Source organism: Kibdelosporangium banguiense, assembly GCF_017876405.1.
In the GTDB taxonomy this organism is placed as follows: Bacteria; Actinomycetota; Actinomycetes; order Mycobacteriales; family Pseudonocardiaceae; genus Kibdelosporangium; species Kibdelosporangium banguiense.
The window spans coordinates 5,211,907-5,442,592 of record NZ_JAGINW010000001.1 but is presented as its reverse complement, the minus strand read 5'-3'; the positions used below and the strand labels follow the sequence as shown (position 1 = coordinate 5,442,592).

204 protein-coding genes, 2 tRNA genes, 3 rRNA genes, 8 pseudogenes and 2 riboswitches (3 of these 219 only partly in view) are annotated in these 230,686 nt (G+C 66.1%); of the genes and pseudogenes, 96 read left to right on the top strand and 121 right to left on the bottom strand.

Features of this window, described 5'->3' with window-relative positions; translation table 11 throughout:
* A protein-coding gene (locus tag JOF56_RS58250; protein ID WP_245378399.1) for an AAA family ATPase crosses the window boundary here: on the top strand, nucleotides 1-20 show its final stretch. It extends 994 nt beyond the left edge of the window; 20 of the gene's 1,014 nt are visible here — the last part of the coding sequence; its start codon lies beyond the left edge, outside the window; the stop codon is at nucleotides 18-20.
* Nucleotides 1-580, top strand: partial view of a hypothetical protein gene (locus tag JOF56_RS58245; protein WP_245378398.1) — the 3' portion only. It extends 8 nt beyond the left edge of the window; only the last 580 of its 588 coding nucleotides appear in the window; its start codon lies off the left edge, out of view; it ends in the stop codon at nucleotides 578-580. The genes JOF56_RS58250 and JOF56_RS58245 overlap by 28 nt, the downstream gene beginning before the upstream one ends.
* Entirely contained in the window at nucleotides 561-1,478 is a 918-nt protein-coding gene (locus tag JOF56_RS60210) for a helix-turn-helix transcriptional regulator (protein WP_307855258.1), read from the top strand. Before JOF56_RS58245 ends, JOF56_RS60210 begins: the two co-directional genes overlap by 20 nt.
* A 23-nt stretch (nucleotides 1,479-1,501) precedes the next feature.
* Here the strand turns inward: JOF56_RS60210 and JOF56_RS25775 are convergent, their stop codons facing one another.
* The 5 genes from JOF56_RS25775 to JOF56_RS25755 all read right to left on the bottom strand — a co-directional run bounded on the left by JOF56_RS25775 (nucleotide 1,502) and on the right by JOF56_RS25755 (nucleotide 5,494).
* Nucleotides 1,502-2,572 (bottom strand): D-alanine--D-alanine ligase family protein, encoded by a 1,071-nt coding sequence (locus JOF56_RS25775; RefSeq protein ID WP_307855257.1) that lies wholly within the window; start codon nucleotides 2,570-2,572, stop codon nucleotides 1,502-1,504.
* On the bottom strand, nucleotides 2,565-3,719 hold the full coding sequence (gene alr, locus JOF56_RS25770) for an alanine racemase (RefSeq protein ID WP_209642081.1): 1,155 nt from the start codon (nucleotides 3,717-3,719) through the stop codon (nucleotides 2,565-2,567). The genes JOF56_RS25775 and alr overlap by 8 nt, the downstream gene beginning before the upstream one ends.
* A gap of 3 nt (nucleotides 3,720-3,722) precedes the next feature.
* Complete coding sequence (locus JOF56_RS25765; RefSeq protein ID WP_209642080.1) at nucleotides 3,723-5,015, bottom strand: tetratricopeptide repeat protein; 1,293 nt, start codon at nucleotides 5,013-5,015, stop codon at nucleotides 3,723-3,725.
* 114 nt (nucleotides 5,016-5,129) lie between these two features.
* Nucleotides 5,130-5,279: a hypothetical protein gene (locus JOF56_RS25760; RefSeq protein ID WP_209642079.1), complete on the bottom strand. Its 150-nt coding sequence runs from the start codon at nucleotides 5,277-5,279 to the stop codon at nucleotides 5,130-5,132.
* A complete protein-coding gene (locus JOF56_RS25755) occupies nucleotides 5,276-5,494 on the bottom strand; it encodes a hypothetical protein (RefSeq protein WP_209642078.1) in 219 nt (72 codons plus the stop codon). The genes JOF56_RS25760 and JOF56_RS25755 overlap by 4 nt, the downstream gene beginning before the upstream one ends.
* A gap of 162 nt (nucleotides 5,495-5,656) precedes the next feature.
* Here JOF56_RS25755 and JOF56_RS25750 point away from each other — a divergent pair, with 162 nt between their 5' ends.
* Nucleotides 5,657-5,983, top strand: coding sequence for a hypothetical protein (locus tag JOF56_RS25750; protein ID WP_209642077.1), 327 nt, complete (start codon nucleotides 5,657-5,659; stop codon nucleotides 5,981-5,983).
* A 171-nt stretch (nucleotides 5,984-6,154) separates the two neighbouring features.
* Here JOF56_RS25750 and JOF56_RS25745 read toward each other — a convergent pair whose 3' ends face one another.
* The 9 genes from JOF56_RS25745 to JOF56_RS25705 are packed head-to-tail and all read right to left on the bottom strand — an operon-like array spanning nucleotide 6,155 to nucleotide 21,441.
* Nucleotides 6,155-6,595: a hypothetical protein gene (locus tag JOF56_RS25745; protein ID WP_209642076.1), complete on the bottom strand. Its 441-nt coding sequence runs from the start codon at nucleotides 6,593-6,595 to the stop codon at nucleotides 6,155-6,157.
* A gap of 59 nt (nucleotides 6,596-6,654) precedes the next feature.
* Nucleotides 6,655-9,495, bottom strand: coding sequence for a dynamin family protein (locus JOF56_RS25740; RefSeq protein ID WP_209642075.1), 2,841 nt, complete (start codon nucleotides 9,493-9,495; stop codon nucleotides 6,655-6,657).
* Nucleotides 9,473-10,996: an ATP-binding protein gene (locus tag JOF56_RS25735; protein ID WP_209642074.1), complete on the bottom strand. Its 1,524-nt coding sequence runs from the start codon at nucleotides 10,994-10,996 to the stop codon at nucleotides 9,473-9,475. Before JOF56_RS25735 ends, JOF56_RS25740 begins: the two co-directional genes overlap by 23 nt.
* Nucleotides 10,993-12,816, bottom strand: coding sequence for a dynamin family protein (locus JOF56_RS25730; RefSeq protein WP_209642073.1), 1,824 nt, complete (start codon nucleotides 12,814-12,816; stop codon nucleotides 10,993-10,995). The genes JOF56_RS25735 and JOF56_RS25730 overlap by 4 nt, the downstream gene beginning before the upstream one ends.
* A gap of 44 nt (nucleotides 12,817-12,860) precedes the next feature.
* Nucleotides 12,861-13,772 (bottom strand): hypothetical protein, encoded by a 912-nt coding sequence (locus JOF56_RS25725; protein WP_209642072.1) that lies wholly within the window; start codon nucleotides 13,770-13,772, stop codon nucleotides 12,861-12,863.
* On the bottom strand, nucleotides 13,741-14,700 hold the full coding sequence (locus JOF56_RS25720) for a hypothetical protein (protein WP_209642071.1): 960 nt from the start codon (nucleotides 14,698-14,700) through the stop codon (nucleotides 13,741-13,743). The genes JOF56_RS25725 and JOF56_RS25720 overlap by 32 nt, the downstream gene beginning before the upstream one ends.
* Nucleotides 14,700-17,630: an Hsp70 family protein gene (locus tag JOF56_RS25715; RefSeq protein ID WP_209642070.1), complete on the bottom strand. Its 2,931-nt coding sequence runs from the start codon at nucleotides 17,628-17,630 to the stop codon at nucleotides 14,700-14,702. The genes JOF56_RS25720 and JOF56_RS25715 overlap by 1 nt, the downstream gene beginning before the upstream one ends.
* Nucleotides 17,627-20,053: a GTPase domain-containing protein gene (locus tag JOF56_RS25710; protein ID WP_209642069.1), complete on the bottom strand. Its 2,427-nt coding sequence runs from the start codon at nucleotides 20,051-20,053 to the stop codon at nucleotides 17,627-17,629. The genes JOF56_RS25715 and JOF56_RS25710 overlap by 4 nt, the downstream gene beginning before the upstream one ends.
* Nucleotides 20,050-21,441, bottom strand: a complete 1,392-nt coding sequence (locus tag JOF56_RS25705) for a DUF4407 domain-containing protein (protein ID WP_209642068.1) — start codon at nucleotides 21,439-21,441, stop codon at nucleotides 20,050-20,052. Before JOF56_RS25705 ends, JOF56_RS25710 begins: the two co-directional genes overlap by 4 nt.
* Before the next feature lie 190 nt (nucleotides 21,442-21,631).
* Between JOF56_RS25705 and JOF56_RS25700 the strand changes: the two genes are divergently transcribed.
* On the top strand, nucleotides 21,632-24,823 hold the full coding sequence (locus tag JOF56_RS25700) for an AfsR/SARP family transcriptional regulator (protein WP_209642067.1): 3,192 nt from the start codon (nucleotides 21,632-21,634) through the stop codon (nucleotides 24,821-24,823).
* Here JOF56_RS25700 and JOF56_RS25695 read toward each other — a convergent pair.
* The 3 genes from JOF56_RS25695 to JOF56_RS25685 are packed head-to-tail and all read right to left on the bottom strand — an operon-like array spanning nucleotide 24,818 to nucleotide 28,023.
* Complete coding sequence (locus JOF56_RS25695; RefSeq protein ID WP_209642066.1) at nucleotides 24,818-26,044, bottom strand: vWA domain-containing protein; 1,227 nt, start codon at nucleotides 26,042-26,044, stop codon at nucleotides 24,818-24,820. The genes JOF56_RS25700 and JOF56_RS25695 overlap by 6 nt on opposite strands.
* Complete coding sequence (locus JOF56_RS25690; RefSeq protein WP_209642065.1) at nucleotides 26,041-27,267, bottom strand: AAA family ATPase; 1,227 nt, start codon at nucleotides 27,265-27,267, stop codon at nucleotides 26,041-26,043. The genes JOF56_RS25695 and JOF56_RS25690 overlap by 4 nt, the downstream gene beginning before the upstream one ends.
* 42 nt (nucleotides 27,268-27,309) lie before the next feature.
* Complete coding sequence (locus JOF56_RS25685; protein WP_209642064.1) at nucleotides 27,310-28,023, bottom strand: hypothetical protein; 714 nt, start codon at nucleotides 28,021-28,023, stop codon at nucleotides 27,310-27,312.
* Between the two features lie 770 nt (nucleotides 28,024-28,793).
* Between JOF56_RS25685 and JOF56_RS59575 the strand changes: the two genes are divergently transcribed.
* Together JOF56_RS59575 and JOF56_RS25680 are read left to right on the top strand one after the other, a co-directional pair.
* Nucleotides 28,794-28,925: a hypothetical protein gene (locus JOF56_RS59575; RefSeq protein WP_281065488.1), complete on the top strand. Its 132-nt coding sequence runs from the start codon at nucleotides 28,794-28,796 to the stop codon at nucleotides 28,923-28,925.
* A 47-nt stretch (nucleotides 28,926-28,972) separates the two neighbouring features.
* Entirely contained in the window at nucleotides 28,973-29,758 is a 786-nt protein-coding gene (locus JOF56_RS25680; RefSeq protein WP_209642063.1) for an arginase family protein, read from the top strand.
* A gap of 7 nt (nucleotides 29,759-29,765) precedes the next feature.
* Here JOF56_RS25680 and JOF56_RS25675 read toward each other — a convergent pair whose 3' ends face one another.
* Both JOF56_RS25675 and JOF56_RS25670 read right to left on the bottom strand, forming a co-directional pair.
* A complete protein-coding gene (locus JOF56_RS25675) occupies nucleotides 29,766-30,656 on the bottom strand; it encodes an endo-beta-N-acetylglucosaminidase H (protein ID WP_209642062.1) in 891 nt (296 codons plus the stop codon).
* A 263-nt stretch (nucleotides 30,657-30,919) separates the two neighbouring features.
* A complete protein-coding gene (locus JOF56_RS25670) occupies nucleotides 30,920-31,471 on the bottom strand; it encodes a TetR/AcrR family transcriptional regulator (RefSeq protein WP_209642061.1) in 552 nt (183 codons plus the stop codon).
* A 373-nt stretch (nucleotides 31,472-31,844) separates the two neighbouring features.
* Between JOF56_RS25670 and JOF56_RS25665 the strand changes: the two genes are divergently transcribed.
* Entirely contained in the window at nucleotides 31,845-32,615 is a 771-nt protein-coding gene (locus tag JOF56_RS25665) for a maleylpyruvate isomerase N-terminal domain-containing protein (RefSeq protein WP_209642060.1), read from the top strand.
* A gap of 139 nt (nucleotides 32,616-32,754) precedes the next feature.
* Here JOF56_RS25665 and JOF56_RS25660 read toward each other — a convergent pair whose 3' ends face one another.
* The gene (locus tag JOF56_RS25660; RefSeq protein ID WP_209642059.1) at nucleotides 32,755-33,558 is read right to left on the bottom strand and encodes a helix-turn-helix domain-containing protein; all 804 of its coding nucleotides are present in this window, start codon (nucleotides 33,556-33,558) and stop codon (nucleotides 32,755-32,757) included.
* A gap of 173 nt (nucleotides 33,559-33,731) precedes the next feature.
* Here JOF56_RS25660 and JOF56_RS25655 point away from each other — a divergent pair, with 173 nt between their 5' ends.
* Nucleotides 33,732-34,004, top strand: coding sequence for a hypothetical protein (locus JOF56_RS25655; RefSeq protein ID WP_209649133.1), 273 nt, complete (start codon nucleotides 33,732-33,734; stop codon nucleotides 34,002-34,004).
* Here JOF56_RS25655 and JOF56_RS25650 read toward each other — a convergent pair.
* Complete coding sequence (locus JOF56_RS25650) at nucleotides 33,982-34,620, bottom strand: DUF2461 family protein (RefSeq protein ID WP_209642058.1); 639 nt, start codon at nucleotides 34,618-34,620, stop codon at nucleotides 33,982-33,984. The genes JOF56_RS25655 and JOF56_RS25650 overlap by 23 nt on opposite strands.
* A gap of 58 nt (nucleotides 34,621-34,678) precedes the next feature.
* Here JOF56_RS25650 and JOF56_RS25645 point away from each other — a divergent pair, with 58 nt between their 5' ends.
* A complete protein-coding gene (locus JOF56_RS25645; protein ID WP_209642057.1) occupies nucleotides 34,679-37,402 on the top strand; it encodes a helix-turn-helix transcriptional regulator in 2,724 nt (907 codons plus the stop codon).
* 103 nt (nucleotides 37,403-37,505) lie between these two features.
* Nucleotides 37,506-38,255 (top strand): SDR family NAD(P)-dependent oxidoreductase, encoded by a 750-nt coding sequence (locus JOF56_RS25640; RefSeq protein ID WP_209642056.1) that lies wholly within the window; start codon nucleotides 37,506-37,508, stop codon nucleotides 38,253-38,255.
* Nucleotides 38,256-38,305: 50 nt separating this feature from the next.
* On the opposite strand, the gene JOF56_RS25635 is transcribed toward JOF56_RS25640, so the two are convergent.
* From JOF56_RS25635 to JOF56_RS25625, 3 genes are all read right to left on the bottom strand, one after another.
* Nucleotides 38,306-38,860, bottom strand: coding sequence for a hypothetical protein (locus JOF56_RS25635; protein WP_209642055.1), 555 nt, complete (start codon nucleotides 38,858-38,860; stop codon nucleotides 38,306-38,308).
* A gap of 29 nt (nucleotides 38,861-38,889) precedes the next feature.
* Nucleotides 38,890-47,154 (bottom strand): SpvB/TcaC N-terminal domain-containing protein, encoded by an 8,265-nt coding sequence (locus tag JOF56_RS25630; protein WP_209642054.1) that lies wholly within the window; start codon nucleotides 47,152-47,154, stop codon nucleotides 38,890-38,892.
* Nucleotides 47,155-47,563: 409 nt separating this feature from the next.
* Entirely contained in the window at nucleotides 47,564-48,235 is a 672-nt protein-coding gene (locus tag JOF56_RS25625) for a polysaccharide lyase family 7 protein (protein ID WP_209642053.1), read from the bottom strand.
* 348 nt (nucleotides 48,236-48,583) lie between these two features.
* Between JOF56_RS25625 and JOF56_RS25620 the strand changes: the two genes are divergently transcribed.
* The 3 genes and pseudogenes from JOF56_RS25620 to JOF56_RS25610 form a co-directional block, all read left to right on the top strand.
* Nucleotides 48,584-49,249 carry a CBS domain-containing protein gene (locus JOF56_RS25620; RefSeq protein WP_209642052.1) on the top strand — a complete coding sequence of 222 codons (666 nt, stop codon included), beginning with the start codon at nucleotides 48,584-48,586 and terminating at the stop codon, nucleotides 49,247-49,249.
* Nucleotides 49,250-49,503: 254 nt separating this feature from the next.
* On the top strand, nucleotides 49,504-50,526 hold the full coding sequence (locus JOF56_RS25615; protein ID WP_209642051.1) for a trypsin-like serine peptidase: 1,023 nt from the start codon (nucleotides 49,504-49,506) through the stop codon (nucleotides 50,524-50,526).
* Between the two features lie 96 nt (nucleotides 50,527-50,622).
* A pseudogene (locus JOF56_RS25610) lies at nucleotides 50,623-50,877 on the top strand (TetR family transcriptional regulator C-terminal domain-containing protein); the annotation flags it as partial.
* Between the two features lie 49 nt (nucleotides 50,878-50,926).
* On the opposite strand, the gene JOF56_RS25605 reads toward JOF56_RS25610, so the two are convergent.
* Nucleotides 50,927-51,712 (bottom strand): LuxR C-terminal-related transcriptional regulator, encoded by a 786-nt coding sequence (locus JOF56_RS25605; RefSeq protein ID WP_307855256.1) that lies wholly within the window; start codon nucleotides 51,710-51,712, stop codon nucleotides 50,927-50,929.
* Nucleotides 51,713-51,806: 94 nt separating this feature from the next.
* Here JOF56_RS25605 and JOF56_RS25600 point away from each other — a divergent pair, with 94 nt between their 5' ends.
* Nucleotides 51,807-53,531, top strand: coding sequence for an AMP-binding protein (locus JOF56_RS25600; RefSeq protein WP_209642049.1), 1,725 nt, complete (start codon nucleotides 51,807-51,809; stop codon nucleotides 53,529-53,531).
* Between the two features lie 28 nt (nucleotides 53,532-53,559).
* On the opposite strand, the gene JOF56_RS25595 is transcribed toward JOF56_RS25600, so the two are convergent.
* From JOF56_RS25595 to JOF56_RS25560, 8 genes are all read right to left on the bottom strand, one after another.
* Nucleotides 53,560-54,480 (bottom strand): acetamidase/formamidase family protein, encoded by a 921-nt coding sequence (locus JOF56_RS25595; RefSeq protein ID WP_209642048.1) that lies wholly within the window; start codon nucleotides 54,478-54,480, stop codon nucleotides 53,560-53,562.
* Nucleotides 54,477-55,433, bottom strand: coding sequence for a PDR/VanB family oxidoreductase (locus JOF56_RS60205; RefSeq protein ID WP_209642047.1), 957 nt, complete (start codon nucleotides 55,431-55,433; stop codon nucleotides 54,477-54,479). Before JOF56_RS60205 ends, JOF56_RS25595 begins: the two co-directional genes overlap by 4 nt.
* Nucleotides 55,417-56,199: an MOSC domain-containing protein gene (locus JOF56_RS25585; RefSeq protein ID WP_209642046.1), complete on the bottom strand. Its 783-nt coding sequence runs from the start codon at nucleotides 56,197-56,199 to the stop codon at nucleotides 55,417-55,419. Before JOF56_RS25585 ends, JOF56_RS60205 begins: the two co-directional genes overlap by 17 nt.
* Nucleotides 56,193-56,831 carry a DedA family protein gene (locus JOF56_RS25580; RefSeq protein WP_209642045.1) on the bottom strand — a complete coding sequence of 213 codons (639 nt, stop codon included), beginning with the start codon at nucleotides 56,829-56,831 and terminating at the stop codon, nucleotides 56,193-56,195. Before JOF56_RS25580 ends, JOF56_RS25585 begins: the two co-directional genes overlap by 7 nt.
* A 72-nt stretch (nucleotides 56,832-56,903) precedes the next feature.
* Nucleotides 56,904-57,218, bottom strand: coding sequence for an NIPSNAP family protein (locus JOF56_RS25575; RefSeq protein WP_209642044.1), 315 nt, complete (start codon nucleotides 57,216-57,218; stop codon nucleotides 56,904-56,906).
* 13 nt (nucleotides 57,219-57,231) lie between these two features.
* Nucleotides 57,232-57,717 (bottom strand): nuclear transport factor 2 family protein, encoded by a 486-nt coding sequence (locus JOF56_RS25570; RefSeq protein WP_209642043.1) that lies wholly within the window; start codon nucleotides 57,715-57,717, stop codon nucleotides 57,232-57,234.
* Entirely contained in the window at nucleotides 57,714-59,480 is a 1,767-nt protein-coding gene (locus JOF56_RS25565) for a CocE/NonD family hydrolase (protein WP_209642042.1), read from the bottom strand. Before JOF56_RS25565 ends, JOF56_RS25570 begins: the two co-directional genes overlap by 4 nt.
* Nucleotides 59,477-60,589, bottom strand: coding sequence for an FAD-dependent monooxygenase (locus JOF56_RS25560; protein WP_209642041.1), 1,113 nt, complete (start codon nucleotides 60,587-60,589; stop codon nucleotides 59,477-59,479). The genes JOF56_RS25565 and JOF56_RS25560 overlap by 4 nt, the downstream gene beginning before the upstream one ends.
* Before the next feature lie 114 nt (nucleotides 60,590-60,703).
* On the opposite strand from JOF56_RS25560, the gene JOF56_RS25555 reads away from it, so the two are divergent.
* The gene (locus JOF56_RS25555) at nucleotides 60,704-61,615 is read left to right on the top strand and encodes a LysR family transcriptional regulator (RefSeq protein WP_209642040.1); all 912 of its coding nucleotides are present in this window, start codon (nucleotides 60,704-60,706) and stop codon (nucleotides 61,613-61,615) included.
* 203 nt (nucleotides 61,616-61,818) lie between these two features.
* Here JOF56_RS25555 and JOF56_RS25550 read toward each other — a convergent pair whose 3' ends face one another.
* From JOF56_RS25550 to JOF56_RS25540, 3 genes are read right to left on the bottom strand one after another with little or no spacing between them, the layout of a single operon-like run.
* Nucleotides 61,819-63,279: a DUF4153 domain-containing protein gene (locus tag JOF56_RS25550; RefSeq protein ID WP_245378396.1), complete on the bottom strand. Its 1,461-nt coding sequence runs from the start codon at nucleotides 63,277-63,279 to the stop codon at nucleotides 61,819-61,821.
* Between the two features lie 21 nt (nucleotides 63,280-63,300).
* Complete coding sequence (locus JOF56_RS25545) at nucleotides 63,301-64,281, bottom strand: sensor histidine kinase (RefSeq protein ID WP_209642039.1); 981 nt, start codon at nucleotides 64,279-64,281, stop codon at nucleotides 63,301-63,303.
* Entirely contained in the window at nucleotides 64,278-64,964 is a 687-nt protein-coding gene (locus JOF56_RS25540) for a response regulator transcription factor (protein ID WP_209642038.1), read from the bottom strand. Before JOF56_RS25540 ends, JOF56_RS25545 begins: the two co-directional genes overlap by 4 nt.
* Before the next feature lie 156 nt (nucleotides 64,965-65,120).
* Between JOF56_RS25540 and JOF56_RS25535 the strand changes: the two genes are divergently transcribed.
* Nucleotides 65,121-66,059, top strand: a complete 939-nt coding sequence (locus tag JOF56_RS25535; RefSeq protein WP_209642037.1) for an SMP-30/gluconolactonase/LRE family protein — start codon at nucleotides 65,121-65,123, stop codon at nucleotides 66,057-66,059.
* Here JOF56_RS25535 and ilvD (JOF56_RS25530) read toward each other — a convergent pair.
* Both ilvD (JOF56_RS25530) and JOF56_RS25525 read right to left on the bottom strand, forming a co-directional pair.
* Nucleotides 66,056-67,720, bottom strand: a complete 1,665-nt coding sequence (gene ilvD, locus JOF56_RS25530; RefSeq protein WP_209642036.1) for a dihydroxy-acid dehydratase — start codon at nucleotides 67,718-67,720, stop codon at nucleotides 66,056-66,058. The genes JOF56_RS25535 and ilvD (JOF56_RS25530) overlap by 4 nt on opposite strands.
* Nucleotides 67,721-67,758: 38 nt before the next feature.
* Nucleotides 67,759-68,256, bottom strand: a complete 498-nt coding sequence (locus JOF56_RS25525) for a DUF1707 domain-containing protein (RefSeq protein WP_307855255.1) — start codon at nucleotides 68,254-68,256, stop codon at nucleotides 67,759-67,761.
* A 91-nt stretch (nucleotides 68,257-68,347) separates the two neighbouring features.
* On the opposite strand from JOF56_RS25525, the gene xerD reads away from it, so the two are divergent.
* The 9 genes from xerD (at nucleotide 68,348) to JOF56_RS25480 (ending at nucleotide 76,347) form a co-directional block, all read left to right on the top strand.
* Entirely contained in the window at nucleotides 68,348-69,247 is a 900-nt protein-coding gene (gene xerD, locus JOF56_RS25520) for a site-specific tyrosine recombinase XerD (protein WP_209642035.1), read from the top strand.
* Between the two features lie 45 nt (nucleotides 69,248-69,292).
* Nucleotides 69,293-69,616, top strand: coding sequence for an ArsR/SmtB family transcription factor (locus JOF56_RS25515; RefSeq protein ID WP_209642034.1), 324 nt, complete (start codon nucleotides 69,293-69,295; stop codon nucleotides 69,614-69,616).
* A 433-nt stretch (nucleotides 69,617-70,049) separates the two neighbouring features.
* Complete coding sequence (locus JOF56_RS25510) at nucleotides 70,050-70,874, top strand: ParA family protein (protein WP_307855802.1); 825 nt, start codon at nucleotides 70,050-70,052, stop codon at nucleotides 70,872-70,874.
* Nucleotides 70,871-71,188: a hypothetical protein gene (locus tag JOF56_RS25505; RefSeq protein WP_209642033.1), complete on the top strand. Its 318-nt coding sequence runs from the start codon at nucleotides 70,871-70,873 to the stop codon at nucleotides 71,186-71,188. Before JOF56_RS25510 ends, JOF56_RS25505 begins: the two co-directional genes overlap by 4 nt.
* Nucleotides 71,185-72,027: a segregation and condensation protein A gene (locus tag JOF56_RS25500; protein WP_209642032.1), complete on the top strand. Its 843-nt coding sequence runs from the start codon at nucleotides 71,185-71,187 to the stop codon at nucleotides 72,025-72,027. The genes JOF56_RS25505 and JOF56_RS25500 overlap by 4 nt, the downstream gene beginning before the upstream one ends.
* Nucleotides 72,024-72,884 carry an SMC-Scp complex subunit ScpB gene (gene scpB, locus JOF56_RS25495; RefSeq protein ID WP_307855254.1) on the top strand — a complete coding sequence of 287 codons (861 nt, stop codon included), beginning with the start codon at nucleotides 72,024-72,026 and terminating at the stop codon, nucleotides 72,882-72,884. The genes JOF56_RS25500 and scpB overlap by 4 nt, the downstream gene beginning before the upstream one ends.
* Nucleotides 72,877-73,626 (top strand): pseudouridine synthase, encoded by a 750-nt coding sequence (locus JOF56_RS25490; RefSeq protein ID WP_209642030.1) that lies wholly within the window; start codon nucleotides 72,877-72,879, stop codon nucleotides 73,624-73,626. The genes scpB and JOF56_RS25490 overlap by 8 nt, the downstream gene beginning before the upstream one ends.
* Before the next feature lie 29 nt (nucleotides 73,627-73,655).
* Nucleotides 73,656-74,642, top strand: a complete 987-nt coding sequence (locus JOF56_RS25485; protein ID WP_209642029.1) for a dihydrofolate reductase family protein — start codon at nucleotides 73,656-73,658, stop codon at nucleotides 74,640-74,642.
* 115 nt (nucleotides 74,643-74,757) lie between these two features.
* Nucleotides 74,758-76,347: a glycosyl hydrolase family 18 protein gene (locus JOF56_RS25480; RefSeq protein WP_209642028.1), complete on the top strand. Its 1,590-nt coding sequence runs from the start codon at nucleotides 74,758-74,760 to the stop codon at nucleotides 76,345-76,347.
* A 51-nt stretch (nucleotides 76,348-76,398) separates the two neighbouring features.
* On the opposite strand, the gene JOF56_RS25475 is transcribed toward JOF56_RS25480, so the two are convergent.
* A complete protein-coding gene (locus JOF56_RS25475) occupies nucleotides 76,399-77,109 on the bottom strand; it encodes an MEDS domain-containing protein (RefSeq protein ID WP_209642027.1) in 711 nt (236 codons plus the stop codon).
* A gap of 159 nt (nucleotides 77,110-77,268) precedes the next feature.
* Here JOF56_RS25475 and JOF56_RS25470 point away from each other — a divergent pair, with 159 nt between their 5' ends.
* On the top strand, nucleotides 77,269-78,357 hold the full coding sequence (locus JOF56_RS25470) for an NAD(P)/FAD-dependent oxidoreductase (protein WP_209642026.1): 1,089 nt from the start codon (nucleotides 77,269-77,271) through the stop codon (nucleotides 78,355-78,357).
* Here JOF56_RS25470 and JOF56_RS25465 read toward each other — a convergent pair.
* A complete protein-coding gene (locus JOF56_RS25465) occupies nucleotides 78,324-78,809 on the bottom strand; it encodes a GNAT family N-acetyltransferase (RefSeq protein WP_209642025.1) in 486 nt (161 codons plus the stop codon). The two genes, JOF56_RS25470 and JOF56_RS25465, sit on opposite strands and share 34 nt — an antisense overlap.
* Nucleotides 78,810-78,912: 103 nt before the next feature.
* Here JOF56_RS25465 and cmk point away from each other — a divergent pair, with 103 nt between their 5' ends.
* The 4 genes from cmk (at nucleotide 78,913) to JOF56_RS25445 (ending at nucleotide 81,793) form a co-directional block, all read left to right on the top strand.
* Nucleotides 78,913-79,617, top strand: a complete 705-nt coding sequence (gene cmk / locus JOF56_RS25460) for a (d)CMP kinase (protein ID WP_209642024.1) — start codon at nucleotides 78,913-78,915, stop codon at nucleotides 79,615-79,617.
* On the top strand, nucleotides 79,614-80,261 hold the full coding sequence (locus JOF56_RS25455) for a lysophospholipid acyltransferase family protein (protein ID WP_209642023.1): 648 nt from the start codon (nucleotides 79,614-79,616) through the stop codon (nucleotides 80,259-80,261). The genes cmk and JOF56_RS25455 overlap by 4 nt, the downstream gene beginning before the upstream one ends.
* Nucleotides 80,258-81,655, top strand: a complete 1,398-nt coding sequence (gene der, locus JOF56_RS25450) for a ribosome biogenesis GTPase Der (RefSeq protein WP_209642022.1) — start codon at nucleotides 80,258-80,260, stop codon at nucleotides 81,653-81,655. Before JOF56_RS25455 ends, der begins: the two co-directional genes overlap by 4 nt.
* Nucleotides 81,656-81,719: 64 nt before the next feature.
* Nucleotides 81,720-81,793 (top strand) — tRNA-Pro (locus tag JOF56_RS25445).
* A gap of 119 nt (nucleotides 81,794-81,912) precedes the next feature.
* On the opposite strand, the gene JOF56_RS25440 is transcribed toward JOF56_RS25445, so the two are convergent.
* Nucleotides 81,913-83,067 carry a tyrosine-type recombinase/integrase gene (locus tag JOF56_RS25440; RefSeq protein ID WP_307855252.1) on the bottom strand — a complete coding sequence of 385 codons (1,155 nt, stop codon included), beginning with the start codon at nucleotides 83,065-83,067 and terminating at the stop codon, nucleotides 81,913-81,915.
* Between JOF56_RS25440 and JOF56_RS25435 the strand changes: the two genes are divergently transcribed.
* The gene (locus JOF56_RS25435) at nucleotides 83,034-83,813 is read left to right on the top strand and encodes a transposase family protein (protein WP_209642021.1); all 780 of its coding nucleotides are present in this window, start codon (nucleotides 83,034-83,036) and stop codon (nucleotides 83,811-83,813) included. The genes JOF56_RS25440 and JOF56_RS25435 overlap by 34 nt on opposite strands.
* Here JOF56_RS25435 and JOF56_RS25430 read toward each other — a convergent pair.
* From JOF56_RS25430 to JOF56_RS25415, 4 genes are all read right to left on the bottom strand, one after another.
* Entirely contained in the window at nucleotides 83,792-84,001 is a 210-nt protein-coding gene (locus JOF56_RS25430) for an Arm DNA-binding domain-containing protein (protein ID WP_209642020.1), read from the bottom strand. The genes JOF56_RS25435 and JOF56_RS25430 overlap by 22 nt on opposite strands.
* A gap of 278 nt (nucleotides 84,002-84,279) precedes the next feature.
* Nucleotides 84,280-85,056, bottom strand: coding sequence for a transposase (locus tag JOF56_RS25425; protein ID WP_209648478.1), 777 nt, complete (start codon nucleotides 85,054-85,056; stop codon nucleotides 84,280-84,282).
* 600 nt (nucleotides 85,057-85,656) lie between these two features.
* Nucleotides 85,657-86,172 (bottom strand): hypothetical protein, encoded by a 516-nt coding sequence (locus JOF56_RS25420; RefSeq protein ID WP_209642019.1) that lies wholly within the window; start codon nucleotides 86,170-86,172, stop codon nucleotides 85,657-85,659.
* A 745-nt stretch (nucleotides 86,173-86,917) separates the two neighbouring features.
* Nucleotides 86,918-88,174: an FAD-dependent oxidoreductase gene (locus tag JOF56_RS25415; RefSeq protein ID WP_209642018.1), complete on the bottom strand. Its 1,257-nt coding sequence runs from the start codon at nucleotides 88,172-88,174 to the stop codon at nucleotides 86,918-86,920.
* Nucleotides 88,175-88,286: 112 nt separating this feature from the next.
* On the opposite strand from JOF56_RS25415, the gene JOF56_RS25410 reads away from it, so the two are divergent.
* Nucleotides 88,287-88,862, top strand: coding sequence for a TetR/AcrR family transcriptional regulator C-terminal domain-containing protein (locus JOF56_RS25410; protein ID WP_209642017.1), 576 nt, complete (start codon nucleotides 88,287-88,289; stop codon nucleotides 88,860-88,862).
* A gap of 311 nt (nucleotides 88,863-89,173) precedes the next feature.
* A complete protein-coding gene (locus JOF56_RS25405) occupies nucleotides 89,174-89,950 on the top strand; it encodes a transposase (RefSeq protein ID WP_209648478.1) in 777 nt (258 codons plus the stop codon).
* A 682-nt stretch (nucleotides 89,951-90,632) separates the two neighbouring features.
* Here JOF56_RS25405 and JOF56_RS25400 read toward each other — a convergent pair.
* Together JOF56_RS25400 and JOF56_RS25395 are read right to left on the bottom strand one after the other, a co-directional pair.
* Nucleotides 90,633-90,998 (bottom strand): darcynin family protein, encoded by a 366-nt coding sequence (locus tag JOF56_RS25400; RefSeq protein ID WP_209642016.1) that lies wholly within the window; start codon nucleotides 90,996-90,998, stop codon nucleotides 90,633-90,635.
* Nucleotides 90,988-91,905, bottom strand: a complete 918-nt coding sequence (locus JOF56_RS25395; protein WP_209642015.1) for an NAD(P)H-binding protein — start codon at nucleotides 91,903-91,905, stop codon at nucleotides 90,988-90,990. The genes JOF56_RS25400 and JOF56_RS25395 overlap by 11 nt, the downstream gene beginning before the upstream one ends.
* A gap of 109 nt (nucleotides 91,906-92,014) precedes the next feature.
* Here JOF56_RS25395 and JOF56_RS25390 point away from each other — a divergent pair, with 109 nt between their 5' ends.
* The 10 genes and pseudogenes from JOF56_RS25390 to JOF56_RS25345 all read left to right on the top strand — a co-directional run bounded on the left by JOF56_RS25390 (nucleotide 92,015) and on the right by JOF56_RS25345 (nucleotide 100,520).
* The gene (locus JOF56_RS25390; protein ID WP_209642014.1) at nucleotides 92,015-92,959 is read left to right on the top strand and encodes a LysR family transcriptional regulator; all 945 of its coding nucleotides are present in this window, start codon (nucleotides 92,015-92,017) and stop codon (nucleotides 92,957-92,959) included.
* Nucleotides 92,960-93,484: 525 nt separating this feature from the next.
* The gene (locus JOF56_RS25385) at nucleotides 93,485-93,880 is read left to right on the top strand and encodes an immunity 7 family protein (protein ID WP_209642013.1); all 396 of its coding nucleotides are present in this window, start codon (nucleotides 93,485-93,487) and stop codon (nucleotides 93,878-93,880) included.
* Nucleotides 93,881-94,311: 431 nt separating this feature from the next.
* Nucleotides 94,312-94,743, top strand: a complete 432-nt coding sequence (locus JOF56_RS25380; RefSeq protein WP_209642012.1) for a hypothetical protein — start codon at nucleotides 94,312-94,314, stop codon at nucleotides 94,741-94,743.
* A 177-nt stretch (nucleotides 94,744-94,920) separates the two neighbouring features.
* Nucleotides 94,921-95,511, top strand: coding sequence for a DDE-type integrase/transposase/recombinase (locus JOF56_RS25375; RefSeq protein WP_209642011.1), 591 nt, complete (start codon nucleotides 94,921-94,923; stop codon nucleotides 95,509-95,511).
* A gap of 71 nt (nucleotides 95,512-95,582) precedes the next feature.
* Entirely contained in the window at nucleotides 95,583-96,785 is a 1,203-nt protein-coding gene (locus JOF56_RS25370; RefSeq protein ID WP_209642010.1) for a tyrosine-type recombinase/integrase, read from the top strand.
* Complete coding sequence (locus tag JOF56_RS25365; RefSeq protein WP_209642009.1) at nucleotides 96,782-97,705, top strand: tyrosine-type recombinase/integrase; 924 nt, start codon at nucleotides 96,782-96,784, stop codon at nucleotides 97,703-97,705. Before JOF56_RS25370 ends, JOF56_RS25365 begins: the two co-directional genes overlap by 4 nt.
* Complete coding sequence (locus JOF56_RS25360) at nucleotides 97,702-98,691, top strand: tyrosine-type recombinase/integrase (protein ID WP_209642008.1); 990 nt, start codon at nucleotides 97,702-97,704, stop codon at nucleotides 98,689-98,691. The genes JOF56_RS25365 and JOF56_RS25360 overlap by 4 nt, the downstream gene beginning before the upstream one ends.
* 121 nt (nucleotides 98,692-98,812) lie before the next feature.
* A pseudogene (locus tag JOF56_RS25355) lies at nucleotides 98,813-99,130 on the top strand (integrase core domain-containing protein); the annotation flags it as partial.
* Between the two features lie 150 nt (nucleotides 99,131-99,280).
* Nucleotides 99,281-99,463, top strand: coding sequence for a hypothetical protein (locus JOF56_RS25350; protein ID WP_209642006.1), 183 nt, complete (start codon nucleotides 99,281-99,283; stop codon nucleotides 99,461-99,463).
* Between the two features lie 22 nt (nucleotides 99,464-99,485).
* On the top strand, nucleotides 99,486-100,520 hold the full coding sequence (locus tag JOF56_RS25345) for a tetratricopeptide repeat protein (RefSeq protein WP_209642005.1): 1,035 nt from the start codon (nucleotides 99,486-99,488) through the stop codon (nucleotides 100,518-100,520).
* Between the two features lie 414 nt (nucleotides 100,521-100,934).
* Here JOF56_RS25345 and JOF56_RS25340 read toward each other — a convergent pair whose 3' ends face one another.
* Entirely contained in the window at nucleotides 100,935-104,660 is a 3,726-nt protein-coding gene (locus JOF56_RS25340; RefSeq protein WP_307855251.1) for an nSTAND1 domain-containing NTPase, read from the bottom strand.
* A 123-nt stretch (nucleotides 104,661-104,783) separates the two neighbouring features.
* Here JOF56_RS25340 and JOF56_RS25335 point away from each other — a divergent pair, with 123 nt between their 5' ends.
* Nucleotides 104,784-105,044, top strand: coding sequence for a hypothetical protein (locus JOF56_RS25335; protein ID WP_209642004.1), 261 nt, complete (start codon nucleotides 104,784-104,786; stop codon nucleotides 105,042-105,044).
* A 313-nt stretch (nucleotides 105,045-105,357) separates the two neighbouring features.
* The gene (locus tag JOF56_RS25330; RefSeq protein ID WP_209642003.1) at nucleotides 105,358-105,702 is read left to right on the top strand and encodes a hypothetical protein; all 345 of its coding nucleotides are present in this window, start codon (nucleotides 105,358-105,360) and stop codon (nucleotides 105,700-105,702) included.
* 403 nt (nucleotides 105,703-106,105) lie between these two features.
* Here JOF56_RS25330 and JOF56_RS25325 read toward each other — a convergent pair whose 3' ends face one another.
* Nucleotides 106,106-106,348, bottom strand: coding sequence for a hypothetical protein (locus tag JOF56_RS25325; RefSeq protein WP_209642002.1), 243 nt, complete (start codon nucleotides 106,346-106,348; stop codon nucleotides 106,106-106,108).
* Here JOF56_RS25325 and JOF56_RS25320 point away from each other — a divergent pair.
* The 5 genes from JOF56_RS25320 (at nucleotide 106,336) to JOF56_RS25300 (ending at nucleotide 113,141) form a co-directional block, all read left to right on the top strand.
* Nucleotides 106,336-106,605, top strand: a complete 270-nt coding sequence (locus JOF56_RS25320) for a hypothetical protein (protein WP_209642001.1) — start codon at nucleotides 106,336-106,338, stop codon at nucleotides 106,603-106,605. The two genes, JOF56_RS25325 and JOF56_RS25320, sit on opposite strands and share 13 nt — an antisense overlap.
* 63 nt (nucleotides 106,606-106,668) lie before the next feature.
* Nucleotides 106,669-107,763 (top strand): integrase core domain-containing protein, encoded by a 1,095-nt coding sequence (locus JOF56_RS25315; protein WP_209642000.1) that lies wholly within the window; start codon nucleotides 106,669-106,671, stop codon nucleotides 107,761-107,763.
* A gap of 142 nt (nucleotides 107,764-107,905) precedes the next feature.
* Entirely contained in the window at nucleotides 107,906-112,486 is a 4,581-nt protein-coding gene (locus tag JOF56_RS25310) for a putative adhesin (RefSeq protein WP_209641999.1), read from the top strand.
* A gap of 13 nt (nucleotides 112,487-112,499) precedes the next feature.
* On the top strand, nucleotides 112,500-112,907 hold the full coding sequence (locus tag JOF56_RS25305) for a DUF7919 family protein (RefSeq protein WP_209641998.1): 408 nt from the start codon (nucleotides 112,500-112,502) through the stop codon (nucleotides 112,905-112,907).
* A gap of 81 nt (nucleotides 112,908-112,988) precedes the next feature.
* Nucleotides 112,989-113,141, top strand: coding sequence for a hypothetical protein (locus JOF56_RS25300; RefSeq protein ID WP_209641997.1), 153 nt, complete (start codon nucleotides 112,989-112,991; stop codon nucleotides 113,139-113,141).
* Here JOF56_RS25300 and JOF56_RS25295 read toward each other — a convergent pair.
* The 5 genes and pseudogenes from JOF56_RS25295 to JOF56_RS25280 form a co-directional block, all read right to left on the bottom strand.
* Nucleotides 113,105-114,238 (bottom strand): S1 family peptidase, encoded by a 1,134-nt coding sequence (locus JOF56_RS25295; protein WP_209641996.1) that lies wholly within the window; start codon nucleotides 114,236-114,238, stop codon nucleotides 113,105-113,107. The genes JOF56_RS25300 and JOF56_RS25295 overlap by 37 nt on opposite strands.
* A gap of 62 nt (nucleotides 114,239-114,300) precedes the next feature.
* The gene (locus JOF56_RS60770; protein WP_372448145.1) at nucleotides 114,301-114,498 is read right to left on the bottom strand and encodes a citrate/2-methylcitrate synthase; all 198 of its coding nucleotides are present in this window, start codon (nucleotides 114,496-114,498) and stop codon (nucleotides 114,301-114,303) included.
* Nucleotide 114,499: 1 nt separating this feature from the next.
* A pseudogene (locus JOF56_RS25290) lies at nucleotides 114,500-114,988 on the bottom strand (citrate/2-methylcitrate synthase); the annotation flags it as partial.
* 790 nt (nucleotides 114,989-115,778) lie between these two features.
* Complete coding sequence (locus tag JOF56_RS25285) at nucleotides 115,779-116,759, bottom strand: lysophospholipid acyltransferase family protein (RefSeq protein WP_245378392.1); 981 nt, start codon at nucleotides 116,757-116,759, stop codon at nucleotides 115,779-115,781.
* Between the two features lie 444 nt (nucleotides 116,760-117,203).
* Nucleotides 117,204-117,302: pseudogene (locus JOF56_RS25280) on the bottom strand (hypothetical protein); the annotation flags it as partial.
* Nucleotides 117,303-117,460: 158 nt separating this feature from the next.
* On the opposite strand from JOF56_RS25280, the gene JOF56_RS25275 reads away from it, so the two are divergent.
* Entirely contained in the window at nucleotides 117,461-117,898 is a 438-nt protein-coding gene (locus JOF56_RS25275; RefSeq protein ID WP_209641994.1) for a peptidase inhibitor family I36 protein, read from the top strand.
* Here the strand turns inward: JOF56_RS25275 and JOF56_RS60200 are convergent.
* A complete protein-coding gene (locus JOF56_RS60200; RefSeq protein ID WP_209641993.1) occupies nucleotides 117,881-118,903 on the bottom strand; it encodes an ArsR/SmtB family transcription factor in 1,023 nt (340 codons plus the stop codon). The genes JOF56_RS25275 and JOF56_RS60200 overlap by 18 nt on opposite strands.
* Nucleotides 118,904-119,069: 166 nt before the next feature.
* Between JOF56_RS60200 and JOF56_RS60765 the strand changes: the two are divergent.
* Nucleotides 119,070-119,249, top strand: a pseudogene (locus JOF56_RS60765) (NACHT N-terminal Helical domain 1-containing protein); the annotation flags it as partial.
* Between the two features lie 124 nt (nucleotides 119,250-119,373).
* Here JOF56_RS60765 and JOF56_RS25265 read toward each other — a convergent pair.
* The 3 genes from JOF56_RS25265 to glyA are packed head-to-tail and all read right to left on the bottom strand — an operon-like array spanning nucleotide 119,374 to nucleotide 122,730.
* Nucleotides 119,374-120,099 (bottom strand): FadR/GntR family transcriptional regulator, encoded by a 726-nt coding sequence (locus tag JOF56_RS25265; protein ID WP_307855250.1) that lies wholly within the window; start codon nucleotides 120,097-120,099, stop codon nucleotides 119,374-119,376.
* Between the two features lie 19 nt (nucleotides 120,100-120,118).
* Nucleotides 120,119-121,492 carry an L-serine ammonia-lyase gene (locus tag JOF56_RS25260; RefSeq protein WP_209641992.1) on the bottom strand — a complete coding sequence of 458 codons (1,374 nt, stop codon included), beginning with the start codon at nucleotides 121,490-121,492 and terminating at the stop codon, nucleotides 120,119-120,121.
* Entirely contained in the window at nucleotides 121,489-122,730 is a 1,242-nt protein-coding gene (gene glyA / locus JOF56_RS25255; protein WP_209641991.1) for a serine hydroxymethyltransferase, read from the bottom strand. The genes JOF56_RS25260 and glyA overlap by 4 nt, the downstream gene beginning before the upstream one ends.
* Nucleotides 122,731-122,756: 26 nt before the next feature.
* Nucleotides 122,757-122,848: riboswitch (glycine riboswitch) on the bottom strand.
* Nucleotides 122,849-122,939: riboswitch (glycine riboswitch) on the bottom strand.
* Between the two features lie 117 nt (nucleotides 122,940-123,056).
* Here glyA and JOF56_RS25250 point away from each other — a divergent pair.
* The 7 genes from JOF56_RS25250 to JOF56_RS25220 all read left to right on the top strand — a co-directional run bounded on the left by JOF56_RS25250 (nucleotide 123,057) and on the right by JOF56_RS25220 (nucleotide 128,080).
* Nucleotides 123,057-124,193 (top strand): histidine kinase, encoded by a 1,137-nt coding sequence (locus tag JOF56_RS25250; protein WP_307855249.1) that lies wholly within the window; start codon nucleotides 123,057-123,059, stop codon nucleotides 124,191-124,193.
* On the top strand, nucleotides 124,190-124,702 hold the full coding sequence (locus JOF56_RS25245) for a P-loop nucleotide/nucleoside kinase family protein (RefSeq protein ID WP_209641990.1): 513 nt from the start codon (nucleotides 124,190-124,192) through the stop codon (nucleotides 124,700-124,702). The genes JOF56_RS25250 and JOF56_RS25245 overlap by 4 nt, the downstream gene beginning before the upstream one ends.
* A complete protein-coding gene (locus tag JOF56_RS25240; RefSeq protein WP_209641989.1) occupies nucleotides 124,699-125,352 on the top strand; it encodes a response regulator in 654 nt (217 codons plus the stop codon). The genes JOF56_RS25245 and JOF56_RS25240 overlap by 4 nt, the downstream gene beginning before the upstream one ends.
* 184 nt (nucleotides 125,353-125,536) lie before the next feature.
* Nucleotides 125,537-125,926, top strand: a complete 390-nt coding sequence (locus JOF56_RS25235) for a hypothetical protein (protein WP_209641988.1) — start codon at nucleotides 125,537-125,539, stop codon at nucleotides 125,924-125,926.
* A gap of 63 nt (nucleotides 125,927-125,989) precedes the next feature.
* Complete coding sequence (locus JOF56_RS25230) at nucleotides 125,990-127,258, top strand: glycosyltransferase family 2 protein (protein ID WP_209641987.1); 1,269 nt, start codon at nucleotides 125,990-125,992, stop codon at nucleotides 127,256-127,258.
* 29 nt (nucleotides 127,259-127,287) lie between these two features.
* Nucleotides 127,288-127,536 carry a DUF397 domain-containing protein gene (locus JOF56_RS60760; protein WP_372448142.1) on the top strand — a complete coding sequence of 83 codons (249 nt, stop codon included), beginning with the start codon at nucleotides 127,288-127,290 and terminating at the stop codon, nucleotides 127,534-127,536.
* A 139-nt stretch (nucleotides 127,537-127,675) separates the two neighbouring features.
* A complete protein-coding gene (locus tag JOF56_RS25220; RefSeq protein ID WP_209641985.1) occupies nucleotides 127,676-128,080 on the top strand; it encodes an OsmC family protein in 405 nt (134 codons plus the stop codon).
* Nucleotides 128,081-128,348: 268 nt separating this feature from the next.
* Here JOF56_RS25220 and JOF56_RS25215 read toward each other — a convergent pair.
* The 5 genes from JOF56_RS25215 to JOF56_RS25195 all read right to left on the bottom strand — a co-directional run bounded on the left by JOF56_RS25215 (nucleotide 128,349) and on the right by JOF56_RS25195 (nucleotide 132,638).
* A tRNA-Phe gene (locus JOF56_RS25215) sits at nucleotides 128,349-128,423 on the bottom strand.
* An 11-nt stretch (nucleotides 128,424-128,434) separates the two neighbouring features.
* A complete protein-coding gene (locus JOF56_RS25210; RefSeq protein ID WP_209641984.1) occupies nucleotides 128,435-129,196 on the bottom strand; it encodes a 3-oxoacyl-ACP reductase in 762 nt (253 codons plus the stop codon).
* A gap of 10 nt (nucleotides 129,197-129,206) precedes the next feature.
* On the bottom strand, nucleotides 129,207-130,571 hold the full coding sequence (locus JOF56_RS25205; protein ID WP_209641983.1) for an aldehyde dehydrogenase family protein: 1,365 nt from the start codon (nucleotides 130,569-130,571) through the stop codon (nucleotides 129,207-129,209).
* Nucleotides 130,568-131,293 (bottom strand): gamma-glutamyl-gamma-aminobutyrate hydrolase family protein, encoded by a 726-nt coding sequence (locus tag JOF56_RS25200; protein WP_209641982.1) that lies wholly within the window; start codon nucleotides 131,291-131,293, stop codon nucleotides 130,568-130,570. Before JOF56_RS25200 ends, JOF56_RS25205 begins: the two co-directional genes overlap by 4 nt.
* The gene (locus JOF56_RS25195) at nucleotides 131,274-132,638 is read right to left on the bottom strand and encodes a glutamine synthetase family protein (RefSeq protein WP_245378390.1); all 1,365 of its coding nucleotides are present in this window, start codon (nucleotides 132,636-132,638) and stop codon (nucleotides 131,274-131,276) included. The genes JOF56_RS25200 and JOF56_RS25195 overlap by 20 nt, the downstream gene beginning before the upstream one ends.
* A gap of 215 nt (nucleotides 132,639-132,853) precedes the next feature.
* Between JOF56_RS25195 and eat the strand changes: the two genes are divergently transcribed.
* The 3 genes from eat to JOF56_RS25180 all read left to right on the top strand — a co-directional run bounded on the left by eat (nucleotide 132,854) and on the right by JOF56_RS25180 (nucleotide 135,643).
* Nucleotides 132,854-134,242: an ethanolamine permease gene (gene eat / locus JOF56_RS25190; protein ID WP_209648473.1), complete on the top strand. Its 1,389-nt coding sequence runs from the start codon at nucleotides 132,854-132,856 to the stop codon at nucleotides 134,240-134,242.
* A 242-nt stretch (nucleotides 134,243-134,484) separates the two neighbouring features.
* Nucleotides 134,485-134,973 carry a sigma-70 family RNA polymerase sigma factor gene (locus tag JOF56_RS25185; RefSeq protein ID WP_443667624.1) on the top strand — a complete coding sequence of 163 codons (489 nt, stop codon included), beginning with the start codon at nucleotides 134,485-134,487 and terminating at the stop codon, nucleotides 134,971-134,973.
* Nucleotides 134,966-135,643 (top strand): anti-sigma factor family protein, encoded by a 678-nt coding sequence (locus JOF56_RS25180; RefSeq protein WP_209641980.1) that lies wholly within the window; start codon nucleotides 134,966-134,968, stop codon nucleotides 135,641-135,643. The genes JOF56_RS25185 and JOF56_RS25180 overlap by 8 nt, the downstream gene beginning before the upstream one ends.
* Here the strand turns inward: JOF56_RS25180 and JOF56_RS60195 are convergent.
* From JOF56_RS60195 to steA, 5 genes are all read right to left on the bottom strand, one after another.
* The gene (locus JOF56_RS60195; RefSeq protein WP_209641979.1) at nucleotides 135,626-136,651 is read right to left on the bottom strand and encodes an effector-associated domain 2-containing protein; all 1,026 of its coding nucleotides are present in this window, start codon (nucleotides 136,649-136,651) and stop codon (nucleotides 135,626-135,628) included. The genes JOF56_RS25180 and JOF56_RS60195 overlap by 18 nt on opposite strands.
* A gap of 134 nt (nucleotides 136,652-136,785) precedes the next feature.
* The gene (locus JOF56_RS25170) at nucleotides 136,786-137,412 is read right to left on the bottom strand and encodes an NUDIX domain-containing protein (RefSeq protein ID WP_307855248.1); all 627 of its coding nucleotides are present in this window, start codon (nucleotides 137,410-137,412) and stop codon (nucleotides 136,786-136,788) included.
* A complete protein-coding gene (pyrG, locus tag JOF56_RS25165) occupies nucleotides 137,409-139,124 on the bottom strand; it encodes a CTP synthase (protein WP_209648471.1) in 1,716 nt (571 codons plus the stop codon). Before pyrG ends, JOF56_RS25170 begins: the two co-directional genes overlap by 4 nt.
* A gap of 97 nt (nucleotides 139,125-139,221) precedes the next feature.
* Nucleotides 139,222-140,148, bottom strand: a complete 927-nt coding sequence (locus JOF56_RS25160; protein ID WP_209641978.1) for a copper transporter — start codon at nucleotides 140,146-140,148, stop codon at nucleotides 139,222-139,224.
* The gene (steA, locus tag JOF56_RS25155; RefSeq protein WP_209648470.1) at nucleotides 140,145-141,329 is read right to left on the bottom strand and encodes a putative cytokinetic ring protein SteA; all 1,185 of its coding nucleotides are present in this window, start codon (nucleotides 141,327-141,329) and stop codon (nucleotides 140,145-140,147) included. Before steA ends, JOF56_RS25160 begins: the two co-directional genes overlap by 4 nt.
* A 517-nt stretch (nucleotides 141,330-141,846) precedes the next feature.
* On the opposite strand from steA, the pseudogene JOF56_RS25150 reads away from it, so the two are divergent.
* Nucleotides 141,847-142,139, top strand: a pseudogene (locus JOF56_RS25150) (ISL3 family transposase); the annotation flags it as partial.
* Nucleotides 142,140-142,142: 3 nt separating this feature from the next.
* Here the strand turns inward: JOF56_RS25150 and recN are convergent.
* From recN to argC, 21 genes are all read right to left on the bottom strand, one after another.
* Nucleotides 142,143-143,927, bottom strand: coding sequence for a DNA repair protein RecN (gene recN / locus JOF56_RS25145; protein WP_307855247.1), 1,785 nt, complete (start codon nucleotides 143,925-143,927; stop codon nucleotides 142,143-142,145).
* Between the two features lie 30 nt (nucleotides 143,928-143,957).
* Nucleotides 143,958-144,842, bottom strand: coding sequence for an NAD kinase (locus JOF56_RS25140; protein ID WP_209641977.1), 885 nt, complete (start codon nucleotides 144,840-144,842; stop codon nucleotides 143,958-143,960).
* The gene (locus JOF56_RS25135) at nucleotides 144,839-145,654 is read right to left on the bottom strand and encodes a TlyA family RNA methyltransferase (protein ID WP_209641976.1); all 816 of its coding nucleotides are present in this window, start codon (nucleotides 145,652-145,654) and stop codon (nucleotides 144,839-144,841) included. The genes JOF56_RS25140 and JOF56_RS25135 overlap by 4 nt, the downstream gene beginning before the upstream one ends.
* A gap of 3 nt (nucleotides 145,655-145,657) precedes the next feature.
* Nucleotides 145,658-145,849: a hypothetical protein gene (locus tag JOF56_RS25130; protein ID WP_245381304.1), complete on the bottom strand. Its 192-nt coding sequence runs from the start codon at nucleotides 145,847-145,849 to the stop codon at nucleotides 145,658-145,660.
* A 4-nt stretch (nucleotides 145,850-145,853) separates the two neighbouring features.
* Nucleotides 145,854-146,879, bottom strand: coding sequence for an HAD-IIA family hydrolase (locus JOF56_RS25125; protein ID WP_209641974.1), 1,026 nt, complete (start codon nucleotides 146,877-146,879; stop codon nucleotides 145,854-145,856).
* Nucleotides 146,876-149,107: a hypothetical protein gene (locus JOF56_RS58220; RefSeq protein WP_245378389.1), complete on the bottom strand. Its 2,232-nt coding sequence runs from the start codon at nucleotides 149,105-149,107 to the stop codon at nucleotides 146,876-146,878. The genes JOF56_RS25125 and JOF56_RS58220 overlap by 4 nt, the downstream gene beginning before the upstream one ends.
* Before the next feature lie 171 nt (nucleotides 149,108-149,278).
* Nucleotides 149,279-149,395 (bottom strand): 5S ribosomal RNA (gene rrf / locus JOF56_RS25115).
* A 78-nt stretch (nucleotides 149,396-149,473) separates the two neighbouring features.
* A 23S ribosomal RNA gene (locus JOF56_RS25110) occupies nucleotides 149,474-152,593 on the bottom strand.
* A 326-nt stretch (nucleotides 152,594-152,919) separates the two neighbouring features.
* Nucleotides 152,920-154,438: ribosomal RNA gene (locus tag JOF56_RS25105) — 16S ribosomal RNA — on the bottom strand.
* Together the 16S, 23S and 5S rRNA genes form the textbook arrangement of a ribosomal RNA operon.
* 523 nt (nucleotides 154,439-154,961) lie before the next feature.
* On the bottom strand, nucleotides 154,962-156,236 hold the full coding sequence (gene tyrS / locus JOF56_RS25100; protein WP_209641973.1) for a tyrosine--tRNA ligase: 1,275 nt from the start codon (nucleotides 156,234-156,236) through the stop codon (nucleotides 154,962-154,964).
* Between the two features lie 35 nt (nucleotides 156,237-156,271).
* Nucleotides 156,272-156,904, bottom strand: a complete 633-nt coding sequence (locus JOF56_RS25095) for a Rossmann-fold NAD(P)-binding domain-containing protein (protein WP_307855246.1) — start codon at nucleotides 156,902-156,904, stop codon at nucleotides 156,272-156,274.
* Nucleotides 156,901-157,968 carry a cytochrome P450 family protein gene (locus tag JOF56_RS25090; RefSeq protein ID WP_209641972.1) on the bottom strand — a complete coding sequence of 356 codons (1,068 nt, stop codon included), beginning with the start codon at nucleotides 157,966-157,968 and terminating at the stop codon, nucleotides 156,901-156,903. The genes JOF56_RS25095 and JOF56_RS25090 overlap by 4 nt, the downstream gene beginning before the upstream one ends.
* Nucleotides 157,893-158,504, bottom strand: a complete 612-nt coding sequence (locus tag JOF56_RS25085; protein WP_209641971.1) for a DNA-3-methyladenine glycosylase — start codon at nucleotides 158,502-158,504, stop codon at nucleotides 157,893-157,895. Before JOF56_RS25085 ends, JOF56_RS25090 begins: the two co-directional genes overlap by 76 nt.
* Entirely contained in the window at nucleotides 158,501-159,091 is a 591-nt protein-coding gene (locus JOF56_RS25080) for a VOC family protein (RefSeq protein WP_209641970.1), read from the bottom strand. Before JOF56_RS25080 ends, JOF56_RS25085 begins: the two co-directional genes overlap by 4 nt.
* Nucleotides 159,088-160,494, bottom strand: a complete 1,407-nt coding sequence (argH, locus tag JOF56_RS25075) for an argininosuccinate lyase (protein ID WP_209641969.1) — start codon at nucleotides 160,492-160,494, stop codon at nucleotides 159,088-159,090. Before argH ends, JOF56_RS25080 begins: the two co-directional genes overlap by 4 nt.
* Before the next feature lie 26 nt (nucleotides 160,495-160,520).
* Nucleotides 160,521-161,030 (bottom strand): arginine repressor, encoded by a 510-nt coding sequence (locus JOF56_RS25070; protein WP_209641968.1) that lies wholly within the window; start codon nucleotides 161,028-161,030, stop codon nucleotides 160,521-160,523.
* Nucleotides 161,027-161,953 (bottom strand): ornithine carbamoyltransferase, encoded by a 927-nt coding sequence (argF, locus tag JOF56_RS25065; protein ID WP_209641967.1) that lies wholly within the window; start codon nucleotides 161,951-161,953, stop codon nucleotides 161,027-161,029. Before argF ends, JOF56_RS25070 begins: the two co-directional genes overlap by 4 nt.
* The gene (locus JOF56_RS25060) at nucleotides 161,950-163,110 is read right to left on the bottom strand and encodes an acetylornithine transaminase (protein WP_209641966.1); all 1,161 of its coding nucleotides are present in this window, start codon (nucleotides 163,108-163,110) and stop codon (nucleotides 161,950-161,952) included. Before JOF56_RS25060 ends, argF begins: the two co-directional genes overlap by 4 nt.
* The gene (gene argB, locus JOF56_RS25055) at nucleotides 163,110-163,997 is read right to left on the bottom strand and encodes an acetylglutamate kinase (RefSeq protein ID WP_209641965.1); all 888 of its coding nucleotides are present in this window, start codon (nucleotides 163,995-163,997) and stop codon (nucleotides 163,110-163,112) included. Before argB ends, JOF56_RS25060 begins: the two co-directional genes overlap by 1 nt.
* Nucleotides 163,994-165,166, bottom strand: a complete 1,173-nt coding sequence (gene argJ / locus JOF56_RS25050; protein WP_209648466.1) for a bifunctional glutamate N-acetyltransferase/amino-acid acetyltransferase ArgJ — start codon at nucleotides 165,164-165,166, stop codon at nucleotides 163,994-163,996. The genes argB and argJ overlap by 4 nt, the downstream gene beginning before the upstream one ends.
* A 2-nt stretch (nucleotides 165,167-165,168) precedes the next feature.
* Nucleotides 165,169-166,194 (bottom strand): N-acetyl-gamma-glutamyl-phosphate reductase, encoded by a 1,026-nt coding sequence (argC, locus tag JOF56_RS25045; protein ID WP_209641964.1) that lies wholly within the window; start codon nucleotides 166,192-166,194, stop codon nucleotides 165,169-165,171.
* A gap of 121 nt (nucleotides 166,195-166,315) precedes the next feature.
* Here argC and JOF56_RS25040 point away from each other — a divergent pair, with 121 nt between their 5' ends.
* Nucleotides 166,316-167,416, top strand: a complete 1,101-nt coding sequence (locus tag JOF56_RS25040; RefSeq protein ID WP_209641963.1) for a serine hydrolase domain-containing protein — start codon at nucleotides 166,316-166,318, stop codon at nucleotides 167,414-167,416.
* Here JOF56_RS25040 and JOF56_RS25035 read toward each other — a convergent pair.
* Nucleotides 167,401-168,609: an FAD-dependent monooxygenase gene (locus JOF56_RS25035; RefSeq protein ID WP_209641962.1), complete on the bottom strand. Its 1,209-nt coding sequence runs from the start codon at nucleotides 168,607-168,609 to the stop codon at nucleotides 167,401-167,403. The genes JOF56_RS25040 and JOF56_RS25035 overlap by 16 nt on opposite strands.
* Before the next feature lie 77 nt (nucleotides 168,610-168,686).
* Here JOF56_RS25035 and JOF56_RS25030 point away from each other — a divergent pair, with 77 nt between their 5' ends.
* Genes JOF56_RS25030 through JOF56_RS25005 form a run of 6 tightly spaced genes read left to right on the top strand, consistent with a single transcriptional unit; the run spans nucleotide 168,687 to nucleotide 173,216 of the window.
* Nucleotides 168,687-169,256 (top strand): TetR/AcrR family transcriptional regulator, encoded by a 570-nt coding sequence (locus tag JOF56_RS25030; protein ID WP_209641961.1) that lies wholly within the window; start codon nucleotides 168,687-168,689, stop codon nucleotides 169,254-169,256.
* A gap of 6 nt (nucleotides 169,257-169,262) precedes the next feature.
* Nucleotides 169,263-169,802 (top strand): RNA polymerase sigma factor, encoded by a 540-nt coding sequence (locus tag JOF56_RS25025; protein WP_209641960.1) that lies wholly within the window; start codon nucleotides 169,263-169,265, stop codon nucleotides 169,800-169,802.
* Complete coding sequence (locus tag JOF56_RS25020; protein WP_209641959.1) at nucleotides 169,799-170,560, top strand: zf-HC2 domain-containing protein; 762 nt, start codon at nucleotides 169,799-169,801, stop codon at nucleotides 170,558-170,560. Before JOF56_RS25025 ends, JOF56_RS25020 begins: the two co-directional genes overlap by 4 nt.
* A 12-nt stretch (nucleotides 170,561-170,572) precedes the next feature.
* Complete coding sequence (locus JOF56_RS25015; protein ID WP_245378388.1) at nucleotides 170,573-171,358, top strand: ABC transporter ATP-binding protein; 786 nt, start codon at nucleotides 170,573-170,575, stop codon at nucleotides 171,356-171,358.
* A complete protein-coding gene (locus tag JOF56_RS25010) occupies nucleotides 171,355-172,680 on the top strand; it encodes a hypothetical protein (RefSeq protein ID WP_209641958.1) in 1,326 nt (441 codons plus the stop codon). The genes JOF56_RS25015 and JOF56_RS25010 overlap by 4 nt, the downstream gene beginning before the upstream one ends.
* The gene (locus tag JOF56_RS25005; RefSeq protein WP_209641957.1) at nucleotides 172,674-173,216 is read left to right on the top strand and encodes a hypothetical protein; all 543 of its coding nucleotides are present in this window, start codon (nucleotides 172,674-172,676) and stop codon (nucleotides 173,214-173,216) included. Before JOF56_RS25010 ends, JOF56_RS25005 begins: the two co-directional genes overlap by 7 nt.
* A gap of 398 nt (nucleotides 173,217-173,614) precedes the next feature.
* Here the strand turns inward: JOF56_RS25005 and JOF56_RS25000 are convergent, their stop codons facing one another.
* From JOF56_RS25000 to pheS, 3 genes are all read right to left on the bottom strand, one after another.
* Entirely contained in the window at nucleotides 173,615-174,295 is a 681-nt protein-coding gene (locus JOF56_RS25000; RefSeq protein WP_372448133.1) for a DNA alkylation repair protein, read from the bottom strand.
* Nucleotides 174,296-174,367: 72 nt separating this feature from the next.
* On the bottom strand, nucleotides 174,368-176,866 hold the full coding sequence (pheT, locus tag JOF56_RS24995; RefSeq protein ID WP_209641956.1) for a phenylalanine--tRNA ligase subunit beta: 2,499 nt from the start codon (nucleotides 176,864-176,866) through the stop codon (nucleotides 174,368-174,370).
* A complete protein-coding gene (gene pheS, locus JOF56_RS24990) occupies nucleotides 176,863-177,933 on the bottom strand; it encodes a phenylalanine--tRNA ligase subunit alpha (protein WP_209641955.1) in 1,071 nt (356 codons plus the stop codon). The genes pheT and pheS overlap by 4 nt, the downstream gene beginning before the upstream one ends.
* A gap of 223 nt (nucleotides 177,934-178,156) precedes the next feature.
* Between pheS and JOF56_RS24985 the strand changes: the two genes are divergently transcribed.
* Both JOF56_RS24985 and JOF56_RS24980 read left to right on the top strand, forming a co-directional pair.
* Complete coding sequence (locus tag JOF56_RS24985; protein WP_209641954.1) at nucleotides 178,157-179,929, top strand: HSP90 family protein; 1,773 nt, start codon at nucleotides 178,157-178,159, stop codon at nucleotides 179,927-179,929.
* Nucleotides 179,926-182,706 (top strand): tetratricopeptide repeat protein, encoded by a 2,781-nt coding sequence (locus JOF56_RS24980; RefSeq protein WP_209641953.1) that lies wholly within the window; start codon nucleotides 179,926-179,928, stop codon nucleotides 182,704-182,706. The genes JOF56_RS24985 and JOF56_RS24980 overlap by 4 nt, the downstream gene beginning before the upstream one ends.
* Before the next feature lie 453 nt (nucleotides 182,707-183,159).
* On the opposite strand, the gene JOF56_RS24975 is transcribed toward JOF56_RS24980, so the two are convergent.
* From JOF56_RS24975 to infC, 4 genes are all read right to left on the bottom strand, one after another.
* Nucleotides 183,160-183,966, bottom strand: a complete 807-nt coding sequence (locus JOF56_RS24975; RefSeq protein ID WP_209648463.1) for a TrmH family RNA methyltransferase — start codon at nucleotides 183,964-183,966, stop codon at nucleotides 183,160-183,162.
* Nucleotides 183,963-184,334 (bottom strand): 50S ribosomal protein L20, encoded by a 372-nt coding sequence (rplT, locus tag JOF56_RS24970; protein WP_033389397.1) that lies wholly within the window; start codon nucleotides 184,332-184,334, stop codon nucleotides 183,963-183,965. Before rplT ends, JOF56_RS24975 begins: the two co-directional genes overlap by 4 nt.
* 51 nt (nucleotides 184,335-184,385) lie before the next feature.
* The gene (gene rpmI, locus JOF56_RS24965) at nucleotides 184,386-184,580 is read right to left on the bottom strand and encodes a 50S ribosomal protein L35 (protein ID WP_209641952.1); all 195 of its coding nucleotides are present in this window, start codon (nucleotides 184,578-184,580) and stop codon (nucleotides 184,386-184,388) included.
* A 76-nt stretch (nucleotides 184,581-184,656) separates the two neighbouring features.
* Entirely contained in the window at nucleotides 184,657-185,217 is a 561-nt protein-coding gene (gene infC / locus JOF56_RS24960) for a translation initiation factor IF-3 (protein WP_209648462.1), read from the bottom strand.
* A gap of 293 nt (nucleotides 185,218-185,510) precedes the next feature.
* Between infC and JOF56_RS24955 the strand changes: the two genes are divergently transcribed.
* Nucleotides 185,511-185,864, top strand: a complete 354-nt coding sequence (locus tag JOF56_RS24955; protein WP_209641951.1) for a DUF1844 domain-containing protein — start codon at nucleotides 185,511-185,513, stop codon at nucleotides 185,862-185,864.
* Between the two features lie 165 nt (nucleotides 185,865-186,029).
* Here the strand turns inward: JOF56_RS24955 and JOF56_RS24950 are convergent, their stop codons facing one another.
* On the bottom strand, nucleotides 186,030-186,986 hold the full coding sequence (locus JOF56_RS24950) for a hypothetical protein (protein WP_209641950.1): 957 nt from the start codon (nucleotides 186,984-186,986) through the stop codon (nucleotides 186,030-186,032).
* Between the two features lie 115 nt (nucleotides 186,987-187,101).
* Nucleotides 187,102-187,623, bottom strand: a complete 522-nt coding sequence (locus tag JOF56_RS24945; RefSeq protein WP_245378387.1) for a TetR/AcrR family transcriptional regulator — start codon at nucleotides 187,621-187,623, stop codon at nucleotides 187,102-187,104.
* Between the two features lie 114 nt (nucleotides 187,624-187,737).
* Between JOF56_RS24945 and JOF56_RS24940 the strand changes: the two genes are divergently transcribed.
* Nucleotides 187,738-188,547: an IclR family transcriptional regulator gene (locus JOF56_RS24940; RefSeq protein ID WP_209641948.1), complete on the top strand. Its 810-nt coding sequence runs from the start codon at nucleotides 187,738-187,740 to the stop codon at nucleotides 188,545-188,547.
* 1 nt (nucleotide 188,548) lies between these two features.
* Here the strand turns inward: JOF56_RS24940 and JOF56_RS24935 are convergent, their stop codons facing one another.
* Entirely contained in the window at nucleotides 188,549-188,953 is a 405-nt protein-coding gene (locus JOF56_RS24935) for a DUF1304 domain-containing protein (protein ID WP_209641947.1), read from the bottom strand.
* Entirely contained in the window at nucleotides 188,950-189,354 is a 405-nt protein-coding gene (locus JOF56_RS24930) for a cupin domain-containing protein (protein ID WP_209641946.1), read from the bottom strand. The genes JOF56_RS24935 and JOF56_RS24930 overlap by 4 nt, the downstream gene beginning before the upstream one ends.
* A gap of 86 nt (nucleotides 189,355-189,440) precedes the next feature.
* Here JOF56_RS24930 and JOF56_RS24925 point away from each other — a divergent pair, with 86 nt between their 5' ends.
* Nucleotides 189,441-190,457: a helix-turn-helix transcriptional regulator gene (locus tag JOF56_RS24925; RefSeq protein WP_209641945.1), complete on the top strand. Its 1,017-nt coding sequence runs from the start codon at nucleotides 189,441-189,443 to the stop codon at nucleotides 190,455-190,457.
* A 101-nt stretch (nucleotides 190,458-190,558) separates the two neighbouring features.
* On the opposite strand, the gene JOF56_RS24920 is transcribed toward JOF56_RS24925, so the two are convergent.
* The 3 genes from JOF56_RS24920 to JOF56_RS24910 are packed head-to-tail and all read right to left on the bottom strand — an operon-like array spanning nucleotide 190,559 to nucleotide 192,650.
* A complete protein-coding gene (locus JOF56_RS24920; RefSeq protein ID WP_209641944.1) occupies nucleotides 190,559-190,936 on the bottom strand; it encodes a RidA family protein in 378 nt (125 codons plus the stop codon).
* 11 nt (nucleotides 190,937-190,947) lie between these two features.
* Nucleotides 190,948-191,691: an IclR family transcriptional regulator gene (locus tag JOF56_RS24915; protein ID WP_209641943.1), complete on the bottom strand. Its 744-nt coding sequence runs from the start codon at nucleotides 191,689-191,691 to the stop codon at nucleotides 190,948-190,950.
* Nucleotides 191,688-192,650: a sugar kinase gene (locus JOF56_RS24910; RefSeq protein WP_307855245.1), complete on the bottom strand. Its 963-nt coding sequence runs from the start codon at nucleotides 192,648-192,650 to the stop codon at nucleotides 191,688-191,690. Before JOF56_RS24910 ends, JOF56_RS24915 begins: the two co-directional genes overlap by 4 nt.
* A 118-nt stretch (nucleotides 192,651-192,768) precedes the next feature.
* Here JOF56_RS24910 and JOF56_RS24905 point away from each other — a divergent pair, with 118 nt between their 5' ends.
* The 9 genes from JOF56_RS24905 (at nucleotide 192,769) to JOF56_RS24865 (ending at nucleotide 203,625) form a co-directional block, all read left to right on the top strand.
* Complete coding sequence (locus JOF56_RS24905; protein ID WP_209641941.1) at nucleotides 192,769-194,064, top strand: amino acid deaminase; 1,296 nt, start codon at nucleotides 192,769-192,771, stop codon at nucleotides 194,062-194,064.
* 10 nt (nucleotides 194,065-194,074) lie between these two features.
* Nucleotides 194,075-195,664, top strand: coding sequence for an N-acyl-D-amino-acid deacylase family protein (locus tag JOF56_RS24900; protein ID WP_209641940.1), 1,590 nt, complete (start codon nucleotides 194,075-194,077; stop codon nucleotides 195,662-195,664).
* Between the two features lie 2 nt (nucleotides 195,665-195,666).
* On the top strand, nucleotides 195,667-196,302 hold the full coding sequence (locus JOF56_RS24895) for a bifunctional 4-hydroxy-2-oxoglutarate aldolase/2-dehydro-3-deoxy-phosphogluconate aldolase (RefSeq protein ID WP_209641939.1): 636 nt from the start codon (nucleotides 195,667-195,669) through the stop codon (nucleotides 196,300-196,302).
* A 14-nt stretch (nucleotides 196,303-196,316) separates the two neighbouring features.
* The gene (locus tag JOF56_RS24890; RefSeq protein ID WP_209641938.1) at nucleotides 196,317-197,729 is read left to right on the top strand and encodes a GntP family permease; all 1,413 of its coding nucleotides are present in this window, start codon (nucleotides 196,317-196,319) and stop codon (nucleotides 197,727-197,729) included.
* 29 nt (nucleotides 197,730-197,758) lie between these two features.
* Nucleotides 197,759-198,874: a lactonase family protein gene (locus JOF56_RS24885; RefSeq protein WP_307855244.1), complete on the top strand. Its 1,116-nt coding sequence runs from the start codon at nucleotides 197,759-197,761 to the stop codon at nucleotides 198,872-198,874.
* 188 nt (nucleotides 198,875-199,062) lie between these two features.
* Nucleotides 199,063-200,370: an extracellular solute-binding protein gene (locus JOF56_RS24880; RefSeq protein ID WP_209641937.1), complete on the top strand. Its 1,308-nt coding sequence runs from the start codon at nucleotides 199,063-199,065 to the stop codon at nucleotides 200,368-200,370.
* Nucleotides 200,367-201,305, top strand: a complete 939-nt coding sequence (locus tag JOF56_RS24875) for a carbohydrate ABC transporter permease (RefSeq protein WP_209641936.1) — start codon at nucleotides 200,367-200,369, stop codon at nucleotides 201,303-201,305. The genes JOF56_RS24880 and JOF56_RS24875 overlap by 4 nt, the downstream gene beginning before the upstream one ends.
* The gene (locus tag JOF56_RS24870; RefSeq protein ID WP_209641935.1) at nucleotides 201,293-202,153 is read left to right on the top strand and encodes a carbohydrate ABC transporter permease; all 861 of its coding nucleotides are present in this window, start codon (nucleotides 201,293-201,295) and stop codon (nucleotides 202,151-202,153) included. The genes JOF56_RS24875 and JOF56_RS24870 overlap by 13 nt, the downstream gene beginning before the upstream one ends.
* Nucleotides 202,150-203,625: a beta-N-acetylhexosaminidase gene (locus tag JOF56_RS24865; protein ID WP_209641934.1), complete on the top strand. Its 1,476-nt coding sequence runs from the start codon at nucleotides 202,150-202,152 to the stop codon at nucleotides 203,623-203,625. Before JOF56_RS24870 ends, JOF56_RS24865 begins: the two co-directional genes overlap by 4 nt.
* 49 nt (nucleotides 203,626-203,674) lie before the next feature.
* Here the strand turns inward: JOF56_RS24865 and JOF56_RS24860 are convergent, their stop codons facing one another.
* The gene (locus JOF56_RS24860; protein ID WP_209641933.1) at nucleotides 203,675-204,241 is read right to left on the bottom strand and encodes a hypothetical protein; all 567 of its coding nucleotides are present in this window, start codon (nucleotides 204,239-204,241) and stop codon (nucleotides 203,675-203,677) included.
* On the opposite strand from JOF56_RS24860, the gene JOF56_RS24855 reads away from it, so the two are divergent.
* Nucleotides 204,203-205,063, top strand: a complete 861-nt coding sequence (locus tag JOF56_RS24855; protein WP_209641932.1) for a ricin-type beta-trefoil lectin domain protein — start codon at nucleotides 204,203-204,205, stop codon at nucleotides 205,061-205,063. The genes JOF56_RS24860 and JOF56_RS24855 overlap by 39 nt on opposite strands.
* Before the next feature lie 173 nt (nucleotides 205,064-205,236).
* Here JOF56_RS24855 and JOF56_RS24850 read toward each other — a convergent pair whose 3' ends face one another.
* A complete protein-coding gene (locus JOF56_RS24850; protein WP_209641931.1) occupies nucleotides 205,237-205,449 on the bottom strand; it encodes a hypothetical protein in 213 nt (70 codons plus the stop codon).
* Between the two features lie 111 nt (nucleotides 205,450-205,560).
* On the opposite strand from JOF56_RS24850, the gene JOF56_RS24845 reads away from it, so the two are divergent.
* Together JOF56_RS24845 and JOF56_RS24840 are read left to right on the top strand one after the other, a co-directional pair.
* Nucleotides 205,561-206,418, top strand: a complete 858-nt coding sequence (locus JOF56_RS24845) for a helix-turn-helix domain-containing protein (RefSeq protein WP_209641930.1) — start codon at nucleotides 205,561-205,563, stop codon at nucleotides 206,416-206,418.
* Between the two features lie 4 nt (nucleotides 206,419-206,422).
* Complete coding sequence (locus JOF56_RS24840; protein WP_209641929.1) at nucleotides 206,423-206,617, top strand: DUF397 domain-containing protein; 195 nt, start codon at nucleotides 206,423-206,425, stop codon at nucleotides 206,615-206,617.
* Here JOF56_RS24840 and JOF56_RS24835 read toward each other — a convergent pair.
* Nucleotides 206,610-207,281, bottom strand: coding sequence for a response regulator (locus tag JOF56_RS24835; RefSeq protein ID WP_209641928.1), 672 nt, complete (start codon nucleotides 207,279-207,281; stop codon nucleotides 206,610-206,612). The genes JOF56_RS24840 and JOF56_RS24835 overlap by 8 nt on opposite strands.
* 145 nt (nucleotides 207,282-207,426) lie before the next feature.
* Complete coding sequence (locus JOF56_RS24830; protein ID WP_209641927.1) at nucleotides 207,427-208,992, bottom strand: ATP-binding protein; 1,566 nt, start codon at nucleotides 208,990-208,992, stop codon at nucleotides 207,427-207,429.
* 114 nt (nucleotides 208,993-209,106) lie between these two features.
* On the opposite strand from JOF56_RS24830, the gene JOF56_RS24825 reads away from it, so the two are divergent.
* Nucleotides 209,107-210,450 (top strand): cation:dicarboxylate symporter family transporter, encoded by a 1,344-nt coding sequence (locus JOF56_RS24825; protein ID WP_209641926.1) that lies wholly within the window; start codon nucleotides 209,107-209,109, stop codon nucleotides 210,448-210,450.
* On the opposite strand, the gene JOF56_RS24820 is transcribed toward JOF56_RS24825, so the two are convergent.
* The 6 genes from JOF56_RS24820 to uvrA all read right to left on the bottom strand — a co-directional run bounded on the left by JOF56_RS24820 (nucleotide 210,440) and on the right by uvrA (nucleotide 217,039).
* Nucleotides 210,440-210,883 carry an SRPBCC family protein gene (locus tag JOF56_RS24820; RefSeq protein ID WP_209641925.1) on the bottom strand — a complete coding sequence of 148 codons (444 nt, stop codon included), beginning with the start codon at nucleotides 210,881-210,883 and terminating at the stop codon, nucleotides 210,440-210,442. The two genes, JOF56_RS24825 and JOF56_RS24820, sit on opposite strands and share 11 nt — an antisense overlap.
* Nucleotides 210,884-210,886: 3 nt before the next feature.
* On the bottom strand, nucleotides 210,887-211,576 hold the full coding sequence (locus tag JOF56_RS24815; protein WP_209641924.1) for an anti-sigma factor family protein: 690 nt from the start codon (nucleotides 211,574-211,576) through the stop codon (nucleotides 210,887-210,889).
* Nucleotides 211,573-212,127: a sigma-70 family RNA polymerase sigma factor gene (locus tag JOF56_RS24810; protein WP_307855243.1), complete on the bottom strand. Its 555-nt coding sequence runs from the start codon at nucleotides 212,125-212,127 to the stop codon at nucleotides 211,573-211,575. Before JOF56_RS24810 ends, JOF56_RS24815 begins: the two co-directional genes overlap by 4 nt.
* Nucleotides 212,128-212,260: 133 nt before the next feature.
* On the bottom strand, nucleotides 212,261-212,872 hold the full coding sequence (locus JOF56_RS24805; protein ID WP_209641922.1) for a hypothetical protein: 612 nt from the start codon (nucleotides 212,870-212,872) through the stop codon (nucleotides 212,261-212,263).
* Nucleotides 212,873-212,998: 126 nt separating this feature from the next.
* A complete protein-coding gene (locus JOF56_RS24800) occupies nucleotides 212,999-213,841 on the bottom strand; it encodes a hypothetical protein (protein WP_209641921.1) in 843 nt (280 codons plus the stop codon).
* Nucleotides 213,842-214,180: 339 nt separating this feature from the next.
* Entirely contained in the window at nucleotides 214,181-217,039 is a 2,859-nt protein-coding gene (uvrA, locus tag JOF56_RS24795) for an excinuclease ABC subunit UvrA (protein ID WP_209641920.1), read from the bottom strand.
* A gap of 209 nt (nucleotides 217,040-217,248) precedes the next feature.
* Between uvrA and JOF56_RS24790 the strand changes: the two are divergent.
* Nucleotides 217,249-217,935: pseudogene (locus JOF56_RS24790) on the top strand (maleylpyruvate isomerase family mycothiol-dependent enzyme); the annotation flags it as partial.
* On the opposite strand, the gene JOF56_RS24785 reads toward JOF56_RS24790, so the two are convergent.
* Nucleotides 217,899-219,188 carry an acyltransferase family protein gene (locus JOF56_RS24785; protein ID WP_307855242.1) on the bottom strand — a complete coding sequence of 430 codons (1,290 nt, stop codon included), beginning with the start codon at nucleotides 219,186-219,188 and terminating at the stop codon, nucleotides 217,899-217,901. The pseudogene JOF56_RS24790 and the gene JOF56_RS24785 sit on opposite strands and share 37 nt — an antisense overlap.
* Nucleotides 219,189-219,291: 103 nt before the next feature.
* Here JOF56_RS24785 and JOF56_RS24780 point away from each other — a divergent pair, with 103 nt between their 5' ends.
* The 3 genes from JOF56_RS24780 to JOF56_RS24770 all read left to right on the top strand — a co-directional run bounded on the left by JOF56_RS24780 (nucleotide 219,292) and on the right by JOF56_RS24770 (nucleotide 221,228).
* A complete protein-coding gene (locus tag JOF56_RS24780; protein WP_209641919.1) occupies nucleotides 219,292-219,969 on the top strand; it encodes an MBL fold metallo-hydrolase in 678 nt (225 codons plus the stop codon).
* A gap of 231 nt (nucleotides 219,970-220,200) precedes the next feature.
* On the top strand, nucleotides 220,201-220,665 hold the full coding sequence (locus JOF56_RS24775) for a helix-turn-helix domain-containing protein (RefSeq protein WP_245378384.1): 465 nt from the start codon (nucleotides 220,201-220,203) through the stop codon (nucleotides 220,663-220,665).
* A gap of 8 nt (nucleotides 220,666-220,673) precedes the next feature.
* The gene (locus tag JOF56_RS24770; RefSeq protein WP_209641918.1) at nucleotides 220,674-221,228 is read left to right on the top strand and encodes a PIN domain-containing protein; all 555 of its coding nucleotides are present in this window, start codon (nucleotides 220,674-220,676) and stop codon (nucleotides 221,226-221,228) included.
* Nucleotides 221,229-221,339: 111 nt separating this feature from the next.
* On the opposite strand, the gene JOF56_RS24765 is transcribed toward JOF56_RS24770, so the two are convergent.
* Complete coding sequence (locus JOF56_RS24765; RefSeq protein WP_245378383.1) at nucleotides 221,340-221,687, bottom strand: PIN domain-containing protein; 348 nt, start codon at nucleotides 221,685-221,687, stop codon at nucleotides 221,340-221,342.
* Nucleotides 221,688-221,736: 49 nt separating this feature from the next.
* The gene (locus JOF56_RS24760) at nucleotides 221,737-222,015 is read right to left on the bottom strand and encodes a type II toxin-antitoxin system Phd/YefM family antitoxin (protein WP_209641916.1); all 279 of its coding nucleotides are present in this window, start codon (nucleotides 222,013-222,015) and stop codon (nucleotides 221,737-221,739) included.
* A gap of 675 nt (nucleotides 222,016-222,690) precedes the next feature.
* Between JOF56_RS24760 and JOF56_RS24755 the strand changes: the two genes are divergently transcribed.
* Nucleotides 222,691-223,941, top strand: coding sequence for an ATP-binding protein (locus tag JOF56_RS24755; RefSeq protein ID WP_209641915.1), 1,251 nt, complete (start codon nucleotides 222,691-222,693; stop codon nucleotides 223,939-223,941).
* A gap of 36 nt (nucleotides 223,942-223,977) precedes the next feature.
* Nucleotides 223,978-224,115, top strand: a pseudogene (locus JOF56_RS58215) (MBL fold metallo-hydrolase); the annotation flags it as partial.
* Here the strand turns inward: JOF56_RS58215 and JOF56_RS24750 are convergent.
* Genes JOF56_RS24750 through JOF56_RS24735 form a run of 4 tightly spaced genes read right to left on the bottom strand, consistent with a single transcriptional unit; the run spans nucleotide 224,094 to nucleotide 230,102 of the window.
* Nucleotides 224,094-225,116, bottom strand: coding sequence for a C-terminal binding protein (locus tag JOF56_RS24750; RefSeq protein WP_209641914.1), 1,023 nt, complete (start codon nucleotides 225,114-225,116; stop codon nucleotides 224,094-224,096). The pseudogene JOF56_RS58215 and the gene JOF56_RS24750 overlap by 22 nt on opposite strands.
* Nucleotides 225,117-225,154: 38 nt before the next feature.
* A complete protein-coding gene (ilvD, locus tag JOF56_RS24745) occupies nucleotides 225,155-226,894 on the bottom strand; it encodes a dihydroxy-acid dehydratase (RefSeq protein WP_209641913.1) in 1,740 nt (579 codons plus the stop codon).
* The gene (locus tag JOF56_RS24740; RefSeq protein WP_209641912.1) at nucleotides 226,894-228,276 is read right to left on the bottom strand and encodes a glucose-6-phosphate dehydrogenase; all 1,383 of its coding nucleotides are present in this window, start codon (nucleotides 228,274-228,276) and stop codon (nucleotides 226,894-226,896) included. Before JOF56_RS24740 ends, ilvD (JOF56_RS24745) begins: the two co-directional genes overlap by 1 nt.
* Complete coding sequence (locus tag JOF56_RS24735) at nucleotides 228,273-230,102, bottom strand: glycoside hydrolase family 15 protein (protein WP_209641911.1); 1,830 nt, start codon at nucleotides 230,100-230,102, stop codon at nucleotides 228,273-228,275. Before JOF56_RS24735 ends, JOF56_RS24740 begins: the two co-directional genes overlap by 4 nt.
* 197 nt (nucleotides 230,103-230,299) lie before the next feature.
* Here JOF56_RS24735 and JOF56_RS24730 point away from each other — a divergent pair, with 197 nt between their 5' ends.
* Nucleotides 230,300-230,686: the start of an NAD(P)-dependent alcohol dehydrogenase gene (locus tag JOF56_RS24730; RefSeq protein WP_209641910.1), read on the top strand. 663 nt of this gene lie beyond the right edge of the window; the window shows 387 of its 1,050 coding nt (coding positions 1-387); it begins with the start codon at nucleotides 230,300-230,302; its stop codon lies beyond the right edge, outside the window.

Sequence of the window (230,686 nt, the reverse complement as noted above, 5' to 3'; positions counted from 1 at the left end):
TGCGGCTCACGGCGCGTTAGCCGACGTAACCGACCCGCTCACGGCCCCGGACCGACGCGCGTGGCACCGTGCACAGGCCAGCGTCGGCCCGGATGAGAACGTCGCGGCCGACCTGGAGCGCTGTGCGTCGCGGGCGCGGTCACGCGGAGGTGTCGCGGCAGCGGCCGCGTTCCTCGAACGCTCGGTCGCGCTGTCACTGGACGCTGAACGCCGTGTCGAACGGACGCTGACCGCGGTGCAGACAGGCATCGAGGCGGGTGCCACTGACCGGGCGGCAGACCTCCTCGCGACCATCGACACCGCCGCGCTGGACGAGTTCCAACGTGCGCGCGTCGATCTGCTGGCCAGCCGGATCGCCTTCACCCGTCCCGGCGACAGCAGCGGCCCATCGTCGACGGTGAGCGCGGCGCGACGGCTGTCCAAATTGGATCCGGATCGAGCGCGGGACTGTTTCCTGGACGCTCTGGAAATGAGCCTGGTCGTCGGTCGCGCCGGTGGTGTCATCGACGAGGTCCTCACCGCGGCACGGGCTGAGACTTGCGTTCGCGCAGAAGGCTTTGGTGGCCATCCTCGCCGGTGACCTCGGACTGGCGCTCGCCGCGGCCGCCGAGGAGGAGGCAATCGCCGACGCGGCCGGTGAACCTCCGCTGGTGTACCACCGGCTGCAGATAGCCGCCATGAGGGGCCGTCGTGAGGAAGCCCTGGACCTCTTCCAGACGGCCACCGCGGCAACGGCCCCGGACGGAACGGGACAGGCGACCAACTTGCGCTGGACCGCAGCCCTGCTGCACAACGGTTTGGCCGATTACCCCGCTGCCCTGACCGCGGCCCGTGAAGCGACCGAGCACGGCGACCTCTTCCTCACCGGAGCGGCCCTGCCTGAACTCGTTGAGGCGGCCGTCAAATGTCACGAACCCGCGTTGGCCGCGCAAGCGCTGGAGTCGTTGACTGACCGCACGCAAGCAGCGGGGACCGCACTGGGCCGAGGAATCACGGCTTACGCCCGTGGGCTCGTGACAGGAGCCGAGGACGACTACCGGGAAGCCGTCGAGTGCCTCGCGGAAGGTCCCCTCCTGCCCTACCAAGGCCGGGCGCACCTGCTGTACGGGGAGTGGTTGCGACGCAAGGGCCGCCGAAAGGACTGCCTGGAACAACTGCGGGCCGCCCACGAACTGCTCTCGACAGCAGGAGCCGAGGGATTCGCCCGACGCGCCGCCGACGAGCTACGTGCCGCCGGGCAACGGGTTCAGCATCGATCCACGCAAGCCTACGAGAAGCTCACGATGCAACAGGTGGCTGTCGCCCGGCTGGTCGCCTCGGGCGCCACCTCGAACGAGGTCGCCACGCAGCTGTTCATCAGCAAGCGCACAGTCGACGCTCACTTGCGCATGATCTTCCGCAAACTCGGGGTGACCTCGCGAAGGCAACTCAAGGGCCACCCCGACCTGCACGGTCCGGACCGTGATCTGCCAGTCTGAGGCGCTGACAAGGTTCTGGCAGACTAGCGGAGGGTTTTCCGGTTGGCCAGAGCGGTGTCGATCAGGACGTTGAGGAGGTCGCTGTAGCCGAGACCGGCTGCCTGCCACATCCGGGGATACTGGGAGACACTGGTGAAGCCGGGGAACGTGTTGACCTCGTTGAGGATCCTGGTTCCGTCGGGGCGCAGGAAGAAGTCGACCCGCAGGAGGCCGGAGCAGTCCAGCTCGCGGAACAGGCGCAGGGCGTCCTGGCCGATGGCGTGGGTGGTCGCCGAGTCGAGTGTGGCGGGGACGTCGAACACGGTGGCCGAGTCGGCGTACTTGGCCTGGTAGTCGAAGAAGGTGTGCTCGCCTGTCGGCAGGATCTCCATCGGCGGGCTGACCTCAAGGGCGCCGTTCGGGCGTTCGAGTACTCCGATGTCGATCTCCCGGCCGGGGACCGCCGCCTCCACCAGTACCTTGTCGTCGCTCTTACGCGCCCGGTCGAGGGCTTCCGGCAACTCGGCCCACTCCTCTACTTTGGACACGCCGATGCTCGAGCCCTCGCGGGCAGGCTTGACGAACACCGGGAGTCCCAACCGGTCACGGTCCTCCGGGGAGATGTCGTGCTGCCCCTTGCGTAGCACGACGCCATCTGCCACCGCGAGACCGGCTGAGGCGGCGATCTTCTTTGTGTACTCCTTGTCCATGCTCAGCGCACTGGCCGCGACGCCGTTGCCGACGTACGGGATCCCGAAGCCCTCCAGCATCGCCTGGACAGCGCCGTCCTCCCCGAAGGGGCCGTGTAACGCCGGGAACACCATGTCGCACAACGTGAGTTCACGCGCGACGGCGAGAATACTGCCCGCCAGGGTGGTGTCGCCCGTCTCGGGGAAGCCGTTCTGTTGCCACTGCAGGACCTCCTCGATGGCCGGCAGGTCAGGCATGGCCGGGACGCTGGCCCAGACACCGTCCCGGCCGATCCGGACCGGCATGACCTCGTACCGTTCCCGGTCGAGACTGGCCAGGATGCTGGCCGCCGACTGACACGACACCTCGTGCTCACCGCTGCGCCCACCGAACAGGACGGCAAGTCGGATCTTCGGCTCAGACACGCAAGGACTCCTCAGGTTCCTCGGCCCGGCGGGCGCACGCGTGGACATAGCGGCGTGCCACCCGGGGGCCGATTCCGGTGATGATCTCGTGTGGGACGGTGTTCGCCCACCTGGCCCAGTCGGCCACCGTGGGCTCTCCCCCGGTTCCGGGTCCGAAAACGACGGCCTCGTCACCGATCCGGACACCTGCGTCGCCGACGTCGACGACGAACTGGTCCATCGCGATCCGGCCGGCCACCGGAAACCTGCGGCCGCCGATGGAGACCTCGGCGTGCCTTGCCGCGGCCCAGGGCAGACCGTCCGCGTATCCCAATGGCACCAACGCAAGCGTGGTTTCGCGGTCAGTGACGTAGTCGTGCTCGTAGGAGACGCCACTGCCAGCAGGCACGCGCTTGACGAGAATCAGGCGTGCGCGCAGGGTCATGGCGCCCTGTAACCCGAAGATATGTCGTGGATCCGGCTCCACCCCGTAGAGCCCGATGCCAGGACGGACGAGTTCGTAGTGGGTCTGCGGTGCGCCGAGAGCCGCGGCGGAGTTCGCCAGGTGGCGAATCTCCGGCCGCAGCCCGGCACCACGTGCGACGGCGACCGCCTCGTCAAAGAGCTTGACCTGTAATCGGGTCATGCCCTCAGCCACCAGATGCGACCAGACGCCCCGCACCCGCACGTGCCTGGCGATCTCCAGATCGCGGGCCAAGCGCACCAGCCCAGGCCATTCCTCGGGCCGTGCGCCGTTACGATGCAATCCGGTGTCCGCCTTCAGATGCACGTCGGCGGTGACGCCCAGCCTTGCCGCACAATCAGCGACCGCACTCAGATGTTCCCGTGAGGACACTGAAATATCCACATTGGCCAGTAGCGCGGGCCCGAAGTCCTCCAGCGGACTGTGCATCCAGCTGAGAATCGGTGCAGTGATACCACTCGCGCGCAGATGCAACGCCTCGGCGCAGGTCGTCACGCCCAACCAGGTCGCGCCCGAGGAGAGTGCTGCCCTCGCCACCCACACAGCGCCGTGACCGAAGCCGTCGGCCTTGACGACCGCCATCACCGCCGCCTTTGTGGCGGCGGTGAACAGCGCTGTGTTGTGCGCAACGGCGTCCAGGTCCACGACGGCGTGCGCGTGCGGTGACGCGATCGTCTCGTTCACTCGTCAGGTGGCCTTGCCGCGGACGATGTAGAGGTTCATGTCGGTGAAGTCGAGGGTGACGTTGTAGGGCTTGAAGAAGCTGTGGGAGAAGTGGCCCAGCACGTCGAATCCGTGCGGGGCGTCCGCGGACTTCTGGTTCGCGAGGCAGTAGCTGTCCTTGGCCACGGCGTTGCCGAGGCGGACTTCCGTGGGGTAACTGGGGTAGACGAGGGCCGGCATGAGCCCGGTGGAAGTCTCCATAGGACGGTCATAGTCGACGCGGACCCGCAACTGTTCGGCCGTTGCCGCGGACATGCCCGCGATCATCTCGCCGAGTCCGCCGAGGTTGAGGCCCATCACCCGTGGGCCGGAACCGGCGATGCTGCCCCTGCTGAACACGATGTGCTCATGGGCCATCCACAGCGGCAGGGGCTGGGCGCCCGCCCGTTCGGCGTCAGCGCGTGCCTTTCCGGCCGTTTCAGGGGTTCTGCGGCGCAGGATCAGCGACCGGCCGGCGTAGTCGATGGTGGTCAGGAAGTGGTACATGACCCATGTGCCGAATATCCCGGCCCCGCCGGTCAGGCTTGGCTCGTCGTCGTCCGACCAGCTCACGGGGATGTTGCGCAGTTCGATGCCGCCCAGCCTGAAGGATTCCAGTATCCCCAGATACATCGTGCGGGGAGGGTCGAGATAGTCGAGCTTGATCTCGGCCACGGCGCGCAGCCCGGCCTCCTCGGCTTCCTTCGCCGACATGCCCACGCCGCCGACCCGGGTGTAGAACGCGAACTTCTTCGCCGGCCCGCCGTTGAGCGAGACCTCCACCAGTGGTGCCGGGTCCATCTGCTTCCATGGCAGTCGCCCGATATCGCCATGGACCTGGCACGGCTCGCCACGGAACGCCGCGAAGAGTTTGGCGTAGCCTTCCTCGCCGGCCGCTTGCCAGTGTGGTGCGGCGAGAGAGAATTTGTCCTGCCGGACATAGCAGTCGCCCAGGAGCCGATGGGCTTCCTTGTCGCCGGGCGCCAGCGTGACGGCCATGTTGAGGTATTTCTCGGCGTCGGGGAACTTGTTGGCCAGCAGCCCCACATAGCCGCGCTGGCGCGCCGCCTGCACATTCGCAGGGTCTTTTCTCAGGATCTCCTCGTACGCACGGCCGGCCTGCTCGAACTTCCCGGCCTTGAACAGTGCGTCCGCGTCACCGCCGGGAGTGGCCTGTGCCATGGCCGGCTCCAGCACTGACGCGGTCGTGGCGGTACCGGCCAGCACGGCCATGGCCCGTAACGCCGAACGCCGATTCCAATTCCCGCCAGCAGCCAAGGAATTGCTCCTTTCCATAGGGCCAACGAACACGTATGCGTTCACCGTGGCGGGACGATTTCCGCAAGCCGTGATCAACGTGTCACGGTTGTGCTACAGCGCCGGCCCTGTGCCCTACGGCAGGGGTACCGGTTTCCAGATGGACACCTTGTCCGCCGGGGTCCTTGGCTCAGTGACCCCGGCACCGACCTGGAGGTTGGCCGGGACGTCCCAGGCGCCGACGAGGGCCATGCTCCCTGTCGTCTGCCGCGCGCCGTCGGTCACGACGTCCTCGGTGACCGCTTGAACATCGGGTTGAGCCTGGCGTCCCACGCCGAGCGGTCCTGGCCTCTCCTGATCGACCAGTCGATCTGCGACATGAGCCCCTTCTGGTTGGTCGACATCCGGCTCATCGTGGGCACCAGGCTGCCGGTGTCGGGCTGGTCGTCGTGCGGCCCGCCGTTGACCACGATCGAGGTGCAGGAATATGCGGTGGACATGCGGGAAGCTCCTCAGGAATCGGGAATTGCGGTGTTTCCTGGTGCTGCCGACTCAGTACACACCGACCGGCCCGACCGGTCAATAAAGCACGTATCGCCTGATGAGGCGGTGTTAGCGAATACACAAAGTAAGAACCGGCGGAGTTTCGCCACCGAGGCACGGTGACAAAAAGCCACCATTGCCTGAGCTGCGGTACCGAAATTCAGGTCGCGAATTCAGGACGACCGAGACGGTACTGCTCGGCCGCCTGCAGACAGGCGGCCTACCGGGCAAGGGCGCTGGTCGCGGCGGCCGCGGACCGCACAGCACTGGCCGAACTGGCGGTGCGGCTGCGTGACAACGCCGACCGGCTATGGCTGATCAGCCAGGGCTGGTCCCCACCCGGCGACGGCACCGCGCTGGACACCCTGCTCACCGACACAGTCGCGGTGGCCGAGGAGATGTTCCGCCTCGGTGACGGAATGCGTGACGGAACATCACCCGACTGATCGGAAACCAAGTCGCCCGACAGGCGACAGCGACGATGCACGTTTCCCGCCACGGCATTGACAATGCGCCAAATAGCATCCCCGCCTTGATCAACACCGGACGATCTTCGATATGCACCGTCGCGAACAGACCGGAATCCGGCCTGAATCGTCCATAGTGGCCAGTCGCGATCAGCGAATCACCAGGACACCTATGACAACGAACAGTACGGTGAAGACAAGCAAGCCCCAGAGCACCAGACGCCGTAGGTGATTGATCTGGACCGCCATCGCTTTCTGGTTGTCGGCAATGTGAGTGGCCAGCGAGCCGAGGCTGTGGTGATCCCGCACTACACCGCCGATTCTTTCCGGCAATGGGGCCAACTGCTCGGCAATGCGTGTCAGTTCAATCCGAAGTGCGTCCGACTGCTCGTTCCACTGTGTCCGTTCGACTTCGATCTGCCTGAGTGCCGGGCTGAAGCGCTGCACCGCGTCGCTGCTGTCCTTCGCCGCGTCGTCCAGGGCGGCGGCTTTTTCCTCCAGCGCCTTGAGTGTCTGTGACAGGGCCGTGCGTACCTTGGCCAGTTCTTCCTTGAACGGGGCAAAGGCCGGTTCCAACGCGAGCTTGGCCACCTCCGCGACGGCACCGCCGAGCAGTTCCGCGGCCTGGGAATTCGTCTCGGACATCGGTCTCATTCCACCTGGCTCCTCTCATAGCGGTTCCTCAGCACCGAAAGCCGGTCGATCCAGCGGACGGCCTCGTGCGTGGCCTCCAGCAGTTCGTCCTTGGATTCGGGTGGGCTGCGCATGGCGTCCAGATCCGCGGTGATCGCCTCGCTGATCCGCCGGAGGTCCGCGGTCAGATGGACGAGAGTGCCGTCCAGTCCGGCACGTGCGGTGGTGTTCCCACTGTCGCGGGAAAGTTCCCACGCCTTGGCAATCCGTTCGCGATTGGCTTCGGTGTCCTGCTTCTTCCCACCTAAGAACCGGCGGTAGATCGGGCGCCATACCTGGCGTTCGACCGCGATCTGCACGCCCGCCGAACTGAACAGGGCATCCGGGATCTTGCAGTCGTGCGACGTCATCGTCCGGGCAGGGAGTTCCTCCGCGACCTGGGCGGTGACGCGGGCCACCAGGCCGGAACGCAGATTCTCGATCCTGCTCCGGACTCTGGCGTCGGTATCGGAGATCTTGGTGGCCACTGTGGACGCCAGGTCCGGGGCAGCGAGTTCGTCCTTCGTCCCCAGGTTCTCGATGGTCTCGGTGATCTGTCCCGGCCCGTCGGCGAGAACGCCTGCCAGCCTGGCAACGGCCCACGGCCGGTCCTGGGTCTCGAACCGGGCTGCGATCAGCCCCAGCGCGGCCTGCTGGGCGTTCAGCCGTTCGATAGTCCTGCGCTTCTCCTCGGCAGACGCGTCGATCGCGGCCAGGCCCTGCTCAGCCCGGTCCCGGACGTTGCCGATCAGCACCTGTGCGTCGTCGATCCAGCTCTCGACCAGCGCCGCGCGGTTCTGCTTGATGAACTGGCCCAGATCCGTGACGAGATCACGGAACTCCTGGTTGCGTTCGGCGAGGACCTCGGTGAAGTACACCTTCCGCTCACCGATCCCGAGCGAGGTCAGCTGTCTGTGCACAGCCCCGCGTATCTGGTCGCATTCCGTCCGGGCGACCGCGCCCTTCTGTGTGATGACAAAGAAGAATCGCGCCAGGCCGGTCCCGCCGACGCCCCTGGAACCGAGGTACATAAGGTTTTCCCGGTCCTCCTTGGCCGCCGCGTGGGTTGCCGGGAAGCAGTAGATCACGGGAAGGGACCGCTCCTGCATGATGCTGCGCGCAATTGTGCGGTGGTGCGGGATCGGGGCATCGGTTCCCGGCGTGTCCAGGAACGCCGCATGCTGGAGGAAATCATGGGGATCACCGACCTGGAGCCATTCCATGCGCAGGGCGTGCTCCGGACGCTTCGCGGCCTCGAACAACTCCCCCAGACCGGTCGAGGGCGTCCATGTGACGGGAGCGGGCCGGCGGAACCGCTGTACCTCGGCACGTTCGGCGATCGGCCGGTCGGGCAACCACGGCCCGAGGGGATGCTCCTCGCCATAGACGAAAGCGGTCTTGGCAGGTGTGGCCTCCCGCCACGCACGAAGTTCCCGCACCAGTTCCTGCGCGGTCGCGGACTCCTCCTGCGACGGCCACACAACGCAGTCACCCAAGTCGATGTCGCCGTTGTCCATCCAGCGGAGGAATGCTTCGATTTCCTGCTCCCGCACCCGGTACGCGTCTCTGCTGCCGACCTTGCCACTGTCGAGCCGTTCGAAGAACGTCAGTGACACCGCGGAAAGCCATGTGGCAGAGGAACTCGGCCTGTCGGCGTGCGCGACACGGGTCAGGATGGCGGTCTCGACGGCCCGACTGGTCGGCAGGAACGTCCGGTCCTGGTCGTTGACACCGAATCCGAGAATGGTGTTGACCAGGGCCGACTTGCCCGACGAGAACTGGCCCAGCAGGGCGATCTCGACCCGGTCGCTCTCGATGACCGCCTGGTGCCTGCCGAACAGTTTCCGTTCGTCATCGGTGAGGTTGAGGACTTCACCCGCGTTCACGACATTGCCGAGCCAGCCGAGCAGTTCCTCGCGAACTCGTACATATGGCCCGGCCAGTTCGGAGTGCGGACCGGTTGCAGCAGAACGGTTTCCGCGCGTGAAGGCGTACACATTGTACTCGGTCACGAGCTGACTGGCTGCCGCACTGAGGCTGTCGGCGACCTCGCCGGAGGCGTCGGCGAGGTCTTTCGGGTGTGCGATGAGCTGGTTCAACGCGGCGTCCACCGCATCGGCCAGATGCCGGTCGGTGACCATCCGTGTCAGGTCGGCAACGGCATCGAGAACCGACTCCATGCTGCGGTGCCGGGCCGTCCTGCGCACGCGGGCCAGCCGATTGGTCAGTACCTCCCGCAGCCGGGCCTGTCTCTGGAACGCCGCCCTCGACAACTGGTCGACCGTCACTCTGGTCCGGTCGTCATCCAGGAGCCGGGCGATGATCAACAGGAGGACAGCACGTTCGGCTTCTCCGGGGCCGGTGGCATCGAGGGCAAGCGGGACCACGTAGCCGAGGGTCGTCCCGGCCGCCGGGGTGATCTCGACGTCCGATCGCACGTACGTGAGTTCGTCGCGGTTAATGTTCTGGACCACGGCCACGCGGTGGCGGCGCAGCTGTTCCAGGGCCAGTGCGTCGTCTTCGGTCCGCCCCCGGCTCTGGATCACATAGATGACAACCGGATCGTCGCCCGGCATCTCGGGCAGTTGCGCTCCGGACACGTCGAGCACCCGTAGCCGCAGGCCGGCCAGAAGCCCCTGCAGAGCTTTCGTCAATGTCGTCTTGCCGGCCTGGGGTGTGCCCATGATCACGATCGTGCGCATCTCCACCACGGGCAGCATCAGATCCAGCTCTGCTGCCTGCGCGGCATCCAACGCGTTCTGCCGCAAAGTGGTGGTCCGGATGACAGGCGGCGCCTCAAACAGGTTCAGCCGACTCACCCCCGATGCGTTGACGCACACGCAGGATCTCGTCATATCCAGCGCTCCAGGCGTGCCGGTCCGACAGCTCAGCGGCCATATCGTCCACATGGGAACGCAGAACTTCCGCTGCGGCAGTACTTTCGGCCAGCGCGGCACGGCGGACTATGTTTCGCAGTCCGACCACCAGGGCGGCGTACCTGACGCCGAGAAGCCGGTCGACAGCGGAAACCAGTTCGTGCGAAACGTTGTCGACGAACTTGGGAGCCAGCAACGAATCCGCCTCAGTGACAAACCGTTCGCCGTACTGCCGCAACTCACCACCGAGGTCCCGCAAACGCCGTTTGATCGCGCGGCCAGGTTTCTGCTTCTCCTGGCCGGCGGGATCCCGCTTGGGGCGCAGGCGGGCGGGATCGATCTTCCAGTCCTGCTGTCCCTCCGCTTGCGTCTTGGCGAGCCGGTCCACCTCCGCCTGGCAGATCTGTTTGAGGGCGTGCTCTACTCCGTCGAGGTCCATGGAGGCCACAAAATCGGCGTCCGGGGCGTCTGTGGCATTCCATTGAGGCTGTGGTTTGTGTTCGCCGGTCAGGGAGATCGCCAGCGCGGCCGCCACCGAACGGATCTTGGTGCTGAGCCTGCCGACTTCTTGCTGAAAGTGTTCACGCTCCAGCTCGACGACATCCGCTGTAGTACGTTGCAGATCCGACCAGGCTTCCCGGAGTGAGCTCATGACCGGCTCCCACGGACCTACCCCCATCGCCGAGACCCACACAACCGCCTGGGGCACAGTGGCGTGCGCCGCCTCTTGTACCCGGGTCTCTGCGGTGAGGAGGCGATCAGCCACGCGCGTCGCGGCACTCGCCGGCAATGCGGACAGCGCAGACTCCACAAGCGACAGTTGCGCACCGGCTTCGGCAAGCGCGGCCCGCTCTTCGTCCCGGGTCGGCACGCGTGCGGACAGCTGTGTGACGGCCGAGTCAAGAATTTCTCTGAACGCGGCCCGGACGGCGGGCTCGTGCCCAGCCTCGCGATCCGTGCCCAGCAGGTCCCGCACGCCAAGACCGGCTATGTTGTCCTCGCGACCGGCGAACCGCCATCGGACACCGAGAGGCCGAAGCCGCGGAGCCAGGCGCAGACGCTCGATCTCGTCGACCGCACTGTCACGGTCCGCGCCGAACAGATCCGCCCGTGTGACAAGGACAGTGACCACCTGGCCACGGTTTCTGGCCTGCCGCACCAAGGATTCCTCGGCCTGGGACAACACCCGGTCCGCCGGGGTCAGCAGCACCAGGACGTCCCAGAGAGCGGGCACGTCATGCAGGCCACGCTCCACGACCACCACATCGGGCATCGTTTCGGCCAGCGCGTGGACCACCCGCGTCTTGCCGGTCCCCTTGAGCCCGGCGACCAGCACCGTGGGCGGGGCGTTCAGGAAACCGGTGAGTTCCGCGAGAGCATCGGCTCCGCCGATCCCGGCGGTGGCGAAGGCGGCCGTCGCGGCAGCGATCTCGGCGCGGATCATGTCTGCTCCTCACGAGCCAGTTTGCCGAGGTCGTCAGCGACCTGGGCCCAGCGGTCGGCCAGCTCGACGCCCTCGGCCGCCTGCTGCTGGCGGGCGGTGCGGCGGGCCACCACCGGCGCCTTGATCGTCTCGGCCACTTCGGCGTTGGCGGCCTGGAAGGTCTCGGTCAGCTCGATCCAGAGCTTGGCCCGTTCCGACTGCAGACGGATCCGGGTCTGTTGCTGGATCGCCGCGATCTTCTTGGGCAGTTTCTGGCCCTGGACAGTGCGTACTCCGCTCGCGCCGACGAGGATCGCCGCGTCGATGAGTTGCGCGCCCGGCACGAAGAGCAATGCAACCGCCGCGGCGAGCTGGCTGGTTCCGCTGAGCACCATCGAGCCCGTGGACTCGGCGAGTTTCCGGGTGAGTTTCTCGATGTTGACCATGTCAGGCGCCTTGATCTGGAACAGCGTGATGGCCTCCCGCCATTCGAGTTCCATCAACGGGCGTAGCCGCACCGCGATCGTCCGGACCGTCATGTCGTAGTTGGACCTGGGGAAGATGTCCTCGAAATCGTCGGCGAGCCGCCGCTCGACCCGTTCACGCTGCCTCTGGGACATCTTGCCCACCAGCGCCTGGAGTCCGAGCGTGAACCGGCCCTCCGCGAGGCTCATGATGAACGCGTCCGAGGCCTCCGACAGCCGGTTCATCAGGTCACCGACGTGCTCGTCGACGACCTCGGCCACCTTCGCACGCAGGAAGATCTCCTTGTTGGTGAGCACGTTGTGCAGATGTGCGTCCAGTTCGGAGATGTCCTGCGTCAGCTGTGCGGCCTGTTTTCTCGCCTCGCGGGCCTCAGCCTCCGTGTCATCCTGGAGTCCGAGCACGATGGTGCGCAGATCGGTCAGGGCAGTCAGTGCCCGTCGGGTACCGGCGTCTCCCAGCATGAAGGTGTCGGTCAGAACCTCCCGCAGCCGGGTGTACCCGAAGTCGGTCAGCTGCTGCCTGGCCTGCTGCGCCAAGTCATCGTCGCCCAGTTCCTCCGCCTGCTTCAGATCGGTGAAGGCACGGCAGATCCCCGGGGAGTAGACGCCGATCGGGTCACCTGTGGACACTGCGCCGAATTCCTTGGTCACCGAGGCGTACACCGTGTCCAGTTCGTCGGCGACCTGGTCGATCCTGGTGACCACGGTGATCAGCTTGCGGTTCGCGGCGCGCAGACGTTCCGACAGCAACAACGAGTCCTCACCACCGGGCTGGAGTCCGCTGAGTACCAGCAGAGCCGCGTCTGCGATGCGGAGCGCGTCGAACGTCACCTGGTCGTCCAGAACGTTGGCGCCCAGCCCGGGTGTGTCGATGATGACCAGGTTCTCCAGCAGGCTGGAGTCCGCTCGCAGGATGACCCGCGTGCCCAGGCCGTTGACCTGGTGTCCCTGTTCGGTCCGCTGGTCGCAGTATTCCCGCGCGTCCTCGAGCGAACCCTCGAACAACGTCTTGCCTTCGCTTGAGACAACGGTGCCGGTTCCGTTGCCGTGCCAGAGTTCGGTCACCGCACCTGTCGTGGGGACTATACCTTCCGGCAGGGTCCCGGGCAGGCCGAGCAGCCCGTTGATGAGGGTGCTCTTGCCGACGTTGAACTCGCCGACCACGGCGAGCCGGAACGGCTCGTGATACCGCTCCTGGATCCGCGATATCTGCTCGATCGCCGCGCCGAACTCCAGTGCCGGCGGCGCGGACCATTGCTTGTCCAGATCGGTGAAACGGTGCAACCGCTCGGACACGAGATCCAGTCTGCGTTCGATCTCCGATCGGTGCTGTCCGGTGGTGTAGAAGAAACTCATCGAGGGTCACTCCTCCAACGGGCGATTTTGTCCGCAATGGACGGTTACTGCACAGCTAGGTCGCGGATGTAGTCGATGACGGCGTCCAGTGCGGAGTCGAGGTAGGCGCCGACGACCGCGTCGTCGAGTTCGTCACCGGACTCGGCGATCCGGGCGGAGACGGCTTCGGCCACCTGGTTTCCCACCTTGGCCGGGAACTGCCGGTACTCGTGGTAGAGGATCGCGGCGATCACCGGCAGGACGACGATGCCGAGCAGGCCGGCGCTGCTCACGCCGAGCAGCTTGACCAGGATCATCTGCACGATGACGGTGACGCCCACCTTCTTGGCCGCGATCAGCACCAGTTTCTGGAACGCGGCGCTGGCCAGCGCGGCCGCGAGCGCCTTGGCTATCGCCACCTTGACGACGGGCAGGGTCAACGCCTTGGCCACCAGTGCGGCCAGGGCCGAGCCGACTGAGGTGTGCAACGCGGAGCTGACGGCCTGCTGCAATGCTTGGGACCCGGTGTTCTTGCCCGCGACAGCCAGGAAATCCTTTCCCTCCCGGCCGATCATTTTGCCGACCGCGGACAGCTCCTTGGCCAGCAACGCCTGGATGTCCGCGCGTTGCACGATCTGGCGGCCCAGATGTTCCGACAGGTCGTCGACCACGTCGTCGGACTGGTAGAACCGCAGGGCCGCCGCCACAACCGCTTCCTGCGTCACGGTTTCCACCCGGCTGGACAGCCCGGAGTCCGGGCTGCGCAGGTACTTCGCCAACTGTCCCGCGTAGCTCGCGCTGACCTTCGGCGGCAGGGTCTGCCCTGAGGCCGTGGTCAGCGTGAGAAGTTCCAGTGTGGACAGTCCGGCTATCCGGCCGCGAATCTCCGTGGCGATCTCCTCGCGCAGCTCGGATCTGCGCTCACCCAGCCGGGCGAGCAGCGGGTCACGGTCGATGCTTTGCTTCAGTTGCGACATGGCGTCCTCCTGGGATGGAGCGGGGGTTCGGATCACGGCCGAAGATCACCCGAGCGTTGTCGACGGCCGAGAATGTGCCGTGGTTGTCCCGTCCGGCCCACACGCGCAGGCACCACAGGACCTTGTTGTCCTGTTCCGGCTCGACATGCAGAACCAGAGAGGTGTTCATACGCGTGTGGTGATGCGATACGGCTTCGGTCATCGGGATGTCCTGCGGCGGGCAACCGGCTTCCACGGCGGCGTCTGCCTGTTTGCTGATCCGCCGGACCGCGTCCAGGGATGCTTCCAGCGCGTTCGCCCATGCGCTGCCTTTCTCCGGAGGCACCAGACGCATCGGCTCATGACTCCTGTCGACGGGGATCAGGCGGCGCAACAAGGAGTCCAGCCACACTGCCCGGATGACTACGCTGTCACGACTGGCTTCCGGCGGCGCGGAAAGCAGATCGTTGACGGCAGTCCGCACTTCCTCGTAACAATCCCCAATCCGTCCTATATGGACCGTTGACTGCGATGTCTTCGTGTCGATCCAGATCAGCGTGGTGTCATGCTCCGCCAGCTGGACCATCAGCCGCACGGCGTCCGCGAGCTGCGGGTCGAGTTCCGCGACCAGGTCGTCCAGCTCCGGCGAGGACGGCAGCTCCTGGGGAACGCCCGTGGCGAGCACGGCATCCAGCTTCGGACCGGGGCCGAGACGCTGGGCCAGGCAGGTCAGGTGGATCGGGAGTTGTTCCTCCTCGATGTCGCCGTCTCCACCGAGTTCGAGCCACACGCGTCGCATGGGACTCGGTTCCGCCGTTTCGACGACGGCCTCATCCGGCGCGAGGAGTGCGTGCAACTCGCCGAGGGCGTCGGTCAGTCCGATCAGATGATCGTGGATCCGGCCGACGGCGGCGGCGAGCGCGGCGCGGTCCGGGAGATCGCCCGGCATCAGTGATCACCCGTGAACGGGTCCCAACGGGGATCCCACATGGGGTCGCCTTCCTCCATGTCGGCGACGTGGACAACGCCGGGGCACGCCCTCATCTGCTTGAGCGAGTCGGTGGCCAGGTAGGCCGGGTAGCCCGCGTGCACTCGCAGGACCCCACGGTCGTCGAGCACCACCCAGTACGGGGTGTTCATTCCCGGGCCGGCGCCGGGCAGGAAGGCCGGTGGCTCCAGGTCTTCCTCGATCTCGATACCGTCGACGACCAGCCGGTACCGGTCCGGTGCGGCGGTGATCGGCAGCGGCGCCGCGGAGATCCCGGCTGTCCGGTCGAAGTCACCGGCCAACCCGGCGTCCCATGCTCGTTGCGCACCACCGTCGGTAGGAACAGCGCAGGTAAGCGCCTGCTCAGCGGGGCCCGCGGCGAACAGTTCAACCGGTGCCGCAGCGGTGTCCCCGACCCGTACGGCTTCGATCCTGGGCACTGTCACCAGCTTCTGACCGTCGAAGTGATCGGCCAGACGCTGCTGGGAGCGCAGGTCCACCTTGGCGACCGAGGCCAGCGCCGCGCCCTCGTCGGGATGCAGCCAGGGCCGTACTCCATCGGCGGTTCCCTTGCACAGCAACAGCTTGGGCGTCAGCTCTTGGTCGACCTGGATCTGGAACCAGACCGTGCCGGAGTTGGCCTCGTCACGATCGTGGCCGTAGACGCCCCACATCATGGAGTGGATGTCCTCACGGACCGAGGAGGCAAGGATCCGGTGCAACGAGGTGAGCGGGCTCAGCCTGCGCCACCGCGACCGGGTGAACGAGCAGCGGGCGAACCGTCCACTTGGGTCGGCCATGTCGAACGGCGTCCCGGCGCGCAGCACGGGTTCGGACTTGCCTTCCGGACCGGCCAGACCGAGGTCCACCGGCAGTGTGGCGAGCAGATTGCCGACGTCGACCCGGACCACGTCTCGTCCGAAATCGCACTCCCCGGGGTTGTAGGCATCCCCGCCGGCCGCCCACGTCGCGCCGATCGAGGCCGCCTGTTTGGCATGTGTCCGCTCGACCACGATGCCACCTGGATCCCACGCCACCGGGCGCCCGCCGTCCGCCCGGGCGAGTTCCTGCGCGAGCGTGTCGGCCACGATCCGGTCCACACCAGGCATGTTGGTGGTCCGGCCGGACAGCGCGACGATGTCGAGCCGCGCGTCCGGGTCGTCGCCGAGCGAGCGGCGGACGAGATCCGCGGCCAGACCCGCCGCGACCTCGACGATCGGCCGCAGCAGTGAGCCGAACTCGTCGGCGGTCAGCTCGATGTCACCGGTGTGCGCGGCCAGTTTCGCCGACCACTCGGTGTCGGGCAACTCCTTGACCAACGCCTCCGACAGCCGGAACTTGCGGCCGCCCGCGTCCTGGCACACCGACGGGTCCACCGGGTTGGCCTTGCCGTTCTCGACCTCGGTCCAGAGCTTCTCGAACGACGCCGTCCTCGGCCGCAGGGTGAGCGCCGGCCCGTGGCTCGCATCCTTGTGGTGCGTGGGAACGAGATCCCGCAACGCCTGACGGATCGCCAGTGGCACCGGGTTCAGGCTCCGCGAGCCGATGACCTTCGGCACGAACGGCGCCTGCGGGTGGTCGGCGTGCAGGACGTCGGCGATCGCCGCCTTGAGCCAGTAGAACATCCGCAGGGTGAGCAGGTCGCCGCCGAGCTGGGGATGCCCTGTCGTACCCAGTACCTGGGGCTTGAGCTCGTACTCACGTCCCTGGGTCTCCGGCTCGTCATCGGCCCCGGCACGTGGCCGGGCCGTCCGGTCGAACAGGTCGATCGCGAGCAGCGCGATATCGGTTGTGCCACCACCGATGTCGATGATCAGCATGTGCTGCCGCCAGCCCCGGCCGTCCATCCCGGGCAACGGACGGGCGCGGTGGCGGAAGGCGTCCAGGCCGGCCTCGCGGAAGCCCGCCATGGTCCGCATCACGAAGTACATCCCGGACCCGACAGCCTCGTCCCAGGACATCCGCAGCTCGCAGTCCAGACAGCCCAGTGAGTCGCGGACGAACCGGCGCATCCGCTCCTTCGCCTGCGGGGCGAGAGTGGTCGGGTAGGTGGCGACGAACTGCCGCAGGCGGGCACCCGGCAGGTCGAGTCCGTCCACCAGGCTGTTGCCGAGCACATCGGTCTCGACCCGGCGTACCAGGTCGTGCACTGCCTGGCCGAGCAGGACTTCACTCTCAGGCAACCAGCCGTCGGGCAACCGCACGTCCATGAGTTCGTTCACCGGCTGGACCCGGTTGAGCCAGCGTTTCATTCCAGGGAACTGGATTCCGGACGCGGTGAACACGGAGGCGGTGTCGTCGAGCAGATGTCCGTCGGTGATGTCGCCTTCACGAGGCACGGACAGGATGCTCGTCACCTCATACGTTCCATAGCGGTTGATCGGCATCGGCCACAGATGGCTGACGCGCAGCGCGGGCTGGTCGAACGCCGTGTCGTACATGCGATGCAGGCGAAGAGCCAAGGTGGCCCGGAGACTCGAATGGCTCTGGTAGCCGAGCAGCCGTTCCACCGCAACGGCCGTGGCACGAGTAAGTGCGGCACTGGTCTGCGGGTCGTCACCGGTACCGAGATGCCCTATCAGCTCGTCGAGCGACCGGAACGGCGGAAGACTCCGCAGTTCGGCCGCCTGCTGGGCGATTTCGGCGAGTTCCGTGCGGATCTCGGCGTCCAGCGAGCGCAACTCCGGTGATCCCAGGAGGTCCGCGAGACCGGCACGCAACTTGCCGATCACGGCCGGGTCGAAGGTGAGCGCGCGGATCTGCTGGTTGCAGAAGAGTGTGACCACTGACGACCACGTGCCGAGGTCGACACCGGCGATGACGTCGGCCCTGCCTGCGGGCCCGCTCGCACGCAGTGGGGAACGCGAGGTGGTCGAGGGTGTGCCCATCATGCGTCGCCTCCAGTCGATGGTTCTGTCATGTCGCGGATCTCGTCGGGCGTGGGTACCGCGTCCTCGCTGAACTGGTCCAGGAATCCGTGTGTTTCTTCGCGAACGGTGTCGAACACGGCCTGCAGCTCCCGGCCGATCTCGCGGTGCATGGCCAGCACCAGGTCACGGCGCAGGCGGAACACGGTGATCGGATCGGCGAAATCGGCAAGACCGTCCCGGCCCAGTCCGAGGATCTTCGGGTGCCATGGAAGGGCGCGATTGGCCGCGAGCGGCTCCGGGTCCACCCGGACGGTGTCCGAACGGGCGGTGCGTACCTCTCGTGCCCGCCGGACAAGCAGGTCAGGATCGAGCAGGGTGTCGATCAGGCGGAACCGGTAGTCGACCCATTCGGGTGACGTGACGGTGCGAAGCCGATCGTGCAGCAATGTGCGGTCGTCACTCCACGGCAGGTCCGGACCACCCAGCCGGCGTGAGACGTCGGCCAGGTTCTCCTCTGCCAGCAACGCGGCCGACCACTGGCGCAAGGCGTTCTCCAGCAATGCGACCGTTGGTCCGGACAGGCTCGTACGGGTGTCGCGGTAGGCGGTGAGCAGCGTCGATGTCGTGATCGCGGGCGCGGTTCCCGGCCTGGGCGCCTCCGGCGGACGCGCTGGCCGCTCGATGATGCCCTTGCCACGTCCGGTTTCAGGCCGTCCGGTGCCCACGCGACGGGTCCGCGCGAGTAGTCCGGTCGGTGGCCACAATGGCCAGTCGTGCACCGCCCGGACGACCAGGCCCAGCAGCTGTTCATCCACTGTGGATTCCCCGACGGGGAGATGGCCGACCAAGCGCTCGTTCTCAAGCCGGTCCCGGCAACGGGCGCACGCCCGGGTGAGCCCGGTTGCCAGGGTCTCGATGCGAGCGCGCTCGGCCCCGCTCGGTGCCGCGCTCGGCTCGACCGGACGCAACAACTCCAGCTGCTCGTCGAGCGCGGCGGCGATGGCCTCGGCTTCGTTGACCACCATCCGGCGCCCGTGCGTGACCAGGTGCCTGCTCAGCAACTCGCGCATATAGCCGATTCCCCCGTCGTGCAGATAAGCCTCCAGCGAAAAGCGCAGCGGGTGCGACTCGTTCGCGGCGGCCATCCGTCGCATGACGGGCTCCCAGCGACCCGGCGCGGCACGCACGCCGTCGAGGTCCTGCGGCCGGGCACCGGCGACCGAATGTCCATAGTGAACAGCACCGGTGAGCGTGGAGGTCAGCGCGACCCGCGCCGGCCGCTTGCGGGTCAGCTCGTCGGCCTCGACGAGCACCGCCCGGAAGTCGATCGACTCCGCGGCCAGGCGCGCGACGGAGTCGACCGGCCCGGCAGGCGGCAGGACCCGGTCGAACCGGTTGGCCACGACCAGGACCGACTCCGCGAGCTCGGGCCGGGCGAACTTGCCCTTCTCCAGCAGCCCGTAAAGCCGGTGCACGTCGTCGTTACGCGGCTTCTCGGCATCGAGCACCACGGTCAGCACGGTGACGGTGGCCAGTTCCTCTTCGGCGAGGAAACGGTCACGCAGGCTGCCCGACGCCAGTCCGGGGAAGTCGAGCAGGTCGACCGCCATCCCGTTGAACGACCAGATGTCCCGGTCCATCTCGACGTCGATCAGGACCTCATGGACCAGGGGCAGCAGGACGCGCAGCCCGTGCGGCTGGGACATCTCGTGCGCGGCGAGGGGCGGACGGTAACGCTGGTGCGGGAACTCGGCCGGAGGTACCCGGCTGTCGCCGATGAGCAAGGCCGCCTCCAGGCTGCCTTCCGACAACACGATCTCGTTGCCCGGCATGGATCTCGGCAGCAGGTGCGCGGCGACCGCCAGCGCGTCGCGGATCGCGAGCAGCTCGCTGGCCCATTGGCGCACCTGGACGTTGAGCTCCATATCAGTCCACATCGGACTCAGGAACGCCTCCAGCGGCTCCCAGTCCGACGCCGCCGGGTCGGCGACGTCGATCAGGGTGTGGCCGCGAAGCCCGCGAACGTCGTAGGCGGGGTTGCCGTCCACCGCGGCGACGATCCCGTCGACGATGAAGTCGACCATCCGCGCGACCGCGTCCGGCGACAGCAGGGTGAACGCGCGGTTGATCACCCTGCTGCCGGCGGCCGCCGGGCGGACGCGCACCCGGGTGATGTTGCCTGTGGAGGGCACGTTCGCCACCGGGAGCAGGCCGGGCAGGTCCAGCAGCAGCGACTGGAGCATCGACTTGCCGGTGGTGAACACGCCCGCGAACCCGGTGGACGGGCAACGCCGGCAGGCCTGGTCCAGGCTGGCCTGCAGTTGCCGCGCACGGGAATGCACGTGTGCCAGATGACTGGGTGGTTTCATCGTGCTCAGCAGGTCGCCGGCGTGCAGTGCCTTGGCACACAACTCGTCGAGCCTGCTCTGGTGGTCAGCGGTCACGGCTGCCTCCCCAAATGATCGGCGCGGGTGCGGTAGTAGGTTTCGCGGCTGTCGTAGTCGAGCCGGGCCGCGACGTTCATGGCGTGATCGGCCAGTGCCGCCTTCTCACCGGCGCGGCGCATCGCGGAGACGTGGCGGAGGCGGTCCTCGTAGCGCAGCAGCTGCGCCTCATCCCGGACCCGCCTGCCGTAGAGAGTGCGGATGTTGAGCAGTTTCATCGTCAGCGGCAGGAGATCCACCAGGACGAACAGCGCGCGGATCACCCACGGCACGGAGTGGACTGTGGCGTTGGACGTGCGCTGCTGGAAGTCGGCGAACGCCTGCTCACGGGCCAGCCAGCCGGCCTGTCCGTGGGTCTGCGCGTACAGCGCCTTGCCTCGCGGCGATTCCCGGAGTTCGTTGACCGCGCCGGAGGTCGGAGTGCGCAGTTCGGCCCATAACACTGTGAGGTTCTGGATCTCTGTGCTGTTGAGACGGGCGCGGTTGTCCCGATCGGCGAGGGCCGTGTCGTGGATCCGTTGGGCGCGTGTGAGGTTCTCCCATTCCGCTCTCGTCTGCGGGCCGGAGCCACGGACCCCGGTGCCGCTGGTGCCGTCGGCTTCCCCGTTGTAGTTCGCGCGGGCCTCGTCGACCACACGTTTCTTCTGCGCGAGATCCGCGTCGAGGTCGGCGATCTCTGTGCGCAGCGTCTGGATCCTCGGCAGGAGCGCGTCCGCCTCGGTTGCGGCCAGTGCGGCGATGTCCCGCTCGAAGGCGACGTCGCCGTTGCGGGTCAACTCCTGGTCGACCTCCGGTCGGAAGATCATCAGCACCAGCGCCTCGCTGACCAGGTAGGCGATCGCCAGTGCCATGGCGAACCGCAGGACGTAGACGCCCACGCGGGAGACTCCGGAACCGCGGTCGGCCGACGGCGGCGGAACCGCGAGCCAGCCGTCCTCATGCCCCTTTTCACTTCCGTTGACCGGCGGCCCGGAACGCGTAACAATGACGCGTCGATTGACGATGTTCTGATCCGCGAGCGACTCAGCCCGGTCAAGACGGCCATAATTGGGTTCGATGAGGATCATCCGGTCGACCTGGAAGACGATCACGCCCCAAATCAGCGCCGGAACAATGAACCACGTGTGTAATGCGCCGATGACTGTCTGCAGGTACAAGATGAGCGAACCAGCGGCCACAAGCGCGATGAGAACGACGAACATGCCGGTCCCCGCCGCGCGATAGCGTTCTGTTCTCGTCTCCACCTTGCCCGGGTCGGTACCCGCCACCCAGAGCAAGGTTCTCGTCAGGCCCGCGGGCCGGTCCCGAGCAGCGTGCGCGGGAGGTGGCCCGGGTTGCGGCAAGCCGTACGGACCGTGCCCGTTCGTGGTGGAACTGTTGACCGGCATTCCCCCATCGCCTCCCCGTCTCCGATTGCCGGGCGGGGTCACACCAATTGACCCGGCACCGCGGAAAGCTAACTACCAGCCCTTTCACCCACCTTGCCGCGACCTTGCAACGATCTTCCACGCAAGTGTTACGAAATGGCGCGCGGGACGACTTATCTGATGTAGCCGTCCGGGAGGTCACGACAAACGCATGGTCAATTCCTTCATTCGTGTACTCGGCCGCATCGGGCTCGTCACCGGTAACGAGTTCGTGCCATTGCCGAAACAGCAGGCAAAGGTGCTCGCCGTACTTGCGGCGGCGCCGCGCGGGCAGTTGGTCGAGCCGTACGTCCTGGCCGACATGCTGTGGCCCGACCGGCCTGAACCTGGCCGGCTGTATCCCGTGATGACCCGGTTGCGAGACCAGATCAAGCCCGCCGGGGTGACCGTCTCGTTCGCGCAGCGGGACATCGGCTACCAGCTTGAAAAGGCGCCCACTGAAAACGGCGTGCACCCGGTCGACGCCGTCGACCGGCACCGGTTCAAAGCCCTGGTCGACGAAGCGGAGCAGCTCGTTGCGACGAGCTCGGTCGCCAGTGCACTGGACAGGCTGCGCCAGGCAGCGGCGATGTGGCACGGCACCCCGTTCTCGGTCGTCGACGACGACTGGGAACCACGCATGCCCGTGATTTGCGGATCTGCCAGGGGACTGCTGGAGAACCAGCAGGTCCGGCTCGCCCGGCTGTGGGCGCAGGCCGGACTGCTGACCGGGGAGCACGAGGTACTCGACTGGATGGCCCAGGACCAGTCGCTGACCGGTCGGCTCGACGCGAACCAGTTGTTCTGGCTGCTGCGCATCGCGGACCTGCTCGACGACGACGAACCGGCACAAGCGGCCCAACTCGTGGAACAGCGGGAGAGGCACGACGCCATGACCGCACGCGCCGACAACCTCGTTCAGTTGCACGGCCTCGGCGTCGAGTTCCAGCTCAAACTCCCGGCGCTCCCCGAGGCGACGGAGAAACCCACATGGCCGGAGCCGGGCACCCGTCCGATCGTCGAGTACCTCGCCGCCGTCCGCGACGGGCGCGCCTCGATCCTGCGTTCTGCCGGCGATTCGGTGAACCTGTCACGGTTCCAGGACCTGGCAAGGGCAAACGGGGTCCGCACGGTGCGGGTCAGTGCCAACGGTTTCGCGACGTTGCGTGCCGTCCTGGCCGAACTCGTGGTCTCGGTGCTGCGCGATCCGTTGACGCCATGGGACAAGGACATCGTGGCGGCGAGCAACTTCGTCATCGATCCTCGCCGGACGGAACAGAGCATCGCCCGGATGGTCGAGATCATGGTCGCCATGGTCAAGCGGGCCGTTGCCCGTGGACCGTTCGTGATCCTCGTGGAGAACGCGCGTGAGCTGGATCCCGCCGCCGGCAACGTGATCGACCAGGTGGCGCGGCGGTGCGACCGCAATCGGTTCGGGTTTGTCCTGTCCGACGCGGGTGAAAAGCATGCTGTGCCCGCTTCCGGGCCGGTCACGGTGCCCGAGCCCGGCCTGGACTGGCTCTCAGCCGCCGCCATCACCGAGGCGAACCTGGAGATCGACACCGCGCTCGTCGCCCGGATCGTGGGAGCGTCGGCCGACGAGACGGACGCGAATCTCGCCGCAGCACTCAGATCCGGTGCCGTGCAGCTCATTCACGGAACTGCCTCATTCACCTCCGGCGAGCGCCGTGACGCCGTCCTGGCCGAGCTTGCGACCTCGCCAGCGACCGCGAGACGGTTACACCACAAGGCATTCGTCGAGCTGTCCGGTACCGCCGCGGCGACTCCGGCGGCGTTGGCCTGGCATGCGCTTTCCGCGCGACCGGACCTGCCGGACGACATAGCCGCTGCTGCCCTTGCGAACGCTGCCCGGGACGCACGGGAACGCCGTGACCATGACGAGGCACTGGATTTCGCCTCACGTGGGCTTGGCCTCACCACAGACCGTGACCTGCGGTTCACGATGTACCTGGTGCAGGGAGACGCTCACCACGACCGGGCCGACATGCCGGCCGCGGCAGCGTCCTACCAGGCGGCTTACCGAGTAGCGCAGGACGCGCCCTTGTTGCGGGCCACAGCAGTCGTCCGGCTGGCCAGGCGCTGGTCGGTTCCGGGCCGTACCGACCAGGAACTTCTGTCGCTGCTGGAGAAGTGCCGTGCGGAGCTCGATCCGATCGCCGACGACGCCGAGGGCAGAGGCCTATGGCTGCAGGTGAGCGCGCATCTGGCCCACAAGTCCTCGATGGCTCTGCAACCAAGCGACATCGGCGCCGCCACTTCCCCTCCGGGAGTGGCCATCGCCCGCGCGGTCGTCGCGGAGCTCTCGCCGGACGACCCCGCCGAGACTGCGTGCGACGTGCTTACCGAGTGCCGCTGGGCGCTGTTCGACTTCGCATCACCGGCGGAGATGCGCGCGATCAGCCAGATGCTGGAACGGGCTGCCTACCAGGCAGGCAAGGAACACTTCATCGGCGAAGCGTTGATCACCACGACGATCGACCAGCTGCGCCTGGGTGACCTGCACGCCGCCCAGGCGACGGTGGCGCGGCACCGGGAGATCACCGACCGCTCGCAGCACGGCCTGATGCCGTGGTTGCAGTCGACTTTGGACACCATGTCCGACCTCTGGCTGGGCCACCTCGACTCGGCCGAGCGGCGCCTGCTCGGGCCGGCCCGGGAGCTGCTGGCCCGGATGAGCACACCGGTCACCGGCGACTCACTCGACCAGACATGGCTGGCGCAGGCGTTCTGGCTACGCCGGCAACAGGGACGGCTGGCGGAACTGTCCCTGGAGACCATCGGCGGACGGGTCGAGGATCGCCAGTACTTCACCGTGTGGATGGCCGCCAATGCCCTGCTGCACAGCGAAACCGGCGACTCCGAGTCCGCTATGGACAGCCTGGGGGCACTGTTTCACCGTACTGAGGGACTGCGTGTTCTCCCGCCGCACGGATACTCCGTATCGGTCTTCGCCCTCATCGCGGAGACCATCGACGGTCTCGCTCGCCGTGGGCACCCGCGTGACGACCTCGCTGAGTTCTGCAGGCGCACCGACAAGCTGCTCGCGAACCACGACGGTGAACTGGTCATGGCAGGGTGGCCGGCAGTCCTGCTCGGCCCGGTCGAGATGTTCCGCGCACGCCTCGCCCTCGCCATGGACGATCACCTGACCGCACTGTCCCTTTTGGACATCTGCGAAGGGAAGGTGCAAGCGGCACCGGCACAACTGGCCTGGTACCGCCTTCACCGGGCACGCGCCGTCCTCGGCCTGGGCGGCGAGGCACAGACATTGCTCAACTCCGCCCTGACCACGGCCAAGAAGCACGGCTTGGACGCACTGGCCGACGCCATCGACACACTATGATCCCAGGGTGACCACACGTGCCCACTCAGGCGGCGCGTCCGGCCTGTAGTCGGGATCGTCCTCGCTCCACGCATCGGCTGGGCGCTGCCGAGGAAAGAGCCCCACCACTGTCCGGCATGACGGCCGCGCATCGGGCCAGGGTGTCTGTCCGTCGGTCAGGGCCACGATGACGTCCGGGCGAGGGCTGGTGCGCAGGGCCTTGGCAAAGCCCGTGCGCAGATCCGTGCCGCCACCACCCACCAATGGAATTCCCTCAGCACGGCACAGCGGATGTGCGACATGGGCAGCGGAATCGCACGACAGCACCGTGACAAGATCGCGCCGGCCGCCCACGGCACGGCCGATAGCGGCGACTTCGAGGATCGCGCTGCCCAGTTCGGCGTCACTCACAGAGCCGGAGGTGTCGATGACCACGCAGACCCGAGGCGGCCTGCGCCGCAGACTCGGCATGACGACTCCGGGCAGACTGACAGACCTACGCGACGGTCGGCCATAGGTGTAATCCTCACCCGCGCCAGGGCCGGAGGTCGCCGAACGGACGGCCGCGCCCAGCAGTTCCCGCCACGGCTGCGGCGGGTGGAAAGCCTCTTCCGCCCACCGTTTCCAGCCTCTCGGGACGCTCCCCGGCCGGGCGTTGATGCCCTGCGCCACGCGGAACCGGACGGAGTCCCGTTCCTGCTCGCTGAGCCCGTGCGCCCCGTCGGCTCCCAGGTCCCATTCCCGCTCCAGCCCGTCGGCACCGCTGCCGCAGTCCAGCCAGGCCAAGCCCGCGGTGAACGGCCCGAGCTGGAACTGGCGCAGGTAGTCCTCCATCAGCTGCCCCTCCTGCAGCCTGAGGAGCTCTGGCTGGACAGCACCCTTGGGCTCCGCCAACCCATCGCCGAACACATCGTCGTTGATCTCACAGTCCGCGGCGATGTTCATCCGCAATCGCTCCGCCGGTCCGGTCAGTCCGTGTTTCACCGCGAACCGGTCGCTGCGACCGTGATGGTCGCGCAGCAAATGGGAGACCTCGTGCACCCACACCCCGGCCAACTCCTCCAACGGAGTGCGATCCACGAACGCCGGCGAGACGTAGCAACGCCAGTGGCTGTCCACGGCCATTGTCGGCACTCGCCGCGATTCCACTGTGTGCAACGCGAACAGGGCCGTCGCCAGATACGGTCGGACCCGGACCGCGTGCAACCGAGCGGCGAAGAGCTTCTCCTCGTCCAGGATCATCGGCTGGTCCCTGCGCCGACCGCGGCTCGGTTGGCCCGCTGCGACAGCGATACCACTCCGGCGAGGTCCTCGATCGCCGCTGGAACCTGCCAGCCGTCGCGGCGCAGCGCGGCGAGCGTGGTCGCCGGTACGACCACCAAGTCCGGGGCTCCCGTCTCCAAAGCCTGGACCAGCAAAGCCCACGCCGCGTCCCAGCGGGATTGCTCCGGTCGTCTACGCACTGCCTCCACCACGCCGTCGAGCACCGTCTGACGCAAGTCGCCCCGCTCGGGCAGGACGGCCGCCGCCGGGTCCGCCAGCAGCGCCTCGGGGTCCGGCAGGTCCATCCGGTCCAGGCTGGCCAGCAACTCCAACCCTGGACCGTCTCCCACAGTGCCCCGCACCAACATGGACAGTACTTCCCGAGAGGTGCAAGCCGCAGTGGCGAAGGCGATCAGGCGCAGTGTCATTTCCCAGCTTCGTGGCGAAGGCCAAGCGCCGCCGCGGCGTGCTTCGTTCTTCGGCAGTTGATGCACAAGTCCGGGCCGGGCGGCAAGGAGCGTGCACACTGCCCGGCGGGAGAACGCCACGGCGTCGTGCAGCAGCCCCGGGTCGAGTCGTGGCAACGCCGCCTGCGGCCAAGTCCCGCCGAGCCCTCGCACCACGACCTCGTGGTCGTAGGTCCACTGTAGATGGACGAACCGGTTGGCCAGCGGTGCGCTCAGCTCCCAGCCGTCGGCCGCGGAGGAGCGCGGATTGGCGGCGGCCACGATGCGGACGCCAGGCGGAAGTCGCAGAGCGCCAACCCGACGCTCAAGCACGAGGCGCAGCAGCGCTGCCTGGACAGCCGGTGGCGCGGTGGACAGCTCGTCCAGGAACAGGAGTCCTTTGCCCGCCCGGACCAGACGCACGGCCCAGTCCGGCGGAGCCATCGGAATACCTTGTGCCGCGGGATCATCACCGACCACCGGCAGACCGGAGAAGTCGGACGGCTCGTGCACGCTGGCGATCACCGTGGTCAGCGGCAGGTCGAGGGCTTCGGCAAGGTGGCTCAGGGCCGCGGTCTTGCCGATCCCGGGCTCGCCCCACAGCAGCACCGGCAAGTCGGCGGACACGGCCAGGGTCAAGGCTTCCAACTGCGTGTCCGGACGCGGCTCAGTGGCCGTGTCGTGCAGCAGTGCGAGTAGATCGGCAGCGAGGTCAAGCGGCGCTCCGGAAGTTCTGTCCATGGTGGATACAGGCATGGTCGAATCACCTTTCAGGTCAAGTCGAGGATTCTGAGAGAGTCAGCGAGAAGCAGCGTGACGCGGATGGGTCCGGACACCGCGGCGAGCGTCCTTGATAACCGGAGGCGGTCCGAATCCGGCTAGTCCGGCCCGATACAGCCCATGAGTGACCCGGCGGCGCACCGCCGTCTCCAACTCGTCGCGCAGTGCTCCGCTGCGCAGGAGTACATCCGGTCCGAGCAGGCTTTCCACAGCAGCCAAAGCACCGGCGGCGTCACCGTGGTCGAGACGGGCCCGAACGTCCACAAGGCACTCCGGCCGCCGGTGCGCCTCGTCGATCGCCAGCAGGCATGGCAGCGCTGGACCACCCAACGCGACCAGCAGTTCCTCCCGGCGAATCTCGTCGGAGTCGTGATCCAACGGGACGAGCACCCCGTTCACCAGGCCGATCCGGTGCTCGGCGCCACGGCACTGCACCAGACGCGAATTCCTTGCGCTGTCCGGACTTCGTGACGCCGGCCGATGCCCCGGTACGAGCGATGAGGCGACAAGCGGATGCAGCCGATCGGGATCGATCAACCCTTCGCGGAGCAATTCCAGGTCAGGTAGCACCCAGGTCGCCGCGTCCGGCAGGACCGGCCACACACGGTCTTTCGCGGGGCTCCTTGACTTGGGCGCTCCCAAATCGAGCATCAGCCGCCGGGTGCCGAGCCGCACGGTGACGACGCCATCCGCTCGTCCCTCCGCACGCAGCAACAGCTCCGCCTCAGCCACCCACCGGTCCACGGCGCAGCCGCTTCTCTCCGGCAACATCTCAGCAGGAATCTGGTCCACTGTGGAATCACTGCCCGCAGACCGTTCCCACAACTCATCGGCCCTGCGCGCATCCCACAAGTGGCGGTGCAGGTCGAGGCGAAAACGCCTGTCGGGACGAGGATGCGGGTGTCCGCGCGCACCATCCCCAGGCTGCGCCGGATCCCACAGCGCGAGGCTGATCCGCTGACCGGCATCAGCCCAAGCCGGCGGCGTACGCGCCACAAGATGCACCGCGCCGCCACTGTCAGTCCCTGCCGGAGGGTATCGAGCCAAGGAGACAGTCAGGCCTGGGCGTAATAGCCCGTCCGGGCCGATCCTCGGAAAATGCCATCGCAGCAAGTCAGGAGCCAGATGTCGCAGGTCAGCACGGACCTGTGCGGCAAACTGCCGGCCACGTGTACGCCCGACAGCACGCAGGTTCAGATCCACATCAACCCGCGCGGCAGCACACGCCCCAGCCCAGTCGCCTACGGCACGGCGGGCGGTCGCGGACTCGATCATCGACGGCGGCACGGCGAACTCACGCACACGCAACCAGAAAAGAAGGCGGGAATCCCCATTCGCAGTCCAGGAGCGCATCAGCACTCACCTTTTGCGGACGGGACCCCCGATCTGCACGAGTAGGTAAACATCACGATCACCGTACCAGGATCACCGCCGCCCTGTCTGTAGGAAAGCCGAACCCCAGCGATGGACACGCCAGTTCGTGGTCTTGTACGGTCGACGCCGTGATGCGTGTGCGTGACCTCTCCCGGCTGAGTGTTGTGTTCCTCAGCCGTCGGGCGGAGGTGCCCGTGCACACGCATGAGATGCAGCGTTTGCTGCGGCAGAACCGAGCGGGATGGACCGACCAGCGCTGACGTGCGGCAGTCCTTGGGAACCATCTCGTTTACTCGGAGAAACAGTCATGACAACAGTGCTGTGCGTACCGCAATGGCAAGGATCCGCTTCGGAAAAGGCACCTCTGCTGGCCCCCGGTGCACATCGGACCGCAGAACTCCTGCAGGCGGACACCGTGGTGTCAGTGCCGGTTGCCCACGGCGGCAACGACATCACCGACGGGATCCGCGCACGCGGGGTCCTCGTGGAGAACCTGAGACTGACCGGCGAAGCGCTGGCCGGGATCGACGACTTCGTGATCACTGTGGGCGGCGACTGCGGGGTGGACATCGCCCCGATCGCCGCCGCTCGCCAGCGATACGGCGACCAACTGACGGTGCTGTGGATCGACGCGCATCCCGATGTGTACGGGCCCGGCGAGCTCCCTTCGGGGGCGTTCCACGGCATGGTCGTCCGCACGCTGCTCGGCGACGGTCCCGCCCTGCTGACCCCGGCACAGACATTGGCTCCAGCACAGGTGATTCTCGCCGGGGTCAGGGCAGGCGGCGCCAGTGAACGTGACTACCTCCGCAAGACTGGCCTGCGTGTACACGGTGTCGACGAGTTGGCGAAGGCGTTCGACGGACTTTCCGGCCCGACATATGTCCACGTCGACCTGGACGTGCTCGATCCTGCTGAGTTCGGCTCGGTCTGCTATCCCGAACCACACGGTGTCCGGTCGTCCGATCTGGCCGACCTGATCTCACGACTGGACAATGTCGTCGGCGCGGCCATCACCGAACATGCCCCGGCCGCCGACAACCCCGGCGAAGCCGACGTCATCCGGCACCTTGGCGCCGCGCTTCGCCGGTGATCTGCCTTTACCCGGTGTAGCGGGCGTCGGTGCCGTAAAGCTCCCTGGTGAAAGCGGAAATGTAGGTGTGCGCGTCGGAAGCGCCGAGGTTGTAGGTCAGGTACACGCCGTAGCCCTCGCTCACTGTTCGCTTGGCGAGGCTGGCGGCGGTGCTGCTGGGTGTCGCGTTGATGTGGACGGCCGCCGGGGAGAGCCTGGCCTTGGACAGGGCGATGTTCGGCACGCCCCACGTGCCGTAGTAGGGATTCCAGGCGTAGTCGAACTTCGACGCGATGTTCACACCGCCATACGACAACCGTGACGCCGCCGGGCCGATGTTGTACAGCGTGATGAGTTTGTTCGGCATCGCCGCACGCAACGCCGAGACGAGATACACGAAGGAGCTCGCGTTTGGCTGGCCGGTACCGTTTTTGCCGTATTCCGCGTACTCGTCGTCGAAGTCGATGCCGTCCAAGCCGTACTTGGCCACGGTGTCGGACAACTGCTTCGCGAAGGCCTCGGCGGCCTGTTTGGACGGGAAGTTGGCGAACCCGGCGCCCTCGTGGTTGCCCAGGATCGACAGCGTGACCTTGATTCCCTTGGCCTGCAACGGCCGGACCTGCGTGGCCACGTTGTCCAGCACACGCTGCACATTCGGATTGAAGTACAGGTACGCCGACTTCCTGGCGACGTCATAGTTGATGTTGGCCGCGAAGATCACACCGATGTCGAACACGTTGCCGCTGCCGTTGGCCAGCGTGTACTTGCCCACGTTCAGCATGCTGTTGCTGTTCACCTCGACGTACGCCACGGAGACCGGCCCGGTCTTCGCGAGCGCGCTCGCCGTGACCGTGGTCCCTCCGGTCATCAACGCGACCGCCGCCACAAGCGCACCGATCTGACGAATTCTGGACACCATTGATCAACTCCCGTCGACTGGGGTTGGCAGGGTCATCCCCAGCAGCGAACCAGCACCGGAGTCCCGGCGTCCACGTGTCGCGTCACGTCTGTCCGGTGAGTTGTCCTTCGCAGTTTTCAGTCGATGGCAGCGATCAGGTCATTCTCCCGGATCTGTCCGAATTGGACACACTGGCCGTGCGGGCCAACGACGAACCGGACATCGCCGTCTTGCGCGACACGCTGGTTCGGCGCGCCAGCGGAGCTCGCGGCCGCCCAGGCTGGCTAGGTAGCGACGCGCAGGCCGTCGCAGACCACGGCCATGACACGCATCGCCATCTCCGCGTCGCCGTTCGCCCGCTCAGAAGCGAAGTGAACACTGTTGAGCAGGACGTGGATCTCGGCCATGCCGATGTCCGACCGGACCGCGCCGGCCGCTTGCGCCCGCTCGACAAGCCGTTCGATGGCCTGTTCGAGTTGCTCGGCGACGGCCGCGATCCTGGCCTGCGCGTCGAAACCGACGCCGGCGAGCACCTCGGCCAGCGCCCGGTTGGCCATCCCTCGTTCGACCATGCCGAAACAGAAACCGAAGAACGCCGCACCGGGGTCGTCGGTGTCGTCGAGCACTCGCGCTTCTTCGACCAGCACCTCGACATGGCTGACCACAATCGCTTCAAGCAGCGATTCCTTGGTCGGGAAATGCCGGTGCATGGTGCCGGCACCCACACCGGCCCGCCGGGCGATCTCGTCGACCGGTACGGACAGTCCTTCGGTGGCGAACGCCTTACGCGCGGCCTCGAGAAGTTTGTCACGGTTGCGCCGGGCATCCGCCCGCATCGGACGTGTTTTCGCTGCTGGGGAGCGGTCCGCGACCATGGTGTTCCTCGTTTCCTGACCCGCTATACAACCGGGGTGCGGATCCCGTATAGTCGAAACGGGACCCGCACCCCGGATAATAGACCAGGAGATCAGCACCCAACCAGTTCGCCGAGCTGCTCAAGACCAGCTGAGGTGAACACCCGCACCAGCCCCGCCATCGAGCCCGAGCTCAAGCGGATGGCCGTGGTCGCTCACCGGTTACATCCTCGCGTTGTCGATGAGCATCCCGCTGACGGGCCGGCAAGCTCGGCCTGCCGTACGCCTACGGGCATCAGTTGCGCCCCAGCGAATCCGTCGCCGCCTTACCCGAGTACTCGCGACAAGGATTGCCGTGAACGACTTCTGGACCGCCGCCCGGTACTGCGACCTGCTGGAAAAGGAGATCAGCGCACTGGCCCGCGTGGTCACCGGCGCCGATCTCGGGCAGCCCGCGCCGAGTTGCCCGGGCTGGTCGCTGGCCGACGTGATCCGCCAGACCGGTGAGATGTTCCGGTGGATCGAGCCGATGATCCGCAACCAGGCGCAGCGCAAGTACGGGTTCGGCGACGTCGACCTGACCGGACCGGCCACACCGGACGGTTACGCCGACTGGATGATCGCGAGCGGCCACGCGTTGCTGGCCGCGGTGCGCGCCGCCGACCCAAACCATCCACTGTGGTCATGGGGCTACGAGCAGACCATCCGGTTCTGGGCGCGGCGCGCGTACTACAACACGGCCATCCACCGGGCGGACGCGGAGCTCACCCTCGGCCGCAAGCCGTCCTTCGACGACGCTGTCGCGCTCGACGGCATCAAGGAGTTCCTGCAGATCCTGCCCTACGCCGCGGACTACTCGCCGCGTATCGCGATGTTGCGCGGCGACGGCGAGACCCTGCGCCTGATCAGCCCGGACAGCCGCTGGCTGATCACGTTGACCCGGCACGGGTACACCTGGCGGCGAGAGGATGGTGACGCCGGGATCCCAGCTGACGCCACCATCGTCGCCGAGCGGGCCGGTGATCTGCTGCTGTTCGTCTGGGGCCGGCTCGGTGATCCCGGCCTCAGTATGACCGGTGATCGCCGGCTCGCCCGGACATGGACCGAATTGTCCGCGTTCAGCTGACGTGTTCGTGTCCAGGAATATCCCCAGGAGGAGCCGGCCATCAGAATCCACAACACATAGCGCCCGACTCGCCTACCGGTACTGAGAAAACGGTGCCCGCAATCAGGGCCGAGTCAGCCCTGACCACGGGACGCTTCGACTATTTGACGAGCGACTTGACCATGTCGAGGGAGTCCTCGGGGCCCATCGCCAGTTCGGTCAGCCGTCGCAGCAGGACTTGGATCGCCGAGGTCGTGGCTTCGTTCTGGGCCTGCGACAGACCGAGCACGGTCTCGGTGAACGCGAGGGCCGGTTCCTGGGGGTCGTCGAATTCGAGCAGGATGGCTGAGCCGGTGAGGCCGTCATGCAGTCCGGCCGACTGCGGGACGACCTGGAGGGTGACGTTGGGCATGTCGGCGCGTTCCACCAGTTGCAGCAGCTGCTCACGGTCAACCCCTTGATACAAAACAGGTTCGTGGATGAGCGTGTGCAGCCTCAGAGGACTCTCCGTGGTGAACAGCCTGTGCTGCCGTCGTATCCGTGTGATCGCCTCGGTGTCGCTGTCCTCGGTGTGTGCCAAGGATGTTCTGGCGTAGGATTCGGTCTGCAGCAGTTCGGGCAGGAGGCCGAGACGGAACTCGGTCATGGTGGACGCTTGCTGTTCCATGCCGATGTAGCCGCAGTCCCGTGGGCCGGACTCCTGCCACCAGCCGGGTTTCCTGGCCAGCTCCCACAGCGTCAGGTACTCCGGCCATTGTTCGGGTCGCAGGTGGTAGACCTTCAGCATCACCTGTGTCTCGTGGTACTTGGGCAGCTGGCCGTTCTCGATCCGGCTGAGTTTCCGCGGCGTCATGCGCAACTCGTCGCCGGCCCGCTCCCGGGTCATACCGGCCTGTTCACGCAACCGTTTCAGCTCACGCAGCAGTTTCCTGCCGTGATAGTTCGGCGTTCGCGGAACCGCCATGGCAACACTCCTCTGGTCATGGTGCGTTCGCCTACGATGCCCGCTGCTGTCAGGCATCACGATTCCTGGCCATTGATCCACAACGGCGACCGCCCGAAGGCCGGGGCGATGTGGCCGCCCCGGCCTTGCTCACATGCTCAACCGGTCATCCGATCTGCCGGTACGCCACGATCGTGGACGACGGCAGCTCCTTCGGCGCGTCCTTCGGCAGGCGTGGGTCACCGCCGTCGACGCCGAACGCAAGACCGTCGACATCGTCGACACTGACGGCCCGCTTCGCCGCCCAGTTCAAACTCGCCGAGGACCTCGTGGCCGACTACAGCAAGCACCCCGGCCCCACAACCAACACGGTGCAGGAGCTCCTGGGCCGACCCGCGCTCACCTTCGCCGAGTGGGCACACGACAACGCATCCGTCTTTTCTGTCACGGATCTTCCGCAGCCGTGACGTGCTCAGCGAACCACGACAGCATCGGGTTCAGGTCGGCGGCGGTGTCCAGCACCCAGTCGAGGGCTTTCGCAGTCGCCAGCCAGTCGTCGCGATCGAGGGCGCGGCTGGCGACCACGGAGCGGTGCCGGAGCAGTCCGGCACGTTCGTGGTCGGGCGAGTATCCGGGCGGGGTCACCTTCATCACGTCCCCGCTTATCTCGTAACCCTTGTGGCGCAACGTATCGATTGCCTGGGCCAGCGCCAGGCCGCTGCCCTTGCCGGCTACCGCGGCCCGGTACAGCTCGATCTGTCCCGGGTCCGGGTAGTGCCAGGCGCCTTTCACGTGCAGGCCGTCGAGGTCGAAGCGCAGGCCGATCTCCACCTTGCGGGCCAGTCTGATCGTCGCCGTCTGGTGCTGCCACCACCATGTGTGCTTGGCGTAGCTCCAGACCGAGAAGTCGGCGTATGCCGGGTCCGCGTCGGCCACATCGTTCAGCAGGTCGATCATCGGCTTACGCACCAGGCGTTCCCGGTCCTTGCGGAGTTCCTCGCGCAGGGCGCTCGACGGCTCACCGTCCAGTCGCAACAGAATGTCGAGCGCCTGGTCGGGCCATCCGCTGAACTGCTGAATCACGCGCCGATGCTAACCGAGGCCACCGACAAAACCTCGCCGGCGACTAGGCTTGGGTGCCATGTTGGTCGGCCGGGATGGGGAGCGGGACCACGTCAAGCGATTGCTGGGGCAGGCGTCGTCCGGTCGCAGCGCGACGCTGGTCATCCGAGGCGAGGCGGGGATAGGCAAGTCCGCGCTACTTGATCATGCCGTGGCCACGGCTGAGGGCATGCGCGTGTTGCGCGGCGTCGGCATCGAGTCCGAGGCCGAGCTGGCGTTCGGCGCTCTGCACCTGCTGCTGTATCCGTATCTGGATCGGCTTGACCTGCTGCCGGGCCCCCAAGCAGCCGCGTTGCGGGGTGCGTTCGGGCTGAGTGACGACACGGCGACCAACCCCTTCCTGATCGGCGCGGCGACACTGACGTTGGTCGCCGAACTGGCGGCGGAGAAACCGTTGCTGTGTGTGGTCGACGACGCGCAATGGCTGGATCGCGGGTCGTCGGACGCACTGTTGTTCGCCGCTCGACGGTTCCAGGCGGACCCGGTCGCGATGCTGTTCGCGGTCCGCGACACGGCAGTACCGTTCCACACACACCGCATCGAAGAGTTGAGACTGCAGGGCTTGTCGTCGGACGCGGCGGCCGGTCTGCTTGACCACAACAGTCCTGGGTTGACGGCGCCGATGCGGGCGCGGGTCGTGGAGGAGGCCAACGGGAACCCGCTCGCGTTGCTCGAACTCGGTGCGGCACGTCTGGCCGCGCAGCGTGAAGGTCGTGCGGAGCCCGCGCACCAGGTCGGCCCGTTGCCGGTCACGCGTCGAGTGCAGGAGACGTTCCGCGAACAGATCGTGGGCCTGCCCGAGGCATCCCAATCGATCCTGCTGGTCGCCGCGGCCGACCGCTTCGCCGGGATGGACACGGTGCTGCGCGTCGCCCGTGCGGTCGGTGCGGACACGTCCGACCTGGACGCGGCCGAGCGCGCCGGCCTGATCAACGTGGCGGACGGGGAGCTGGCGTTCCGGCATCCGCTGGTGCGTGCCGCCGCCTACCAGTGCGCCACCCACCACCAGCGAATCGCGGTCCACCGGGCCTTCGCCGAGGCACTCACCGCGCCGGACGTCCTGGACCGCCGTACCTGGCACCTCGCGGCGGCCACCACCGAGCCGGACGAGGCCGTGGCCGCCGAGCTCGAACGGACCGCGCTACGGGCAGAACGCCGCGGCGGGGCCATGGCTGTGTCCGCCGCGTACGACCGTGCAGGCCGGTTGAGCGTGGATCCCGAGCTCAAGGCGCGTCGCATCGCCAAGGCCGCGGCTGCCGCCTACGACGCGGGCAAACCCGACCGCGCGGCGCGCCTGGCAGTCGAGGTCGCGTCCCTCACCACTGATCCGAGCATCATCGCGGAGGCGACGTTGCTGCGTGGCCAGATCGAATACGAGCGGACGTCCCCCGAAGCGGATGCCGCGCTCGCGGCCGAGGCGGCGCGGTTGGTCATGGACAGTGACCCTGAACGAGCGGTCGTCATGCTGACCGAGATGATCTGCACCGGCCGGGACGCGGGTTCTCTGCCCTTGATCACCGAGGGCGGGCAGTTGATGGGCCAGTTGCGGCTGCAGCAGGGGTCCAGGCTGCGTGCGTCCGCCGACGCGCAGATCAGCTGGGGCGACCTGCTGAGTGGCAGACCGGAGAAGGCCGCCGGCCCGCTCCACGCCATGATCAAGATTGGCCGTGAGCAGGACGCGGACCTCATGCACCGGGTCGTGGCCGGGTTCAGCGGCCTGATGCTGGCCGAGGACGAGGCGACCGCCGCGGTGATGGAGCTGATGCTGGCAGAGGTGCGAGCCAGCGGAGCGTTGACCTGGATTCCGTACGCGCAGGAGATCCTCACATTGGCCCACGCGCTGCGCGGTGACGTCCTCACGGCACAGACCTGCCTGGCCGAGGCCGTGGCGCTCAGCACCGAGTTCGGGATGGACATGGAAGTCGCGGTGTTGCGAGCGACGTCCGTGTGGCTGGCCGCAATGACGGGCGACGAACCGCGATGCCGCGAACTGGCCGCCGAGGTGCTGCCGGTACTCGAAGGACGGCACGCCGTCGGCACAGCGTTGACATCCTGGGGCCTTAGCCTGCTCGATCTCGCCGCGGGACGGTATCGCGCGGCGTTCGACGCGCTGTATTCCGTCTGCGTGGGCCCGGCCAAGTACGACTTCCTTATCCGCGCGGTCGCGGATCTGGTGGAGGCGGCGGTCCGCGACGGTAGCCCCGACCAGGTCGCCGATCAGTTCACGGCGTTCGAACGGTGGGCCGTGCACGTGGACAGTCCGGTCGCGACAGCGCTGCTACGGCGTTGCCAGGCGATGCTCGAGGACTCCGAAGAGCATTACCGCGCGGCGCTCGACTTGTACGCCAAGCACGACAGCCGATTCGACCAGGCCAGAACTCAGTTGCTCTACGGCGAATGGCTACGCCGCAGACGCCGCCGTAGCGAAGCACGAGCTGAACTGGACGCCGCCCTGGCCGGGTTCAAGCGGCTGGGCGCGTCGATGTGGGAAGCACGCGCGACGAGCGAACTCACTGCGCTCGGTGAGCGCCCGACACTCGAGCCGGTCGCCGACGACCCGCTGAAAAACCTGACACCGCAAGAGGTGCAAGTCGTTCGGCTGGCAGCGGCCGGGCTGAGTAACAAGGAGATCGGCGCGCAGCTGTTCCTCAGCCCGCGCACGATCGGCCACCACCTGTACCGCGCCTACCCGAAACTGGGCGTCAGCCGACGGATCGAACTGGCGCAGCTCGGGCTCGGATGACTTAACCGCCATTTTCCGACAAGGGAGTCTCACGCCAGTCACGTGACCGATGTGAACCACTGTGACCAGGCCGTAGCTTCTCCGTCAACGAAAGGAGAAACGGATGTTGCTGGAGAACAAGACCGCGGTGATCTACGGTGGCGGCGGCTCGATCGGTGGCGCAATGGCCAGCGCCTTCGCTGCCGAGGGCGCGCGGGTCTTCCTTGTCGGCCGGACACCGGCGAAACTCGAGACGGTCGCGGACAGAATCCGGGCCGCGGGAGGCCAGGCCGAGACGGCAGTGGTCGACGCGCTGGACGCGTCCGCGGTGAACGACCACATCGACGCCGTCGTGGAGAAGTCCGGCAGCGTGGACATCTCGGTCAATCTGATCACCCTGGAAGGGATCTTCCAGCCGCTGGCCGACATCTCCACGCCCGACTTCGTCGCGGCCATCAGCAAGGCGCTGACCACACAGCTGATCACCACGAAGGCCGCGGCCCGGCACATGGTCAAGCAGGAGTCCGGGGTGCTGCTGTTCTTCGGCGGGTCGGACCACGCGAACAACCTCCCCGGTCTCGGCAACGTGCAGGTCGGCTTCGACGCCGTCGAATCACTGCGCAGGCAGTGGGCGGTGGAACTGGCGCCGCACGGCATCCGCACCGTGACGCTGCTGACCGGTGGCATCGTCGACACCTTCCCGGACACCCCCGAGATGCAAGCGCCCAGGCAGAGCATCATCGACGCGTCGCCGCTCAAGCGCGCCGCGACCATGGCCGACGTGGGGAACGTCGCCGCGTTCGTCGCATCGGACAACGGCCGCAGCATCACCTCGACCCAGGTCAACATCTCCGTCGGCGCGTGCTACGGCTGACCGGTGTGCCCCCTTTCGCCGCGGCGAAAGGGGGCACACCGTGCGGGTGTTCAGCTGTCGTCTTTGGGCAGAAGCGTCAAGGAGAAAACCAGATCGCCGAAGTCCGGCGGAGAGGATTCGGCATGGCTGCAGTGATAGACATGCCGATCCGCTCCCACTCGCTCCACCCACATCGCCGCGTTGCCGGTCCACCGTTCGATTGACGGCTTACCGCCTCGAAGGACCTCGGAGACGTTCGCGATTCGAAGCGAGCGTTGTGGAGCGACATAGTCGTACTCCACGACCGGATCGAGATCCGCATCGAACCACGTCCTCAGCGTGGATTCGACCGTGCCATCCGAAAGGGTGATTCTTCCCCCCGGAATGTCCACGTCGACACCCTGATCGCCGGATCGGTGCGCCGATATCAGACTGATCCTCAATCGGCCTTCCGCGTCACCGGCGACGATATCGCCGGTGACGATCTCACGGCCTGCCCACATTATCGACATCGGCTCGGCCAGTGGCTCAGGAAGATCATCACCGTATCCGCGACGCGCTTGGACAAACGCACGGCGCACACTCAGCCCCGAGTCCGCGAAATCCTGCTCGGACAGTCTGATCATGATCCTCACCCTACCGGCTGGACCTACGTCTACTGCCCGGAACTGTACGGCGGGCGTCCGAGTTTCCGGTGCGGATCCCGTGCCGCGTGGTCATCCGGCCAACGGGGAACCACCTCCTTGCCGCCCTCACGCGCCGGAACCGGTTCGTGGCTCAGTTCCATGGTCTCTTCCTTGCCGGTCCACGGGTTCGTGCGGGTCGGGCCACGGCCGCGCTCCTTGATTTCCTGCCGCTCTTCCGGAGTCAACGGCGAATTCGGGTCGTCGGCCAGCTCCTTCCATTTCTTTCTCTTTTCGGCATCCGTCATGTGGTTGTCGTGCGGCGGATTTTCCGGATCTGTCAGGAACCGGCCCTTTTTGTCCCGCAGCTTTCCCTGGGCATCGCGGGTGCCGGCCGGCGCCTCGGCTTCCGAGCCGGCCTGACCGGCCTCCGGTGGTGCCGGTGGCGCGGGCTTGTCTCCCGGCTCCGCAGGTTCGGAGTGCAGGACCGGCGGCGATGGAGGACGGGTGTACACCCATGCCAGTACCCCGCCGACTACTACCCCGCCGGCAAGAGCGGCCCAGCACCATGGGCCGCAGACGACCACGCCAGTACCGAGGACTATGGTCTCCGCCATCCGGCCATCGGGATCCCGGTATGTGAGCGGGTTGTTGTAGGTATAGCTGTACAGTCCAAGGTTTGCCGTGTTCTGGACGCCTCCGTTGCCTTTGCCGTCCAGATATGTGCCGAGTTCAGGGTCCGCCGACTGCCACAGGTTGGACCTGGGGTCGTAGTAGCGGGCGCCGTAGTAGTAGAGGCCGGTTTCCTTGTCGAATTCCTTGCCGTTGTACTGGTACGGCACCGGTGGTTTCTCGGCACTCTCCGCGGCCCAGGTCTCGCCGAACGGGAAGTATTCCTGGTGGGAGACAAGTCTTGCGCTCGTGTCGGTCACCAGGCCGGACGAGCCGAGGTGGTCGGCATGGAAGTAGAACTGCTCGTCCTCTAGTTTGGCCTCGACCTTCTTGGTCACCAGCCGGGTGTCGCCCGCGAACATGTGCTTGAACGACTGCCCGTCGATCTTGCTGAAGTTGCGGCTCGGCGCGATGTGTTTCTGTTTGCCGTCCTTGACAATGCGGTTACCGGATTCGTCGTACACGAACCGCACGACCGGGTCGGCATGCCCTTCACAGGAGCCGGGCTCCTGTCTGACTGTCGAGTGTTCGTCGTCGTGGACGCACGCCAGCCTGTTCTCCTCGTCCCACACCAACTGCGTCCGGTCATCAGAGGTGGACTCATCAGCCAACGGCCCGACGAAGGCCTGTACGTCGTACTTCTTGGTGACGATGTCGATCAGGTTGCCGTTGCCGTCGTACTTGTTGACGTCCTGGCCGACCTTGGCAGGCGCGTGCGGCCTGCCAGGCTCGTAGGTGTAGCGCAACGAGTACGTGGTGTCGTACTGCGGATAGGTCGTGCCCGCGGTGCTGACCAGATCGTGCTTCTGCACCTTGCTGGTGGTGTTGTGGATGCTGTCGTAGGTCAGGTCCAGCTTGTACTTGTTGAGCTTGTCCGAGGTGTTGCGGTACTCGCCACTGGCTGTGACGAGCCGGTTCAGGTCGTCGTAGCCGAAGGTCTGCTTGCTCGGTCCGCCAATGCCCTTGGCAGGCGGGACCGCGACATCGTTGGCCAGCTGCGTGACATTGCCGACGTTGTCGTACTGGTAGGACAGGTTCTGGAACACCCGCCCGTCCGGCTGCTGCGACTTCAAGGTGGCCAGCCGCCGGTCTTCCGCGTCGTAGCTGTAGCTGGTACGGACACCGGAACCGGTCTGGGTCAGCACCTTCTGCTCGAACTTGTCGTAGTCCTGGCGGGCCAGGTACGTGTAGTTCCTGTTGTCCTTGACACCTGTCGCGGTGGTGACCTGGCCGCCGCTGTCGTAGCCGTAGGTGACCTTCTCGCCGTCCGGATAGGTGGTGTCCAGGACCCGGTTGAACGAGTCGTACCGGGTCAGGGTGGTGAAGGAGGCCCCCGTCTCCAGGGCGCTGCCGCCGAGGGTGCGGGTCTCCTTGGCGACTTCGCCGAGTGGACCGTAGCCGCGAGTGAGAGTGCCTGCCGCGTCACGGATCTCGGTGATCCGGCCCGCGCCGTTCTCCGGGGCGCCGAGCGCGCCGTAGGTGTACTTGACGTTGTTGCCGGTGAAGATCGGGTACCGGATCCCGGTGCCCCTGGTGAAGTCGTAGTCGTACTCGATCGCCTTGCGCTTGTCCCGCAGGTTCGGCGTCACCTTGGTGATCACGTTGCCCGCGAGGTCGTATCCGGTCTCGGTCTTGCCTGTGTCCGGGCTGTCGATCACCGTGCGGCGGCCGAAGTTGTCGTAGGCGGCCTTGGTGGTGTTGCCGCGGTCGTCGGTCACGGTCGTGATCTGCCGGAGCGGGTCGTAGCCGTAACTGGTCCAGATCACCGGCTGGCCGCCGGTGGGGTTGAACTCCTTGACCGCCGTGGTCAGCTCACGCACATCGGTGTACGCGCGGCGCTGCTTTCCGTTGGCATCCGTGGTGATGGTCTCGAACTGGGTGACCCCGGCCCGATCCGGCCCGAACCCGTAGGCCATCGTCGACGCGGTGTCGTCCGGAAGCGTCACCCGGGTCGGTCGATCGAGCACGTCGTAACCGGTCCGGGTCGGCCGCACGGAGTCAACCGCCGGGTTGAAACTGAAGTTGTTGTCTCCCTTGGATTCGGTGACCGGATAGAACTGCTCGGCCGACCGGCCGAGGAAGTCGAACACCTGCTTGCCGGACACAGTCATCGCAGGTTCGGGCGCCGCGCCGGGCTGCGGCGGAACGCTGGCGTCCTTCTTGGTCTGCACCGCCCGGCCAAGACCGTCGACGAACTGGACGGTGTCGATGGTGTCGTCGCGTACCTCGGTAGCGGTGTTGTCGATGTGCCTGCTCACCGCGTAGGGCACTTCGGCGTCCGGGTGGTACTCGAAGCCGATGGTCACCCGGTTTTCCGGGATCTCGTTCGGGCCCGCCACGAACGCGATGCGGCCCACCCGGTCGTAGTTGAAATGGACTCGTTGGAAGTTCTCGTCGACCGTGCTCTCGGGCAGGCCGTACTTGTAGTTGTGGGTGATCACCGAGCGGAGGTTGAAACTGTCCACAATGGTCTCGACGTGCACACCGACGACCGGGTCGTAGCCGTAGTCGAGCCGGTATCGCTGGCCGGTCTTGTTGGCCGGCCCGACCACGGCCTTGAGGTTGCCGTTGCCGAGATATTCCATGTCGCTGACGGCTTTCGAGCCGTCGGCCAGCAAGGCCCGGACCTGCGTGACGTTGCCCGTCTTGCAGTCCACTGTCGACTGACGGTTGCGCATCACCGACTTCGACGCGATGGCCACCACCTGCATGGAGTTGGCGGTACCGACGATGTTGCGGTCCCGGCAGGCCTGGTCGGCCGCCGTGTAGCCGGTACGAGTCTCCACGTCATCGGCAGCACCAGCCTCCGCCGCGTCGAAAACCCGAGTCGTGTTACCGAATTCGTCGTAGTCGAACTCGGAAAAGGTCGACTTGCCCGCAGTGGGCTGGCCTTCGTAGGACCGTTTTTCCGTTCGCGACAACAGTGGGAACACCGTGGCCGTGGTGCTGCGTGGATCCACGGGTTTGCCGGTGCTCACGTCGCGCAACGCGTACGTGTTCACCGTCTCCTTGAACAGCCGCCCGGCCGCGTCAGTGGTGAACGAGCGGGACACCAGGCCGCGGGCGTAGACGTTGTCGTTGCGGTACTCGTTGGCCAGCGCCCGGAACACGGCGTCACCGGCACCGGGATCCCGCTGCTCGTTGAGAACGCGGCCGTAGCCGAGGAACTGCCGTTCCAGCCGGTCGTATCGGCCGTTCTCGTAACGGAAGGTGGTCAGCTGCACGTCCTGGCCGTCGCCGGGGTGGCCATCGAACACCCTGGTGCTGGACAGCACGAAGCGCGACTGGGGCAGGTCCTTGGTGTTGCCGTCGCGGGTGTAGTCCAGGTCGAACTTCCCGCCGAGCGGCCGGGTCACCGAGCGCAGCAGGTTCGTGCGGCCGGTCCGGTTCTCCGCGACGATCAGCTCACTGTCCTTCGTGGACCGGACTTGGTCGGTGTACCCGTCGCCGTTGATATCGCGCAGCGCGAGTTCGGACCGACCGATGCCGGTCGAGACGTCGGCACCCGGGTTGAACACGACACAGCCACCGGCGAAGATGCCCAGGCAGAACCCGAAGGTGAAGTACGCGCCCGCGCCGAGGCTGGAGTTCTTGCCGGAGTTGATCCCGCCGAGACTGCCTTGGAACGTGGTCGGCGCGAGGAATCCGTTGCCGGTGTTGATGGCGACGGCCAACGGCGTGCCATCCCGGGAGAACACCCGATCGGTCAGGCCGTCGCCGTTCATGTCGATCAGGCCAGCCTCAGTCTTGGACGAACCGGTCGCGGCCGACACACCACCGGCCAGGCCGTAGAAGTCCGTGTTGAACCCGAGGTTGAGCGCCGAGTTACGGGTGTTTGCGTCGTTAAGCGGGCCACCAGGCCACGGTTCGGGCGCGGCGAACCGGTAACCCAGGTTCAGCGCGGCCGTGCCGTTCTCGTAGACCCGGTCGGGCAGGCTGTCGCCGTTGATGTCCAACAGGTCGAACTTCCCGTCCGACTCGCCGCCACCGGTGCTGCCGCCGATGCCCAGGCTGGGCATCTCACTGCCGTTCTGGGCAGTGTTGGCGGAGTTCTCCGCCGACGGCGCGGACTGCCCGCGGCCGTCAGCCGAAGTGCGGGCCGGGCTACCGGCATTGGCCGACGCGGTGAACGCCCTCGAGTCGTTCTCCCGGACGTTGCCGGTGCCCAAGCTGCCACGGGTGCTGCCGAGGCCACCGGTCATGTCCGAGTACTGGATCCCCGCCGAGCCGACCACATCGGGGAAACCGTCACCGTTGAGGTCGAGGTAGTCCACCTCGCCACTGCTGCTGCCCCGGGCCACGCTCGCGCCGGCGCCGATCGGCACGCCCGGCAGGCTCGCCCCGAACGTGGTCGAGATCTGACTGCTGCCCGCCACCCGCGACACACCAGTCGCCCCGGCGAAGTCAGCATCGTTGGCCACGTCGATCCGGTCGGTACCCAGCCGCGAACTCGCCGCACCGACACCTGCGACCCAGGTATTGCCGTCTTCGCTCCCCCACTGGCCCTTGGCCGGTCTGGGCGCGAGCACGATCGCGTTGGGCGGGGTGACCCGGCCTTCGAAGCCAGGTACGTCGGATTCCTTGGGGGCTGCGGGAATGCGGTTGCGGTAGTTCTGGTCGATCGCCAGGTCGCCCTGCACGATCGGGGCGGTGGCACGGTCGCGGTTGCCCTGGTAGCCGATCGCGCCCCAGCCCCGGTAGGGCTGCGCGAACGCACCCTGCTCCGCCGAAGCGTGCAGCGCGCTGGGCACTGGGTCGAACGTCACGCCGTCGGTGCTGATCGACGCCGACTGCCTGGTCAGCCGCCCGGGCAACGTCGTGTCCAAAGTGGAGAAGTCGAGGAACAGTTCGTCGCCTTCGTTCGCGTTGACCTTGACGCGTAACGACTCCGGCTCGGGAACCTGCCCGTTGACGATGTCGATGACCTTCTTGGCCAGCAGTGCACCCCGCCGTTTGACAGTGAACACGACTCGACTGTCGCCGCCGTTGACGGCCAGTTCCGGCTGCACGGTCAGCTCACCCGAACGAGTCGCGGTGTACGAGCCCTGTGGCGCGGTCAACGTGTCGACCGGGTACATGTCCAGGTCGTACGGCGGAGCGATCTTCATCGTGGGGTTGCCGTTCTGGTCGAAGACCGGCACTCCCCCGTCCGCCGCGGTGTAGTGCGCGGACGGAACCCAGTGCAGCGCCCCCGCGTCGATCGGCGAATCCACCCGCAGCCGCCACGACAGCGTGTCGTTGGCCGTCACCGGGATGTCCAGGTTGATCGCGACCGTCCCGCCCGTGGCCGCGGGCAGGTTGCCGGTGAAGACGTCCTGGCCGTTGCGGGTGATCACGACCGCGACGTCGTCTGTCGTCGGGCCGACCTTGGAGACGTCACCGGACAGGTGCAGCGTCCCGGTCACCGGTGCGGTCACTGTGGACGGACGGCCACCCAGGGTGAAGTCACGCGAAGCCAGGTAACGGTGGTTGTCCAGGCCATTGACATCAGTACCGGCCGGGATACTGGTGTAGGTGATGTCCGGGTCCCAGGCGACCTGGTCGAACTTTCCATCCAATACGGACTGGACTCGGAAGTAGACCCGTTCGCCGCGGCGCACCTGCACAGCGTCCACTCCGGACGGTGTGTACTGGGCGTGGTCGTCCGCCATGATCCGCTGCGACCACAACTCCGTGTTCTCGTGCTGCACCGCGACCCGGACACCGTCGGCCTTCTCGTCCGTACCGGCGTTGTCGGCCAGCTTGACCCCACCGGCGATCCGGATCGTGCCGTCGTAGGGCGCGATCCACCTTCGCACGCTGTCCAGCAGCGGGAACGCGTCCACCTGACGCTCGAACTCACGAGTCTGATCACCCACAATGGTGCCGCTCGCACCGCCGGTACCGATCGGCACGGGCGTGTCCTTGCTGTTGGCGCTGTAGGCGGGATTGCCGTTGGCGTCCAGGTATCCGAACAGCACACTGCCGTTCGTGACCAGGTCGGTCAGACCGTCACCGTTGACATCGGAGAAGTACCGGTCGGTTCGTGTCGTGGTGGACACGTGGTCGAGTTGCGCGGCCACACCGAAGTACGACTCGACACCGGAGGTGACCGACCGGGTCGACTCCGTGGAGATCGCTGGCAGGTTGGCCAGCTTGATCGGGGTGTCGCCGAACCTCGGCTGCCCGCCCGGCCCGGACAGGTTCGGCCGGTAGAACACTCCTGCCCCAGTGCGGAACACCTTGTCCGGCAAGGAATCCCCGTTGACATCGGTCAACGCCAGCAAGCCTTCGGCCGACCCGGCGTTGAAACCCACCTTGCCGCCTGCCGAACCGGACTTGCGCGCCACGGCCGGGTTGAAACCCACGTAGAGGTGTCCGCCCGCACTGCTGGATGTGCTCGCCGACAACGCACTCGCCTGTCCATCAGGGACGCTCGCGCCGAGCGAGTCGTTGTGCGTGGTCCAGCCCGTCGCGTCGGAGAACGCCCGGTACTCGCCGTCCCCGGTACGGATGTCATCGAAGTAGTCGAACGTGTGGGTGTTGAAGATCCGCAGATCCTCGCCGTACTGGGCAACCTGCTGCAGCAGGGTCTTGGCGAACGCGCCGGTACGGTAGTTCAGTTCGTAGGCACGAATCGGCTTGTCGTCGATGAAGATCTCGATCCGGCGCAGCAGATCGGCCGTGACCTGTTTGAACCCGTTGCGCGCGTCGATCTCCACGTCCTGGCGGCGGGACTCCCCACGCTCCCGGTCACGGATGAACGTGACCGAGTACCTGCCCTCGATCTTGCCCTGACCGGTATAGGTGATCCGCTTCGGATACATCTCCGCGCCCGGCACCGTGCCACCGTTCACACCCACGTCCGCGACCCGGACATTGTGGTACCGCACGAAGTTGTCGTTGGCGTCCCGCACCTCGCGCAACGCCCACACCGCGACGTTGCCGGACTCGTCGGTCAGCGTCGTGCTTTCCCCGGAACCATCAGGCGGACCGCCGAAAATTGATCTCGTGCCGTTGCGGGCGGTCACCTCCCACCAGTAGTTACGTGGATTGTCACCGTGCCGGACGATTCTGCTGAACCGCCCTTCCACTCTGGTCCGGAACACTTTCTCCGCGGTGCGCGCCTGCAGTTGCGTGCGGTGCGCGACCGGCGTGAGCTGCTCGCCGTTGAGTAGATAGGTCTCCGTTTCCAGGCCATTTTCGTATCGTGGTACGCCCCACCTGGTGTCGATCGTGATCGACTGCGTCGCGACATTCCAGCCGACGCCGGTCCAGCTGTTGCCGCCCGACGAGTCGTACGTCAGCGCGACCGACGGCACAGCGTCACCCCGGCCCGGCGGCAGCTCGATGGGATAGCCCACCCGGGCGTCACCGGTGATGTCCGCCGTGGGCGGCTGGATCAGGTTGATCTTCGAGCCGGGGTCGGCGGCCTGAATCCCCTTGAGCTGATTGGGATTGAACGACGCACCCTCGGGATGCGCCGGGACGTCGACGGCCTCCCCTGGCTCACCGGCCGTCAGCGACAGCGGGCCGGCGATGTGCGCGGCAGGGGGCACCACACCGGCCACGAGGGCGAGGACCACCCCCAGCGTCACGATCTTCCGGCGAATTCCTGACACGCGAAGCTGACGCCAGGTGGTCATGATCCCGAGACCTTTCGTTCGGATTCCACAGGATCTGCATGATCAGCCTCGCCAAATTACCGACGATGGACACACAGCCGCAATCAGTCGCCGGATTCAAGGGCAGCCATTCGCCGAATCAGTCCAGCCGACCCAAACCCTTACATCAAGGGACGCACAAAATGCCTACGACGATGAGACGACGAGAACGTAGCCGAGCAGGCTGGGCAGAAATAACACGGCATTTGTGCCCCCACCCCCGGAACCAGCCGGCGGTCCACCGAACGGAGCATGTTCCCGCACCGGCGGCGGGTCACCCCTTGATCATGCCTGATGCCGCTCTTTTCACCAACCGGAACATCCGCAATCCGATTGTCCACTCGCGACAAAGGCCCGGCCCGGAGTCCGGGCCGGGCCTGAGCCGTGAGAACTACTTCCGGTAGAAGTGCACGTTGCGCCACTGGTGCTCGGCACCGTCGGTCTGCAACGTGCCGTACACGCCGTACTTGAAGTAATGATCGCCTTTTGGCCCGTTGCTGGTGTGCACTTGTTGGCCGTTGATGTAGATCGAGTAGCTGCCGCCGGTGGCGGTGGCGTTGTGGGTGACGTTGATGCGCACCCACTTGCCGTAGATGTTGCTGATCAGGTCCTTGCCGCCGCCCCGCAGAGTGCCGCCGTTCTTCGAGAAGGACCTGATCATCAGCGTGGTGGCGCCCTCGCCGTCGTTGCCGAAGATCTGCATCGCGCTCTCGTCGTCGGTGCCCGGGGTGACCTTCAGTTCGCCTTCGAACTGCCGCTGGCCGGTCCGATAGTTGTCCTGAACCCGGACCTCGACCCGGTTGGACCCGTTGTTGACGAGCTTGAACGTCTGCACCCCACCGGACCGCAAGTAGGAGCCGCCAGGCCCGGACGCACTGTCGGTGCTGCTCGGGTAGCTCGTTATCTCGCCACGGCTCTGAATCTGCAGATTCCACGAGGGTTTGTGTTCCGTCCAGCCACTGCCCACCGGACCGGCGAAGGCACTCGACTGGTTCAGGACAACTCCGGCAGCAGTCAGCACAACCGTGCCGGCGATCGCCGCAATTCTTCGCGTCAGACGCATAACGCTCCTTGTGTGACATCGCAGGGGACACACGCGGCGGCGGCAACAAAGTATGACCCATATCCCAGCGTCAAAACCAGCATGTGCCAAGACATTCCCGGCGCCACGCTCCGTCCCCCTCCACAGGACGGGATGCTTGTCCGGTGACCGGGGCAGTCGAAACCGAACTCGCACCGTCACGCCGCGGAGGCGATGTTGTCGCTGGCGCATGACTTCCGGGTGATGCGTGCCGACCGTGGTTTCTGGTGCACCCGCTCGGCGCGCCGTGCGGCCTCTACCCCTGTCCAGGCGATTAAACAGTTGCTAATATTAGCAACTCCGAAGGAGTACGGCGCAACGAGGCAAACCATGGGCGAACCAACGGTGGCCGCGGTGATGACCCGCCAGGTGATCACCGCGGTGTACGACACCCCGTTCAAAGAACTGGCCGGCGCCATGCTCGCCCACGGCATCGACGCGCTGCCTGTCATCGACAGCTCCGGCACACCGATCGGCGTGGTCAGCGAAGCCGACATCCTGACCAAACTCGAGTTTCACGGCGGCGCCGACCCACCACCCCTGCTCGCCGGCCCGCACTGCCGCGCCCGATGGCGGAAATCCACAGCGCTACGCGCGGCCGACCTGATGACCACACCGGCGATCACCACAACCCCAGGCGTTACAGTCAGTGCCGCCCTGCACCTGATGGCCAGCAGCCGGATACGCCAGATCTGCGTCGTGACCTGCGTCGGCCACCTCATCGGCATACTCGCCCGCCGCGACGCACTACACCTGTACGTCCGCAGCGACAGCACCATCGAAACCGACATCGAACACGAAATCGCCACCAGAACCCGCGCTGCAAACCAAGTCACCGTGCACGTCACCGACGGCATCGTCACCCTCGAGGGCAGACTCTCGTTCCACAGCACCGTCCAACGCATCAGCGAGGCCGCACACCACGTACCCGGCGTCATCGCCGTCCACAACAACCTTCATTACGACGTCGACGACCTCATGATCACCGGTCTGTGACTGCATGAACTGGACCATCCTCTTGAGACACTCCACATCAGAACTTGACGCTCGACTGCGGGCTGGTCACACCCTGTGACACCTGCTCCGTTCGAACCGGCTACGCCCAGTGCCCATCGCAAAAAAGAACGCGTCCGACACTGGACAGCCCCTGGTGATCATGTTCTAGGCTCCCGGTCGTCCGGGCTCGACGACTGCGAAACCGTCACAGCGCCCGGATTCGACCGCTTTCACGCCGTCACTGGGGAGCCACTTTGTTCCGACGATTCAGACCCGTTTCCGCCGTGCTCGCTGCGGCCTGCTGCACAGTCGCGCTCGTCTCGCCCGTGGCTTCCGCCGCGGCCGCGGCCAGTGATGTCGCCGTCGGCGTCGCGATAGAGCCTTTTGGCAGTGTCGACGCTTACTGGACCGACGCGCGGATGCAGCAAGCCACTGCGCTGGTTGACGAGTCCTCGCCGACGACCCAACCCACAACCCCGCCAAGTGAGCCACAGGTCAGCGAAAGCGCGGACGGTGACGCCGGGCCGCCCGCCGACACACTCTCGACCATGAGCGCCGACGCACTGACGTACTTCCGGCTGTCCAAAGTCTGGGCAGGACACGGGAAACTCCCCGCGCGCACCATCGGCAAGCTCTTCCTGACCAAGCCGGAAGGTGACCGCTACTGCACCGCCACGGTCATCAGCTCCAGCAACCACAACACGATCTGGACCGCCGGGCACTGCGTCAGCAACGGTCACAAGGGCTGGTACAAGAACTTCAAGTTCGCCCCTGACTTCAACAACGGGTCGCGGCCCTACGGAACGTGGACCGCGAAGGCCTGGGCCGTGCCCAACGGCTACCACGACGGCAGCGATAACTACTACGACATGGCCGCGCTCGCGCTCAGCAGCAACTCGCGCGGCAAGGTCGGCGACGTCGTCGGATGGCAGGGGTACAAGTTCGGTGCCACCCCCGCGACGGCGAGCTACGGCGACGTGCGCGCCTTCGGATACGCCGAGAACACCCACCCGTCACGGTCAGGAATCAGCCCCAACGGCGGAGACTTGCGGTTCTGTGTGGGCTCCTCGTCCGTCCCCGGATACCGGGTCATCTCCTGCGACATGGGAAGTGGCGCCAGCGGCGGGCCATGGATCCACGACATGCCGTCGTCGCGCGGCTGGGGCTACCTGATCGGCAACCAAAGCTTCCACATCGGCAACGGCGGCCAGGACATCTACAGCCCACCACTCGGCCAGGCCGCGATCAACACCCGCGCGGCGGTACACACCAAGTAGGCCACCAGAAGGCGTCGGCAGGCTGGGTGTGGCGGCGAGGCCGGAAAGTCCGCCACCCCTTCCTGCCGACGCTGGGGCTACCCGGCCGCCGACGTAGGCCGGTACAGCCCCGCTGCCCAAGCCGTCACCACGCAGTTGATCCGACGATGGCAGGACGCCGTCCGGACCGGCATCGAGGCCACCCAGGCAGCAGGCGAAGCCGACCCCGCTCTCGACGCCGACCGCCTGGCCGCCGCCATCGTCACCGCCATCCAGGGCGGCGTCAGCATCCTGCTCTCCACAGGCTCCGCCCAGCACCTGGAGACAGCATTGAACCTCTGCCTGGACAACCTGTTGCGATCCACAGGCTGACCTCGTTGAAGGCAGCACCCGGCCGGTCGCGCTGCTTTTTGGGTTCTACTCACAGGTTGCCGGTCGACCGGGCTCGGTGGGCCGCAGCCGTCCGGTTGTGAACGCCCAGCTTGCGCATCGCGGATCGCAGGTAGGCCTTGACAGTCTCCGGGCTCAGGCCAAGCCGGGTCGCGATCTCGAGGTTGCTCGCGCCCACTTCCACCAGCCGGAGCGTGTCGATCTCCCGCGGTGCCAGCGCGGGCCTGGTTTCGGCGCGAATCGGCCGATCGGAAAGATTCCGGTGAATCCGCGAGAGCCGTGCGCGCAGCCGGGGATCGTCGGTGTGCTCGATGATGGCGGCAAGTTCGGCAAGGGCTTCGAGAGGACGAGCCACTTCGTCGAGCCGCTGCTCCACATCCTGCTGCAACTGGGAGGCCACGATCGTGGCGGTGCGGAGCGCACGGTCGCCGATCGGGCGGTGGTCACGCACCGCCCCATAGATCACGCTTCGAACCTCACCGCGGACGAGCACTGGCACGGCGACGAGTGACGTCAACCGCTCCGCGTCCACGACCATGCGGTCGTATTCATGAGTTATCGTGAGCGTCGTGGCATAGTCGTTGACGCGCAACGGTGTGCGCTGACGCAGTACGCGTCCGCCGAGCCCTTTGCCCGGTTGCACGGCCAGCCCGCGCAGCGAGTCGCCGAATGTCCCGACCAGACGATTGAGAATGAGGTTGCGGCCCCGGGTGGCGCCGCCGAAGACGACCGGCACACCGCTGACCCGCCGTAACCGTTCCAACCGCTCTGGCAGCAACTCGTCGATCACCGCCCGCGCCGTGACGCTGTCGTCCACCGGCTAAGTTTCGCAGACCAATGGCCCACGTCAAGCGCGCGTTACCCCCGTATGTGGGTAGCCGCACGAGCAACAAACGACTGATAGTCACGCCATGCCCGAACCCGAAGAGCATCCCGTGGACGCGACCGGCGCATACCGGCAGAGCCGCGACCAATTGCTACAACTGCGCGGTGAGTACGCCTGCGCCGTAGCCGAGTTCCGATGGCCAGAACTCGGTACCCGGTTCAACTGGGCGGTCGACTGGTTCGACGCTGTCGCAAGCGGAAACAATCGCCAGGCCCTTGTTGTGGTGGAAGAGGACGGGTCCACGACAGAACGAACCTTCGCCGAGATGTCCCGTGCCTCGGATCGTCTGGCGTCGTGGCTGACCGCCCACGGTGTCCGCAAAGGACACCCGGTCCTGCTGATGCTCGGCAACCAGGTCGAGCTGTGGGAAGCGATGCTGGCGATCATGAAGCTGGGAGCGGTGATCGTGCCGACCACGACCGCGCTGGGGCCGGCGGACCTTGAGGACCGGATCGCTCTTGGCGGCGTCCGGCACGTGATCTGCAACGCCGCGGACACCGACAGGTTCGACCGGGTGCCCGGCGATTACACGCGGATCAGTGTCGGTGAGGCCGAAGGCTGGTCCAATCTGCGGGCAGCCGACGAACTGGAGCACACGAGCATCGCACACCCGAATACTGCGCCGGGCGATCCGTTGCTGCTGTACTTCACTTCCGGCACGACGTCGCGACCCAAGTTGGTCGAGCACACGCAGGTGTCCTACCCGGCCGGTCATATGTCCACAATGTATTGGCTGGGCCTGCGGCCCGGCGACGTGCATCTGAACATCTCCGCACCGGGATGGGCCAAGCACGCATGGTCCTGCTTCTTCGCGCCCTGGATCGCCGAAGCGACCACCGTCGTCTACAACTACCGTCGCTTCGACGCGGCGGCGATGCTGGCTCAGTTGCGCCGCAGGAAGGTCAGCTCGTTCTGTGCTCCACCGACCGTCTGGCGCATGCTGATCAATGCCGAGCTCGGCGAGCGCCCGGAAGCTCTGCGTGAGGCGGTCAGCGCCGGGGAGCCGCTCAACGCCGAAGTCATCGAGCAGGTTCGGCGCGCCTGGGGCCTGACCGTGCGCGACGGATTCGGCCAGACCGAGACCACCGCCCAGGTGGGCAACACCCCGGGTGCCGCGGTCCGGCCCGGCTCAATGGGGCGGCCGCTGCCCGGAATTCCCGTCGTCCTCATCGACCCGGCCACCGGGCACCTGGTCACCGGGACAGGCGAAGGAGAGTTGTGCATCGATCTGTCGGCACGTCCGCTACCGCTCATGACCGGCTACCGGGGCGACGCAGAACGCAACGTCGAAGCGATGAGCGGCGGTTACTACCACACCGGTGACGTGGCGAGCCGTGACGCCGACGGCTACATCACCTACATCGGCCGCACCGACGACGTGTTCAAGGCGAGCGACTACAAAATCAGCCCGTTCGAACTCGAATCGACACTCATCGAGCATCCGGCGGTCGCCGAGGCCGCGGTGGTCCCGGCACCGGATCCGATCCGGCTGGCCGTGCCCAAGGCATACATCGCGCTGGCGCCCGGCCACGAGCCGACAAAAGAGACGGCGCTGTCCATCCTGCGGTACGCCCGTGAACACCTCGCCCCGTACCAGCGCGTACGGCGAATAGAGTTCTACGACCTGCCCAAGACCATTTCCGGCAAGATCCGCCGCGTCGAACTCCGCGCACGGGAGCAGGAACTCGCGGACGGCCGGCAGGCGAACGCCGAATGGCGCGACGACCAGTTCCCTGGCCTCAAGGACTGACTGACCGGACAGGGGCGGTGGCCTGGGCTCAGGTGATCGCCCCGTCTGCCAGGACGGCATGTACGCCCCAAGTCTCGTTCACAACCTGTGTGACGCGCATGTCCACGACCGAACTGGCGAGTGCGGTGGCTGTGCCCCTGTCGACGTCGTAGAGACGCTGCATCCACGTGACCATCGCGGCGAGGGCTTCCGCCATGGCCAGATTGAGGTCTGCCTTGAACCCGAACGTGATCCGCCCGTGGGGAGTTACGGCGTGCAGGCCGGAGATCGGGGCGTCAGTGACGATGTCGAGTACCACTTCTGTCGTCATAGGACACTCGATCGCGGTGCCGGACACCTCGCCATCGCCTTGCGCGGCATGGCCATCGCCGAGGTGCAGCAACGCGCCGGGTACGCTGACCGGCAGGAACAACGTCGCCCCCGCCGTCAGCTCCCGGCAGTCGATGTTTCCACCGGCAGTGGATCGGGGCGGGATCGTGGAGTGCCGGCCGGGCTCATTCGGCGGCATGCCGATCACGCCGAGGAACGGCGAGGTCCGTACGGTGTGGCCGCGGTCGCTGGTGGCAGTCCCACCGTCGGCGTCGATCTCCCACAGCAGCCAGGAAGGCGGTCCTGTGAGACCGAGCGCGCGGTTCAACGCGTTGTCCTTGGCACCGGCGACGGTCCAGCCCCAGTCGCCCGGGCGGACCGAAACGATACGGACCGCGAGCACATCCCCCGGCTTGGCATGACGTACTTCGATGGGACCGCTGAGGCAGTGGCCGCGCTTCCCCTCGAACATGGTCGGCCGCTGCTCTCCTGGCGAGTGTTGCCGTTCGAGAAACCCAGCCGCATCAAGTGATCGCACGACAACGGTGTCGCCTGGGTCCACGGTCAGCACAGGTGGCGCACCACGGTCGAACACGTCCGTCGTGAATCCGGGCTCAGGATGCAGTTCGTGAGCGGTCACACCGATCCCCCATTCCCGTGGGGCCCGACAACCAGTTCGGCCGACCTGGCTCGAGACACACAGGCCATCACACTGGAAAGGCGTTCCCCTTCGGTCAGCACGGAGTCACGATGCTCCACCTCGCCGCCGAGGACCGCAAGACGGCAGGTGCCGCAGATGCCAGCCTCACAGGACGACTCGACGCGAATGCCGTCACGGCGTAAGGCGGCAAGCAGCGAGAGATGCGCGGGAACCTTCACCCGGCGCCCAGTGGCAGCCCAGACTGCGGTGAACGGCAAGGACATCCCCGCGGGACCGGCTGTGAACTCCTCCATGTGGATCCTGCTCATGCGCCAGTGAGGCGTCAGCCTCTGCACGGCACGCATGAGCGGAGCGGGCCCACAGCAGTAAACGCGCACGTCGTCGTCTGGAACGGCAAGATATGGCCACAGATCAAGCAACCCGCGGTCATCACTGTGGTGCACAGTGTCCTCCGGGCCGTCGAACTCCTGCAGGAACGGGGTTTCCTCGGCGGATTGAGTCAGATACAGCAGCTGCACACCAGTGCGGCCCGCGACGCGTAGCCGGCGCACCATCGCCCGGACAGGCGTGATGCCGATGCCTCCGGCGATGAACAAGTACCGGGGCGAGGGCTTGAGGGGAAACCTGTTGACTGGCACGGACACCAGGAGGTCGACGCCCACCACCACGTCATCGTGCATACTCACCGAACCGCCCCGGCCGTCGTTGTCGCGGCGCACACACACGACATACTCCTGCGGTTGGGCGCCACCCGGTTCGACAAGGCTGTAGCTGCGCTTGTGGCCGGCTGGAGTGGTCACCACGATGTGCGCACCAGGCTCATACGCCGGCAGCGCGGACCCTTTGGCGTCCCGCAGGACAAAGCGCCGGACGGTCGGCGTAAGGTCGCTCGCCTCGCTGACCCGCAGACGCAACTCAGGCGACGAACTCACTGTCCTTCTCCACGACTCCTGCTGTGCGGACTTCCAGGTAGATTCCCATGAACTGATGCCCGTACGTCCTGTCGATCATGGTGCACACCGGCAGGTCGCGGCAGCCGGTCACCGGATTGACCTCGGTCGCGGCGCAGCGCTTGGTCCGACGCACGGCCTGTACGCGCACGCCGCCCAGGTCGAGCTCCTGACCGATCGTGTCCAATTCGGACCACGCCGGTAGTCCATCCACGTATACATTGGCGCGGAATCGAATAGGATCGACCACGGTGCCAGTGCGTGACTCCAGGTCGCGGACCGAAGCCAGATTGATCAACGAGATCCAGTCCATCGGTCCATCCCCGGCGGCGGCTGCGTCAGTGAAGCGCCTGCCCGATTCCCGCGCGAGCAACGGTGCGACACCCACAGGCAGGTCGAGAACGCGCGTGAAGAACCGGACAGCGTCGTCGCGACCTTCCTGAGTGCTCAGATCGGCCTTCAACACGTCGTGGCCTGCGACTCGCGCAGTAAGGACATCGGTCTCCGTATCGAGGTGCGTGTCGAGTGCGGCGAAACGATGGTCCGAGACCAGGGCGAAGAACTCCTGTTTTGGCAGTCCGGCACGCGTCCCGGGCCGGTATCTGCCATCCGGCCGGGCAAGCGCGAACATCCGGTCGTTCGGAAAACCCCTGCCCGGCCGGAGTACAACGCGGTCCAGCGGCTGCGCGCTGAGCCCTTTCACCGGGTAGACGAACAGCTCTCGCACCCAGCCTCGCCTCTTCACCATGGAGGCGTTCCGTCAACAGTCGTGTCCGGCGCCACGACCCGTGCGCGACGGCGGAGGCGGCGTACGGCTTCAATGATGCCGGTGATCACGAACGCGAGCCCGACACCGACGGCGATCGCCAGCAGAGTGTTCTCCTGGAACACAACGCCGCCGAGGTATCCGGTGAGTGCGGTGTAAGCACTCCACGTGGCGGTGGCGAATCCGACGAACAGCATGTACTTGCCCCATGGGTAGCCGACGATTCCGGTGGACAAGGTGGCCAGGTAGCGCCCGACCGGGATGAACCGGGTGGTCACCAGGATGAAACCGCCGCGGGCGTCGAGTTCGCGGACGAACCAGTCGTGCGCCGCGCGGCGTTTGGTGCCGGGTGGCAGTCGCTTGAGCACTCGCACACCGAGCAGTCGTCCAACGGTGTAGGGGACGAGGTCGCCGAGGAAGGCGCCCAGCGTCGTGGCGGCGATGACGAGCACGATGTTGGTCTGCCCGGTCCCGGCGTAAACGCCTGCGACGATCACGACGGCTTCGCTCGGAATCAGCGGGAGGAAGGAGTCCAGAAAGGACACCGCGATGAGCACGGCGTACAGCCATGGTGAGGTGATGAGGGATTCGGCGAGCTCCAGCCAGTCGATCATCGGTAACCGCCCGCCGGATCGGAGAACACCGCGAAGTGCGGATGGATGGTCACAGGGAATTCCTTCCGGAGGTCAGCAGAGACTGGAGCTGGGAGCCGGCTGCAATCCGACAGTGGACTCGGTCCCGTCCACCAGTGCGGAAACGGTCTCGATCACGGCTGCACACCGGGGATCCTGGTGCACGGCGTCCACAATGCGTTCGCGGTCCGCGGCGTCTTCGAAGCGCCGAATCCAGACGAAGGCGTCCTCGTCGCCGATCACGGTGAACGCTCCCACCACGTGCATCCCCAGCTCCTGGTGCAGCGGGATGACGGTCTCGTCCATGTAGCGAGCCAGTTCGGTGCCGAGGCCGGAACGGGCGTGCTCCGTGCGGATCTCGTAGAACATGGATGGTTCTCCTTCAGGACTTGGGTGTGATGCGCGCGGCGGCGAGCGCGTAGGCTTCGGGAGATCCTTCCCACGGGCCGGTTCGCATCACCGCCCAGTGAGTGATCAGCCAGCGCCCGCCGAGCTTGCGAAGCTTGAGCCGCCAGTAGCCACGCATCGTGCAGTAGTCGACGACGCCGGGCTCCGCGGGGACGTGGTGGTACGCGACCATGTGCGTGCGGCACTCGGCCACGTCGCCCGACAGTTGCACGACGAGGTTGGAGGCGGCGTGATGGGTGCAGTCGAAGCCCGCCAAAGTCCCACGGGCCAACTCGACCAGGTCGTCGGTCACCAGGGTCGTCGGCGGCCTGCCGAAGTGATGTGTCGACAGATCCAGGAGAACCTCGTCGGCGAACAGTCGCCGCAGAGCAACCCAGTCCTTGTCGTCCTGAGCATGCGCGAGACCGGCGACGACATCGGCGATGGCCAACCGGTCCATCAGTTCGTCCACTGTGGTCACATCGGAACCTCCGCTTCTCTTTCGATCAACGGCAGAACAAGGCGGCTGAGGTGAGCCGGTCCATGGTGGACTCGGTTGACCGCGACGACGACGTCGTCCTCGCCGTCGGTGGCGATCGTCCTGCCTGTATTGGTGTTGCGGTCGTAGCGGGGGAAGTTGCTGCTGGAAACCTCAAGCCGAATGCGGTGCCCGGGCAGGAATACGTTCGAGGTGACGCACAGGTCGATAGTCAGTTCATAGACCGTTCCCTGTTCCAGGGGCGCCGGATCGGTGAGCGACTCGCGGTAGCGGGCACGCTGGATGCCCTCACACAGCAGGATCGCTTTGCCGTCAGGGTGTACGTCAACGAGTTTGCCGGTGAAGTCGGTGTCCGGCGCCGAGGAGGAGACGTGCAGAACCAGGGTGACGTGGCCGGTGACCTCCACGGGGCGCTCGAGGACGGCTGTGGTGAAACACAGCACGTCCTCGCGCGTTTCCACCGCCGCTTGGTCGGCCGGTCCCGGGTAGGCGCCGGACACGGCAGCGAGCACAGTGCCGCCCAGGCTCGGAACCGGGCGGAGTGGGTTGTAGAGAAAGGTGTCCGTCGCCTCCGCTGATGCGGCGTCGCGCGTCAGGATGCCGTCGCCGGTAGCGGTGTTCGCTCGGCCGTCCCCCGCGAGAAAGAAGTCGGTGTAGCGGGTGTCAGGCAGCGGCCAGTCCACCTCATCGCGCCACTGGTCGATGCCCATGACAAAGATCCGGACCCGGTGCCCGTCGTCGGGATCCTCCGCCCGGCCGCGGACCCAGTGATCGAAGAACCGCAGGTGCGCGCCGGTGATGTCAGTGGTCTTGATACTGCCTGCGAGTCCGAACGACCGGTCGGGAAAGGTGCCGAGGTCGGTACCGTCGGCGTGGCACCAGGGCCCGATGAGCAGCCGCTGACCGTCGCGGGCCGCAGCACTGCCACCGTGGCGGCGCATCGTGGTGTAGGACCGCACGGTTTCGCCGATGAACACGTCGTACCAGCCTCCGACTTGGAGCGCCGGGACGGCGACGCTGCCGCTGTGGTCGATCGCCGCGACCTCCTGCCAGAACGCGTCCCGCTCTGGATGACCTAGCACCTCGCCGACCCAAGGCAGGCAACGGGTCAGTGCGTCGCGGTCGGCGACCGGTAGCGGGTCGTGCAGCAGCCGCGGATCGTCCAAACCCGACAGAAGCGCTTGCACGTCGGCCGGGTCACCACGTCCGTCGGCGAGCTCGCGGCGCAGATTGCGCAGAGCCGAAAGCGTGCCCCAGGTCAGCACGGCGTCCTGCGACAACGCACCGCCCGGCGAATACCACGGTGCCCCGTACAGGTCGGCGGAGCTCATCACGGGCGCGATCGCACGCAGCGCTGGCACATCCCGCACGGCCGCCAGCCATTGCGTGAATCCCATGTAGGACCCGCCCCACATACCAACCGCGCCGTCACACCACGGCTGCTCAATCAGCCACGTGATGGTGTCGACACCGTCGCAACCCTCATGGACGTTCGGTACGAACGTTCCGGGCGAGCGGAAGGTCCCGCGGACGTCCTGTGCCACCACCGCGTACCCGGCTTCCACGAAAGCGAACACGTCCGGCAGCTTCGGGTTGCCGAATGTTCCGGCGTCGTCCTTGCCGTAAGGGGTGCGGATCAGGAGCACGGGGAACGGTCCCGGCCCTGCAGGCCGCCACACGTTGGTGGCGAGCGCGATGCCATCGCGCATCGGCACCGCAACGTCCACCTCCACAGCGAACGTCATGCCCGCACCCAGTTCTGCGCCGGATGCTGGTTGATCATCCAGTGGCTGAACGCGGCGTAATGCCGCGCGAACTCCTGCGGGGTGGGCGCGTGCTCGACCGCCGCGGACAGCTGCGCGGCGTGGGCGTACCGGGGAATCTGGCTGGCCTGGTAGGCAGCCAGCGCGGCGGGTACGTCGCCGCCAGGAGTGAGCAGACCGCCGAGCAGGGCTGCGTCCTCGATGCCCAGTGTCGCGCCGGCCGTGATGTGCGGCGACATCGCATGGGCCGCGTCCCCAGCCAGCACGACCCGAGCGGAAACCCAGTGTGGCAGCGGCGGCACGAGCATGATCTGGTTGTGCAGGATCTTGTCCTCGGGCGTCGCGGCGATCAGCTCGGACAGGACATCGTCCAGCCCGTCGTCCTCGAGGTGGACGGCCCGTTCCAGGGCTTGCTGCTTCAGGGTGCCGGTCAGCGCGGGTGAGTTGAACTGGTTCACCAGCCAGTAGACGTTCCCGTCGTGGGTGCGTATGTAGCCGCCCCGGCAGCCATGGGTGCCCAGGATCAGCCGGTCCTCAGGCACGCTGATGCCGCTGGTCGGGATGACTGCGCGCCAGGCGTGGTGGCCGGGATGTTCCTGTGCCTCAGCGCCCGGCACCAATTGCGAGCGCACCGTCGAATACGCCCCGTCCGCGCCGACGAGCACGTCGGCGTTTTCGCTGCTGCCATCGGAGAACCGGACCGTGACATGGTCCGTGTGCTCCTTGTAGGCGTTGAACCCGGTGGCCAGGCGGATATTGCCCCGCCCCACGGTGTCGGCGAGCAGATCGTTCAGCTTCGCCCGGTGCACCAGCAGGTACTGGTGATCCTCGGCACCGAATTCCGGTGTTTCGAGCAGCCGCCCGGCCGGATCGTGGAAGTACATCTCGCTGGGTTTGCCGATGGCGCGCACCTCGTCACCGATGCCGAGCTCGTCGAACACCGCCAGCGCGTTGGCCCAGAGTCCCAGCCCCGCGCCCGCGGCGCGGATCTCCGGCGCGTGCTCATGGATCACTACTTCGATCCCAGCGCGACGCAACGCGATCCCACTCGTCAGGCCCACGATCCCGGCACCGATCACCACAGCCCGCACAGTCCACTCCTGGTCATGTTCTTGAATCCGAGTCGTCCCCGACCGTAGGAACAGCGGCCGATTCACACCAGTGCAACGTCGGTACACAGTTATTTCGGATGTGATAATCGGCAGGTGGACTACGTTGATCTGAATCTGATCGAGGCATTGGACGCGCTGCTCGCCGAGAACAGCGTGACCAAGGCCGCAGCGCGCCTGCACACCTCGGCACCGGCGATGAGCCGCGCCCTGGCCCGATTGCGACGCGTCTTCGACGACCCACTCCTCGTGCGTGCCGGACGCGATCTCGTGCCCACACCCCGGGCCTTGGAACTGCGCGGCGAGGTGCACGCTGTCGCCACTCGAGCGCGAGCACTGTTCGCGCCGTCGAACGCTGCCGATCCGCGGACCGCAGTACGCACATTCGACCTACAGGTCACCGACATGCTGTCCACGACATTCATCCCGTCGCTCATCGACGACCTGCGAGTCCAGGCTCCCGGCATCTCACTGCGCCTGAGGCCGGAGAATCTCGAAGACACCCCGGCGTTGCGGGAAGGGTTGGTAGATCTGGAAATCGGAATCATCCGCCCCGGCGATCCAGAGATCCGCTCAGAAACACTCGTCACAGAGGCGTTGATCGCCGCAGTACGACCCGACCATCCACTCGCGACAGCGAAAACCGTCACGCCACAACAGTTCGCCGCAGCCGATCACATCGTCGTATCACGACGCGGCCGAGCCCACGGACCAATCGATGACCAACTCGCCGACCTAGGCTTACGCCGACGCGTAGTCGCCGTAGTCCCAACCTTCGCCGGGGCACTGTTCCCAGCCCGCGAAACCGACGTCATCTGTGTCGCCCCAGCCAGACTAGGACGGCCGATGCTGGACGCACTCGGCCTCCGCACATTCCCGATCCCCCTGGCACTACCACCTGTGACGCTCGGCATGGCGTGGCACCCACGCAACCACCACGACCGCACGCACCAATTGCTACGCGAGCGCACCCGTCACATCATGGCCGCAGCCGTCGGCACCGGGTGATTCAGCATCGCCGCGTCACCGCGAACGGTGGAGTCGCGGACCTCCACTCGTCGCCCTGTTCAACGAGGCCAAGGCACCCCCCGCACGGTCGCCCTGCCGCTCGGCGATCAAGAAGCTCATCCTTGACCTGGCCCGCGAAAACCCGCGCTGGCCCGCGGTGCCAGCTTCGACGTCTTTGGCGAAGCCTCAGTGGCGCCGGCCCACTAGTAACGGTCGCCTGGCCGGCAGCGGTCCGGGGTGTACTGCACGAGCGACTTTGCGTTGGCACGGCTGAGGTTCCAGCTTTGCCAGCTTTTGTCGCCCAGCCGGTCGCCTAGGTCGAGCATGGCGCACTCGCGTAGGTCTGGTGGCAGCTTGATCAGCTCGGGCGCGGCGTCGGCGGACAATGTGGTCAGGTACATCGTGTCGATCTTCCCGGTTTCCTGGTAGCGGGCCACATTGTGCTGGGCGATCAGCCGTTCCGGGTTGAGCCACGCGAACAACAGGAGCCCGCCCAGCGCCGCGCCCGCCATCGCCCGCGGCAACCATTTGGCCTCCAGCCGGACACCGGCCGCGATCACCAGCAGGTACACCACGCCGAGCCACAGTTCGATCGCCTCGACGAGCAGGCGCTGCACAGTGAAGCCGTAAGCCTGCTGGTAGGTCCACATCCGGCTCAACGCGGAGGCCACGACCACAAGCATCAGGACGCACAACGCACCGAGCAGACCACGCAGCCAGGCGCGGTCGCGGGCCGTTTCCCTTGGCGCGTAACGTGCTGCCGCGCCGACAACGCCCAGCGTGAGCAGCGTGACGGCCAGGAGCTGCCAGAATCCGCTGCGGGCGTACTCGGCGAAGGTCGTGCCGGACGTCCGCTGCACGTAGTCCGCGCCGCCGAACAGCACGGCGAACTGGATGACCGCGAACCCGGTGAACAACGCCACCAGGATCCCGACCGGCAACGCCCATTCCACTCTGGACAGACGGGAGCGGTCCCGGTCGGATTCCGCGAAATGCGGTGGTGCGGAGATCGCGAGGCTCGCACCGGCCGCGCCGAAGGCCACCAAACCGAACAGCAGGAACCACCGGGCGACCGCGTCAGCGTCCACAGTGGGCCAGAAGTCGTCCAGAATCGCGGCGAACGCGGCGTCGGCACTGGCCAGCAACGGCACGAAGACCAGCAGCAGAATGACGCTTACCAGCACCGACTGTACGACTCGCATCGACTGCCTGGTCGCCCTGCGCCGCAAGGCGCCCAGCCCGCGATACACCCACGGGATCGCCATCAGACTCGCGATTCCGACCGAAATCGAACTGAGCAGGACCCCTGCTATCGACCGGCCATCAGTCAGCGCGAGCGAGGCCGCGACGCAGGCACCCATGATGCAGAGCATGAACAACCAGTCGGCGTCCCGTAGAACTGTCACTCCCACAAGGGATAACGACAGTACGCCCCACATCACGGGCAAAGGTTTCAGTCGCCCCATCACCATCCAGGCGGAACCGGCGCACACGACGGCCACAATGAAGTAGCCGATCCCGGAATAGGTCTCCGGTAAGGCAATCGCACCGGCAAGTCCGGCGATTCCAATGGCCAGCAAGGTTTTCGGCGTCGCCGGCTCAGTCGGCTTGGACCAGGTCATCATCGAGTCGCGGGCAGGCGTCACTACAACAGGTACGTTCATGGGTTTTCTCCGTGGACAGTGTCAGCCGGGCTGACCAGGCAGAACGACTCGGATGGTGGCGGGCTCGACGACGGAGATCTCGCCACCGTGCAGGTCGACGACCCACCGTGCGATGGCCAGCCCCAGACCGGTGCCACCGCCGGCGCGCTCGCCGCGGGTAAAGCGTTCGAAGACTCGCTCACGGTCGGCCGGGGCGATGCCGGGGCCCTGGTCGCGGACCTCGATCAGGACACCGCCGTCCCCGGTCGGCCGGGAGATCAGCGTGACCTCGCCGCCGCTCGGCCCATGCCGGGCGGCGTTGTCCAACAGGTTCCAGATGACCTGGTGCAGCCGGGCCCGATCGGCGAACACCTTGCCAGGGCGGACATCCAGGGTGAACCGGGCGCCGCGGCCGGACACCTCGGCCTCGGCGACGGCCTCGTCGAGCATCGGCGAGATCTCGAAGTACTCCCGGTGCAACGGCGACACCCCAGCGTCCACACGGGACAGATCAAGCAGCTCGGAGACCAGGCGGCCGAGCCGTTCGGTCTGGGCGAGCGCGGTTTTCATGGTGGTCGGGTCCGGCTCGGCGACCCCGTCGACCACGTTCTCCAGCACTGCCCGCAACGCCGAGATCGGCGTTTTCAGCTCGTGGGAGACGTTGGCGATCAGTTCCCGGCGTTGCAGGTCGGCCGTTTCCAGGTCGGCGGACATCTTGTTGAAGGCCCGGGCCAGCTCGCCGACCTCGTCGCGGGATGTTGCCCGCACCCGGCGTGAGTAGTCGCCGCGCGCCATCCCCCGGGCGGCGGCAGTCATCTCACGCAGTGGTTTGGTCATCCCGTGCGCCAGGATCTGGGATGTGATCATGCCGATGCTGATCGAGATGATCGAGGTGTACATCGGAATCCACTGCAGCCGGATCCAGAAGTAGGTCAGCGCCGCCGTGCCGGCCCCCACGACCAGCAGCCCGATCTTCAGTTTGATCGACCGGATCGGGTCCAGCGGCCGTGGCAGGCCCTTCACCTGGGCACCTCCAACGCGTAACCCACACCGTGCACAGTCCGGATCAAGTCGGCGCCCAGCTTGCGGCGCAAAGCCTTGATATGGCTGTCCACGGTGCGTGTGCCCGACGAGTCCGACCAGCCCCACACCTCGGTGAGCAGACGTTCGCGCGGGATCACCGCACGGGGCCGCCCAGCGAGGTGCACGAGCAGGTCGAACTCGGTCGGCGTGAGGTGTGCCTGCTCACCGGCCCTGTGCACCCGCCGTTCCACAGGGTCGATCTCCAGGTCACCCAGCACGATCCTGATGGTGTCCGGCTGGTGGCCGTTGCGGTCCACCCGCCGCAACAGGGCGTGCACCCGCGCCGCCAGCTCCCTGATCGAGAACGGCTTGGTCATGTAGTCGTCGGCGCCGACGGCGAGACCGACCAGCAGATCGGTCTCGTCGTCCCGTGCGGTCAACATCAGCACAGGCACAGGACGGTGTGCCTGCACCCGACGGCACACCTCAAGGCCGTCGAACCCGGGCAGCATCAGATCGAGCACGATCAAGTCCGGCGCTGATGAGACCGCCCGTTCGACCGCGGACGGCCCGTCATTGGCTATTTCGACCTCAAACCCCTCCGCACGCAGCCGCGCGGCCACTGATTCCGCGATCGTCAGCTCGTCCTCGACGACCAGGATCCGTCTTTGCCCCTCCCGCATGAGCACGACTGTATGCCCACGTTATGGAGACGGCCCGGGGTAAATGTGAACATCCTGTGGATGTCTGAGCGCTGTCGGTTTCCTGTCGATCCGACCGATTGGCCCGGCGCTGCGAAAGGATTCACCCCGCAACACATGCCAACGATAGGAGTGAGCATGTCCCGTAGATTCAGTGTGCTGGCCGCGCTGGCGCTGGGGGCGACCCTCGTCGGCGCCGCGCCGGCCGCCGCCACGGAGTCTCGGCACGGCGGCGGTTCGTTCCCGGCGGAGTTCGCGTTGCCGAACGGCTTCATGCCGGAGGGCATCGCGATCGGCGACGAGCCGACAGCGTATTTCGGCTCCCGGGCCGACGGGTCGCTTTTCCGCGTCGACCTGCGCACTGGCAAGGGCGAGGTGTTCAGCAAGGGGCCCGGCACACCGTCGGTCGGCGTGAAGGTCGACCGCAGGAAACGGGTGTTCGTGTCCGGTGGTTCCGGCGGCGACGCGCGTGTGGTCGACGCCAGGTCAGGCGCGGTGCTGGCCAGCTACAAGTTCGCGGACTCCGACACGTTCGTGAACGATGTGATCGTCACCGAGAAGGCGGCTTACTACACCGATTCACGCAAGGCGGTGCTGTACAAGATCCCGTTCGGCCGGCACGGCAAACTGCCGGCGACGTTCACGTCCGTCCCGTTGACCGGGGATTTCGTCCTGACCCCTGGCGTGAACAACGCGAACGGCATCGCTGAGACGCCCAACGGCCGGTCGCTGCTGATCGTGCAGAGCAACACCGGCAAGCTGTTCAAGGTCGACCCAGCCACCGGTGTGACCAAGGAGGTCGACCTCGGCGGCGAGGTGCTGACCAACGGCGACGGCCTGCTCGTCGAGCGGAACACGCTGTACGTCGTGCAGAACCGCCTGAACACCGTCGGCGTTTTCAAGCTCGACTGGCCGGGGACCTCCGGCAAGCTCGTCACCAAGGTCACCGACCCGCGCTTCGACGTGCCGACCACGGTCGCGTCGTTCGGCAAGCGCTTGTACCTGCCGAACGCGCGTTTCAACACCCCGCCAACGCCTGACACGCCTTACAACGCGGTGGCTATCCCGAAGCCCTAAGAACAGATAGCTCCCTGGGCTGCCGAGCCGACGAGGCGGGCGTATTTGGCGAGTACGCCAGTCCGCCTCGGCGGCTCCGGCGCGGTCCAGCCCTTTTTGCGGTTCTCCAGTTCCTCCGGCGTGATGCCGAGATCCAGGGTCCTGCTCTCCATGTCGAGCACGATCGGGTCGCCGTCCTGCACGAACGCGATCGGGCCGCCGTGCGCGGCTTCCGGCGCCACATGGCCGATGCACAGACCTGTTGTGCCACCTGAGAAACGTCCGTCAGTGAGCAAGAGGACGTCCTTGCCCAGACCCGCGCCCTTGATCGCACCGGTCACCGCGAGCATCTCGCGCATGCCCGGTCCGCCGCGCGGTCCTTCGTACCGGATCACGACCACGTCGTTCGGCTGCAACGACTCCAGCGCGTCCATCGCGGCTTTCTCGCCGTCGAAAACCCTTGCGGTGCCTTCGAACCGGGACGAGTCGAAGCCCGCGCTCTTCACCACGGCGCCTTCCGGCGCGAGGCTGCCGTGCAGGATCGTCAGCCCGCCGGTCGGGTGGATCGGGTTCTCCAGCTTGCGGATGACCTCGCCGTCCAGGTCCGGCGGCGCGAGATCGGCAAGATTCTCAGCCAGTGTCCTCCCGGTCACGGTCAGACAGTCGCCGTGCAGGAAACCCGCGTCCAGCAAGGCTTTCATCACCATCGGCACGCCGCCGACCCGGTCCACGGCCGTCATCACATAGCGCCCGAACGGTTTCACGTCCGCGAGGTGCGGTACGCGGTCACCGATCCGGGTGAAGTCGTCCAGCGTCAGGTCGACTTCGGCTTCGTGCGCGATGGCCAGCAGGTGCAGCACGGCGTTCGTCGAACCGCCGAGCGCCATCACGACTGCGATCGCGTTCTCGAACGCCTGCTTGGTCAGGATCCGGCGAGCGGTGATGCCCTTGGCCAGCATTCCGACCACGGCCTCACCGCTGGCCCGGGCGAACGTGTCACGCCGCCGATCCACCGACGGCGGACTCGCCGAGCCGGGCAGTGACATGCCCAGCGCCTCGGCCGCGCAGGCCATCGTGTTCGCTGTGTACATCCCGCCACATGCGCCCTCACCTGGGCAGATGGCGCGTTCGATCTTGTCGACCTCCTCGCGGGTGATCAGTCCGCGAGCGCACGCGCCGACCGCTTCGAACGCGTCGATGATCGTGACCTCACGGCCGTCGACCGAGCCGGGCAGGATCGAGCCCGCGTACAGGAACACCGCCGCGACATCGAGCCGCGCGGCCGCCATGAGCATGCCCGGCAGACTCTTGTCGCAGCCCGCCAGCAGGATCGCGCCGTCCAGCCGTTCGGCCTGCATCACGGTCTCCACCGAGTCCGCGATCACCTCCCGTGAGACCAGCGAGAAGTGCATTCCCTCGTGACCCATGGAGATACCGTCGGACACCGAGATCGTGCCGAACTCCATCGGGAAGCCGCCGGCGGCGTGCACGCCCTGCTTGCCCGCCTGCGCCAGCCGCTGCAGCGAAAGGTTGCACGGGGTGATCTCGTTCCACGAGGACGCGACCCCGATCTGCGGTTTGGCGAAGTCCTCGTCGCCCATCCCGACGGCCCGGAGCATTCCCCGGGCCGCGGCACGCTCCAACCCATCAGTGACGTCGCGGCTGCGCGGCTTGAGATCCATGCCGCGAGCCTAGCCCCGGCTGGAGCACCGGGCAGGGGTCACTCGATGGCCGGCGGCGGCCTGCGGTTCTGGATCTCCTTGGTGCCCTGGACCAGCATGATGATGCCGTCGATCAGGCACCAGATCACGCCGACGCCGATCAGCGCCAGCAGCAGCTGGGCCGTGGCTGTGCGGTTGTCGCCCATGTAGAAGCGGCCGATCCCGAACGGCAGCAGGATCTGCAGCAGGCCTCCGGCGATCTTGTAGCGCTCGCCGGGGACCACCAGTTCGTACCGGTGGACGTGAACCGGCGCCCCGGACGGTGGTGGCAGGTACTGCGGGGCTGGGGCGGGCGTGGCCATGAAGGCCGGGTGCGGTGGCGGGAGGTCGGCGAACAGGGGCCTGAGGTCCGCCCTGGTCTCGGCCTCCACCGCCTTGCTGACGCGTTCGTCATACTCGGCCACGGGCAGCCGGCCATCGGCGAAGTGGTCGCCGAGCACCTTGAGCGCTTCGTCCCGCTCCTTGGTGCCGATCCGCAGGAAGTCCGGGTCGCTCACGCGCGCAACATTACTCAATCGGGGGAACAACATCGGCCGGGAGCTGTGCACCAGTCCAATTGGACCGGGTGGGGTGATCTAGGGTTCAGGCATGTCCGTGGACGGCGTCATCGCCGGGTATCTCGATCATCTGGCGGTCGAACGAGGGACCGCACGCAACACGCTGGACTCCTACAGCCGTGACCTCCGGCGGTACGCGGACTATCTTGGCACCACTGACTTCGCCGCCGTCACCGAGCAGCGCGTAGCGGAATTCCTTGCTGTGCTAAGGGAAGGCGACTCGGAGCATCCGCCGCTGGCCGCGTCCTCCGCCGCCCGCGCGCTGGTCGCTGTGCGCGGTCTGCACAAATTCGCAGTGCGGGAAGGACTGGCGGAAAACGATCCCGCGCGCGCCGTACGTCCACCACAGACACCACGCAGGTTGCCAAAGGCCCTGCCATTGGATGATGTGTTGCGGCTGCTTGAGATTCCGGGTGACGGTGTCGCGCAATTGCGAGATCGAGCCTTACTGGAACTGCTGTACTCGACCGGCGCCCGGATCTCCGAGGCAGTCGGCCTGGACATCGACGACATTGACACGATCGAGCGAACCGCGTTGCTGGACGGCAAAGGCGGCAAACAACGGCTCGTACCGATCGGGCGTCCTGCGCTGGCCGCGCTCGACGCGTATCTGGTGCGTGCACGACCGAGTCTCGCGAAACGCGGCACGCCCGCGGTGTTCCTCAACCAACGGGGTGGACGGTTGTCACGGCAGAGCGCGTGGCAGGTGCTCAAGGACTCCGCCGACAGATCCGGAGTCACCGCAACAGTTTCCCCACACACGCTTCGTCACTCTTTTGCCACACATCTCCTGGAAGGAGGGGCCGACGTTCGGGTGGTTCAGGAACTACTTGGCCACGCATCCGTAACCACAACGCAGATCTACACGCTAGTAACGGTGAACACGCTCCGCGAGGTGTACGCGACCGCTCATCCTCGCGCGAACGGTTAACGGATAATCTGACAGGGGCCGGACAAAACGGAGGTGTAGCGGACGATGTTTGGGGTTGAGGAGCCTGCTCACGAGCAGCTCTCCCTGACGGACGTGCTGCACGCGCTCAGCGACCCGACCAGACTCGCCGTCGTGGCCCAGTTGGACAGGGTCGGCGAGATGTCATGCGGTTGTCTCAATGTCACCGTCGCCAAATCGACCTTGTCGCAACACCTGCGGGTATTGCGTGAGGCAGGCGTGACACATACGCGGCCGGACGGCAACCAACGGTGGCTTTCAGTACGCAGAGATGCCCTGGACGCCCAGTTCCCGAGCCTTCTCGACGCGGTTTTGACCGCACACGCACGGGCCACGGTGATAGTCGTCTGAAATTGCCGATACGGCTCCTTACCGGCGAGGCGCGTTGCCACGTGGGTTGGGCACCCTTAGTCTGCCGCCAGACCGGACGACAAGGAGCTAGGTCGGCATGTCGACATTCGAGTCAGCGGCGCAGCCTTACGGCGTGCCGGGGCACGCCTCGGCACCGCCTTACCCGACGGCGTCCGCGCCCGCGCCTTGGCCGGTGACGCCGGCAGGAGATCCACAGCCGTCGCCGCCACCCGCGCAGCCGCAGTACACCCAGCAACCTGCTGCTCAGTCATACCCGCAGCAACCTGCGCAGCAGCCACCACCAGCGCAACAGCCTGAGCGTCCACCGGTCGCGGCAGCGCCGGCGCGCCCAGTTGAGGATCCTTTGAGTCTCCCCGCCAAGCCAGGAACAGACGCCGACGAGGACGACCCGTCGACCGGCCCCGACGGGTCGATCGGACCGACGGGCCGTCCGAAGCGGCACATCCCCGAACCGGCCATGCTGCACACGCACGGTCCGGCGAAGGTCTTGGCGATCTGTAACCAGAAGGGTGGCGTCGGCAAGACGACGTCGGCCATCAACCTCGGTGCCGCGCTGACCGAATTCGGCCGTCGCGTGCTGCTGGTCGACTTCGACCCGCAGGGCGCGCTGTCGGTCGGCCTGGGGATTCTGCCGCACCAGCTGGACCAGACGATCTACAACGTGCTGATCGAACGTGCCGCGGACCTCGACGACGTGGTCATGCGCACCACGGTCGAGGACCTCGACCTGCTGCCCAGCAACATCGACCTGTCCGCGGCCGAGGTGCAGCTCGTGGCCGAGGTGGGTCGTGAGCACGCCCTGCTGCGCACGTTGCGGCCCGTGATCGACAAGTACGACTACATCCTGGTCGACTGCCAGCCTTCGCTGGGCCTGCTGACGGTGAACGCCCTGGCCGCGGCCGACGGCGTGCTGATCCCCCTGGAGTGCGAGTACTTCAGCATGCGCGGGGCGGCGCTGCTGATGGACACCATCCAGAAGGTACAGGAACGGCTGAACCCGAAGCTGGAGATCACCGGCATTCTCCCGACCATGTTCGACCCCCGTACCCTGCACTCACGCGAGGTGATGGCCCGCGTTGTGGAGAGGTTCGGGGATATCGTGTTCGACACCGTGATCAACAGGACTGTGCGTTTCCCGGAGACGACAGTCGCCGGGGAGCCGATCACCAAGTGGGCGCCGCGTTCGGCCGGTGCCAAGGCCTACCGTGCGCTCGCCCGAGAGGTGATCGCCAGGTGAACCGCCGCGCCCCATTGCCGGGTGCGGCCGAGCTCTTCCGCCCAACAACTCCACCAGTGCCGGAGACCCGGCCGTCGGTGGGCCGGGGTGGCTCGCCGCGCCAGAAACACGACACCAAGATCACGGTGTACGTCTCTGACGAGGAACTCCTGTCGTTGGAACACGCCCGGCTCGCGCTGCGCGCCAAGCACGGGCTCGCGGTCGACCGCGGCCGTGTCGTGCGTGAGGCGATCGCCGTGCTGCTGGCCGACCTGGAGGAATACGGCGAGGAGTCGCTGCTCGTGCGCCGGCTTCGCCAGGAAAACGGGCAGTGACGACCGCTTTGACCTCATCAGAGGAGCCCGCGCCGCCGCCGCCGAAGTTCACAGTGAAGCTGTCGAACTTCGAGGGCCCGTTCGACCTGTTGCTGCAATTGATCTCGCAGCACGAGATGGACGTGACGGAAGTTGCACTCCATCGGGTGACAGACGACTTCATCGCGTACATCCGGGCGGTGGGCAAGGATTTCGACCTCGACGAGACCACGGAGTTCCTGGTGGTCGCGGCGACACTGCTCGACCTGAAGGCGGCCCGGCTGCTGCCGGCGGGCGACGTCGAGGACGAAGAAGACCTGGCTCTGCTGGAAGCCCGTGACCTGTTGTTCGCCCGGCTGCTGCAATACCGGGCCTACAAGCAGGTCGCGGCATTGTTCTCGGAGCTCGAGGCCAACGCTTTGCGGCGGTATCCGCGCTCGGTCGCCTTGGAGGACCGCTACACCGCGCTTCTGCCCGAAGTAATGCTCGGTGTCTCGCCGGAGAAATTCGCCGAGATCGGTGCGGCCGTATTCCGCCCGAAACCGCCGCCCACTGTGTCGCTGGCCCACGTCCACCTGCGCCAGGTCTCGGTCAAGGAGACCGCAGGCCTCCTGCGGGTCCGGCTGGCCGAAGCGGGCACACTGACGTTCGCTGAGCTGGTCGCGGACTGCGAGCACATCACGGATGTGGTCGCCCGGTTCCTGGGCCTGCTGGAGCTCTACCGCGAGGCCGTCGTGCTGTTCGAGCAGGACGAGCCACTCACCGAACTGCGGGTCAAATGGACCGGCGGCAGCGTCGAGGAGGCCAAGGCCGCCGCCGAGGCCGCCCGGACCAGCACCGAGGAGGAGGAATACGGGTGACCCCGCCCGAGCACGACCCCACCCCAGCCGACCCCTCGGCCGAACCCCAGCCCTCCGCCGCCGAGGCCCCTGCGGTCTCGCCAGAGGCACCCCAAGAGCCCTCGGACGCACCCGAGGACGCCGAGCACCAGCCGGAGTCTTCTGATCAGTCTCCTGACCTGTCGGTAGACGCGGATGAGGCGAGCCACAGCGCCGACCCTGAGCCGCCCGATCGGTCGATAGACGACGCCGAGGCTTCCGACGGGTCGGCAGAGAGCGAGGAGGGCGCTGCCGGGGACGAAGAAGCCGTCGCGGTCGCCTCGGCCCTGCCGGATCTGACCGAAGACGAGGCGCTGCACTCGGCGCTGGAAGCGCTTCTGCTGGTAGTCGACTCCCCGGCCGAAGTGGAGCTGCTGGCCGGCGCCCTGGACGAGCCGGTCAAGCGAATCCGCGGGGCCCTGAAAACCATGGCGGCCGGCTACGCGGAGAACAACCGGGGCATAGACCTCAGGGACGTAGGAGGAGGCTGGCGCTTCTACACCCGCGACAAGTACGCGCCATTCGTGGAGAAGCTCCTCCTGGACGGCCAGCGGGCGAAACTCACCAGGGCGGCGCTCGAGTCGCTCGCGGTGATCGCCTACCGTCAGCCGGTCACCCGGGCGAGGGTCGCGGCGGTACGTGGTGTGAACGTCGACGGCGTGATCCGGACGCTGCTGGCGAGGGGTCTGATCGAGGAGACCGGCACCGACAAGGACACGGGTGGCATCCTTTACCGGACGACCGAGCTGTTCCTGGAGCGGTTGGGGCTGTCCTCGCTGGAGGACCTTCCCCCGATCGCCCCCCTGTTGCCCGAAGTGGATGCGATCGACGATGTCTGAAAGCCCGGAAGGTGTCCGGCTGCAAAAAGTCCTGTCCAAGGCCGGTGTGGCCAGCAGGCGGGCCGCCGAGGACCTGATCGCGGAGGGCCGGGTGAGTGTCGACGGCCAGGTCGTGCGCGAGTTCGGCCGCCGGGTCGATCCGAAGAACGCCGTCATCCATGTGGACGGCGTGCGGGTCGTGCTCAGCGAGGACATGGTCTACCTCGCGTTCAACAAGCCGCTCGGCGTGCACAGCACGATGACGGACGACCGCGGCCGGCCGTGTGTGGGTGACTACATCCACAAGTACGAGCGCAACGCGAACGCGGGGATCTTCCACGTCGGACGGTTGGACGCGGACTCCGAAGGCCTCCTGCTGCTCACCAACGACGGCGACCTCGGCCACCGCCTGACGCACCCGTCCTACGAAGTGCCGAAGACCTACATGGCCGAAGTGCCCGGGCCGGTGTCACGCGAGGTCGGCAAGCGGTTGCGCGAGGGCGTGGAGCTCGAGGACGGCATCGCCAGGGCGGATTCGTTCAAACTGATCGATTCGATGCCGGGCAAGGCGATGGTCGAGATCGTGCTGCACGAGGGCCGTAACCGGATTGTGCGGCGGATGCTGGACGAGGTCGGTCACCCGGTCGAGCGCTTGGTTCGGACCGCGTTCGGTGATGTCCGGCTGGGCAACCAGCGGCCCGGCACGATGCGTGCGCTCAACCGTAACGAGGTGGGCGCTCTGTTCGCGGCCGCGAAGCTGTGAACCGTCCGTACACCATTCTCAGCTGTGCGATGTCGGTCGACGGCTACATCGACGACGCGCACCCCGAGCGGCTGGTCCTGTCCGGCGATGAGGACTGGGACCGGGTCGATGAGCTGCGGGCGAGTTGCGACGCGATTCTGGTCGGTGCCAACACGATCCGGTCGGACAACCCGCGGCTACGGGTCCGGTCGCAGCGGCGCCGGGCCGAGCGCGTGGCGCGCGGCCTGCCTGCCAACCCGTTGCGGGTCACCATGACCAGGGCGGGCGGGTTCGATCCGGATGCCGAGTTCTTCGCTGACGACAACCACGTTGTGTACGAACGGGCTGAACTGTCCACAGTGGTCGAAGACCTCTATCGGAGGGGCGTGCGGCGGCTGATGGTCGAGGGCGGAAGCTCAGTGCACACGGGGTTTCTCACGAGCAATCTAGCCGACGAGATCCAGCTCGCGATCGCGCCGATCTTCGTGGGCGACAGTCGCGCACCGAGGTTCGTCAACGACGGCGAATTCGCCAAGGACCGCATGGTTCTTGGCGACATCAGCCGAGTCGGCGACGTTACCGTGATGCGGTTTTTCCCTGACGCGGACCGGTACTGGCTGCGCGAGTGCGTTTCCGAGTCGCTCAAGTGCCCACCGTCGGAGACGGCGTACCCGGTCGGCGCGGTGATCGTCGGCGCGGACGGCCGGGAAATCGCGAGGGGATACTCGCGTGAGACCGACCCCACCGCGCACGCCGAAGAAGAAGCCCTGGCCAAGGTCACTCCCGGTGACCTGAGGCTGGCGACCGCGACCATCTACAGCTCGCTGGAACCCTGTAGTACGCGCAAATCCAGGCCGCGTAGCTGTTCACAGTGGATTCTCGACGCCGGCATCCCGCGTGTGGTGTTCGCGCTGCGCGAGCCGTCACGTTTCGTGGTCGGTGAAGGTTTCGAGCAGTTGTCGGCGGCCGGAGTGTCCGTCGTGGAGCGTGCGGATCTGGCGCCGGAAGCCGGCCAGGCGAGTCCGTTGTACCGTTGAGACTGTCCCGCGTTACTCCATTTGAGTGACGCGCTGGTCTAGACCCTTGATTTTCCTGTGGTCTAAACCACATGTTTAGGCATCGCTCCGGCCCTGCAGCTTTACAAGGAGACTGATGTCCAAACTTCGATGGCCCCATCTCGCGGGCCTGGTCACTGCCACAGCCGCGCTGGTACTCGGCATCGCCGTGGTGCCCGCGAACGGCGCCGGCGGCGTCTCGGCGACCTTCACCAAGGGATCGGACTGGGGCACCGGCTACGAGGGCAAGTACACGATCACCAACGGCAGCCCGACGGCGCGCACGTCGTGGACGGTCGAGTTCGACATGCCGTCCGGGCACCGCGTCTCTTCGCTCTGGGAAGGCAGCTACACCACGAGCGGGCAGCACGTGACCGTGAAGAACACCTGGAACGGCAGCATCGCACCGGGTGCCTCGGTCAGTTTCGGCTTCAACGTGGCCTATTCCGGCGCGTTCACCGCCCCTGCCAACTGCAAGCTGGACGGCGGATCCTGTTCGGCCACGGGCCAGCCGCCCACTGACCCACCGCCGACCGACCCACCGCCCACGGACCCACCTCCCGGACCGGGTGGCAACAAGACCCTGGGCTACTTCACGCAGTGGGGCGTCTACGGCCGCAACTACCACGTGAAGAACATCGTGACCAGCGGTTCTGCCTCGAAGCTGACGCACATCAACTACGCGTTCGGCAACGTCGTCAATGGCCAGTGCGTGCTCGGCGACATCTACGCGGACTACGACAGGGCCTACAGCGCAGCCGAGAGTGTGGACGGCGTCGCCGACACGTGGGACGCAGGCGCCCTGCGTGGCAGCTTCAATCAGCTACGCAAGCTGAAGAAGGCCTACCCGCACATCAAGGTGCTGTTCTCGTTCGGCGGCTGGACCTGGTCCGGCGGCTTCGGCCAGGCCGCGCAGAACGCTGCGGCGTTCGCGAACTCCTGTTACAACCTGATCGAGGACCCACGCTGGGCCGATGTGTTCGACGGTATCGACATCGACTGGGAATACCCGAACGCGTGCGGCCTGTCCTGCGACACCAGCGGGTTCGCGGCGTTCAAGAACCTCTCGCAGGCCCTGCGCAACCGGTTCGGCGCCGGCTACCTGGTCACCGCCGCGATCACGGCCGACGGCTCCAACGGCGGCAAGATCGACGCGGCCGACTACGGCGGCGCCTCGCAGTACCTCGACTGGTACAACGTCATGACCTACGACTACTTCGGCGCCTTCAACGCGCAGGGCCCGACCGCCCCGCACTCGCCGTTGACGTCGTACCCCGGGATCCCGCAGGCCGGTTTCAACTCCGACGCGGCGATCCAGAAGCTGAAGAGCAAGGGCGTTCCGGCCGGCAAACTGTTGCTGGGCGTCGGTTTCTACGGTCGCGGTTGGACCGGCGTGACGCAGAGTGAGCCCGGTGGAACGGCGACAGGCGCCGCGCCAGGCACGTACGAAGCGGGCATTGAGGACTACAAGGTGCTCAAGACCCGTTGCCCGGCAACCGGAACCATTGCCGGCACGGCGTATGCGAAGTGCGGCAACGAATGGTGGAGCTACGACACCCCGGCCACCATCAGCGGCAAGATGTCCTGGACGAGGAGCCAGGGCCTCGGCGGCGCCTTCTTCTGGGAACTGTCCGGCGACACGGCCAACGGTGAGCTGATCACCGCGCTGCGCGGCGGACTGAACTGAGTACCACAGCCCTCGTGAGCGGAGGAGTCCCCGCTCACGAGGGCTGCTCCATCAGCTCACTATCTCCACTCTCGGGCATGTCTCGTCGTAGCCGAGCATTCGCCAGCACCGGCGGAACGAGTTCGACGGTGTGGTCACCGTCATGGACAGGCCGGGAGTGTTCTCAGTCACGTCGGCGAGTGCCTGTACCCCGGCGAGGTCGACAAATCGTAGTTCCACGAACGTTAATCGCAGCCGCGTGCTGTCGTGCGCGGCTTTGGTCAGCGCGGTGCGAAAGGTTCCGGCATTCACCAGATCGAGCGCGCCGGAGACATTCCAGCAGTCGTCGTCCCCGCTCCACATCCGGAAACCCACGTCTTCGCTGTTCAAGCCATATCCACAAGGGTGCGCGGACATCGCGACCGCCACGGTGTCCCGGTCGAAGGATCCACTGCGGTACGCGCACAACATCGTCACGCCGAGCTCGGTCACCGTGCGGTCCAGGGCGAGTTCGAACGCCAGCAGGCCGGACGCGTCCGGCTGCAGGCCGAGCTGCTGCATGTCGGCGACCACCCGGACCCCGCGGTACCCCTGCCCGCCTGCCGTCTCGGCTTCCGTGCGCAGCCACGTGAGGACCTCTGTCCCCAGTGGAACGTCGTGACGCACCACGTAACCGGTGAACTCGGCGGGCGCCAGCCCGAACACGATCAGTTTGTCGCCGAATCTCGCGCCCTCGTCGAGCAGCGGGCGCGCAAGTCGTTGGTATTCGTCGTCGGATTCCACTACCAGCCCGATATGCCCGGCTGTCGGAGGACAATTCATGTCGGATGGATCTGACCCGAACATCACCAAAGGAGAGTACGTCGGGCGAATGATCGTAAAAAGCAGGTTACTCCGTTTGTGGTCCGGCGAACGGGGGACAACCATGCCAAAGTGTTATATATGCGCGTGATCGTGGTGGGAGACGGCATTGTCGGAGCGGTGGCCGGTTACCGCCTGGCCGCTGAGGGAGCGGAAGTCCTGTTCGTCGACGCGGGGCACGCAGGCCAGGCGACAGCGGCCGGAGCGGGGATCGTGTTCCCGTGGCCAGTCGGCGGAGCAGGCGCGGGCGCCGAGGAGTTCTGGTGGGCGGCCGCGGCGCAGTATCCGGTGCTGTTGAGCCAACTTGAGCGCGACGGCGAGCCACACGCGGGGTTCGACCGGGTCGGCGGGATCACGATCACCGAGGACGAGAGCGTCCTGCCGGCGGCGGCCTCGATGATCAGGTCCATCCAGGAACGCGATCGCCTGGTCGGTGATGTCGAAGTGCTGCGTGTGGGTGAACCGGCACAAAGGTTTCCGGCGTTGCGCGACGATCTGGCCGGATTGTTCGTCGGTGGCGTCGGCCGTGTCGACGGTCAGGTGATGCGGGATTCGTTGCTCCGCGCGGCTGAACGTCATGGTGCGCGCCGGATTTCCGGGCATGCGCGGCTCTCCAGGGCGCTGTCGCGTGTGACCGGAGTGGAGGTTGACGGAGAGGTCATTGGGGCGCATGCGGTTGTTGTTGCTGCGGGTGCCTGGACGGCTTCCCTGTGTGAGCCATTGGGGATAGACGTGCCGGTCGCGCCGCAACGCGGCCAGATCGCGCACCTCCGGCTGTCCGGTGTGGACACTTCAGACTGGCCGGTGATCCGCACGACCCGCGATCACTACCTGCTGGCGTTCCCGGGCGGGAAGATCGTCGTCGGGGCCACGCGGGAACCAGGCACCGGATTCGACCACCGGCAGACCGCGGGCGGCGTGCACAAGATCCTCTCCGATGCGCTGGGGGTGGCGCCTGGCCTGGCCGACGCGACGCTGGAGGAGGTCCGGATCGGATTCCGACCGCTGAGTTCCGACAACCGGCCGGTGATCGACTCGCCGATGGACGGACTGGTGATCGCCACCGGGCTCGGCGCGAGCGGCCTGACACTCGCGCCGCTCACCGGCACCATCGCCGCCGACCTGGCACTGGGCCGTCAGAGTTCCTTGGCCAGCAGCGAGACCCGGTAGGTGCCGCCCTTCGTGCGCTGTTCGCCGACCTCGGCGAACCCGATGCGCTTGTGGAACCGCAGGCTGCCCGGGTTCGGCGGCTCCAGGTTGACCTCGCACAGGATGCGGGGGACGCCGTTGTTCCCGGCGTGCTCGGCGACCAGCCGATAGAGCTCGACGCCCACACCGCGGTTGCGTGCCTGCTCGGACACCACGATCCGGTCCACATAGACGAAGTTGTCGTAGCGTTCACTGAACCAGCGGTAGTTCTCGCTGCCGTAACCGACGCCGGGCGGCAGCGTGAGCACAAATCCGAGGATGTCCTCGCCTTGCGTGACGGCCACGGTCAACCCGGACATTTCGATCAGGTCGGCCAGCTCGGCCTCGGTCGACTCGTTCACATTGGGCACGGCCGCGTTGTTCATCGCCACGATCAGGGCGGCGTCGGTGGGTTTGAGGTTCAGGGCGTCCATGACGGCGATCCTGACATGGGGTGTGCTCGTAGCCTGGACGTGGCCGGTCAACGCGGACCAGGCAGAATAGAGGGTTGAAACCGGTTCGAGGAAGGGCGGCAGGGTGGTACAGGGTGAGTTGCGTGGGGTAATCGCGCTCGATGGCCCCTCCGGCACCGGCAAGTCCACCGTGGCGCGCCGGCTGGCCAGTGCCCTGGGGTCCGGTTACCTGGACACCGGGGCGATGTACCGGGCCGTGACGCTGGGTGTGCTGAGGTCAGGCGGCGATCCGGCCGCGGTCGCGGCGTCCGTCGTGGTCACGGTGGGCACCGATCCGGCCGACCCGACCGTCCTGCTGGATGGGGTGGATGTTTCGGCCGAGATCCGTGGGTCGGAAGTGACTTTGGCTGTGTCGGCCGTCTCAGCGGTGCCCGAAGTCCGGCAGATTCTCGTCGCGCGGCAGCGAGCGATCATCGCCGCAGTGGTCGACTCACACGGCGGGATCGTGGTCGAGGGCCGTGACATCGGGACCGCCGTCGCGCCGGACGCTGAACTGAAGGTGTACCTCACGGCATCGGCCGACGCGCGCGCCCAGCGCCGTACCCGCCAGGACTCCGCCGCCGGCCGACAGGCGACTCTTGAGGAGACCCTGGCCGACGTGCAGCGTCGTGACGACTACGACTCAAGCCGCGCGGTGTCCCCCCTTCGTCAGGCCGACGACGCGGTCGAACTGGACACCACCGAGCTGGACCTGGACGGCGTGCTCGCGTCGCTGCTGGACCTGGTGGACGGCCGCGGGCTGCGGACGGGCCAGGCGGTGGGCCGGTGAGCAAGGCTCCTGACCTGCCCGAGGACGCGATTCCATGGCTGCACGAGGTCGGCCGCGTGATCGGGCGGTACCTTTATGTCCCGGCGTTCCGGTTCCGCGTGCACCACATGGACAGGTTCGCGCTGGACGGGCCGGTCGTGCTGGTGGCCAACCACAGTTCGATGATCGAACCGCAGGTGCTGTTCGGAATAGTTCCCCGGCGCTCGGTGTTCCTGGTCAAGGGTGAGCTGTTCAAGGGCATCGCCGGGCGTGCGCTGCGGGCGATCGGGCAGCTGGCGATTCGCCGGGGGGAACCTGACCGTAAGCCTCTGCTTGCCGCCGTGCGGGTGCTCAAGGGTGGTGGCCTGATCGGCGTGTTCCCGGAGGGAACCCGCGGTGAGGGAGACGTGCTGAACGCCGAACAAGGCGCCGCATGGCTGGTGCGGCAGTCCGGCGCGATCGTGCAGCCGGTGGCGGTCCGTGGGACAAGGCGGCCCGCCGGCTCCGGGCGGCGGTTTCGGCCCGTGGTTGATGTGCTGGTCGGGAAGCCTTTCGAGGTGACCGTCGGGCGTGGCCGGTCCGGCCTGGAGGCTGGAACCGAACAGATCAGGACCGCGCTGGCGGACCTGGTCGGTGAACTGGATCGAATGCGAGACTTGCAATGACAGAGCTGGACGGAACCTGGGTCGACGAGTCCGACTGGGACATCGCGACAGGCTCCGACGACGACGCTGGTGGCGTTGCCGCCCAACCGGTATTGGCGGTGGTGGGCAGGCCGAACGTCGGCAAGTCGACGCTGGTCAACCGGATACTGGGGCGCCGCGAAGCGGTGGTGCAGGACGTGCCGGGCGTGACCCGTGACCGCGTGGCCTACGACGCGCTGTGGAACGGCCGGAAATTCACGGTGCTGGACACCGGAGGCTGGGAACCGGACGCCCAGGGCCTGCAGAAATCGGTTGCGGCCCAAGCCGAATACGCGATGTCCACAGCGGACGCGATCCTGTTGGTGGTGGACACCACGGTAGGAGCGACCACAACGGACGAAGCGGTGGCGCGCGTGCTGCGGCGTTCCAAGCAGCCGGTCCTGTTGATCGCGAACAAAGTGGACGACGACAGGCTCTTCGCCGACGCGATGGCGCTGTGGAACCTGGGTCTGGGCGAACCGTTCCCGGTGAGCGCCCTGCACGGCCGTAACGCCGGCGACCTGCTGGACAAAATCCTGGAGATACTCCCGGAAACCCCCCGCGACGACTTCGGCCGGGCAGGCGGCCCCCGCCGGGTGGCCCTGGTCGGAAAGCCGAACGTGGGCAAGTCGAGCCTGCTCAACAGGCTGACCGGAGAAGACCGCGCGGTGGTCGACTCAGTCGCGGGCACGACCGTGGACCCAGTGGACTCCCTGGTGACCCTGGACGACGAACTCTGGCGTTTCGTCGACACAGCAGGCCTCCGCAAACGCGTGAACACAGCCAGCGGAGCGGAGTACTACGCCTCGCTGCGGACAAAAGCGGCGATCGACGCAGCCGAAGTCGCCATAGTCCTGCTGGACGCGGCAACCCCCATCAGCGAGCAGGACCTTCGAGTCCTGACCATGGTCGTCGAATCAGGCCGAGCCTGCGTCATAGCCATGAACAAGTGGGACCTGGTCGACGAAGACCGCCGCCACCAGCTGGTCCGTGAGCTGGAACGCGGCCTGGTCCGAATCCCCTGGGCAGAACGCGTCAACATCTCAGCCCTGACAGGCCGCTCAGTCCACAAACTGGCGCCCCACCTAAGGACAGCCCTCAAGTCCTGGGACACCCGCGTCCCAACAGGCCAGCTCAACTCCTGGCTGGCAGACCTCATAGCCGCCACCCCACCCCCAGTGCGCAGCGGCAAACAACCCAAGGTCCTCTTCGCAACCCAAGCCCAGGCCAGGCCTCCGACACTGGTCCTGTTCACCACAGGCTTCCTCGAAGCCGGCTACCGCCGCTTCATCGAACGCAAGTTCCGCGAAGAGTTCGGCTTCGTCGGCAGCCCCGTCAGACTGTCCGTCCGAGTCCGCGAGAAGCGCAAAAAGTAACCCCCTGCAACCCGCCCCCACCCATCCGCTAGACTTCCCCCGCACCCAGAAAACGGGATGCGGCCGGGACGTGGCGCAGTTTGGTAGCGCACTTGACTGGGGGTCAAGGGGTCGCAGGTTCAAATCCTGTCGTCCCGACGGTCGAAGTAGGGCGAAAGCCCAGGTCAGGGCCTTGGAACACTACGGTGAGACGAGGCCCTGATCGCGTTTTCGGGCACGTCGTCTCACATTTTCACACGAACGCTTGTACTGCTTGTTTAGCCGAGCAACTCGTCGAGCTGGTCTGCCGCCTCTCTGAGGTGCTCGATGTCGGGATGGACGTAGACCCGCTTGGTGAAGCTCAGGTCAGCGTGACCGGCCCAGGCGCTCACCACGACATCAGGCACGCCCGCGGTGGCGAGGTAGGTCAGGCAGGCGTGCCGAGCGTCGTAGGGCCGGACCTTGCGGATCTTGGCCTGGGCCATCAGCTTGTAGATTGCCCGCCGGAACTTGTCTGTCTTCCATGGCGCACCCAGTTCGTCGGCCAGCACGAACCCTGAGCGTTGATATGCCTCGCCGGCGCGTAGGGCTTCACTGGCTTGCCTGGCATTGAAGGTTTTCAGGGCCGTGTGCAGGGGCTTGGGCATCGGCAGCTTCCGTTTGCCCTTCTCCGATTTCGGTCCCTTCTCCTCGACTTCGCCATCCACCAGGGTTCGGGTCAGCTCCACCGACAACGTCCCGTCAACAAGGTCGACAACCGACCAGCGAAGCCCACAGACCTCGGCAGGGCGCATCCCAATCAGCGACAGCAGTACCGGGGCATGCAGCCGGTGGTCCCGAATCACCGTAAGGAACTTCTTCACCTCTTTCTCAGTCCATGGCCGCCGTGTGGCCGCAACTGCTTCGGCCTTCCTACGTGCATCCCGAGGAATCTGGGTGTACTGGGCCACGTTGCGCACCACCAGGTTCCGTCGAACGGCAACAGTCAACGCTGATCGAAGCCTGCCGAGTGTCAGGTCGACCGATCGAACGCTGAGGCCGGTGCCTGGCTTACCGCCACGCCGGCGGCCTGAGGACAGCATCCACGAGACCAGATCGTCAACGTCCTCTTCAGTCACCTTCTGAAGCTGTCGGTCGCCAAGCCGATCACGTACAGGCAGGAGTGCATCGGCATAGTTGGACGCAGTCGCTTTCTCGACGTCAATCGAGGCCGACTTCAGCCACATGTCCAGCCATTCCGACACTGAGCGCTTTTCATCCTGGTGTGGATATGTTGGTGGGTAAGGGATCCGAGGTGACAAGGTGATGTTCATCGGCGTGTCGTTACCGCGGACGTGACGAAGCCCTTGGTAGGACAGCAATCGACCAAGATCCATGTCCGTACAACCAAGGGCTTCAGATGCTGTTTTACCGTGCCGCGCTGCCGTTGTCACGTCAGACCCTGACCTTCGTGTCCGATCTCATCCGCGCTCACCGCCGAGAGCTGGGCTCGGCGTGGCGCAAGCTCAACCCAGGCCAGCAGGCGCTGTCGGTGCTGGTGTATCTGCGTAAGGGTGAACCGTTCGCGCAGGTCGGCGCCGGGTTCGACATCTCCACCGCGACCTGCTGGCGGTATGTCAACGAAACCGTCGAGTTGCTGGCTGCTCGGGCGCCCAAGCTCCGGGCGGCGTTGCGGAAGGCCAAACGCGAGAAGATGGCGTACGTGATCATCGACGGCACGCTGATCCCGATCGACCGGATCGCCGTCGACCGGCCGTTCTACTCCGGCAAGCACAAGCGCCATGGGGTGAACTTGCAGGTGATCGCGTCTCCGGATGGGACGATCCTGTGGGTGTCCGGCGAGTTGCCGGGCAGCACGCACGACACCGCGGCCGCCCGGATCTGGAACATCCTCGCCGCGCTGCGCGATGCGGGGCTGATCGCGTTGGGTGACAAGGGCTACCACGGCTACGACGAGACCAGCCAACAGGTGATCACCCCGTACAAGGGCAAGAACAAACCCGAGTCGCAGAAGGATGCCAACCGCGCTCACGCTCGGCTGCGCGGCCCCGGCGAACGCGCCAACGCCCAGCTCAAGTACTGGCGCATCCTGCACAAAGTCCGTGTCAGCCCGCATCGCATCGGCCGACTCGCCAAGGCCATCCACGTCCTACAGAACTACGAGGTCACCGCAGGATGAAAAAGGCTCACTGTCATCTTGCCCGGCAAGACGAAGGTCCCCTCGTCGAACTGGTGCTTGATCTTGGCGTACTCGGCTCGAGCTTCCTTCTCGATGTCGTACGCCTTGGTCAACTGCTTCCGGCGCTTCGTGACTGGGTCGCGCCCGATGTCGATGACGAAGCGGTATCGAGTCGAACCGTCTCTCAATCCGATTTTCTTGATGGGATCCGCTATTATCGTTCCACTCCTTCGAGTGTTTATGACGTGAGTCGATGGCGGTAATATATTGTTACTCTGGTTCCCCCCTCTTGTCGTCCGCGTATTCAGCATGACTCATCGAAATCCATCGATGCAGCCTGCTGGGATATGGGAATCTTGGCCGCGTAAGACCGAAAGTGTGGTCGTGCCTAAAGGTTGTCCCGTAATGATCTTGGGTGTAGGTCGGTGGTGGACCAGTGCCCGCCACCAGGTGTGATGTGGATCGATCAGCAGGTCATGGCCAGGTTGCGCATCTGGGCCACGCCACGCAGGGCATACCAGACGCCGTCGCCTTTACGTCGGCAGTTACGGAGAATGTTCCAGGACTTCATATGCGCCAACGCGTGCTCGACCCGAGCACGGATGCTTTTGTGCACCGTGTTCAGATCCTCCTGCCACACGGGAAGGCTGCGTCCCTTACCCGGCTTGCGGTACGGGATGATCACCTCCGGGTTGCCCAGGTAGCCGCCATCGGCCATCACGTTCGCGCCCACGCACTGCTGGTCCACGCCCGAGTCCCGATATGCCCGACTGTCGTGTCGGTTGCCCGGCATGGTGCTCCCGACCGCGACACCCCTGCGGGTGTTGGCGTCGATGACGACCTGCATGTTCACCGAGTATCGGTAGTTCTTGCTGGATGCGGACACGCTGCGGTCGTGGGTGGGGACCAGCGTGCCGTCCACGATCAGAACAGTGTGGGGGCTGTGCGGGATGGTCACCGGCGGGAGCACCAGCAGCGGCGCGACGTGCTCCACAACGCGGTTGGCGGCGGATTTGGAGATCCCGAACAGCAACGCGATCTGCCGGAAGGTCAGGTTGGTGCGGTAGTACACCGCAGTCAGCAACACCCGGTCGGTCAGCGGCAGGCCCCAGCGCCGGCCAACACCGACCTGCTCACCACCCCGACCGGCCACAATGCCCACCAACTCCTGAAACTGCCGGACCGACAAACCCGTGAACACCGACACCCACCCGGGCCGGTCCGCCCTGATCACCTGCTCCACACCATGATCAACGATCAACGGTTCCCGCCATTACGGGACAACCTTTAGTGCACGGCCGGGCGAGCGAAGGTCAAGTTGTGCGCAGTATTCGCTTGCGTAGCAAGGAGAAGCTGGCTCGGCCGAACATTTGCCGCTCAAGCCATCTCCTCAGTTCCGTGGTCAACACCGAGGAGACATGATCATCCCCACGGCCAGATTCCACGTAACTTTTAAGATGCTCAAGAGGACGTCGTACGGAAGGTCCGGGTTTCTATTGCTACGAAAGAAGATTCTACACGCCACGTGACTCATTTCCGCGACGCCGCGCATCCTTGATCACGCAACGAGCACCAGAGCCCATCAACCCTGGCAGGCGACAGTCGTAAACCGGGCTGCCAGCTCGAGTCGCTCCGACGGGTCGCCCCGAACAGCCGCCACCAGGTCCTCCGCAGTGCTCGCGGGCGAACCCGTCGTCCGGTGACTCCCGTCCTGACATCATAGAACAAGTTGCACTGCTTTCATCACCGCCGGATGCCAGCGAGTGCGACCGTGACTTGTCACGGCCCCGATCCCCTTGATTCGACGAGATGAATGCCGATTGCACTGCGTCTATTCGCCCGCTCACGAGCGGCGCGTGGTTGCAATCTTCCGGACGATGTCGTCACCGAAGAGCTTCGTTTCTTCCAGCGTGTGGGAGCGGATGGCGACGCCGAGGAGGGACATGGCACCGAGAAAGCGAAGCAGAGGGGACATGGTCAACTCGACAGTGCAACGGAACTCTGACGACTCGGCCGGACGGGCCTCCACCGACATCGTCCAGCGGACCTGGATGGTCGCCGGAACGAGGTGGAACAGATACACGCGACTACGCTCCGACAGCATCTCCACGTACGACGGCTTCGCCGAAACCTCCTGATAGTGCTGGACGATCAGGTGCCCACCGATGGCCTCGACGTTGACCGTGCCTCGCACACCGTCCTGCACGAACGTCCCCGCGGCACGATGACCCCGCGCACACGCCTGGTACTCGGTGTCCGACAACGTGAAGAGCCAGTTCTCCAGGTCGACCTGGGAGGCAGCAACATTCAGGGTAACGCTTCCGGTGTGCCGCATGTCCTTCTCACCTTTGCTCGTCATTTTTACACACTTGAGAGTGAACACTGAAAACAATGCGCAGAAATACTAATGTTCCAGAAAGGAAAGATGCTTCACCGCAAGAATCAACAGAATTACGTCAAACCGAGAGCGCCGCCAAGCCAAGCACTCGCAGAGTTTGACTGCGGTGTCAACGGAACACGCCACCGAACTCCACCGTTAAACCGACCTCCGAGGTCCGGGCAGCGAGCTGCGCGGGGAGATCGTCGAGACGGCTCTCCGCCGAGGTTGCTGGTGCCCTTGGCAAACTCGCTCGCGGTGCTCGAGACCGGTCCACTGACCCACCGCCGCCTCGCGCCGATCGTGACGTGGCTCGTGTTCGCCGTGCCTCGCTAGCTGCAGCAAGGAAACGCCGGGTTCCCGGAGTCGTCGCCAGCGGGTGAACCCAAGTCCCTTGCGACGTTCCGTCCACAGTGACGGATCAGGCGTCGAGCAACTCGGCTGAGGTGTCCACTTCGAACTACTCACACCCAGGCGGCAGCACGTCCGGACTACCGAAGGTGGCAGACGGACGCGCCCGTTCAACGACTTTACGGGCATCGGTCGGGATGGTCACAGTCGCGCCGCAGAGTCCGCTACCGGGCTGCCCCTGTTCCACGCTCTTCGCAGCCGCTGCTCGCGAAGCAGTGCCTTTGAAGCAAGAAGGCCGGTCCGTTCACACAGACGGGCGTCGCCGACGAGCAGGATCTCAGTGCGGAGAAAACGACATCGTGCCGCGGGGAACCGGTTACCTGTTCAGCCCCACTCGTGGTTCCGGGTAGTCCGGCAACGGCCAGTCTCCACCTCGGTCCTCTTTCGCCAGCCGGGCTGCGAGCTCCGGAAGCCGCAGGAAGCTGCCGACCGCTCCCATGGTGCGCAGGGTATGGGTCCCGAGCCTGCCCTTCGGGAACCCGAACCGCAGGACCTTCGGGTTGACCTTGGCTTGGACGTTGTCGACGAAGGGCCGCAACGTCGCCTGGTAATGCGCGAACGCCGCCGGAAGGTCGCCGGGGTTCCGGTTGATCTCACCCGCCAGGACGTAGGCACCAACCAGTGCCGCGGAGGTCCCCATACCGCTGTAGGGCGACGGGCAGTAGCCCGCGTCCCCGACGAGCACGACCCGCCCGCCGGACCAGGCCGGGATCCGGACCTGCACGACCTCCTGCGAGTAGAAGAACTCGGCCGTCGCCATGCCCTCGAGGAATCGATCGGTCTGCCACCCCGCGTCGCGGAACCGGTCGGACCAGAACCGCTTCTGCCGGTCGACCGGCTGGCGGTGGATCGCCGTGGCCTCTTCGGAACTCTCCCACAACGCGAAGTAGACCTGGGTCTCGGTGGCGTTGTGACTCCGCCGCATGATCATGCGGCGGCCGGTCGGGTTGTAGGTCTCCCTCATGTCGCTGTCGGTGGCGTCGCGCGGGATGAACCAGTAAGCCATGTGGATCCCCACCGGCCAGTACGGGTCGAGACCGTCGGCGGGCAGGAGTGCCTGCCGGATTCGCGACCCCTGCCCGTCCGCCCCGATCAAGACGTCGAACTCACCCGACGTCCCGTCGGAGAAACGCGCGACAACGCGATCCTCGCTCTGCTCGAATCTGTCGACGCCGGTCCCGAAGACGAATTCCGCGTCGTTCCGCGTCGCTTCGTGCAGGATGCGCACCAGGTCCCCGCGCATGATCTCGTACTCGGACGTCAGGGTCTGACGCCCCTTGCCCGAGGTGTTGGCCATGATCGCGCCCCACCGCCTGCCCCGCGCGTCCACGAAGGCCACCCCCGGCTCGTGCACCAGCTTCTCCCGCACAGCTTCGAGTAGGCCCATGCGTTCGACAGCGTCGATGCCTTGCCCGCGCAGGTCGATCTGGGCCCCGGTCGCGCGCAGCGTCGGGAAGCGCTCCACCACCACGACCTGGTGGCCTCCTCGTGCGAGCCAGTAGGCCACGGCCTGGCCGGCGATACCGCCACCGCACACGAGCACCTTCAACGAAAGCCCGGATACCGCGTCCATTAGCTCCCTTTCAGTGATAGGTAACTAGCGGCCAGTATTGCCTATCAACGATAGGTTGGTCAAGGCCTATCACCAATAGGCAGGGTCGAGCTATCGGCGATAGGGTGCCGGGGTGACAAAGCTGGATCGCGAGATCATCGTGAACGAGGCGCTCGATCTGCTCGACGAGCTGGGACTCGGCGCGGTGAGCACGAGGCAGTTGGCGAAACGTCTTGGCGTGGAACAACCTTCGCTCTACTACCACTTCCGCAACAAGGCTTCCTTGCTCCAGGCGATGGCGGAGGCCGCCATGGTCAGCCACGCGGCAGCCCCCCTGCCGACGCCCTCGGACGACTGGCGCGACTGGCTCGCGGAGAACTCGCGCAGCTTCCGGAGGGCACTGCTGGCGCATCGCGACGGCGCACGACTCCACGCCGGAACAGCCCCCCAGGGCGCGAACCTCTCACGCGCACTCCACAAGCTCAAGTTCCTGGTCTCCACAGGGCTGCCCGAGCACGACGCGCGGATCGCGATGCTCACCACCAGCCACTTCACCGTCGGCAGCGTGCTGGAGGAACAAGCGGACGTCGCAGAGGACCAGACCGAAGGTCCTGGCCTGGACCGAACCGAGGCGTTCGAGGCAGGATTGACACTGATCATCGACGGTGTCGCCCGACGCGCCGACCACCTCACGAACGAACCTCGTTGACACCCCAGCCGCAGGTGCTCGTCAGACACTGCCCCACACCTGAAGTTCGGACAGCATCAGGCAACCAAGTGAGCGACACCGCCCGTGGTGCCGAGATGCCGGTCTGCGATGGGACACGCGTGGCGACTCCACAACTGTCACAGCGACAGAGCTTCGGCAGTGTCGCCTGCCACGCTCAAGGGTTCTGGCAAAACCGGCTCCGAAGTGGTCCCTTCTGCCTGGCAGCCGACAGTCTTATTTGTTACTGACCACAAAGGATCTAGCTAAAGGTTGTCCCGTAATGGCGGGAACCGTTGATCGTTGATCATGGTGTGGAGCAGGTGATCAGGGCGGACCGGCCCGGGTGGGTGTCGGTGTTCACGGGTTTGTCGGTCCGGCAGTTTCAGGAGTTGGTGGGCATTGTGGCCGGTCGGGGTGGTGAGCAGGTCGGTGTTGGCCGGCGCTGGGGCCTGCCGCTGACCGACCGGGTGTTGCTGACTGCGGTGTACTACCGCACCAACCTGACCTTCCGGCAGATCGCGTTGCTGTTCGGGATCTCCAAATCCGCCGCCAACCGCGTTGTGGAGCACGTCGCGCCGCTGCTGGTGCTCCCGCCGGTGACCATCCCGCACAGCCCCCACACTGTTCTGATCGTGGACGGCACGCTGGTCCCCACCCACGACCGCAGCGTGTCCGCATCCAGCAAGAACTACCGATACTCGGTGAACATGCAGGTCGTCATCGACGCCAACACCCGCAGGGGTGTCGCGGTCGGGAGCACCATGCCGGGCAACCGACACGACAGTCGGGCATATCGGGACTCGGGCGTGGACCAGCAGTGCGTGGGCGCGAACGTGATGGCCGATGGCGGCTACCTGGGCAACCCGGAGGTGATCATCCCGTACCGCAAGCCGGGTAAGGGACGCAGCCTTCCCGTGTGGCAGGAGGATCTGAACACGGTGCACAAAAGCATCCGTGCTCGGGTCGAGCACGCGTTGGCGCATATGAAGTCCTGGAACATTCTCCGTAACTGCCGACGTAAAGGCGACGGCGTCTGGTATGCCCTGCGTGGCGTGGCCCAGATGCGCAACCTGGCCATGACCTGCTGATCGATCCACATCACACCTGGTGGCGGGCACTGGTCCACCACCGACCTACACCCAAGATCATTACGGGACAACCTTTAATGTCCTTCTGTCGTAACGGATCCATATGTGGTTCCGTGCTGGGCAGGCATCCGGCCGCCCTTGGCCGCTCACCATTGTCGGCGTTCAACGACCGCGCAAGACAGCAAAACGACAATCACCCGATCGTGCCGCGTCCCTCGAGACTTGTGGAGAGCCGGGTGCGGTGCTTCACACCGCATGCCCGGTTCGGGAAGCGGCTCCGGGGAAACGGACCGGTCGAAAGACCGGAACCGCGCCCCGGGCCGACTTCACCATGTCACCCCGGCACTACCTTTCCGAGTTTGACCGCACTTGTTCGTGGATTCTGACCGCAGATGTTGATCACCTGTGGTGATCAGTGTCGATCAGTTTCGACCGCACTATGGCGTTCCTCGCGATCAAGCGTGCCGCCACTTGTCCGTTGCCGCTGGAGTTTGTCCCTCTGCGAGTGAAGTCTGTCCGGACGCGGGTTTGTGCCACTGAACCTTGTCCCGCTACTGCATTGGTGCTGCTCGGCCACTTGTGGCGAATGAGCCAGCCGGTGTGCTGGCCTGGGATTCGATGCCGTCCGGTTCTCCGGTGTCGCTGGAACCGGCGTCGGGGATGAAGGGGGCAGCCGTTCGCGTCAGGTGGTGAGGGTGGCCACCGGCTCCAGGTCGTAGGTGTGGGCGTAGCCGTTCTCGGTGCCCACGAGCAGGTCGACAACGGTGAAGTAGTGGTCCCAGAAGGGGGTTTCGCGTAGCGCGTCGATCAGCAGCCGGTAGGCGTCGTGGTCGTCTGCCTCCCAGACCCAGATGTCGGTGACCCGCGCTGAGTAGAACTCCGTGTCGTAGAAGCGAGAGCGGACGCCGTGGGTGCGGGCCTCGATCACCGGGACGACGTGGGTGGTGAAGGCTTGGACTCGTTCGGGCACGGTCATCGCCAGCCATTCGGGCGTGGTCTTGACCAGCATGAACGCGGTGACCGGCGGCTCGGTTCGGTTAGTGGGCATCGACGGCCTCCGGTGTGGCGAGGACGGTGGGCTTGAGGGTCTGCGCGCACCACTGCGCGAATCCGGTGGCCTGGCCCGCCTGAGGCGAGCGGTCGATGCCTGAGTCCAGGCCCTGGTCCTTGGCGCGTTTCATGTCGATCATGCCCTCGACGAACGCCTCGTTGAGGCCGTAGCCGAGCAGGGTGGACCGCAGTTCGTCGAGCGGCTGGCGCTGGTAGCGGACCGGGCGGCCCAACTGTTCGGTCATGATGCGGGCCAGGTCGTTGGGCGAGAGGTCCTGCGGGCCGAGCACCGGAACACTGCCGACGCCGGTCCAGGAGCGGTCCAGCAGCAGCCCGGCTGCCGTCGCGGCGATGTCGGCGACGGCCACCATCGGGGCCGGGCGGTCCGTGGCGACGGTGTCGGTGAAGACGCCGTTCTCGCGGATCGAGTCGGCCTCCTCTAGCAGGTTCTCGAAGAAGGACGGACAGGCCAGGGCGCGGTAGGCGACGCCGGAGTCGGCGATCAGGTCGTCCATGGCCAGGGAGGCGGTGACCAGCCCGGCCTGGGCGGCCTGCGGGGTGCCGCGGCCGAGCGCCGAGACGCCGACGACATGGCCGACGCCGTGGGCGGCGAACGCCCGCGCGGCCGGGCGGGTGAAGCCGCTGTATGCCTCGTCGGGCGTGGTCGAGGCGTCCGGCGGCACCAGCCAGAAAACGGCGTCGGCCCCGGCGAAGGCGCGCTCGACGGTCGCGGCGTCGCCGTGCGAGCCGGTGACCACCTCGACCCGTCCGCGCACGGCCTCGGGGAGCCGGGCAGGATCGCGGACCACGACGCGCAACTCCTCTCCGCGTGCGGGCGCGGCCTCGACCAGCAGTGACAGCAGTCGCCGGCCGATGTTCCCGGTGGGGGCGGTAATGACGATCATGAAAACCTCGCGGTCTATGTCGGGTTGGTACGGCGCCTTGAGCGTGCAGACCCGAACCGCATTGCCACAATGGGAACTTCAGCATCCAATCATTGCCCGAAACGGAATAATGCCGGTGAGCAGCCCTTCCCCGAACCTTGACGCCAACCTCGCTGTCGCCCTCGACGCCCTGCTGACCGAGCAGAGCGTCACCCGTGCCGCCGCGCGGCTGCGCACCTCCCCCGCGGCGATGAGCCGCACCCTGGCCCGGCTGCGCCGGGTGCTCCAGGATCCGCTCCTGGTGCGGGCAGGACAGGCGATGGTGCCCACACCCCGCGCCGAGGCGCTGCGGGATGAGGCCGCCGCGGTGGTGCGCCGGCTGGAGGCATTGCTCACCCCGAGCGGCGGGATCGACCCCGCCGCACTGCGGCGCACCTTCACCGTCCAGGCCTCGGACCTGGTCGGCGCGGCGCTGGCGCCGGCTCTGCTCGGGCTGGCCCGGCGCCAGGTGCCGGGCGTCTCGCTGCGGGTGCTGGCCGAGGAGTGGGAGGCGGGCCCCGCGCTGCGCGAGGGCCGGATCGATCTGGAGATCGGGGCCATCGACCACGTCGACCCGGAGACCCGGGTCGAAGAGCTGGTCACACTGCGGATGGTGGCCGGCGTCAGGGGCGGGCACCCGCTCGCCGAAACAACCCTGACACCCGCCAGGCTGGCGGCGGCCGAGCACGTGGCGGTCAGCCGCCGGGGACGCTTCACCGGCCCGCTGGACGCGGCCTTGGCCGAACACGGGCTCAGCCGGCGGGTCAGCGCCGTCCTGCCCGGACATCTGGCGGCGATGGCACTGGCCGCGGTCACCGACGTGGTCTGCCTGATGCCGACCGCGCTGCCGGGCGAGCCCTCTTCACCACTCAGCGACGCGGCGCACGCGCTGGGACTGCGCCTGCTGGAAATCCCGCTGCCGCTGCCACCACTGACGATCGGCATGGCCTGGCACCCACGCCACACCGCCGACGGGGCCCACCAGTGGCTGCGTGACGCCGTGCGCCGGGTACTCCGTCCGACCCGGGAGGAATAACCCACGGCCCGGTCCGCGCATACCCGGGCGCCCGGACACAGGCCCGAACCCGACCTGGGGTCGAGCTTGGTGACGTCGATGTCCAGGCGCTGCTCGTAGGCCTCCGGCACCAAGTCGATCTCGTGGGTGGAGTACTCACCCCTAACCACTGCCCGATTGATCCCCGAGACCGGGAACCCGCCCGACCATGAGCGCCTACCCCGTTCGGAGCGGCGCAGTCGGACAGACTTCACTGGCAGAGGGACAAACTTCAGTGGCAACGGACACCACTCGACGCACCTCGAGGTCGTTCGTCCTTCGTTTCGCTCCGGGCGCTCCACCTGTGTCGCTGGTCCATTGTGGGACCACCACGTTGTCAGTCGTGGGGCCGCCGACGGGGCCACCGACGCAGCGCAGAACTGGAATAGGTTTTCGCGCTGACGATTGGCGAACGCTGCGTTCCCGAACAACCGATAAGCGGCATGTGCGGATGTTGGCCGGCTAATGTGCAGGCGGCCCGACCGCCTGGCCTTCTAGACTTCCGCCATGTTCGAGTACCACGGGTGGATAACGCTTCGCTCGACCGCTGAAGCGCTTGACGACGAACCGCCTCTTCGTCTCAGCGAGATCCAGGCCCTGGTCGACGAGCTGGCTGGTTACGCGTTGATGGATCTTCAGCCGATGAATGGCGAGTACTACATCCACCTCGGTGGGAACCCGAATCATCGCGGGCAGCATGGTGAAGCGGTGGTCGACCTGTTCGTCAAAGTCGGACAGCTTGCCCCAGGGTCATACGGGCTGCTGTACGTCCACGACGACGAGCACCCGGAGCACATGCTGAGCTTCCGTGTCTTCCGGCTGGTCCGAGGCACGGTCACCGAGCACGCAGACCACCTTCTGTCGCCGGTGATCCCCACACTGGAGGATGAGGATACGAGCTGACCAGGACGACCATACGTCTGCTCATCGGCATTTCCGGACGTTCGGTTGCCGTCGCCATGATCGGTCCGCAAGGTAGATCTGGAACATGTTCTCTCGGTGGATCACCTGCTGTTGATGGCCCGCCGACTGGCAACGTGGTGGTCCCCCAACAGGTGGCCAACGACACCACCTGGACCTATACCTTCGCAACAGCCCAGGACAGCAAGGATCAAAGGAGAGGCGAAGTGCGCGCGCCTCTGTCAGCGGCCAGCCGGAATCTGAACTGGCCACTAACACGCCTCACGAACCACTCGACACCGTGCTGGTCACGGAATCGAGCACACGACTGACCTCCCTGGACACCCCGCCCCCTCTTTGCCAGGATCGCGTGAGACACCCGGTGTGAGTACCGGGGTTCCTGACCAAGGGCGGGATCGGAGATCCTTGTGTACGTGTCCACCCCGTCTGACGACCAGCCCAGCCCGACGACCCCAGCGGCCGATCCCGCGCCACGACCGTCCCGGCGGGTGTTCACCACGGAGTACAAACTGGCCATCGTCACCGAGTACGAGAACGCCCCGAACGGCGAGAAAGGCGCGATCCTGCGCCGTGAAGGCCTGTACTCCTCCCACGTCATCGAATGGGCACGAGCCCGGGACGCGGGCACCCTGACCCACCGGCCGGCAGATCCAGCAGCTGCCTCGAAACGCCCCAGGAAAACAGCCGAGCAACTCGAGTTGGAAGAACTCCGCCGCCGTAACGCGAAACTGGAAGCCGACCTCACCAAAACCCGCTTGGCGCTGGACATCATGGGAAAAGCACACGCGCTCTTGGAAGAACTCTCCGAGAGTGCGGACAACGACAAGCCGCCGACGACATCCTGACCACCACGTTCACCGAACTGCGCTCAGCGGACGTGTCGGTGCAGAAATCCTGCGCGCTGACCGGGATATCCCCGAGCCACCCACTACCGACACACCAAACCTGCAGCAGTCAAACACGGTCCATGGCTGCCCCGCAGACCACCACCCTCAGCACTGACCGACACCGAACGGACCGCCGTGCTGGACCTGTTGACCAGCCCTGCCTATCGAGACCTGGCCATCCCGCAGGTCTGGGCCCGGGAACTGGACGAAGGCCGCTACCACTGCTCGATCTCCACGATGTACCGCATCGCCCGCGCCGCCGGCCAGGTCTCCGAACGCCGCCGTCAGGCCACTCATCCGCCCCGGATCCGCCCGGAGCTGGTCGCCCACGGACCCAGCGAGGTGTGGTCCTGGGACATCACCGCGTTGAAAGGACCGGTGAAAGGGATGTGGTACAAGTGCTACGTCATCCTCGATATCGTTTCCCGGTATGTCACCGGCTGGCTGGTCGCCGCGGCCGAGGACGCGGTTGTGGCCAAGGATTTCCTGGCTGATGCCATTGCCCGTAACGGATGCGAGCCGCACACCATCCACGCCGACCGCGGCGGGGCGATGGTCTCCAAACCAGTCTCCGAACTCCTGACCGACCTCGGAGTGCTGCGGTCGCATTCCCGCCCTCGAACCTCGAACGACAACCCGTATTCGGATTATGCCGAGCGGGTGGTTATGCCGGGGCGGCCCGCGCAGGTGGGTATCGGGGCTGGTGGGGCGATGGTTTCGCGGTGAACGACTCGGCATAACTACAGGCTGCGGGCTCATGCTTGCTCTGTCCGATTCGTCGTTCAGAGGAGGCTGAGATGAAACAGCGTCGGGTAATGGGCATTGCTGGCCCTCTTGCGTTATATGCCAACGGGTTCCAGGCAGAGCTTGAGTGCCAGGGTTATGCGCCGGACTCGGTGCGCTGGCGGCTGCGCCAACTGCGGGCACTGAGTCGATGGCTGCACGAGAATCGCCTCACCGCAGCAGATTTGAACGCCGAGTGCGTGACCGGGCTGGTCAGTGCCCGCCGCGCGAACGGGTTGGTGACCCTGGTGTCGGCGGCCAACTTCGCGCTCGTGGTGGATTATCTCCGCGAGATCGGTGCGGTGCCACCGGACGAGTCGGCACGCACCGATCCGGTCGAGTGCCTACTCGAACAGTATCGCGGCTATTTGGTCAGCGAACGAGGTCTCGCCTCGGGCAGCGTCTCGGTCAATCTGCGTGTCGCTGAACGTTTCTGCCGTGACGTCCAGTCCCGGCACCACCGGCTGGAAGACCTGTCGGCTGGTGAGGTGACAGCTTATGCCGAAGCGGTCTGCGCGCGTTCCAGCGTCGGATGGTCGAAGAAGACGATGACGGCGTTGGCGTCGTTGCTGCGCTTCCTCCACGTCACCGGCGTGATCGGGGACGCCCTCGGAACGACGCTGCCGAAAGTCGCGGGACATCGGCGCAGTCTTGCTCGTGAACTCACCGACGCGGATGTCGGGCGTCTACTGGCGGGCTGTGACCGGCAGCGCCTGGTCGGGTTGCGTGACCACGCGATCGTGATCGTGTTGTGGCGATTGGGACTTCGTGCTGGTGAGGTGGCCGCGCTGACGGTCGACGAGGTGGACTGGCACCGTGGTGAGGTCACCGTCTGCGGCAAAGGCAACCGCTACGAGGTGCTCCCACTGCCCGCCGATGTCGGCGCGGCGGTCGTGGCCTACCTGCGCGATGATCGTCGCCGGGTTCCGCCGCGGTGCCGGGCGCTGTTCACGAGCGTGCGGGCACCCGAAGGCACGATGACCGCCGGTGGTGTTTGTGACGTGGTCACCCGGCTGGCCGGGCGGGCAGGGATGCCAGCCACCGGGCCGCACCTGCTACGTCACGGCGCGGCGGCGCACTTGCTGCGCCACGGCAGTTCGTGGACCGATGTCGCCCAGGTGTTGCGGCACCGCAACGTTGGTGTCACCGCCTGCTACGCCACCGTCGATCCCACGACCGCGACAGAACTGGCACGGCCATGGCCAGGTGCGCGATGACCGATCTGCACGCCGCCGTCGACTCGTATCTGACCCTTCGCCGCAGCCTGGGCTACCAGCTCACCGATCACGCACGGCTGTTACCCGACTTCGTCGACTACCTGCGCCGCAACGACGCCGAACACGTCACCACACAGCTGGCGCTGGCCTGGGCTGTCCAGCCTTCTGGTGCCGGACCGATCTGGTGGCGCCAGCGATTGGGGATGGTCCGCGGCTTCGCCGAATACCTGCACAATCTCGACCCTGCCACCGAGATCCCGCCGCGGGATCTGCTGCCCGCCAGCCAGCAGCGGATCGCACCGTATCTGTATTCCGACACCGACATCACCACGCTGATGGCCGCGGCCCGCGACCTGAAACCACCGCTGCGGGCAGCGACCTACGAGACGTTCATCGGCCTGCTGGTGGTCACCGGCCTGCGGCTGGGCGAAGCCCTCGCCCTGAACCGCGGTGACATCGACGAGCCCGCCCGGCTGCTGCGGGTACGGCACGCCAAACGCGGTAGTCGGCGAATTCCGTTGCACGACACGACGATCTGCGCCGTTCACAACTACTTCGACACTGTCGACCGGCACTTCCCAGCACCGCTGTCGCCGGCGTTGTTCGTCTCGATCCGCGGCACGCGCATGAACAAGGATTCCCTGCACGCCACGTTCCCGGTCTTGATCGACCGCGCCGGTCTCACCGGACGGGGACAACGCATCCGCCCGAGAATTCACGATCTGCGCCACAGTTTCGCCGTCAACCAACTGCTCGACTGGCACCGGCAACGCGTCGACGTCGATACCCGAATCCCGCTGCTGTCAGCGGTTCTCGGCCACGGCGACCCGGTCTCGACGTATTGGTACTTGCAAGCGGCACCGGAACTGTTCGCGGTCGTGGGCCAGCGGCTCGACGAGGTGCTGGGAGAACTGCCATGAGCCCGCTGGCCCCCACCCTGCAGAAGTTCTTCACCGACCGGCTTGTCCTCCAGCGGCAGGCAAGCCCGGCCACCATCGCAGCATACCGGGACACGTTCCGGCTGTTGCTGGTGTTCATCGCCGACCGAAACCATACCGCCCCAAACGATCTCGACATCACCGATCTCGACGCCCCGACGATCGTGGCGTTTCTGACCCACCTGGAAACCGCGCGGCGCAACAGCGTCCGGACCCGCAACGCCCGTCTCGCGGCGATCCACTCGTTGTTCCGGTTCGCCGCGTTCGAGCACCCCGAGCACGCACAGGTGATCGCGCGGGTGCTGTCGATCCCGCAGAAACGCTACGACCGGGCGATCGTCTCGTTCCTCACCAAACCGGAGGTCGAAGCGATCCTCGCCGCACCCGACCGCGACAGCTGGCTCGGGCGCCGCGACCACACCCTGCTCACCCTCGCCGTCCAAACCGGACTGCGCGTCAGCGAACTCACTCGGCTGCGCCGCGGCGACGTCACCCTCACCGCCGGCGCGAACGTCCGCTGCCACGGCAAGGGCCGCAAACAACGATGCACACCCCTGACCGCCCATACCGTCGCCACGCTGCGGGAATGGTTACGTGCCCAGCCCGGCGATCCCGATTCTCCATTGTTTGCAACCCGCCACGGCACACCGCTGACCACTGATGCCGTCGAATGGCTCGTCACCAAGTACGCCGCCGCGGCGACAGCCCGATGTCCGTCGCTGACAGGAAAACGAGTCACGCCCCACACCCTGCGGCACAGTGCCGCGATGTTCTTACGCGAAGCGGGCGTGGATATTTCGGTGATCGCGTTGTGGCTCGGGCACGAAAGCATTGCCAGCACACAGATTTACCTCCACGCCGACCTAGCCGTCAAACAACGTGCACTGGCCCGGACCAGCCCGCCCGGAGTCCCCTCCAAACGCTACCGCCCTCCCGATGCCCTGCTCGCCTACCTCGACAGCCTGTAGTTATGCCGGGTCGTTCACCGCGAAACCATCGCCCCACCAGCCCCCGATACCCACCTGCGCGGGCCGCCCCGGCATAACCACCCGCTCGGCATAATCGGAGTTATCCGGAACTCCGGATAATTCGGAGGCACAATTCAAGACCATGAAGTACGTGCCTGATTTCCCCGACCGGTTCGGGTCACTGGCGGATGCCCGCGCGTTTTGTGAAGGTTTCTTCCTGTCCTACAACCACGAACACCGACACTCCGGGATCGGAATGCACACCCCGGCCTCGGTGCACTTCGGCACCGCCGAGCAGGTCCAGGTGCAGCGTCAGGCCACGCTCAGCCGGGCCTACGCGGCGCACCCGGAACGCTTCACCCGCCGGCCCTGGCCACCCAAGCTGCCCGAGGTGGCCTGGATCAACCAACCCATCGCACAGCCACAGCCAACCCCATAGGCACAAACCGTCTCAATTGGACTTGACAACTACCGGAACGTGTGTAGCCGATGCCGGTCAGATCAGCTCGATCCTGCGGCACACCCGGGGCCACGATCCACTGTGAGCGTGGCCGGCTGGGGTGATACCTGTCAGCAGTGACGGGAAGTGATGCGCGTTGTGCCTGGCAAGTTCGCGCAGGCGCTGGTACTACTGGACGAGACCGAAGTCAAGCTCGGTATCAGACTGGACGCCGAGGTCGGGGCAGCCATCGCCAGAGGGCATGGCGGTAGTTTCGAGATCACCCACACCCGGCGCGCGGGACCGCACACATCGGGCACCCAGGAAACATAACCCTGGCCAAGAGAGGTGCACCGTGGAGGATGGGTTATCGGACCGTGAGCCGGACTTCTGGCTCACCGGCATCGAACTCTTCGCATTCCGCCTTGGCAGGCTGGAGAAACAGGCCCAGGAACTCATGAGAGCCGGCCGTCTTGCCGAGGCTATCGACGTATTTCAGCAGGACACCGATGTCATGCACAATGCTGTGGCCGCCACGCTGAAGGCTGGCGCCGTTCGCGACAAGCGGCTCGACCGCGTGATCGATTTCCGCACCGCGCACGCGCTGCGCAATATAGGCATGATCGAAGCGCTGCGTGTCCGCATCGATCCCGCGCTGGACCGGACCGCGGAAGCGGTGCGGCTGTTGCGACGGCTCGACACCGATCGAACCGAACCAATTGTGCGGGACGAATTCATCAAGGCGCTTCACGCGTTCGCCTTCACACGGGCGCTGTGCCGCACTCAGCTCACCGAAGCCGCCGACGCCATCTCCGAGGTGCTGCGGTTGCTGGATCAGCTGGACATGGAGGACGGCGAGGTGTCGGAGAACTTCCGTGCAGCCGCCCAACTCCTGGCACGACAGATCCAACAGCTTCGCGAGTACGTGGCGGCTGGGCGGCCGGCCGGGATACCGGGGTCGGTGCTACCCGGCATCGACTGGCGCGCCGATCTCGCCGAACTCACCCGGCAGCCGGGGGCCCTGGAACAAATGGACGTGCAGGAGTTGCTCCGCGAGCTGGGCAACGTTGACCAGGCCGAGGCGCTGCTGCGCATGATGGACGAACGCGGCGACGCTGACGGCGCATACAAACACGGCATGCTCCTGCAAGCCCGCGATGACCTGGCCGCCGCCGAGGCGGCCTACCGTCGTGGTGCCGAACGTGGCAGCCACGCCGCCGCCTACCAGCTGGGTATCCTCCGCAAGAATCAACGAGACACCCTAGGCGCCATAGCGGCACTCGAACAAGCCGCCCAGTCCGACGACAAGGAACTGGCGTCCAAGGCACAACGCGCCCTGGACAAACTCACCAGAAAACGCCGGTTCCCCTGGATACGGCGCTCATCGTGAACGTCCTACGCGGGGCCTCTCCGCCCCAACAGCTTGACACAGAGAGGTTCCGCTCCCGACGCAGTCCCAGGCCGTCCTGACAGCGAGCTTCGTCGACGGCCGAACATCCGCGATTCGGCATGTGCGGGTGTCGAGCGGCATGATCAAGTAACACGCTCGATCAGCGGCATGACAGGATGTTGGACAAGTTGCGAAGTCGTCCCGTGGCTCGGTGCGGGTTCTCGTCGTCGCCTTATCTTTTCGTGTGAAACGACCGATTGATCAACGAGTACGAGCCGATAGCGGCCTGACGTAGGTCAGCGCCGCAGGGCCGACTTCTGGCACCCCACACCCGGCCGAACGAAGATCCGGTACAGCAGTCGCGACCACAGGTCCCACGATCATGCGCTACGGTTCAGGCATGCCGCCGGGTCGTCATGCGCTCGGCTCGTTGAGGTATGTCTTGCGTTCTTCGGCTGTCAGTTGTCGGGTGAGGTGTTGGTCGGCGAAGGCGAGGACGTCGTTGATCGGTCGGCACACTTCGCACCGCCAGATGCGTACGGTGCCGTCGTCGTGTGCCGTGGCCAGTCTGCCGTCGGTGGAGAAGGTCACGGTCTCCACTGAAGCGCGGAAACCCTGCAGTTGCAGGGGATCTCGGGTACTGGTGAATTGCCACAGACGTACAGTGGCGTCATTGCCGCTGGTTGCCAGGGTGTGGCCGTCGGCGCTGAACGCCACGCTCCACACCACCCCTTGATGGCCGTGCAGCACCAAGGGGTCGGTTTCGCCGCTGATACTCCAGATTCGGACGGTGCCGTCGTTTCCGCCGCTGGCGAGGCGTTTTCCGTCCGGGCTGAAGGCCACTGTCCACACCAGCCCCTGATGGCCGCGGAACACGGCGGGTGCGCCTGTCCGGGTGAGGTCCCAGACCAGTACGGTGCCGCTGGGACCGGCGCTGGCGATGTGCCGCCCGTCCGGGCTCCACGCGACGTAGCACAACGCGCCCTGATCGCCCTGGAGCTGCGTTGGTTCATCGGCCCCGGTGGTGGTGTTCCAGATCCGGATGGAACCACTGCGGTTCGCGGCGGCGAGGCGTTGTCCATCCGGGCTGAACGCCACCTGCCATACCGGTCCTGGGTCATGCAGCACTACCGGTGTGCTCTTGCCGGTGACCATATGTATCCGCACGGTGCCGTTGTCGGCGACGCTGGCCACGCGCTGTCCGTCTGAGCTGAACGTCACCTGGAGCAGCAGTCCGTCCTGCCCGTGCAGCACCCTGGGCTCTGTTTTCCCAGTGGTGTCCCAGATTCGAACGGTGCCGTCGTCGCTGGCGCTGGCCAGTGTGCGGCCGTCCGGACTGAACACGGCGCCCCGTGCCGGTCCGTCGTGTCCGCGCAGCACGGTCGCGTCGCCGACTTCGTCGATGTCCCAGACCCGCGCGGTGCCGTCGTCGCTGGCGCTGGCGAGTTGCCAGCCGTCGGGGTCGAATGCCGCTGCCCAAACCGTGCCGTGATGTCCGCGCAGCACCAAGGGACGAGCATGGCTGGTGGCGTTCCAGACCCGTACGGTGCCGTCGTTGCCGGTGCTGGCGATCCAGCGGCCGTCACGGCTGTAGGTGGCGCTTTCCGCGGTGCCGTCGTGGGTGCCGAGGACCACCGAGCCGGGCGAGCCGTCCGTGTCCCACACCCGCACCGTGCCGTCGGTGCTGGCGGTGGCCAGGTGCTGTCCGTCCGGGCTGAACGCCACTGACTCCACCGAGTTCTCGTGGCCCCGCAACACGATCGGTGCGCGCGTGTCGTCCAGTGTCCAGATCCGGACGGTGTTGTCGCCGCCGCTGCTGGCCAGGCGCCGTCCGTCGGGGCTGAATGCCACGCCGAGCACGCGCTCGTTGTGGCCGCGCAACACAGTGAGTTCGCTGCCGTTGATGGTCCATATCCGCAGGGTGCCGTCCTGGCTGGCGCTGGCCACCTGTTGCCCGTCCGGGCTGAATGCCACGCTCCACACCTTGTCCTGATGTCCTTGCAGCAGCAGCGGAGGGGCGCCGGATGTCCAGTCCCAGATGGTTGCCGTGCCGTCGATACCGGCCGCGGCGATCCGGTTCCCGTCCGGGCTGAACACCGGGTTCCATACTTCGCCGTGGTGGCCGGCCAGCTCAACAGGGCTGGCTGTGGACACCCGGCCGTGATCGCACGCCCATACCCGGACCATGCCGTCCGCACCGCTGGTGGCTAGGTGCTTGCCGTCCGGGCTGAACGCGACCCCGGTGACCTTTCCTTGGTGCGCGGGGATGCTGGCGCGAACATGTGAGGCGACGGCGGCCTGGCTCAGCATGGCCTCGCTGTCTGCGTTCGGGTTGGTCCGGAATGCTTCCTTGGCGAGCAGCAGGCCGAGTTCCGGATCGAGCTGCAGCTGGGCGCGGGCAGTGGCGACGAGCTGGCGGCTGAAGGCGAGCCGGCTCTCGTTCTCGGCTCGATCGGCCGACAGCCACGCGAGGACCGCGAGAACCGTCACCGCTGCCGTCGCCGATGCAAGGCCACCGATGGTCAAACGGACGCGTCGGCGCCGCGTGCGGTGTTCACGTATCTTCGCGCGGTGGCTGTCGGCCAGGAAGGTGCGCTCGGCGTCGTTGAGGCTGTCCTGCGGCCGGATCTGCCACGCCGCCAGCTGCGCTCCCCGGTACAGCAGCCCTTCGTCGCGGCCGTGGCGCTCCCACTCGATGACAGTCTCGGTCAGCCGCCGGTGAGCCGCCAAGCTCTCGCGGTCCTCGACCAGCCAGGCCTGCAGCCGTGGCCAGGAGCGAATCAGCGCCTCATGCGCCACTTCCACGGTGTCCTTGCCGACGGTCACCAAGCGTGCCGCGGTCAGCCTGGCCAGCACGGTGGCCACGGCTGGTGAGTCCGAGCCGCTGAGCAGTTCGGTGCGCGTGACGCGTCGTCGGGTGTCCTCGGTGCCCTCGCCGAGGGCGGTCAGGCGCAGAACGATGTTCCGGACAATCCGCTGTCGCTCGCTGTCGAACTCGTCGTAGACCCGGTCGGCTGTCTGGGCGATCGCCCCATGGACGCCGCCCGTTCGTTGGTAGCCGGCCAAGGTGACCATGTCACCGGAGCGGCGTTTCCACGTCTCCAGCAACGCGTGCGAGATCAACGGCAAGGCTCCCGGCTCGCCCCGTGCGTCCGCGACGATCGTTTCCACCAGTGCCTTCTCCACGGTCAATCCCGCGCTTACTGCCGGTTCTCGGATCACGCACCGCAGATCGTCGGCCTCCATTGGCCCTACCAGCACCTGCCGGTCCCGCAAGGCCGCCACCAGCCCTGGGTACCGGGCACATCGGGCGTAGAAGTCGGCCCGCGCACCCAGCACGATCCGGGCCTGCCCGTCACACCCCTCGGCGACCGCAAGAAGGCAGTCGATGAACCTCGTCCGTTCCTGCTCGTCAGGACAGAGTGTGAAGATCTCTTCGAACTGGTCGACCACAATCACCAGACGCGCCTGCTCTGGACGAGTGGCCAGCATCTGCTTGACCAGCACACCGACGCTGCCCGGTTCGGCCGCGAGTTGCGTGGCGACCGGCACCGCGGAGATACCGTTCAAGTTCGCCAATTGGATGGCCAGCTGTTCGATCGGGCGCCGACCGGGCGTGCACAGGATGACCGGCCAGTGCTCGCCGCCGGCGACGTCTCCCCGGCCGATCGCGGGCAGCAATCCGGCCCGCAGCAAAGATGACTTTCCGATGCCGGACGCGCCGAAAACAGCGAGAAATGGATCTCTCTCGATCCGGGAACACAATTCTTCGATCAAGCGGCCTCGGCCGTGAAACCGGTTGGCGTCCTCTTGCCGGAACGTCGCCAACCCCAGATACGGGGCCGCCGCCACATCGTCATCATCACTGTCGGGCGCCAGCTCATCGGACACCGCCTGCCAGCGCGACAGCCACATGTCACGGTCACCGGCACATGCCTGGACATATGCCAGCGTGACAGCCAGCGACGGAAACGTCCTACCACCGGCCGCTTCGGATAACGCTGTGACTGAATAGTGTGCGCGCTGGGCCAGCTCCCGGTAACTCGGCCGGCCGGCTGAGTCCCGCAACTGACGCAACTCGAACGCGAACCGTTGCACCAGACCTGTATCAGGATCAAGAAAACGCTCACGTCTCCCCACGACCCGATCCCCTGATCAAATTCAACCCCGCCCTTTTGTCCAGTTGTTATCTCTGGACAACCGTCCCGTGGACTATAGCCCCCAGTAGCCCGTCATGACGCGTGATCGTGACGAACAGCCCGCATGTGGACTGACAGAACGTCAACTAAGAGCCGCCGAAGATCGAAAGAACAAGATATTTTGTTTGTCCAGTTGCCGGTCATGGTGCTGGACAGCGGCTGCGGCGCTATACCGGTGGAGAGCGAAACGACCCGGATCAAGATCGGTCTGGCAAGAAGGTGCCAAGTAGGCCATCGAAGCAAGATCGGCTACAGATTACGAGTTCAGTCCTTCATGGACATCAACACGCCTCAGCGGGCAGATATTTACGGCAAAGGCGAATGAATTGAGGGCCACATTGTTGACGACGGCGGTTCCCGCCGTCAGAAAGGAACAGCGTGTTTCTAGTCGTCGACAGTATACGGCGAGAGTGAGAGCGCCGAGATCGGTTCGGCAGTCGTGGTCCAGACTCATGGCTTGGGTGCGGTGTTCCATTCGGTGATCCAGTGGCGGACGTCGCTCGCTTGATATTGCTGGCTGGCAACACGCCTGTGTGCTGACCCCAGCATGTATGCACCGTAGAAGAAATATCCACCGACTCGAATTGTCGAGGCTTTACATGAAACGTCTATTTGTCATCGTTTCGGGAATCATAATCATGCTGCTTGCCGCTGGCGGCGCCGCTACAGCCGAGTCCGTCACCCCGGACTCGTTCGCGGACTGTCCGGCGGGCAACGCGTGCTTCTACAACGATCTCGGGCAGAAATGCACCTGGAGTGACGCTGACCCTGACTGGTCATCGGGAAGCATCCGCTGCTCATGGGCCCGTACGAGGCAGGCAGTGTTCGTGACCAACCACGGAACATCCCCGGCCTTCACCGCCGTCGCCTTCTACCAAGGAACGAACTACACCTCCTACAACGGTTGCATGGGACAGGGCTGGGAAGGCCGGATCGGCCCGGTATTCCTGCTCTCCCACAGGTGGATCACCACCCCCTGCTGATCAGATGAGGAGCCCACCGAAAGCCGACGGCTTTCGGTGGGCCGATTCACAAAGGAGAAGAAATCCAATGTCAAGGTCGAGCCGACCCAACTTGGTGGTCCCGCGGAGAGTCGCGCCGCACGCGTCGGTGATCATGATCCGTGTGCTGATCACCGGCTTGAATGCTGGTTGACCGAAGGCACGCCGGGCAACCAACTGTCGTCGGCACAGCCGTAGGCCGCGGACCCGGACACCGGATATCAGGTTCATGTAGACAGCCCTGCTCGCTGTCTTCATCTCACGTAGGGCGCAGCCTGCCCGTACCCGGCAGCCAGAGTAGAAGTCACAGATCCGTGTACGAAGGTGTTCGCGCGCACGTACTCCGCTTCGGGGGTTGTACCGCTCGAAAAGTCATCGCTGCACGTCAAGCGACGTAACTGTGCTTCTTGATGAGGTCCTGAGCACGCTGGGTGCGGAGTAGTCTGCGAGCCTTGGCGCGGGATCGGACCTGCCGGTGATCGGGCTGCGGTGGACGGCGTTTGTGGTGGCAGGGCACGAGCAGTGCTTGCTGTGTCGTCGGCATCGCGCCTGTGCCGCTCGAAAAGCCGTCGCGCCTGGTCCGGACGCCGAGTAAGCCGTTGGGATCATGGTCCAGTGATCGTGTCACTGCTCTACCACCTGGCCCGACGACTGCTGTCGGTTCCGACCGTGCTGCTGCGCCGTGACATCACCAAGGACGCCGAACTGCTTGCACTCCGACACGAGACGCCGTCCTCCGCCGCCAGATCACCGGCCAAGTCCGATACGAACCAGCAGACCGTTTCTGGTTCGCCACCGTGTCCTCGCTACTCCCCCGACACCGCTGGCACGAGATCTTCCCCGTCCAACCCTGTGGGTGCCGACAACTACATCCATGGGACCTGACCTGCAGATCTCCGACAGCCCTAGACAAAGCGCCACTGGGCGAACACACCATGATGCTGCGTCGTGCTGCTGCGACTCCCCTACCTTGCTCTCACCGGCGTGTTCGCGTTCCTCCGGTTACTGCCGACCAGCAGCGCCGACAAGGACATCGAGATCTTGGCCCTGCGCCACCAGCTCACAGTCCTGCAGCGGCAAGTCGGCAAACCACATCTCACCCCGCCCGACCGCGCGTTCCTCGCCGCACTGCTGCATCGCATCCCCAGACCAACACTGCGGCAGCTCCACTTGATCGTCTCCCCCGACACGATCTTGCGCTGGCACCGTGACCTGCTCCGCGGCCGTCACGCGCGAGCATCCCGCCCGACACGACCAGGCCGACCGCGCACCATCCGCAGCATCCGGGCCCTTGTCCTGCGGCTCGCCCGCGAAAACCCGAACTGGGGCTATCGACGTATCCCCGGCGAACTCGCCGCCCTGGCCATCACGGTCGCTCCGTCCACCGTCTGGGAAATCCTTAAGAGCAACGGCGTCGAACCGGCGCCTCGCCGCGATCACCTAACCTGGGCTGCCTTCCTACGCAACCAAGCACACGCCATCCTCGCCGCCGACTTCTTCGAAACCCGATTCCTCACCGGCACCAGACTGTTCGTCCTCGCCGTCATCGAGCACGCCGCCCGCCGCGTCCGCATCCTCGGCGCGACCGCACACCCCACGGCGGCCTGGACCACTCAACTGGCCAGAAATCTCATGATGGATCTCCAGGACGCCGGCGCCACCACGGTGAAGTACCTGATCCGGGATCGCGACACCAAGTACACCGCCGCCTTCGACACCGTGCTTGCCGACAGCGGGATCACGATCGTCAAGACCGGGATCCACGTACCACGCATGAACTCGATCATGGAACGCTGGATCCGCACCTGCAGAACCGAACTCCTCGACCGCACACTCATCCTGAACCAAGCACATCTACTACGCGCACTTCGCGAGTACGAAGACTTCTACAACCAGCATCGACCTCACCGCGCGCTACATGCCGCAGCACCACAACGCGCACTACCAGAACCCATCACCGACCCAGCCGTACTCACGCACCTCGACATCCAACGACAAGATCGACTCGGCGGCATCCTCCACGAGTACCACCACGCTGCTTGACCTGCGTGGACGCCATTGTCGGCACCTACAACGTTACACCGCGGAAACTAGCCACCAGAACGAAAAAAGCCCGGGCCAAGGCAAACGCCCGTTAATATCTCGTGGGATTCGCCCGTGCGATGCCTGACGCCCCGAGGAGCCCATGAGTAATCCGTTGGTGGCTGAACGGCAGGACTCCACGCAGGGGTTCAGTGGTGTGCCGTTGCTGGAATCGGTGAACGACACGAGCAAGGCCATCGAGAGCGGTGACTGGGCGTCGGGTGTGCTGGGCGCGGCGGGGACCGCGCTGGATGCGCTGGGTATGGCGTTGGATCCGTTCGGTGCGATCTTCGCGGCGGGTGTGGGTTGGTTGATCGAGCACGTCGGGCCGTTGTCGGACGCGCTCGACGAGCTGACCGGTGATCCGGACCAGATCAAGGCGCACGCGGAGACGTGGAAGAACATCGCCGGCGAACTCGGCTCGATCAGTGCTGATCTGGCCGACCAGGTCAAGAATGACACGGCCGCGTGGACTGGGGAGTCCGCGGATGCCTATCGGGCGCGTGGCGCGGACACGGCCAATCTGATCGCAGCGGCGAAATCCGCGGCTGAGGGCGCGTCCAGCGGGATCGCCACGGCCGGGGAGGTCGTGGCGGCGGTGCGCACGCTGGTGCGTGACATCATCGCCGAACTGGTCGGGCATTTGATCAGCTGGGCGTTGCAGGTGCTGTTCACCCTCGGTATCGGCATGGCCTGGGTCGTGCCGCAGGTCGTCGGCGCGATCGCCAAGACCGCCTCGAAGATCGCCGGCATGACCACGAAGCTGGTGCAGGCACTGGGCAAGCTCGCCCCGATGCTCAAGAAACTGGGCAGCACGTTCGGTGACGTGAACAAGGCACTCAAGAACGTCAAGCCAGGCAAGACCACACCGCCTCCGGCCAAGGCAGACCCGCCGGGCGCCACCCCCAAGGGCGTCGACTTGCCCAAGGGCGGCGGCACGACACCGTCGGGCGCGAGTCCGACCCCGAAGCCGGACATCTCACCACCGCCGCCCAGGACCGATCCGAGCGGATCGCCGAACCCGCCTGGCAACGACATGCCCACGCCGGCCCCGGGTGGGAAGGACGGCCCCAATGGGTCCACCTCCCCGTCGGGATCGACGAACAAGCCGGACACCCCACCGCCGCCCAAAAACGGCAATGCCTCACCAGATGGCACGGTCCGTGGCGATCCGGATCGCAATGCGAAACTCGTATCAGTGGGCGGCAAGCCGGTTAAGCCGGACCCGGCGGCGCAGGTGGCGGACTTCAAGGATCCGCTGCCGACCGACGTGCCGGCACACCAGCGGCCGACGGTGTCGGACCCGGTCGACATCGCCACCGGTGAGGTTGTGCTGGGCCAGACCGATATCGACCTGCCTGGGCTGCTTTCCCTGGTGCTGCGGCGGACCCACGTGTCGAGTTACCGGGCGGGCAGGTCCTTCGGCAGGTCCTGGGCCTCGACGCTGGATCAGCGGGTGCGGCTGGATGCCGGCCAGGCCGTCTTCGTCGCCGACGATGGAATGGCGCTGGTCTACCCGCTGCCCGCGGACCAGCGCCCGGTGCTGCCCCACAGCGGCCCTCGCTGGCCGCTGGCTCGCGTCGGCGATGGCACGTGGACGATCACCGATCCGAGCCGGGACCGGACCCTCGGCTTCGCTCCGGTTGCCGGTCACCCGGGCCTTTTCCTGCTGGCCACGGTCACTGGCGGGCAGAGCCAGTGGCTGACGATCGACCGCGAGCCGGACGGCACCCCGCGAGCCGTCCGGCATCACGGTGGTTACGAAGTGCGAATCGACACCGAGTCAAGCCGGGTCACCGGCTTGTGGATGGCCACGCCGGACGGCGAGCCGGACGTCCGAATCGCCGGCTATCACTACGACGATGCCGGCGACCTCGCCGAGGTCGTCAACTCTTCCGGCCGTCCGATGCAGTTCTCCTACGACCCCGATGGCCGGATCGTGCGCTGGGTGAGCCGGTCCGGGATGTGGTACGAGTACGCCTACGACGAGTCCGGCCGCTGCATACGGACGACAGGCGCCGGGGACTTCCTGAGCGGAGTCTTCCGCTACGACACCGAGAACATGGTGTCCACCTACGTCGACTCGCTCGGCAACACCAGCACCTATCATCTCGATGCGTCGTCGCGTGTGCGCAGCCATCTCGATCCCTTGGGTCGCACGACTCGCTACGAGCGAGACTTGTTCGGCAACGTGGTGGCCACCATCGATCCGCTCGGCAACATCACGCGCCACGAGTACAACGACAGCGGTGAACTCACCGCTGTCACCTATCCCGACGGCGCGCGGACGGTGTACGAGTACGCCACGCACCGGTTGATCGCCACAGTGCATCCCGATGGCTCGGCCTCCCGCAACGAATACGGCGCCGACGGCACCGTCACCGCCACCGTCGACGAGTCAGGCGCACGTACCACCTACACCTACGACGCGGTCGGCGGACTCACCTCCGTCACCGACCCACTGGGCGGCGCGACCACTGTCGAGACGAACGCCGCAGGCTTGCCGATCAAGGTCACGTCCCCGGCTGGCGCTGTCACCCGCTACACCTATGACTTGTTCGGCCGCACCAGCACGGTCGTCGACCCGCTTGGCGGGAACACCCGCTTCACGTGGACGGTCGAGGGCATGCCCCTATCGCTCACGTCACCGGACGGCGCGACTCACCGCTGGCGGTACACCGCGGACGGGGTTGTCCAGGAGAAGATCGACGCGGTGGGCCAGGCCACCCATGTCGAGTACGGGCACTTCGACTTCCCCACCGGGGAGCTGTCCCCGGACGGCACTCGGCTGCGGTACACATACGACACCGAACTCAGGCTGATCGCCGTCACCAACCAGCACGGTCTGGTGTGGCGCTACGAGCACGACGCGGCTGGGCAGTTGGTGCGGGAGACCGATTTCGATGGTCGTACGCAGCACTACACCTACGACAGCGCCGGGCGGCTCGTCGAGCGTGTCAACGCCGAAGGCCAGGCCATTTCGATTGCCTGGGATGCCCGTGGCCAGATGACACAGCGAGTATCAGGCGGCGTGACCACAACGTTCGCTTACGACGCCGTCGGCCGTCTCCTGCGTGCCCGCAATCGCGATGCCGACGTGGTATTCGAGTACGACCCGACCGGACGGGTCGTGGGGGAGAGCGTCAACGGACACCGGGTTACCTCACGCTACGATGCTCTCGGCCGTCGGACCTACCGCAGGACGCCGACGGGTGCTGAGAGCTTCTGGGCCTACAACGCGGCCGATCTGCCCGTGGAGTTGCGCACTGCCGGTGAAACCATGCGGTTCACCTACGATCCGGCGGGACGTGAGGTGGAACGACGGATTGGCACCGGCGCACTGCTTTCCCAGCAGTGGAACCCGGCGGGCAGACTCGGTGCACAGACACTCGCGGCTGGGCCGAATACTCTGCAACGCAGGACATTCGCCTACCATCCCGACAACTCGCCAGCCGAGGTGCGGGACTTGCTCTCCGGCACGAAGCGATTCGACATCGACGCCGCGGGCCAGGTCACTACCGTTCACTGGCAGGCCACCGGCGTGTCCGAACGCTATCACTACGACCCGGCGGGCAACGTGACCTCCGCGGTGCCCGGTATCCATAACGACCTGGCGGGCCCGCGCGCCTACGCCGGCACACTGTTGCGGCAAGCCGGAAGCCTGCGCTACGAACACGATCGCGAGGGACGTGTGCTGCTGCGCGAGCGGCGGGCACCGAACAAAGTGGACACTTGGCGTTACCAGTGGGACGCCGAAAGCCGGCTCACCGCAGTGTCCACTCCGGATGGACAGCTATGGCGGTACACCTACGATCCGCTCGGGCGCAGGATCGGCAAGCACCGCGTCGCACCCGATGGCCGTGCCATTGCGGAGACGGTCCAATTCACCTGGGACGGCGACGTACTCGTCGAACAGGTCCGCGACGAGGCTGCCGCCACGGTGTGGAATTGGGAGCCAGGCAGCCACCGTGTCGTGAGCCAGACCGAACGAACCCGCCTGCCCGGCGCGTCGTCGGAGTGGGTGGACCAGCAGTTCTTCGCGATCGTCACCGACCAGATCGGTACCCCGGCCGAGCTCGTCACCCCAGGTGGGCAACTGGCCTGGCATGCCAGGACAACCTTGTGGGGGCTGTCGGCCGACACGCGGTCGGCGGCCGCGACGCCGTTGCGCTTTCCCGGCCAGTACCACGATCCGGAGACCGGCCTGCACTTCAACCTGCATCGCTACTACGACCCGGCCATCGGCCAGTACCTCAGCCACGATCCCCTCGGGCTTGCCCCAGGCCCCAACTCGCGTTACTACGTCGTCAATCCCTTGCTGTGGGCCGACCCTCTCGGACTCGACCCGATCACCCACGGGCGGCCCGACGGGCAGACTGTGCTCAGCGGCCACGGCAATCTCAACGGTAACGGCACGGTCAACGTCCCGGATGGAACGACGCTGCATTTCTACTCGCGTCCCCAGCAGCGCATCACCGACCGGCTGGGCAATGCCATCGAAATGGGCTTCGCCAAGCCATTCTCCTCCCACAAGCCAGGCGACGCCGTGCCGGACTACACACTCACCAAACCGACCGGCCTCAAGATCTACGGCAAACCGATCACCGTCACCGACGCCACGAAGTTGTCCGACCTACTGAAGCCTGGCATGGGCGACGTGCACTGGGCAGCCTGCCGAACATGAGGATGCGACGACGATGACCTTCTTCCCGGACGGCACACGATACGAAACCTGGGCAGGCGAACTGGGTGAAGTCGTCGCCATCGGCTGGCTCGACCCGGCCGAGCCCTTCCCCCTCGGCGTGGTACCCGCTGAGTTGCTCGACGCGCTGCTGCCCCTGATCGCGAACCCTGTCAACATGACCCGCGGCTGGCACATCTGCCAGTTCTGTCCCCAGCCTGCAGATGCGTTCCCCGAACCGCTGACCGTTGAGACACCTGACGGTCCGGCCATCCTCGGCTCCGCCGAAATCCACATCGATGGACGCGGCGGTGACCGGTACGTCGCCCCCACACTCATCCACCACTACATCCAAGCGCACCGCTACGCACCTCCACCCAGCTTCGTCGACGCAGTGCTCAGCAGGAGGACGACAGAAAACTAAAACCTGTACCGCCCGGTGGGGCGTCGACGGGTGCTGTAGTCCCATTTCCTAGCGATGAATCTGCGGTGCCAGGTCAGAATCGTGGCGGGTTGGACCGGGAAGATCTCGTCGACGTTCAAGGTCGTCAAACGGCACCTGTCGGCCGAAGGCGTCGACTGCGCCGACCCGATCTGGACACGGTCCGACAAAGACGGTGGCTACACCGTCCTCGGGCGCCTCGACCGTTCGTCGTAGTCGCGTTTGCGCTGCGGGTAGCCGGTTCGGAAGACCTCGTAGACGGGGATGCCGCGCTGGTTGCCGAACTTGATCGCGGCTTCGAGGCTGCCGATCTTGCGTCGCGTCCACTCGCCGTCACCCGCGATGAGCATGACGGTCGCGACGATGGTCGCCGTGCCGGGTTCGTAGTAGGCCTCGACATCGGAGCGTTGCACCGCCCACTGTTGCATGTACTCGATGTCCTCGTCGCGGGCACGTTGCATGGGCGCCATCGCGCCGGGCGGCGGCTTCCTGCGCCTGCGCGACCGGCGGAACGCCCGGAACACCACGACCACGACCACGACACCGAGAACCAGCACCAGAACCAGTTCCACGCTCCAGATGCCGACTTCAGGCGTCGTGGTCGCGGCGGTCTCGTCGAGCCAGCGGTGCACCGAGGTGACGTTGGTGGCCAGGCCGATCTGGCCGGAGCTGGCACTGGACGTGCCCGATCCGCTCAACGCGCCGATCAGTTCCCAGCGGCCGTCGGCCTGGATGACAACCGGGCCGCCGGAGTCGCCCTCGGCGGCCTGCTGCTTCGGGTCCTGCTCCGGCCAGGTCAGCACCTCGTTGCCGGAGGTCATGCTCGCGGTGCCGTCCAGCCGGATCGGCAACTGCTTGAGGACCTGGGAGACCGGGCAGTCCTTCTCCTCACAGACCTGACCCCATGCGACGAGCAGCGCCTGCTGCCCACCGCGTGGGGTCATCGGCGCGGCGACCTGGATGGGCGCCTTGTCCGACGGGCGATCCAGTTCGATCAGGCCGATGTCGAGCGCCTGTGGCCCTTTGACCAGGCGGGTGGCGCTGCGGGACTGGCCGCCGTAGCGGGACGTCGAGCCGATGAACAGCCGGAAGTCGTCCGCTTCGCGCAACGGGTTGTCCAGTCCGGGGTCGTTCTCCGCCTGGCCGGGCCGGTCAGTGACGATGCAGTGCCCGGCGGTGAGCACCCATCGCGGCGAGATCAGGGCGCCGCTGCACGAGCCGCGGGAGTGCTCGACCACCACGGCCCACGGGTACTCCTGGGTGACCTCCTGGCCGCCGACGATCGCCGACGCCGGTCCACCGGTCAGCAGCACCGAGGCAAGGGTGCACGCAACCAGTACGACCCTGCCGAATAAACCCCACACACGTCCCCCGCTCAACCACGACACACTAAAGATGCCAGAGCAGGAAAACAGCGACAAGCGCGGGCGCGTGGATCAGCCGGGCGGCGGACCGACGTACCGCGCCGCCGGGCGGATGATCTGCCGCCCTGTGCCTGTTCCAGCACGTTGGCGCACCAGCCGACGACTCGGCTGACCGCGAACGTCGGCGTGAAACATGGAGCGCGGGACACCGCACAGCTCTATCACCACACCCGCGTAGAACTCGACGCTGGTGTGCAGCACACGGCCAGGTTTCAGCTCGGCGAGGATCTCCACCACCCGCCGCTCCACGGCCGTGGCGAAGTCGATCAGGTCCCCGCCCAGCCCGGCCCCGATCTCCCTGAGCATCCGCGCCCGCGGGTCCTCGGTGCGGTACACGGCGTGCCCGAAGCCCATGATCTTGTCGCCTGCCAGCACTTTCGCCCGGATCCATTCGTCGATCCGGTCCGGCGTGCCGATCTCGTCGATGGTGGCCAACGCGCGATCCGGCGCGCCGCCATGCAGCGGACCGGAGAACGTGCCGATCGCCGCGGCGATCGCGGACACCACGTCCGCCCCGGAGGACGCGACCACGGTGAACGTGGACGCGTTGAAGCCGTGGTCGACGGTGGACACCAGATACGGCTCCAGCGCCGCGACGGCCACCGGAGCGGGCTCGTTCCCGGTCGTCAAGTGCGCCAGGTTTGGGTGTCGTGAGTCTTAAGAGGACTGTCTACCTCGTGTGGGGCTGTCTGCTGCCTGTGGATCACTAGTTTGGTGGTGGCGGGTGCCTTGGATGGCTCTCACGGCGTGAGGGCGGACCATCATGTCGCTGTGGTCCGAGACCGATCTGACGGTAGACGACGATGCGGTGCAGGCGTTTCAGATCACGAGCGGTGCAGAGTCGGCAGCCGTGCGCAGTGACGGTCACGCCAGACCGATCTCATCTCAGTTGAAGCTGCGTCCGCCCCAATGGCAGTCACGTACATTGACATGAAGAGCGGAGGATTGAACGTCGCCCGCTCGGCGCTTTGGCCGATCGTGTGGTGGAGGCACTCTGTGAGCTATGACTGCATGGATTGGTGTCGTGGGTGTGCTGGCGGGGTGACCTCAACGGACCCGTGTTGCGCAGGGGATTCTCTGTTCTTGCAGGTCACGGTCCTTTGTGGACCTGTCTGGGGGTCAAGGGGTCGCGGGTTCACATCCTGTCGTCCCGACGGTCGAGGAGGGCCCTCTGACTGAGGCGAAATGCCTGGTCAGAGGGCCTTTTCGCGCCTCCCGGTTTGATCATGCTCGGATCTTGCCGGGGACCATTTGGGGACCTGAGTGACTGACTGAGTGACTACGGTTCTAGCTGGCCAGCGGGAAGATGCCGTCCATCACCGTCGCCGTCTCCTGCATCACGGGGCAGGATCTCGTGTCGGTAGACCCGTCTCGGTGACCCTCGTGCTTGCTGTGGCCGACATCGGCCGTTCGGTGCTCTACGGCCATCTCAGGCGCGGAAAACGCCTCGGCGCTGTGACAGCAGGCGGTAGAGCGTCTGCTGGATGGTGTCGCGGACCTGGTCGGTCAGGTTGCGGACCACCGCGGGGTCGTCCGCGTCGGCCGAATCGTGTTTGTCGGTTCGGATCGGCTTGCCGAACTCGATGTACCACTTCGACGGCAGTGGGATCGCGCCGAGCGGGCCCAGCAACGGAAATGTTGGCGTCACGGGGAAGTACGGCAGTCCGAACAGCCGGGCCAACGGCTTGAGGTCGCCGATCTTCGGGTAGATCTCCTCTGCGCCGACCACCGAGACCGGGATGATCGGCACGCCGGTGCGGAGCGCGGTCGACACGAAACCGCCGCGGCCGAAGCGTTGTAGCTTGTAGCGGTCCTTGAACGGCTTGCCGATGCCCTTGAAGCCCTCCGGCCAGACGCCGACGATCTCGCCCGAGCTCAGCAGCCGCTGGGCGTCCGCGGGGCGGGCCAGGGTCTGGCCGGTCTTGCGCGCCAGCGCGCCGAGCAGCGGGGTCTGGAACACCAGGTCCGCGCAGAGCATCCGCAGGTGCCGGTTCTCGGGAGTGTTGTCGTGCACCGCGATCGCGGTCATCACCGCGTCCCACGGCAATGTCCCCGAGTGGTTCGGCACCACCAGGGCTCCGCCGTCGACCGGCAGGTTCTCGGTGCCGCGGGCCTCCACGCGGAACCACTTCTCGTAGACCACGCGCAGCGGCGGCATCAGCAGACTGTCTGTCAGCTGCTTGTCGAACCCGAACCCGTCGATCGTGTGGTCGCCGGTCAGGCGCTTGCGGACGAATCCGAGCGCGCTGGCCAGGCCTTGTCTCAGGTTGGTCGGTTCGGGCTGGGGGCGCAGCGGGGTCGGTTCGACTGGGGGGCGCGAGTCTGTGGCCGGCCGCGCGACCGTGCGACCGTTCGCCATCCGGCGTCTTTGTTCGGGGCGGTGCAGGGGAATCACTTGTGTTTTCTGCATTTGCCGTTCACCCATCAGTTCGGCGGGTCCTGTTCTCCAGGTAGGTCAGGCGTGCCGGGTCGATCACCGGTCGCAGCCCGTGGGCGTGCACGTGGTGGTCGTCGAATGCCCGGCGGGCGCTTTACCTCGGGACGAGGCCGAAGTCCCCGCTTCAGCGGGTTGGTGCCCACGACCCGGCCGTAGTTCAAGAACTGGATCTGAGAACGGAAGTTCGCAGGTAAGGGGCATAACTCCTCCTCGCTGTGGCGTTTGTGACGTGCAGAGGAATGCCACGGTGGTCCAGGCCTACAACATCGAGCCGAGGCGCATACCGGCCAGATGCGGATAATGGCCAATGGGCTGTCACGCGACACATACGCTATCTACAGTGGATCGAACGTGAGGCGGGCGGTCGGGATGTCACCTAGACTCAACTGTCACGTCCCCCTGCGTGTCCACTTTGGACGCGGTGAGCGCGCCGATCTCAACCTCGGGGTGGCCGAGGAGCAGGCGGAGCAACTCCCCGCCCGCGTACCCGCTCGCCCCGGCTACCACCGCTGTGATGGTCGCAGTGGATGCTTATGTACGTGACTGCAAGGTCACTCAAGCCGCATCCCGGGTGAACCTTTGCAACCAGGTGCAAGGGCATGGCTGGCACGCACCTGCCGTCGAAATGCTTCCCTCGCTCAAAACACGAGCGAACGAGGGAGGGAGACAGCGTTATGCGGATCACGAGGTTGGCGGTCGGCTTGCTCGCGATGCTGGCCGCGTTTGTCATGGTGACGGGAAGTGCGCACGCGGCCATGCCCAAGCCCGTGGAGTTCGTCCCGGCCGACGTCTCGACGATGGCATGGGAATGTGCGTCCGGAAACTTCTGTGCCTGGACGGGCCTGGACGGCAAGGGTTCCAGGTGCTCATGGTCGGACGCCGATCCGGACTGGCTTTCCGGCACGGTCCGGTGCTCGTGGGCCGGCTCGCAAAAAGTCCAGTCGTACCTGAACAACGGCACCAGTTCTCGGTTCACCGGGGTCGAGATCTACCTCAACCCGAACTACGTGACCAAGTTCCACTGTGTCCTGCAGGGCGGGCAAGGATGGAACGTGACCGAAGGCGGGGTCTTCCTCAGGTCCCACCGGTGGATCTCAGCGCCCTGCTTCTGAGGCTGGAGTGACGGGGGTGGGATCACCACCCCCGTTCAGCAGCGCCATCCCAAGGGGCGTCAGGGAATGCGACACCGAGGCACCAGAGCGGATGGTCATCACGAGTCCGGCCGCGCGCAAAACTGCCGCATGCCGGCTCGCCGAGGCGAGCGAGGTGTTCGCCCGTCGCGCGAGGGTGGTCGTCGTGCAGCCGTCGGCCACGGCTCGCAGCACGTTCGCTCTGGTGTCGCCGAGCAGCTGGGCCAGCGCGGCGCTTCCGACCGGACCGAGACCAGCCAGCCCGGGTAGGTGTGCGACCGGATACACCACCACCTGCGGCAGCTCAGCGTCGAAGATCGTCACCGGGTTCAGCCGCGCGAAATAGGACGGCACCAGCCGCAGTCCACGCCCGTTCAGCCGGATCTCGCGCTCGGAGGGGTGCCTCGCGAATTCCAGCACGGGATTTCGCCAGCGCATGATCGGCCGGAAGCTGTCCAGCAGCCGTTCGACGCCGCCGTCCCGGAGCAGCTGGCGGCGCATGGCGAGGTCGCGATGGACCCCGGCGCGTAACCGCGCCCAGTACGGGACGATCGCGCGCCGGTGATAGGCGCGGAGTAGGTCGCCGAGTTCGGTCATCGCGCCGGTGCGACCCACACGGAGGTCATCGAGCCAGGCACCCGCTCCCGGTGCGGCTTCCAGCCGGCCGAACTCAGCGGCCAGCCGCCGCCTGGGGGTGTGCAGAATCGTGTCGATCCCTTCAGCCAGCCCGAGTGTGCCCTCGGCGGGAGTGAGCAGGTCGGGAAAGTACGAAGCGTGCGGCGCGACCGGGAACAGCCGATAGCGAACCAGCGCCCCGAGGTTGGCTTCGCGGAGGTCGGCGGCGGCCTGCCGGCGCCACCGCCCGAGGGTGACCGGGTCATACCCGCTCTGCAGTGCCTGCAGGCTGTTGACCAGTTCCCACAGCGGGTCCGGGTCATCGGCGAGGTGCGTCCGTGCCAGGTCCAAGGTGGTGAACTGAATTCGCACCACGCCTCCTCCAGCTGGCGAAACCGACCGGTATATCGGGAACTCCGGCACCGCCATGAAGGGCTAAGCGTCAGAAGCATGCAAATGCCCAGTTCAGCCCGGCTAGTCGGCTGACGACCGTTCAACGCCAGATTCGGACAGATGGGTGCATCAGCGGACCTAACTCGTGACCGTCGCGACGCACGCGGCGAAGTTCTGGTTGCAGCGCCGGAAGGCGCGGTTCGTGCGCGGTGCGTCGTTGGCGGAGCTGGTTCAGGCGGAGCTGAAGGGGCCGTTGCAGCAGCGCAAGCTGGAGAACCTCGCCGGCCGTATCGGGCAGCAGGTGGCTGAGCAGTTAGCGCCCGTGCTGGAGCAGCGCGCTTTCGCGATCTGCCGGACAACAAGGCCGAGGCCGCGGTCCTCGCGGTGGTTGACGTGCTGGAGGATGTGGACCTCTCGGACAAGGCCTTGCTGTTCGTTACACCGGCCGCCTAGGACAAGAAGCCGCGGAGCAGCGACGCTGTGCCGTCCAGGTGTTCGGCCATGGCGTCGCGGGCGCCGGCTGAGTCGCCGGCGAGGATTTTCTCCACGATCGCCGCGTGCTGGTCGTTGGAGTGGTCGATGTTCGTGTCCAGCAACGGGATCGCGTCCAGCAGCTCGTTGAGCCGGACCCGGACGTCGGCCACCGCCGAGGTCAGCGTCGGGGACGCGGCCACTTCGGCGATCGCCAGGTGTAGCCGGGAGTCCTTGCGGCGGTATTCCGAAAGGTCACCGGTTCTGGCGTCGGTGAGCTGATCCCGCAGGTAGGCGCGGTCGGCTGGGGTCAGTGTGCGGGCTGCGGCCGACTCCGCCGCGCCGACCTCGAGCACGCGCCGCATGGTCAGGACGTCGTCGAGCTCACCGGCCTTCACCTGTGCGGCCGGTTTGCCTTCCGGGATTGTCGCGTTGACGAACGTGCCGCCGTACCGGCCACGCCTGGATTCGACGTAGCCAGCCTCCTGCAGTGCGCGGATGGCCTCGCGCAGCGTGACCCGGCTGATGTTCAGCTTGGTCGCCAGCTCCCGCTCGGCCGGCAGCCGCTCCCCTGGCCCGGCCACGCCCAGCTTGATGGCCTGGAGCAGGCGTTCGACTGTTTCCTCGAAGGCGTTGCCGGTCCGGACAGGGCGGAACAGCGCCTCGTCCGCGCTGGCCAGGGTCGAAACGTCCGGTCCGGTCACAGACCCGATTGTATGCAGCTCAGCATTCGATCACGTTCAGTGCCAGGCCCCCGCGGGCCGTCTCCTTGTATTTGGTACTCATGTCGGCGCCGGTCTCGCGCATGGTCTTGATCGCCTTGTCGAGCGGCACGATGTGGGAGCCGTCGCCACGCAGAGCGATCCTGGCGGCGTGCACGGCCTTCGTCGAGCCGACCGCGTTACGCTCGATGCACGGGATCTGCACCAGGCCACCGACCGGGTCGCACGTCAGCCCGAGGTGGTGTTCCAGGCCGATCTCGGCGGCGTTCTCCACCTGCTGCGGATTGCCGCCGAGCACCTCGGCGAGCGCCGCCGCGGCCATCGCGCACGCCGAGCCGACCTCGCCCTGGCACCCGACCTCGGCACCGGAGATCGACCCGGTCTCCTTGAGGATCACGCCGATCGCACCCGCTGTCAGCAGGAATCGCACGACGCCGTCCTCGTCGGCGCTGGACACGAACCGCGTGTAGTAGTGGAGAACCGCGGGGATGATCCCGGCCGCGCCGTTGGTCGGCGCGGTGACGACCCGGCCGCCCGAAGCGTTCTCCTCGTTGACCGCGAGTGCGTACAAACTGATCCAGTCCATGGCGTGCAACGGATCCTCGGCACCGTCTTCGTGGATCAGCTTGTCGTGCAACGCTTTCGCACGTCTTGGGACCTTCAGCCCGCCAGGCAGGGCGCCTTCCTGCGTGCAGCCTTTGCGCACGCATTCCTGCATGACGTTCCAGATGTTCAGCAGGCCTGCGCGGATTTCCGGTTCGGTACGCCAGGCGAGCTCGTTGGCCAGCATCACCTGACTGATCGGCAGACCCGCAGTTGCGCAGTGTTCCAGCAGTTCAGCGCCGGTCCGGAATGGGTAACGCACCGGCGTGGTGTCCGGCACGATCTTCAGCTCGCCTGTGGTCTCCGCGTCGACCACGAAGCCACCGCCCACCGAGTAGTACGTATGGGCGGCGATCTCGGCACCGGATTCGTCCAACGCGGCGAACTTCATCCCATTGGGGTGTGCGGGCAGTGTCTTTCGCCTGTACATCACCAGATCGGTGTCCTCGACGAAGACCATCTCCCGCTCCCCCAGCAGTTTCAGCCGCTGCCGGTCGCGGATGACGGCCACCCGGTCGTCGATCGTGTCGGTGTCGACGTCCTCCGGGCGTTCCCCCTCCAGGCCGAGCATGACGGCCTTGGGGCTGCCGTGGCCGTGCCCGGTCGCCCCGAGCGAGCCGTAGAGCTCGGCTTTCACTGTCGCGGTCCGGTCCAGCAGGCCGTGCTCCGCCAGTCCCGCGACGAACGTGCGCGCCGCACGCATCGGGCCGACGGTGTGTGAGCTGGAGGGTCCGATCCCGATGCTGAACAGGTCGAAAACGCTGATGGTCATGACAGGCCCGGGTAAAGCGGGTGCTTGCCGGCCAGCGCCTCGACACGGGAGCGTGCCGTGGCGAGGTCGGCTCCTGGCTGGAGAACGTCGGCTATCACGTCCGAGACCTCTTTGAACTCCGCGGCGCCGAAGCCCCGGGTGGCCAGGGCCGCCGTGCCGATCCGCAGGCCCGAGGTGACCATCGGCGGCCGCGGGTCGAACGGGATGGCGTTGCGGTTGACAGTGATTCCCACACTGTGCAAGAGGTCCTCGGCCTGTTGTCCATCCAGTGTGGACTCCCTGAGATCGACGAGGACGAGGTGCACGTCGGTGCCGCCGGTGAGCACGTTCAGCCCGGCCCGCACGAGCCGGTCGGCCAGGATGCGGGCGCCTTCCAGCGTCCGGCGCTGGCGTTCGGCGAACTCCTCGCTCGCGGCGATCTTGAACGCGACCGCCTTGGCGGCGATCACATGCTCCAGCGGTCCACCCTGCTGACCTGGGAAGACCGCCGAGTTGACCTTCTTGGCCAGCTCCTGGCCGGTAAGGATCACGCCGCCACGCGGACCGCCGAGGGTCTTGTGCGTGGTCGTGGTGACGATGTGGGCGTGTGGCACCGGGTTCGGGTGCAGACCGGCCGCGACCAGGCCCGCGAAGTGCGCCATGTCGACCATCAGCTTGGCGTCCACGCTGTCGGCGATCCGGCGGAACTCGGCGAAGTCGAGCTGCCGCGGGTAGGCCGACCAGCCCGCGACGATCAGCTTGGGCCGGTGCTCCTGCGCCAGCCGCTGCACCTCGACCATGTCGACCAGGCCAGTCTCGGCGTGCACGTGGTAGGCCACGACGTTGTACAGCTTGCCGGAGAAGTTGATCCGCATGCCGTGCGTGAGGTGCCCGCCGTGCGCCAGGTCCAGGCCGAGAATCGTGTCACCCGGTTCGAGCAGGGCGACCATCGCGGCGGCGTTGGCCTGCGCGCCCGAATGCGGCTGGACGTTCGCGTGCTCGGCGCCGAACAGGGCTTTCACCCGGTCGATCGCAAGCTGCTCGATCACGTCCACGTGCTCGCAGCCGCCGTAGTAGCGGCGCCCCGGATAACCCTCGGCGTACTTGTTGGTCAGCACCGAGCCCTGCGCCTGCAGCACGGCCGCGGGCGCGAAGTTCTCCGAGGCGATCATCTCGAGCGTGCCGCGCTGGCGGCCCAGCTCGGCGGCCAGCGCACCGGCGACCTCGGGGTCTATTGTGGACAGTTCGGCGTCGAACATCCGGGAGCTCCTCCTTGAAGTAGCGGAACTCCCCCTCTGTCCTGGGTACCTGAGAGCTTCGCCGCGCACGCGGCTTGCACCGTTGGTGAGGCCTCTGCGGCCTTCTTTCCAGAGTGTCCTGGCCGAGGCGGTAGCTGTACCTGAGAGATTGCGGGGAGTCTTGCTCCTTCGGTGCCTCGCTCGCGCGAAGACTCTCCCGCCACGGCTCATGACGGACCATATTCAGTTGCGGTCAACCTACGCTCAGACCCTGGTACGAGTCCACCTCCAGAATGACGGACCACGGTCGGACGCGCACACTGACCAGCTTCGATAGCGTGGTCGACGTGTCAGAACACCGCCCTCTCCTCGCCCGCCGGCTAAGGCTCTGGCACCTGGTCGCCTTCGACGCCCTGGTGGCGGCCGGGGCAGCCGCCGCGCATGTCTCGTTCCTCTATGTCACCGACAGCGAGCCGTCCTACTCAGGGCCGATGTGGTTCGGCTGGCTGATCGCGTTGCTGTCCACCGTCCCGCTGGCGGTCCGGCGGCTGTGGCCGATGCCGGTTCTGGTCGTCCTGCTGGTGGGATCCGCGGTGTCGACCGCGCTCAACGCGACTCGCGAACCATGGATCCCCGTCGCGTGCGCGCTCTACATCGTGGCCCTCGCCGGCCAGAGGCCCGTGGCACCGCTCGTGGCCACGCTGGGCACGCTCGCGGTGACTATCGGCCTCAACGTGGTCCTGACCCCGCAGGAGTCGTTCTGGGACATGCCGATCTCCATGCTGGTGTTCGTCGCGGTGGTGATGATCGCGACGTGGACCAGCGGCCGTGCCGTCGAGGCGCGTCGTAGCTATGCCACCCGATCAGCACAGCAGCTCGCGCACAGCGCGGTGAACGACGAACGCCTACGGATCGCCCGTGAACTGCACGACATCGTCGCGCACAGTATGAGCCTGATCGCGGTGAAAGCCGGGATCGCCAACCACATCGCCGACCAACGCCCCGAGGAGGCCCGAGACGCCCTGCGTGTCATCGAATCCACCAGCCGCAGCACCCTGAACGAGATGCGCCAGATACTGGGTGTGCTGCGGTCCGAAACCAGCGACCTGGCGCCCGCCCCGGGCTTATCCGGCCTGCCCGAGCTGGCCGAACGCGCCCGCCACGCCGGAGTCTCGGTCACCATGACCGCTCCTGCCGAACCATTACCCTCCGGCTTGGAGCTGTCGGTCTACCGAATCGTCCAGGAGGCTCTTACCAACGTGGTCAAGCACGCGGGTCCGGTCTCGTGCACGGTCGACGTAACTGCTTCCGGGCAGGAGGTGCGCATCTCCGTCGTGGACTCCGGTCCCGGCGGCACACCCGGCAGCGGCCACGGCCTGATCGGCATGCGCGAGCGCGTCATGATGTACGGCGGCACCTTTTCCGCAGGCCCCGCGCCTGCGGGCGGTTTCGCTGTGTCCGCGAGCCTTCCGTACTCCGCATGACTCCCACGCTTGTCGTCGTCAGTGGTCCGCCTGGGTCGGGCAAGACGACGCTTGCGCACTCCGTGGCGCGGGCGGTGGGATGCCCGGCGATTTGCCGGGACGAGATCAAGGAAGGCATGGCGCATGCCACGCCGGGATTCGTCGCGGAACCTCGCGACGAGCTGACCGCACGGACGTTTCCAGTGTTCTTCGAGGTCTTGGAACTGCTTCTGTGGGCCGGGGTGACGACGGTGGCCGAGGCTGCGTTCCAGGACCGGCTGTGGCGGCCGGAGCTGACGCGACTCAGCGACCTGGCGGAGATCCGGATCGTGCACTGCGTGGTCCCCGCAGAGGTCGCACAGACCCGGGTAGCCACGCGTGGGGCTCGCCCGGCGCATCGGGGCGTTCCGGTCATTGCAGGGTTCGACCGGGTGTCAGTGGACGCTCCATGGATAGAGGTCGACACCACGGACGGGTACGTCCCCGCCCTTGGTGAGATCGTGGCGTTCGTCAATGGGGGTGTTGGATGACCCGGGTTGTAGTCGCTGACGATCAGGCCCTGCTGCGGGGCAGTTTCCGGATGCTGGTGGACACCGCGGACGGGCTGGAGACAGTCGGCGAGGCCGGCAACGGGCTCGAGGCGATCGCACTCGTGCGGGAGCTCAAGCCTGATGTCGTGCTGATGGATGTCCGGATGCCGGAGATGGACGGCATCGAGGCCACCCGTCAGATCTGTGCGTCCTCAGACACGCGGGTCTTGATGCTGACCACGTTCGACCTGGATTCGTACGTCTATTCGGCATTGCGCGCCGGAGCAAGCGGCTTCCTGCTCAAGGACACGCCCCCGGCCGACCTGCTCAACGCGATCCGGACCGTGGCGGCAGGCGACAGCCTGCTGGCGCCCAGCGTGACCAGGCGGCTGATCGCGGAATTCACCAGCCGGCCCGAGCCCGCACAGACACTGGCCCGCGAACTGTCGGGCGTCACCGACCGGGAACGCGAAGTCCTCGCCCTCATCGCCCGCGGCCTGTCCAACACCGAGATCTCCGCGCACCTGCACGTCGGCTTGGCCACAGTCAAAACTCACGTCAGCAGACTGCTCGCCAAGCTACAGGCCCGCGACCGCGCCCAACTCGTGATCGTCGCCTACGAGACCGGCCTCGTCGCCCGCGCTTCCTAGTTCCCGGAACTCGGCGCGCTCACCGCCGAGGCCGCCACCACGATCGCCACCACCGTCCTGGCATGAGCGGACGAAAGCAACGGCTCGTTGCCGGTTTCAGGCAGGCGTGAAAGGGCTGGATGATTGTCTGAACCAATTCTAAATTGAACGTGTTCGCATCCGTCGTCCCGCGGAGGAAGCCACTATGGACACTCGAAAGATCGTTTTCCTGGACGCGCTCGAGTCGGATCTTTCTGCATCGAAGACTTCTCACCAATCGAACATCGCAAGGCGAAAGAAGTTGACCAGAAAGGCCGGCGCCTTCGGCGCCGCGCTTTTCGCGAGTGTTTCTTTCCTCACCTTGTCCGCGAGCCCGGCCGGCGCCGCCGAAGCGGGCATCCTGGGCTGCATGGATCCTAACCCGGTTCCCGAGCACCACACGAAGTCCTGCGGCGGCTCCAATATCCAGCGGTTCGATTACACCGGCTACTACTACAACCCGGCCCCGCATATCGTCTGCTACCGCTTCGACCACTTCTCGTGGACCTGCAACCACTGGTACTACCTCGGCCAGAAGGACGCTTGCACGCATTGATGGGCACGGCATGGGTGCACACCGGACGGGATGCACCCATGCTCGCGAGCGAAGGGATCTCCGGTGCGGCACAAGGCGTCCGATGCCGGTTCCGATCGATGGATACGTCAGGTCTATTCATCGGGAACCGAGCTCAGTTTCAACGAGAACACAAGCCGGAGCCCGATCAGCATCGCCGTTCTCGCGAAGGACGAGGAACGGTGTATCGCCCGCTGTCTCGACAGCGTGGCGGACCGCGGTTTCGACGTCCTCGTGGTCGATACCGGCTCCGCTGACAAAACTCTGGACATCGTGGCCGAATACACCGATCGAGGGGTCCGGCTGCTCCACCATCCGTGGCCAGATTCCTTCGCCGAGGTCAGGAATTTCGCCATCGAGTCCGTCGCCTCCGGGTGGATCGTCTTCCTCGACGCCGACGAGTGGCTCACCGAACGCGCGGCCGACGAGCTTTCTGCCTGTCTGGAGTCTTTGTCCGAGCTCGCAGATCTGTCAAGCCTGGTGTTCGCGCCGAGGATCTTCGAAGTGGACAGCGGCGTCTTCGATGACAGCATCCCCCGGATCTTCCTGGCAGACGGGCCGATCCGTTTCTGCGGCGCGGTCCACGAATACCCAGCGGTCGCCGGGATTCCCGGTGCCTCGGTCGGTCTCGTCGGGCTCGACCTCGAGTTCCGGCACGACGGCTACGAACGCACTGTCGTGCAAGCCAAGGGAAAACTCGAGCGGAACCTCGCTCTGCTCGACGCGGCCCGGATGGCTGATCCCGGCAACCCTCGGTGGTACTTCTACACCATCCGGGACGGACTCCCGGTCTTGGACCGAGATCAGCTCGTCTGTCTGGTCTCGGCGCTGGAGGAACTCCTCGATTCCGGTGTCGAGACCGGAGATCTGCTCGGACCACGCCACTACTACGGACTCGCGCTGAGTTTCGCCTGCCAGGGCCTGGTCGTGCACGGTGATTGGCCGACGGTGCACCGGTACTGCGATCGGCTCGACGCGCTCGGTGAGCGCGAGAACCCAGACGCCCACTACTTCCGTTCGATGTCGGAACTGCTGCACGGGGTGGTCACCGAAGACGATCTGCTCCGGACGGTGAGACTGCGCGGAGACGAGGAGCTCATTGCGACCGGAAGTGCCGTCGATCCGTCTGGCAGGCATCTCGACGCCGTGATCGCCACGCTGGTGGCGATCTTCCGCGGCGAAGCGGAGGCCGAGCGGTACCGCGAGCTCTGTGTGCCGTGGAACGACATGTTCTTCGAAGCTTCGAGGTTGCGCGCCGGGCTGCTGCGGGTGCCCGCCCCCGGCACCGCGGACACCGTCATCACTGCCGGATGACGCCGCACAGGCCTTAGTGCAGCACCGCGTTGATTCTTCGGGGGTCATGCGGCTTTGAGTGGGGTGCCGTCGTAGGTCCCAGTTCCCGGAAACGCTCTTTCCTGGCCGAGCCGCTGACGTGGAAGAAGTTGTCGTTCACCGGCGGCGAAGGCGATTGCGTAAGGCGGCCACTGACACCCGTGTCGTGTACGTCCGGGGACAGCAAGGCGCCCCGTGGCGGAACATTGGTGTTTCCGGACACGGCGTGGCACCGATTGCTTGCGTCAATGACCGAGTGAGAGCAGGCCCGGTTCGCCGGGCCTTTCGCATGTACGCCAACGTTCTCGCCGATGGCCGTTGGGATCTCGCTCACCATCTGGAACACGATCACGGCACCGTACGTTCCAGCGAGCAGGCCCACCAAAAGAGGAGATCACCATGAACCCCGCACCGGTCAGGATCCGCCGGTCCGCTCCGGCGAAGTTCATCGCGACCAACGGCCGCGGCGCCGAGATCACCATCGGGCGTTCCCAGGACGGGGCCGACTTCTCCCCGGTTGAACTGCTCATGGCGGCTCTGGGGGCCTGCGCGACCCTGTCGGCGGACCACGTGATCTCCCGGCGCCTCGGTGAGGACGCTCCCATCGACATGGAGGTCACTGCCGAGAAAGACATCGAAGCCGATCGTCTGACCAGCGTGAAGACCGCCTTCGACCTGGACCTGTCCTCCCTCAGCGCAGCCGACCAGGCAACGCTCGTCAAGCTGGTGACCCGCGCCGTCGAACGAACCTGCACCGTGAGCCACACAGTCGAGCCAGGCACCCCAGTAACCCTGACCGTCTAATCAGACAGCCGCCCCGCCACCCCCGTCGAGGTCGTGCCCGACCACAAAGCTGACGTCATCAGACACAAGCCACAGCCCAGTCGCCACGACCTCGACCAGACCGCTCCCCGCCCCACAGACACAGGTTCCTGAGCCGTCCACGGACACAAAACAAGCCGAAGCCGGGCGAAGCCCGCCTCGGGGGGCTTGGGGGTCGCCCCCCCCAAAAAAAATCACGGCGACCGACGAGGTCCGCGCTTTCCGCGGACATGGGTACCCCGAGGGAGCGCGGACCGGTGCTGGATTCGAACCAGCGTCCTCCCGATCTTTGGCCGGGTGCGACGACCTCTGCGCTACCCGGTCCGCGCGGTCAGCTTACAGCGGGGTGACGTACGCGCCGGAGATGCCGCCGTCGACCAGGAAGTTCGATGCTGTCATGAACGACGAGTCGTCGCTGGCGAGGAAAGCCACGGCCGCGGCGATCTCGTCCGGCTCGGCGAACCGGCCCATCGGCACATGCACCAGCCGACGCTGGGCCCGCTCGGGGTCCTTGGCGAACAACTCCTGCAGCAGCGGAGTGTTGACCGGTCCGGGGCTCAGCGCGTTGACCCGGATGCCCTGACGCGCGAACTGGACGCCGAGTTCGCGGCTCATCGCCAGCACGCCGCCTTTCGAGGCTGTGTAGGAGATCTGCGAGGTAGCGGCGCCCATTGTGGCCACAAAGGACGCTGTGTTGATGATCGAGCCGCGGCCGCCGCGCAGCATGTGCGGGATCGCCGCCTTGCAGCAGAGGTACACCGAGGTGAGGTTCACCGTCTGGACCTTCTGCCACGCCTCGATTCCGGTGTCCAGAATGGAGTCGTCGTCCGGCGGGGAGATACCGGCGTTGTTGAAGGCGATGTCCAACGAGCCGTATGTGTCCACAGCGGACTGGAAGAGCTCCGAAACCTGTGCGGCGTCCGTCACGTCGGTCCGCACGAACAGACCGTCGACGGAGTCGGCCGCGGTCTTGCCCGCGTCCGAATCGATGTCGGCGACGACGACCTTGGCGCCCTCGCCGGCCAGGCGGCGAACCGACGCCAGACCGATACCGCTGCCCCCACCCGTGACGACGGCGACCCGCCCCTGCAACCTCATGAACGACTCCTCAGTCGTTGGCGATGAACACGTTCTTGGTCTCGGTGAACGCCGCCACGGCGTCCGGCCCGAGCTCCCGGCCCAGACCGGACTGCTTGAACCCGCCGAAGGGCGTCCAGTACCGCACCGATGAGTGGGAGTTGACCGACAGGTTACCCGCTTCGACACCGCGGGACACGCGCAACGCGCGGCCGACGTCTCGTGTCCAGATCGAACCGGAAAGGCCGTACTCCGTGTCGTTGGCGATCCGTACCGCGTCGTCCTCGTCCTCGAACGGCAGCACAGCCACGACCGGCCCGAAGACCTCCTCGGTCACCGCCGGGTCCGAAGCGGACACTGGAGCCAGAACCGTTGGCGGGAACCAGAATCCAGGCCCATCAGGCGCGCTTCCCCGGAACGCGACGGGAGCGTCATCGGGAACGTAGGCAGCCACCGAGGCACGGTGCGCCGACGAGATCAGCGGCCCCATCTCGGTTGCCGCGAGCCCGGGATCGCCGACGACGACGCCCCGCACAGCCGGTTCCAGCAACTCCAAGAACCGGTCGTAAACGCTGCGCTGCACCAGAATGCGCGACCTGGCGCAGCAGTCCTGCCCAGCGTTGTCGAACACGCCATAGGGTGCGGTCGCAGCTGCCTTCTCCAGGTCGGCGTCAGCGAAGACGATGTTGGCGTTCTTACCGCCCAGCTCCAGGGTCACCCGCTTCACCTGGCGCGCGCATCCGGCCATGATCTGCTTGCCGACCTCGGTCGAACCGGTGAACACTATCTTGCGCACCGCCGGATGATCGACAAACCGTTGCCCGACAACAGATCCCTTGCCCGGCAGGACCTGGAACACATCCTCGGGAATCCCAGCCGCACGAGCCAGCTCGCCGATCCGGATGGCGGTCAACGGAGTCAGCTCGGCGGGCTTGAGAACCACTGTGTTGCCCGCGGCGAGCGCGGGCGCGAATCCCCAGCCCGCGATGGGCATCGGGAAGTTCCACGGCACGATCACACCGACCACGCCGAGCGGTTCGGCGAACGTCATGTTCACGCCGCCCGGCACCGGAATCTGCCTGCCGAACAACCGTTCCGGCGCCGCGGAGTAGTAGTCGAGCACGTCGCGGACGTTGCCTGCCTCCCAGCGGGCGTTGCCGATCGTGTGCCCGGCGTTGGCGACCTCCAGCAACGCCAGGTTCTCCACCTCAGCGTCCACCGCGGCCGCGAACCGGCGCAGCAGCCGGGCCCGGTCAGCGGGCACGACCGCGCGCCACGCCGGCCAAGCGGCGTGGGCGCGTTCGATCGCCGCGTCGGTGTCCTGCGCCGAGGTCAGCGGGACGGTCCGAACGACTTCCTCAGTGGCCGGGTTGATGACGTCAAACCCTGTGGTCACGGCAGTTTCCTTCGAACGGCGGCCTGCACGAGGCCTTCGAACAGGCGGACATCGGTCGAATCCTCCTCGGGATGCCACTGCACCCCCAGGACAAAGCTCGCCTCGGACAGCTCGACCGCCTCGGTGATCCCATCGCAAGACCAGCCGACCGCGGTCAGGCCCGAGCCCAGCTGGTCGATCGCCTGGTGGTGGTGACAGTGGACAGTCACCTGGTCACCGATCAGGCCGGCGACCACACTGCCCGGCGCGAGCTTGATCTCGTTGCTGCCGAACACCCCTGGGCGCGGGTTGTGCGACTGCGATCCGCACACGTCCGGAACGTGCTGGTGCAGCGTTCCGCCCAGCGCGATGTTGATCAGCTGCATTCCCCGGCACACGCCGAGCACCGGCAGGTCCGCCTCCAGCGCGAGGTGGAACAGGCCGAACTCGGCGGCGTCCCGGTCCAGGCGAAGCGTTCCGGTCTCCTGGTGCGGCGCCTGGCCGTAGCGGCTCGGGTCGATGTCCGCGCCGCCCGCGATCACCAGACCGTCCAAACGAGACACATGCTCGGGCAGCCAGCGGCCGACCGGCGGCAGCATGACCGGCATACCGCCCGCGGCCACGATGGAGTCCAGATACGACCGCATCAGCACCGCGGACGGCAGTTCCCACAGCCCGAACCTGGCCTGCTCCAGGTACGTCGAGACACCGATCAGCGGTGTCTCACAACCGTTCGAAGCCACGAACCTTCTCCCAGTCGGTCACCGCCGCGTCGTAGGCGGCAAGTTCGACGCGCGCCGCGTTCAGGTAGTGCTCGATCACCTCGTCGCCGAACGCTGCCCTGGCCAGTTCGCTCTTGCCGAGCAACTCCGCCGCGTCACGCAGCGTCGAGGGAACGTGGGGTTTGTCGGAGTCGTAGGCGTTTCCGGTGAACACCTGCTCCAGCGGCAGTTCGTTCTCGATGCCGTGCAGACCGGCCGCGACCAGGGCCGCCACCGCGAGATACGGGTTGACGTCGCCGCCCGGGACCCGGTTCTCCACCCGCAGTGACTCGCCGTGACCGACCACGCGCAGTGCACACGTCCGGTTGTCCTCACCCCACGCGACCGCCGTCGGCGCGAAGCTACCGGGCACGAAACGCTTGTAGGAATTGATGTTCGGCGCGAAGAAGTAGGTGAACTCCCGCAGGCATGCCAGCTGCCCGGCCAGGAAATGCTCCATCAGCGGCGAGAATCCATGCTCGTTGTCACCGGCCATCACGGCCTTGCCGTCGGTGTCCCGCACGCTGATGTGGATGTGGCAGGAGTTGCCCTCCCGCTCGTTGTACTTGGCCATGAACGTCAGGCTCTTGCCGTGCCTGGCCGCGATCTCCTTGGCACCGGTCTTGTAGATGCTGTGGTTGTCGCATGTGGCGAGGGCATCGGTGTACCGGAAGGCGATCTCATGCTGGCCCGGGTTGCACTCCCCCTTGGCCGACTCGACGTACAGCCCGGCGCCGGTCATGTTGTTGCGGATGTCGCGCAGCAGTGGCTCGAGCCGGCCGGTGCCGAGCATCGAGTAGTCCACGTTGTACAGATTGGACGGTGTGAGGTCGCGATACCCGTTGTGCCAGGCCTGTTCGTAGGTGTCGTCGAAGACGATGAACTCCAGCTCGGTACCGACGTACGCACCCAGCCCGTGTTCGGCCAGCCGGTCGAGCTGCTTGCGCAGGACCTGGCGCGGCGAGGGCCCGACCGGGCCGCCCTGCACCCATTCGAGGTCGGCCAGGACCATGGCCGTGCCGTCGTACCACGGGATGCGCCGCAGGGTGCTGAAGTCCGGACGGAGCACGAAGTCTCCATAGCCGCGGTCCCAGGAGGAGATCGCGTATCCGCCAACAGTGTTCATTTCGACATCGACTGCGAGCAGATAGTTGCAAGCCTCGGTGGCGTGTGAGACGACTTCCTGCATGAAGTACTCGGCTGAGCAGCGTTTGCCCTGCAGCCGGCCCTGCATGTCGGTCATGGCCACCAGAACTGTGTCGATCTCACCGGAGTCCACGAGCTGCCGCAGCTGCTCGACGGTCAGCATGCCCTCGGTGTGTCGCATCGGCGCCTCATTCCAAAGGATCGATCCCGATCCATTGATGGTCATTGCTACCCGAGTGACAAGGTGCCTGTCAACGACGCCGAGTGCACTCTTGACACGAAGATGTAACCCGTATCACTCTCCTGGGCAACTAAAAGGACTGAAGCTAACCCATTGATCCACGTGCGAGGGGAGTGCCGGTGTCCAAGCAGTACGAGACGGTCGACCAGCAGTACATGGAGAAGCGCCAGCTCAAACGGGGCGCCGCCGGCTGGGTACTGCTGGCCGGCCTCGGCGTCTCCTACGTGATCTCCGGCGACTTCGCCGGCTGGAACTTCGGGCTGGCCCAGGGCGGCTGGGGCGGGTTGCTGATCGCGACCGTGCTGATGGCCCTGATGTACACCTGCATGGTCTTCGGCCTGGCCGAGATGGCGTCCGCGCTGCCGGTCGCCGGCGCCGGCTACGGCTTCGCCCGCCGGGCGCTCGGCCCGACCGGCGGATTCCTGACCGGGATGGCGATCCTGATCGAGTACGCGATCGCGCCCGCGGCGATCGCGGTGTTCATCGGCGGTTACGTCGAGGCACTCGGCCTGTTCGGGCTGACCAGCGGCTGGCCGATCTTCCTGGCCTGCTACCTGATCTTCGTCGGGGCGCACCTGTGGGGCGTCGGCGAGGCGCTGCGGGCGATGTTCGTGATCACCGGCATCGCGGTCGTCGCGCTGCTGGTGTTCGTCGTCGGCATGATCGGCAAGTTCGACCCCGACAAGCTGTTCAACATCCCGATGACCGACGCGATCGGGGCGAGTTCGTTCCTGCCGTTCGGGATCGCGGGCGCACTGGGCGCACTGGTCTACGGGATCTGGTTCTTCCTGGCCATCGAGGGCGTGCCCCTGGCCGCCGAGGAGGCCCGCGATCCCAAGCGCGACCTGCCGCGCGGCATCATCGCCGGGATGACGGCGTTGCTGATCTTCGCCGCGTTGATCCTGGTGTTCGCCCCGGGCGGCGCCGGATCCCAGGCGTTGTCGGAGTCCAAGAACCCGCTGCCGGACGCGGTCCGGGTGGCCTTCGGCGGGGACAACTTCCTGGCCCAGTTCGTGAACTACGTCGGCCTGGCCGGACTGGTGGCGAGCTTCTTCTCCATCATCTACGCGTACTCCCGGCAATTGTTCGCCCTGTCGCGCGCGGGATATCTGCCGCGCTGGCTTTCGGTCACCGGCCGCCGCAAGACGCCGTACCTGGCTTTGATCGTCCCCGGCACGATCGGATTCGTGCTCGCCGTGGTGATTCAGAACGGCGACAAGCTCATCAACATCGCGGTGTTCGGCGCCACGGTTTCCTACGTCCTGCTCAATGTCTCGCATATCGTGCTGCGAATCCGCGAACCCGGACTGGAACGCCCGTACCGCACGCCCGGCGGCGTGGTCACCACCGGCATCGCCGCCGTGCTCGCCGTCGCGGCCGTGATCGCGACTTTCTTCGTCGACGAGATCGCGGCCGCCGTCACGGCCGGGATCATGGTACTGGCCTGGGCCTATTTCTGGTTCTACAGCCGCCATCACCTGGTGGCCAACGCGCCGGAGGAGGAGTTCGCGGCAATCGCCCGCGCGGAGCAGGAACTGGAGTAGCCGCGAGAAACCCGGCGCCTCAGGTCCTTTTCGGACCGGCGGGCGCCGGGTCTTTTCGACTGCCGTACACCCCGGATCATCGGTCCTTTCGATTTCAGTGCGCGGCGCTATCGGGTAACGACGAACTCACCTGTCGCAATCGCCACGGATAAGGTTACGATCAACGCCGCATGGGACAGATTTGTCCAAACAGGACGGACAAGGAGGCCCTTCCGGCTTGGCGCGAGCCGGCGTTTTCCCCCGTGGCGTGGAGGTGTGTCATCAACGAGAGCAATATCGCGCTGCTGCGTGCTTTGCATGACGAGCACGCAGCGCCTTTGCTGCGATACGTGCTGCGCCTCACCGGTGACGACCAGCTCGCCCAGGACGTCGTACAGCAGACACTGCTTCGCGCGTGGAAACAGCCCGGCATCCTCCAACAGGGCTCCGAAGCGTCCCGCGCCTGGCTCTACCGGGCCGCGCGCGAGGTCGTCCTCACCAAGCGCGGCACCAGATCACAGAGCGTCCCGGAGGAATCTGCCTTGGACTCGTGGCTGGTAGCCGACGCGCTCACGCACTTGACACCAGACCACCGGACAGTGATCGTTCGCGCGTACTACATGGGACAATCGGTCGCCGAACTGGCTGAGGCACTTGACGTGCCGCCAGGCACAGTCCGCTCCCGGCTGCACTACGGTCTGCGTGCGCTGCAACTCGCCCTGCAGGAGAGAGGAGTGACCGGCAGTGACTAGTCCGACGGACCCGTACCGGGAGTGGGACGTCGCCTACGTGCTGGGTTCGCTCTCCCCTGCCGAACGCGAGGAATACGAACAGCACCTGAGCACGTGCGACGAGTGCTCAGCCGCCGTCGCCTCCTTCGAAAGCATGCCGGCCGTTCTGTCCGCCGTGCCCAAGGAGCAAGCCGCCGAACTGCTCGATGCCCCTGCCGAAGCCGATCTGATGCCCAGCCTGGCACGTGCCGCCCGCACATCCCGCCGCTGGTCCCGCATCCGCATCGGCGCAGCTCTCGTCGGCGCCGCCGCCGCGGGTGCCGTGCTCACCATCTTTTTGCGCGCCCCGGAACCGGTTCCCCAACAGCAGCAGGCGTTCCCGACCATGCTCACGCAGACGATCCCCAGCCCGGTGACCGCATCGGTGAACCTGGTGGAGGAGCCCTGGGGAACGCGGATCGAGATCAAATGCGACTACGCGGTTCCCAAGGGAGGCCAGGGCCGCAGCCTGGGCTACGCGCTGTTCGTCGTCGACTCCAGCGGAACCGCCTCCCAAGTCGGCACGTGGAACGCGGGCCCGGGCACATCCATGACACCCAGCGCAAGCACAGACGTGCCCCGCTCCAAGATCACCCGGATCGAGATCAGACTGCTCAACAGCGACAAAGCCTTGCTAGAAGCCCGCTTCTGACGAAGGCCGCGCGGTGATGAGCCGCGCCACAGTCTCGTCGAGCCGGCGCATCGGTGTAGAGGACTCGCCTTCCATCGCACGGACCAGGTCCAGCAGCTCGTCCAGCCCGCCCTGGTAGTTCATGCACGTGGTGACCAGGCCGAGCACGTGATGGCGGCTCTGCGGGGAATAGGGCACATTGTTGCGGATCTCCGGGCGTAGGTACTCCAGCAGCATCCGCCGATCGGATTCCCGCCCGACAGTGGGAATGGCCAGTAGCGCGTCCACGAAAGTCATAAGTTTGGCTCGTCCGGTCGAGTTCGTATTCAGCACGTCCGCCAACCGATCCGTCGATGTGCGTCTGACGCCATTGACACTCGTAGTCTGTGGCACGGCGGCCTTGTCCTCATCACCCGGCAGATAGATCCACGCGGGCGCCACCGTTTCCTTGGTCTCGAACCGCACCGGCCGATAGGAATCCGGCCGCGCGTCCAGGTCATGTTTGATGACGTTGTCGAAGAACCATTCCGACACAATCACCACCAAATCCCCTTCCGCACGGGCCAGGTCCTGTTTGGCCACGTCCGCCTCCAGCAAACGAAAGAGGAAGACCAGCGAGTCACTCGTCGGCCCATTCGCATCGTCATGCACCTCCCCGGCGTGCAGCGCCAGCCGCAACCGAATCCGGCCTTGCGGTGGATATTTCCCGTTGTGCGCGGCCAGCCCTTCCTGCACCAGCCCCGGCAACCGCGCGACAAGCCGGTTCTTCGAAACATCCGGAGGCACAAGAATCATTGCCCCATCACCACGATCATGCGTCTCGCACTGCTCCCACGGCACTCCCGCACCCGCGAAAGCGTGCTCAAGCACGGCGTACATCCCTTCGCGGACCACCAGTTGGTCCGCCGAGGTCCGGTCAGCCCACCCGAACCCCTCCACGTCCACCCCGACCATGGACACATGCCGCCCCTCGAGTTCCCGGCCACCCGGTCGCTCGCCGCCGTCGTCTCCCGACCTGGCGTTTAGCACGAACCTCAGGATGCCCGAGCAACACAGATCCCTCTGTGTCCCGCTGACACACAACCCGCAAAACGCTGATCAGGCCTTATGGGGTTCACCAACCCGGGTGTGGTCACACAGCGAGACCACACCCGGCGGAAAGATCACTTGCGGCGGTTCGCGAAGGCCGTGGGGGCAGTGTCCCAGGGGGCGGAGGCGGGGCGGGGTGTCGCTGTGCCGTTGAGGACGGCTTGGGCGGCCAGCAGGCCGGCGACGGTGGAGGCGTTGATTATTTCGCCGGTGAAGACCTTGGTGACGGCCTCGGTCAGGGGGATGCGGGAGACGACGATGTCGGCTTCCTCGTCGCCTTCTGGGGCTGTGCGGCCTGCGGGGGTGAGGTCGCGGGCGAGGAAGACGCGGACTACCTCGTCGGTGAAGCCTGGGGAGGCCGCGACGTCGACGAGAACTGACCACTCGGCTGCGGCGAGGTCGACTTCTTCCTCGAGTTCGCGGGCGGCTGTGGTGACCGCGTTCTCGCCGGCGACGTCGAGCAGGCCTGCGGGCAGCTCCCAGAGGCGGCGGCCGACTGGGTGGCGGTACTGATGGATCAGCACCACCCTGTCCTCGTCGTCCAGGGCCACCACGGCGACTGCGCCGAGGTGTTCGACGACCTCACGCATTGCCGTGTTGCCGCCGGGCATGGTGACCTCGTCGAGCCTGAGGCCCACCACGCGGCCGATGTGAATGTCCTTTGTGGAGACCACTTCGAAGGCATGCCGGTCCTCGGTCACGGGGCGACCCCAATTCCGCTGGTGATGTGGTTGTTCTCGGGGAACTCCACGGGCAGGCGGTCGGCCGTGCGGTAGGCAAGGGCTGCCTTGACGAAGCCGGAGAAGAGCGGGTGCGGGCGGGTCGGGCGGCTCTTGAGCTCCGGGTGCGCCTGGGTGCCGACGTAGAACGGGTGCTTGTCGGCGGGAAGCTCGACGAACTCGACGAGGTGGCCGTCCGGCGAGGTGCCGGAGAAGACCATTCCCGCCTCGGACAAACGCTTGCGGTAGGCGTTGTTGACTTCGTAGCGGTGCCTGTGACGCTCGGAAACGTTTGCGGAGCCATAGGATTCCGCCACGATCGAACCGGGGACCAAGGCTGCGGGGTAGGCGCCGAGCCGCATAGTGCCGCCCATGTCGCGCTCGCCGGCCACGACGTCCTCCTGATCGGCCATGGTGGAGATCACCGGGTGCTCGGTGTTCTCGTCGAACTCGGCCGAGTTCGCGCCGGTCAGCCCGGCCAGGTTGCGGGCCACGTCGATCACCATGCACTGCAGCCCGAGGCACAGGCCGAGCAGCGGGATCTTGCGGTCACGGGCGAAGCTGATCGCGCCGAGCTTGCCTTCGATACCACGGACGCCGAAGCCGCCGGGGATCAGCACACCGTCCACACCAGACAGTGCGTGCGCGGCGCCGGAGGGCGTCTCGCAGGAGTCCGAGGCGACCCAGACGATCTCGACCTTGGCGCGGTGCGCGAAACCGCCCGCACGCAGCGCCTCCGTCACCGAAAGGTACGCGTCCGGCAGGTCGACGTACTTGCCGACGACCGCGATCCGGACGGTCTCCTTCGGGTTGTGCACGCGTCCCAGCAGGTCGCCCCACACGGCCCAGTCGACGTCACGGAACGGCAGGCCAAGGCGGCGCACGACATAGGCGTCCAGGCCCTCGCCGTGCAGCACGCGCGGAATGTCGTAGATGGACGGCGCGTCCGGCGCGGCGACGACCGCGTCGGTGTCCACATCGCACATCAGGGCGATCTTGCGCTTCAGCGAGTCCGGGATCTCCCGGTCGGCCCGGCAGACGATCGCGTCCGGCTGGATACCGATGTTGCGCAGCGCCGCGACCGAGTGCTGGGTCGGCTTCGTCTTCAGCTCGCCGGACGGCGCCAGGTACGGCACCAGCGACACGTGCAGGAAGAAGCAGTTGTCCCGGCCGACGTCATGACGGACCTGCCGGCAGGCCTCCAGGAACGGCAGCGACTCGATGTCACCGACCGTGCCGCCGACCTCGGTGATGACCACGTCCGGCACGCGACCGCTCGCGTCCGGCAGCGCCATCGCCTGGATCCGGGCTTTGATCTCGTCGGTGATGTGCGGGATGACCTGCACCGTGTCGCCCAGGTACTCACCGCGGCGCTCCTTGGCGATGACCGTGGAGTACACCTGGCCGGTGGTCACGTTCGCCGATCCACTGAGGTCACGGTCAAGGAACCGCTCGTAATGCCCGATGTCGAGGTCCGTCTCCGCGCCGTCCTCGGTCACGAACACCTCGCCGTGCTGGAACGGGTTCATGGTGCCGGGATCGACGTTGAGATACGGGTCGAGCTTCTGCATCGTCACGCGCAGACCGCGCGAGGTGAGTAGCTGTCCGAGGCTGGAAGCGGTGAGTCCCTTGCCCAGCGAGGAGGCGACGCCTCCGGTCACGAAAACGTGCTTTGTCGTCCGCGCTTGAGGCAGCCGCCTACTGTTTTCCACGGGGCTCCACGGTAACACCTTCTTGCCGTCGGGTGGGGAACCGGGTATACGCGTGTCGACTCTTTACCGAGAGTGACCGTCAGGGCACCACAGATTGAGCGTTGCCGGCCGTGCCGTAGCGACCCGCTTTACCTTCGAGCTGTTCACCGAGCGCGAGAATCGTGGCCACCCGGCCGGCGTTCAGGTCCACATTGTCCACAGTGGACAGAATGGACGACGCGGCGGTATCGGCGCGGACCACCCCGATCAGGCCTGAGCCCTCGGCCGAACCCGTGTCACCGGCGAGCACGGCACCCGCGCCGGACCGGTCAATCTGGGCGGCGAACCGAGCGATGGTCGACGCACGGTCACTGGCGCCATTACCCGACAACGAGCTCCCCGTGAGGATGACAGCCAGCTGAGCAGGCCGTAGCCCTTCCGGCATCCGCACGAACCCGCCGTCGGACAGGCCGCTGAGCGCCGCAGTGGCCTCCGCGGGCTTGGCCTGCGCCTGGTTGGTGTCCTTGTTGATCAGGATCAGGGCACCGAGCAGGCCACCGGCCAACGTGCCGGGATCAGACGCCGTGGGCAGCTGCAGACCCGCGGGCAACAGCCTGGTCACCACATCACGCAGCTGGTCGGCTTTCTGCGGGTCGGCGAACGCGTCGGTGAGCTGCAGTTCACCGGTCACGCTGCCGCCGGCGTTGCCGATCAACGACTTCACCGCATCCAGATCGGCCGGGCGCGCGTCAGCCGTGGTCACCAGGACGACTGTCCGCTGATCAAGCTCGCCACGTACCGCCAGCGGGCCGATCGACCCGGCGAAGCCGTCCGAGCTGGTCAGCCTGGCGTTGAGGGAATTGCGTTCCGCCTGCAGGTCCGCAACCTGTTTGGCCAGGTCACCACGCTCGTCGGAAAGTCCGGACAGCAGCGTGCGGCTCAACGTGCTCGAACCGAGCAGGACCCCGACGGCCAGCGCCAGGAACACCGCGGCGATCGAGATGATGTGGTAGCGCAGCGAGATCACGTGAACAGCCCCTTGATCCAGGAAACGAAGTCGCCCCAGGTGCTCACGGCCCAGTCGACGTACGTGCCGCCCACGCCGGACACCCACAACCCGGCCGCGACCGCGACCAGAGCGGCCAGGACAAGCAGGAAGACCGCGAACGTCGACACCCGGCTGCGGTGCAAGCTCGCCGCGGCCTTGCCGTCAACCAGCTTCGAACCAAGCTTCAACCTGGTCAGGAACGTCGACGGGTTCGACCCCGACCGCCCGCTGTCGAGAAACTCACGCAGCGTGGCCTGAAAACCCACCGTGACAATCAACGAAGCCCCATGCGCGTCAGCCAGCAGAAGAGCAAGATCCTCGGCGTTGCCGGACGCAGGAAACGTGACCGCGCCGATGCCCAGGTCCTGAATGCGCTCCAAGCCGGGCGCGTGCCCATCCGTCTGCGCCGGGATGACAACCTCAGTCGCGGTGGTGAGAGTCTCGGTACTGTTCTTGTCCGGGTCGCCGACAACGACATCGACCTTGTATCCGGCGCCCTTGATGGCATCGGCACCGCCGTCGACACCGATCATGACGGGGCGATGCTCGGAGATGTACCGCCTGAGATTCCTGAGACCCTCGATGTGATCAGTGCCAGGCGCGACAACAAGAACCTGGCGCCCCCGAACCTGAACCCGCAACTCCGGCACACCGATACCGTCAAGGATGAGCGAACGCTCGCGGCGCAGGAACTCAATCGTGTTGGCGGAAAAGGCTTCCAGCTGAGCAGACATGCCCGCCTTCGCCTCGATCATCTGATCGGCAATGGTCTCAGCGGTCTGCCGAGTACCTTTGGCGAGCTCCTTCTCTCCACAGTAGACAGTACCGGCATGCAGCCGGAGTTTGCTGCCTTCGCGAATCTCTCTCAACGCATGTACGCCGACGCCATCGATCAGGGGAATTCCCGCATCCACAAGCAGTTCCGGCCCAAGATTGGGAAACCTGCCCGAAATGGAAGGCGACGCGTTGACCACTCCGGCAACCCCAGCCGCCACCAGCGCATCAGCCGTCGCGCGATCGAGATCAAGCTGGTCAAGAACGACAATGTCGCCCGAGGTAATCCTGCGAAGCAAGTCACCAGTGCGACGATCAACCCTTGCCACGCCCGTAATCCCGGGTTGGCTCTGGCTGGCACGGTTGAGCAGTCCGGGAAGCTTCATACATCCGATCGTGACAAATGGACAGTCCATTGTGTCCACGCCACGCCGGGTCCAGCTGAGTGTCACCCACGCGTGTACCCCAGCAACACAAACAACCACCGAGAGTATTCTTCAACGTGCGTCAACTCCGGACAGAAAGAGAGCCGGAAAGGCGCTGGCGGGCCCGGTCAGCATCCCGGTCCCAACGGAGCCCCGTTGGCGGACTTGAGGTCTGGCGAGCCGGGTTGGCGCCCCAGACGCCGGGACAAAGATACGGCCCCGGTGGGGTTGAAAGGGGCGAACCCGCGCGAAAGGGGCTCTTCACAGATGAGGGTGTAGCTGCGGGCGGGTCTTGGGCCCCCTCTTGTTGTCGTTGGGAGTTTCCACCCCGAGAGCGCAGCCTTGCACGTTTGGGCCCGCTGCTGAGACCTCTTGTCGGGCCGTGCTGATGCCAGGCTGATCGAGGTGGGTCCGACAGTCGGCTGATGCGCATCAGCTTCCGCCATCGGCCGTGATCGCGGATCCCTCGACAGATGACCTGCTCCCGGGGACTGGGTGTAGTCGCGGCTCGAGCGTCGTCACCGGCCAGCGCCTCGAGCCCGAGCGCGCAGTCCTCGCGTGCCGGGTCGTCGAACCGACCGCTGGTGTCACCGCTGCGGCTGTGAAGGGACACCGTGGACCCGGCGCCTGGCCCACGAGCCGCTCGGCTGGCGGTCCACGACGCTGCTGGTCACGATCCGCCGGTACCGATGCGGTGGCTGCGGCCACATGTGGCGCCAGCACACCTCACTGGCGGCTGAGCCGCGGGCCAGGTTGTCGCGCCGCGGGCTGCTGTCAGGAGCGTTTGCGGCGGGATTTTTTGCCGTTGATGGCTTCTTTTTTGGCGGCTTCGGCTACGGCTAGGAGTTCTTCGGCGTGGGCGCGGCCTGTTTCGGTTGATTCCATGCCGGCGAGCATGCGGGCCAGCTCTACGACTCGGTCCTGTTCGGAGAGGACCTTGACGCCGCTGCGGGTCAGGCCGCCGGTGGCGGACTTGTCGACAACCAGGTGCCTGTCGGCGAAGGCTGCGACCTGGGCGAGGTGGGTGACGACGACGACTTGGTGGGTGCGGGCCAGGCGGGCGAGGCGGCGGCCGATTTCTATTGCGGCGCGGCCGCCGACGCCGGCGTCGACCTCGTCGAAGACCATGGTGGGGACGGGGTCTGCGTGGGCCAGGACGACTTCGATGGCGAGCATGACTCGGGAGAGCTCGCCGCCGGAGGCTGCCTTGTGCACCGGCAGGGCTTGGGCTCCGTCGTGGGCCTTCAGCCTGAGTTCGACCTCGTCGACGCCGTCGGGGCCGGCTGACAGCATCACTGAGCCGACTCGGAGGGCGTGGGTGTCTTCGTCTGAGGCGAGGCGTGGACGCACTGCGACCTCGATGCCGGCGGAGCCCATGGCGAGGCCTGCCAGTTCCGCGGTGACTTCCTGGGAGAGGTCCTGGGCTGCGCGCTCGCGCTCTTCGGTGAGTGTCGCGGCGTGCCGGGCCAGGTCGAGGGCCAGGGCGTCGCGGCGGCGGGCCAGCTCGGCGAGGGCTTCCTCGGATGTGTCCAGGCCGGTCAGTTGCTGGGCCGCGTCGGCTGCCCAGGCGAGTACGCCGTCGATGTCCGTGGCGTACTTGCGGGTCAGCATCTTCAGCTCGGCTTGGCGCGCCAGCACTTGCTCAAGGCGAGCAGGGTCTGCTTCCAGGCCTTCGAGGTAGCTGCTGAGTTCGTTGTTGACGTCGCTGAGCAACACTGCTGCCTCGGCCAGACGCGGCTCGAGGTCACGCAGTTTGGGGTCTTCGGAGCTGGAGAGCCTGCGGCGGGCCTCGTCGATCAGGCCCATGGCTCCGGTGCCGTCGGATGGGTCGTCCGGCGAGCCGCTGAGTGAGAAGTGCGCGCCGGAGGCGGCTTCACGCAGCTGGTCCACGTCGGCGAGTCGGCGGGCCTCGTCGACGAGCTCCGCGTCCTCGCCGGGTTTGGGGTCGACGGCCTCGATCTCCTGCAGGCCGTGCTGCAGCATCTCGGCCTGCTTGGCGAGGTCACGGGCTTTGGCTGTACGTTCGCGCAGCTCTTCGGCGACCTCGATCCACTCCGCGCGGGTGGATCGGTACTCCGCGAGCGCTTTGGCGACCGAGTCGCCGGCGAACGTGTCCAGTACCGAACGCTGCTCGACTGGGTGCAGCAGGCGGAGCTGGTCGTTCTGGCCGTGCACCGCGATGAGGTTCTCGGCCAGCTCGGCGAGCACGCCGACCGGCACGGACCGCCCGCCCAGATGGGCTCTGGATCGCCCGTCCGAACCCACGGTGCGCAGCGCGATCAGGCTGCCGTCCTCGTCGGGTTCGGCTGCGGCATCGACGGCGACCTGGGCCGCCGGCGACTTGGGCGGCACGTGGAAGCGGCCCTCGACCACGGCACGGCTCGCGCCAGAGCGCACTCTGGACGCCTCCGCGCGGCCACCGGACAGCAGGTGCAGTCCGGTGACGACCATGGTCTTGCCCGCCCCGGTCTCACCGGTGACTACGGTGAATCCGGGGTCCAGTTGCAGGGTCGCCTCGTCGATGACGCCGAGGCCCTGGATGCGCATCTCGGCCAGCACAGTGCGAACCCTACCTACTCACCCTGACAGTTATCGAGATCGCCACCCCTGAACGGGCAGAGCGAACTTCTTGACCAGCCTGTCGGTGAACGGCCCGTCCCACAACCGAACCAGTCTGACCGGCTCTGATGCCGCGGAGATCTCCACCCGCGCACCTGCGGGCAGGTCGAAGGTGCGTTGCCCGTCACAGAACAAAACCGCAGGGTGGCCGCCTGGATCGACCTCGAACGCGACCGTGGACGAAGGCGAGACAACCAGTGGACGCGCGAACATCGCGTGCGCGTTGCTGGGCACGACAACGAGAGCCTGAACATCAGGCCAAATCACGGGGCCACCAGCAGAGAACGCATAAGCCGTTGAGCCGGTCGGCGTCGCGCACAGCACACCGTCGGACCCGAACGACGACACGGGACGCCCGTCGACCTCGATCAGCACATCCAGAATGCGCTCACGGCTGCTCTTCTCGACGCTGGCTTCGTTCAATGCCCACGTCCGCGCGATCTCTTCGCCTTCGTGCGTGGCGACGACCTCGAGCGTCATCCGCTCGTCGACATGGAATTTCCCGTCCAGTACGCGCCGGACGGCAACGTCCAGATCGTCGGAATCGGCCTCGGCGAGGAAGCCCACCCGCCCGAGGTTCACGCCCAGCACGGGGACACCGACCGGCCGGGCCAGCTCCGCGGCACGCAACAGAGTGCCGTCACCACCAAGCACGAACACCAGGTCGACGCCTTTGGCGGCGTTGTCGTCCGGGCAGACGACCGACAGGTCGGGGCTGAAATCGCCGGCTTCGTCCTCCAGCGCGCGGATGGACACACCCGCTTTGCTGAACTGCTCCGCGACCAGTTCGGCGGTTCGCCGATTGGCGTGCCTGCCGGTGTGCACGACCATCAGGATCTCGCGGATCTCGCTCATTGCGGTCCTCTCTCCACAGCCGCGTGAACCATGCTTGCGACCTGCTCGGGTTCGAGCCGGTCACCGCGCCTCAGCCAGGCGAAGTACTCCACGTTCCCGGACGGTCCGGGCAGCGGGCTGGCGACCACGCCATGCGGGCGCAGGCCCAGTTCCGCGGCCGCGGTGAGCACATCGATGACGACTTCGGCGCGAAGTCCAGGGTCCCGTACGACACCGCCGGAACCCAGTCGTTCTTTGCCGACCTCGAACTGTGGTTTGACCATCGGCACCAGGTCGGCGTCGTCCCGCGCGCATGCCAGCAACGCGGGGAGCACCAACTTGAGCGAGATGAACGACAGGTCCGCGACGACCAGATCCACCTGGCCGCCGGTCAGTTCCGGCGTCAGGTTGCGGACGTTGGTCTTGTCGAGCACCAGCACACGAGGATCGGTCATCAGGCGCCAGACAAGCAGGCCACGCCCCACATCCGCGGCCACCACCTGCTCAGCGCCCTTACGTAGCAACACATCGGTGAAACCGCCGGTGGACGCGCCCGCGTCCAGACAGCGTTTTCCGTTGACTGTCAGCCCATCCGGCTCGAACGCCTCGAGCGCGCCGACGAGCTTGTGCGCACCACGCGATGCCCAGCCCGGGTCGTCGACGTCCTCACGGACGACCACGGGGGCGTCGGTTTCCACTGCTGTGGCGGCTTTTCTGGCCAGTACGCCCTTGACCGTGACATGGCCGTCCGCGATCAGCTGGGAAGCGTGTTCACGGGAGCGGGCCAGGCCACGACGCACAAGTTCAGCGTCCAGCCGCGACCGGCGGGGCATGGATCAGACCTTGTCGATGCTCGACAGTGCCTCGGTCAGTGCCGAGTGCACCGCGTCGAACCGGCCGACGTGCTCGACCGGCTCCAGCTGGTCGAGGCCTTCCAGGCCGGCCAGCGCCGCGTCGATGGCGGCGGCAGGGTCCGGCGGCGGCCCCGGCACTGGAGCACTCCAGCTGCCTTCAGAGTTGAACTGCACCATCTCAAGGTACCGCCGATCTGGCGATTCCAAGTGTGCGCAACGCGTCCCGTGTCGTGTCGTCCTCGGCGCGGACCAGGATGTCGCCACCTTCGACCGGCCGGTGCGCCGCGCAGAGCGCACGCAATAAGGCCAGTTCGTCGGTACTGGGGCCGTTGCCGGTGCAGCGGACGGTCAGAGCATGATCAGTTCGATCGACTTCCCATGCACGCTGTGCCGCAATTTCCAGTCCATTCGCAGGGCCACAGACATCGCCGATACTCGCCGCGACATAGCGCGGACGTAGCCACGCGGGAGCGGCGAGCAGCTCGGCAGGCCGCGTCACGCCGGTCAGCACAAGCAGTGCGTCGACCTCCGCGGTGACCGCACCGGCTATGTCGGTGTCCAACCGATCCCCGACCACAAGCGGGCTGTTCGCGTTGGAGGACATGATGGCCTCGTCCATCAGCGGCCTGGCCGGCTTGCCCGCGACAACCGGCTCCTGGCTCGTCGCTGCCCGCAGCGCGGCGACGAGGGCGCCGTTGCCGGGCAGCTCGCCGCGTTCGGTCGGCAGCGTCGGATCCATGTTGCACGCCACCCACAGCGCGCCCGCGCGGATGGCCAGCGTGGCCTCTGCGAGGTCGCGGTAGCCGGCGTCCCGGGAGAGCCCTTGCACCACGGCTTTGACGTTCTCGGTGAACGACCGGACCGGGCGCAGGCCGACGGACTCCACGATGTCCGCCAGCGAAGTCGTGCCGACCACCAGGACCTCGTCGCCCGGCTGCAGGCGTTCGGAAAGGACAGTGCCGGCTGCCTGAGCACTCGTGCTGACCTCTTCGGGCTTCGCGGACACACCCAGGTTCGTCAGGTGGTCCGCGACGTCCTGTGGACTGCGGGACGCGTTGTTGGTGACGAACCTGACGGCCGTACCGTTCTCACGCGCAGCCCGTACGGCTTGTGCTGCTCCAGGAACCGCCTCACCACCGCGGTAGACGGTTCCGTCGAGGTCCAGCAGCAGCGCGTCGTAGATGTCCAGCAGCCGACGTTTCACTGAAGTGCGGCCCCAAGTTCCACGGCCCGCTCGGCCGCGTCGGTTTCCTCCTCGTCGTCGGCCTGCGCGGCGTTGAGGAACCAGCGAATCGCCTCGTCCTTACGGCCGGCCGCTTCGAGATTGTCGGCGTACGCGTAGAACAGGCGCGCACTCCACGGGTCCTTGCGCTTCGGGTCCAGATCCGGCCCCTGCAACGCGACCACGGCGGCACCCAGCTCACCCAAGTCGCGCCGCGCCCCTGCGGTCACGATGCGCAACTCGACGGCAGTCGCCGGGCTGATGTCCTTGCCCGCTTCCTTGGCCAGATCGAGCGCACGCTCAGGACGCCCAAGCGCACGCTCACAGTCAGCCATGACAGCGATATGTGCGTTCGAGCCCGTCATGCGGCGCACCGCACGCAGGTCTGAGAGGGCCTCCGCCCACTCACCGGCGTGGTACGCGGCAAGGCCAGCAGCTTCGCGCACGATCGCGACCCGGGACGCCTTGCCACGCGCGATCCGCGCATGCTGCAGGGCGAGCTCAGGGTCTTCGTCGATCAGCATTCCGGCCGCGGCCAGGTGCTGTCCGACGTCCTCGGCCTGTGCCTTCGGCAGGCTCTTGAGCTCCTGGCGCGCTTCGTAGTCCAGCTTCGAGAGCTCCGCGCCCTCCGGCAACGTCAGCTTGCCTGGGGTCGCCTCAGGCTGCTCGGCCGATTCCTCGGCAACTGCCTGAGCGGTCTGCTCGGTCTCGGGGAGTTCGGCACTGGCCTGAACGACCTCGGGACGCGGCTTGTCGTCCTCGGTGTGGTCCGCACGCTCGCGAGGCTCGAAGTCCTGACGCGGCGTCTCGTCACCCGCGTCGAAATCGCGACGCGGCTCGTCGACGCCTCGGGGCTTGTCATCACGCGAGAAGTCGCGGCGCGGGCGATCGTTGTCATAGCTACGCGGCTTGTCGTCGCGCGAGCCGAAGTCGCGGCGCGGCTTGTCGCGGTCGAATTTGCCACGCGGACGATCATCACGCGAATTGAAATCACGCCGAGGACGGTCACCGTCGTAACTACGTGACTTGTCACGGTCAAAGCCGCCACGAGGCCGGTCATCGCGCGAGTTGAAGTCCCGGCGCGGGCGGTCATTGTCGTAGCTACGCGGCTTGTCGCGATCAAAGCTACGTGGCTTGTCGTCACGGGAGCCGAAATCACGCCGAGGCTTGTCCCGATCGAAAGTACGCGGCTTATCGCGGTCAAACCCACGCGGTTTGTCACGGTCAAAACTGCGAGGCTTGTCGCGGTCGTAGCTGCCACGGGGCTTGTCGCCACGTGAGTCGAAGTCACGACGTGGCTTGTCGCGGTCGAATTTGCCACGCGGACGATCATCACGCGAATTGAAATCACGCCGAGGGCGGTCACTGTCGAAGCTGCGCGGCTTGTCACGGTCAAAGCCGCCACGAGGCCGGTCATCGCGCGAGTTGAAGTCCCGACGGGGACGATCGTTGTCGTAGCTACGCGGCTTGTCACGGTCGAACCCACCGCGAGGCCGGTCATCGCGGGAATTGAAATCGCGACGCGGCTTGTCATTGTTGAAGCTGCGCGGCTTATCACGATCAAAACCCCGGGATTTGTCACGGTCGAAGCTGCCGCGGGGCCGGTCGTCGCGCGAGTTGAAATCACGGCGCGGACGATCGTTGTCATAGCTGCGGGGCTTGTCGCGATCAAAGTTCCGCGGCTTGTCGTCACGGGAGTTGAAGTCCCGGCGCGGGCGGTCATTGTCGTAGCTGCGCGGCTTGTCACGGTCAAAGCCGCCACGAGGCCTGTCGTCACGGGAATTGAAATCGCGACGAGGACGATCGTTGTCGTAGCTACGCGGCTTGTCGCGGTCGTAGCTGCCGCGGGGCTTGTCGTCGCGTGGGTTGAAGTCGCGGCGAGGGCGGTCGAAACCGCGGGAGTTGTTGTCGCGCGCCGGCTTCCGGAAGGGGCGGTCCCGGTTTTCTGACCTGTTGTCGCGGTCACGGAAGTCGCGGCGGTCGGAGTCGTCACGGGGGCCGCGACGCTCGTTGCGCCACGGCTCGCGCCGGCCCTGGTCCTGGGCACGGCCGCCACTCCGCTGGTCGCGGGACCCGCCCGCGGCGCGTGGCTTGCGGTCGGCGGCGTACCCACGCCGACCATCGTTACGGCGATCGTTCTGCCGATCACCGCCGGTGCCGCGACTACGCGACTGGTCGCCGCCGTCGTCGGACCGTTCGAACTCAGACACCTAGACCTCCAAGCCCCGTCCAGCAGGGCCGCACATTCTCACTCGGCCAAGTAGGCCATCGACCATGGTAACAACCGGCCTACTCTGGCCATCGGCCCAGGTCAGCCTCGGTGCTATGAAGTGACATACCGAAAGGGCCCCGCGATTTCTCACGGGGCCCCTCGAAGAATATTACCGCGGTGTCCTACTCTCCCACACCCTACCGAGTGCAGTACCATCGGCGCTGAAGAGCTTAGCTTCCGGGTTCGGAATGGGACCGGGCGTTTCCTCTTCGCTAAAACCACGGTAAAACCACGAAACCACTCAAACCGTCCAACCGAACCGGTTTGGTGTTTCAGAACCGTACAGTGGATGCGTAGCGTCTTTGTAGTCAAGTCCTCGGCCTATTAGTACCAGTCAACTCCACACGTTACCGCGCTTCCATCTCTGGCCTATCAACCCAGTCGTCTAGCTGGGAGCCTTACCCTGTAAACAGGTGGGAGACCTCATCTTGGAACGAGCTTCCCGCTTAGATGCCTTCAGCGGTTATCCCTTCCGAACGTAGCCAACCAGCCATGCCCTTGGCAGAACAACTGGCACACCAGAGGTTCGTCCGTCCCGGTCCTCTCGTACTAGGGACAGCCTTCCTCAAGTCTCCTACGCGCGCGGCGGATAGGGACCGAACTGTCTCACGACGTTCTAAACCCAGCTCGCGTACCGCTTTAATGGGCGAACAGCCCAACCCTTGGGACCTACTCCGGCCCCAGGATGCGACGAGCCGACATCGAGGTGCCAAACCATGCCGTCGATATGGACTCTTGGGCAAGATCAGCCTGTTATCCCCGGGGTACCTTTTATCCGTTGAGCGACCACGCTTCCACAAGCCATGGCCGGATCACTAGTTCCGACTTTCGTCCCTGCTCGACCCGTCAGTCTCACAGTCAAGCCCCCTTGTGCACTTGCACTCAACACCTGATTGCCAACCAGGCTGAGGGAACCTTTGAGCGCCTCCGTTACTCTTTGGGAGGCAACCGCCCCAGTTAAACTACCCACCAGGCACTGTCCCTGAACCAGATCATGGTCCGAGGTTAGACACCCAATTCGACCAGAGTGGTATTTCAACAACGACTCCACCCGAACTAGCGTCCGAGCTTCACAGTCTCCCACCTATCCTACACAAGCCGAACCGAGCACCAATACCAAGCTATAGTAAAGGTCCCGGGGTCTTTCCGTCCTGCCGCGCGTAACGAGCATCTTTACTCGTAGTGCAATTTCACCGGGCCTGTGGTTGAGACAGCCGAGAAGTCGTTACGCCATTCGTGCAGGTCGGAACTTACCCGACAAGGAATTTCGCTACCTTAGGATGGTTATAGTTACCACCGCCGTTTACTGGCGCTTAAATTCTGAGCTTCGCCCTTACAGACTAACCCGTCCTCTTAACGTTCCAGCACCGGGCAGGCGTCAGTCCATATACATCGTCTTACGACTTCGCATGGACCTGTGTTTTTAGTAAACAGTCGCTTCTCGCTAGTCTCTGCGGCCACACAACGCTCAAGGAGCAAAGCCCCGTCACGTCACACGGCCCCCCTTCTCCCGAAGTTACGGGGGCATTTTGCCGAGTTCCTTAACCACAGTTCACCCGAACGCCTTAGTATTCTCTACCTGACCACCTGTGTCGGTTTAGGGTACGGGCCGCTTGAACACTCACTAGAGGCTTTTCTCGGCAGCATAGGATCACCCACTTCGCCTCAATCGGCTACGCATCACGTCTCAGGATATATGCAGTGCGGATTTGCCTACACCACTCCCTACACGCTTACACCAGTTAATCCACTCACTGGCGGAGCTACCTTCCTGCGTCACCCCATCGCTTGACTAATACGGAATCGGATCCCACGCTCCACCACACGATTCACCCGAAGGCTTACTCGCACAGCTTTGGGTGGTTAGCATCAACCGCCTCATCATGGGCGCGTTCACGCGGGTACGGGAATATCAACCCGTTGTCCATCGACTACGCCTGTCGGCCTCGCCTTAGGTCCCGACTTACCCTGGGCGGATTAGCCTGGCCCAGGAACCCTTGGTCATCCGGCGGCAGAGGTTCTCACTCTGCTTTCGCTACTCATGCCTGCATTCTCACTCCCATAGCCTCCACGGCTGGTTTCCACCGCCGCTTCCATGGCTACAGGACGCTCCCCTACCCATCCATGCGACTGCACAAGCATCCGAAGACGCTCATGGATCTGTATGCATGAATGACACAGCTTCGGCGGTACGCTTAAGCCCCGCTACATTGTCGGCGCAGGACCACTTGACCAGTGAGCTATTACGCACTCTTTCAAGGATGGCTGCTTCTAAGCCAACCTCCTGGTTGTCTGGGCGACCCCACATCCTTTCCCACTTAGCGCACACTTAGGGGCCTTAGCTGGTGTTCTGGGCTGTTTCCCTCTCGACTACGAAGCTTATCCCCCGCAGTCTCACTGCCGCACTCTCACACCACGGTATTCGGAGTTTGGTTGACTTCAGTAAGCTTGTAGGCCCCCTAGGCCATCCAGTGCTCTACCCCCGTGGTGAAACATACGACGCTGCACCTAAATGCATTTCGGGGAGAACCAGCTATCACGGAGTTTGATTGGCCTTTCACCCCTACCCACAGCTCATCCCCCAGGTTTTCAACCCTGGTGGGTTCGGGCCTCCACACCGTCTTACCGGCGCTTCACCCTGGCCATGGGTAGATCACTCCGCTTCGGGTCTAGAACACGCGACTCAACGCCCTATTCAGACTCGCTTTCGCTACGGCTACCCCACACGGGTTAACCTCGCCACGCATCACTAACTCGCAGGCTCATTCTTCAAAAGGCACGCCATCACCCCAAAAGGCTCTGACGGCTTGTAGGCACACGGTTTCAGGTACTCTTTCACTCCCCTCCCGGGGTACTTTTCACCTTTCCCTCACGGTACTAGTCCGCTATCGGTCATCAGGAAGTATTTAGGCTTAACGGGTGGTCCCGCCAAATTCACAGCAAATTCCACGAGCTCGCTGCTACTCGGGAACACCACCAAGGAAGATCACGCGCTTTCGTCGACGGGACTTTCACCCTCTACGGTTCGGCTTTCCAGACCGATTTGACTAGCAACATGACTTTATGACTTCCCGCTAGGTTGACAGCCCCAGCCAGTGGGTCCCACGACCCCCACTACGCAACCCCTGTCAGGTATCACACGCAGTAGGTTTAGCCTCATCCGCTTTCGCTCGCCACTACTCACGGAATCACGGTTGTTTTCTCTTCCTACGGGTACTGAGATGTTTCACTTCCCCGCGTTCCCTCCACACACCCTATATATTCAGGTGCAGGTGACACCCCATAACGGGTGCCGGGTTTCCCCATTCGGAAATCCTCGGATCACAGCTCGGTTGACAGCTCCCCGAGGCTTATCGCAGCCTCCTACGTCCTTCATCGGCTCCTGATGCCAAGGCATCCACCGTATGCCCTTAACAACTTGACCACAAAGATGCTCGCATCCACTGTACAGTTCTCAAACACCACACCAGAACACCGCTTACCGTTGAGAACACCCATTCCGATCAACGCCGGCCGGTTTGAACTCGAAGCAGTCCCGGTCACCAGAAGCAGCGCACACGCAAGCGCGTGTTGCCTCAGGACCCAACAGTGTGTCGACTATCTGCAGACTTGGCTGCGGAAGACCAGTAGTTCCACGATTCCTTGAGCTCCACCCCGTGAACGCATGCCACGGCTGGTGGATCTCCTGCACAGTCGTTCCATGCCTCCGAAGAGGCCTGTACTGAACCTGTCAGGTGATGTGCTCCTTAGAAAGGAGGTGATCCAGCCGCACCTTCCGGTACGGCTACCTTGTTACGACTTCGTCCCAATCGCCAGTCCCACCTTCGACCACTCCCTCCCACAAGGGGTTAGGCCGTGGGCTTCGGGTGTTACCGACTTTCGTGACGTGACGGGCGGTGTGTACAAGGCCCGGGAACGTATTCACCGCAGCGTTGCTGATCTGCGATTACTAGCGACTCCGACTTCATGGGGTCGAGTTGCAGACCCCAATCCGAACTGAGACCAGCTTTAAGGGATTCGCTCCACCTCACGGTCTCGCAGCCCTCTGTACTAGCCATTGTAGCATGTGTGAAGCCCTGGACATAAGGGGCATGATGACTTGACGTCATCCCCACCTTCCTCCGAGTTGACCCCGGCAGTCTCCCATGAGTCCCCGGCATTACCCGCTGGCAACATGGAACGAGGGTTGCGCTCGTTGCGGGACTTAACCCAACATCTCACGACACGAGCTGACGACAGCCATGCACCACCTGCACACCAACCACAAGGGAAGCCCTATCTCTAGGGATGTCTGGCGCATGTCAAGCCCAGGTAAGGTTCTTCGCGTTGCATCGAATTAATCCACATGCTCCGCCGCTTGTGCGGGCCCCCGTCAATTCCTTTGAGTTTTAGCCTTGCGGCCGTACTCCCCAGGCGGGGCGCTTAATGCGTTAGCTACGGCACGGAACCCGTGGAAAGAGCCCCACACCTAGCGCCCAACGTTTACGGCGTGGACTACCAGGGTATCTAATCCTGTTCGCTCCCCACGCTTTCGCTCCTCAGCGTCAGTATCGGCCCAGAGACCCGCCTTCGCCACCGGTGTTCCTCCTGATATCTGCGCATTTCACCGCTACACCAGGAATTCCAGTCTCCCCTACCGAACTCAAGTCTGCCCGTATCGACCGCAAGCTCCACGTTAAGCGTGAAGTTTTCACGGCCGACGCAACAAACCGCCTACGAGCTCTTTACGCCCAATAATTCCGGACAACGCTCGCACCCTACGTATTACCGCGGCTGCTGGCACGTAGTTAGCCGGTGCTTCTTCTCCAGGTACCGTCACTCTCGCTTCGTCCCTGGCGAAAGAGGTTTACAACCCGAAGGCCGTCATCCCTCACGCGGCGTCGCTGCGTCAGGCTTTCGCCCATTGCGCAATATTCCCCACTGCTGCCTCCCGTAGGAGTCTGGGCCGTGTCTCAGTCCCAGTGTGGCCGGTCGCCCTCTCAGGCCGGCTACCCGTCGTCGCCTTGGTAGGCCATTACCCCACCAACAAGCTGATAGGCCGCGGGTTCATCCTGCACCGCCGGAACTTTCCACCCACAGTCATGCGACCGCAAGTCGTATCCGGTATTAGACCTCGTTTCCAAGGCTTATCCCAGAGTGCAGGGCAGATTACCCACGTGTTACTCACCCGTTCGCCGCTCGTGTACCCCGAAGGGCCTTACCGCTCGACTTGCATGTGTTAAGCACGCCGCCAGCGTTCGTCCTGAGCCAGGATCAAACTCTCCAACAATGCTTTGTCAGAAAATCCGATGTCCTGACAAACCAGAACTCATCTGGTCTATCTGTCCATCTCAAAGGAACCCACTTGATCGGGGTTCATATAAAAGCTCTACTGGCTTTCAATAGATCGACACACTGTTGAGTTCTCAAACAACACACGCACACCCGTCAGAAGCGGCTTTGAGCCGACCCATCGAGGGGCTGTACTGCTAAGTCTTGTTTTTTGTCTTCGAGCTCCGTTCCGGTTTTCCCGGCCCGTTCCGCTCTGACTTGGATAAAGTTACACGGCCGCCAACCAGAGGTCAAATCGCGCCCGTCAAGCCCCGCTGCGAGGTAAAGCCGCAGGTCAGCGGCCCTACAACGGGGCTACCCACACGCTATCGGACTCCAGCCGCGTTGCAACTGTGTTGCCCGTCACACCAACTTCTTTTCCAAGACTCGTTTGGCGGCCAAAAACCGGCCTCTACCTGTGCAAACAAGCAAACAGGCCGCCGGTCCGATGGACCGACGGCCTGTGCTACGGAAGTACCCGTTCAGGGTGAGACGCGTACTCCAGCGGTATTGCGCTTGCCTTTACGGACCACAAGCCACTTGCCATGCAGCAGGTCATCCGACGAGGGACGCCAGTCCTCGGCATTGACGCGCTCGTTGTTCACGTACGCGCCTCCCTCGTTGACCGTCCGCCGCGCAGCCCCGTTACCTGCGGCAAGCCCGGAAGCCACAAGCAGCTCGACGATCGTCGGCTGGTCAGCCAGCCGCACCTCACCTGTCGGAACCTCACCCATCGCGGCGTCGAGCGTCCCCGCGTCCAGCTCACGCAGCTCACCCCGGCCGAACAAGGCCTGCGACGCCGCGATCACCTGCTGAGTCTCCTTCTCCCCGTGCACGAGATCGGTGAACTCACCGGCCAGCCGCTTCTGTGCGGCCCTGAGCTGGGGTTTCTCAGCCGTTTGCTGCTTGAGGTCCTCGATCTCCTCGCGCGGCACGAACGTCAGCATCTGCAGGTAGGTCAACGCCTCAGCGTCGCCCACGTTCACGAAGTGCTGGTACCAGGCGTACGGCGAGGTCATCGACGGATCGAGCCACACGTTCCCGCCACCTGTGGACTTGCCGAACTTGCGCCCTTCGGAGTCCGTGACCAGCGGCGCGGTCAACGCGTGCACGCTCTTCTGCTCGACGCGGCGGACCAGGTCGACCCCGCCGACGATGTTGCCCCACTGGTCCTGGCCGCCGATCTGCAGCCGGCACCCGTGCTTGCGGTAGAGCTGCAGGTAGTCGTTGGACTGCAGGAGCAGGTAGCTGAACTCGGTGTACGACATGCCGTCACCCTCGAGCCGGCGTTTGACCGTCTCCCGGGAGAGCATCACGTTGATCGAGAAGTGCTTGCCGACATCTCGTAGGAACTCCGTGACCGGCATGCTCCCGGTCCACGTCAGGTTGTTCTCGACCAGCGCGCCGGTCGGCGAGTCGTCGAACTGCACGAACCGCTCCAGCTGGCCGCGGATCCGCTCGGTCCACTCGGCCACGACGTCAAGCGGGTTCATCGAGCGTTCACCGGTGTCCCGCGGGTCGCCGATCATCCCGGTCGCGCCGCCTGCCAGCACGATCGGCCGGTGCCCGGCTTTCTGGAACCGGCTCAGGCCCAGCAGCGGGACGAGGTTGCCGGCGTGCAGGCTGGGCGCGGTCGGGTCGAAGCCGCAATAGAGGGTGAGTGGGCCGTCGCTGAGGTCACGGCGCAGGGCGTCGATGTCGGTGGACTGCGCGATCAGGCCGCGCCAGGACAGCTCGTCAAGGATGTGCTCACTCACGGCCATCATCATCCCCCACGCCGTCCAGGCGTTTGTCAGACGGCGTTGATGGCCTTCGGATCGAGGATCTTCTCCTGCCCGCCGTGCTTGGCGAGCTTGATCATGGCCAGGCCGATCCGCTCGGTGTCCGTGGCCCAGCTGAACCGCCTGACCAGCGGGAAGATCGTCAGGGCGACCTGGTAGAGCGGGGTGCGCGACCTGGCGCCGTGTTTCGGCTCGATGTAGCCCGGCCGGAACATGTAGGCGTTCGGGAACAGGGCGAGCAGATCGTTCTCGGTCTTGCCCTTGACCCGTGCCCACATCGTGCGGCCGTGCTCGGTGCTGTCGGTGCCGAGGCCGGACACGTAGATGAACGTCGCGGCCGGATTGGCCTCGGCGAACGGCCTGGCAGCCGCCATCGTGATGTCGTACGTGATGCTCCGGTAGCGCTCCTCGCTCATCCCGCTGGAGCTCACACCCAGGCAGAAGAAGCACGCGTCGTAGCCGCTGAAGTCGATTGTGGACTGATCGGCCAGGTCCGGCAGCACGATCTCCTTGAGCTTCTCGTGCGCACGGCCCAGCGGGCTGCGGCCGACCACGAGCACCTCGGTGATCTCCGGGTCGAGCACGCACTCCCGCAGGACTCCGTGGCCGACCATGCCACTCGCGCCGTAGACGATCACCTTCACGCGGTGAGCGTAACCGGCAACGCCAGCAGTCCACGACTCCGAATGGAGTCTCTCCAGACAAGTGCGTCCGGGGATACCGCGAGGGATACTTCCGGGAATGTGCCGAACAGCCGATCGAGCGCGATCTCCAGCTCGAGGCGGGCCAGCGGCGCACCGACGCAGTAGTGGATGCCGGCACCGAAGCTCAGGTGCTTGGCCGCGGATTCGTTGGCGGACTGGATGTCCAGCAGAACCGTCTGTCCCTTTGGGATCGTCTGGCCGCCGATATCGATGTCGTCGATGGGGAATCTGCGGATGGCGTGCAGGTTCGGGTTGGCTACCCGGAGCAGTTCCTCGATGTCCGTCGGGCCGTGTGTCAGCGTGTGCAGGATGCTGTTGCCGATCAGGTGCACGGAGTTCTCGTACCCGGCCCACAGGATCAGGAACGCCAAGGAGAGCAGTTCGTCCTCGCTGAGCCGGTCGTCACCGTCGCGCGCGGCGATCATGGCCGAGATCAGGTCGTCGCCGGGATCGGCGCGTTTGGCGGCGATCAGATCCAGCATGAAGCGGTACATGTTGGCGACCGCGTCCCGGGAGCCTTGCGTGATCAGCGCGTCCGTCCATGCCCGGAAGTCGCCGATCCGGTCCGCGGGCGCGCCGAGCAGGTCGCTGATGGTGATCACGGGAAGTGGCGTCGCATAGGCCGCCATCAGGTCGACCGTGCCGCTCACGTCGCCGAGCAGCTTGTCCGCGATCGCTCCGACCTTGTCGCGCATCCGAGCGACTCGGTGCGCGGTGAAAGCACCGCCGACCAGGCGACGTAAGCGCGTGTGGTCGGGCGGGTCGAGGTTGAGCAGGTTGCGGTCCAAGGCGGGTGGCAGCTTGAAACCGGTGTAACGGCTGGTGGCGTTGTCCTTGCTCAGCGACAGCCGGGGGTCGGCCAGGCCGGCGCGGACATCCTCGTACTCGGTGACCAGCCAGGCTTCGGACCCGTCCGGCAATGTGATCTTCAAGAGAGCTGCCTCGCCCTTTTCCCGCCGCGGCGATACGCGCTCACCGCCGGCGAATCCACCCAGAACCGCCACGGCACATCCATCGCAACGGCCACCCCGACCCGTGGGCCGCTCCGAATCTCGTCAACCGGATCCCCCTGATAGATCCGGACCGACGCATCCGGCGCGGTGAGGTCGACCCCATTCTGCGCGCGGTCGATACCCAGCACCCCAGTCAGCCGTGCCGGGCCTTTCGCCAGCTCGGAGTCACTACGCGCGGAGGGACGACGGACACGCGCGAGATCCAAACCCTCAATCACCTCGCCCGCGCGTAACAGGACAGCGCCGGGCACACCGTCGGTGAGCGACACGATGTTCGCGCAGAAATGCATGCCGTAGACGAAGTAGACGTACAGGTGACCGGCCGGGCCGAACATCACGTCGTTGCGAGGCGTCCGCCCCCGGTAGCAATGCGACGCCGGGTCATCCCCGCCGCGGTACGCCTCCACCTCGACCAGCCGTACCCGCACAATCCCTTGCGGGCTACGGGATTCCAGCTCACACCCCAGCAGGAGTTTCGCGGCGTCGACAGGATCGATGGCCAGGTCGTCGCGCGTCAGCTGCCTCACCGCAGCACCACTTCACCATCGGATGTCCGGATCTCAGCCATCAGTCCAGGAGGCCCGTATCCCATGGCGAAATCACGAAGGCCGAGCGCCTTCAATCCTTCGTAAGCAGCATCCTTGTCATAGTCGGTGACCAGCAAAGACTCCAGCACCGCGCCTTGGGCGGCACTCGCCGAGGGATGCAGGGTGCTGCCCCAGTCGATCAGGAACGGCAATATCCCCGCGACCGGCGGCGTGAGCCGCCACTCCAGCAGCACACCATCCGGCCGCACACGAGACATCGACATCACCGGCCCAGGGTCATAACCCCGGGCCTTCGCCCTTTCCACGGCTTCATCGATGTCCTCGACCCGCACCGCCCACGCCACCAGCTTCGGTTCAGTCAGGTCGTCGATGCCGAACGGCCGAGGCCCGTCAGGCTCAGGCTGCTCCGGATCAGGACCGATCACTTCGAGGTACGCGTCACCGCCCAGACTCGCCAGGAGATTTCGAGTGCCCAACCCGACATGCGGACCACCTGGACTCAGGGCGATACCCAAGTCGTCCGCGAGAGCCAGGTCAGGCACCGCGTAGACCAAGTGATCGATCAATGCGTTCCTTCCACCCACGTCCTGTGCTCGGTGAGCCGGGCGACCAACCGATCACGCTGCTCAGCGACTCTATCGGGCGCGGTTCCGCCGTAGGCGTCGCGTGAGGCGATGGAGCCGGTGACGGTGAGGACGTCGCGGACCCGGGGGGTGAGGTGCGGGTCGATGGCGGTGAATTCGTCGTCGGTGAGTTCGTCGAGGCCGACGCCGCGGGATTCGGCGGTGCGGACGCAGGCGCCGGCGGCTTCGTGGGCGATGCGGAAGGGGACGCCTTCGCGGACGAGCCATTCGGCGATGTCGGTGGCGAGGGTGAAGCCCTGGGGCGCGAGCTCTGCCATCCGGTCGGTGTCGAAGGTCAGGGTGGCGATCATGCCGGCGATCGCGGGCAGCAGGAGTTCGAGCTGCTCGACCGAGTCGAACAGCGGCTCCTTGTCTTCCTGCAGGTCACGGTTGTAGGCCAGGGGCTGGGCTTTCAGGGTGGCCAGCAGGCCGGTCAGGTTGCCGATCAGCCGCCCGGACTTTCCCCTGGTCAGTTCGGCGACGTCGGGGTTCTTCTTCTGCGGCATGATCGAGCTGCCGGTGGCCCAGGCGTCGTCGAGGACCGCGTAGGAGAACTCCGCGGTCGTCCAGATGATCGTTTCCTCGGCGACGCGGGAGAGGTTCACGCCCAGCATCGCCAGCACGAAGGCGATCTCGGCGGCGAAGTCGCGGGAGGCTGTGCCGTCGATGGAGTTCTCCACCGGGCCGTCGAAGCCCAGGTCAGCGGCGACGGCTGCAGGATCCAAGCCCAGTGAGGAGCCTGCGAGTGCGCCTGAGCCGTAAGGCGACAGTGCGGCACGGGCATCCCAGTCACGGATGCGTTCGATGTCCCGGGTCAACGACTGGGCGTGCGCGAGCAAATGGTGCGCGAGCAGCACTGGCTGCGCGTGCTGGAGGTGCGTACGGCCTGGCATCACGGCCGTCGAATGCGTGGTTGCCTGCGCTACGAGGGCGTCGATCACGTCGAGGGTTCCGTCGGCGACGCGGCGTGCGGCGTCTCGGAGCCACATCCGGAACAGGGTCGCGACCTGGTCGTTCCGTGACCGGCCGGCGCGCAGTTTGCCGCCGAGCCCGGCGCCTGCCCGTTCGATGAGGCCGCGCTCCAAGGCTGTGTGCACGTCCTCGTCGGCGATGGTCGGGGTGAACGCGCCGGAGACCACGTCGGCCTCAAGGGCATCCAATGCCTTGAGCATGCCTTCGAGTTCGTCGTCGGTCAGCAGTCCCGCGCGGTTGAGCACGCGGGCGTGCGCACGTGACCCGGCGATGTCGTGCTTGGCCAGACGCCAGTCGAAGTGCGTGGACGCGGACAGGGCCGCCATCGCGTCGGCTGGGCCAGAGGCGAACCGGCCGCCCCACAACGAACTCATGTGAAAATGCTCCTCGGTAGCAAAACTCAGTCATCTTCGGGGCCGTCCTTCTTCAGGCCGGCCATCGTTCGGAAACGGTCGGCCAGCTCAGCCCCGGTGATGGACTCTCGCGCGATCACCAGCACCGTATCGTCACCGGCGATGGTGCCGATGACCTCATGCAGGGCTGCCCGGTCGATCGCGCTGGCCAAGAACTGGGCCGCGCCGGGCGGTGTGCGCAGGACTGTCAGGTTGGCCGAGTGGTCGGCGGAGACGAGCAGTTCGCCCAGCAGCCTGGTCAGGCGTGTGGTGCCGCCTTGCACTCCGCGGACCGGCGACCCGTCCTCGGGGATGACGTACACAGGCGCACCGGCGTCGGCTCCCCGCAGTTTCACCGCGCCGAGCTCGTCGAGGTCACGCGACAGGGTCGCCTGTGTGACGTCGACTCCTTCCGCGGCAAGGATCTTCGCGAGCTCGGTCTGGCTGCGGATGGCCATGGTGGACACGAGCTCGACGATCCGCGCCTGCCGGGCAACGCGCGTACCAGCGCTGGTCACGAGTTCTCCAGCAGCCAGACCAGCAGTGCCTTCTGGGCGTGCAGCCGGTTCTCGGCCTCATCCCAGACCGCGCTGGCCGGGCCGTCGAGCACCTCGTCGGTGATCTCCCAGCCGCGGTGCGCGGGCAGGCAGTGCAGCACGATCGCGTCCGGCGCGGCCCGGTCGAGCAGAGCGGCGTTGACCTGCAGTTTGCGGAACGGGGTGACGCGGTCACGGCCGTCGTTCTCCTGGCCCATGGAGGTCCAGGTGTCCGTGGCGATCACGTCTGTGCCATCCACCGCTTCATACGGGTCGGTCAGGACAGTAACGCTGCCGCCTGTGTCCACCGCGCGCTTCTTGGCGTCCACCATGAACTCCCCTGCGGGCTGAAAGCCTTCGGGTGTCACCAGGCGGATGTGCAGGCCCGCGTTCACGCCGCCCAGCATCAGCGAATGGGCCATGTTGTTGGCGCCGTCACCGAGGTAGGTGAGGGTCAGCCCGGCGAGCTTTCCCTTGCGCTCCCGGATGGTCTGCAGGTCGGCGAGGACCTGGCACGGGTGGAACTCGTCGGTCAGCGCGTTGATCACGGGGACCTTGGACACCGAGGCCATCGCCTCGATGCGTTTCTGCGCGAACGTCCGCCACACCACGGCGTGCACGTAACGCGACAGGACCCGGGAAGTGTCCTCGATGGTCTCCTCGCGGCCGAGCTGCATCATCCGGCCGTCGACGATGATCGGCTGGCCGCCCAGCTGGGCGATGCCGACCTCCAGCGAGAGCCGGGTGCGGGTCGAGTTCTTCTCGAACAGCACGGCGACGCTCTTCGGGCCGGCCAGCGGCTTGGGCCCCATCGGGTCGAGTTTGAGCCGGTCGGCCAGATCGAGCACGGTCACCAGCTCGTCCGGCGACAGGTCGTCGTCACGCAGGAAGTGGCGCGGTGTCATTGGCCCTCCAGGGCTGCGGGCAGGTCTGCGACGAACTGGGCGGCGTCGGCGTGGTCGAGGATGAGCGGCGGGGCCAGCCGGATGACGTCCGGCTGGATCGGGTTGATCAGGTATCCGGCTTTCTGGGCGGAGGCGGCCACGGCGCTGGAGACCTTCTCACGCAACATGATGCCGATCAGCAGCCCGGCACCACGCACCCCGGCCACCAGTGGGTGGCCGAGCTGTTCGACACCGGCCGCGATCTCCTTGCCGACCACGGATGTGTGGTCCAGCAAGCCTTCCGCGGCGATCGTGTTCAGTAAGGCCAGCGCTGCCGCACAGCACACCGGGTTGCCGCCGAACGTGGTGCCGTGATGGCCTGGCTCGAAGAGGTTCGCGGCGTCGCCGACCGCGATGCACGCGCCCAGCGGCAGTCCCCCGCCCAGGCCCTTGGCCAGCGTGAAGATGTCCGGTGTGATGCCGGCCTGCTGGAACGCGAACCACGTGCCGGTCCGGCCGACGCCGGTCTGCACCTCGTCGAGAATCAGCAGCGCGCCGTGCTTGGCAGTGATCTCGCGCGCTGCCTGGAGATATCCCTCCGGGGGCACGACAACACCCTGCTCACCCTGGATCGGCTCCACTATGAAAGCGGCCGTCTCACCGTCGATCGCGGCCTCGAGCGCCGCCACATCACCGAACGGAATGTGCGTGACACCAGGAACCAACGGCTCGAACGGCGTGCGCTTGCCGGGCTGGCCGGTCAAGGTCAACGCGCCCATTGTGCGGCCGTGGAAACCGCCTTCGGTGGCCACGATCTTGCTGCGGCCGGTCCGCCGGGAGAGCTTGAGCGCGGTCTCGTTGGCCTCGGCGCCGGAGTTGCTGAACAGCACCTTGCCTTCGACACCGGCCAGGTCGAGCAGCTTCTCGGCCAGATCCAGGCCCGGAGTGTTGATGTACAGGTTGGACGTGTGCGCCAGCTTGCCGATCTGCTCGGTGACCGCGGCGACGATCGCCGGGTGGCCGTGGCCGAGTGCGTTGACCGCGATGCCAGTGATCAGGTCCAGATATCGATTGCCGTCGGTGTCCCAGACGTACGCGCCTTCGCCTCGCTCCAATGCCAACTGCGGGGTGCCGTAGTTGTTCATCATCGCGGCTTGCCACCGCTGCTGCAGCGTCATCACGCTTCCCCTTCGTCGGATGGCAGGACCATGGTCCCGACACCTTCGCTGGTGAACACTTCGAGCAGGACCGAGTGCGCCAGGCGCCCGTCGATCACGTGTGCCTGCGGAACGTTGCCGCGCACCGCACGCAGACAGGCTTCCATCTTCGGCACCATTCCGCTGGCCAGATCCGGCAGGATCTTCTCCAGTTCGCCCGCGCCGATCCGGTGCACGAGCGAGGACTTGTCCGGCCAGTTCTTGTAAAGACCTTCGACGTCGGTCAGCACGACAAGTTTTTGGGCCTTCAGCGCCACGGCCAGGGCAGCCGCAGCGGTGTCCGCGTTCACGTTGTGCACCTGACCATCAATGTCCGGGGCCACTGTGGACACGACCGGGATACGTCCCGCGTCCACAATGTCCTGAACGGCGGCCGGGTTCACTGTGACGACGTCACCGACCAGGCCGAGGTCGACCTCTTCGCCGTCGATTTCCAGGCTCCGGCGCTCGGCGGTGAACAGGTGCGCGTCCTCACCGGAAATACCGACCGCGTACGGGCCGTGCGCGTTGATCAGGCCGACGAGTTCACGGCCGACCTGGCCGACGAGTACCATCCGGACCACGTCCATGGCTTCCGGTGTGGTCACCCGCAGGCCGCCACGGAACTCGCTCTCGATGCCCAGCTTGCCGAGCATCGCTCCGATCTGCGGTCCGCCGCCGTGCACGACCACTGGTTTGATCCCCGCCAGCCGCAGGAAAACCATGTCCTGCGCGAAGGCGCGCTTGAGCTGGTCGTCGATCATGGCGTTGCCGCCGTACTTGATCACGACGGTCGCGCCGTGGAACTCCTGGAGCCACGGCAACGCCTCGATCAGCACAGCCGCCTTGAGATCAGCGTTGTTGTTCATGAGGAGTACGCGCTGTTCTCTTCGACGTAGGCGTGCGACAGGTCGGTGGTCAGGATTGTCGCCGCGCCGTCGCCCAGGCCGAAGTCGACCACGATGGTGACCTCCCGGCCGGACAGGTCGGCACCGGCCCGGTCCTCACCGCGGGTTCCCTTGTCCATCACGCGGATCCCGTTGATCACAATGGACAGCAGGTCCGGGTCGATGTCCACCGGCGCGCGGCCCAGCGCCATCGCGATCCGGCCCCAGTTCGGGTCCGAGCCGAACAGCGCGGTCTTGACCAGGTTGTCCTCGGCGATGATCCGGCCGACGACCATGGCGTCCTGGTCGCTGCGCGTGCCCTGAACGGTCACGAAGATCTCCTTGGTCACGCCTTCCGCGTCACCCTGCAACTGCCGGACCAGATCCCAGCAGACCTCGGTCAGCAACGCGACGAACTCGTCCGCGCCCGGCTTGATGCCCGACGCGCCGGAAGCCATCGCCAGCACAGTGTCGTTTGTGGACGTTCCGCCGTCGACATCCAGGCAGTCGAACGTCTTCGCGGTCGCCTTGCGCAGCGCGGCGTCCAGCGTGCCTTTGTCGACGTCGGCGTCAGTCGTGATCACGGCCAGCATGGTCGCGAGATTCGGGGCGAGCATTCCCGCGCCCTTGACGAACCCGCCAATCGACCAGCCCTGCTCGTGTGCCTTCCAGCTCTGCTTCGGGCGTGAATCCGTTGTCATCACTGCCGTCGCGGCGTTCAGCCCGGCCTGGGTGTCGCTCTTCAGAGCGGCCTTGGCCGCGTCCACACCGGACAGAACAGCGTCCATCGGCAACCGTTCGCCGATCAGGCCGGTCGAGCAGACCGCGACCTCGATGGCGCCGCATTCCAGGACGTCGGCGACCTTCTCGGCGGTGGCGTGCGTGTCCTGAAAGCCTTCCGGGCCGGTGCAGGCGTTGGCGCCGCCGGAGTTCAGCACGACCGCGCGCAGTCTGCCCTCCTTGAGCACCTGCTGCGACCAGAGCACCGGCGCGGCTTTGACCTTGTTGGTCGTGAACACCGCGGCGGCCGAGTCGTTCGGGCCTTCGTTCACCACCAGCGCCAGGTCGAGATTGCCGGAATCCTTGATCCCGGCGGCGATCCCGGCGGCGGTGAAGCCGGCAGGCGCGGTGACTCCCTTGTCACGGTCCAAACTCACGGGGCTACTCCCACAGTCGACAGGCCGGTGGTCTCGGGCAGGCCAAGAGCGATGTTCATGCACTGCACAGCGGCACCCGCGGTGCCTTTCGTCAAGTTGTCGATCGCGCCGACGACGGTGAGACGGTTGAGTTCCGTGTCGACGGCGAGCTGAAGCTGGACCGCGTTGGACCCCAGCACGGCGCCGGTCGTCGGCCAGCTGCCGGTGGGCAGCACGTGGACAAAGGGTTCGTCGGCGTAAGACTTCTCGTAGGCGGCCCGGACGTCCTCGATCGTGCGGCCTGGCTTGAGGTTCGCGCTGCAGGTGGCCAGAATTCCGCGCGGCAGCGGGGCGAGCACGGGCGTGAACGACACCGAGACGTGCTCGCCGGCGGCTTTGCTCAGGTTCTGGGTGATCTCCGGGGTGTGCCGATGCGTGCCGGCGACGCCGTACGCACTGAGCGAGCCCATGACCTCCGAGCCGAGCAGGTGTGGCTTGAGCGACTTGCCCGCGCCGGACGTGCCGGACACCGCGACGATGACGACCTCGGGCTCGACCAGTCCATCCGCGACAGCCGGGGCAAGCGCCAGGCTGGACACAGTCGGATAGCAGCCCGGGACCGCCACCCGCTTCGCCGCTTTGAGCGCGTCCCGGCCGGCCAGCTCAGGCAGGCCATACGGCCACGAACCCGCATGCTCGCCGCCGTACCAGCGCTGCCAGGCGGCCGCGTCTTCCAGGCGGTGGTCCGCCCCACAGTCGATGACCACCGTGTCCGGGCCGAGCTCCGCCGCGATCCGCGCCGACTTCCCGTGCGGCAGGGCGAGGAAAACAACGTCATGGCCAGCGAGCTCTTCCGTTGTCGTGTCAGCCAGGACACGACCGGCGAGGGGCAGCAGGTGCGGCTGGTACTGACCGAGGGTCATACCCGCACTCGCACCCGCGGTAAGCGCCCCGACCTCCACCTCAGGATGACCGAGCAGCAGCCGAAGCACCTCACCCCCGGCGTACCCGCTCGCTCCCGCCACCGCTACCCGAACCGTCATATGGATGATTATGCACAACCATGCAAGTTCACTCAAACGGTTTTGGGTCTGGATCACACATTCGAGCGCGATGAGTTTTGCTCAGCGCGCTGGTCTGCCTGGTCGGCGAAAGGGTGCGGACATGCAGAGCATTGTGGACAAACACGTCGGCGACGGCACGGTTCCCGGCGCGCTCGGGCTGGTGGCGCGGGGCACGGATGTGCGGATCGCGGTCGCGGGCGACGGGATCGCGCCGGATTCGATCTTCCGGATCGCGTCGATCACCAAGCCGATCACGGCGGCTGCGGTCATGCTGCTGATCCAGGACGGCCGGATCGCGTTGACCGACCCGATCCGAAAATGGCTGCCTGAGCTGGCGGAACCCATGGTTGTGCGAACTGCGGACAGCCCGGTTGACGACGTGGTCCCGGCCGAACGGCCCATCATAGTGTTCGACCTGCTCACGTTCCGGGCCGGGTACGGCTTCCCGGACCGGTTCGACCTGCCCGCGGTCCAGTTGATGGCCACTGAGCTTGGGGGCGACGGCCGCGAGGTGCAGCGCCCGCCGAAGCCCGACGAGTGGATGGCGAAACTCGCGCGGGTCCCACTCGTCTGCCAGCCGGGCGAGCAATGGCTCTACAACACTTCGTCCGACCTGCAGGGCGTGCTGATCGCACGGGTCTCCGGCCAGTCGTTGCCCGACTTCCTGGCCGACCGTGTCTTCGCGCCGCTCGGCATGCTGGACACGGGTTTTTCGGTACCCACAGCCAAACTGGACCGGGTCCCCAACTACTACCGCCACACGCAAGACGGCTTCGAACTGGCCGACCGGCCCGACGGCCAGTGGGCCACGCCTCCCGCGTTCCCGTCAGGCGCGGGCGGGCTCGTTTCCACCGCCTCCGACTGGCTCGCGTTCGCCCGGATGCTGCTTGCTGACGGCGGGGACCTGTTGTCGGCCGAGTCAGTACGGATGATGACCACTGATCATCTGACAGCGGCTCAACGCGCCGGTTCCACGCTGTTCCTGGAAGGCCAGGGCTGGGGATTCGGCGGCTCGGTCGACGTCGCCGCAGTGGATCCATGGAATGTGCCGGGGCGTTACGGCTGGGTCGGCGGCACCGGCACGGCAGGACACATCATCCCGTCCACTGGCACCGCCACGATCCTGTTCACCCAAGTCGCCATGGCCGGACCGACGTCCCCACCGCTGATGCGTGACTTCTGGCGCTACGCCGCCGGGTGAGTACGCAGTTCCGGGTACTGCTTGACGACCATCGAGTCGTGCATGCGCACGCCCTTGCTGTTCAGCTTGGCCACGGCCCGCATTACACCTGCCGGTAGCAACGAAGCGAGCCCGGAACCCCGCGCCAGCGCCCACACCGCCAACCGCGAGCCTGGGATCAAGGTCTTGGCCGCCCCCGCGGCGAACGACCTGCTTTGCGTGACCAGACCCATCATTTCCCGTTCGTACGCGGCAAACGCCCGCGTGTAGTCGCCGTCAGCCGCTGCAAGTTCGCCGGCCAGCACGTAAGCACCGAGGACGGCCAGGCTCGTGCTGCCGCCGACTGCCGGACCGGGGCAGTACCCCGCGTCTCCGACGAGGGTGACGCGCCCGCGTGACCATGTGTTCATGCTCAACTGGGTAATCGAGTCGAAGTAGAACGCGGGTGTGGTGTCCAGTTCGGTCAGCCACCGGTCCACAGCCGGATGCATCCCGGCCATCGCCGCGCGCAGCAGTTCCTTCTGCCGCGCCACATCCCGGTGGTGATAGTCCAGTTCAGGGCCGCGGAACAGGAAGATCACGCGACCGTCGGGCATGTGTTTCGCGCTGTACACCCCGGCGACCCGGCCCGCGCCCATGTGGAACATGTACTCGCCGTCGTTGCCCAGATCCTTCGGCACAGTCATGACTGCCAGGTGTGCGCCGATGAAGGTTTTCGGCACCTCGCCGAAGACCAGCTTGCGAACGTTGGAATGCAGGCCATCCGCGCCGACGATCACGTCGAAGTGCCGTGCAGGCCCGTTTTCGAAGGTGACGTCGCCGTCGGAGATGCCGGTGATGGAGTCGCCGAAGATGTACTCGACGTTGTCGCGTGTGGCGTCGTAGTAGATCTCGCTCAGGTCGTCGCGCAGGATCTCCACGTGCCGGTCGGACACGGCCGCGAACACTTTGCCCAGGTCCACCCGGATCGGTCGCGGTGAGCCCTCCCGGAAGAGAGTGCCGCGGTCCATGTGCGTGGCGGCCCGCTCCACCTCTGGCAGCACGCCCATCCACTCCGAGATGTCCATCGCCGGCCGGAACAGATCCACAGCATGTCCGCCGGTCTTACGCAGGACCGGCGCGCGCTCGACGACCGTGACGTCGAAGCCGTACCTGTTCAGCCAGTACGCCAGCACCGGCCCGGCGATGCTGGCGCCCGAGATGAGAACTCGCATGATCACTCCCCTTACTTACCGGTAAGTCAGCGTACCGCAGAATCTGACCTACCGGTAAGTAAGATATTCTGATCGTCATGGCCGGAACCAAGCAGCGCATCCTCGAGGTCGCCCGTGAGCTGTTCGCCGAGCAGGGCGTGCAGAAGACCAGCATGCGAGAGATCGCCGACCGGCTGGGGATCACCAAACCCGCCCTGTACTACCACTTCTCCTCACGGGAGGACCTGCTGCGCAGCATCGTGCAGCCGTTGATGGACGGCGGCGAGGACATGCTGGCCGGCCACGAGACGAAGTCCCGCGTCGATCCCCTTGAGTTGCTGACGGTGTACTTCGATTTCCACTACCGCCACCGCCACGACCTCGTGTTCGTGATGAACGAGCTGACGACGTTGATCGACCTGGGCCTGGTCGACCTGGTGCTGTCGTGGCGGGCCAGGCTGATCACGCTGCTGACCGGGCCGGAGCCGACCCTGGAGCAGTCGGCACGAGTCGTGGTCGCGCTCGGCGGCCTGCAGGACTGCGTTGTCCAGTTCCGCGACGTTCCCGAAGACGAGCTGCGGATCGCTGCCGTGACCGCGGCCTGCGCCGCACTGGGTATCGAAAAAGTTCGGCCGGAGGAAAACCGAACCGGCTCGCCCGTCGTCTAGCTGGGCATGACGGACGACGAAGCGGCTCTGGTCCGCAAGGTCGCGAAAGGCGACCGGGCGGCGTTCGCGGAGCTGTATCGCCGCACGTCACCCTGGCTGGCGGTACGGCTGCGCCGCCGCTGCAGCGACGACCAGATCGTCGCCGAGGTCATGCAGGAGACGTACCTCGCGGTGTGGCGTGCGGCCGGCGGGTTCGCCGGAGCGTCGGTGGACGGCAGCGCGGTCGGTTGGTTGTGGACGATCGCCGCGCACCGGCTCGTCGACGTGTTTCGACAACAAGCACGGCAGGCACGACAGGCCGAAATCAAGCCTGACGTGCCGCCGGACGCGCCCGCGGCCGAGGAAGTCGTGCTGGCGGGCACAGTCGGGCACGAACTGGGTGCCGCGCTGGACCAGCTGGCGCCGGAACTACGCGATGTGCTGCAGGCGATGGTGCTCGACGGGCTGACCGTCCGCGAGACATCCGTCCTGCTCGGTGTGCCGGAAGGGACCGTCAAAACCCGGGCTCGCCGGGCACGGACCTTGCTGCGGGAGGCACTGTCATGAGCCACGTATCACTGGACCTGGTCCGCAGGTATGTCAACGGGGACAAGGACATCCCGGCGGACCAGGTGTGGGCCCTGGAGGCGCACATGGAAACGTGTGCGTCCTGCCGGCAACTGCTCGCCACCCGGACGGATTCGCTGGCACCACTGCTGCAGACAGTGTGGTCCGGCATCGAAACCGTTGAGCCACCGGCGAAACACCGGCGCATCCCGACGTGGGCGGCGCCTGCGGGAGGCCCGTGGCTGGGGATGACGTTGCTGGTCGCGGTCGTGGCAATGCTCCTGGATCTGCTCGGTATGACCGAAGTCCCGCTTGTCATGTTGCTCGCGCCGGTCGCTCCCGTGCTGGGGGTGGCCATGGCCTGGAACAGAGCGATGGATCCGGCTTACGAACTCGTCTCGGCGACGCCCAGAGCGGGGCTGCACCTGGCTTTGCGGCGTACGGCCGCGGTGCTGGTGGTCGTGATCCCGGCGCTTGTCCTCGCAGGCCTGCCAAGTGGCACGTCACCGGCGCTGTGGCTGTTGCCCTGCTTGGCATTCACCCTCGGTACGCTTGCACTGGGCAGCGTCATCGCACTCAGCCACGCGGCGGCGATCCTGGCCGGGCTCTGGGCCGGGCTGGTCGTCGGACCGTCATTGATCAACAGCAACCTGCCGCAACTCCTGCAGCCGGCCAGTTTGCCCATCTGGGCGTCGATTGTTGTCCTGTGCGTCGTGGTCATGGCCCTCCGGGCGGACTCGTACGCACGACTGCGTTAAGGGGAAACAGAATTGGGACGCGTGGTTAGAGCGGCGGAGACTGCGCCGACGACGTATGCGTGGGAGATCCACACCGAGGACCTGCGGGTCCGGGCCGGCAAGCGGATGGCCGTGAACGGCCTGAGCCTGTCGCTCGGCTTGGGCGTGCACGGGATACTCGGGCCGAACGGCGCCGGGAAGACGACGTTCATCCGGTCGCTGGCCACAGTGATCAGGCCGAGCGGAGGCGACCTGAGACTTCTCGGGACTGAGCCGGGCGGCCGGTCGTTGCGCTCGCTGCGGCGGTCGATCGGTTATCTGCCACAGCAGTTCGGGTACTACCCGCGGTTCACCGTGCGGGAGTTCGTCGAGTACATGGCGTGGCTCAAGGAAATGCCGAGGCCCGAGATCCCGGGCGCGGTTCAGCGCGCGCTCGAACGGGCAGACCTGGCCGGCCGGGCCGACGACAAGCTGAAGACGTTGTCCGGCGGGATGTTGCGGCGCGCCGGGATCGCCCAGGCGATCGTCAACGACCCGCGGATCCTGCTGCTGGACGAGCCCACCGTCGGGCTCGATCCCGCGCAGCGCATCCAGTTCCGTGAATTGATCCGGTCGTTGGCCGCCGACACGTGTGTCGTCGTGTCGACGCATCTGGTGGAGGATGTCGCTGCCGCGTGCACCGATGTCGTGCTGGTCAACGAAGGCCGGCTGGTTTATCAGGGCACTGCCGGCTCCTTGATCGCCGCGGGCACGGAGTCCGACATCGGCGACAGCCCGGCCGAGCGCGGATACTCGGCACTGCTGGGGCGTGCCGGATGAGGACTCTGCTGATCGAACTGCGCCGCTCGGCGGCGTTGTGGACCGGAGGGCTCACGCTCGTCCTCGCGCTCGTACTGCTCTACGGGTTCCCCGGACCTTGGGCCAAGGGCGCCGAGGACTGGACCGAGGAATGGACGAACCTGGCCCGGTGGCTGCGTTATCACCTGATGTTGCTGTGGCCGGTGGCGTTGGCCGCAGGCGCGTGGCAGGGACGCCGAGACCACCGGTCCAAGATGGACGAACTACTGGCGACGGTTCCACGCCCGGCGGTACTCCGCGTCCTGCCACCGGTGCTGGCCATGTGCATCGGCCTGGTCGGGGCCTACCTGGTGCTGTTCCTGGTCGGGGCGGTCCAGGTGATCGGCAACACGTCCTTCAACGACTTCGGCTGGGTGCCGATCCTGCTGGTGGGGTTCCTCTCGCTGATCGCGGGCGCGTTGGTCGGTATGGGAATCGGCCGCGTGCTGCCGTTTGTGCTGACCGCGCCGGTGCTCGGGGTGGCCGGACTGGTCGCGATGGTCGTCACGAGCATCGGCTCGCCAGGCACCGGCTCGAACATTGCCGGATCCGTGTCGCAACAGGTGGCGTTGCTGGGGCCGGCCCTGGAGAACGCCCGCAACGCGTTCGACACCATCGCCACGATGGTGAGCGTGCTGCAGATGGTGTGGTTCGTGGCGTTGGGGCTGACCGGGTTCGCCCTGTTCGCGCTTTCCGGGTTTTCCGGGCGGCAGGCGCGGTTGCTTGCCCCGCTCCCGGTGATCGTGGGCGCGGCGATCGTGCTTCCGCTCCTGCCTTCCCGGCCGGACCAGGTTGTGATCCGCGATACCGAAGCGGTCGCTCTGGTCTGCGCTCCGGGAGCTCCCCGGGTCTGCGTGTCGCGGCTGCACGAGGACCAACTGGACGAGCTGGCCACCCCGGCGCGGGAGGTACTCGCCGCGCTGGCCAGGCTTCCCGCGCCACAGCCCACCTCGGTGGTGGAGTCCATGCGTTCCCGCAACATCTCCGGGCCACCCGGCGACCTGTCGCCCGACGTGATCTACGCGCAGCTCGACGACTTCGAGTTCACCGCCGACAGCAGACGAACCATGCTCGCCGGCCCGGAACAGAACTGCCCCGAATCGGACTACGCAGCAGACATGGCTCGACGCGCCGTCATCGCGTCGTGGTTCGACGGTGAACTGGCCGGCGTCCGCAAGTCCCGGCCGATGCCGCCCGACGTCGCCGCACGAGCCGAGTCGTTGTGGCAGTCTCTGCGGTCGTTGCCCGCCGATCAGCAGGCCGCCCGGGTCGCCGGACTGCGCGCCCAGGCGTACCGATGCTGAGCCTGCGCCTGGTCACGCTGTACACCCGATCCCGTTTCGTCCCAGCGGCTCTGGCCGCGACCGTGGCCGGAACCCTTGGCGCAGCAGCACTCGACACAGCCGATCTGCGACTGTTGTCGATACTCATCGGGCTGGGCGTCAGCGCCGGCGTGGTCGGTCTGGGCGGGGCCGACGTCCAGCTCGAACGGACCGGGGCCATCTCCTGGCAGACGTGGCGGCTCTGCCACCTGGTGATCGTCATCGCGGTGGTGACAGGCCTGACGGTCGCCGCCGGCCTCGGCACCTTCGGGATCATCCTGCGCGACACAGCCGGGCTGACCGGGCTGGGCGCGCTCAGCGCCACCGTCCTGGGTAGCCAGCTGGCCTGGGTCGCGCCCTTCGTCTGGTGCGCCATCGCCGCCGTGTTCCCGATCGCTGACGAGGAGGCGCTCATGTGGATGATCCAGCCGACGCAATCCGGGACAGCCACCGCCGTGGCGTCCGTCCTCGGGGTCGTCGGGGCAGGCGTTTACCTCTCCCGCGGGCCTCGCGGTTAGGGTGCCCCTCGCGGTTAGGCCCCTCGCAGTTGGGGCTGGCCCTCGCGGCTAGGGCATGTACCGAGCGTAGGTCTCGCGGGTGGGCCCTCGCAGTTTGGGGGTTGGCCCTCGCCATTGGCGCCTCTCGGTTGGGGCGGGCTCCGCGGTTAGGGCCTCGCGGGTGGGGCTTGTGGCGTCCAGTTCGAACGGACCGGGGCCAAGTCCTGGCAGACGTGGCGGTTCGTCTACATCGAGAGCGGGTCTTCGCCATCGAGATTCGTCCGGGCCTCTGCCTCCTCCCCGTGCACGACTTCAACTACGGAACGATCGCGACCCTGCCAACAGTTCCGCCCAAGCGGGGTGAACCCGTGCGAACGGACCATTCGCACGGGTTCATCCCGTCGACGTCGATACACAGCCTAAACGTACTTGGTCGCTTCCCGCCGGGACAGCGGGGACAGGGACGGGTGAGCGTCGACGAAAGCGCGTACCCAGCCTGGGTCTACTTTGGAATGCTGACGCAAGGCCCAGCCGATTCCCTTGCGGAGAAAGAAATCCTTGTCGGCGATGTTCACTTCGATGGTCTCGGCCAGCAGGTCTGTGTCGGTGTCGAGTTTGGCGCCGACCTGGCAGATGACCGACGTGCGGCGCCGCCAGAGATCCTGGTCGACTGACCAGGCGCGCATGATGGGTGTGACCAGGTCTGGCTCGCCGCGCAGGATCGGGCCGACGCGGCGGATCGCGATCTCGTCGACGTAGTCCCACCACGCGCCAGAGACGATCATTTCCTCGTAGAGCGGCAAGAGCGTGGCGTTCTGCCAGCGGGCGTAGCGGCGGTGGCCGGTGAGGTCGATGGCGACGTAGCGTTCCTCGCGGTACTTCGCCCCGCGCCACAGCTCCAGGGTTGTCTCGGCCAGGTCGTCCGCGTCCGCCAGGTGGTGATCGGCGAACAACTGCTTTGCCAGGACGGCACGTTCGGGCTTGGCCACGCCGCGGTATGGCATTTCGGACTTCATATACTGCTGCATGCCTGGCGCCTTGGCCGGGTCCGCGAGCTCCGCCAGCCCGGCGCGGACGGCGGACACCAGTCGCTTGTTCATGCGCAGAAACTACCCACTAAGCAGAAGAGTCGCTCTCGCGCGACAGCGGCACGAGAGCGACTCTTCTGACCATCAACGCAGTGTGGCGCCGAAACGCTCGGAAACCACCGCGAGCGCGGCTTGTTTTGCGGCCGAAGCCTCTTCCGAAGTCAGTGTCCGGTCCGCGGCGCGGAAACGCAGCGAGTACGCAAGCGAGCGCTTGCCTTCGCCGACCTGCTCTCCGGTGTAGACGTCGAACAGCTGCAGGTCTTCCAGCAGGTCGCCGCCGCCGGAGCGCAGCGCCTCGGCGACCTCGGCGACCGGGACCGACGAGTCGATCACCAGGGCGAGGTCCAGCAGGACCGGCGGGTACGGCGAGACCAACGGTGCCGGGCGGTGCTTCTGGATCGGCAGGGCGTCGAGGTCGAGCTCCATCGCGCAGGTGCGCTTGGGCAGGCCCAACGCCTCGATGACCTTCGGGTGCAGTTCGCCCGCATGCCCGACCGGCCAGTCACCGACGCGCAGTTCGGCGCAGCGGCCTGGGTGCCACGGCATCAACGAGCCGGCCCGAACGGTCAGCTCGACGCCCGCAGCGGCGGCGACGTCGTGCGCGGCCTGGACGGCGTCCGCCCACGTTGCCGGCTCGCCCTTGCCCCACCAGCCTGGACGCTGCCGGTTGCCGGTCAGCACAACGGCCACGTGCACGGGCTGCTGCGGCAGAGCGGCTTTCAGGGTCGCGATCTCGGCATCGGTCGGGCGCTGGTCGACGGCGACCGAAGGCACCGGGACCTGCTGCGCCTTCGGCAGTACGACCTGGCCGACGTGGAACAGCGAAACGTCCCGGATGCCCCGGGAAACGTTGCGTGCCAACGCCTCCAGCAAACCAGGCAGCAATGTCGTGGCCATCTCGTTGCGCTCGGCCTCGAGCGGGTTGATGACCTTCACGGTCTGCCGCCGCACGTCGTCGGCCTCAAGCCCGAACTGGTCCCAGATCTCGGGGGACACGAACGTCATCGGGTTGACCTCGACGTAGCCGACGTCGGCGAGCGTGCGGGACACGGCCCGGCGGCGGCGCTGCGTCGCGGTCAGGCCGCGACCGGCCGGTGCGGTGGGCAGCACGGACGGGATCGTGTGATACCCCTCCAGCCGCAGCACTTCCTCGACCAGGTCGGCCGGACGGGTCAGGTCCGGACGCCACGTCGGCGGGGTCGCGATCACCGCGGCACGACCGGCCTCGGTCGTGGTCACCTCGACGTTGCAGCCGATCTGGCTCAGCCGCCGCGCGGTCACGCCACGCGGGTAGTTGATCCCCGCGACGCGGTCGGGCAGGTCGATCGCCATGGTCACCGGGCCGGGCAGCTCGGGACGGCCGACGTCGGTCCGGCCCGGCTGGATGCGCGCCTCACCGTGCTCACGCAGCAGCTTCGCGGCCAGCTCGGCAGCCGTGGGCGCCAAAGCCGGGTCCACGGAACGCTCGAACCGCTTGGAGGCCTCACTCGGCAGCTTGTGCCGGCGCACCGCGCGGGCGATCGAAGCCGGGTCCCAGACCGCCGCCTCAAGCAGGATGTCGGTGCTGTCCGAGCGGACTTCGGTGGACGCGCCGCCCATCACGCCGGCCAGCGAGATCGGGCCCGTGTCGTCGGAGATCACGATGTCGTCCGGGTCCAGGGCACGGTCCACGTCGTCCAAAGTGGACAGCTTCTCGCCCGGCAGCGCGCGCCGGACGACCAGGTTGCCCTTGATCGACGAGGTGTCGAACGCGTGCATCGGCTGGCCGGTCTCGAGCATCACGTAGTTCGTCACGTCGACGGCCAGCGAGATGCTGCGGATCCCCGACAGCATCAGCCGCCTGCGGATGAACCACGGCGTCGGCGATGTCGGGTCGAGACCCGTGACCCGCCGTACGACGAACCGCGAGCAGCCCAGCTGGTCCTCGATGTGCACGTTGTGTGCTTCGCCCTCGGCGCCCGGCACCGCGATCGCGGCCGGGTCGACGAGCGTGGTCTCGAACGAGCACGCCAGCTCACGAGCCAGACCACGCACCGACATCGCGTACCCGCGGTCCGGCGTGATCTCCAGGTCGATGACGGTGTCGTCCAGGCCGAGCAGCGGCGCGGCGTCGTCACCCGGGCTGGCCTCGCCGCTGGGCAGCACCAGGATCCCGGTGTGGTCTTCACCGAGGCCGAGTTCACGCGCCGAGCAGATCATGCCGTTGGACGTGCGGCCGTACGTCTTGCGCGCGGAGATCGCGAACCCACCGGGCAGCACAGCACCGGGCAGCGCGACGACAACGAGGTCGCCCTCGTTGAAGTTGGTGGCGCCGCAGATGACGCCGCGCGTCTCGGGGTTGGCTTCGTCCTCGTCGTCACCGTCGCCGACGTCGACCTGGACCCAGCGGATCGGCTTCTTGAAGTCGGTGAGCTCTTCGACCTGCACGACACGGCCGATCACCAGCGGACCGGTCACGTCGTCGAGCGCGCGCATCTCCTCGACCTCGAAACCCAGGCTGACCAGCGCTTCGGAGATCTGGCCGGGCGTGAGCGAGTCCGGGACGTCGACGTAGGACTTGAGCCAGGACAGCGGGATCTTCACTCCGCCTCCGTTCCGAATGCCGTGGTGAAGCGGACATCCCCTTCAACCATGTCGCGCATGTCCGGAATGCCGTTGCGGAACTGCAGCGTCCGGTCGATGCCCATGCCGAACGCGAAGCCGGAGTACACGTCGGTGTCCACGCCGCAGGCCCGCAGCACGTTGGGGTCGACCATGCCGCAGCCGCCCCACTCGACCCAGCCCGCGCCGCCCTTCTTCTCCGGGAACCACACGTCCACCTCGGCCGACGGCTCGGTGAACGGGAAGAAGTTCGGCCGGAAACGGGTCCTGGACTCCGGCCCGAACATCGCGCGGGCGAAGTGGTCCAGGGTGCCCTTCAGGTGCGCCATCGTGATGCCCTTGTCCACGGCCAGGCCTTCGACCTGGTTGAACACCGGCAGGTGGGTGGCGTCGATCTCGTCGGTGCGGTACGTGCGGCCCGGGCACACCACGTAGACCGGCAGCTCCCGGTCCAGCAGCGAGCGGACCTGCACCGGCGAGGTGTGCGTGCGCAGCACCAGGCCCGAGTCGGCCGGCGCGATGTAGAACGTGTCCGACATCGTGCGGGCCGGGTGGTCGGGCACGAAGTTCAGCGCGTCGAAGTTGAACCACTCGGCCTCGACCTCGGGGCCTTCGGCGACCTCGTAGCCCATGCCGACGAACACGTCGGCGATCAGCTCGGAGAGCGTGCTGACCGGGTGCCGCGCGCCCACGGGAACGCGGTCCCACGGCAGCGTCACGTCGACGGCCTCGTCACGCAGCACTCGTTCGTCGCGCTCGATCTCAAGCTGGGCGCGGCGCTCGTCGAAAGCGGCCTTCACAGCAGCCTGCGCCTCGTTCACGCGCTTACCGGCCTCGGAACGGGCCTTGGGCGGCAGCGCGCCGATCTCCCGGCGGGCGACCAGCAACGGTGACTTGTCGCCCAGGTGCGCCGGCTTGACGCCGGCCAGCGCGTCAAGGCTGTCAGCGGCGGAAAACTCGGCCTTAGCCTTGTCGACCGCCTGCTGTAGCGTCTCCGGCGCGAGCGCCGCGACCTCTTTCGGGTCGTAGGGGTCGTTGGCTCCGGACATCGGTGCTGGACATCTCCTCGGGTCCGCGAGAGCGTGTGTTCGCCCGGCCGTCATGGCCGTATGGCAACGTCGGTAGCCCAACGATCGTAGGCGACCGGCACTCAGTGCAACTCATTAGGTCGCTTCTGGGCCCATCCGGACCGTCCGGTAACGGCACGGCTACTCGCCCGATAGAGTGACGTCCTTGCGGAAGTTCCCATAACTTCGAGGTCAGCACGCACTTATGTCCCGATCGTTCGGTGTCGATCTACGCGGCATCATCGAGCTGCTCAGCCAGCACCTGTACTCCAGCCCCCGGGTGTACGTCCGGGAGCTGCTACAGAACGCGACCGACGCGATCACCGCGCGCGGCGAGGGCCCGGCCCGGATCGTGATCGAACCGGCCGAGCAGACCGGCGACGGCACGCTGCGGATCTCCGACAGCGGCATCGGCCTGACCGAGGACGAGGTGCACACGCTGCTGTCCACGCTGGGCCGGACCTCCAAGCGGGACGAACTGGGCTTCGCGCGGCAGGACTTCCTCGGCCAGTTCGGCGTCGGGCTGCTGTCCTGTTTCCTCGTCGCCGACGAGATCCGGCTGGTCAGCCGCTCGGCCAAGGGCGGCCCGGCGGTGCGGTGGACCGCCGAGGGCAACGGCACCTACGAGGTCGTCGCCGACGATTCGGCCCGCGCGGAGATCGGCACCACGGTGACGCTCGTGCCACGCCGCGACGCCGAACACTGGCTGCAGCAGGACATGGTCACCGCGCTGGCCAAGGAATTCGGCGAGTTGCTGCCGGTCGAGGTGCTGGTGGCCCAGCTGCGGCTGACCCAGCCGGAGCTGCCCTGGCTGCGCCGGCCGGCCGAACCGGACGGCGACTTCCACGACCGGATGAGCACTTACTGCGAAAGGACTTTCGGGTTCCGGCCGTTCGAGGTGCTGCCGCTGAACGTACCCACGGTCGGACTGACCGGTGCCGCGTTCGTGATGCCCGACGCGGCGCATCCCGGTTCGCGGCAGGCACACCGGATCTACCTCAAGCAGATGCTGGTCGGTGACTCCGTCGAAGGCCTGCTCCCCGACTGGGCGTATTTCGTGCGCTGTGCGGTGAACACGTCCGCGCTGCGGCCCACGGCGAGTCGTGAGGCGCTGTACCAGGACGAGACATTGCTGGCGGTACGCGACGAGCTCGGCAGCGTGCTGAAGGACTGGCTGGTCCGGCTGGGCGCGACCGAGCCGGAACGCGCGACGCGGCTGCTGGGCGAACACCAGCTGGGCATGAAGTCCGTGGCACTCGTGGACGACGAACTGCTGCGCCTGGTGGAACACTGGCTGCCGTTCGAGACCACGGACGGGCACGTGACGCTGCGCCAGTTCCGCCGTAAGTACGCCAGCGTGCTGTACACCCCGGACGTGGACGAGTTCCGTCAGCTCGCGCCGGTCGCACAGGCCCAAGGCCTCGGCCTGCTGAACGCCGGATACGCCTACGACGCCGAACTGATGAAGCGCCTGACCGAGGTCGACGGCGCCGCCGCGGCCCGGCGCGTGGTGCCCGGCGAACTGCTGGCGACCATGGACAACGCCGATCCGGTGATCGAAGCGGACCTGAAGGCAAGCCTCAAACTCGCTGGCGCGGTCCTCGACCGGCACGACTGCGAGGCCGTCCCGCGCGAGTTCGACCCGGTCTCCCTGCCCGCGTTGCTGATCACCGACGCCGACCGCGAACGCGTCCGCGACACCGAGCAGATCAGTGAACAGAGCGACCCGTTGTGGGCACAGCTGCTGGGCCAGCTGTCCGGGCCGGCGTCCACCGCGAGCCAGCAGTTGGTGCTCAACACCCGCAACCCGCTTGTGCGGCGGCTTTCCGAGCTGACCGACCCGGCGTTGGCCGAGCTGACCGTGGAGTCCCTTTACGTGCACGCACTGCTGCAGTCCAGGCGCCCGATGCGGCCCAAGGACACCGCTGCGCTCAACCGGTCGTTCCTCGACCTGCTGGACCGGGCGGTGCGGCGATGACCGAGCCTTCGGACAAGGTTCAGCGCGCCTTTCAGCTGTTCTCCGAAGCCGCCGACATGCCGACCGGAATGGCCAAGCACGAAGCCCTGGAGCGGGCCGCACGCGCCGCGGACGCCTCGGGTGACAGGCATCTGCCGGCGATCTGCCGGCTGGCGTTGATCGAGTCGTGCTACTACCTCAACCGCTACGACCTGATCCTGGCCCCGATCGCCTGGTGCCGGACAGCCGAGCAGCGTGACCCGTCGGTGTTCAGCAAAGGCAACATGCGCAGTCTGAACTGGGCGCACAAGTGGGTGCCGGTCGGGCTGCGCCGGGATCCGCGATTCACCCTCGCCCAGATCGAATCCGTGCTCGACGAGCTGGAGGCGCGATACAAGCGGCTAGGTTTCTCGCTGCAACCGGTGTGGGGCCAGCGCGCGCTGACAGCGACGCACATCGGCGATTTCGCTTTGGCGGACGAGCATTTCGCGCGATTCATCGCCACCGAGCGGGACGACATGAGCGACTGCGCGGGCTGCGTGGTCGAGGAGCAGGTCGAGCATCTCGTGCTGCGTGGGCGTTACGAGGAAGCGTTGCGGCACGCCGAACCGGCGTTGGCAGGCAAGTTCACGTGCAGCACTCAGCCGCAGGGCGTACTGACCGCCTTGTTGCCTGCGCTGACGGCGTTGGGCGAGGTCGAACGGGCCAAGAACGCGCATCTGACCGCGTACCGGCGATCCCGTGAACAGGCAAGCCAGGGGTATGTCGGGCTGCATCTGGAGTTCTGCGCGGTCACCGGGAACATCCCGCGCGGCATGGAACTGCTGCGGCGGCATCTGGACCAGGTGCATCACGCGACCAGCCCGATCGGCACCATGAACTTCGCCGCGAGCGCGGCCCTGCTGCTCAGCCGGTTGGACGCGGGCAACACAGAACTGGTCGTGCCGCTGCCCAATGGCGGCGCGGAAACCGTGACCGCTGAACGGCTTCGCGAGCGTCTGGAGTCCACGGCACTGACATGGGCCGAGAAGTTCGACGCACGTAACGGCACCAGCCGCCAGACCGAACGCATCCAGTCTATTTTGGACGCACCGGACACTGTACGGGTACCGCTGGCGGTGCCGAATCCCGTCGCGAGCGTCCCGGCCGAGCCGGTCACCGCCGACCCGGTCGAGCTGGCGTACCAGGCGCACCTTGCCTACGAAGAGAACGATTTCCTGACCGGGTACCGGCTGCTCAAATCGCTGCCCGCGGATCTGGATCCGTTGCTGCCCGCGAAACTGGCCGCACGACTGGCGGCCCGGCGAGTCGTGGTGTTCAACCCGCCCAACGTACTCGACGAGCTGGCGCTGGCAGTCCAACGCCTGGTCGAGGTCGGTGACCTGGACCAGGCGGCGCGGTTCCATGCCCGCCTGGGCATGTTGCGAACGGAGGCAGGCGACCTCGAAGCCGGGATCCGGACTGTCGAACAGGCCTTGGTGTCAGCCGAGGCGCACTCGTCCTCGTCCGGCCGGATCCTGGTCCGGCTGATCCTCTGTGAGCTGCTCGACCATCGCCACGAGCACGACCGAGGCAGCCGGCTGCTGGCCGAATCGCTGCGCCTGGCCGAGGAGACCGATTCCGACCGCGTGCCGTCAGTCCTGTTGGAGTCGGCCGATCATGAGGCACGGCAAGGAAATCTGGACACGGCCGATCGTCTGATGGCCGAAGTCCTGGCCATACCCGGTCTCCGGCCCGGCGACAAGTTCCACGGCCTGCGAGCCAGGGCCGCGATCGCCGAGGTCCGCGGCGACGTCGAACTGTCCTTGGCCGCGTCGGCCGAACTCGTCGAGTTCGTCCGGAAATACCCGGGCCCATGGCTGCCGGACGTGTTGCTGCACCGGGCGTCCCTCCTGGAGAACATCGACCGCACCGGCGACCATCTACGCGAACTCGTGGACACCGTGGCGGTCTGCCGAACCGAGGGCACGCCGGCGGAAACGGCGCACGCCTGCTACGTGCTTTCCTCCGGCTACCTCGCGCACGGCCGTCTGGTCGAAGCCGCTGAGGCCCTTGAGGAAGCGCTCCGGCTGTTGCCCGACGGCGACGACGAGGCCACGCTGCGCACCAGATTCCGCCTCGGTTCGGTGTGTGCGGAACTAGGCGAGCACACCGAAGCCCGAAGACACTTCCAAGCAATGGCCGACCTGGTGTCCGAGGCCCCCTCAGTGTCACAGGCAATGGTCTGGGCAGGTCTGGGCGCGACCAGCCACCAGCTCAACGAACCCCTCGAGGCCGAACGCTGCCACCGGCGTTCGGCCGAACTCTGGCAAGAGGCGGACCTGCCCGTCGAAGCCTGCCGTGCCTGGATAAAAACGGCGGCCGTGATAGCCGATCACAACCCGTCGACAGCCATGGAAGCGCTCACCCGGGCCACAGCCCAGATCCCCGACAGCGACCTGGCCGACCAGCTCACCGCCGAAGTCCTGGAACTACGCGGCTACACGCTCGCCCGCCAGCAACGCTACGAGGAAGCCCTCGCCGACAACATCCGGGCCGCGAAAATAGTCGAAACCCTCGGCGAGCCGGACTGGCAGGTATTCCTGATGGTCCGGGCCGCCCGCGTCCACATAGCCATGCAGGCTCCCGCCACAGCGGAACAATTGGCCCGCGACGCGGTCCCCCTGCTCAGCGACGACACCCCAGCCAGCATCACCGCCCGCGTCCTGGACGTGCTGAGCCGCGCCCTGCAAGCCCAGTCCAAACCGGTCTCCCAGGACCAGACCGCCCGTGCCCTGACCGCCCGTCTGCGCGCCTGATCCGGCCAAAGGCCGCCGCCAACCGGTACTTCACGCCGACCACCCAGGCCAGCCGACCGCGGCGAAGAGCAGGAACCCGCCCCACACAGCCAGCATGACCGCGAGAATGTAAGCGACGACCTTCACCAACGGCACCACTACTTTGCGTGCGCGACGGTTCACAACAACCACCGGCCGTCCCGCGTTCGTCCACATCGGACGGCTGTGGAAATCCCGGTCCCCAGCGATGAAACCGCCGCGTCCTTGAAGCCTTGGAACTTGCCCGCCAGTGGACATGTCTGTATCAACATCCCCCTCCTTGCCCCCGGACTACAGTCGTTACTGACGCCTGTTGACTCGGAAAGGTTGTCAACGTGTGCGAATTGGTCCGCAACCGGTCATCAGCAGCGTCGGGGTCTACGCGTTGCATACCCCTTCTTGGTCGCAGGGGTGTGCAGCGTTGCAGGGCTGCTATCAGCGAAGACGGTTCGCGTACAAACAGACCGCGGCGGCGGTCGCGAGGTTGAGGCTCTCGGCCTTGCCGTAGATCGGCACTTTGACGACCTCGTCCACAGCGGCCAGGAACTCCGGGGCCAGACCGTGGGCCTCGCTGCCGAAGACCCAGGCCGTCGGGCGGCTCAGATCAGCTGTGGTCAGGTCCGTTTCGGCGTGCCCGTCCGCGGCGACCAGCCGGAGGCCGGCCGCACGGCAGGCGTCGAACACCGCCATGGTGTCGCGGGAACGAGCCAACGGCAGGTGAAAGACACTGCCGGTGGAAGCGCGCACACACTTGCCGTTGTGCGGATCGACCGTGTCACCGGCGAAAATCACGGCAGAGGCCCCCGCGGAATCGGCAACGCGGGTCACGGTACCGGCGTTACCGGGATCGGACACGCCCACAAGCACAGCAACAAGCCGCGGTTGCTTCAGCGCATCTTCCAACGCTACATCGAGCTGCTCACAGACAGCGACAATCCCTTGCGGCGTCACGGTTTCCGAGAGCCCGTCGGCGGCTCGATCGGTCACGGTGGACACAGGGATGTCCCGCTGGGTCGCTTCGGCGACGATTTCAGCGTTACGAGCGGCCGCGGTGGCCGTCACGAAAACCTCATGCACCTGTCCGTAGCGCAAAGCCTCACGGACAGCTTGGGCACCTTCGGCGAGAAACCGGCCGGAGCGTTCACGGCCCACTCGCTTCGTCAGATGCCGGGCAGCAACAACCCGGGGCGTCCGCTCGGTGAAGAGCTGGTCCGCCCCGGGCTGCCGGGTGTGCTCGCTCAGGCCTTCTCCTGCGCCGGCACGTTCGCACGGGAGACCTCGACCAGCGCGGTGAACGCGGCCGGGTCGCTCACCGCGAGCTCGGCGAGGATCTTGCGGTCAACCTCGACACCCGCGACCTTCAGGCCCTGGATGAAGCGGTTGTAGGTCATGCCGTTCTGACGCGCCGCGGCGTTGATGCGCGTGATCCACAGCTGCCGGAAGTCACCCTTGCGGGCGCGGCGGTCGCGGTAGGCGTAGTTCAGCGAGTGGAGCACCTGCTCCTTGGCCTTGCGGTACAGCCGCGAGCGCTGGCCGCGGTAGCCGCTGGCCAGCTCAAGGGTCGTGCGGCGCTTCTTTTGGGCGTTGACCGCCCGCTTGACGCGTGCCACGGGTCCATCCTGTCAATCTCGAAGGGCGCTAGGCGCCGGTGGGCAAGGGGCTCAGATGCCGAGAAGGCGCTTGACGCGCTTGGCGTCGTTGGCGGCGACGTCCTCCGTGCCTTCAAGGCGACGGGTCAGCTTGCTGGACTTCTTCTCCAGAATGTGACGGCGGCCAGCTTGCTCGCGCTTCAACTTGCCACTGCCGGTCACGCGGAAGCGCTTGGCAGTGCCCTTGTGCGTCTTGTTCTTAGGCATGGTCGTCCTCATCTCGTGCCACCGCCCGCGTTTCGCGCGGGCGGCAGCAGCTCTTCTTTCGGGTGACCCCGGTCGCTTACTCAGCGGGGTCGGGCGCCGGCGTCGTCGCCTTCACCTTCGGCTTGGCGTTCTTGTGCGGCGCCAAGACCATGATCATGTTTCGGCCGTCCTGCTTCGGCGAGGACTCGATGACCCCCAACTCGGCCACGTCGTCGGCCAACCGCTGCAACAACCGGTATCCGAGTTCCGGGCGGGACTGCTCACGGCCGCGGAACATGATGGTGACCTTGACCTTGTTCCCCTGCTCGAGGAAGCGCACGACAGCCCGCTTCTTGGTCTCGTAGTCGTGGGGGTCGATCTTCGGGCGGAGCTTCTGCTCCTTGATCACCGTCAGGACCTGGTTGCGCCGGGACTCGCGGGCCTTCTGCGCGCTCTCGTACTTGTACTTGCCGTAGTCCATGAGCTTGCAGACAGGCGGGCGAGCCGTCGGGGCGACCTCGACGAGGTCGAGTTCCGCCTCCTGGGCGAGGCGGAGCGCGTCCTCGATACGGACAATCCCCACCTGCTCGCCGTTAGGACCGACGAGTCGGACCTCCGGCACCCGGATGCGGTCGTTGATACGTGACTCGGAGCTGATGGTGCCTCCTTTTTCCGAGTACTAGGTCTTCTCTTGCACGTCTTGGGCGACGCGGCGGCCTGCGGTGTGTGTCGTCCCCAGTAAACGCGTCAGGCCCCGGCCGTCACATGGACGTACGGGGCCCGCTGCCTACACCGATCCAACGACATGCACGCATGCCGTGCCGCCGCAGCCTGCGCTGCAACGATAAGACCGGACCCGGACACCTCTGGCGGTGACGCGGGTGGGAGCGGGGCTCCACTTGCCGCCCCCGTGGGTACAGGGGCTGGTCGCACGTGGAAGGGTACCAGACCGTGAACGACCCCGTTGCAGACCCTGCCAGTGACAACGTCCGCGACCTGGCCGCCATTCCCAGCGTCGAGGTGATCAGCCGGGCGGCCGTGATGCTGATGTCCGCCGCCGCCGAACGCCTGGGCCTGGCCGACCCGGACCCGGACGAAAGCCCCAACCGCGACCTGGACGAAGCCCGTCGCCTCATCACCGCACTGGCCGGCCTGGTAACCGCCTCCGTGGAATACCTGGGCCCGCACGCCGGCCCCATCCGAGAGGGCCTGCAGTCCCTGCAACGCGCGTTCCGTGAGGGGTCCGCCGTCCCGGACGCCCCAGGCGAAGGCCCCGGCGAGAAGTACACCGGTCCCGTCTACTGACCCCGAACCAAGGGTGTTGCTGTCACGGACAAAAGAACGCGACCCCGTGAGCCAGGAGGCTCGCGGGGTCGCGTTCTCTGTGTTGGGGGTTGGACCCAACTGTGACCCGGCGCCGGTGAGGCGCAGGAGGGGAGGCCAGCGCCGGATCACATGACCTGTGGGCGGTTACTTCTTGTTCGCGTTGGCCTTCTTGCCGTCGGGGGCGGCCACGAACCAGGTTCCGCCGACGCCCTCGCCGTTGGCCTGGCAGGGGGCGGTGTCCTTGATGTAGTTGTAGACGAGCCAGCCGCCGACGGTGAGCTGCTTGGTGCCGTCCTCGCGGGTGACCGAGCCGATCAGGGACTTGTCGATGCCCTGAGCCACGATGTTGTCCTCGGCCTTGACCGGGGGCCACGTCTTGGCGCACTCGCCGTTGCAGGCGGAGGTCTTCGGGTTGACGCCGTCCTTTTCGAAGCGGTACAGGGTGAAGCCCTTGGAGTCGGCCAGGACCTTGCCGAACGGCTTGACGTCCATTGCCTTCACGACTGTGGTGCCGGGGGCCGCGGCCTTGCCGATGTCCTTGGCGCGGGCGCCGTTGGGGGCCGATGCCCACCAGGTTCCGCCGACTGCCTCACCGGTGATGTCGCCGGCCTTGGCGTCCTTGGCGTATTCGTACTGCGGCCAGCCGCCGATGGTCAGCTGCTTGATGCCGTCCGGCCGGTCGATCGTGCCGATCAGGGCCTTGTCGACGCCTTCGAAGGTCGCCGCGTCGGAAATCGTTGCAGGCGGCCAGGTTTGGGCGCAAGCGTCCTTGCAGTTGGACACTGGGGGTTTGGGGGTGTCCTTGTCGAAGCGGTACAACGTCTTACCCGCTCCGTTGACCACGACCGAACCCAGAGCGCCCGCTTCGACGGTCTTCAGTGCCGAGGCTTTGTCGCCGTCACCCTCGCCGGCAGCGGCGGCGGGCGCGTCGTCAACGGCAACCGTCCCGGTCGGAGCCGCGACGGCGGGCGGCTGCTGCTGCAGCTGCCTCTGGTTGGCCGCCGGCGTCGCAGTGGGGCTCGCCCCGCATGCAGCGGTCGCCAGCACGGCGCCGACTGCGGCCGCGGTGGCCAGAATGTGCCTCACCCGAGCTGATGCCATGACTACGCTTCCTTTCTCCCGCTTGATGCCCCGGTGCATCTCTGCGGGGCCGGTAGTTGCTCACCCACAACACGAGCGTTGCCCAGGGGCGGTTCAGCGGGATCCGGAGAATTTTTCAATCTGGCCTCAGGCCTGCGAAAACGATGCCGAGAGTGCGCCTGCGCAGGTCCGCGTCCCAGCCCGCGTGGCACGTGGCGGTCAGCAGAGCCATGATCTCGTCGAGTCTCACTCCCGCCCGGACGGCACCGGCTTCCTGCGCGCCTATAAGAAGCGCGCCGACCGCGTCGCGCAGGCCTTGTAGCTGACGATCCACCTGGATGTCCACGCCGAGCAGTTCGACCACGGTCTTCTCGACGGCTGCGCGTTCCACCAGGCTCTCGAAGAACGTAAACAGCGCGGTTGCCGAATCTCCTTGGGCGGCAAGGGTTTCCAGTTCGGCCACGATGTGCGCGATCAGGTCCTTCATCATCGCTGCGAGCAGGTCGTTCTTGGTCGGGAAGTGCCGGAACACGGTTCCTATCGCGACACCCGCGCGACGCGCGACCTCCTCTGTGGACGCGCCGGCACCGTGTTCGGTGAAGACGTCCTCGGCCGCGGCCAGGATCTTGGCACGGTTGCGCTGGGCGTCGGCCCGCATCGGCCCTCCTCGTCGACAACATGAGTCGCGACTCATTATCGTCGGTCACGCGGTGCCCGCCTCATTTGGAGCAGTCACGACAAAAGGTCCAGACCACGTGTCATGCTTCACACTGTGTCCAGTCAGCCCAGTTCGCGTAACCAGTCGTCGTCCCTGCGACGCGCGCTTTCGGTACTTCAGTACGTGTCCGACCGGGCCAACGAAACCCGCGGTGTCCCGCTGTCGCGGATCGCCGAGGACCTGCAGATCAGCAAGAGCAGCGTGCTGCGCCTGACGACTCCCCTGCTCGACACCGATCTGCTCATCCGGGACCGGCGGACCGGCTGGTTCCGGCTCGGCCACGGCGCGTTACGGCTCGGCCAGGCCTATCTCGCCTCGCTGGATCTGCGGACCGTTGCCGCGCAACCGTTGCGGCGTATGCAACGCACACTCGGCGAGACCTGCCACCTGGTGGTCTACGAGGCACCCGACGTGGTCTACATCGACAAGGTCGAGGACACCCACCAGGTCCGGATGGCGTCCCGGATCGGCAACCGGGTGCCCGCATACCGGACAGCGGTGGGGAAAGCGATCCTCGCGTGGCTGCCTGCCGAAGCCGTCCAGGCGGCCATCGACCGTGGCCTGGAGGCCGTGACCGACCGAACGCTGACTGATCCCGAGGCGCTGCGGGCGGACCTCGCGCGGGTTCGCAGGCGCGGCTACGCGATCGACGACCGGGAGAACGAGGAGGAGGTCCGCTGTGTCGCGGCCCCGATCTTCGACCACACCGAGGAGGTCATCGGCGCGCTGTCGGTGTCCTCGCTGGCATCCCGGATGAAGCCCGCCAGGGTGCGAGAAGTCGGGCCGATCGTGATGCGCTACGGCATCGAGATATCTCGCGTGTTCGGTTCGGCGAGAGTGCCTGCTGAGATCCAGCGCGAATAGCTCACGTCAAGACCGTGATGACAATGGCCAGAAGTGGCGGCGTTGCCTGTGAGACGGCGCCGCCCAGTCCCGATCCTTTGGGCCGCCCGAGAGCCAGCCGGTCGGAGATCCCGAGCACGACGCCGGCCAGCGCCATGAACCCGCACGTGTACAGCACGAGCGCGCGACCGGCATCCACATTGCCGCTGTTGACCATGACCAGCCCGATGATCGTGCCGGAGCCCAGGAACAGGTTGTAGAAGCCGACGTTGAACGCCCACAGCATGACCGGCGGCACATGTTCGGTGGCGACGCTGAAGATGCCGTTGTGAATGCGTGGGCTGCGGAACAGGAAGCTCTCCCAGACCCAGACGACGACGTGGATGAGAGCCGCGATACCGGCGAAGATCTGCGCGATGACGTTCATGCCACTGTGATCCCGTGTTGTGCGGCGACTTTCTCGGGCGCCGTGCTGCCATTGATATCGCGAAAGAACTTGCCCATCGCGTCGGTGAGACTGACGGCTAGAAATTTCACTGAAGGCGTGTGCACAGTGAACGTGTGCATGGCGTTGGGCGGGATCGTGATCGACGACCCTGGTCCCATGTCGAACATCTCGCCGTCGACCAGCACACCCATCCGGCCGTGCAGCACGTAGTACGACTTGGCCCACGGCGTGCCGTGCTGAGGCATGGTGGGACCACGCGGAGCGTCGACTTCGAACAGTTCGTAAGCGCCGCCGGTGTGTTCGGCATCGATCTTCACGGTGATCTTGGCGTCCGGTGAATCCAGTTCCTGACCTTCACCCAGAGTGCTGAAATGCGTCATGGACTGACAGTAGGAATAGTGCACAGACATCTCCATCCCCTGAATCTGGGATGTCGGCCGCTGGTTTCCAGGCGCATACTTCGGCCATGTGGGAGGGTCGTGCGCTCAGCGCGCGGCGGGAGATCGCCGCGCTCGCGACGGCGGGCCTTGAGGTCGCCGAGCTGCATTCGGCTGCGATCACCGTCGTGGAGAAGGTCGTGCCGGCCGACCTGACCTGCTGGGCGTCGATGGACCCGGACACCGCGATGATCAGTTCGATGACCAGCGGCACGAACCGGATCCCGCAGCAATATGAGCCTTTGCTCGCAAATTACGAGTACTCCGGCACCGAACCGCACACCTTCGCCACGCTCGCCCGGCGCGCGACGGCCACGGCCCGCCTGTCCGACCTCCCCCGTGCCGAAATCGCAGGCAGCGGCCGTCTCAACGAGGTGTGGCGGCCACTCGGGTTGAGCCACGAACTTCGCGTGATATTCCAGGCCGATGAGGTGTGCTGGGGCGCGGCCGGTCTGGTGCGCCGCGGCGAGTTCAGCGACCGCGAGGTCGAGTTCATGGATTCCGTGGCGTCCGCCCTGGCCGCCGCGACCCGCGTCGCCGCCCGGTGCAGCGACAGCCAAGGTGCCGGCGAACCCGCGATTGTCGTCGTCGACTCCGAAGGCTCGATCCGAGCCGGCACCGCGGCGGTCGAGTCTTGGCGCGACCAGTTCGACCGGATCGCTCCCGGGCGCTTCGCCGTCATCGTGCGCGCAGTCGTCGCCAGCGCACGTGCTTCAGGCACGTTCCAAGCCCGCGTCCGGGGCGCGAACGGCAGCTGGATCCTCATACAGGCAAGCAGATTGATCTCAGACGGCGACCAGGACGAAACCGTGGTGACGATCAAGCGGCCCGCCGGCGGCGAACTGCTGGGCGTGCTGTTCGCGGCTTACGGTCTGACCGCCCGCGAACGCGATGTATGCCACGAGGTGATCGCCGGACGCTCCACTTCGGACATCGCTGCCCGCCTCGACATCTCCGCGCACACCGTCCAGGACCACCTCAAGTCGGTGTTCGGCAAAGTCGGCGTGAGCAGCCGCGGCGAACTCGTCGCGAAGATCCACCCTTGACCTCGTTTCGGACACCTCCGGCCAACCCAGAAAGCCGGCACGACAAGCAAAGCGTGGTGAGCGGCGAAGGCTCGCTTCGCCGCTCACCACGCCCGTGCGCCTCAGTCCACGACGGCCAGAGCGTCGATCTCCACCAGCAGACCGGGCGGAAGGCCGACGTACACCGTTGTGCGGGCTGGGAAGTCGGTGCCCAGGTAGGCGGAGTAGGCCTCGTTGAGCTCGCCGAAGTGGGCGACGTCGGTCAGGTAGACGCGGTACATCACCACGTCGCCCAGGGTGGCGCCGCCTGCTTCGAGGACGGCTTTGACGTTGTCCAAGACCTGGCGGGTCTGTTCGGCCACGGTGGTGCCGACGACCTCACCGGCCGAGTTGAACGCGACCTGGCCGGCAACCTGGAGGATGTTGCCCTTGCGCACGCCGTGCGCCAGCGGCACCGCCGGTTTCGCGTGGCCCTCCGGCTGGATGAAGGTCCTGGCCATCTTGTTCCTTCCTATCGGTGGTAACCGCACTCGGCGGATGCTTTTTCCGCCGCGCGCAACAGGTCCGGCACGAGGGCGAGCAGTCCGTCAAGATCCAACAGTACCTTCGGGACCGACAGCGACATCGCGGCGAGGACTTCGCCGCGGGGGCCGCGGATCGGGGCTGCCACGCAGTGGATGAAGTCCTCGTGCTCGGAGTTGTCGATGGCGTAACCGCGAGCGGCGACGGTCGCCAGCTCGGTCAGATACGCCTCGGGGGTCAGGATCGTGTTCTCGGTTTTCTTGACGTAGTCGATGGAGGCCGCGATCTCACGGCGCCGCGCGTCCGGGAAGGACGAGACGAGAACCTTGGCGACGGCCGTACAGTGCAAGGCTGCGCGTTTGCCGATCCGGGAGTACATCCGTACCTGGTGACGGCTCTCGAACTTGTCGATGTACACGACTTCGCCGTCCTCGAACGAAGCCAGGTGCACGGTGTGCCCGGTCTGGGCGTTGAGTTCGCGTAGCGCGGGCTCAACGCTACGGCGGACGTCACGGTCCTCAAGGGACCGATGCGCCAAGTCGAACAGCGCTGTCCCTAGCCGGTAGTACCGCACGCCTTCGCGCTGTACGAAACGATGTGTTTCCAGCGTGCGGAGCAGCCGAAGGACTGTCGACTTGTGCACGCTGATGGTCTCGGCGAGCTGGTCGAGCGTTTTCGGGCCTTCAGCCAGGGCGTCCAGCAAGGTCAAAGCCCTGTCCAAACTTTGGCTCATGAGACTCCCTGTCCGGTCAGGTGGGCCGCTGCCCACGCACCTTCGTCCGCGCCGAGCAGCGTGTTCACCAGCTCAGGCGGCAACGGCGTGCCGACATCATCATGCGTCCGCAATGCCACGGCAGCCTGCAGATGGCCTGATCGCAGCCGTCTGACCGGAGTCTGCCCGGCCAGTGTCGCGGCCAGGAACCCGGCTGCGAAGGCGTCACCGGCACCGACCGGCTCGACGACGTCGACACGTAAGGCGGGCTGGAAAACCTGCTCACCGTTTTCCAGCAATGTCGCACCACGGGCCCCGTGTTTGATGACCAGGCTCGACGGTCCCGGCAGAATCCGGCGAATCTCCGCGGGATCACTGGTGCCCCAGACTTCCTGCGTTTCGTCGTCACCGGCCAGGACAATGTCGGCCGCATTGGCCAGTTCCCGGAGCACGGCAGGGTCGCGGGACGCCCACAACTTGGGGCGCCAGTTGAGGTCGAACGACAGCTTGTGGGTCGGCCTGGGCACCGCGAACAGCGCCCGCGTCAAGTCAAGACACGAATCGGAAAGCGCGGCGGTAATGCCGGTCAAATGCAGGACGCGGACATTCAGGTCGAGCTTGTCCAGCAATTCCGGGCCCATTCCGGACGCCGCGGAACCCTGCCGGTAATACCGGACCGGGCTGCCGCCCGCGTTGCTTTCCTTGATGTAGAGCCCAGTCGGCCGGGCCGGGTCCACGACCACCCCGGACACGTCCACCCCCGCCGATCCGACCGCGGCGAGCAGGGCTTTGCCGAAGGCGTCCTGCCCCACCGCGCTCACCCAGCCGGCCCGCAGCCCCAGCATGGCCAGGTTGCAGGCCACATTGGACTCGGCGCCGCCGAAGGTCCGGATCCACGTGCGGACCTGGTCCACCGGTCCCGGCTCACCCGGCACGAACAGCGCCATGGTCTCGCCGAGGCACAGCACATCGGTCTCCACTGGCGTATCTCCATCCTTCCCGGGCAGCGACGTTGACCTGACGGCGATGGGGATGCTACACACCACCGCATCACATCGCGCAATAGGCGTTGCAACATACGCAATGAAGGGTGGCGAGATGGTCGAACCGGCGAGCATCGATCAGGTCGCGGTCGCACGCCTGGCCGAGGAGGTGATCGACTGGCGTTTCAAGGGCCTGCCGGACGCGCTGTTCGGCAAAACCGTGGCCGAAGCGCTGCTCAGCGGCCCGAAGCTGTTCACCGACGGCTTTGTCGGCCCGCTGGTCGTGCTCGACAACGATGCCATCGATCACAACCTCGCGACCATGCGCCGTTGGTGCGAATCCCAAGGTGTCGCTCTGTCACCACACGGCAAGACGACGATGGCGCCGCAGCTGTTCCAGCGCCAGCTCGAAGCCGGTTGCTGGGCGATCACCACGGCGAACGCGAGCCAGCTACGGGTCTACCGCGCGTTCGGCGTCAGCCGGATCATGCTGGCCAACCAGCTCGTCGACCCGAACGCGCTGCGCTGGCTGGCTGGTGAACTGGCCAGGGACCCCGGGTTCGAGTTCTTCTGCTGGGCCGATTCCGTCAAGGCCGTCGAGCTGATGACCGAGGCCCTCCAGGGCACAGAACACCAGGTCAACGTACTCGTGGAGATCGGTGCACCCGGCGCACGGACAGGCGCTCGCACACCGGAAACGGCCATCGCTGTCGCCGACGCGATCGTCGCGAGCCCTGTACTGAAGCTGGTCGGCACGTCCGGATGGGAAGGCTCGCTGGCTCATGACGCCTCCCCGGACGCCCTGGCCACGATCGACGCGTTCCTGGCGAGCATCCGCGAGGTGACAGCCGCGCTCGCGGACAAGTTCGAAGACCCCGATCGGGTGATCGTCACTGTCGGCGGCAGCGCCTACTTCGACCACGTCGCCGACGCCCTGACCCAGCCATGGCCCGACGGGCTGAACGTCTTCCCGGTGCTGCGCAGCGGCGCCTATGTGACCCATGACGACGGCTTTTACCGGGAGAATTCCCCGCTCGGCGCGAACTCCCGGATCGAAGGCACACCGAGTTTCCGAAGCGCCCTGCGGGCTTGGGCACAGGTCACGTCGAAACCCGAGAACAACCTGGCGTTGCTGACGATCGGCAAGCGCGACGCGTCCTTCGACGAGGGACTGCCTGAGCCACAGCTGATCCGCCGCGACGGCGTGACCAAACCGTTGGCCGGGGCCGAGATCACCTCGCTGAACGACCAGCACGCGTTCCTCAGCCCGAACGGCGCTGACGTCCAGGTCGGCGACTGGATCGGCCTGGGCCTGTCGCATCCGTGCACGGTGTTCGACAAGTGGCAGCTGCTGCCCGCGGTCGGCGCGGACGGCGAGACCGTGGTCGACTTCATCCGGACCTATTTCTGAGGAGTCCGATATGGACATCGTAGTCCGCGGGGCAACGGTCGTGGATGGCACCGGAGCGCCGCGTTACCAAGCCGACGTGGGTGTTCAGGCGGGCCGGATCGCGGAGATCTCGACCGGACGCAGGCTGGACGGCACACGGGTGATCGACGCACGCGGCCTGGTGCTGTCACCCGGGTTCATCGACATGCATTCCCATTCCGACCTGCAGGTCCTGGCCAAGCCGGATCATCTGGCCAAGGTCTCGCAGGGCGTCACGAGCGAGGTCTACGGCCAGGACGGCCTGTCGTACGCGCCGGTCAACGACGAGACACTGGCCGGTCTGCGGTCCCAGCTGGCAGGGTGGAACGACGATCCCGCGGGCTTCGACTGGAACTGGCGCAGTGTCGGGGAATATCTCGATCGGCTCGACCAGGGCATCGCGGTCAACGCCGCATATCTGTTGCCACAGGGCACAATCCGGATGATGGTGGTCGGCTGGGAAGCGCGGCCGCCGACCGAGTCCGAAATGGACCGGATGCGCCAGATCGTCGCGACCGGCCTGGCCGAAGGTGCGATGGGCCTGTCCTCCGGGCTGACCTACACCCCCGGGATGTACGCGGACACCGAGGAACTCGTGGCACTGTGCGAGGTCACGGGCAAAGGCGGCGGCTACTACAGCCCGCACCACCGCAGCTATGGCGCAGGCGCGCTAGAGGCGTACACCGAAATGGTGGACGTCTCCCGGCGATCGGGCTGCCCGCTGCATCTGGCGCACGCCACCATGAACTTTCCCGTGAACAAAGGGCGCGGCGTCGAGCTACTCGCCTTGCTGGACGAAGCGATAGCCGACGGCTGCGACATCACGCTGGACACCTATCCATATTTGCCGGGAGCAACCTACCTATCCGCCTTGCTGCCAAGTTGGTCCACGGAAGGCGGCCCGGACGTCACACTAGGGCGGCTGACCGATCCGGACACACGCGAACGCATTCGTGTGGACCTCGAGGAGAACGGCTCGGACGGCTGTCACGGCGTCCCGGTCGACTGGGATTCCATCGAGATCAACGGTGTCCGCAAGGACGAGAACTCGCAGCTGGTCGGGCACAGCATCGCCGAGTCGGCACGCCGGACCGGCCAAGCACCGTCGGACTTGTACTTCGACGTGTTGGTCGCCGAGCGGATGGGTACCTCGTGCCTGATGCACGTGGGACACGAGGACAACGTCCAGGCGATCATGAAGCACCCGGCGCACACGGGCGGCAGCGACGGGCTGCTCGTCGGTGAACGCCCGCACCCCCGCGCCTGGGGCACATTCCCCCGCTACCTGGCGAAATACGTCCGCGAGCTCGGCGTTCTCGAATTGGAGGAGTGCGTCGCACACCTGACCGGGCGCGCCGCCAATCGTTTGCGTCTCAGCGATCGCGGCCTGATCCGTGAGGGTTACGCCGCCGACCTCGTGCTGTTCGACCCGGACACAGTCGCCGACACCGCGACGTTCGACCAGCCGCGGCAGGTCGCGACCGGCATCCCGTATGTGCTGGTCAACGGCGTTCCTGTGATCGACGACGGAACACACACCGGTGCTCTGGCCGGCCACTCACTGCGCAACCCAGGAGCCTGAAGATGGACCTGATCGCCGAACTGCACGCGTGGCGCTCGCTGTGCATCATCCGCGCACCGCACATCGCCGATCCCGTGGGATTGGGCCAGACCCTGGTCGAAGCCGGGCTGCCGATCGTGGAGTTCGCTCTCACCACACCGGACGCGCCGCGGCTGATGGAGCAGGCGGCCAAAGTGGACGGTCTGATCCTGGGCGCGGGCACCGTGATGACCGAACAGGACGCCCGCGACGCGATCAACGCGGGCGCGAGGTTCCTGCTGACGCCTGGTCTGCGGCCGAAAGCCGCGGCCGAGGCCGTGCGGCAGGGCGTGCCGATCGTCCTCGGGGCGATGACCCCGACGGAGGTGGCCGACGCTGTGGACATGGGCGCCACAGCGGTCAAGGTGTTCCCGGCAGCCAGGCTGGGTCCGGCCTATTTCAAGGACCTGCACGGCCCCTACCCGGGCACACACCTGGTGGCGACCGGCGGCCTGCACGCCGGCAACGCCGCGGAGTTCCTGGAAGCCGGGGCGCTCGCGGTCACCGCGGGCAGTGGCGTGGTCTCCCCTGCCCTGGCCGCCGAGTCGCGGCTGGACGAGATCCGCCTGCGGGCCGCCGAGTTCGTGGACGCGGTCGCAGCCGCGCGCGTCACTGGATAATTGAGGAGCCGTCCATGGTGGACTGGTTGCAACGCTCGACGGGCGGGCTGCTGTTGCTCGCCGCGGTCGGGATCGCACTGCTGTTGATGATGATCATCTGGTGGAAGGTCGAGCCTTTCATCGCACTGCTGATCATCGGTGTGCTGACGGCTCTCGCCGCGGGAATCCCGGTGGAGACACTGGTCGGCTCGATCCAGTCGTCGAACTCCGGATCGCTGATCGAAACCGGGTTCGGCAACATCCTCGGCCATATCGCGGTGATCATCGGGATGGGCACGTTCCTGGGCGCCATCCTGGAGTCGTCCGGCGGCGCGCACGTGCTCACCCGCAAGCTGCTGCAGGCGTTCGGGGAGAAGCGGGCGCCGCTGGCGATGGGCCTGGCCGGGCTGATCTTCGGGATCCCGGTGTTCTTCGACATCGGCATCTTCGTGCTGGCACCGCTGGTCTACGTGGTGGCCAAGCAGTCGGGCCGCTCGATCCTGCTGTTCTGCCTGCCGCTGCTGGCCGGTCTGTCGGTGACGCACGCGTTCCTGCCGCCGCACCCCGGTCCGGTCGCCGCCGCCGGACTGCTCGGCGTCGGGCTCGGCTGGGTGATCCTGTTCGGCGCGATCTGCGCGATCCCGGCGTGGGCCGTGGGCCTGGTGTTCGCCAACTGGATCGGCAAGCGCATCCACATCGAGGTCCCCGAGGAGATGCTGGAGGCGGCCAAGGTCACCAAGGAGGGACCGGGTACCGCCACCGCGCCGGAGAAGGCCGAGCCGAAGCTGAGCACGGTCGCGTGGATCATCGTGACACCGTTGATCCTGATCCTGCTGGGCACGTTCGGCAGCATCATCCTGCCGAAGAAGTCGTTCATCGCCGGGGTCGCGACGTTCTTCGGCACGCCGGCGATCGCGTTGACCATCTCGGTGCTGCTGGCGTTCTGGCTGCTGGGCTACCGGCGCGGCATGTCGCGTGGCGAGGTCTCCCGGATCGCCAACGCGTCGCTGAAGCCGGTCGCCATGATCCTGCTCGTCGTCGGTGCCGGTGCGTTCTACGGCCGTGTGCTGACTGTCAGCGGGATCGGCAAGGCGGTCCAGACCTCGCTCGCCGACGTCGGACTGCCTGTTCTGGTCGCCGCGTACCTGATCTCGTGTGGTCTGCGGATCGCGCAGGGCTCGGCCACCGCGGCCATCGCCGCCTCGGCGGCCATCATCGGCCCGACAGTCGCGAACGCGGGCTACTCACAGCCTCAACTGGCGCTCATCGTCGCCGCCATCTGCGCCGGTTCGATCATCGCCTCGCACGTCAACGACGGCGGGTTCTGGATCGTGTCGAGGTACTTCGGCATCTCGGTGAAGGACACGCTGAAGACCTGGACAGTGCTGGAAACCATCTTGTCCGTCGGCGGTTTCGTCGTCGCCGCGGTCTTGATGATCTTCGTCTAGCGTCCCTGCGTAGAGAGGATCTCCTAGAGGTGGCAAAGCAATTGAATCGGCGCTCCTTCCTGGGCGCCGCAGGGGTTGGCGGTTTGGTAATGGCGACCGGCCTACCGGCATCGGCCCACGGGAGAGCTGTGTCCACTGTGTACATCGGCAGCTTCACCAGCTGGGGCCCGCCGGTCGGGCCGGGATTCCAGGCCGGCACCGTCGACTCGGCGTCCGGCAAGCTGACGATCACCGGCGGTGTGCCGGGGATCGTGGACCCGTCGTGGTTCACGTACTCGCGGGACGGCCGGATCCTGTACTCGACCATCGAGTCGGATCCGGGCAAGGTGACAGCGTTCAACGTCACCGACCCGCAGAAGCCGCGCGTGCTCAACTCAGCGCCGGTGAAGGGCGCCGCGCCCACGCATATCAGCCTGCATGGGCGGTATTTGCTGGCGGCCAACTACAGCAGCGGCAGCGTTTCGGTGCTGTCGCTGCAGGGTGATGGCCGCGTAGGTCCGGTTGTCGACGTGGCTCAGCATGTCGGGAACGGCCGCGACCCGCACGCTCACCAGGTCGTGACCGACCCGAGCGGCAAGTGGATCGTCGCGGTGGACCTTGGCGCCGACTCGGTCTACGTGTACTCGCTGGACTCCGGGAAACTCAAACAGAACCAGCAGCTCAAGCTGCCGGACGGGCTGGGACCGCGGCACTTGGCGTTCCATCCGAACGGTAGGTACGCCTACATCCTGGGTGAGTTGCGGTCGGAAGTGACCGTGGCAGCTTGGGACCCGGCAGCCGGACGGTTCACTGCCGGTCAGGTCATCAGCACATTGGGCGATGCCAATCCGCCGGAGAACTTTCCCGCCGAGATCCAGATATCGCCGGACGGGCGGTTCGTGTACGCCTCCAACCGTGGTCACGAGAGCATCGCGACCTTTGCGGTCGGTGAGCAGGGCAAGCGCCTGTCTTTCATGAGCACCACACCTTCGGGTGGTTCTTGGCCCCGGCATTTCACGCTCGGCCCGACCGGCCGCTGGGTCTACGTGTCCAACCAGCGTGCGGGCACGATCAACTGGCTGCCGCGTGACCCCGCCACCGGCAAGCTCGGCACCTCAGCGGGTTCCGTCGCCGTGAACAACGTCGGCATCGTTTCCTTCAAGTAAGCACTCTGTTTTGTGCCCCCAATGCCACATTGGGGACGTTGGGTGCCCCCAATGTGGCATTGGGGGCACCCTCGCTCGCCTCGCGCGGGGATTGGTTTAGACCCTTGTGCCGGTGAATGACCCGGCTTAGCATCTCCGATATTGCCGCATGCGAAACGCGCGTTGCATCAGACGCAACCGGAGGAACGATGAAGATCAAAGGCGTGCTGGCTGCATTCGCTGTAGGAACGCTCGTCGTCGCGTGCGGTCCCCCACAAGCAGCCAACAACCAGCCACAGCAGACCGGAAACGCGGGCCAGCCGGTCGGCGAGATGACCGGCGAGCTCAAGGTCTGGCTGTTCCAGGAGGCCGCCAACGGCCCCAAGGAAACCGTGGTCAACGAGGCCAAAGCCGAGTTCGAAGCCGCGCACCAGGGCGTGAAGGTCACCGTGGAGTACCTGCCGGTCGACGGCCGAGCGACCCGCTTCAACGGTGCCTTCAACGACAAGAACTCCTCGCCGGACGTGGCCGAGTTCGGCAACACCGACCTCGCAGGCTACACCGCGTCCAACGGTTTCGCCGACCTGTCCGCGGAGCTGAACGCCTGGCCGGACAGCAAGGACCTGATACCGTCCGTTGTGGACACCGCCAAGGTGAAGGGCAAGACGTACGGAATCCCGTGGTACACCGGCACTCGTGCGCTCTACTACCGCACCGACGTGTTCACCGAGCTCGGCCTGCAGCCGCCGAAGACGCTCGCCGAGCTGACCGAGACCGCACGCAAGATCCGCGCCGCCAAGCCAGACCTCTACGGCATCGCCGTCGGTGGCAAGTACATCTACGCCGCCTTCCCGTACATCTGGGCCAACGGTGGTGATCTGGCCAAACAGGACGGCGACAAGTGGTCCTCGACGATCAACAGCCAGCAGTCGCGTGATGGCCTGCGCCAGTTCGCCGAGCTGATCAAGGACGACATCTGCCCGCCGTCGCAGTGCGCCCAGTTCACCGGCACCCAGTCGGTGGCCGCGTTCGCGGGTGGCAAGGCAGGTATGACGGTCGGCGGTGACTTCAACCGCAAGGCCGTGGAGGCCGGCGCGGTAAAGGGCAAGTACGCCGTGGTTCCGTTGCCCGGCAAGGAATCCGGCAAGATCGCCCCGGCCTTCGCGGGCGGCAACCTGCTCGGCGTGTTCGGCGCTTCGAAGAAGCACACCTTGGCGCTGGAGTTCGTGAAACTGCTGGGCGGCAAGAAGTACCAGCAGAAGATGTACACCGCCATGGGCAACCTGCCGACCTTCAAGGACACCCAGGAGCAGGTCGCCTCGGCCGACAAGTTCCTGGAGCCGTTCGTGCGGACCGCGCAGTCCGGCACCAAGTTCGTGCCCACCACACCGGCCTGGACGAAGATCGACGCCCAGTCCCTGATCCCGACCGCGATCCAGCAGATCGCCACCGGCGGCCAGACCGTGGAAGCCGCGACCGATGCCGCGGCCACCGAGATGAACAAAGCATTCGGATGACGACTCAAATAGCTCCTGCCGTGCCGGAGATCCCGGTGCAGCAGGGGCCAGTCCGCAGAAAACGCGACGGCCGGGCAGCAACGATGTACCTGGCACCGGCCGGCGTGCTGTTGATCGGCCTGATGGCATACCCGCTGTTCCAGCTCGTGCAAATCTCGTTGTACGACTACGGCCAGCCGCAGGCCAGCGGCGCCGAACCGTTGGTATTCATCGGTGCCGACAACTACGTCGAGCTGTTCAGCGACTCCCAGTTCTGGTCGGTACTGCTGGCGACAATCCTGTTCGCCGCGGTGTGCGTACTCGGAAGCCTGCTCGTCGGGACCGGTCTCGCGGTGCTGGCTTCGCGGGTCCGCGCGGTACCGCGGATGTTGCTTTTCCTTGCGGCACTGGGAGCCTGGGCAACTCCGGCGATGGCCGGGTCATACGTGTGGCTGTTCCTGTTCGACCAGGACTTCGGCGTGGTGAACAAGGTCCTGGGGATGCAGGGGCACTCCTGGACCTTCGACCGGATCTCGGCTTTCGGGCTGGTCGCGGGCGAGGTCATCTGGTGCTCGTTCCCGTTCGTGATGGTCACGATGTACGCGGGCATCAAGGCGATCTCAGCGGAAGTCATCGAGGCCGCGCAGCTGGACGGAGCCTCCTGGATGCGCACAGCCACCCAGGTGATCCTCCCGATCCTCAAGCCGCTGATCGTGATCGCCACCATCCAGTCGATCATCTGGGACTTCAAGATCTTCACCCAGATCTACGTGATGACCAACGGCGGCGGCATAGCCGGCCAGAACCTGGTACTCAACGTGTACACATACCAAAAGGCCTTCGCAGGCGAGGAATACGGCCTGGGATCGGCAATCGGCGTGGTGATGACAGTGCTGCTGATGCTGATCACCGTGCTCTACCTCAGGACCCAGCGGAGGTCCGGATGGCGACCCTGACAGTTCGTAAGCCGCGCAAGCCTGGCAGGTTGATCGCGGAGATCATCTGTTGTGTGGTGGCGGCCTTGGTGGCTGTGCCGCTTTACTGGATGGTGTTGTCGGCTTTCAAGCCTGCAGGGCAGATTCAGTCGGCTGTGCCGTGGACTTTCGCGCCTAGTTTGGACAGTTTTGAGCGGGTGCTGGGGTCGCAGGGGTTCGGCCGCTACTTCCTCAACAGTACGATTGTGGCTCTGTGTGTTGTCGCGTTGTCGATGGTTCTGTCGTTTCTTTCGGCGGTGGCGTTGACGCGATTCCGGTTCAAGGGGCGGACTGTTCTTCTCGTCATGTTGCTTGTGGCGCAGATGGTTCCGGTTGAGGCGTTGACCATCCCGCTGTTCTTCATGGTTCAGCAGGTTGGGTCTTCGATACCGGCGTTTGGGCTCAATCAGCTTGCGCCGCTTGTGCTTGTGAACCTAGCGTTCAGTCTGCCGTTCGCGATCTGGATGTTGCGGGGGTTCGTCGCGGCGGTGCCGGCCGAGCTGGAGGAGGCCGCGTCGCTGGATGGGGCGAGCCGGTTCCGGTTCACCTGGCAGGTGCTTTTTCCGTTGGTCGCGCCCGGCTTGGTGGCGACGAGTGTGCTGGCGTTCATCCACGCGTGGAACGACTTCCTGTTCGCGCAGACGCTGATCTTCTCCGACGTGGACAACCGCACGCTGCCACAGGCGATGCGCGTGTTCTACAAACCGGAGGAACTCGACTGGGGCGGGATCATGGCGGGTGCCACGCTGATGACCATCCCCGTGCTGATCTTCTTCATCTTCGTGCAACGACACCTGGCGTCCGGACTCTCAGGAGCGGTCAAAGGATGATACTTCCCAAACCTGTGACAGTAAGTCTTACAGAGTCGAGCTTGGTCAGCGACAAACCCGTCGAGCCCACCATCTCCTACACGGAAGATCTACCGGCCGAAGGTTACCGGGTAAATATTACCGAACAAGGTGTGTGGGTTGAAGCCGCCGACCCGGCCGGAGCCTTCTACGCCACCCAGACCCTCCGTCAGCTTTACGGACCAGACCGCTTCCGAGCCGCGTCGATCCACAGTGGACCATGGACACTCCCCTGTGGAGTGATCGAGGATCACCCAAGGTTCGCGTGGCGCGGCGTGATGCTGGACGTGGCCCGCCACTTCATGCCGAAGTACGAGGTGTTCCGGTTCATCGACCAGATGGCCGCACACAAACTGAATACATTGCACCTGCATTTGACCGACGACCAAGGCTGGCGCATCGAAGTACCCGCCTACCCGAAACTGACCGAGACAGGCTCCTGGCGCACGGGCTCCTGGGTCGGCCGCCCACCGGACGGCACGACAGAAACCGACGGCCGCCCGCACGGCGGTTTCTACACAACCGCCGACATGCACGAAATCGTGGCGTACGCCAAGGAAAGGCACATCACGGTTGTGCCCGAAGTGGACGTTCCCGGCCACAGCCAGGCGGCCATCGCGGCCTACCCCGAACTGGGCAACACCGGCGCCCAGCTCCCGGTCCTGCGCAACTGGGGAATCAACGAGAACATCCTCACGGTCTCGGACTTCGTGCTGGATTTCTACCGCACAGTGCTCGACCACGTCGCCTCCATCTTCGACGCACCCGTGATCTGCCTGGGCGGCGACGAAGTCCCAACGGTGCAATGGCAGAACAATCCCGTTGCGGCAGAACGAATGGCGCAACTCGGCTTCACGTCGGAACGCCAGCTGCACGGCTGGTTCGTCGGCCGGCTCGCCGCGCATCTGTCCGAACTGGGCCGCCGAGCCCTGGGCTGGGACGAAATCCTGGAAGCAGGCGACCTGGCACCGGACACGATCATCGCCTCGTGGCGCGGTGAAGAGGCCGGCATCGTCGCCGCGTCATCCGGGCGCGACGTGGTGATGTGCCCGGAGCAGCACGTCTACCTCGACCACCGCCAGTCCGATCACGCGGACGAGCCGATCCCCGTCGGCTACCTGCACACTCTCGAGGACATCTACGCCTACGAGCCGATCCCGAAAGATCTCGCCCCCGAATTCCACTCCCGCGTTCTGGGCGCGCAAGCCCCGATCTGGACCGAGCACCTGGACAACGCCCGGCGCGTGGACTACGCGACCTACCCACGCCTGGCAGCGTTCGCCGAGGTCGTCTGGAGCCGGCCGGACAGGTCCTACGCGGAGTTCGAGCAACGCCTGGTCAAGCATCATCTGCCCAGGCTGGACGCCATGGGCGTGGAATACCGGCCGTTGGAAGGCCCGCACCCGTGGCAGACCCGTCCAGGTGTGCCGAGCCGGATCCGCACCCTGCCCTGACGCCACGGCCGGTCAAACGGATGAGTCCATCCATTCGTGTTCGGCCATATCAGAGCCATATCCGATTCGTAGCCGCCGCGATGTTCGCCGCCACTGATGTCGTAATGGTGTCAGCACTCCGAGCGAAGGAAGGCGAGCCGGTCGGCAAAGAAACGTACATGATGTAAGCGGCCTTCCCCTCGGCGAAATCGACACCATTGGCACCTGCTCGTAAGATGCTTCCCTTATCCAGCAGGCAGTCGATGTCAAGGGGGAACAAATGAGACAGCGGCGGCAACCGGCCGCGCATCGAATAATCCTCGTTGTGGATGTGACGGGATTCGGCACCCTGCATCGCACCAACAAAGACCAAGTCGCCGTGCGGGACGGTCTCTATCGGGCACTGGAACAGGCATTCGATCGAGCGGGCATCCCGTGGGCGGAGTGTATAGCCGAAGACCGGGGTGACGGTGTCTTCATCACCGCTCCGGGACATCTGCCGAAAGCGCCATTCGTCGACGCGCTCCCCGCGGCATTGACACAGGCTCTCTACACGCACAATGCCACTCACCCGTTCGCCGAACAGATGCGCTTGCGGATGGCGCTGAACGCGGGTGAGGTCGAATTCGACGACCACGGCGCGACCTCGGCGTCGGTGAACCTGACCTTCAGGCTGCTGGAGGCGCCTCCCCTGAGGAAAGCGCTTGCGGAGTCGCGCGACGTCCTCGCGCTGATCGTCTCGCCGTGGTTCTTCGACGATGTCGTCCGGCACAGCGCCGAAACCGATGCGGCGACCTTCCGGCCGGCCCACTTCTCGGTGAAGGAAACCACCACGACCGGGTGGATCAGTTTGCCCGGCCACCCGTATCCACCCGATCCGAAGGTTTTGACACCCGAGCCGGTCCACCGCTGGACAGCACCTCGTCTTGGCATCGCCCTGTTCATTGCGGCCGCACTCTTCGTGGCCGGTGGTGCGGGATTGCCCGCGTTGATGAACAACGAACTTCCCAGCCCGGCCATCCCGAATGTTTTCTGCCTCGCCGACGGCGAAACCGCGGCATGGCAGAACCATCATTCGAAGCTTCGCCTGGCGGCATCGGTGAATCGGCTTGACGAGAATGTGTTCGTCGCCGATCTCCCGCAGTCGTCGCCGTCGGTCACATTCACCGCCCGTCTCGGGACCGGCTCCCGGCCGGATGACTGCGCCCTGCAACTGACCACGCAAAACGCACTCTGCCTGACCGTGCCCACTGACACCGACAGCGACGTGATCCAGGCCGAATGCACCGGCTCCGCGGCCCAGCAATGGCTGATCGAAAATCATTGGCACCACGAAGGAGTGATGTGGGAACGGCTGCGCCCGGCCCGGAATCCGGACCTGTGCCTGGCCATCGCCGGCAAGAACGCCGTGGTCCACGAGTGCAGCACCGAATGGAACCAACAGTGGCAACGGTCGTGACGCCACAAGCGGCGGACCCGGCCCGGTGAGCCGGATCCGCCACCTCCACCAGGTCGTGTTCCAGATGTCCGATCGCGACAGCAGGGCCGGATCGCACCCCTGGCGCCACGGAAGTCCGACTCCTGCCTCCGGGCCGGGGCAGACTCTCTTCGACCGGGACATCTGAACACGACTCAGTCCTTCACGGCGGCCGAGCGCATCTCCCGCAGCGCCTCGTTCCCGGCGGTCAGCAGCCGGTCGAGACCGCGCTCGGTCGCCAGGATGTCGAACCCGTTCATCCGGCCGCCGAACGAGAACTCGACCTCGTCACCGGTCACGCGGTACTCGATCTCGCACTCCCCTTCGATCTTCACCCAGGCACCGACCTGAATCCCATTGCTGGACATGCGCTGACTCCCTCCAAGAACCTCTGCTACGCTCATCATAAGCGCTCACAAGCGCCAACATCGTAAAGTGCGATTACGCAATGCGGTCGTACCCGAAGGAGTGAATGTCGGATGTCAGGTCAGCTGCGGACCGCGGAACGTATCCAGGTCGGCGCGACGCTCAAGCGGATGCGGACCGAGGTTGGCCTGGGCAGAGAAGCCGCTGCGGAGAGACTCGGCTACACGATCACGACCATCAGCAACATGGAGCAGGGCCGGACCCGGGTCCGGCACGCCGACCTGGCCGCACTGCTCGATCTGTACCACGCGCCTGATGACCAGGCCGACGATCTGAAGGAAGTCAACCGGGAGGCACACAGATCAGCGGGGCGAGTGCCTGGCGGCGGAGGTATCCAGGCGCACCAACGGCGTGCCGCCGACTTGATCAAAGCTGCGCGCACCATCCGCTACTACAGCCCCGAGATGTTCCCTGGGGTCCTGCAGACAAGGGACTACGCGCGCGCAATCCTGGCCCCGACCGGCCACCTCGCGGAAAAGCTGGAAATCTATCTGAACTTCCGGCTGACCCTGGGCGCAGTCCTGACTCGCCCGCAGCAACCCCTTGGCCTCTGGGTGGTCGTCAGCGAAGCCGCTCTGCACAAGAACATCGGCGGCCGGAAGGTGATGTCAAGTCAGCTCCAGCATGTCGCCCAACTCTGCCGGGCGCAGCAGAACGTCACGGTTCAGATCCTGCCGCTGGACACCCGCGAGCACTACTCACTTGGTGCCACGGTCACGATCTACAAGTTCGACCACAAGATCTCCGAGATCGCCAGTGCGGACACGACCATGGGCGAACTGTTCTTCGATCGCGACCCACTCGTCGTCGAGGCGATTCGCAACTTCGAGGATGTCAAGCTCAAGGCTTTCGACCCGTTGACTAGCGTCGATATGATTGAGGACTTCAGCAATCGTCGGCGAATCGGGTGATCTGATGGCCCTGCAGCCAAACGTATGGACCAAGTTCTCGTCGAACGGAAACAACTGCGTGGAGGTCATGCTGACCGACACCGAAGTCCTGGTACGCAACTCGAACCGGCCCGGCGCGGGCACGCTTTCCTTCACCCACGCCGAATGGGACTCGCACACCAAGGGCCAGAAGCTGGGCGTGTTCGATCTGCCTAGTTAGCGGCGAGTTTGTAGAACAGCTCCGGCCGGCCCACCTGGCCGTACTGCGGCCTTCGGACCGCCGTTCCCGTGTCGGCAAGGTGCTCCAGATAGCGCCTTGCCGTCACGCGGGAAATGCCCACAGCCGATGCCGCGCCGACCGCCGACAATCCGTCCGGTGTCTCCCGCAATGCCGCGATCACCGAGTCGAGCGTGTCCGCGCTCATGCCCTTCGGCAGGCCGATGCCGTCGGTACCGCGCAATGTCGCCAGCGCGCGATCGACTTCTTCCTGACCCGCCGCTTCCCCGGTGACTGTGTCGCGGAAGAGAGCGTAACGCTCAAGTTTGTCCCTGAGTGTCGCGAAGGTGAATGGCTTCAGCAGGTACTGGACCACTCCTGCCGAGACCGCGGCCTTCACCATCTGCAGATCGCGCGCCGAGGTGACTGCGATGACGTCGATCGAGTGATTCGCCGCTCGCAGAGCGCGGCAGATCTGCAGGCCGTGCGCGTCGGGCAAATACAGGTCCAGCAGCAGGAGATCGATCGGGTGCTGCTCGACGAAACGCATCGCCTCAGCACCCGTATGGGCGACTCCGGACACCTCGAAGCCCGCGACGCGCTGCACGTACAGCTTGTGCGCGTCAGCCGCGACGGGGTCGTCCTCGACCACCAGAACCCTGATCATCTCGACAGCCTCACAGTGGGGCCCGCGCCCACCGCTGCACAGTCTCTCCCACCGGTGCCGCACACCAGAACTGGGGCGCCCCAGTAATACGAAACGAAATCGAACCGACACGCGCCGCGACATTCTGCACCCGATGATCGGGTCATCACCCTGCGCCCTGCTCCACGGGCATCTCGACCGGTATCCGGACCGTGAAAACGGCCCCGACGTCCTGACTGAGCTCAATGGATCCGCCGTAACGCCGGACGGTCTGCCCCACCAAGGCCAGCCCGAGTCCGCGATTGTCGTCCTTGGTGGACCAGCCACGGGAAAACGCTGCCCTGGAAGCCTCTTCGTCCAGTCCCCGGCCGGTGTCCGCGACCCGCATGAGCAACTCCGCCGACGATTTCTGCACGGTGACAAAGACTTTCGGCGCTCCCTCGCCGTCGACCGCGGCATCCATCGCGTTGTCGATCAGATTGCCCAGGATCGTCACCAAATCCCTGCCCGGCAACATACTCTCGTCGATCTGGGTATCGGGCGTGATCACCAGTTCCACACCGCGCTCGCTGGCCTCAGCCGTCTTTCCCAGCAATAGTGCCGCAAGGACGGGCTCATTGACCGCGTCGACCACTCGATCGGTCAGTCGCTGGGCTATCTCCAATTCGTCGGTGACGAACCGCACCGCTTCGTCGGTCCGTTCCAATTCGATCAATGAAACCACGGTGTGGAGCCGATTCGCGGCCTCATGCGCCTGAGAGCGAAGCGACTCGGCGAATCCCTTCACTGAGTCGAGTTCACCGGTGAGCGCCTGCAGATCAGTGTGGTCCCGCAACGTGACCACCGCACCGTGCGCCCGGATCTCGGACTTGTTCACCACGAGCACGCGCCGGTCGGTCACGTGGATCTCGTCGCGCACCGGGCCGTCGGACAACAGACCGTCCACAAGGGACGAAGGCAGTCCGAGATCGTCCAGTTTGCGGCCTTCCACGTCCTCCGGGACACCCAGCAGGTCGCGCGCGGCGTCGTTGCACAAGGTCACTGTTCCGGTCTTGTCGAGCAGCAGCAGGCCTTCGTGCACCGCGTGCAGGATCGACTCGTGGTAGTCGATCATCCGGCTCAGCCGCTGCGGACCCATCCCCCGCGTCTGCCGACGCAACCGGGCGCTGACCAGATACGTGCCGACCGTGCCGACGGCCAGCGCCGCCGCGGCGACGACGATCAGACCGAAAAGCCGGGCTTGGAGGTCTTCGGCGATCGCCTGGACCGTGATGCCGACCGCGACCATGGCCACCACACGATCGGATGACAAAACCGGCACCACTGCCCGGACCGACGGGCCGAGTGTGCCCGCGAACGTCTCCGTGAGCACCTTCCCGGCCAGCGCGTCCGAGGTGTTGCCCAGGAAATGCCCGCCGATCTGCGACGGGTTCGGGTGGGTGAACCGGATGCCGTTCGGGTCCATGATCGTGATGAAGTCGACGCCGGTGTCGAGGCGGACCCGTTCGGCGAACGGCTGCAGAACCTCCGTCGGCCTGGGCGTGGACAGGGCGCTGAGCAGCGTCGGAGCGTCCGCGACCGACTTGGCGACCGCGATGACCTCTCGCTCGGCGGTGTCCTTCGTGCTGCTGGCCGCGTCCAGATAGGCCAGGATCGACCCACCAGCGACGATCACGGCGACGATCACCGCCTGCAGCACCAGCAGCTGGCGGGCCAGGCTCCACTCACGCATGCCCGTTACCTCTCCGCAGCACGACCGAAATGAACACAACCGTGACCAGCGTCATATCGACACTCATAGTCTGCACAACCAACTGCCGTGCCCTGCCTTCCCAGGAGGCCCGTTTTGTCCACTGTTGAGGGGCGTACCCGCCGGGATCGCACCCATTACCTCTACATCGCGGTCGTGATAGCCGTCATCCTCGGCATCATCGTCGGCATCGCCTTCCCCAAGACCGGCGTCGCACTCAAACCGATCGGTGACGGTTTCGTCAACCTCATCAAGATGATGATCAGCCCGATCATCTTCTGCACGCTGGTCCTCGGTGTCGGCTCGATCAGGCAGGCCGCGCGGGTGGGCAAGGTCGGCGGCCTGGCGATCGGCTACTTCATCGCCATGTCCTTCGTCGCGCTGACCATCGGCCTGATCGTCGGCAACATCCTGCACCCGGGTGACGGGCTGAACCTCCAGCCGGGGCACGTGCAGGTCAAGGCCCAGGAGAACACCACCCAGTTCATCCTCGGCATCATCCCGACCTCCCTGTTCTCCGGCCTGACCAGCGGCGAAGTGCTGGAGACACTGCTGGTGTCCCTGCTGGTCGGCTTCGCGCTGCAGGCACTGGGCGAGAAGGGCAAGCCGGTGCTGCGCGGCATCGGGCACCTGCAGCGGCTGGTCTTCAAGATCCTGTCGATGATCATGTGGCTGGCCCCGGTCGGCGCGTTCGGCGCGATAGCGGCGGTGGTCGGGGCAACCGGCTGGACGGCGTTGACCAGCCTCCTGGTGATCATGCTGGGCTTCTACATCACCTGTGTCCTGTTCATCGCGGTCGTTCTGTCCGGCTTGCTGTGGACCGTCTCGCGGATCAACCTGTTCTCGCTCATGCGCTACCTGGCGCGCGAGTACCTGTTGATCTTCTCGACGTCGTCCTCGGAGAGCGCGCTGCCGCGGTTGATCGCGAAGATGGAGCACGTGGGCGTAAGCCGTCCGGTCGTCGGCATCACGGTGCCGACCGGCTACTCGTTCAACCTCGACGGCACGATGATCTACCTGACCATGGCGTCGCTGTTCATCGCCGATGCCATGAACGCACCGCTGAGCTTCGGCGAACAGATCACATTGCTGCTGTTCATGATGATCGCGTCGAAGGGCGCGGCCGGTGTGTCCGGCGCGGGCCTGGCGACGCTCCAAGGTGGTCTGGCGTCGCATCGCCCGGAACTGGTCGACGGCACCAGCATCATCGTCGGTATCGACCGGTTCATGTCGGAGGCCCGTGCGCTGACCAACTTCACGGGCAACGCGGTCGCCACGGTCCTGCTAGGAACGTGGACCAAGGAGTTCGACCGCGAGAAGGCACAGCGCGTGCTGTCCGGTGAGGACCCGTTCGACGAGTCCACATTGGTCGACGAACACGAGGTCCGCGAGGACGGCGAGGATCAGCCGGCCAAGACGCCGGAGCCGGTCAAGAGCTGAGGAATCGGCGCAGTCCGCGCTGGCCACGCCACATCATCGCGGCGTGGTTGGCGCGGAACACCGGTCTCGCGACCGGTGCCAGCCGTCGTAGCAAGCGTTTGTTCACAACGACGTCCTGGGTGATCTCCAAGGTCACCGAGGCAGCTCGTTGCACCACAATGGACCGGCAGAAACCCTCGAGGTCACCGGTCATCCCGACCAGCAGCCGGCCTGCGCGCTGGTCCTGTTCGGCCCGATGCAGGCGGAACACCAAGGCATACGGCAGAACCGACTTGCACACCACTTCGGCCGTGTCGTCGTCGATCCGGCCGACACCATGGATGTCAGGCCACCACAAGGGATAGCTCCCCGGATCGGTGACCACCTGGAAAACGTCGTCAACCGGTACCGAAAGCCGCCACAAGCTGCGGAATCGGTACCGGTTGGCAGACATCGGCTACAGGTTGACGGGCACCGACGCGAGCTTGCGGCCGTCGAAGGTGATCACGTCGACCGACTTGACGTCCTTCGGCGCGACCAGGGCCGGACCGTCCAGAGTGGTCCCTTCGCCCTCGCCCTTCTCGGTCACCAGCCAGCTGCCCGCGCTTTTCTGCGAGTTGTCCTTGGCGGTGACGATCAGCTGGCACTGCTCGCCCTGCTTGATGCCGGACACCTTGGCGTGCACCTTCACCCAGCCGGCCAGCGGCTCGACCTTGATGTCCATCACGGCGCCCGAGCCCGGATCCGTCGTCTGCGGGAACGCGATGCCCGGCGGCCCCGCCGGCTCGTTGCCCTGACCGATGAAGATGCCGCCGGTGAGGGCGCCACCGGCGATCACGAGAGCCGCGGCCACCGAGGCGAGCCTGCGCCCTATCGGCGGCTTGGCCGCGATCGGCGCCAGCCCTTCGGAGGCACGCACCTGACGGAGCGTCCGCTGCAGGAGCAGGTCGCCACCGGGCGGTGGGCCGTCGATGAACGCCTCCGGCGGCACCGTGTCGAGCGCACGCCGTAGCCCGACGAGATCAGCAACCTCGCGACGACCGTCCGGACAGGACCGCAGATGGGCCTCGACCTCGGTCGCTTCACGCGGTGTCAATACGCCGAGGGCATACGCCCCAAGCGAGGAGTGGTCATGTGGGTTGCTCACCGGGGCACCTCCGTCCCAGTCTTGCCGCTGGACATCACGGCCCGTAGGGCACGCAATGCATAGTACGAACGCGATTTCACGGTACCCGCAGCGATCCCCAGAGCCTGGGCGGCTTCAGTGACCGTGCGGCCTTTGTAATAAATCTCCACGAGCACCTCGCGGTGCTCAGGAGACAGGCTGTCGAGCGCCCCGAGCATGGCCATCGAGTCCACCACCTGATCGGCGTGGTCCCGTTCGACCGAAGGCGACTCCGTCACCTCGGCCACCTCTGGCGGCCGGACCGCGCGTGCCCTCGCACGGTCGGTGACTATGTTGCGGGCCACCGTGAGCAACCACCCACGGACTGAGCCCTTCTCTGCCGTCAGTGCGTCAGAGTGCTTCCACGCGCGAAGCAGGGTCTCTTGCACGATGTCCTCGGCCGCGGCCCGGTCGTTGGTCAATCGAGTCGCGTACGCGAGCAAACTCGCGCCGTGCTCGTTGTACAACGACCGAACAAGGTCCTCGCCACGAACGCGCCGCGATCGCCGCGGCCACCAGCCTGGGGTCGTCACCAGGTTCCTCTCCGCTGGGGATCGAGTCGTTGCGGAGATTACTGGATTTGGACGGACCAACGGTGATCGCGGGCCTCTATCGCTTACGAGTGAGGCACTCACGCCGTGCTTCCCCTCCGCTCGCGCATGCTTGTCAGTAACCGGAATCGGAGTTGCCGCCAGAGCCGGCGGGCGGCTGTTCAGCCGGTTGCTGAGCGGGTTTTTGCTGCTGTGGCACGGCATTCGGGGTCCCATCGGTGATCAGCCCCTGGGCCTTCTTGCCCTCCGGCGTGATCGCGTACCAGGTGCCGCCCATGCCCTGGCCGGTGGCGTCGCCCGGGTTGGAATCCCTGGTGAACGTATACACCGGCCACTTATTTATGGTGACCTGCTTGCCGCCGTCCTTGCGCGTGACCGTTCCGATCATGTTCTGATCGATACCGGTGAACGTGAGTTCCTTGCCCTCCACCAGCAACGGCGGCCACTGCTTGGCGCAGGCGTCGTTGCAGTTGGAGGCGGGCGGCTGGGCGGTGTCCTTGTCGAACCGGTACAGGGTCATGCCGTCCTTGGTGGTCACGACCTTCGAGTTCAACGCCAGATTGTCCGCCGCGATCAGGTTCGGCTGGGGGCCGACCGGCAGCTCCTGTTGCTGCTGGCGCGGTGGTAACTGCACCCCCGTTGTGGGAGTGTTGCCACTGCAGGCGGCCAGGCTCAGCAGCCCAAGACCGGCGATGGCAGTCAGCACGCCGACACGAGCGCCCTTCATGACACAACCTCCTGGTGGTGGCCCTCCGCCCGTCGCGGCGGCCCTTCTCACCCACCAACACGAGGAGATGTCAGGGACGGTTCAGCCCAATTCGAAACAGGTCAGGACCCGGATTGGTCCGATTTTTCAACAAGTGTTCCCCTCCGGCATCGGGGCGTTCGGGTCGAACATCCGCTCCCGGACGGACTCCCCCTGACCAGGCAGTCCCAGCCGGCGTTCGCTGTAGGCCGGCGCGAGCAGACCTTCCTTCAGCGGAGTGCAGGCCATCGAGTAGGTGGTGGTATGGCCACCGTTCAGCCAGAGGCCCTGGCTGGAGCGCGCGAACGTGGCTCCCTCACGGAACACGTACTTATGGTCGGATCGCACGACGGCCACGATGTCCATCACGTCCCTGATCTCATTGGGATTGTCGATGTGGAACGCATAGGCGACCGCGTAGTTGGCGCGGATGACCAACTCCCCCTTGTCGCCTGGTTCCACCGACATCTGGCCGTTGACCTTCATCGGCACGGGGAGCAGCTTGAACCCGGGCGCGATCCGGGTCCGGTAATCCGGGCTGGTCCGGACCTGGTCGCTCATGTCCGGTGCGAACAACCCGGCGAGCAACTCGACGTCGCCGTCCTGGATCACTTTGAGATCAAGTTTCGAGGCGATGAATGCATCGCGTGCCTTCTTCAGCGCCTCGCCCACCTTCATGGCGGTGAATCCGTTCACAGCGGAGGCAGGCGGCACGACAACGCCCGCCGCGCCGTCGCTCCAACCCGCCGCGGGCGTGCCGACGAACGGCTGCGCCAAGTCCACTTTGACGCCTGCCTGCATCGTGGTCGGCGTGGTCGTGGTCGGCAGCCCGGTCGTCGTCGCCGCCGACGGCGGCTCCGGTGGCTTGAAGCCGACCTGATCCGCGTCACGGGCAAGGCCGTACAGCGCCAAAGCGGGCAGGGCGGCCACGAACCCCAGCGTGATCGCCACTCGCCACCGGTTACGACGCCAAAAGGCCCGCCGCGTCTCCCTCTTGAGCTTGCGGTCCCAGGAGGGATCACGTAAATCCGGATGATCGAAAATATCGGACATGGTTCCCCCCACGTCGACGACAGCGACGGGAAGAGTAATCCCCAGACCCGGTACCCGGCCCGTTCGCCCGTTCGGCCTAGGCCATGTATCGAAGCCGCCTCTCAACTTCGCCGGGTGAACCCGTGCGAACGGTCCATTCGCACGGGTTCACCCCGCTTGGGCGGAACTGTTGCCGGGGTCGCGATCGTTCCGTAGTTGAAGTCGTGCACGGGGAGGAGCCAGAGGCCCAGACAAGCCCTAGACCTCCAGGACGTGCTTGAGGAACTGGCCCGTGTAGCTCTCCTCTATCTCCGCCAGGTCCTCGGGCGTGCCCTCGGCCACGACCGTGCCGCCGCCCGAACCGCCTTCCGGTCCCATGTCCACGATCCAGTCCGAGCTCTTGATCACGTCCAGGTTGTGCTCGATCACGATCACCGTGTTGCCCTTGTCCACCAAGCCGTTGATCACGCCGAGCAGCTTGCGGATGTCCTCGAAGTGCAGACCGGTGGTCGGCTCGTCGAGGATGTAGACCGTCTTGCCGGTCGAACGCTTCTGCAGCTCGCTGGCCAGCTTCACACGCTGCGCCTCACCGCCGGACAGCGTCGGCGCGGACTGCCCCAGCCGGACGTATCCGAGGCCGACGTCCACCAGCGTCTTGAGGTGCCGGTGGATGGAGGTGATCGGCTGGAAGAACTCGGCCGCCTCCTCGATCGGCATGTCCAGGATCTCCGCGATGGTCTTGCCCTTGTAGTGCACCTCAAGGGTTTCCCGGTTGTAGCGGGCGCCCTTGCAGACCTCGCACGGGACGTAGACGTCCGGCAGGAAGTTCATCTCGATCTTGATCGTGCCGTCGCCCGCGCACGCCTCGCAGCGGCCGCCCTTGACGTTGAACGAGAACCGGCCCGGCTGGTAGCCGCGGACCTTGGCCTCGGTCGTCTGCGCGAACAGCTTGCGGATGTTGTCGAACACACCGGTGTAGGTGGCCGGGTTGGACCGCGGGGTGCGGCCGATCGGCGACTGGTCCACCCGCACCAGCTTGTCGAGGTGGTCCAGGCCCTTGACCCGGGTGTGCCGGCCCGGCACCTGGCGGGCGCCGTTCAGCTTGTTCGCCAGCACCTGCGCCAGGATGTCGTTGACCAAAGTGGACTTTCCGGACCCGGACACACCGGTCACCGAAACCAGACAGCCCAACGGGAACGACACGTCCAGACCACGCAGGTTGTGCTCACGTGCGCCGACCACGGCCAGCTGGCGCTTGCGGTCGATCGGCCGGCGGATCTCGGGCACCGGGATCTGCTTGCGACCGGACAGGTACGCCCCGGTCATGGATTCCTTGTTCTTCAACAACTTCGCGACCGGCCCGGAGTGCACGACGTTGCCGCCGTGCTCACCCGCACCCGGGCCGATGTCGACCACCCAGTCGGACGTACGGATCGTGTCCTCGTCGTGCTCCACCACGATGAGCGTGTTGCCCAGGTCGCGCAGCCGGGTCAGCGTCTCGATCAGGCGGTGGTTGTCACGCTGGTGCAGACCGATCGACGGCTCGTCGAGCACGTACAGCACGCCGACCAGGCCCGAGCCGATCTGCGTGGCGAGCCGGATGCGCTGTGCCTCACCACCCGAAAGTGTGGCGGAGCCGCGATCCAGTGACAGATAGTCCAGGCCGACGTCCAGCAGGAACCGCAGCCGGGCCTGGATCTCCTTGAGCACCGCGCCGGCGATCATCTTCTCGCGCCGGCCGAGCACCAGGCCCTCAAGGAATTCCGCACAGTCGGCGACGCTCATCGCACAGACGTCGGCGATCGACTGGTCGCCCTGCTCCTTGTGCTCCAGCGTGACCGCGAGGATCTCGGGCTTGAGACGCGTGCCCTGACAGGACGGGCACGGAACCTCGCGCATGTAGCCCTCGTAGCGCTCACGCATCGCCTCGGACTCGGTCTGCTCCTGGCGGCGCTCCAGGAACGGAATCACGCCCTCGTAGCTCGCGTAGTACGAACGCTCACGGCCATAACGGTTCTTGTAGCGCACGTGCACCTGGTCGGCCGTGCCGTGCAGCACCGCCTTCTGCGCCTTGGCAGGCAGCCGCTTCCACGGCGTGTCCATCCGGAAACCCACGGCCTCGGCCAGCGAGGTCAGCAACCGCGTGAAGTACTCCGCGGTCTGGCCGCCCGCCCACGGCGCGATCGCGCCCTCGCCCAGGGACAACTCGTCGTCCGGGACGACCAGCTCGGGGTCGACCTCCATCCGGACACCGAGACCGGAACACGACGTGCAGGCACCGAACGGCGAGTTGAACGAGAAGGCCCTGGGCTCCAGGTCCTCGATCGCCAGCGCGTGGCCGTTCGGGCAGGCCAGGTTCTCCGAGAAGCCGCGGTCGCGGTGCGGGTCGTTCTCTTCGAGGTCGACGAATTCCAGCACGACCAGGCCGTCGGCCAGGCGCAGCGCGGTCTCGACCGAGTCGGTCAGCCGCTGCTTGGCGCTCTTCTTGACCGTCAGGCGGTCGATGACCACCGCGATGTCGTGCTTCTCCTGCTTCTTCAGCTTCGGCACGTCGGCCAGCGGGTACACCACGCCGTCGACGCGGGCGCGCGAGTAACCCTGCGACTGAAGCGTCTGGAACAGGTCGATGTACTCGCCCTTGCGACTGCGGATGACCGGCGCGAGCACCTGGAAGCGCGTGCCCTCCTCCAGCGCCAGCACCTGGTCGACGATCTGCTGCGGGGTCTGCTTGCTGATCAGCTCGCCACAGGTGGGGCAATGCGCCTTGCCTGCACGCGCGTACAGCAGACGGAGATAGTCGTAGACCTCGGTGACCGTGCCGACGGTCGACCGCGGGTTGCGACTGGTCGACTTCTGGTCGATGGAGACCGCGGGCGACAGGCCCTCGATGAAGTCGACGTCCGGCTTGTCCATCTGCCCGAGGAACTGCCGGGCATAGGCCGACAACGACTCGACGTAGCGCCGCTGGCCTTCGGCGAAGATCGTGTCGAACGCCAGGCTGGACTTGCCCGACCCGGACAGGCCGGTGAACACGATCAGGCTGTCGCGCGGCAGGTCCAGATCGACGCCGCGGAGGTTGTGCTCGCGGGCGCCGCGAACCACGAGACGGTCGGCCACTAGGGGTCCCTTCGGTGCTTCTTCAGCGGTGATCTTCAGCAAGTCCACTCGAATATGCGTTCGATCCGAGGCTGCCGGGACCATGTTAGGACGGGGCACCGACAAAACCGATTTCGAGTCTCTCCCACAGGCGGTGATCTACCCGTACCCTGGTCGCTATCAGCTCATCGTGAGCGCCATGTCGCTCAACGAAGTCAGGGTTGCCACATATGACTGGACCACGCGTATCGCAACACACCGCCACACCGCACGATTCCCTGCCCGAGCCGCGAAGCGATCTGTCGGCCCGTGAGTACGCGGAGCTAGGCATATTCGCAGCTCAGCAGGTGACCATGCGGCTGACGGAACTCGTCGAGGGGTTCGACGACATCGCGATGAAGCGGCCTAGCCTGTTGCCCGGCTGGAGCCGGGGGCACGTCGTGACACACCTGGCGCGCAACGCGGACGCGCTGGTGAACCTGCTCACGTGGGCGCGTACAGGCGTCGAGCACCCGATGTACACCAGCAGGGCCGACCGCGACGCGGACATCGAAGAAGGCTCGTACCGGATGGCGTCGCTGCTGCGTGAGGGCCTGGACGCGGCGGTCTCCAGGTTCTTCGAAGCCGTCACCCACATGGATGACATTGCGTGGGCGAAGCAGGTCATGCTCGCCAACGGACGTCAGATAGACGCGTGCGTCGTGCCGTGGATGCGCTGGCAGGAAACGGCCGTGCACATGATCGATCTGGACGCCGGTGTCGGCTTCGTGAACCTGCCCGACGGGCACGTCGAACTGCTGCTGGACATGGTGGTCCGCGAGTTCTCCAAGCGCCCGGACGTGCCGCCCGTGCGCCTGCGGGTCGACCTGCCCGACGGGCGTCAGCGGGACTGGGAGCTGGCTGGGAACTTGCTCGGGAAGGACTCCACCGGGGTGGGCGGACCAGCGCCGGCCGTGCTGGCCTGGCTGATCGGCAGAGGCGACGGCTCGGGCCTGGCCGGGGAACTGCCGAGTTTGCCGGCCTGGCTCTGAGGTCGCTGCGTCAGCAACCGGTGGGCAGGGCGTTCGACGAACTTGGTGATCAGCCAGCCGAGCAGGACAGCGGTGGCGAACGACGCGGCGAACCGTTCCCACGACGTCGCGCCCATGTCGAGCAGCGTGCGCGCGACGATGAAGCCCAACTGCTGGTGGATGAGGTAGACGCCGTACGTGATGCCGGCCAGCCACGTGATGAGCGGTGAAAGCCTGCGCACGATCGGGATGTCCCAGTCCGGGCCACCCGCGGCGGCGCAGACCAGAAGCAGGACGATGCCGAACGCGATCGTGGACGGCGTATCGGTCCAGTAGGCGTGCGCGTCCTGCGCGATCAACGCGGCGACCAGGTAGATCGAAAGGTGCCAGCCCTTCATCCGGCCCCTGGACCACAACCAGATGGCGATGCCGACACCGAACAGGTGAACGCGGTGCAGAGCCAGCCCATCGAAGATCGACTTGATCCACTGCGCGGAGTCGTCGGTGCGCAGCGTGTACCGGATGACGACCGGGACAATGACCAGAGACCACAGGAAAGCAGGGGTGTTCCTGGCGTTGAGCAGGCGCCGGCCGAACAGGAAAGCGGCGACCGCGAACGCGATGATCTGGATGGGAAGCGTCCAGTAGGAAGCGTCGATCCAGTGGAACTCCGGAGCCCAGGCCTGGATCATGGCGAGGTTGGCGAGAAGATCGGTGCCGGTGGGCAGGTACCAGGGGAAAGCAGTGTGCACCCCGGACGTGGGCACGCCGAACAGCCAACTACCGTCCGCATATACGTAGCCATTGAAAATAGTTATCGCGATACGCGAGACGACATACGTGGCCACGACCGCGACCAGGTACGCGGGCAGCAGCCGGGCGATGCGGTTCCACAGCCATCGGCCAGGTCTGCCCTTGCCGATCGTGACGCACACGAAGAACGCGGAGATCACCAGCATGGTGCTGGCCCCGAACTGCAGCGGTAACGTGAAGGCGTAACCGGCCAGCTCAGGATGGTTGATCTGGGATTGGTGGGTGATGTGTTCGACCACGACGGCGAACACCGCGAACACCCGCAGGATGTCCCAGCTGATCTTGCGCGCGGACCGGCGAGGAGACGCGGTGGCCTCCGGCTCGGTCGCAGTAAGTGTGGTAGTCACGAGCTCGCAGTAATCGGCGGACAAGGACGACTTCGTGATCGGAGCGTAATTCGCCAACCTGTGAGGACACTGAGCAGGGCCTGAAGGACTACTGTCGGCAACCGTGGACGTTGTCGAGAACTACACAGGTCACGTGGAGCCAGGCGGCGCGGCCGCCCGCCGGACACTCCCCGAGCTGACCATCAACAAGCTGTCCGTCGGCCCGATGGACAACAACGCGTACCTGCTCGTCTGCAACGCGACCCGCGACGCGCTGCTGATCGACGCCGCAAACGACCCAGAACGCATCGAAGACCTGATCGGCCACGACCGAAACCGCCCACGGCTAAGAACAATCGTGACCACCCACCAACACCCCGACCACTGGCAAGCCCTCGGTGCCGTCGCCGGCGCCAACGGCGCGAACACAATCGCCCACGCCGACGACGCCGCCCCCCTCCCAGTACCCCCCGACACATTCGCCAAACACGGCGACACAATCCCCGTCGGCAACTGCACCCTCGAAGTCATCCACCTCCGCGGCCACACTCCAGGCTCAATCGCCCTGCTCTACCGCGACCCCACCGGCCACCCCCACCTCTTCACCGGCGACTCCCTCTTTCCGGGCGGCGTAGGAAAAACGACCTCTCCCGAGAACTTCACTTCTTTGATCAACGACGTTTCTTCACGGTTGTTCGACGTCCTGCCTGACGAAACCTGGTTCTACCCAGGCCACGGCGACGACTCGACACTGGGCGAACAGAAGCCGCACATCGACGAATGGCGCGAACGCGGCTGGTGAGCCCTGCTAGTTGAACTGCACAGTCCTCACCGAGATCGCTCTAGTTCATTACGCTGGCGAGGACTGTGCACCAGCTCACGCTCGACGACGCGTCAACAGTGGTGACACGAGCACCAAGGCAACATCAGGCGCCACCGCTTCCGCACTATCCGACATCAACTTGCGATTTTTTCGATTTGGGGCGATCATAGGTGTTGCCAGATGCAACGCCGACCAATGGGGCAGCCAGCCATGACCGCTACCGTCGACCGGCCAGTCCTCCCTCCCAGCGACCCGGCCGAGAGGCTTGAACTGGACGAACTTGCGGCTCTGCTATCCCGTGCTCCGGCAAACGCCGCGCTGGTAACTCCAGATGGAACCCTGGTGCACCTGCCCGCCGCGGTGTACGAGGTGCTGTCACAAGTGATCACTGCGATGCGCGCGGGACGTGCGATCACCGTGGCGCCACTGGCACAGCGCCTGACCACGCAGGAGGCCGCCGACCTGCTCGGCGTCAGCCGGCCCACTCTGATCAAGCTGCTGGAGGACGGCAAGATACCCTTCGAGAAGCCCGGCCGGCACCGCCGCATCCGTCTCGACGATCTCCTCACATACCGCGACCAACGGCGGCAAGAACGGCGCGAAGCACTCGACGAATTGGTCCGCCAGACCGAAGAGCTCGGACTTTACGACGACGAGGCCACAGAGATCAGGTAACGACAACCGTGTACTCGGTCGTGCTGGACGCGTGCGTCCTGTTCCCCAATATTCTTCGAGACACCGTGCTCACGCTCGCCGAAGCAGAGCTCTTCCGTCCACTGTGGTCAGAAGCGATCCTGGACGAGGTCCGCAGAAACGTCATCGCCAAGCGGAAAGTCGATCCGGCACTGTTCGATCGAACCTTGGCGCTGATGAACGCATCGTTCGACGGCGCGATGGTTGATGACTGGCAAGGCATTGTCGTCGGGCTGGACCTTCCAGATCCAGATGACCGGCATGTGCTCGCTGCGGCTATCGCCGGCGGCGCACAGGCCGTCGTGACGTTCAACTTGGCCGACTTCCCCGCGAAGCAACTCGAACCTCACCACGTGGATGCAGTTCACCCCGACACATTCCTGCTCGATCAACTAGACCTCGCACCAGCCAGGGTGCTTGACGCGCTTGTTAGACAGGCTCAGCGATTCCGCAAACCAGCGATGGATCTCAGCGGGCTCCTCGCCCGACTCGAACGCTGTGATGTACCCGAGTTCGCGGAAGAAGTCCGGCGCATCGCGCTATGACCGCAGCTTCCCTTGAGGCACACGCAGAAACCCCACATCGACGAATGGCGCGAACGCGGCTGGTAGGCCGTTCGAGCTGGAGTGCTTCGGCGAGAAGGCTCGCCGAAGCACTCAGAGGGCGACTACGGTCAACATGTCCTGCAGGCCTTTGAAGTCATCAGCGTTGCGCGTGTAGAGCGGCAAGCCGTGAGCCGATGCGATCGCAGCGATCATGAGGTCCATCCGACGCGGTTTGGGATCGCGGTTCGCGGCCAAAGTGAGTCCGACCAACGTGCCGTACCGGGTGGCCGCGTCGCCATCGAAAGGCATCGGGTCGAAATCGATGATCGCAGCACCAAGCTTCTCTGTCCGCGCCGCCCTGACCGCAGGATCCCTGGCCATTGCCACACCTTGATGCAATTCCGCCATCGTGATCGCAGTTATCTCCGGAATCGCGGGCAAATGCGCCGGATCAAGCAAGTCGAGATCGATGTACGCGCAGGTGTCGAGGACACCCGACTCAGGACGCTCAGCCACGACGACGTTCCCAAGGATCGTCGTCGCCGATGCGATCTTCTGCGCCGAAGAACTCGTCGGCTTCCTGTTGCATCAACTTGTGCTCGACCCGCGGCATCCGTCGATGGCGCTCCACGAGCTCCTCAGCCGTCAACCGCCGCCTGCGAGAAAGCGGACGCAACTCGGCGATCTCGACCCCGTTACGCGTGACGTGGTAGGTCTCCCCTGCCTCCACCGCGTCCATGACGGCGGCAGAGTTATTGCGAAACTCTCGCTGACTGATCACACGCATGCCGCCAGTGTAGCCCCGTGTAGCCCAACGTGCTACACGGAAGCGTGGCCCGCTGATGCCGGCCGTCCAGATGACCATTGATCTTGCTCAAGATGTCAGTGGATCATGCTGTCAAATGTCGGTCCAACTCATCGTGGAATGTCGGTCCACCCTACTGTGAGATGTACATCCTCGATTCACCGAGCCGACGGACCACCGAGGTGTCATGCCTGAGTCAGACCTGCCGCGTGCATGCTGCGACCTGGTCGCGGAGTATCTCTCCACGTTCCGTGTCGTGATACTCAACGGGCCTCGTCAGGCAGGGAAGACGACTCTGCTCGGGGCACGTGCAGGCCAGGTATGGCGGTACGCAGAATAGGCGATCACGTGGAGTCCTCTGGGACGATGGATCTTGTGGTGAGAACTCATCTACCGGGGACTCCACGCCACATCCAGCACCGTCCTATATAGGCGAAATACCCGTGTCGCCGTATCGCCTTCCTGATCTTGGTGAGATCACCTCAGTTACCAGCAGATCCGGCTCTTGACCGTGTTGTTACTCGGCTGACGCCTGCGAACGAAGCGTCCAGACGGCCACCAGGCGCACGACCAGATGACCACGTACTTAGCGACCAGATGACCACTACACTACCGACCAGGTGACCACTGATCTTGCTCGTGCGGCACACTGGCACCATGTCCGAGCCGCCCCGCCTGATCCCCCGTCGCGCCGAATCGCTGGTTCACGAGGCACTGGAGGACACACGTGTCGTCCTCGTCAATGGCGCTCGACAGGTCGGGAAAAGCACACTGACCAGGCTTGCCACCGATCGCCAGCCCACAGTGCTGCGTCTTCTCGACGACCCGGCGACGCTACGAGCCGCCAAGGACGACCCTTCCGGGTTCGTCGAGCACGACAGCCTCATGGTCATCGACGAGATCCAACTAGTCCCGGAGCTTCTTCAGCCGATCAAGGTGTCGGTGGATCTGGACCCCACCCCAGGCCGCTACCTCCTGACAGGCTCATCACGGATATTGGCCATGCGAACTCTCCCGGACGCGCTGCCCGGTCGCATGGAAGTGATCGAACTCTGGCCGTTCTCCCAGGGAGAGATGCATGGGACTCCGGACCGATTCATCGACGCGGCGTTCAGACATGGTCCCGAAATCAACCACTCGTCAGAGCTGCGCCGCCGCGACTACCTGGAGCGTCTCGTTGTCGGCGGCTTCCCCGAAGCCACACGTCGCACCCCACGCCGCCGCACAGCCTTCTTCGACTCGTACTTGTCCACCTTGATCGAGCGTGACGTCCTGGAACTGGCGAGCATCGAACGTCGGGGCGACTTGCTCAAACTGATCGCTCTGCTGGCCGGGCGCGCCGGTGGGCTACTGGAACCGACGGTCCTCGCGACCCAGTCCGGCATCTCGCGAACCACCCTGATGCGCTACCTGGCACTGTTGACGTCGGTGTTTCTCATCAAGAGCATCCCTGCTTGGTCATCCGGGCAGACGCGTCGCGCCGTAGGCACACCCAAACTTGCGTTCGTAGACACCGGCATCGCGTGTCACCTCATTGGCCAGGATCCCGTACGACTGGCCGAACCGAGCGGTGCCGCAGGGTCGATGATGGAGAACTTCGTCGTCATGGAACTCGCCCGCCAGCTCACGTGGTCCGAGGAACGCGGACGGCTGTATCACTACCGCACCAAGGAAAAGCAAGAAGTCGACGCTGTCATTGAGACACCCGACGGCAGAGTGATCGGAGTAGAGGTCAAGGCAGGCACGACAGTGCGCATCGAGGACCTTAGTGGCTTGCGTAATCTGGCCAACCACCTAGGAGATCGGTTCGTGGCCGGCTATGTGCTGTACACCGGCCAACAGACTTTGCCGTTCGGCGAAAAGATCAGAGCCCTGCCGCTCGATGCGCTCTGGCACCTCGCCCCCTAGGTCACGTGTCGTGACAACAGTGTTCACCGCTGACGCGATACGCCGTTTCCAGGTGGGGTTGGTCGCACGACCTCGCCTGCGGATTTCGAATCGTTGATCGATGACGTGTCGTCGCGGATCTTCGACTATCTGCCGGACGACACTCCCGCGGCTCACGATGACGGGCCGGGGTGAACAATGGCGAGCTGGGCTGCGTTCACTGGCGATAGCGGCGGTTTCCCAGTCAGCACCCGCGCCACCTCGCGGGCGGCGAAGTCGCGGACCGTGCGGATCGCCTCGTCGGAGTAGTAGGCCGCATGCGGCGTGATGATCACATTGTCCAGGCTGAACAGCGGGTTCACCGGTTCCCAGTCCCGCTGCTTGGCGGGTTCCTCCTCGATGTCATCCAGGCCGGCGCCGGCGATCCAGCCTTCCCACAGCGCCGCGTACAGGGCGTTGTCATCGACGATGGGCCCGCGAGCCGTGTTGATGAGGATCGACGTCGGCTTCATGCGGCGGAGTTCCGGCTCGCCGATGAGATGGCGTGTCTCCTTGGTGAGCGGCGCCTGGATCACCAGGTAGTCCGCGTGCTCGATCAGCTCGCCGAACGAGGTCGGCTGAGCGCCGTGAGCCGCCACGTCCTCCGGTTGCATGTACGGATCATGGGCGATGACGAGCATGCCGAACGCGTGTGCCCGGGCTGCGATGGCCTGCGCGATCGCGCCGAACGCCAGCAGACCGAGGGTGCGTCCCTGCAGCCGGTGGATCGGCTCGCCGGACTGCCATCGCCAGGTCCCGGCGCGGGTCGCACGGTCGTAGCCGCAGATCTTCCTGGCGGCGGCGAGAAGCAGGGCCATGGCGTGGTCGGCGACCTCGTTCTGGCACCAGTCGTTGGGGACGTTGGTCACCAGGATGCCGCGTCGTGTGGCCGCGTCCACGTCGACAATGTCGACGCCGGTGCCGTACCGCGCGATGACCTTGCACCGGATAAAGGCGTTGATGGCCCTCGCCCCGACGGTGGCGTACTGGGTGATGATCGCGTCCGCGTCCATCGCGGCTTCGATGACATCGTCCTCGGTCTTGCAGTCGGCGGCGACCAGCCGGAGGCCGGCGTCTTCGATGATCGCCCACTCGATGTCCACGTCACCGTAGTCATAGTCGGTGATGACGACGGTCTGCTGTGCCTGCTTCGTCATTTCTTGCCGCCTTCACGAAGAGAACGGACCATTCTTTCCTAGGTAATAGCGGCTCCTTCAGAAGTGCCGCGGGCGACACGTGAGTACAAGGAGAGAATCCCACTGCCGTGGCGTGGCCGCGGCGCCTTCCAGATACCGCGTCGCTCCGCGAGTATCGTCTCGATCTCATCTGCCGGGCGATGCTCGCCTTTGATTCCGACGATCGCAAGGCGCCGTGCAGGCGCGTTTATCTCGATGAGGTCATTGTCCTCGATGAGCGCGATGGGGCCGCCATCCAGTGCTTCGGGCGCGACATGCCCGATACAGGGTCCTCGCATGGCGCCCGAGTAGCGGCCGTCGGTGACAATCGCGGTGGTGGTGTTCAAGACGCGGTCAGCGGAGAGGATCGCGGCCGCGTAGTACATCTCGGGCATACCGTTCGCGCGTGGTCCCTCGTAGCGGATGACAAGGACGTCCCCGGGTGATATCCGGCGCCTGACCAGCGCGTGGATCGCCTCCTCCTCGAAATCGAAGACCCGCGCGGGCCCGGTGTGGACGTGCATCTCCTCGGGCACCGAGAAGGTCTTGATCATCGCGCCGTCCGGCGCGAGATTGCCGTACAGCACGGCCACCCCGCCATCGGCACTGAACGGGTCGGACCGCGGGCGGATGATTTCGTCCCTGTCGATTTTGACGTTGTTCAGATAGCCGCGCCGTTCGGCGAAGAAGAATGGGCTGTGCTCGATTTCCGCCAGGTTCTCTCCCAGCGTCCTGCCGGTCACGGTGAGGCAGTCGAGGTGCAGCATTTCCCGAAGCTCGAGCATGACAGCGGGAACGCCGCCCGCGTACCAGAAGTACTCGACCGGGTACCGGCCTGTGGTCTTGACGTTGGCCAGTACCGGGACCCGCCGGTGGATGCGGTCGAAGTCGTCGATGGTGATCTCGACGCCTGCCTCCCGTGCGATTGGTGGGATGTGCAGGAGCGCGTTGGTCGACCCGCCGACGGCGGCGTGCAGGATGATGGCGTTCTCGAATGCGTCACGGGTCAGGATGCGCCGTGACGTGAGGTTCTGATGGATCATCGTGACGAGCTGTTTGCCTGTCGCACGGGCATAGCGCAGCAGTTTGGTCAGCGGTGCCGGAACGAGCGCGGATCCGGGCAGGGCGAGCCCGAGTGCCTCGGCCAGCACCTGACCGGTGCTGGCGCTGCCCATGAACTGGCATGCCCCGCACGTCGGGCAGGCGCCGCGCTGCGCTCGCTCGAGGTCCTGCCGGGGAAGCTCGCCTCGTTCGACGGCGGCGCCCATTTCCCACATCTTGTTGGAGGTGACGTAGTCCGGCGCGTTCAACTGCGTGCCTCCGGGCAGGTGGATGGCCGGGAGATCGCACCGTGCGATCGCGAGCAGGTGGGCGGGCACCGATTTGTCGTTGCCGGAGATCAGGACCATGCCGTCGTGGGGATGACCCAGTGCGTGGATCTCGACCATCGCAGCCATGATGTCGCGGGAAACGAGCGAGTAGCTCATGCCGTCGGTGGCCTGGACGACGCCGTCGCAGATGTCGCTCACGGTGAAGACACCTGGTTTCCCGCCGGCCTCGTAGACGCCGTTGCTGACTTCCTCGATCAGTCCCCGGAAGTGGAACGTGCCCGGGTGGCCCATGCCGTAGGCACTGTCCACCAGGACCTGTGGCTTGCCGAGATCCTCCTCGGTCCAGTTCATCCCGAGGCGGAGCGCGTCTCCCTGGTGGTTGACCATGCGCAGTCGCTGACTCCGCAGCCGCGGTCCAGTTTGGACCATCACTCTTTCCCTCCGTCCCGCTGCCTGGGTTGCGGCCCGTCCGAGCCGGCGGGGTATTCCTCGATCGGGACGAGGTCCTTGGACCAGGCCGACAGCACGGGGATAAGGACGCGCCATGCCTCTTCGGCTTCGTCACCGCGGATGGACAGGGCTGCGTTCCCGTCCAGCACGTCCAGCAGCAGCCGGCCGTAGGCGGGCAGCTCGGGCGGATCGATCTGGGCGGTCAGCCTCAGCGGGACGAGGGTGTGGGCGTGGACCCCGATACCGGTCAGGTCCAGCGCCAGGTTTTCCGGATCGAGCCCGAACCGCAGCACGTTGGGCAGCGCTTCCCCGCTGTGACCGAGGGGCAGGTGCGGCACGTGCCGGAAGCGCACGGCCACCTCCTTGCGGTCCCGCCGGAGCGCTTTCCCGGTGCGGAGCCGGAAAATCGTCCCCGGCCAGCGCCAGTTGTCCAGCTCGAGTTCCACCTCGGCGAAGGTCTCGGTGTGCCGGGCGGGGTCCACCCCCTCCTCGGCGGTGTAGGCCGGCACGTCGCGGTCACCTACGCGCCCGGCTGTATAGCGGGCGCGGCGCGTGCGGCGGACGATGTCGGCCTCGGTGAGCGGCCGCACTGAGCGCAGGACGTCGAGCTTCCGGTCGCGCAGGTCACGTTCGCTCAGGCTGATGGGTGGTTCCATGGCGACGAGGCAGAGCAGTTGCAGCAGGTGGTTCTGCAGCATGTCCTTGAGCGCCCCGGCTCCGTCGTAGTAGCCCGCCCGGCCCTCCAGCGCCAGCGATTCGTCCCAGACGATGTCCACCTCGGCGATGTGCGCGGCGTTCCAGACGGGCTCGAGCATGCGGTTGGCCAGCCGGGTGCCGAGCACGTTCTGGACCGTGGTCATGGCCAGGAAATGGTCGACGCGGAACACCGCTTGCTCGGGCACGAGGTCGGCGAGCAGGCGGTTGAGCGTCATCGCGCTGGCCAAGTCCTCGCCGAACGGCTTCTCCAGGACGATCCTGCTGCCGGACGGCAGGCCCGCCTCGTGCAGCGCGGAGACCGCCGCGGGGAAAACCTTCGGAGGCAACGCCAGGTACGCGGCGACCGGCCCGTCACCGGCAACGACAGCCGCGACGCCGGCGGGGTCGCTGACATCCACCTGACGGTAGCCCGATGATGACACAACGGCCTTTCTGGCGGAGGCCGGAAGCCCTGCGGCGTGCCGGCCAAGCTGGGCGGTTGCCCATCGCCGGAACTCGTCGCTGTCCCAGTCCTCCCGGCTGGCGCCGGTCAGCTGGAAGCCATCGCGGAGATGGCCGGCGGCCCGCAGCGCGGCAAGCCCGGGCAGCAGGTAGCGCCCGGTGAGGTCACCGGTCGCCCCGAAGATCACCAGTCGCTCGATCATCTCGACGCACCTGCCCCGGCCCGGACGAGCGTGACGCCGCTGGCGATCACGCCGATATGGCTGAACGCCTGCGGGAAGTTCCCGATGAACTCACCCGTCGACGGGTCGATCTGCTCCGGCAGCAGGCCAAGCGGGCTGGCCCGGTCGCACAGCGAGGCATACAGTTCCTGCGCCTCATCGAGCCGGCCCTGCATGGCCAGGTTGTCGACCAGCCAGAAGCTGCACAGCAGAAAGGCGCCCTCATCACCGGCGATGCCGTCGGGTGAGTCATGGTGCGAGTAGCGGTAGAGCAGGCCGCCGCCCGCCGACAGGCGCTCGGCCACGGCCGCGGCGGTAGCCACCATGCGCGGGTGACTCGCGGGGAGGACCCGCCGCAGCGGAAGGGCCAGCAGGCTGGCGTCCAGGCTGCCACCGCCGTCAAGATGCTCGCTCAGCGTCCGGGTTTCCTCGTTCCAGGACTCGTCCAGGATGATCTGGCGCAGCTTGCCCGCAGCCGCCCGCCAGACCGGGACCGGCCCGCACAGGCCCAGCCGCTCGCCGATGGCCGCGGCCCGGTCCAGCGCCACCTGGCACATCGCCGCCGAGTAGGTGAAGACCCGGCCCTCGCCGCGTACCTCCCAGATGCCCTGGTCAGGCTGGCGCCAGGCTTCCCCGGCGGCCTCGGCCAGGCTGACCAGCGCCGCCCACAGCGGCTGATCGAGGTGGCCACCGGCGCGGACCCACTGGTCGGCACAGTCCAAGACCTCGCCGTAGACGTCATGCTGGCGCTGGTCCGCCGCGCCATTGCCCCACCGCACCGGAGCGGAGCGCCGGTAACCTTCGAGCCCGGCGTCCTCCCATTCCGCGGGGACCGGCCCGCCGTCGAGGTCATACATGATCCGCGGCTGCCGGCTCTGCTCGAAGGCGTCCAGGACCCAGCCCAGGAACGCGTCAGCCTCATCCGCGAACCCGATCCGGCGCATGGCGAACACGGTGAAGGCCGCGTCCCGGATCCAGGTGTAGCGGTAGTCCCAGTTCCGCACTCCACCGACCGGCGCCGGCAACGATGACGTCGGCGCGGCGACGAGTGACCCGTTGACCCAGTGGTCGCACAGCTTCAAGGTGATCGCGGCCCGCCGGACCAGCGGCTCGGCCGGGCCGTCGTAGCTGAAGCGCGTCATCCACCGGCGCCATGCCCCTGTCGTGGCCCGCAGCATCGCGTCCGCGTCGAACCGGTGGTGGCGATGAGTGCGGCCCCACGACAGCACCAGGTCCAACGAGTCGCCTTGCTCCAGGTCATAGCTGCCGTGCAGGCCGCTCAGCGGGCGGCTGGACCGCAGATGCAGCCGCAGGTCCGGCCGTCGCGCAGGCATGACCGCCAGGCCGCCGGCAGCGACCCGCGCCTGGGCGCCGCCCCGGGGTTCCAGGTCCACCCGCAGCCGGACGCTCCCGTGCAGGACCACCACCGACCGGACCAGCTCGCCCCGGCCCGCAGGAACGTCATCGGTGAGGTCGGCGCCCGGGCGCAGCGCCAGCGCATCGGTGACGCGGACCGTGCCGGTAGCGCTGCGCATCTCGGTGACCAGCACCCCGGTATCGGGCTCATAGCGCTGCCGCGCCTCGGTCAGGCCATCTGGGGTGATGCTGAAATGACCGCCGCGATCCCGATCCAGCAAGCCGCACAACAGCGGCTCGGAATCAAAGCACGGAAGGCACAGCCAGCAGATCCTGCCGTCCAGGCCGGCCAGCGCCACGGTCGCCCCGTCGCCGATCAGCCCGAGATCCTCAAGTGGCGGGTAACCGTCCCGGGCTCGGACCGGCCGGAAGGAAGGTTCAGGCTCAAGCATTCTCTGTGCCTAACAGCGGCATCGCAGTGCCACATCACCCGTAGCGGGTTACGCAGGGAAGCGGCCCGGGGGTTGGCGAATATCACCAAGACCGTCGCGCGGAGCCACAAAGCAGTGTCACCCGCACAAGGTGAGGCACATCCACGCAGGTTCCGATGAACTCAGGGCCGCGATTTACGAGAGGTGAGAGAGGTACGATGAAGGCATTTGTGATGAAGGAAATCGGCCGTGTCGGCTTCATGGACAAGCCGGTACCACGACCGGGGCCGAACGATGCCGTAGTCCGGACGACCAGGGCTCTCATCTGTACATCGGACTCGCACACTGTCGCCGGCGGTATCGGGCCACGTGAGAACCTGACGCTCGGTCATGAGGCGGTAGGCGTCGTGCACGATGTGGGGAGCGAGGTGAAGATCTTTGAGCCCGGTGATCGTGTTCTGGTCGGCGCTATCACACCTGACTGGGGACACCCCGCATCGCAGGCCGGGCACTCGTCACAGTCCGGTGCGCCGCTGGGTGGCTGGAAGTTCTCGAACTCCAAGGACGGGGTATTCGCCGAGTACTTCCATGTGAACGAAGCCGAC

What these genes read in the sequence shown, in the direction of transcription:
- JOF56_RS25755 (WP_209642078.1), bottom strand. Translation starts at nt 5,494, where the DNA reads ATGTCCACCGCATATTCCTGCACCTCGATCGTGGTCAACGGCGGGCCG.
- JOF56_RS25735 (WP_209642074.1), bottom strand. Translation starts at nt 10,996, where the DNA reads ATGATCCGCGCCGAGATCGCTGCCGCGACGGCCGCCTTCGCCACCGCC.
- JOF56_RS25730 (WP_209642073.1), bottom strand. Translation starts at nt 12,816, where the DNA reads ATGAGTTTCTTCTACACCACCGGACAGCACCGATCGGAGATCGAACGC.
- JOF56_RS25725 (WP_209642072.1), bottom strand. Translation starts at nt 13,772, where the DNA reads ATGTCGCAACTGAAGCAAAGCATCGACCGTGACCCGCTGCTCGCCCGG.
- JOF56_RS25720 (WP_209642071.1), bottom strand. Translation starts at nt 14,700, where the DNA reads ATGCCGGGCGATCTCCCGGACCGCGCCGCGCTCGCCGCCGCCGTCGGC.
- JOF56_RS25715 (WP_209642070.1), bottom strand. Translation starts at nt 17,630, where the DNA reads ATGATGGGCACACCCTCGACCACCTCGCGTTCCCCACTGCGTGCGAGC.
- JOF56_RS25705 (WP_209642068.1), bottom strand. Translation starts at nt 21,441, where the DNA reads ATGCCGGTCAACAGTTCCACCACGAACGGGCACGGTCCGTACGGCTTG.
- JOF56_RS25700 (WP_209642067.1), top strand. Translation starts at nt 21,632, where the DNA reads ATGGTCAATTCCTTCATTCGTGTACTCGGCCGCATCGGGCTCGTCACC.
- JOF56_RS25695 (WP_209642066.1), bottom strand. Translation starts at nt 26,044, where the DNA reads ATGATCCTGGACGAGGAGAAGCTCTTCGCCGCTCGGTTGCACGCGGTC.
- JOF56_RS25690 (WP_209642065.1), bottom strand. Translation starts at nt 27,267, where the DNA reads ATGCCTGTATCCACCATGGACAGAACTTCCGGAGCGCCGCTTGACCTC.
- JOF56_RS25680 (WP_209642063.1), top strand. Translation starts at nt 28,973, where the DNA reads ATGACAACAGTGCTGTGCGTACCGCAATGGCAAGGATCCGCTTCGGAA.
- JOF56_RS25675 (WP_209642062.1), bottom strand. Translation starts at nt 30,656, where the DNA reads ATGGTGTCCAGAATTCGTCAGATCGGTGCGCTTGTGGCGGCGGTCGCG.
- JOF56_RS25670 (WP_209642061.1), bottom strand. Translation starts at nt 31,471, where the DNA reads ATGCGGGCGGATGCCCGGCGCAACCGTGACAAACTTCTCGAGGCCGCG.
- JOF56_RS25660 (WP_209642059.1), bottom strand. Translation starts at nt 33,558, where the DNA reads ATGGCGGTTCCGCGAACGCCGAACTATCACGGCAGGAAACTGCTGCGT.
- JOF56_RS25645 (WP_209642057.1), top strand. Translation starts at nt 34,679, where the DNA reads ATGTTGGTCGGCCGGGATGGGGAGCGGGACCACGTCAAGCGATTGCTG.
- JOF56_RS25640 (WP_209642056.1), top strand. Translation starts at nt 37,506, where the DNA reads ATGTTGCTGGAGAACAAGACCGCGGTGATCTACGGTGGCGGCGGCTCG.
- JOF56_RS25635 (WP_209642055.1), bottom strand. Translation starts at nt 38,860, where the DNA reads ATGATCAGACTGTCCGAGCAGGATTTCGCGGACTCGGGGCTGAGTGTG.
- JOF56_RS25630 (WP_209642054.1), bottom strand. Translation starts at nt 47,154, where the DNA reads ATGACCACCTGGCGTCAGCTTCGCGTGTCAGGAATTCGCCGGAAGATC.
- JOF56_RS25625 (WP_209642053.1), bottom strand. Translation starts at nt 48,235, where the DNA reads ATGCGTCTGACGCGAAGAATTGCGGCGATCGCCGGCACGGTTGTGCTG.
- JOF56_RS25620 (WP_209642052.1), top strand. Translation starts at nt 48,584, where the DNA reads ATGGGCGAACCAACGGTGGCCGCGGTGATGACCCGCCAGGTGATCACC.
- JOF56_RS25600 (WP_209642049.1), top strand. Translation starts at nt 51,807, where the DNA reads ATGCCCGAACCCGAAGAGCATCCCGTGGACGCGACCGGCGCATACCGG.
- JOF56_RS25585 (WP_209642046.1), bottom strand. Translation starts at nt 56,199, where the DNA reads ATGGTGAAGAGGCGAGGCTGGGTGCGAGAGCTGTTCGTCTACCCGGTG.
- JOF56_RS25580 (WP_209642045.1), bottom strand. Translation starts at nt 56,831, where the DNA reads ATGATCGACTGGCTGGAGCTCGCCGAATCCCTCATCACCTCACCATGG.
- JOF56_RS25575 (WP_209642044.1), bottom strand. Translation starts at nt 57,218, where the DNA reads ATGTTCTACGAGATCCGCACGGAGCACGCCCGTTCCGGCCTCGGCACC.
- JOF56_RS25565 (WP_209642042.1), bottom strand. Translation starts at nt 59,480, where the DNA reads ATGACGTTCGCTGTGGAGGTGGACGTTGCGGTGCCGATGCGCGATGGC.
- JOF56_RS25550 (WP_245378396.1), bottom strand. Translation starts at nt 63,279, where the DNA reads ATGAACGTACCTGTTGTAGTGACGCCTGCCCGCGACTCGATGATGACC.
- JOF56_RS25540 (WP_209642038.1), bottom strand. Translation starts at nt 64,964, where the DNA reads ATGCGGGAGGGGCAAAGACGGATCCTGGTCGTCGAGGACGAGCTGACG.
- JOF56_RS25535 (WP_209642037.1), top strand. Translation starts at nt 65,121, where the DNA reads ATGTCCCGTAGATTCAGTGTGCTGGCCGCGCTGGCGCTGGGGGCGACC.
- ilvD (WP_209642036.1), bottom strand. Translation starts at nt 67,720, where the DNA reads ATGGATCTCAAGCCGCGCAGCCGCGACGTCACTGATGGGTTGGAGCGT.
- xerD (WP_209642035.1), top strand. Translation starts at nt 68,348, where the DNA reads ATGTCCGTGGACGGCGTCATCGCCGGGTATCTCGATCATCTGGCGGTC.
- JOF56_RS25515 (WP_209642034.1), top strand. Translation starts at nt 69,293, where the DNA reads ATGTTTGGGGTTGAGGAGCCTGCTCACGAGCAGCTCTCCCTGACGGAC.
- JOF56_RS25490 (WP_209642030.1), top strand. Translation starts at nt 72,877, where the DNA reads ATGTCTGAAAGCCCGGAAGGTGTCCGGCTGCAAAAAGTCCTGTCCAAG.
- JOF56_RS25485 (WP_209642029.1), top strand. Translation starts at nt 73,656, where the DNA reads ATGTCGGTCGACGGCTACATCGACGACGCGCACCCCGAGCGGCTGGTC.
- JOF56_RS25480 (WP_209642028.1), top strand. Translation starts at nt 74,758, where the DNA reads ATGTCCAAACTTCGATGGCCCCATCTCGCGGGCCTGGTCACTGCCACA.
- JOF56_RS25470 (WP_209642026.1), top strand. Translation starts at nt 77,269, where the DNA reads ATGCGCGTGATCGTGGTGGGAGACGGCATTGTCGGAGCGGTGGCCGGT.
- JOF56_RS25465 (WP_209642025.1), bottom strand. Translation starts at nt 78,809, where the DNA reads ATGGACGCCCTGAACCTCAAACCCACCGACGCCGCCCTGATCGTGGCG.
- der (WP_209642022.1), top strand. Translation starts at nt 80,258, where the DNA reads ATGACAGAGCTGGACGGAACCTGGGTCGACGAGTCCGACTGGGACATC.
- JOF56_RS25435 (WP_209642021.1), top strand. Translation starts at nt 83,034, where the DNA reads ATGCTGTTTTACCGTGCCGCGCTGCCGTTGTCACGTCAGACCCTGACC.
- JOF56_RS25420 (WP_209642019.1), bottom strand. Translation starts at nt 86,172, where the DNA reads ATGACGAGCAAAGGTGAGAAGGACATGCGGCACACCGGAAGCGTTACC.
- JOF56_RS25415 (WP_209642018.1), bottom strand. Translation starts at nt 88,174, where the DNA reads ATGGACGCGGTATCCGGGCTTTCGTTGAAGGTGCTCGTGTGCGGTGGC.
- JOF56_RS25400 (WP_209642016.1), bottom strand. Translation starts at nt 90,998, where the DNA reads ATGCCCACTAACCGAACCGAGCCGCCGGTCACCGCGTTCATGCTGGTC.
- JOF56_RS25395 (WP_209642015.1), bottom strand. Translation starts at nt 91,905, where the DNA reads ATGATCGTCATTACCGCCCCCACCGGGAACATCGGCCGGCGACTGCTG.
- JOF56_RS25390 (WP_209642014.1), top strand. Translation starts at nt 92,015, where the DNA reads ATGCCGGTGAGCAGCCCTTCCCCGAACCTTGACGCCAACCTCGCTGTC.
- JOF56_RS25385 (WP_209642013.1), top strand. Translation starts at nt 93,485, where the DNA reads ATGTTCGAGTACCACGGGTGGATAACGCTTCGCTCGACCGCTGAAGCG.
- JOF56_RS25370 (WP_209642010.1), top strand. Translation starts at nt 95,583, where the DNA reads ATGAAACAGCGTCGGGTAATGGGCATTGCTGGCCCTCTTGCGTTATAT.
- JOF56_RS25365 (WP_209642009.1), top strand. Translation starts at nt 96,782, where the DNA reads ATGACCGATCTGCACGCCGCCGTCGACTCGTATCTGACCCTTCGCCGC.
- JOF56_RS25360 (WP_209642008.1), top strand. Translation starts at nt 97,702, where the DNA reads ATGAGCCCGCTGGCCCCCACCCTGCAGAAGTTCTTCACCGACCGGCTT.
- JOF56_RS25350 (WP_209642006.1), top strand. Translation starts at nt 99,281, where the DNA reads ATGCGCGTTGTGCCTGGCAAGTTCGCGCAGGCGCTGGTACTACTGGAC.
- JOF56_RS25335 (WP_209642004.1), top strand. Translation starts at nt 104,784, where the DNA reads ATGTGGACTGACAGAACGTCAACTAAGAGCCGCCGAAGATCGAAAGAA.
- JOF56_RS25330 (WP_209642003.1), top strand. Translation starts at nt 105,358, where the DNA reads ATGCTGCTTGCCGCTGGCGGCGCCGCTACAGCCGAGTCCGTCACCCCG.
- JOF56_RS25310 (WP_209641999.1), top strand. Translation starts at nt 107,906, where the DNA reads ATGAGTAATCCGTTGGTGGCTGAACGGCAGGACTCCACGCAGGGGTTC.
- JOF56_RS25305 (WP_209641998.1), top strand. Translation starts at nt 112,500, where the DNA reads ATGACCTTCTTCCCGGACGGCACACGATACGAAACCTGGGCAGGCGAA.
- JOF56_RS25285 (WP_245378392.1), bottom strand. Translation starts at nt 116,759, where the DNA reads ATGCAGAAAACACAAGTGATTCCCCTGCACCGCCCCGAACAAAGACGC.
- JOF56_RS25275 (WP_209641994.1), top strand. Translation starts at nt 117,461, where the DNA reads ATGCGGATCACGAGGTTGGCGGTCGGCTTGCTCGCGATGCTGGCCGCG.
- JOF56_RS25260 (WP_209641992.1), bottom strand. Translation starts at nt 121,492, where the DNA reads ATGACCATCAGCGTTTTCGACCTGTTCAGCATCGGGATCGGACCCTCC.
- glyA (WP_209641991.1), bottom strand. Translation starts at nt 122,730, where the DNA reads ATGTTCGACGCCGAACTGTCCACAATAGACCCCGAGGTCGCCGGTGCG.
- JOF56_RS25245 (WP_209641990.1), top strand. Translation starts at nt 124,190, where the DNA reads ATGACTCCCACGCTTGTCGTCGTCAGTGGTCCGCCTGGGTCGGGCAAG.
- JOF56_RS25240 (WP_209641989.1), top strand. Translation starts at nt 124,699, where the DNA reads ATGACCCGGGTTGTAGTCGCTGACGATCAGGCCCTGCTGCGGGGCAGT.
- JOF56_RS25235 (WP_209641988.1), top strand. Translation starts at nt 125,537, where the DNA reads ATGGACACTCGAAAGATCGTTTTCCTGGACGCGCTCGAGTCGGATCTT.
- JOF56_RS25220 (WP_209641985.1), top strand. Translation starts at nt 127,676, where the DNA reads ATGAACCCCGCACCGGTCAGGATCCGCCGGTCCGCTCCGGCGAAGTTC.
- JOF56_RS25210 (WP_209641984.1), bottom strand. Translation starts at nt 129,196, where the DNA reads ATGAGGTTGCAGGGGCGGGTCGCCGTCGTCACGGGTGGGGGCAGCGGT.
- JOF56_RS25195 (WP_245378390.1), bottom strand. Translation starts at nt 132,638, where the DNA reads ATGCGACACACCGAGGGCATGCTGACCGTCGAGCAGCTGCGGCAGCTC.
- eat (WP_209648473.1), top strand. Translation starts at nt 132,854, where the DNA reads ATGGAGAAGCGCCAGCTCAAACGGGGCGCCGCCGGCTGGGTACTGCTG.
- steA (WP_209648470.1), bottom strand. Translation starts at nt 141,329, where the DNA reads ATGAAGCTTCCCGGACTGCTCAACCGTGCCAGCCAGAGCCAACCCGGG.
- JOF56_RS25140 (WP_209641977.1), bottom strand. Translation starts at nt 144,842, where the DNA reads ATGAGCGAGATCCGCGAGATCCTGATGGTCGTGCACACCGGCAGGCAC.
- JOF56_RS25135 (WP_209641976.1), bottom strand. Translation starts at nt 145,654, where the DNA reads ATGCCCCGCCGGTCGCGGCTGGACGCTGAACTTGTGCGTCGTGGCCTG.
- argH (WP_209641969.1), bottom strand. Translation starts at nt 160,494, where the DNA reads ATGAGTTCGTTGTGGGGCGGCCGGTTCGCCTCTGGCCCAGCCGACGCG.
- argF (WP_209641967.1), bottom strand. Translation starts at nt 161,953, where the DNA reads ATGACACCGCGCCACTTCCTGCGTGACGACGACCTGTCGCCGGACGAG.
- JOF56_RS25060 (WP_209641966.1), bottom strand. Translation starts at nt 163,110, where the DNA reads ATGACGCTGCAGCAGCGGTGGCAAGCCGCGATGATGAACAACTACGGC.
- argB (WP_209641965.1), bottom strand. Translation starts at nt 163,997, where the DNA reads ATGAACAACAACGCTGATCTCAAGGCGGCTGTGCTGATCGAGGCGTTG.
- argC (WP_209641964.1), bottom strand. Translation starts at nt 166,194, where the DNA reads ATGACGGTTCGGGTAGCGGTGGCGGGAGCGAGCGGGTACGCCGGGGGT.
- JOF56_RS25040 (WP_209641963.1), top strand. Translation starts at nt 166,316, where the DNA reads ATGCAGAGCATTGTGGACAAACACGTCGGCGACGGCACGGTTCCCGGC.
- JOF56_RS25035 (WP_209641962.1), bottom strand. Translation starts at nt 168,609, where the DNA reads ATGCGAGTTCTCATCTCGGGCGCCAGCATCGCCGGGCCGGTGCTGGCG.
- JOF56_RS25030 (WP_209641961.1), top strand. Translation starts at nt 168,687, where the DNA reads ATGGCCGGAACCAAGCAGCGCATCCTCGAGGTCGCCCGTGAGCTGTTC.
- JOF56_RS25025 (WP_209641960.1), top strand. Translation starts at nt 169,263, where the DNA reads ATGACGGACGACGAAGCGGCTCTGGTCCGCAAGGTCGCGAAAGGCGAC.
- JOF56_RS25020 (WP_209641959.1), top strand. Translation starts at nt 169,799, where the DNA reads ATGAGCCACGTATCACTGGACCTGGTCCGCAGGTATGTCAACGGGGAC.
- JOF56_RS25010 (WP_209641958.1), top strand. Translation starts at nt 171,355, where the DNA reads ATGAGGACTCTGCTGATCGAACTGCGCCGCTCGGCGGCGTTGTGGACC.
- JOF56_RS25005 (WP_209641957.1), top strand. Translation starts at nt 172,674, where the DNA reads ATGCTGAGCCTGCGCCTGGTCACGCTGTACACCCGATCCCGTTTCGTC.
- JOF56_RS25000 (WP_372448133.1), bottom strand. Translation starts at nt 174,295, where the DNA reads ATGAACAAGCGACTGGTGTCCGCCGTCCGCGCCGGGCTGGCGGAGCTC.
- pheS (WP_209641955.1), bottom strand. Translation starts at nt 177,933, where the DNA reads ATGTCCGGAGCCAACGACCCCTACGACCCGAAAGAGGTCGCGGCGCTC.
- JOF56_RS24985 (WP_209641954.1), top strand. Translation starts at nt 178,157, where the DNA reads ATGTCCCGATCGTTCGGTGTCGATCTACGCGGCATCATCGAGCTGCTC.
- JOF56_RS24980 (WP_209641953.1), top strand. Translation starts at nt 179,926, where the DNA reads ATGACCGAGCCTTCGGACAAGGTTCAGCGCGCCTTTCAGCTGTTCTCC.
- rpmI (WP_209641952.1), bottom strand. Translation starts at nt 184,580, where the DNA reads ATGCCTAAGAACAAGACGCACAAGGGCACTGCCAAGCGCTTCCGCGTG.
- JOF56_RS24950 (WP_209641950.1), bottom strand. Translation starts at nt 186,986, where the DNA reads ATGGCATCAGCTCGGGTGAGGCACATTCTGGCCACCGCGGCCGCAGTC.
- JOF56_RS24945 (WP_245378387.1), bottom strand. Translation starts at nt 187,623, where the DNA reads ATGCGGGCCGACGCCCAGCGCAACCGTGCCAAGATCCTGGCCGCGGCC.
- JOF56_RS24935 (WP_209641947.1), bottom strand. Translation starts at nt 188,953, where the DNA reads ATGAACGTCATCGCGCAGATCTTCGCCGGTATCGCGGCTCTCATCCAC.
- JOF56_RS24930 (WP_209641946.1), bottom strand. Translation starts at nt 189,354, where the DNA reads ATGACGCATTTCAGCACTCTGGGTGAAGGTCAGGAACTGGATTCACCG.
- JOF56_RS24925 (WP_209641945.1), top strand. Translation starts at nt 189,441, where the DNA reads ATGTGGGAGGGTCGTGCGCTCAGCGCGCGGCGGGAGATCGCCGCGCTC.
- JOF56_RS24920 (WP_209641944.1), bottom strand. Translation starts at nt 190,936, where the DNA reads ATGGCCAGGACCTTCATCCAGCCGGAGGGCCACGCGAAACCGGCGGTG.
- JOF56_RS24915 (WP_209641943.1), bottom strand. Translation starts at nt 191,691, where the DNA reads ATGAGCCAAAGTTTGGACAGGGCTTTGACCTTGCTGGACGCCCTGGCT.
- JOF56_RS24905 (WP_209641941.1), top strand. Translation starts at nt 192,769, where the DNA reads ATGGTCGAACCGGCGAGCATCGATCAGGTCGCGGTCGCACGCCTGGCC.
- JOF56_RS24900 (WP_209641940.1), top strand. Translation starts at nt 194,075, where the DNA reads ATGGACATCGTAGTCCGCGGGGCAACGGTCGTGGATGGCACCGGAGCG.
- JOF56_RS24895 (WP_209641939.1), top strand. Translation starts at nt 195,667, where the DNA reads ATGGACCTGATCGCCGAACTGCACGCGTGGCGCTCGCTGTGCATCATC.
- JOF56_RS24890 (WP_209641938.1), top strand. Translation starts at nt 196,317, where the DNA reads ATGGTGGACTGGTTGCAACGCTCGACGGGCGGGCTGCTGTTGCTCGCC.
- JOF56_RS24880 (WP_209641937.1), top strand. Translation starts at nt 199,063, where the DNA reads ATGAAGATCAAAGGCGTGCTGGCTGCATTCGCTGTAGGAACGCTCGTC.
- JOF56_RS24875 (WP_209641936.1), top strand. Translation starts at nt 200,367, where the DNA reads ATGACGACTCAAATAGCTCCTGCCGTGCCGGAGATCCCGGTGCAGCAG.
- JOF56_RS24870 (WP_209641935.1), top strand. Translation starts at nt 201,293, where the DNA reads ATGGCGACCCTGACAGTTCGTAAGCCGCGCAAGCCTGGCAGGTTGATC.
- JOF56_RS24865 (WP_209641934.1), top strand. Translation starts at nt 202,150, where the DNA reads ATGATACTTCCCAAACCTGTGACAGTAAGTCTTACAGAGTCGAGCTTG.
- JOF56_RS24855 (WP_209641932.1), top strand. Translation starts at nt 204,203, where the DNA reads ATGGCGCTGAACGCGGGTGAGGTCGAATTCGACGACCACGGCGCGACC.
- JOF56_RS24850 (WP_209641931.1), bottom strand. Translation starts at nt 205,449, where the DNA reads ATGTCCAGCAATGGGATTCAGGTCGGTGCCTGGGTGAAGATCGAAGGG.
- JOF56_RS24845 (WP_209641930.1), top strand. Translation starts at nt 205,561, where the DNA reads ATGTCAGGTCAGCTGCGGACCGCGGAACGTATCCAGGTCGGCGCGACG.
- JOF56_RS24840 (WP_209641929.1), top strand. Translation starts at nt 206,423, where the DNA reads ATGGCCCTGCAGCCAAACGTATGGACCAAGTTCTCGTCGAACGGAAAC.
- JOF56_RS24835 (WP_209641928.1), bottom strand. Translation starts at nt 207,281, where the DNA reads ATGATCAGGGTTCTGGTGGTCGAGGACGACCCCGTCGCGGCTGACGCG.
- JOF56_RS24830 (WP_209641927.1), bottom strand. Translation starts at nt 208,992, where the DNA reads ATGCGTGAGTGGAGCCTGGCCCGCCAGCTGCTGGTGCTGCAGGCGGTG.
- JOF56_RS24820 (WP_209641925.1), bottom strand. Translation starts at nt 210,883, where the DNA reads ATGTCTGCCAACCGGTACCGATTCCGCAGCTTGTGGCGGCTTTCGGTA.
- JOF56_RS24805 (WP_209641922.1), bottom strand. Translation starts at nt 212,872, where the DNA reads ATGAAGGGCGCTCGTGTCGGCGTGCTGACTGCCATCGCCGGTCTTGGG.
- JOF56_RS24775 (WP_245378384.1), top strand. Translation starts at nt 220,201, where the DNA reads ATGACCGCTACCGTCGACCGGCCAGTCCTCCCTCCCAGCGACCCGGCC.
- JOF56_RS24760 (WP_209641916.1), bottom strand. Translation starts at nt 222,015, where the DNA reads ATGCGTGTGATCAGTCAGCGAGAGTTTCGCAATAACTCTGCCGCCGTC.
- JOF56_RS24755 (WP_209641915.1), top strand. Translation starts at nt 222,691, where the DNA reads ATGTCCGAGCCGCCCCGCCTGATCCCCCGTCGCGCCGAATCGCTGGTT.
- JOF56_RS24750 (WP_209641914.1), bottom strand. Translation starts at nt 225,116, where the DNA reads ATGACGAAGCAGGCACAGCAGACCGTCGTCATCACCGACTATGACTAC.
- ilvD (WP_209641913.1), bottom strand. Translation starts at nt 226,894, where the DNA reads ATGGTCCAAACTGGACCGCGGCTGCGGAGTCAGCGACTGCGCATGGTC.
- JOF56_RS24740 (WP_209641912.1), bottom strand. Translation starts at nt 228,276, where the DNA reads ATGATCGAGCGACTGGTGATCTTCGGGGCGACCGGTGACCTCACCGGG.
- JOF56_RS24735 (WP_209641911.1), bottom strand. Translation starts at nt 230,102, where the DNA reads ATGCTTGAGCCTGAACCTTCCTTCCGGCCGGTCCGAGCCCGGGACGGT.